Origin of the sequence: Stenotrophomonas mori, assembly GCF_023556335.1 — a bacterium.
In the GTDB taxonomy this organism is placed as follows: domain Bacteria; phylum Pseudomonadota; class Gammaproteobacteria; order Xanthomonadales; family Xanthomonadaceae; genus Stenotrophomonas; species Stenotrophomonas mori.
Genome location: NZ_JAIKTS010000004.1, coordinates 6,752 through 231,165, shown reverse-complemented (window position 1 = coordinate 231,165; position 224,414 = coordinate 6,752). Strand labels below are relative to the sequence as shown.

The 224,414-nt window shown below is 70.5% G+C and carries 207 protein-coding genes, 4 tRNA genes, 2 pseudogenes and 1 riboswitch (1 of these 214 cut by a window edge); of the genes and pseudogenes, 118 read left to right on the top strand and 95 right to left on the bottom strand.

Features of this window, described 5'->3' with window-relative positions:
- Positions 1–531: the end of a 16S rRNA (cytosine(967)-C(5))-methyltransferase RsmB gene (gene rsmB / locus K5L01_RS12410; RefSeq protein ID WP_250064812.1), read on the top strand. Its footprint begins 810 nt before the window's first position; the window shows 531 of its 1,341 coding nt (coding positions 811–1,341); the start codon falls outside the window, past its left edge; it ends in the stop codon at positions 529–531.
- A 63-nt stretch (positions 532–594) separates the two neighbouring features.
- Here the strand turns inward: rsmB and K5L01_RS12405 are convergent, their stop codons facing one another.
- From K5L01_RS12405 to K5L01_RS12380, 6 genes are all read right to left on the bottom strand, one after another.
- Entirely contained in the window at positions 595–1,716 is a 1,122-nt protein-coding gene (locus K5L01_RS12405) for a glycosyltransferase family 4 protein (protein ID WP_250064811.1), read from the bottom strand.
- Positions 1,717–1,731: 15 nt separating this feature from the next.
- On the bottom strand, positions 1,732–2,571 hold the full coding sequence (locus K5L01_RS12400) for a glycosyltransferase family 2 protein (protein WP_250064810.1): 840 nt from the start codon (positions 2,569–2,571) through the stop codon (positions 1,732–1,734).
- On the bottom strand, positions 2,568–3,764 hold the full coding sequence (locus K5L01_RS12395; RefSeq protein WP_250064809.1) for an O-antigen ligase family protein: 1,197 nt from the start codon (positions 3,762–3,764) through the stop codon (positions 2,568–2,570). Before K5L01_RS12395 ends, K5L01_RS12400 begins: the two co-directional genes overlap by 4 nt.
- A gap of 232 nt (positions 3,765–3,996) precedes the next feature.
- Positions 3,997–4,905, bottom strand: coding sequence for a glycosyltransferase family 2 protein (locus K5L01_RS12390; protein ID WP_250064808.1), 909 nt, complete (start codon positions 4,903–4,905; stop codon positions 3,997–3,999).
- Entirely contained in the window at positions 4,902–5,849 is a 948-nt protein-coding gene (locus tag K5L01_RS12385; RefSeq protein ID WP_250064807.1) for a UDP-glucuronic acid decarboxylase family protein, read from the bottom strand. Before K5L01_RS12385 ends, K5L01_RS12390 begins: the two co-directional genes overlap by 4 nt.
- A 113-nt stretch (positions 5,850–5,962) precedes the next feature.
- A complete protein-coding gene (locus K5L01_RS12380; RefSeq protein ID WP_250064806.1) occupies positions 5,963–6,808 on the bottom strand; it encodes a glycosyltransferase family 2 protein in 846 nt (281 codons plus the stop codon).
- Between the two features lie 4 nt (positions 6,809–6,812).
- On the opposite strand from K5L01_RS12380, the gene K5L01_RS12375 reads away from it, so the two are divergent.
- The gene (locus tag K5L01_RS12375; RefSeq protein ID WP_250064989.1) at positions 6,813–7,868 is read left to right on the top strand and encodes a CDP-glycerol glycerophosphotransferase family protein; all 1,056 of its coding nucleotides are present in this window, start codon (positions 6,813–6,815) and stop codon (positions 7,866–7,868) included.
- A gap of 42 nt (positions 7,869–7,910) precedes the next feature.
- On the opposite strand, the gene K5L01_RS12370 is transcribed toward K5L01_RS12375, so the two are convergent.
- The 4 genes from K5L01_RS12370 to K5L01_RS12355 all read right to left on the bottom strand — a co-directional run bounded on the left by K5L01_RS12370 (position 7,911) and on the right by K5L01_RS12355 (position 12,213).
- Positions 7,911–9,416, bottom strand: coding sequence for a PH domain-containing protein (locus K5L01_RS12370; protein WP_250064805.1), 1,506 nt, complete (start codon positions 9,414–9,416; stop codon positions 7,911–7,913).
- Positions 9,413–9,922: a PH domain-containing protein gene (locus K5L01_RS12365; protein ID WP_250064804.1), complete on the bottom strand. Its 510-nt coding sequence runs from the start codon at positions 9,920–9,922 to the stop codon at positions 9,413–9,415. Before K5L01_RS12365 ends, K5L01_RS12370 begins: the two co-directional genes overlap by 4 nt.
- Before the next feature lie 59 nt (positions 9,923–9,981).
- Complete coding sequence (gene ribA, locus K5L01_RS12360; protein ID WP_250064803.1) at positions 9,982–11,109, bottom strand: GTP cyclohydrolase II RibA; 1,128 nt, start codon at positions 11,107–11,109, stop codon at positions 9,982–9,984.
- Positions 11,110–11,292: 183 nt separating this feature from the next.
- Entirely contained in the window at positions 11,293–12,213 is a 921-nt protein-coding gene (locus K5L01_RS12355) for a lauroyl acyltransferase (protein WP_250064802.1), read from the bottom strand.
- A 168-nt stretch (positions 12,214–12,381) separates the two neighbouring features.
- Between K5L01_RS12355 and dtd the strand changes: the two genes are divergently transcribed.
- The 3 genes from dtd to K5L01_RS12340 all read left to right on the top strand — a co-directional run bounded on the left by dtd (position 12,382) and on the right by K5L01_RS12340 (position 15,005).
- The gene (gene dtd, locus K5L01_RS12350; protein ID WP_250064801.1) at positions 12,382–12,822 is read left to right on the top strand and encodes a D-aminoacyl-tRNA deacylase; all 441 of its coding nucleotides are present in this window, start codon (positions 12,382–12,384) and stop codon (positions 12,820–12,822) included.
- A 90-nt stretch (positions 12,823–12,912) separates the two neighbouring features.
- Positions 12,913–14,778, top strand: a complete 1,866-nt coding sequence (gene rpoD / locus K5L01_RS12345; protein ID WP_250064800.1) for an RNA polymerase sigma factor RpoD — start codon at positions 12,913–12,915, stop codon at positions 14,776–14,778.
- A gap of 151 nt (positions 14,779–14,929) precedes the next feature.
- Positions 14,930–15,005: transfer RNA gene (locus K5L01_RS12340), tRNA-Ile, on the top strand.
- A 142-nt stretch (positions 15,006–15,147) separates the two neighbouring features.
- Here K5L01_RS12340 and K5L01_RS12335 read toward each other — a convergent pair.
- From K5L01_RS12335 to pdhA, 4 genes are all read right to left on the bottom strand, one after another.
- Entirely contained in the window at positions 15,148–15,906 is a 759-nt protein-coding gene (locus K5L01_RS12335) for an SDR family NAD(P)-dependent oxidoreductase (RefSeq protein ID WP_250064799.1), read from the bottom strand.
- Between the two features lie 297 nt (positions 15,907–16,203).
- Complete coding sequence (locus tag K5L01_RS12330; RefSeq protein ID WP_250064798.1) at positions 16,204–17,559, bottom strand: dihydrolipoamide acetyltransferase family protein; 1,356 nt, start codon at positions 17,557–17,559, stop codon at positions 16,204–16,206.
- 305 nt (positions 17,560–17,864) lie between these two features.
- Positions 17,865–18,851, bottom strand: coding sequence for an alpha-ketoacid dehydrogenase subunit beta (locus K5L01_RS12325; RefSeq protein WP_425603894.1), 987 nt, complete (start codon positions 18,849–18,851; stop codon positions 17,865–17,867).
- 82 nt (positions 18,852–18,933) lie between these two features.
- Positions 18,934–20,022, bottom strand: a complete 1,089-nt coding sequence (gene pdhA / locus K5L01_RS12320; protein ID WP_250064797.1) for a pyruvate dehydrogenase (acetyl-transferring) E1 component subunit alpha — start codon at positions 20,020–20,022, stop codon at positions 18,934–18,936.
- A gap of 276 nt (positions 20,023–20,298) precedes the next feature.
- On the opposite strand from pdhA, the gene K5L01_RS12315 reads away from it, so the two are divergent.
- From K5L01_RS12315 to K5L01_RS12305, 3 genes are all read left to right on the top strand, one after another.
- A complete protein-coding gene (locus tag K5L01_RS12315) occupies positions 20,299–21,180 on the top strand; it encodes a tryptophan 2,3-dioxygenase (RefSeq protein ID WP_250064796.1) in 882 nt (293 codons plus the stop codon).
- A 185-nt stretch (positions 21,181–21,365) separates the two neighbouring features.
- Positions 21,366–22,856, top strand: a complete 1,491-nt coding sequence (locus K5L01_RS12310) for a peptide MFS transporter (RefSeq protein ID WP_250064795.1) — start codon at positions 21,366–21,368, stop codon at positions 22,854–22,856.
- 10 nt (positions 22,857–22,866) lie between these two features.
- Positions 22,867–23,466 (top strand): thioredoxin family protein, encoded by a 600-nt coding sequence (locus K5L01_RS12305; RefSeq protein ID WP_425603889.1) that lies wholly within the window; start codon positions 22,867–22,869, stop codon positions 23,464–23,466.
- Between the two features lie 71 nt (positions 23,467–23,537).
- On the opposite strand, the gene K5L01_RS12300 is transcribed toward K5L01_RS12305, so the two are convergent.
- The gene (locus K5L01_RS12300) at positions 23,538–24,035 is read right to left on the bottom strand and encodes a MarR family winged helix-turn-helix transcriptional regulator (RefSeq protein ID WP_250064794.1); all 498 of its coding nucleotides are present in this window, start codon (positions 24,033–24,035) and stop codon (positions 23,538–23,540) included.
- 128 nt (positions 24,036–24,163) lie between these two features.
- On the opposite strand from K5L01_RS12300, the gene hppD reads away from it, so the two are divergent.
- The 3 genes from hppD to hmgA all read left to right on the top strand — a co-directional run bounded on the left by hppD (position 24,164) and on the right by hmgA (position 27,088).
- Positions 24,164–25,279, top strand: a complete 1,116-nt coding sequence (hppD, locus tag K5L01_RS12295) for a 4-hydroxyphenylpyruvate dioxygenase (protein ID WP_250064793.1) — start codon at positions 24,164–24,166, stop codon at positions 25,277–25,279.
- Positions 25,280–25,365: 86 nt separating this feature from the next.
- The gene (locus tag K5L01_RS12290) at positions 25,366–25,764 is read left to right on the top strand and encodes a DUF559 domain-containing protein (protein ID WP_250064792.1); all 399 of its coding nucleotides are present in this window, start codon (positions 25,366–25,368) and stop codon (positions 25,762–25,764) included.
- 25 nt (positions 25,765–25,789) lie between these two features.
- Complete coding sequence (hmgA, locus tag K5L01_RS12285) at positions 25,790–27,088, top strand: homogentisate 1,2-dioxygenase (protein WP_250064791.1); 1,299 nt, start codon at positions 25,790–25,792, stop codon at positions 27,086–27,088.
- Position 27,089: 1 nt separating this feature from the next.
- On the opposite strand, the gene K5L01_RS12280 is transcribed toward hmgA, so the two are convergent.
- The 8 genes from K5L01_RS12280 to K5L01_RS12245 all read right to left on the bottom strand — a co-directional run bounded on the left by K5L01_RS12280 (position 27,090) and on the right by K5L01_RS12245 (position 34,629).
- Entirely contained in the window at positions 27,090–27,587 is a 498-nt protein-coding gene (locus K5L01_RS12280) for a hypothetical protein (RefSeq protein WP_250064790.1), read from the bottom strand.
- A gap of 98 nt (positions 27,588–27,685) precedes the next feature.
- A complete protein-coding gene (locus tag K5L01_RS12275; protein ID WP_250064789.1) occupies positions 27,686–28,042 on the bottom strand; it encodes a Na+/H+ antiporter subunit G in 357 nt (118 codons plus the stop codon).
- The gene (locus K5L01_RS12270; protein ID WP_272494214.1) at positions 28,039–28,281 is read right to left on the bottom strand and encodes a K+/H+ antiporter subunit F; all 243 of its coding nucleotides are present in this window, start codon (positions 28,279–28,281) and stop codon (positions 28,039–28,041) included. The genes K5L01_RS12275 and K5L01_RS12270 overlap by 4 nt, the downstream gene beginning before the upstream one ends.
- Positions 28,282–28,319: 38 nt before the next feature.
- Complete coding sequence (locus K5L01_RS12265) at positions 28,320–28,826, bottom strand: Na+/H+ antiporter subunit E (protein ID WP_250064787.1); 507 nt, start codon at positions 28,824–28,826, stop codon at positions 28,320–28,322.
- Positions 28,823–30,382, bottom strand: coding sequence for a monovalent cation/H+ antiporter subunit D (locus K5L01_RS12260; protein WP_250064786.1), 1,560 nt, complete (start codon positions 30,380–30,382; stop codon positions 28,823–28,825). The genes K5L01_RS12265 and K5L01_RS12260 overlap by 4 nt, the downstream gene beginning before the upstream one ends.
- On the bottom strand, positions 30,379–30,741 hold the full coding sequence (locus K5L01_RS12255; protein WP_250064785.1) for a Na+/H+ antiporter subunit C: 363 nt from the start codon (positions 30,739–30,741) through the stop codon (positions 30,379–30,381). The genes K5L01_RS12260 and K5L01_RS12255 overlap by 4 nt, the downstream gene beginning before the upstream one ends.
- Positions 30,741–33,569, bottom strand: a complete 2,829-nt coding sequence (locus K5L01_RS12250; RefSeq protein WP_250064784.1) for a monovalent cation/H+ antiporter subunit A — start codon at positions 33,567–33,569, stop codon at positions 30,741–30,743. The genes K5L01_RS12255 and K5L01_RS12250 overlap by 1 nt, the downstream gene beginning before the upstream one ends.
- 136 nt (positions 33,570–33,705) lie before the next feature.
- Entirely contained in the window at positions 33,706–34,629 is a 924-nt protein-coding gene (locus K5L01_RS12245; RefSeq protein WP_250064783.1) for a universal stress protein, read from the bottom strand.
- A 76-nt stretch (positions 34,630–34,705) separates the two neighbouring features.
- Here K5L01_RS12245 and K5L01_RS12240 point away from each other — a divergent pair, with 76 nt between their 5' ends.
- A complete protein-coding gene (locus K5L01_RS12240; RefSeq protein WP_250064782.1) occupies positions 34,706–35,593 on the top strand; it encodes an SDR family oxidoreductase in 888 nt (295 codons plus the stop codon).
- 175 nt (positions 35,594–35,768) lie between these two features.
- Here K5L01_RS12240 and K5L01_RS12235 read toward each other — a convergent pair whose 3' ends face one another.
- Positions 35,769–36,248, bottom strand: a complete 480-nt coding sequence (locus tag K5L01_RS12235; protein ID WP_250064781.1) for an Mpo1 family 2-hydroxy fatty acid dioxygenase — start codon at positions 36,246–36,248, stop codon at positions 35,769–35,771.
- Positions 36,249–36,296: 48 nt separating this feature from the next.
- Positions 36,297–37,223 (bottom strand): phosphoribosylaminoimidazolesuccinocarboxamide synthase, encoded by a 927-nt coding sequence (locus tag K5L01_RS12230; protein WP_250064780.1) that lies wholly within the window; start codon positions 37,221–37,223, stop codon positions 36,297–36,299.
- 144 nt (positions 37,224–37,367) lie between these two features.
- Between K5L01_RS12230 and K5L01_RS12225 the strand changes: the two genes are divergently transcribed.
- The 11 genes from K5L01_RS12225 (at position 37,368) to K5L01_RS12175 (ending at position 46,267) form a co-directional block, all read left to right on the top strand.
- Entirely contained in the window at positions 37,368–37,700 is a 333-nt protein-coding gene (locus K5L01_RS12225; protein WP_250064984.1) for a J domain-containing protein, read from the top strand.
- 120 nt (positions 37,701–37,820) lie between these two features.
- The gene (rpe, locus tag K5L01_RS12220; RefSeq protein ID WP_250064779.1) at positions 37,821–38,495 is read left to right on the top strand and encodes a ribulose-phosphate 3-epimerase; all 675 of its coding nucleotides are present in this window, start codon (positions 37,821–37,823) and stop codon (positions 38,493–38,495) included.
- 3 nt (positions 38,496–38,498) lie between these two features.
- Complete coding sequence (locus K5L01_RS12215) at positions 38,499–38,987, top strand: GNAT family N-acetyltransferase (RefSeq protein WP_250064778.1); 489 nt, start codon at positions 38,499–38,501, stop codon at positions 38,985–38,987.
- 621 nt (positions 38,988–39,608) lie between these two features.
- Positions 39,609–41,099: an anthranilate synthase component I gene (gene trpE / locus K5L01_RS12210; RefSeq protein WP_250064777.1), complete on the top strand. Its 1,491-nt coding sequence runs from the start codon at positions 39,609–39,611 to the stop codon at positions 41,097–41,099.
- Positions 41,100–41,102: 3 nt separating this feature from the next.
- Positions 41,103–41,921, top strand: coding sequence for an AbiJ-NTD4 domain-containing protein (locus K5L01_RS12205; RefSeq protein WP_250064776.1), 819 nt, complete (start codon positions 41,103–41,105; stop codon positions 41,919–41,921).
- 1 nt (position 41,922) lies between these two features.
- On the top strand, positions 41,923–42,507 hold the full coding sequence (locus tag K5L01_RS12200; protein WP_250064775.1) for an anthranilate synthase component II: 585 nt from the start codon (positions 41,923–41,925) through the stop codon (positions 42,505–42,507).
- Positions 42,501–43,151 (top strand): LysE family translocator, encoded by a 651-nt coding sequence (locus tag K5L01_RS12195; protein ID WP_250064774.1) that lies wholly within the window; start codon positions 42,501–42,503, stop codon positions 43,149–43,151. The genes K5L01_RS12200 and K5L01_RS12195 overlap by 7 nt, the downstream gene beginning before the upstream one ends.
- Positions 43,148–43,657 carry a DUF1543 domain-containing protein gene (locus tag K5L01_RS12190; RefSeq protein ID WP_250064773.1) on the top strand — a complete coding sequence of 170 codons (510 nt, stop codon included), beginning with the start codon at positions 43,148–43,150 and terminating at the stop codon, positions 43,655–43,657. The genes K5L01_RS12195 and K5L01_RS12190 overlap by 4 nt, the downstream gene beginning before the upstream one ends.
- A gap of 21 nt (positions 43,658–43,678) precedes the next feature.
- Positions 43,679–44,710: an anthranilate phosphoribosyltransferase gene (trpD, locus tag K5L01_RS12185; RefSeq protein ID WP_250064772.1), complete on the top strand. Its 1,032-nt coding sequence runs from the start codon at positions 43,679–43,681 to the stop codon at positions 44,708–44,710.
- A 49-nt stretch (positions 44,711–44,759) separates the two neighbouring features.
- A complete protein-coding gene (gene trpC, locus K5L01_RS12180; RefSeq protein WP_250064771.1) occupies positions 44,760–45,554 on the top strand; it encodes an indole-3-glycerol phosphate synthase TrpC in 795 nt (264 codons plus the stop codon).
- Complete coding sequence (locus K5L01_RS12175) at positions 45,551–46,267, top strand: haloacid dehalogenase-like hydrolase (protein WP_250064770.1); 717 nt, start codon at positions 45,551–45,553, stop codon at positions 46,265–46,267. Before trpC ends, K5L01_RS12175 begins: the two co-directional genes overlap by 4 nt.
- Positions 46,268–46,546: 279 nt before the next feature.
- On the opposite strand, the gene K5L01_RS12170 is transcribed toward K5L01_RS12175, so the two are convergent.
- Positions 46,547–47,308 (bottom strand): sulfite exporter TauE/SafE family protein, encoded by a 762-nt coding sequence (locus tag K5L01_RS12170; RefSeq protein WP_250064769.1) that lies wholly within the window; start codon positions 47,306–47,308, stop codon positions 46,547–46,549.
- Positions 47,309–47,521: 213 nt separating this feature from the next.
- Complete coding sequence (crp, locus tag K5L01_RS12165) at positions 47,522–48,211, bottom strand: cAMP-activated global transcriptional regulator CRP (RefSeq protein ID WP_425603888.1); 690 nt, start codon at positions 48,209–48,211, stop codon at positions 47,522–47,524.
- Positions 48,212–48,363: 152 nt separating this feature from the next.
- Between crp and speD the strand changes: the two genes are divergently transcribed.
- Positions 48,364–49,158, top strand: a complete 795-nt coding sequence (speD, locus tag K5L01_RS12160; protein WP_250064768.1) for an adenosylmethionine decarboxylase — start codon at positions 48,364–48,366, stop codon at positions 49,156–49,158.
- Between the two features lie 162 nt (positions 49,159–49,320).
- Positions 49,321–49,635: a quaternary ammonium compound efflux SMR transporter SugE gene (gene sugE / locus K5L01_RS12155; protein WP_250064767.1), complete on the top strand. Its 315-nt coding sequence runs from the start codon at positions 49,321–49,323 to the stop codon at positions 49,633–49,635.
- 67 nt (positions 49,636–49,702) lie between these two features.
- Here the strand turns inward: sugE and coq7 are convergent, their stop codons facing one another.
- Positions 49,703–50,347: a 2-polyprenyl-3-methyl-6-methoxy-1,4-benzoquinone monooxygenase gene (coq7, locus tag K5L01_RS12150; RefSeq protein WP_250064766.1), complete on the bottom strand. Its 645-nt coding sequence runs from the start codon at positions 50,345–50,347 to the stop codon at positions 49,703–49,705.
- A 191-nt stretch (positions 50,348–50,538) separates the two neighbouring features.
- Here coq7 and rplM point away from each other — a divergent pair, with 191 nt between their 5' ends.
- The gene (gene rplM, locus K5L01_RS12145; protein ID WP_250064765.1) at positions 50,539–50,967 is read left to right on the top strand and encodes a 50S ribosomal protein L13; all 429 of its coding nucleotides are present in this window, start codon (positions 50,539–50,541) and stop codon (positions 50,965–50,967) included.
- Positions 50,968–50,969: 2 nt separating this feature from the next.
- Positions 50,970–51,362 carry a 30S ribosomal protein S9 gene (gene rpsI, locus K5L01_RS12140; RefSeq protein WP_250064764.1) on the top strand — a complete coding sequence of 131 codons (393 nt, stop codon included), beginning with the start codon at positions 50,970–50,972 and terminating at the stop codon, positions 51,360–51,362.
- 312 nt (positions 51,363–51,674) lie between these two features.
- Here rpsI and K5L01_RS12135 read toward each other — a convergent pair.
- Positions 51,675–51,749 (bottom strand) — tRNA-Gln (locus tag K5L01_RS12135).
- A 55-nt stretch (positions 51,750–51,804) separates the two neighbouring features.
- Positions 51,805–51,881 (bottom strand) — tRNA-Met (locus K5L01_RS12130).
- A 120-nt stretch (positions 51,882–52,001) separates the two neighbouring features.
- Here K5L01_RS12130 and K5L01_RS12125 point away from each other — a divergent pair.
- The 3 genes from K5L01_RS12125 (at position 52,002) to bfr (ending at position 53,580) form a co-directional block, all read left to right on the top strand.
- Complete coding sequence (locus K5L01_RS12125; RefSeq protein WP_250064763.1) at positions 52,002–52,625, top strand: RNA pyrophosphohydrolase; 624 nt, start codon at positions 52,002–52,004, stop codon at positions 52,623–52,625.
- An 89-nt stretch (positions 52,626–52,714) separates the two neighbouring features.
- Entirely contained in the window at positions 52,715–52,924 is a 210-nt protein-coding gene (locus K5L01_RS12120; protein WP_250064762.1) for a (2Fe-2S)-binding protein, read from the top strand.
- Positions 52,925–53,109: 185 nt separating this feature from the next.
- Positions 53,110–53,580, top strand: coding sequence for a bacterioferritin (bfr, locus tag K5L01_RS12115; protein WP_250064761.1), 471 nt, complete (start codon positions 53,110–53,112; stop codon positions 53,578–53,580).
- A 58-nt stretch (positions 53,581–53,638) separates the two neighbouring features.
- On the opposite strand, the gene K5L01_RS12110 is transcribed toward bfr, so the two are convergent.
- Genes K5L01_RS12110 through K5L01_RS12100 form a run of 3 tightly spaced genes read right to left on the bottom strand, consistent with a single transcriptional unit; the run spans position 53,639 to position 58,447 of the window.
- Positions 53,639–55,975, bottom strand: coding sequence for a hybrid sensor histidine kinase/response regulator (locus K5L01_RS12110; RefSeq protein ID WP_250064760.1), 2,337 nt, complete (start codon positions 55,973–55,975; stop codon positions 53,639–53,641).
- A gap of 1 nt (position 55,976) precedes the next feature.
- Positions 55,977–57,776 carry an EAL domain-containing protein gene (locus K5L01_RS12105; protein WP_250064759.1) on the bottom strand — a complete coding sequence of 600 codons (1,800 nt, stop codon included), beginning with the start codon at positions 57,774–57,776 and terminating at the stop codon, positions 55,977–55,979.
- 29 nt (positions 57,777–57,805) lie between these two features.
- Positions 57,806–58,447 (bottom strand): DUF4126 domain-containing protein, encoded by a 642-nt coding sequence (locus K5L01_RS12100; RefSeq protein ID WP_250064758.1) that lies wholly within the window; start codon positions 58,445–58,447, stop codon positions 57,806–57,808.
- Positions 58,448–58,604: 157 nt separating this feature from the next.
- On the opposite strand from K5L01_RS12100, the gene K5L01_RS12095 reads away from it, so the two are divergent.
- From K5L01_RS12095 to ampE, 5 genes are all read left to right on the top strand, one after another.
- Positions 58,605–59,342: a DUF6776 family protein gene (locus tag K5L01_RS12095; RefSeq protein ID WP_250064757.1), complete on the top strand. Its 738-nt coding sequence runs from the start codon at positions 58,605–58,607 to the stop codon at positions 59,340–59,342.
- A 2-nt stretch (positions 59,343–59,344) separates the two neighbouring features.
- Entirely contained in the window at positions 59,345–59,773 is a 429-nt protein-coding gene (locus tag K5L01_RS12090; protein WP_250064756.1) for a bactofilin family protein, read from the top strand.
- Positions 59,774–59,804: 31 nt separating this feature from the next.
- Positions 59,805–60,191: an iron-sulfur cluster insertion protein ErpA gene (erpA, locus tag K5L01_RS12085; protein WP_250064755.1), complete on the top strand. Its 387-nt coding sequence runs from the start codon at positions 59,805–59,807 to the stop codon at positions 60,189–60,191.
- A 99-nt stretch (positions 60,192–60,290) separates the two neighbouring features.
- Positions 60,291–61,196 carry an NAD(+) diphosphatase gene (gene nudC / locus K5L01_RS12080; protein ID WP_250064754.1) on the top strand — a complete coding sequence of 302 codons (906 nt, stop codon included), beginning with the start codon at positions 60,291–60,293 and terminating at the stop codon, positions 61,194–61,196.
- A 79-nt stretch (positions 61,197–61,275) separates the two neighbouring features.
- A complete protein-coding gene (ampE, locus tag K5L01_RS12075) occupies positions 61,276–62,148 on the top strand; it encodes a regulatory signaling modulator protein AmpE (RefSeq protein ID WP_250064753.1) in 873 nt (290 codons plus the stop codon).
- Between the two features lie 54 nt (positions 62,149–62,202).
- On the opposite strand, the gene K5L01_RS12070 is transcribed toward ampE, so the two are convergent.
- The 4 genes from K5L01_RS12070 to K5L01_RS12055 form a co-directional block, all read right to left on the bottom strand.
- Positions 62,203–62,613 (bottom strand): DUF2752 domain-containing protein, encoded by a 411-nt coding sequence (locus K5L01_RS12070; RefSeq protein ID WP_425603893.1) that lies wholly within the window; start codon positions 62,611–62,613, stop codon positions 62,203–62,205.
- Positions 62,614–62,627: 14 nt separating this feature from the next.
- A complete protein-coding gene (locus K5L01_RS12065) occupies positions 62,628–62,936 on the bottom strand; it encodes a CD225/dispanin family protein (protein WP_250064752.1) in 309 nt (102 codons plus the stop codon).
- A gap of 28 nt (positions 62,937–62,964) precedes the next feature.
- A complete protein-coding gene (locus K5L01_RS12060; RefSeq protein WP_250064751.1) occupies positions 62,965–63,285 on the bottom strand; it encodes a hypothetical protein in 321 nt (106 codons plus the stop codon).
- A 94-nt stretch (positions 63,286–63,379) separates the two neighbouring features.
- Complete coding sequence (locus K5L01_RS12055) at positions 63,380–65,269, bottom strand: MFS transporter (protein WP_250064750.1); 1,890 nt, start codon at positions 65,267–65,269, stop codon at positions 63,380–63,382.
- Between the two features lie 143 nt (positions 65,270–65,412).
- Between K5L01_RS12055 and K5L01_RS12050 the strand changes: the two genes are divergently transcribed.
- On the top strand, positions 65,413–66,582 hold the full coding sequence (locus tag K5L01_RS12050; RefSeq protein WP_250064749.1) for an MFS transporter: 1,170 nt from the start codon (positions 65,413–65,415) through the stop codon (positions 66,580–66,582).
- Here K5L01_RS12050 and yccS read toward each other — a convergent pair.
- Together yccS and K5L01_RS12040 are read right to left on the bottom strand one after the other, a co-directional pair.
- Positions 66,579–68,774: a YccS family putative transporter gene (gene yccS, locus K5L01_RS12045; protein WP_250064748.1), complete on the bottom strand. Its 2,196-nt coding sequence runs from the start codon at positions 68,772–68,774 to the stop codon at positions 66,579–66,581. The genes K5L01_RS12050 and yccS overlap by 4 nt on opposite strands.
- 81 nt (positions 68,775–68,855) lie before the next feature.
- Entirely contained in the window at positions 68,856–69,713 is an 858-nt protein-coding gene (locus K5L01_RS12040; RefSeq protein WP_250064747.1) for an EamA family transporter, read from the bottom strand.
- A gap of 135 nt (positions 69,714–69,848) precedes the next feature.
- On the opposite strand from K5L01_RS12040, the gene K5L01_RS12035 reads away from it, so the two are divergent.
- The 8 genes from K5L01_RS12035 to K5L01_RS12000 all read left to right on the top strand — a co-directional run bounded on the left by K5L01_RS12035 (position 69,849) and on the right by K5L01_RS12000 (position 80,393).
- Positions 69,849–70,520: an alpha/beta hydrolase gene (locus K5L01_RS12035; RefSeq protein ID WP_250064746.1), complete on the top strand. Its 672-nt coding sequence runs from the start codon at positions 69,849–69,851 to the stop codon at positions 70,518–70,520.
- Positions 70,521–70,522: 2 nt separating this feature from the next.
- Positions 70,523–71,617: a cell division protein ZapE gene (gene zapE / locus K5L01_RS12030; protein ID WP_425603887.1), complete on the top strand. Its 1,095-nt coding sequence runs from the start codon at positions 70,523–70,525 to the stop codon at positions 71,615–71,617.
- 91 nt (positions 71,618–71,708) lie between these two features.
- On the top strand, positions 71,709–73,196 hold the full coding sequence (locus K5L01_RS12025) for a vWA domain-containing protein (protein WP_250064745.1): 1,488 nt from the start codon (positions 71,709–71,711) through the stop codon (positions 73,194–73,196).
- Positions 73,197–73,848: 652 nt separating this feature from the next.
- Positions 73,849–74,065, top strand: a riboswitch (cobalamin riboswitch).
- Between the two features lie 264 nt (positions 74,066–74,329).
- A complete protein-coding gene (locus K5L01_RS12020) occupies positions 74,330–76,639 on the top strand; it encodes a ribonucleoside-diphosphate reductase subunit alpha (RefSeq protein ID WP_250064977.1) in 2,310 nt (769 codons plus the stop codon).
- A 127-nt stretch (positions 76,640–76,766) separates the two neighbouring features.
- The gene (locus tag K5L01_RS12015; protein WP_250064744.1) at positions 76,767–77,786 is read left to right on the top strand and encodes a ribonucleotide-diphosphate reductase subunit beta; all 1,020 of its coding nucleotides are present in this window, start codon (positions 76,767–76,769) and stop codon (positions 77,784–77,786) included.
- A 149-nt stretch (positions 77,787–77,935) separates the two neighbouring features.
- Entirely contained in the window at positions 77,936–78,337 is a 402-nt protein-coding gene (locus tag K5L01_RS12010; RefSeq protein ID WP_250064743.1) for an acyl-CoA thioesterase, read from the top strand.
- 44 nt (positions 78,338–78,381) lie between these two features.
- Positions 78,382–79,215, top strand: a complete 834-nt coding sequence (locus tag K5L01_RS12005) for an NAD-dependent protein deacetylase (RefSeq protein WP_250064976.1) — start codon at positions 78,382–78,384, stop codon at positions 79,213–79,215.
- 71 nt (positions 79,216–79,286) lie between these two features.
- Positions 79,287–80,393 carry an NADH:flavin oxidoreductase/NADH oxidase gene (locus K5L01_RS12000; RefSeq protein ID WP_250064742.1) on the top strand — a complete coding sequence of 369 codons (1,107 nt, stop codon included), beginning with the start codon at positions 79,287–79,289 and terminating at the stop codon, positions 80,391–80,393.
- A 64-nt stretch (positions 80,394–80,457) separates the two neighbouring features.
- On the opposite strand, the gene K5L01_RS11995 is transcribed toward K5L01_RS12000, so the two are convergent.
- A complete protein-coding gene (locus K5L01_RS11995) occupies positions 80,458–81,384 on the bottom strand; it encodes a LysR family transcriptional regulator (RefSeq protein WP_250064741.1) in 927 nt (308 codons plus the stop codon).
- 221 nt (positions 81,385–81,605) lie between these two features.
- Here K5L01_RS11995 and aceE point away from each other — a divergent pair, with 221 nt between their 5' ends.
- From aceE to purU, 3 genes are all read left to right on the top strand, one after another.
- A complete protein-coding gene (gene aceE, locus K5L01_RS11990) occupies positions 81,606–84,275 on the top strand; it encodes a pyruvate dehydrogenase (acetyl-transferring), homodimeric type (protein WP_250064740.1) in 2,670 nt (889 codons plus the stop codon).
- Positions 84,205–85,614, top strand: coding sequence for a dihydrolipoyllysine-residue acetyltransferase (aceF, locus tag K5L01_RS11985; protein ID WP_425603886.1), 1,410 nt, complete (start codon positions 84,205–84,207; stop codon positions 85,612–85,614). The genes aceE and aceF (K5L01_RS11985) overlap by 71 nt, the downstream gene beginning before the upstream one ends.
- Before the next feature lie 64 nt (positions 85,615–85,678).
- Positions 85,679–86,530, top strand: coding sequence for a formyltetrahydrofolate deformylase (gene purU / locus K5L01_RS11980; protein ID WP_250064738.1), 852 nt, complete (start codon positions 85,679–85,681; stop codon positions 86,528–86,530).
- A 19-nt stretch (positions 86,531–86,549) separates the two neighbouring features.
- Here the strand turns inward: purU and pncA are convergent, their stop codons facing one another.
- On the bottom strand, positions 86,550–87,173 hold the full coding sequence (pncA, locus tag K5L01_RS11975) for a bifunctional nicotinamidase/pyrazinamidase (RefSeq protein ID WP_250064737.1): 624 nt from the start codon (positions 87,171–87,173) through the stop codon (positions 86,550–86,552).
- Between the two features lie 98 nt (positions 87,174–87,271).
- Here pncA and K5L01_RS11970 point away from each other — a divergent pair, with 98 nt between their 5' ends.
- On the top strand, positions 87,272–88,033 hold the full coding sequence (locus tag K5L01_RS11970; RefSeq protein WP_250064736.1) for an MgtC/SapB family protein: 762 nt from the start codon (positions 87,272–87,274) through the stop codon (positions 88,031–88,033).
- 68 nt (positions 88,034–88,101) lie between these two features.
- On the opposite strand, the gene K5L01_RS11965 is transcribed toward K5L01_RS11970, so the two are convergent.
- Positions 88,102–88,434: an SMR family transporter gene (locus tag K5L01_RS11965; protein WP_250064735.1), complete on the bottom strand. Its 333-nt coding sequence runs from the start codon at positions 88,432–88,434 to the stop codon at positions 88,102–88,104.
- A 405-nt stretch (positions 88,435–88,839) separates the two neighbouring features.
- On the opposite strand from K5L01_RS11965, the gene dusA reads away from it, so the two are divergent.
- The 4 genes from dusA to K5L01_RS11945 all read left to right on the top strand — a co-directional run bounded on the left by dusA (position 88,840) and on the right by K5L01_RS11945 (position 92,634).
- Positions 88,840–89,856: a tRNA dihydrouridine(20/20a) synthase DusA gene (gene dusA / locus K5L01_RS11960; protein WP_250064734.1), complete on the top strand. Its 1,017-nt coding sequence runs from the start codon at positions 88,840–88,842 to the stop codon at positions 89,854–89,856.
- 186 nt (positions 89,857–90,042) lie between these two features.
- Entirely contained in the window at positions 90,043–90,432 is a 390-nt protein-coding gene (locus tag K5L01_RS11955; protein WP_425603885.1) for a hypothetical protein, read from the top strand.
- Positions 90,433–90,502: 70 nt separating this feature from the next.
- A complete protein-coding gene (locus K5L01_RS11950; protein WP_250064733.1) occupies positions 90,503–91,186 on the top strand; it encodes a response regulator transcription factor in 684 nt (227 codons plus the stop codon).
- A 20-nt stretch (positions 91,187–91,206) separates the two neighbouring features.
- Positions 91,207–92,634: an ATP-binding protein gene (locus K5L01_RS11945; RefSeq protein ID WP_250064732.1), complete on the top strand. Its 1,428-nt coding sequence runs from the start codon at positions 91,207–91,209 to the stop codon at positions 92,632–92,634.
- Between the two features lie 90 nt (positions 92,635–92,724).
- On the opposite strand, the gene K5L01_RS11940 is transcribed toward K5L01_RS11945, so the two are convergent.
- Together K5L01_RS11940 and K5L01_RS11935 are read right to left on the bottom strand one after the other, a co-directional pair.
- Complete coding sequence (locus K5L01_RS11940; protein ID WP_250064731.1) at positions 92,725–93,510, bottom strand: M90 family metallopeptidase; 786 nt, start codon at positions 93,508–93,510, stop codon at positions 92,725–92,727.
- Positions 93,477–93,764, bottom strand: coding sequence for a hypothetical protein (locus tag K5L01_RS11935; RefSeq protein ID WP_250064730.1), 288 nt, complete (start codon positions 93,762–93,764; stop codon positions 93,477–93,479). The genes K5L01_RS11940 and K5L01_RS11935 overlap by 34 nt, the downstream gene beginning before the upstream one ends.
- 128 nt (positions 93,765–93,892) lie before the next feature.
- Between K5L01_RS11935 and birA the strand changes: the two genes are divergently transcribed.
- From birA to K5L01_RS11915, 4 genes are all read left to right on the top strand, one after another.
- Positions 93,893–94,858, top strand: coding sequence for a bifunctional biotin--[acetyl-CoA-carboxylase] ligase/biotin operon repressor BirA (gene birA, locus K5L01_RS11930; RefSeq protein WP_250064729.1), 966 nt, complete (start codon positions 93,893–93,895; stop codon positions 94,856–94,858).
- Positions 94,855–95,592, top strand: a complete 738-nt coding sequence (locus tag K5L01_RS11925) for a type III pantothenate kinase (RefSeq protein ID WP_250064728.1) — start codon at positions 94,855–94,857, stop codon at positions 95,590–95,592. The genes birA and K5L01_RS11925 overlap by 4 nt, the downstream gene beginning before the upstream one ends.
- Positions 95,593–95,601: 9 nt before the next feature.
- Positions 95,602–96,330: an SPOR domain-containing protein gene (locus K5L01_RS11920; RefSeq protein ID WP_250064727.1), complete on the top strand. Its 729-nt coding sequence runs from the start codon at positions 95,602–95,604 to the stop codon at positions 96,328–96,330.
- 153 nt (positions 96,331–96,483) lie between these two features.
- A tRNA-Thr gene (locus tag K5L01_RS11915) sits at positions 96,484–96,559 on the top strand.
- A 250-nt stretch (positions 96,560–96,809) separates the two neighbouring features.
- Here the strand turns inward: K5L01_RS11915 and K5L01_RS11910 are convergent.
- From K5L01_RS11910 to K5L01_RS11850, 13 genes are all read right to left on the bottom strand, one after another.
- Positions 96,810–97,568: an iron ABC transporter ATP-binding protein gene (locus K5L01_RS11910; protein ID WP_250064726.1), complete on the bottom strand. Its 759-nt coding sequence runs from the start codon at positions 97,566–97,568 to the stop codon at positions 96,810–96,812.
- Positions 97,565–98,533 carry an iron chelate uptake ABC transporter family permease subunit gene (locus K5L01_RS11905; RefSeq protein WP_250064725.1) on the bottom strand — a complete coding sequence of 323 codons (969 nt, stop codon included), beginning with the start codon at positions 98,531–98,533 and terminating at the stop codon, positions 97,565–97,567. The genes K5L01_RS11910 and K5L01_RS11905 overlap by 4 nt, the downstream gene beginning before the upstream one ends.
- Positions 98,526–99,488, bottom strand: coding sequence for an ABC transporter permease (locus K5L01_RS11900; RefSeq protein WP_250064724.1), 963 nt, complete (start codon positions 99,486–99,488; stop codon positions 98,526–98,528). The genes K5L01_RS11905 and K5L01_RS11900 overlap by 8 nt, the downstream gene beginning before the upstream one ends.
- A 55-nt stretch (positions 99,489–99,543) precedes the next feature.
- Positions 99,544–100,491, bottom strand: a complete 948-nt coding sequence (locus K5L01_RS11895) for a siderophore ABC transporter substrate-binding protein (RefSeq protein WP_250064723.1) — start codon at positions 100,489–100,491, stop codon at positions 99,544–99,546.
- A gap of 118 nt (positions 100,492–100,609) precedes the next feature.
- Positions 100,610–101,968, bottom strand: a complete 1,359-nt coding sequence (locus tag K5L01_RS14955) for an ATP-binding protein (protein WP_250064722.1) — start codon at positions 101,966–101,968, stop codon at positions 100,610–100,612.
- On the bottom strand, positions 101,965–102,690 hold the full coding sequence (locus tag K5L01_RS11885) for a response regulator (protein WP_250064721.1): 726 nt from the start codon (positions 102,688–102,690) through the stop codon (positions 101,965–101,967). Before K5L01_RS11885 ends, K5L01_RS14955 begins: the two co-directional genes overlap by 4 nt.
- A 342-nt stretch (positions 102,691–103,032) precedes the next feature.
- Entirely contained in the window at positions 103,033–104,226 is a 1,194-nt protein-coding gene (locus K5L01_RS11880; RefSeq protein WP_250064720.1) for an ABC transporter permease, read from the bottom strand.
- Complete coding sequence (locus K5L01_RS11875; protein ID WP_250064719.1) at positions 104,223–104,978, bottom strand: ABC transporter ATP-binding protein; 756 nt, start codon at positions 104,976–104,978, stop codon at positions 104,223–104,225. The genes K5L01_RS11880 and K5L01_RS11875 overlap by 4 nt, the downstream gene beginning before the upstream one ends.
- Before the next feature lie 31 nt (positions 104,979–105,009).
- Positions 105,010–106,539, bottom strand: a complete 1,530-nt coding sequence (locus tag K5L01_RS11870) for an alpha/beta fold hydrolase (RefSeq protein ID WP_250064718.1) — start codon at positions 106,537–106,539, stop codon at positions 105,010–105,012.
- A 67-nt stretch (positions 106,540–106,606) separates the two neighbouring features.
- On the bottom strand, positions 106,607–106,804 hold the full coding sequence (locus tag K5L01_RS11865) for a helix-turn-helix transcriptional regulator (protein WP_250064717.1): 198 nt from the start codon (positions 106,802–106,804) through the stop codon (positions 106,607–106,609).
- A 210-nt stretch (positions 106,805–107,014) separates the two neighbouring features.
- A complete protein-coding gene (locus K5L01_RS11860) occupies positions 107,015–107,983 on the bottom strand; it encodes a helix-turn-helix domain-containing protein (RefSeq protein ID WP_250064716.1) in 969 nt (322 codons plus the stop codon).
- 99 nt (positions 107,984–108,082) lie between these two features.
- The gene (locus tag K5L01_RS11855; protein ID WP_250064715.1) at positions 108,083–109,732 is read right to left on the bottom strand and encodes a carboxylesterase/lipase family protein; all 1,650 of its coding nucleotides are present in this window, start codon (positions 109,730–109,732) and stop codon (positions 108,083–108,085) included.
- 246 nt (positions 109,733–109,978) lie between these two features.
- Positions 109,979–110,821: a class I SAM-dependent methyltransferase gene (locus K5L01_RS11850; RefSeq protein WP_250064714.1), complete on the bottom strand. Its 843-nt coding sequence runs from the start codon at positions 110,819–110,821 to the stop codon at positions 109,979–109,981.
- 176 nt (positions 110,822–110,997) lie between these two features.
- On the opposite strand from K5L01_RS11850, the gene K5L01_RS11845 reads away from it, so the two are divergent.
- The 3 genes from K5L01_RS11845 (at position 110,998) to K5L01_RS11835 (ending at position 115,638) form a co-directional block, all read left to right on the top strand.
- Positions 110,998–111,921 carry a hypothetical protein gene (locus K5L01_RS11845; RefSeq protein WP_250064713.1) on the top strand — a complete coding sequence of 308 codons (924 nt, stop codon included), beginning with the start codon at positions 110,998–111,000 and terminating at the stop codon, positions 111,919–111,921.
- A 247-nt stretch (positions 111,922–112,168) separates the two neighbouring features.
- Positions 112,169–113,245: a chitinase gene (locus K5L01_RS11840; protein WP_250064712.1), complete on the top strand. Its 1,077-nt coding sequence runs from the start codon at positions 112,169–112,171 to the stop codon at positions 113,243–113,245.
- A 311-nt stretch (positions 113,246–113,556) separates the two neighbouring features.
- Positions 113,557–115,638: a gluconolaconase gene (locus K5L01_RS11835; protein ID WP_250064711.1), complete on the top strand. Its 2,082-nt coding sequence runs from the start codon at positions 113,557–113,559 to the stop codon at positions 115,636–115,638.
- A gap of 162 nt (positions 115,639–115,800) precedes the next feature.
- Here the strand turns inward: K5L01_RS11835 and K5L01_RS11830 are convergent, their stop codons facing one another.
- Positions 115,801–118,821, bottom strand: a complete 3,021-nt coding sequence (locus K5L01_RS11830) for a TonB-dependent receptor (protein ID WP_250064710.1) — start codon at positions 118,819–118,821, stop codon at positions 115,801–115,803.
- A 206-nt stretch (positions 118,822–119,027) separates the two neighbouring features.
- Positions 119,028–119,396: a YciI family protein gene (locus K5L01_RS11825; RefSeq protein ID WP_250064709.1), complete on the bottom strand. Its 369-nt coding sequence runs from the start codon at positions 119,394–119,396 to the stop codon at positions 119,028–119,030.
- Between the two features lie 169 nt (positions 119,397–119,565).
- On the opposite strand from K5L01_RS11825, the pseudogene K5L01_RS11820 reads away from it, so the two are divergent.
- The 6 genes and pseudogenes from K5L01_RS11820 to K5L01_RS11795 form a co-directional block, all read left to right on the top strand.
- Positions 119,566–119,985: pseudogene (locus K5L01_RS11820) on the top strand (YciI family protein); the annotation flags it as partial.
- A gap of 48 nt (positions 119,986–120,033) precedes the next feature.
- Positions 120,034–120,468 carry a VOC family protein gene (locus tag K5L01_RS11815; RefSeq protein ID WP_272494202.1) on the top strand — a complete coding sequence of 145 codons (435 nt, stop codon included), beginning with the start codon at positions 120,034–120,036 and terminating at the stop codon, positions 120,466–120,468.
- Positions 120,469–120,470: 2 nt separating this feature from the next.
- Positions 120,471–120,875, top strand: coding sequence for a VOC family protein (locus K5L01_RS11810; protein WP_272494201.1), 405 nt, complete (start codon positions 120,471–120,473; stop codon positions 120,873–120,875).
- A gap of 351 nt (positions 120,876–121,226) precedes the next feature.
- Positions 121,227–122,480, top strand: a complete 1,254-nt coding sequence (locus K5L01_RS11805) for an RNA polymerase sigma factor (RefSeq protein WP_250064707.1) — start codon at positions 121,227–121,229, stop codon at positions 122,478–122,480.
- Positions 122,481–122,583: 103 nt separating this feature from the next.
- Positions 122,584–124,233: a M28 family metallopeptidase gene (locus K5L01_RS11800; RefSeq protein ID WP_250064706.1), complete on the top strand. Its 1,650-nt coding sequence runs from the start codon at positions 122,584–122,586 to the stop codon at positions 124,231–124,233.
- Positions 124,234–124,370: 137 nt separating this feature from the next.
- A complete protein-coding gene (locus K5L01_RS11795; protein ID WP_250064705.1) occupies positions 124,371–126,323 on the top strand; it encodes a WD40 repeat domain-containing protein in 1,953 nt (650 codons plus the stop codon).
- A 54-nt stretch (positions 126,324–126,377) separates the two neighbouring features.
- Here K5L01_RS11795 and K5L01_RS11790 read toward each other — a convergent pair whose 3' ends face one another.
- On the bottom strand, positions 126,378–126,980 hold the full coding sequence (locus K5L01_RS11790; protein WP_250064704.1) for a hypothetical protein: 603 nt from the start codon (positions 126,978–126,980) through the stop codon (positions 126,378–126,380).
- A gap of 331 nt (positions 126,981–127,311) precedes the next feature.
- On the opposite strand from K5L01_RS11790, the gene K5L01_RS11785 reads away from it, so the two are divergent.
- A complete protein-coding gene (locus K5L01_RS11785; RefSeq protein ID WP_250064703.1) occupies positions 127,312–128,220 on the top strand; it encodes an oxygenase MpaB family protein in 909 nt (302 codons plus the stop codon).
- Between the two features lie 190 nt (positions 128,221–128,410).
- On the opposite strand, the gene K5L01_RS11780 is transcribed toward K5L01_RS11785, so the two are convergent.
- Positions 128,411–130,492, bottom strand: a complete 2,082-nt coding sequence (locus tag K5L01_RS11780; protein ID WP_250064702.1) for a M13 family metallopeptidase — start codon at positions 130,490–130,492, stop codon at positions 128,411–128,413.
- Positions 130,493–130,804: 312 nt separating this feature from the next.
- On the opposite strand from K5L01_RS11780, the gene K5L01_RS11775 reads away from it, so the two are divergent.
- Positions 130,805–133,708, top strand: coding sequence for a bifunctional diguanylate cyclase/phosphodiesterase (locus tag K5L01_RS11775; protein ID WP_250064701.1), 2,904 nt, complete (start codon positions 130,805–130,807; stop codon positions 133,706–133,708).
- Between the two features lie 3 nt (positions 133,709–133,711).
- On the opposite strand, the gene K5L01_RS11770 is transcribed toward K5L01_RS11775, so the two are convergent.
- A complete protein-coding gene (locus tag K5L01_RS11770) occupies positions 133,712–134,614 on the bottom strand; it encodes a LysR family transcriptional regulator (protein WP_250064700.1) in 903 nt (300 codons plus the stop codon).
- Between the two features lie 101 nt (positions 134,615–134,715).
- Between K5L01_RS11770 and K5L01_RS11765 the strand changes: the two genes are divergently transcribed.
- The gene (locus K5L01_RS11765; RefSeq protein ID WP_250064699.1) at positions 134,716–135,507 is read left to right on the top strand and encodes a DODA-type extradiol aromatic ring-opening family dioxygenase; all 792 of its coding nucleotides are present in this window, start codon (positions 134,716–134,718) and stop codon (positions 135,505–135,507) included.
- A 98-nt stretch (positions 135,508–135,605) separates the two neighbouring features.
- A complete protein-coding gene (locus K5L01_RS11760; protein ID WP_250064698.1) occupies positions 135,606–137,252 on the top strand; it encodes a Na+/H+ antiporter in 1,647 nt (548 codons plus the stop codon).
- A gap of 39 nt (positions 137,253–137,291) precedes the next feature.
- Here K5L01_RS11760 and K5L01_RS11755 read toward each other — a convergent pair whose 3' ends face one another.
- Entirely contained in the window at positions 137,292–137,528 is a 237-nt protein-coding gene (locus tag K5L01_RS11755) for a DUF3297 family protein (RefSeq protein ID WP_250064697.1), read from the bottom strand.
- Positions 137,529–137,656: 128 nt separating this feature from the next.
- On the opposite strand from K5L01_RS11755, the gene K5L01_RS11750 reads away from it, so the two are divergent.
- Positions 137,657–138,199 carry a DUF6630 family protein gene (locus K5L01_RS11750; protein ID WP_250064696.1) on the top strand — a complete coding sequence of 181 codons (543 nt, stop codon included), beginning with the start codon at positions 137,657–137,659 and terminating at the stop codon, positions 138,197–138,199.
- A 94-nt stretch (positions 138,200–138,293) separates the two neighbouring features.
- Here the strand turns inward: K5L01_RS11750 and K5L01_RS11745 are convergent, their stop codons facing one another.
- From K5L01_RS11745 to msrB, 3 genes are all read right to left on the bottom strand, one after another.
- Complete coding sequence (locus tag K5L01_RS11745; protein WP_250064695.1) at positions 138,294–138,569, bottom strand: DUF4031 domain-containing protein; 276 nt, start codon at positions 138,567–138,569, stop codon at positions 138,294–138,296.
- Positions 138,570–138,582: 13 nt separating this feature from the next.
- Positions 138,583–139,089, bottom strand: coding sequence for a hypothetical protein (locus K5L01_RS11740; protein WP_250064694.1), 507 nt, complete (start codon positions 139,087–139,089; stop codon positions 138,583–138,585).
- A gap of 128 nt (positions 139,090–139,217) precedes the next feature.
- Positions 139,218–139,685 carry a peptide-methionine (R)-S-oxide reductase MsrB gene (gene msrB / locus K5L01_RS11735; protein ID WP_250064693.1) on the bottom strand — a complete coding sequence of 156 codons (468 nt, stop codon included), beginning with the start codon at positions 139,683–139,685 and terminating at the stop codon, positions 139,218–139,220.
- Between the two features lie 108 nt (positions 139,686–139,793).
- On the opposite strand from msrB, the gene K5L01_RS11730 reads away from it, so the two are divergent.
- Complete coding sequence (locus K5L01_RS11730) at positions 139,794–140,171, top strand: classical arabinogalactan protein 4 (RefSeq protein WP_250064692.1); 378 nt, start codon at positions 139,794–139,796, stop codon at positions 140,169–140,171.
- A gap of 116 nt (positions 140,172–140,287) precedes the next feature.
- On the opposite strand, the gene K5L01_RS11725 is transcribed toward K5L01_RS11730, so the two are convergent.
- Positions 140,288–140,767 (bottom strand): winged helix-turn-helix transcriptional regulator, encoded by a 480-nt coding sequence (locus K5L01_RS11725; protein WP_250064691.1) that lies wholly within the window; start codon positions 140,765–140,767, stop codon positions 140,288–140,290.
- A 199-nt stretch (positions 140,768–140,966) separates the two neighbouring features.
- On the opposite strand from K5L01_RS11725, the gene K5L01_RS11720 reads away from it, so the two are divergent.
- Positions 140,967–142,235, top strand: a complete 1,269-nt coding sequence (locus K5L01_RS11720; protein ID WP_250064690.1) for a D-amino acid dehydrogenase — start codon at positions 140,967–140,969, stop codon at positions 142,233–142,235.
- A complete protein-coding gene (gene alr, locus K5L01_RS11715) occupies positions 142,235–143,320 on the top strand; it encodes an alanine racemase (RefSeq protein WP_250064689.1) in 1,086 nt (361 codons plus the stop codon). Before K5L01_RS11720 ends, alr begins: the two co-directional genes overlap by 1 nt.
- Before the next feature lie 81 nt (positions 143,321–143,401).
- Here alr and K5L01_RS11710 read toward each other — a convergent pair whose 3' ends face one another.
- Complete coding sequence (locus tag K5L01_RS11710; RefSeq protein WP_250064688.1) at positions 143,402–143,974, bottom strand: DUF3016 domain-containing protein; 573 nt, start codon at positions 143,972–143,974, stop codon at positions 143,402–143,404.
- A 207-nt stretch (positions 143,975–144,181) separates the two neighbouring features.
- Here K5L01_RS11710 and K5L01_RS11705 point away from each other — a divergent pair, with 207 nt between their 5' ends.
- The 4 genes from K5L01_RS11705 to K5L01_RS11690 are packed head-to-tail and all read left to right on the top strand — an operon-like array spanning position 144,182 to position 148,660.
- Positions 144,182–146,164, top strand: a complete 1,983-nt coding sequence (locus tag K5L01_RS11705) for an ATP-binding response regulator (RefSeq protein WP_250064972.1) — start codon at positions 144,182–144,184, stop codon at positions 146,162–146,164.
- Positions 146,165–146,223: 59 nt separating this feature from the next.
- On the top strand, positions 146,224–147,279 hold the full coding sequence (locus K5L01_RS11700) for a class I SAM-dependent methyltransferase (protein WP_250064687.1): 1,056 nt from the start codon (positions 146,224–146,226) through the stop codon (positions 147,277–147,279).
- On the top strand, positions 147,276–147,983 hold the full coding sequence (locus K5L01_RS11695) for a pseudouridine synthase (RefSeq protein ID WP_250064686.1): 708 nt from the start codon (positions 147,276–147,278) through the stop codon (positions 147,981–147,983). Before K5L01_RS11700 ends, K5L01_RS11695 begins: the two co-directional genes overlap by 4 nt.
- Positions 147,980–148,660 (top strand): HAD family hydrolase, encoded by a 681-nt coding sequence (locus tag K5L01_RS11690; protein ID WP_250064685.1) that lies wholly within the window; start codon positions 147,980–147,982, stop codon positions 148,658–148,660. Before K5L01_RS11695 ends, K5L01_RS11690 begins: the two co-directional genes overlap by 4 nt.
- Before the next feature lie 134 nt (positions 148,661–148,794).
- On the opposite strand, the gene K5L01_RS11685 is transcribed toward K5L01_RS11690, so the two are convergent.
- On the bottom strand, positions 148,795–149,343 hold the full coding sequence (locus K5L01_RS11685; RefSeq protein WP_250064684.1) for a DUF1415 domain-containing protein: 549 nt from the start codon (positions 149,341–149,343) through the stop codon (positions 148,795–148,797).
- A 224-nt stretch (positions 149,344–149,567) separates the two neighbouring features.
- Between K5L01_RS11685 and K5L01_RS11680 the strand changes: the two genes are divergently transcribed.
- Positions 149,568–151,031: a benzaldehyde dehydrogenase gene (locus K5L01_RS11680; protein ID WP_250064683.1), complete on the top strand. Its 1,464-nt coding sequence runs from the start codon at positions 149,568–149,570 to the stop codon at positions 151,029–151,031.
- Positions 151,032–151,044: 13 nt separating this feature from the next.
- Positions 151,045–152,169 carry an NAD(P)-dependent alcohol dehydrogenase gene (locus K5L01_RS11675; RefSeq protein ID WP_250064682.1) on the top strand — a complete coding sequence of 375 codons (1,125 nt, stop codon included), beginning with the start codon at positions 151,045–151,047 and terminating at the stop codon, positions 152,167–152,169.
- A 102-nt stretch (positions 152,170–152,271) separates the two neighbouring features.
- Here the strand turns inward: K5L01_RS11675 and K5L01_RS11670 are convergent, their stop codons facing one another.
- Entirely contained in the window at positions 152,272–152,757 is a 486-nt protein-coding gene (locus K5L01_RS11670) for a YajQ family cyclic di-GMP-binding protein (RefSeq protein WP_250064681.1), read from the bottom strand.
- A 60-nt stretch (positions 152,758–152,817) separates the two neighbouring features.
- Positions 152,818–153,054, bottom strand: a complete 237-nt coding sequence (locus K5L01_RS11665) for a hypothetical protein (RefSeq protein WP_250064680.1) — start codon at positions 153,052–153,054, stop codon at positions 152,818–152,820.
- Between the two features lie 109 nt (positions 153,055–153,163).
- Here K5L01_RS11665 and K5L01_RS11660 point away from each other — a divergent pair, with 109 nt between their 5' ends.
- From K5L01_RS11660 to K5L01_RS11635, 6 genes are all read left to right on the top strand, one after another.
- Positions 153,164–154,075 carry a DMT family transporter gene (locus K5L01_RS11660; protein WP_250064679.1) on the top strand — a complete coding sequence of 304 codons (912 nt, stop codon included), beginning with the start codon at positions 153,164–153,166 and terminating at the stop codon, positions 154,073–154,075.
- Positions 154,076–154,192: 117 nt separating this feature from the next.
- A complete protein-coding gene (locus tag K5L01_RS11655) occupies positions 154,193–155,200 on the top strand; it encodes a methionine ABC transporter ATP-binding protein (RefSeq protein ID WP_250064678.1) in 1,008 nt (335 codons plus the stop codon).
- A complete protein-coding gene (locus K5L01_RS11650) occupies positions 155,197–155,886 on the top strand; it encodes a methionine ABC transporter permease (RefSeq protein WP_250064677.1) in 690 nt (229 codons plus the stop codon). Before K5L01_RS11655 ends, K5L01_RS11650 begins: the two co-directional genes overlap by 4 nt.
- Before the next feature lie 73 nt (positions 155,887–155,959).
- Positions 155,960–156,754 carry a MetQ/NlpA family ABC transporter substrate-binding protein gene (locus K5L01_RS11645; protein WP_250064676.1) on the top strand — a complete coding sequence of 265 codons (795 nt, stop codon included), beginning with the start codon at positions 155,960–155,962 and terminating at the stop codon, positions 156,752–156,754.
- Between the two features lie 284 nt (positions 156,755–157,038).
- On the top strand, positions 157,039–157,602 hold the full coding sequence (locus K5L01_RS11640; RefSeq protein ID WP_250064675.1) for a DUF1453 domain-containing protein: 564 nt from the start codon (positions 157,039–157,041) through the stop codon (positions 157,600–157,602).
- Between the two features lie 65 nt (positions 157,603–157,667).
- Entirely contained in the window at positions 157,668–158,429 is a 762-nt protein-coding gene (locus K5L01_RS11635; protein WP_250064674.1) for a YiiX/YebB-like N1pC/P60 family cysteine hydrolase, read from the top strand.
- An 87-nt stretch (positions 158,430–158,516) separates the two neighbouring features.
- On the opposite strand, the gene K5L01_RS11630 is transcribed toward K5L01_RS11635, so the two are convergent.
- Positions 158,517–159,158 carry an OmpW/AlkL family protein gene (locus K5L01_RS11630; RefSeq protein WP_250064673.1) on the bottom strand — a complete coding sequence of 214 codons (642 nt, stop codon included), beginning with the start codon at positions 159,156–159,158 and terminating at the stop codon, positions 158,517–158,519.
- Positions 159,159–159,298: 140 nt separating this feature from the next.
- On the opposite strand from K5L01_RS11630, the gene K5L01_RS11625 reads away from it, so the two are divergent.
- The 4 genes from K5L01_RS11625 (at position 159,299) to K5L01_RS11610 (ending at position 164,384) form a co-directional block, all read left to right on the top strand.
- Entirely contained in the window at positions 159,299–159,895 is a 597-nt protein-coding gene (locus tag K5L01_RS11625; protein WP_250064672.1) for a DNA-deoxyinosine glycosylase, read from the top strand.
- Positions 159,896–159,960: 65 nt separating this feature from the next.
- On the top strand, positions 159,961–161,472 hold the full coding sequence (gene aceF, locus K5L01_RS11620) for a dihydrolipoyllysine-residue acetyltransferase (protein WP_250064671.1): 1,512 nt from the start codon (positions 159,961–159,963) through the stop codon (positions 161,470–161,472).
- A 17-nt stretch (positions 161,473–161,489) separates the two neighbouring features.
- Complete coding sequence (gene lpdA, locus K5L01_RS11615) at positions 161,490–163,616, top strand: dihydrolipoyl dehydrogenase (protein ID WP_250064670.1); 2,127 nt, start codon at positions 161,490–161,492, stop codon at positions 163,614–163,616.
- 201 nt (positions 163,617–163,817) lie between these two features.
- The gene (locus tag K5L01_RS11610; RefSeq protein ID WP_250064669.1) at positions 163,818–164,384 is read left to right on the top strand and encodes a DUF6624 domain-containing protein; all 567 of its coding nucleotides are present in this window, start codon (positions 163,818–163,820) and stop codon (positions 164,382–164,384) included.
- 345 nt (positions 164,385–164,729) lie between these two features.
- On the opposite strand, the gene K5L01_RS11605 is transcribed toward K5L01_RS11610, so the two are convergent.
- Positions 164,730–165,554, bottom strand: coding sequence for a hypothetical protein (locus tag K5L01_RS11605; RefSeq protein WP_250064668.1), 825 nt, complete (start codon positions 165,552–165,554; stop codon positions 164,730–164,732).
- A gap of 323 nt (positions 165,555–165,877) precedes the next feature.
- Between K5L01_RS11605 and K5L01_RS11600 the strand changes: the two genes are divergently transcribed.
- From K5L01_RS11600 to K5L01_RS11560, 9 genes are all read left to right on the top strand, one after another.
- On the top strand, positions 165,878–166,243 hold the full coding sequence (locus tag K5L01_RS11600; protein ID WP_250064667.1) for a hypothetical protein: 366 nt from the start codon (positions 165,878–165,880) through the stop codon (positions 166,241–166,243).
- Positions 166,244–166,273: 30 nt separating this feature from the next.
- A complete protein-coding gene (gene atpB, locus K5L01_RS11595; RefSeq protein ID WP_250064666.1) occupies positions 166,274–167,071 on the top strand; it encodes a F0F1 ATP synthase subunit A in 798 nt (265 codons plus the stop codon).
- A 73-nt stretch (positions 167,072–167,144) separates the two neighbouring features.
- A complete protein-coding gene (atpE, locus tag K5L01_RS11590) occupies positions 167,145–167,447 on the top strand; it encodes a F0F1 ATP synthase subunit C (protein ID WP_250064665.1) in 303 nt (100 codons plus the stop codon).
- Positions 167,448–167,560: 113 nt separating this feature from the next.
- Positions 167,561–168,031 carry a F0F1 ATP synthase subunit B gene (locus tag K5L01_RS11585; protein ID WP_250064664.1) on the top strand — a complete coding sequence of 157 codons (471 nt, stop codon included), beginning with the start codon at positions 167,561–167,563 and terminating at the stop codon, positions 168,029–168,031.
- 3 nt (positions 168,032–168,034) lie between these two features.
- A complete protein-coding gene (locus K5L01_RS11580) occupies positions 168,035–168,562 on the top strand; it encodes a F0F1 ATP synthase subunit delta (protein WP_250064663.1) in 528 nt (175 codons plus the stop codon).
- A 44-nt stretch (positions 168,563–168,606) separates the two neighbouring features.
- The gene (gene atpA / locus K5L01_RS11575; protein WP_250064662.1) at positions 168,607–170,169 is read left to right on the top strand and encodes a F0F1 ATP synthase subunit alpha; all 1,563 of its coding nucleotides are present in this window, start codon (positions 168,607–168,609) and stop codon (positions 170,167–170,169) included.
- 107 nt (positions 170,170–170,276) lie between these two features.
- Positions 170,277–171,140: a F0F1 ATP synthase subunit gamma gene (atpG, locus tag K5L01_RS11570; RefSeq protein WP_250064661.1), complete on the top strand. Its 864-nt coding sequence runs from the start codon at positions 170,277–170,279 to the stop codon at positions 171,138–171,140.
- Positions 171,141–171,177: 37 nt separating this feature from the next.
- Positions 171,178–172,584, top strand: a complete 1,407-nt coding sequence (atpD, locus tag K5L01_RS11565) for a F0F1 ATP synthase subunit beta (protein ID WP_250064660.1) — start codon at positions 171,178–171,180, stop codon at positions 172,582–172,584.
- Positions 172,585–172,667: 83 nt separating this feature from the next.
- Positions 172,668–173,090 (top strand): F0F1 ATP synthase subunit epsilon, encoded by a 423-nt coding sequence (locus tag K5L01_RS11560; protein WP_250064659.1) that lies wholly within the window; start codon positions 172,668–172,670, stop codon positions 173,088–173,090.
- Positions 173,091–173,180: 90 nt separating this feature from the next.
- Here K5L01_RS11560 and K5L01_RS11555 read toward each other — a convergent pair whose 3' ends face one another.
- Genes K5L01_RS11555 through K5L01_RS11545 form a run of 3 tightly spaced genes read right to left on the bottom strand, consistent with a single transcriptional unit; the run spans position 173,181 to position 176,530 of the window.
- Entirely contained in the window at positions 173,181–174,179 is a 999-nt protein-coding gene (locus tag K5L01_RS11555) for a glycosyltransferase family 2 protein (RefSeq protein WP_250064658.1), read from the bottom strand.
- A 3-nt stretch (positions 174,180–174,182) separates the two neighbouring features.
- Positions 174,183–174,560, bottom strand: a complete 378-nt coding sequence (locus tag K5L01_RS11550; RefSeq protein ID WP_250064657.1) for a GtrA family protein — start codon at positions 174,558–174,560, stop codon at positions 174,183–174,185.
- The gene (locus K5L01_RS11545) at positions 174,557–176,530 is read right to left on the bottom strand and encodes a hypothetical protein (protein WP_250064656.1); all 1,974 of its coding nucleotides are present in this window, start codon (positions 176,528–176,530) and stop codon (positions 174,557–174,559) included. Before K5L01_RS11545 ends, K5L01_RS11550 begins: the two co-directional genes overlap by 4 nt.
- 100 nt (positions 176,531–176,630) lie before the next feature.
- Here K5L01_RS11545 and glmU point away from each other — a divergent pair, with 100 nt between their 5' ends.
- Positions 176,631–177,998, top strand: coding sequence for a bifunctional UDP-N-acetylglucosamine diphosphorylase/glucosamine-1-phosphate N-acetyltransferase GlmU (gene glmU, locus K5L01_RS11540; RefSeq protein WP_250064655.1), 1,368 nt, complete (start codon positions 176,631–176,633; stop codon positions 177,996–177,998).
- A 12-nt stretch (positions 177,999–178,010) separates the two neighbouring features.
- Here the strand turns inward: glmU and K5L01_RS11535 are convergent, their stop codons facing one another.
- The 13 genes from K5L01_RS11535 to K5L01_RS11475 all read right to left on the bottom strand — a co-directional run bounded on the left by K5L01_RS11535 (position 178,011) and on the right by K5L01_RS11475 (position 193,833).
- Entirely contained in the window at positions 178,011–179,357 is a 1,347-nt protein-coding gene (locus tag K5L01_RS11535) for a sensor histidine kinase (RefSeq protein WP_250064654.1), read from the bottom strand.
- Positions 179,358–179,490: 133 nt separating this feature from the next.
- Positions 179,491–180,831 (bottom strand): sigma-54-dependent transcriptional regulator, encoded by a 1,341-nt coding sequence (locus K5L01_RS11530; RefSeq protein ID WP_250064653.1) that lies wholly within the window; start codon positions 180,829–180,831, stop codon positions 179,491–179,493.
- Positions 180,832–180,868: 37 nt separating this feature from the next.
- A complete protein-coding gene (locus tag K5L01_RS11525) occupies positions 180,869–182,083 on the bottom strand; it encodes an ABC transporter permease (protein WP_250064652.1) in 1,215 nt (404 codons plus the stop codon).
- A gap of 10 nt (positions 182,084–182,093) precedes the next feature.
- Positions 182,094–183,422, bottom strand: coding sequence for an ABC transporter permease (locus tag K5L01_RS11520; RefSeq protein ID WP_250064651.1), 1,329 nt, complete (start codon positions 183,420–183,422; stop codon positions 182,094–182,096).
- Positions 183,419–183,901 carry a nuclear transport factor 2 family protein gene (locus K5L01_RS11515; RefSeq protein ID WP_250064650.1) on the bottom strand — a complete coding sequence of 161 codons (483 nt, stop codon included), beginning with the start codon at positions 183,899–183,901 and terminating at the stop codon, positions 183,419–183,421. Before K5L01_RS11515 ends, K5L01_RS11520 begins: the two co-directional genes overlap by 4 nt.
- An 18-nt stretch (positions 183,902–183,919) precedes the next feature.
- A complete protein-coding gene (locus K5L01_RS11510; RefSeq protein ID WP_250064649.1) occupies positions 183,920–185,143 on the bottom strand; it encodes an ABC transporter permease in 1,224 nt (407 codons plus the stop codon).
- 115 nt (positions 185,144–185,258) lie between these two features.
- Positions 185,259–186,572 carry an ABC transporter permease gene (locus K5L01_RS11505; protein ID WP_250064648.1) on the bottom strand — a complete coding sequence of 438 codons (1,314 nt, stop codon included), beginning with the start codon at positions 186,570–186,572 and terminating at the stop codon, positions 185,259–185,261.
- A 21-nt stretch (positions 186,573–186,593) separates the two neighbouring features.
- Complete coding sequence (locus K5L01_RS11500; RefSeq protein ID WP_250064647.1) at positions 186,594–187,817, bottom strand: ABC transporter permease; 1,224 nt, start codon at positions 187,815–187,817, stop codon at positions 186,594–186,596.
- 91 nt (positions 187,818–187,908) lie between these two features.
- A complete protein-coding gene (locus tag K5L01_RS11495; protein WP_250064646.1) occupies positions 187,909–189,216 on the bottom strand; it encodes an ABC transporter permease in 1,308 nt (435 codons plus the stop codon).
- A gap of 18 nt (positions 189,217–189,234) precedes the next feature.
- The gene (locus K5L01_RS11490) at positions 189,235–190,452 is read right to left on the bottom strand and encodes an ABC transporter permease (RefSeq protein ID WP_250064970.1); all 1,218 of its coding nucleotides are present in this window, start codon (positions 190,450–190,452) and stop codon (positions 189,235–189,237) included.
- Between the two features lie 8 nt (positions 190,453–190,460).
- Positions 190,461–191,783: an ABC transporter permease gene (locus K5L01_RS11485; RefSeq protein ID WP_250064968.1), complete on the bottom strand. Its 1,323-nt coding sequence runs from the start codon at positions 191,781–191,783 to the stop codon at positions 190,461–190,463.
- Between the two features lie 18 nt (positions 191,784–191,801).
- Positions 191,802–192,518: an ABC transporter ATP-binding protein gene (locus tag K5L01_RS11480; protein WP_250064645.1), complete on the bottom strand. Its 717-nt coding sequence runs from the start codon at positions 192,516–192,518 to the stop codon at positions 191,802–191,804.
- Between the two features lie 46 nt (positions 192,519–192,564).
- Positions 192,565–193,833 carry an efflux RND transporter periplasmic adaptor subunit gene (locus tag K5L01_RS11475; RefSeq protein ID WP_250064644.1) on the bottom strand — a complete coding sequence of 423 codons (1,269 nt, stop codon included), beginning with the start codon at positions 193,831–193,833 and terminating at the stop codon, positions 192,565–192,567.
- Positions 193,834–194,050: 217 nt separating this feature from the next.
- Between K5L01_RS11475 and glmS the strand changes: the two genes are divergently transcribed.
- Positions 194,051–195,880: a glutamine--fructose-6-phosphate transaminase (isomerizing) gene (gene glmS / locus K5L01_RS11470; protein ID WP_250064643.1), complete on the top strand. Its 1,830-nt coding sequence runs from the start codon at positions 194,051–194,053 to the stop codon at positions 195,878–195,880.
- A gap of 116 nt (positions 195,881–195,996) precedes the next feature.
- On the opposite strand, the gene K5L01_RS11465 is transcribed toward glmS, so the two are convergent.
- Positions 195,997–196,926 (bottom strand): S41 family peptidase, encoded by a 930-nt coding sequence (locus K5L01_RS11465; protein WP_250064642.1) that lies wholly within the window; start codon positions 196,924–196,926, stop codon positions 195,997–195,999.
- A gap of 58 nt (positions 196,927–196,984) precedes the next feature.
- On the opposite strand from K5L01_RS11465, the gene K5L01_RS11460 reads away from it, so the two are divergent.
- Positions 196,985–197,506, top strand: coding sequence for a MarR family winged helix-turn-helix transcriptional regulator (locus K5L01_RS11460; RefSeq protein ID WP_250064641.1), 522 nt, complete (start codon positions 196,985–196,987; stop codon positions 197,504–197,506).
- Here the strand turns inward: K5L01_RS11460 and K5L01_RS11455 are convergent.
- Positions 197,503–198,000, bottom strand: a complete 498-nt coding sequence (locus tag K5L01_RS11455) for an Lrp/AsnC family transcriptional regulator (RefSeq protein WP_250064640.1) — start codon at positions 197,998–198,000, stop codon at positions 197,503–197,505. The two genes, K5L01_RS11460 and K5L01_RS11455, sit on opposite strands and share 4 nt — an antisense overlap.
- A 270-nt stretch (positions 198,001–198,270) precedes the next feature.
- Here K5L01_RS11455 and K5L01_RS11450 point away from each other — a divergent pair, with 270 nt between their 5' ends.
- From K5L01_RS11450 to K5L01_RS11400, 11 genes are all read left to right on the top strand, one after another.
- Complete coding sequence (locus K5L01_RS11450) at positions 198,271–200,520, top strand: TonB-dependent receptor (RefSeq protein ID WP_250064639.1); 2,250 nt, start codon at positions 198,271–198,273, stop codon at positions 200,518–200,520.
- Positions 200,521–200,539: 19 nt separating this feature from the next.
- Positions 200,540–202,075 carry an amino acid permease gene (locus K5L01_RS11445; RefSeq protein ID WP_250064638.1) on the top strand — a complete coding sequence of 512 codons (1,536 nt, stop codon included), beginning with the start codon at positions 200,540–200,542 and terminating at the stop codon, positions 202,073–202,075.
- Positions 202,072–203,511, top strand: a complete 1,440-nt coding sequence (locus K5L01_RS11440) for an amidase family protein (RefSeq protein ID WP_272494189.1) — start codon at positions 202,072–202,074, stop codon at positions 203,509–203,511. Before K5L01_RS11445 ends, K5L01_RS11440 begins: the two co-directional genes overlap by 4 nt.
- On the top strand, positions 203,511–204,158 hold the full coding sequence (locus K5L01_RS11435) for an FMN-binding negative transcriptional regulator (RefSeq protein WP_250064637.1): 648 nt from the start codon (positions 203,511–203,513) through the stop codon (positions 204,156–204,158). Before K5L01_RS11440 ends, K5L01_RS11435 begins: the two co-directional genes overlap by 1 nt.
- The gene (locus tag K5L01_RS11430) at positions 204,155–205,144 is read left to right on the top strand and encodes an alpha/beta hydrolase (RefSeq protein ID WP_250064636.1); all 990 of its coding nucleotides are present in this window, start codon (positions 204,155–204,157) and stop codon (positions 205,142–205,144) included. Before K5L01_RS11435 ends, K5L01_RS11430 begins: the two co-directional genes overlap by 4 nt.
- The gene (locus K5L01_RS11425) at positions 205,141–207,138 is read left to right on the top strand and encodes a S9 family peptidase (RefSeq protein ID WP_250064635.1); all 1,998 of its coding nucleotides are present in this window, start codon (positions 205,141–205,143) and stop codon (positions 207,136–207,138) included. Before K5L01_RS11430 ends, K5L01_RS11425 begins: the two co-directional genes overlap by 4 nt.
- Positions 207,135–207,983 (top strand): pyrroline-5-carboxylate reductase, encoded by an 849-nt coding sequence (proC, locus tag K5L01_RS11420; RefSeq protein ID WP_336254130.1) that lies wholly within the window; start codon positions 207,135–207,137, stop codon positions 207,981–207,983. The genes K5L01_RS11425 and proC overlap by 4 nt, the downstream gene beginning before the upstream one ends.
- A gap of 76 nt (positions 207,984–208,059) precedes the next feature.
- Entirely contained in the window at positions 208,060–209,520 is a 1,461-nt protein-coding gene (locus K5L01_RS11415; RefSeq protein WP_250064634.1) for a Wadjet anti-phage system protein JetA family protein, read from the top strand.
- The gene (locus tag K5L01_RS11410) at positions 209,517–210,143 is read left to right on the top strand and encodes a DUF4194 domain-containing protein (RefSeq protein WP_250064633.1); all 627 of its coding nucleotides are present in this window, start codon (positions 209,517–209,519) and stop codon (positions 210,141–210,143) included. The genes K5L01_RS11415 and K5L01_RS11410 overlap by 4 nt, the downstream gene beginning before the upstream one ends.
- Positions 210,130–213,561, top strand: coding sequence for an SbcC/MukB-like Walker B domain-containing protein (locus K5L01_RS11405; RefSeq protein WP_250064632.1), 3,432 nt, complete (start codon positions 210,130–210,132; stop codon positions 213,559–213,561). The genes K5L01_RS11410 and K5L01_RS11405 overlap by 14 nt, the downstream gene beginning before the upstream one ends.
- Positions 213,558–214,817 (top strand): Wadjet anti-phage system protein JetD domain-containing protein, encoded by a 1,260-nt coding sequence (locus tag K5L01_RS11400; RefSeq protein WP_250064631.1) that lies wholly within the window; start codon positions 213,558–213,560, stop codon positions 214,815–214,817. The genes K5L01_RS11405 and K5L01_RS11400 overlap by 4 nt, the downstream gene beginning before the upstream one ends.
- A 383-nt stretch (positions 214,818–215,200) precedes the next feature.
- Here K5L01_RS11400 and gloA read toward each other — a convergent pair whose 3' ends face one another.
- Positions 215,201–215,719: a lactoylglutathione lyase gene (gloA, locus tag K5L01_RS11395; RefSeq protein WP_250064630.1), complete on the bottom strand. Its 519-nt coding sequence runs from the start codon at positions 215,717–215,719 to the stop codon at positions 215,201–215,203.
- A 425-nt stretch (positions 215,720–216,144) separates the two neighbouring features.
- On the opposite strand from gloA, the gene K5L01_RS11390 reads away from it, so the two are divergent.
- The 5 genes and pseudogenes from K5L01_RS11390 to K5L01_RS14980 all read left to right on the top strand — a co-directional run bounded on the left by K5L01_RS11390 (position 216,145) and on the right by K5L01_RS14980 (position 221,915).
- Positions 216,145–216,546: a CopL family metal-binding regulatory protein gene (locus K5L01_RS11390; protein WP_250064629.1), complete on the top strand. Its 402-nt coding sequence runs from the start codon at positions 216,145–216,147 to the stop codon at positions 216,544–216,546.
- Between the two features lie 95 nt (positions 216,547–216,641).
- Positions 216,642–219,350 (top strand): TonB-dependent receptor, encoded by a 2,709-nt coding sequence (locus tag K5L01_RS11385; RefSeq protein ID WP_250064628.1) that lies wholly within the window; start codon positions 216,642–216,644, stop codon positions 219,348–219,350.
- A gap of 55 nt (positions 219,351–219,405) precedes the next feature.
- A complete protein-coding gene (locus K5L01_RS11380; RefSeq protein WP_250064627.1) occupies positions 219,406–220,098 on the top strand; it encodes a PepSY domain-containing protein in 693 nt (230 codons plus the stop codon).
- A pseudogene (locus tag K5L01_RS14985) lies at positions 220,095–221,036 on the top strand (2Fe-2S iron-sulfur cluster-binding protein); the annotation flags it as partial. The gene K5L01_RS11380 and the pseudogene K5L01_RS14985, both read left to right, overlap by 4 nt.
- Positions 221,037–221,321: 285 nt before the next feature.
- Positions 221,322–221,915 (top strand): hypothetical protein, encoded by a 594-nt coding sequence (locus tag K5L01_RS14980; RefSeq protein WP_425603892.1) that lies wholly within the window; start codon positions 221,322–221,324, stop codon positions 221,913–221,915.
- Positions 221,916–222,239: 324 nt separating this feature from the next.
- Here K5L01_RS14980 and K5L01_RS11370 read toward each other — a convergent pair whose 3' ends face one another.
- From K5L01_RS11370 to K5L01_RS11360, 3 genes are read right to left on the bottom strand one after another with little or no spacing between them, the layout of a single operon-like run.
- Complete coding sequence (locus tag K5L01_RS11370) at positions 222,240–222,752, bottom strand: DUF411 domain-containing protein (protein WP_250064625.1); 513 nt, start codon at positions 222,750–222,752, stop codon at positions 222,240–222,242.
- 54 nt (positions 222,753–222,806) lie between these two features.
- Positions 222,807–223,115, bottom strand: a complete 309-nt coding sequence (locus K5L01_RS11365) for an EF-hand domain-containing protein (RefSeq protein WP_250064624.1) — start codon at positions 223,113–223,115, stop codon at positions 222,807–222,809.
- Between the two features lie 59 nt (positions 223,116–223,174).
- Positions 223,175–224,116, bottom strand: coding sequence for a copper resistance protein B (locus K5L01_RS11360; RefSeq protein ID WP_425603891.1), 942 nt, complete (start codon positions 224,114–224,116; stop codon positions 223,175–223,177).
- Between K5L01_RS11360 and K5L01_RS14975 the strand changes: the two genes are divergently transcribed.
- Positions 223,997–224,414: hypothetical protein (locus tag K5L01_RS14975; protein WP_425603896.1), on the top strand; the 418-nt coding region annotated here is incomplete at its 3' end. The two genes, K5L01_RS11360 and K5L01_RS14975, sit on opposite strands and share 120 nt — an antisense overlap.

The following is a 224,414-nucleotide window of genomic DNA, read 5'->3' as shown; positions in this document are numbered from 1 at the left end:
GCGCACCTGCTGGAGCGCGATCCGTCGTTGCGGCTGCTGGCGCTGGACGTGGATCCGCGGCGCCTGCAGCGCATCCGGGAAACCTTCGAGCGCACCGGCGTGGGCGCCACCGCACAGGTGCGCGCGGCGGACGCCGCCGAGCCCGCGGCATGGTGGGACGGGGAGCCGTTCGATGCGGTGCTGCTGGACGCGCCGTGTTCGGCGACCGGCATCATCCGCCGCCAGCCCGACGTGCTCCTGCACCGCCGCGCCGGCGACCTGGAGGCGTTGACCACCCTGCAGGCGCGGCTGCTCGACGCGCTGTGGGGCGTGCTGCGCCCCGGCGGTGTGCTGCTGTATGCGACCTGCTCGATCCTCCGCTGCGAAAATGGCGGCCAGATCGCCGCGTTCCTTGCCCGTACCGCGGACGCGCAGCTGCAGCCGCTGCCGGCGGCGCTCGGCCATGCCGATGCGGGGGGACGGCAGCGGCTGCCGGGCGAGGATGGCGGCGACGGTTTCTTCCAGGCACGGCTGCTCAAGAGCGGCGGTTGATCCGCATTGCATGCGGCGCGCGGGCCTCCTACCGGCCCGCCGCGTACCCGCCGCGCATGGCGCTCAGCGGGTGACCAGCAGGCCGCGATAGATCGCTTCGGTGGCGTCGACGAAACGTTCCAGTCCGAATTCGGCCAGTGCATGCGCCCGCGCGGCCTCGCCCATGCGCGGCAGCCGCCCGGGGTCGCGCAGCATCGTACGCAGGGCCGCGGCCATCGCCTGGTGGCCGTGTACCGGCACCACCCAGCCGTCCTCGCCTGCGCGGATGTTCTCCGGCAGCCCGGCGTAGTCGCTGACCATCACCGGCTTGCCCATCGCCATCATTTCGCGGCAGGCGAACGAGATGGTCTCCACGTCGTGCGAGAGCACGAAGCCGGCATCCAGGGTGGCGATCAGCGGACGGACATCGCGCAGCAGGCCGGGGAAGTGGACAGGTGCGGCGAGCCCGGCGGCCGCGACCGCGGCCCGTTGCGCCGGGGTCGGCGGCGCGCCGGCGACGACGATGTGGAGGCGCTGCTGTTCCGCGGGCGCGAGCAGGCCGACCGCGGCGATGAGGTCGGTCCAGCCCTTGTAGTCCGCGGTGCCGGCGTTGCTGCCGATCACCAGGACATCATCGGCGATGCCCAGCCGCCGCCGCTCGGCAGCGGCTGCTTCCGGCGGCCAGGGCCGGAAGTGCGCGGTGTCCACGCCGTTGTAGACCGTCTGCGGATGGCAGACGCGGTAGGGGGTGGCCTGCAGCTGGCGGCGCACGTACTCGCAGACCGCGATGACCTTGTCGGTATGCCGGCGCGCGCGCAGCACATGCTGCAGCCCGCGCATCGGCTTGGTGTTGTGCTTGGTCAGCACCACGCGCGGCCGCGGCGTGACGCCGCGCAGCGCCGACAGGGTGATGCGGTGGTCGGCCGAGCCGTTGACATGGACGATGTCGAACCGGTGCGCCCGCAGGTAGGCACGCAGCTGGCGGATCGCCTGCCGTCGCTGGCCGAGCCGGTGCAGGCCGTTGGGGAACGGCTGTGCCAGGGCCTGCACGTGGGGCAGCGCGCCGGCCTCGATGAGCAGCGTGCTGCCGGCGGGCGCGGCCACGTGCACTTCGTGCCGGGTGCCCAGCGCGCGCGCCAGCTCGCGGGTGTAGGTGGTATGTCCACCCCCGCTGCCGCTGTGGAAGTTGGTGAAGAGCACTTTCATCGGGGATGGCCGCGTTCAGTCGATCCGCTGACCGGTCGATGCCGCCGGGTGGGTATCGATGCCGTGCCGGCAGCGGGTGATCTTCTGGGTACGGGTGGCGTGCAGCAGGCGGTTGTTCGGCAGGTCCATGTCGTCCACGTCCTCGGGCGCGCGGGAGTTATGCCACAGGTGGACGGCCAGGCCGGCCCACTTGAGGGCGCGCCGGCGCAGGCCGGCGTTCTCCAGCCGCGCGACCAGCTCACGGTCCTCGGCGCCGTAGCCTTCCATGCGCTCGTCGAAGCCGTTGGCGCGCAGCAGGTCCTCACGCCAGAAGCTCATGTTGCAGCTCATCACCCGGCCGCCGTTGCGGGCGCGGGCCTTCCAGCGCGCCAGCAGCGGCTGGCGGAAGGCGTACAGCCGCCGGCTGCCGTCGAACGCGTCGAACTCGGCATCCATCCAGGGAGCGAACACCGGCCGGCCGCCATCGAGCAGGCGCCGGGATTCGGCGACGCTGGCCTTCAGGCGCCCGCCCTGCAGGAAGTGGCCGGGGGCGGCGAAGGCGGCGTGGTCGGCGACGAAATCGCGATGCAGGAGCATGTCGCCGTCGATCAGGATCACATAGTCGCCCTGGCTGGCGGCAATGCCGAGATTGCGGCAGCGTGCGGCGCGGAACCCCTGGTCGTCCTGCCATACATGCCTGACCGGTACCGGCAGGTCGCGCTGCCAGCGCGCGACCACGTCGGTGGTGGCCTGGCCGGACCCGTCGTCGGCGATCAGTACTTCCTCCGGCATGCGGCGCTGGGTGGCGATGCTCTGCAGTACACGGTCCAGCGCGTCGGGCCAGTTGTAAGTGAGGATCACCAGGGAGATTTTCATGCGGGAGCGGGGAATCGGGGTCCGGGACGGGGAAGTGACAGGCTCAGGGCGAGCGGCAGCCAGAGGAACAGCCAGCCCGGCCGTGGGCTGTCGATGAGGTGCGGCAGGTCGAACTGCACCAGCACCGTGGCGAACAGCCACAGGCCCAGCACCACGCGGCCGACGGCGAGGTCGCGATGGCGCCAGGCGCGCACGCCCAGGCCGAGCCAGATGGCCGACCACAGCACGACGCCGGGAATGCCCAGTTCAACCGCAAGCTGGGTGAAGAGATTGTGAGTGTGGACCTGGTAGTAGCCATTCCCGCCCACCACGGGCAGGGCGAATTCCGCGCCCAGGCCCATGCCGAGCCAGGGATGGGCATGGACCAGCTCCATGGCGCGGGCGAACAGCTGCGGGCGCAGCGACAGCCCGCGCTGGCTGAGCTCGGGGTAGGCCGCCATGGTCAGGCCGACGGCGACCACGCACAGCCACAGCAGGCGCTGCACCGCGCGTTCCCGCTGGCGGATGACCAGCATCACGAACAGGCTGACGGCCACGGCGAGCATCGCGCTGCGCGAAAAGGTGAGTACCAGGGCTACGGCCATGGCGGTCATCGCCAGCCATTTGAGCGTGCGCTGGTTGGCGTTCTGGAAGCGCCACGGCCACAGCCACAGGATGCCGGCGCCCATGGCCGCGCCGAACAGGTTGGCGTTGGCCATCACCCCGAAGCCGATCAGGCGGTTGTCGGCGGTGGGCCGGATGGCGAACTGCGCCATCGCCGCGATCGCGGCCAGGGTCAGGACCCCGGCGCCGGCCACCAGCAGCCGGCGCTGCCGGGCCAGGTCGTCGCCCACGCCCTGGGTGCAGGCGAACAGGAACAGCAGCACGGTCAGCAGGCGCAGGAATTCATCGTGCGGGCGATGGGAGTTGCTCCAGGCCACGCTCAGTGCGGCCCATGCGAACAGCAGCAGCAGCAGGGGCATGAGCGGCCGGCACGCGAACGCCCGCAGGCGCGCGGGGCAGGCGAGCGCCGCGATCAGCGCCGGCAGGTAGAGCAGCAGGGCGACCACCGCCTGGAACGGCTTGCCGGGATTGAACGAAGGGCCGGCCGGCAGGAAGCACATGCCGGCGACCAGGACGACCAGGCCCACGAACAGCAGGTTGCGCCAGGGCAGCGCGAGGGTCTTGGAGGCGGCCGGGAAGGGGGGAGACAAGAGCGGCGTATCGATGTCTGGCGTCATGTAGAGGCGGGTGGGCGGTCCGGCGTCGTGGTCCGGCGCGCATCGCGTGCCGGCCGTACCGGGCGCAGCCGTCGTTCGAAATGGGTGGCCGTGGCAGCGCTGAGCGTACGGGAAGCCGCACGGGGTTTGATGAACGTCCAAGCGGCGGGCCGGCACTGGCCGGACGGCCGGCAGGACTGGCCGGACGACCGGCCGTCGGCGGCCATCACCTCCAGCCGCGCTTGCGGCTGCGGAGGATGCCGATCATGCGCTCCAGCCGTTTCCACCAGGGGAGCCGGGCACGCCAGCACAGGCCGATGTAGCGCCGGGCCTCGGCCCAGTCGGGATCGGGCTTGGTGCGGTATTCGAGCTTGGCCAGCTCCAGGCAGGCCTCGTCCAGGCCGGCGGCACGGGCATAGTGGTTGATCAGGCCGCGCGACTGCAGCAGGCCCCGGTACACCGCGGCGCGGTCCTGCCGTGCCCACCAGCCGTTGTCGCCATGGATCCGGTAGCGCACCTGGTCGGTGGGCAGGAAATACTTGCGTGCACCGAACAGGCTGGCGCCGAACACCAGGCAGTTGTCGGCGGACAGGCGCCAGCCCGCGCTGACCTGCGGTGGCAGGTCCATGCACTGCCGCGCATAGCGGGTGCGCAGCGACAGCGCCGAGGTGGGCGCTCCATACCAGTAGGCCAGGGCATAGGTGCTGACCGCGGTGTAGCCCAGGTCCAGCGCGCGTCCGGCGAAGCCGATGCGGCCCTCCTCGTTGCCGAACAGGGCGATGTCGGAGAACACGAACCCCACGTCGCCACGCTGGTCGTAGAGTGCGCCGATCTGCTCCAGGTAGGCGGGTTCCCAGCGGTCGTCGGCATCGAGGAAACAGATCACGTCCGCGTCCGCGGCGGCCACCCCGCGCTGGAAGGCCGCTAGCTGTCCGCCGTTCTCGCCAAACAGCAGGGTGATCGCGGGGTGGGCGCCGTAGCGTTCCTGCAGCAGCGCCTGGGAGCCGTCGCGGGAGCCGTCGTCCACGACCAGGATCTGCGCGGCGGGGCGGGTCTGGGCGAGCACCCCCTCGATGGCCTCGACCACGAAGCGCGCATAGTTGTAGTTGGTGATGACGACCGCGAAGCGGGTCATGCCTGGCCCTCCGCCAGCAGCGTGCGGAAGTAGGCGATGGTGTCCCTCAGCCCGTCCTCCAGCGCGATCCGCGGCTCCCAGCCCAGCGCCTGCCGCGCGAGCGCGATGTCCGGCTGGCGCTGGCGCGGATCGTCCGCGGGCAGGGGCTGGAAGACCAGGCGCGAGCGGCCGCCGACCAGCTGCAGGATGCGTTCGGCCAGCTCCAGCATGGTGAATTCGCCGGGATTGCCGATGTTGACCGGACCGGTGAAGCCGCGCTCGGTGTCCATCATCCGCGTCATCGCGTCCAGCAGGTCGTCGACATGGCAGAAACTGCGGGTCTGCCGGCCGTCGCCATAGATGGTGATGTCCTGCCCGCGCAGCGCCTGGACGATGAAGTTGCTCACCACGCGGCCATCGTCGGGGTGCATGCGCGGGCCGTAGGTATTGAAGATCCGCACCACCTTGATGTCCAGCGCATGCTGGCGGTGGTAGTCGAAGAACAGCGTTTCGGCGCAGCGCTTGCCTTCGTCGTAGCAGCTGCGCAGGCCGATGGGGTTGACCCGGCCCCAGTAGGCTTCCGGCTGCGGATGCACTTCCGGGTCGCCGTAGACCTCGCTGGTGGACGCCTGCAGGATGCGGGCGTCCAGCCGCTTGGCCAGCCCCAGCATGTTGATGGCGCCGTGCACGCTGGTCTTGGTGGTCTGCACCGGATCGTGCTGGTAATGCACCGGCGAGGCCGGGCAGGCCAGGTTGAAGATGCGGTCGACCTCGACATGGAGCGGGAAGGTGACGTCGTGCCGCAGCAGTTCGAAGCGCGGATGGCCGAGCAGGTGCGCGATGTTGCGCTTGCTGCCGGTGAAGAAGTTGTCCACGCAGAGCACGTCGTGGCCCTCGCCGAGCAGGCGGTCGCACAGGTGCGACCCCAGGAAACCAGCGCCGCCTGTGACCAGAATTCGTTGCATGGACGGTCCCGTTGATGGAAGGGCAGGGTCTGCCCGGAGGCATGACGAGGTGGGCGGCCATTTTGTCATGGTTGAATCCGGCCGGTCCGCCGCCGCGGCGGCGGAGGTGGACGCTAGACGTCCGGGCCGTGCTTCTTCGACGCCGCGGTCGCGGGCCGGTCCGCCGGGGTCTGGACGGGCTGCCGGTTCTGCAGCAGCCACAGCATGATGGTCTTCTGCCGGACGTAGTTGGCGCGGACATAGGCATAGACGAGGCCATGCCAGCCATCGCGGAAGCCACCGCGCAGCAGCCAGCCGCGCCAGAAACGCCAAGCCGGCGCCAGCACCAGCTTGCCCAGGGTGGCGCGCTTGCCGCGTGCGAACTCGTGCTCGGCCATCATCAGCGCGTACCGCTGGGTCTTGGCCAGCTGCTGCTCGAAAGAACGGTAGGGGTGGTGGACGAGGTCGCCGGGAAGCGTCCGTACCGGGCCGTCGACGCTGGCCGCCTCGTGGATCTCGCGTGTGCCCCGCCACCCGCCGCGGCGGCGGTCGAACAGCCGCAGGACGCGGTCCGGGTAGGCGTTGCCATGGCGCAGGAAGCGGCCGAAATACTCCGACAGGCGCGCGAAGCGGTAGCCGGCGGCGTCCTTGAAGCCGCTGTCGCGGGCCTGCTCGATGGCCTCGCGCAGCGCCGGGCCGACCCGCTCGTCGGCATCCAGGCACAGCACCCAGTCGTGGCGGGCCTGTTCCACGCAATAGGCCTTCTGGCTGCGGAACCCGTCGAACGGGCGCTGCAGCACCCGCGCGCCGGCGGCTTCGGCGAGCGCGACCGTGGCGTCGCTGGAAAAGGAGTCCACCACCACGATCTCGTCGCAGAAGGCCAGCGAGGCCAGGCAGTCGCCGATGCGTGCGGCTTCGTTGAACGCGATAATGCAGGCCGAGAGGCGAGGCCGTTCGGTGGGAGCGGTCGATGAGGACATGACGATGGCCGGATACCTGCTGTTTGCGACGGAGCGCTATGCGCTGCCTATTCTCGCGCCTCTGGCGCGGGCGTTGCACGCCGCCGGTCACGAGACCGCCGCCTGGTTCGAGGGCGGCGCCGCCGGGGCGGTGCTGGACGGGGTGCCGTGCATCGGCCTGCGCGAGGCCCTGGCGATGCGGCCACGGGCCGTGCTGAGCGCGGCCAACTGGGTGCCGCCGTTCCTTTCCGGGCCCAAGGTGCAGCTGTTCCATGGCTTCAACGTGCAGAAGCGCGAGGACGCGCGGGGCCACTTCCGGGTGCGCGGGCTGTTCGACCTGTACTGCACGCAGGGGCCGGCGACGACGCAGCCCTTCCAGGCGCTGGCCGCGCGCGAGGGCCACTTCGCCGTGCGGGAGACCGGCTGGCCCAAGCTGGACCCCCTGTTCCGCGATGACGGCGGCGAGAGCGCGGCCCTGCGTGCGCCCGCCGGCGGCCGGCCGGTGGTGCTGTTCGGCTCCACCTTCACCGAACGGCTGAGTGCGGCACCGCACCTGTACGAGCGGATCGCCGCCGACATCGCCACCGGCGAGCGTTACTGGCTGCTGACCCTGCACCCCAAGTGCGCCCCGGCCCTGTTCGAGCGCTACCGTGCGCTGGCCGGCGGCAACGCCCGCTTCGTCGAGCCGGAGCAGCTGATGGCGGCGCAGCGCGCGGCGGACGTGCTGGTCTCGGACACCTCGTCGATCGTTTCCGAGTTCATCGTCCAGCACAAGCCGGTGGTGACCTTCCGCAACCGCGTGCCGCAGCCGCACATGCTGGATTTCGACGATCCGCGGCAGCTGCCGGAGATGCTCGCCGCCGCGCTGTCGCCGACGCCGGCATTGATGGCGGCGGTCATCGGCTATGCCGACGCGATCCACCCCTACCGCGATGGCGGCTCGTCGGAGCGGGTGATCGCCGCCACCGAGGCGTTCATCGATGGTCGCCTGGGCGCGCTGTCGCGCAAGCCGCTGGGTGCGGTGTGGCGTGGCCTGCAGATTCGCCGTGATCTCGGCTACTGGGGGCGGTCGCGGCGCTGAGTGCCGCCGTCGGTCGCGGACTGCCGGCGGCGGCCGGCGGGATCACCAGTGCAGCCGGCGCCGCGCCATTTCCCGGCCCAGCTGCTGCAGCAGTGCGCGGGCCTGCGGTTCGTCCAGGAAGCGCAGCCGCAGCGGCGGCGAGCCGGTGGCGCCGGCGCTGTCCAGGCTGAGCGTGGCGGTGCCGAAGCGGCGGTCCAGCGGCGAGCGTTCCAGTCGCAGGACCTGCAGCTTGTCCAGTTCGACGATGCGCCACCAGCGGTTCCACCATCCGCCGCGTATCGCCACCCGCTGGGCATCGATGCTGTAGCCCATGCGCGTGATCTGGCGATGGGCCTTGAAGGCCGACCAGGGCAGCCACAGCAGCGGCAGCAGGCCCCAGCCGCCATGGAGGTGCCAGGCCAGCGTCGTCGCCGCGGCGACCACCGGCAGTGCCGGCAGGCACAGCCGCCACCCGTTGCGGGTGGCGACGCGCTGCCAGTGCGTGGGCGGCCAGTCCGCGCCGGGCAGCAGATGCCGCAGCAGGCCGTCGCAGGCCGCGGGCGTGGCCAGCGGTGCCAGCTCCCTCAGGGTGCGTTCCTCCTGCCGTTGGCCCCCGCCGGCGGCGATGTCCACACGCAGCTGGCGGCGGCGGAACAGACGGTGCAATGCGCTCTCGGTCAGGGTCCAGGCCTGGATGCGGCGGCGCGCGACACTGCTGCGCAGCCGGGTGAGCAGGCCGCGCTCGACGGTCAGGCGGCGTTCGGCCTCGCTCAACGAAAACCCCTGGTACTGCACGACTGCCAGGCCGATCGACAGCCCCGACATCACCAGCAGGAGCCCCAGCAGCAGGGCCAGGACGGCCGCCAGAAGCGACGGCGCGTCGAGCTGCAGCTGGCTGGCATAGCCGAGCGCCTGTTGGCCACGGTCGTGGACGAACTGGCGGGCGAGGTCGCGCGGGAACAGCTGCCAGGCCGCGCCGAGTGCCGCCGCCGCCATCACCAGGGCGCGGTTGGACACCAGGCCCAGGCGCACCAGCTCCGGCCACGGCAGCGACAGCAGCGGCAAGGCCGCCGGTGCGGCGGTATCGACGGCCGCGGCGCCGGGGACCCCGCGCTGGCGGATCAGGCGCTCCAGCTGCAGCGCCTGGTCCAGGCGCAGCACGCGCATCTGCGCCTCGGGCCGGTCGCCGGCGGCCGATTCCAGGCGCAGCTCGGCCACCCCGAACATGCGGTGCAGCAGGGTCTGGTGGACGACGATGTTGTGGATGCGCGCAAAGGGGATTTCGCGGCGGGTGCGCTCGACGATGCCGCTGCGGATGACCAGGACGTCCTCGCCGATCCGGTAGCGGTAGGTCAGGTAGCGCAGCAGCGCGGTGCCGACCAGTGCGGCGATGACCACCAGGGTGAGCAGCTGGAACGGCCACTGGCCCTGCTCGCGGCGGCTGCCGAAGACCAGCAGTGCGGCCAGCGGCAGCAGGAACTGCTGCAGGTGCTGCAGCAGCTCGAACAACCACGATCCGGGGTGCAGGCGCTGCTCGTGGTCCGGCGCCGGTGCGTCGCCGCCGCTCACAGCGCGTCGTCGTCGTGGTCGAGCTGGCGCGCGAGCCGGTCGCGCAGGCGTTCGGCATCGTGCTGGTCGAGGCCGGCGAGCGCGACGGTGTTCATGCGGGTGCCGGCGGTATGCACCACCAGGGTCGCCAGGCCGATCGCGCGCTGCAGCGGGCCGCGGCGCAGGTCCAGGTGCTGGACCCGCGACACCGGCACATGGCTTTCGCTCTGCCACAGGTGGCCATGGCGTACCGCGAACGCCTGTTCGTCCAGCCGCCAGCGGGTGAGGCGGTGGCGGCGCCAGCCGATCCAGGCACCCGCGAGCAGGCCGACGGCCGCGGCACCGAGGGCCGCGGGCAGCCACCCGGGCGTGCGCACCAGCAGGGCCAGCACGCCGCCGGCCAGGGCCAGCGGAAGCATGGCGCCGATGCCGGCACCGACAGCGGCCAGCGGGGCGCCGCGCCGCGGCAGGGGCTGCCAGCCGGGCGCGGTGGCCACGGCAGGAGGAAGGCTTGGCGGTTCGATCATGCGGGGACCTTACAGCAGGGCGGGCACCGCCGGTGGCCTGCGCACGGCCGGCAGCGGGGCTACTGGGCGGACATGATCAGCGCATCGACATCCAGCTGGTGCCCGGCGCGGGTGGCCTTGGTGCGCAGGTAGTGCTCGTTCTCGGCGGTGATCTCGCCGGTCACCGGGATGCGGCCCACGACGTCGATGCCGGCGTCGCGCAGCAGCTGCACCTTGGTGGGGTTGTTGGTCAGCAGCTGGATGCGCTGCACGCCCAGTCCACGCAGCATGGCGATGGCGCTGCCATAGCGGCGCTCGTCGGCACCGAAGCCCAGCTGCGCGTCCGCGTCGATGGTGTCCAGGCCTTCGTGCTGGTACCCGTAGGCGCGCATCTTGGCGGCGATTCCGGTGCCGCGGCCCTCCTGGTCCAGGTACAGCAGGATGCCGCCGCCCAGTTCCTTGAGGGTGCGGAGGGCGCGCCGCAGCTGGTCGCCGCAGTCGCACTTCAGCGAGCCGAACAGGTCGCCGGTCAGGCACGAGGAATGCACCCGGACCGGTACCGCGGCCTGCAGATCGGGGGTGCCGACGATCACCGCGACCTGGTCGCGCTGGGCCACGCCTCCGCGGAACACGGCGAACTCGCTCATGCCGATGTCGCGCAGCGGCACCGGCGAACGGGTCACCAGTTCATAGTCCTGCCCGGCCTGCGTGGCGCCGTTGCGCAGGTCGTCCAGCGACAGGTGCAGGCAGTCGTCCAGCGGCGTGGCGCCGTCCGCCAGCGCCGCCGACACCATTGCCGGCAGCAGCAGCCCGAGCCGTGCGATCTCCACTGCCGCCGCGTCCAGGCTGTCGCCTTCGTGCGGTGCGAGGGCGGGCGGGGGCGCGTCGCGCAGGTAGGCCAGCGCCGCCAGGCTGTCGAAGTCGCGCCCGGCCAGGGCGATGCGGATGCCGTGGACACTGTCGATGCCCAGGGTGTGGGCGCGGGGGGCGGTGAGGAACAGGTAGTGGCGTGCCGCTGTGGCCTGGGCGAAGGCCGCGAAGCTGGCGGGCGAGGCGCTGTCCAGTGCCAGCGTGGCGCGCCGCCGGGCACCGTCGACGAGGACCACCGGGCGTCCGGCGCGCAGCTCGGCGGCGGCGCGCTCGCAGCGGATCGCGGCACTGTTGCCGAAACCGGGGAAGACCGGAGCGGTGGGGGACGGGCTGTTCATCGGCAACCTAATGGGGCCGGCGTGCCTGGATTCAATCCAGCGCCGTTGCGACGCAGTGTGGCACCGGCGGTGTCGTCGCACTGCATCCCGTGTTCAGTTCCGTGTGCCGCGCGCCTCCCCGCCGCCGGCCACCGGCCTGGCCGCACCGGTGCCGTGGACCAGCCGATGCCCGCGGCGCGGGTGTCAATGCGGGTGGCGTCGGGTGGCATAGGGGTTGGGCTCGCCGCTGCCGGGGGGGCGCAGCGTATAGCGCTTGTAGGTCCATTGGTACTGCGCCGGATCGCGCCGGGCGATGCGCTCGATGCCCGCGCTCAAGGTGCCGGCCGCGACCTCCAGGTCGGGGTCGGCGATCTGCGGCGGGGCGGGCTCCACGTGCAGCGCGAATGCCAGGTCCGATCCGGTGCGCTCGCACCAGGCGTAGAGCACGGTGGCGCCGGTGCGCTCGGCGAGCCGGTTGACCAGGGTCATGGTCAGGGCCTGCACCCCGAAGAACGGCACGAACACGCCGTCGCCGTTCTTCGGCTGCTGGTCCGGCAGGATGCCGACCGCGCCGCCGTCCTTGAGGACCTTGAACAACTGCCGTACCGCCGGGCCTTCGGCACGTACCTGGCGCACGTTGTCGGCGCCGCGGGCCACTTGCAGGAAAGCATCGCCGGCCGGGTTCTCGGGGGGCGCATAGACGATCGCGATCGGTCCGCGCGATGCCAGCCACTGGTTGAGCAGCTCCCAGTTGCCATAGTGCGGTGCGACCACGATCACCCCCTTGCCCGCGGCCAGGGCGGCGTCATAGCGCGCTTCGCCATGGCGTTCGCGCAGGTGCCGCGCCAGGTTGCGCGCCGGATCGTGGGTCCACAGGTACAGCGTTTCCATCGCTTGGCGGGCGGTGGTGTGCAGCACGTCGCGGTGCAGGCGCGCGCGCTGGGCGTCGGAAAGCTCGGGGTAGGCCAGCTCCAGGTTGCGGCGCGTCACCCGGCTCTCGCGGGCATCCAGGCGCCGCCACAGCCAGGCCAGGGCATCGGCCAGGCCGCGCTGGCAGGGCCAGGGCAGGCGGGTGAGCAGCGCAGCCAGGCGATGGCCGAGGCGGGCAACGGTTTCCGGTTTCATCGCGGCAAGTGTAGGGCGGGCCGGCGCCACTTCCCAAGCCGGCGGCGAGCGTCGCTCCTGCGGTGCCGGCCGGTGGCGGGCGTACCTCCTGCCGTCCGGGGGGGCGCCCCGGGTCCCCGTGCGGGCGCCGGCGGGGCATCATGGAGCGCCCGTTCCCAGGAGTCCGCCATGCTTTCCCTCATCCAGCGCGTCAGCCAGGCCTCGGTGGCGGTCGAGGGCGAGGTGGTGGGGCGGATCGGCGCGGGTCTGCTGGTCCTGGTCGGCGTCGAGCCGGGCGACGACGAAGCCGCCCTGGTGCGGATGAGCGAACGCCTGCTCGGTTACCGTGTTTTCGGCGACGATGCCGGGAAGATGAACCGCTCCCTGCGCGATATCGGCGGCGATCTGCTGCTGGTCAGCCAGTTCACCCTCGCCGCCGACACCCGGTCGGGCATGCGCCCCAGCTTCAGTACCGCCGCGGCGCCGGCCGAGGCTGAACGGCTTTTCAACCGGCTGGTGGCGATTTGTCGCGAAAATCACACCGGAGGGGTGGAAACTGGCCGCTTCGGCGCCCATATGGTCGTCAGCCTGGTCAATGACGGGCCGGTCAGCTTCCTGCTCAGGCCCTGACGCGCCGTGAATCCACCGCACGGCAGGCGTTATGCTGCGCTGGTATAATAGTAGGTTCTCTATCTTTCCCTGCGGTGGCGCGAGCACTACATGGCCAACGAACGTCCTGCCCAGCAATCCGACATCAAACAACTGATCAGCAAGGGCCTGGAACAGGGCTACCTGACCTATGCCGAAGTCAACGACCACCTGCCCGACGACATGGTCGATCCGGAGCAGATCGAGGACATCATCGGCCTGATCACCGGCATGGGCATCGACGTCCATGAAGTGGCGCCCGATGCCGACACGCTGATCCTGAGCGACGGCAATACCGGCAACCGCGAGGTGGACGATACCGCCGCCGAGGAAGCCGCCGCCGCCCTTACCGCTCTCGACACCGAAGGTGGCCGTACCACCGACCCGGTGCGCATGTACATGCGCGAGATGGGCACGGTCGAGCTGCTGACCCGCGAGGGTGAGATCGCCATCGCCAAGCGCATCGAGGAGGGCCTGGGGCAGGTGCAGGCCGCGCTCGGGACCTTCCCGCCGGCGGTCGAATCGGTGCTGTCCGATTACGAGCTGCACAAGGAAGGCAAGAAGCGCCTGGCCGAGATCATCGTCGGCTTCAACGACCTCGCCGAGGAGCCGGCCGCGCCTGCGGCACCGGCGGCCAGCACCGACGGTGACGACGCCAGCACCGACGGCGACGCCGAGGCCGACGAGGACGACGACGATGTCAGCACCGAGGAGGACACCGGTCCGACCGGTCCGGATCCGCTGGAAGTGGCCAGCCGCATGGACCAGCTGGCCAGCGACCTGGCCAAGTTCAAGAAGGCCCATGCCAAGGGCGACACCAAGACCCAGGCGCGCCTGCGCGAGGAACTGTCGGCGACCTTCGTCACCCTCAAGCTGCCGTTGCCGCTGACCGATGTCCTGGTCAGGCAGCTGCGCGACACCATGGGCCGGATCAAGGCGCAGGAGCGCCGCGTGCTGCACCTGGCGACGATCACCGCGCGCATGCCGCGCAAGGACTTCATCCGCTCCTGGGAAGGCAACCAGACCAACGTGGAGTGGGTCGAGGACGCGATCAAGCGCAAGCAGAAGTGGTCGTCGGCGCTGCGCGATGTCAAGGACCAGATCGTCGCCGAGCAGCAGGCCACCCTGGACGTGGAGAAGGCGTCGCACCTGAGCCTGGACGAGCTGAAGGAAATCAGCCGGGTCATGGCCTACGGCGAAGCAAAGGCGCGCAAGGCCAAGAAGGAAATGGTCGAGGCCAACCTGCGCCTGGTGATCTCCATCGCCAAGAAGTACACCAACCGCGGCCTGCAGTTCCTGGACCTGATCCAGGAAGGCAACATCGGCCTGATGAAGGCCGTGGACAAGTTCGAATACCGCCGCGGCTACAAGTTCTCGACCTACGCCACCTGGTGGATCCGCCAGGCGATCACCCGCTCGATCGCCGACCAGGCGCGCACCATCCGCATCCCGGTGCACATGATCGAGACGATCAACAAGCTCAACCGCATTTCCCGGCAGATGCTCCAGCAGTACGGCCGCGAGGCCACTCCGGAGGAGCTGGCCAAGGAAATGGACATGCCCGAGGACAAGATCCGCAAGGTGATGAAGATCGCCAAGGAGCCGATCTCGATGGAGACCCCGATCGGCGACGACGAGGACTCGCACCTGGGCGACTTCATCGAGGACACCAACGTGGAGTCCCCGATCGACAACACCACCAACATCAACCTGTCCGAGACCGTGCGCGACGTGCTGGCCGGCCTCACCCCGCGGGAAGCCAAGGTGCTGCGCATGCGCTTCGGCATCGACATGAACACCGACCACACGCTGGAAGAAGTGGGCAAGCAGTTCGACGTCACCCGCGAGCGCATCCGCCAGATCGAAGCCAAGGCGCTGCGCAAGCTGCGCCACCCGAGCCGCTCCGAGCAGCTGCGCAGCTTCCTCGACATCGACTGAGTGCGGCGACCGGCAGGTGGCCTGCAGGCATGACGGAAAACCCCGCCCTGGCGGGGTTTTTCCTTGGGCCGCCGCGGACCTGCGGTACCCGCCGTGCCGCTGCCGGGAAGTGGTGGGACGGCGCCTGCTCCACTACACTGCGCTGTCGCGCGGGCCTATAGCTCAACGGTTAGAGCAGAGGACTCATAATCCTTTGGTTGCAGGTTCGAATCCTGCTGGGCCCACCACGGCCGTGCGCACCGCCGGCCTTGCAGGCCCGGGAACCCGCGGCGCCTGAGCATGCGGCATCCGGCACACGCGAGGCTGTGCCGTCCGCGGCGGACCGCGGTGTCCCGGATGGTGCCCGGCGGCCCCTCCGGGCAGCACGGTTCAGCCGGGCAGCGACTGGCCACCGTCCACCGCCAGCACCTGTCCGGTGATCCAGCGCGCGGCCGGTGAGCACAGGAACAGCGCGGCGGCGGCCGCATCTTCGACCGTGCCGAAACCGCCGAACGGAATGCGGTCGCGGATCCTGGCATACAGTCCGGGGTCCTCGTGCCGCCGCCGTTCCCACAGGCCGCCGGGGAACTCGATCGAGCCCGGGGCGAGGGCGTTGACGCGGATGCGCTCGCGCGCCAGCTCGGTGGCCAGGGTGACGGTGTAATAGTCCAGTGCCGCCTTGGCGGTCGAGTACGCCACCGCGCGCGGCGTGGGTACGCGGCCATTGATCGAGCTGATGTTGAGGATGGCCGGCGCGGTGCTGCGGCGCAGGTGTGGCAGCGCGGCGCGGTTGGTGCGCACCGCGGCCATCAGGTCGATGTCGAAGCCGGCCTGCCAGCTGGCATCGTCGTCGCTGCCGCCGAAACCGGAGGCATTGTTGACGACGACGTCGATGCCGCCCAGGGCGTCTGCGGCGCTATCGACCCAGCCGATGATCTGCTCCGGGTCAGCCAGATCGCAACGCTGCGCATGCGCGAACGCACCGTCCGCCTGCAGCTGTTCCTGGGCGTGCCGCAGGCTGTCCTGTCCGCGCGCGCAGATCGCCACGCGGGCGCCCTGGCGGGCGAAAGCACGGGCGATGGCCAGGCCGATGCCGCGGCTGGCGCCGGCCACCAGGACGCGAGCGTCGTGCAGGTCGGAACGGGACATCGGGAGCACTCCGTCGGGGATGGCCGTGCATTGTCGCCGCATCCGGCGGTGCCGGTGTCTCTGCATGCCGTCCGCCTGGAGCCGTGGCGCGGCCGATATGGAGAGCGAGGGGACGTCGCGCTCGGGGGAATGGTCGGGGCAGAGCGGGCCAGGTGCGGCCGAACGGTGCCCGGCGACCGGACAGGCCGTTGCGTCCGATGTGTCCGGGCACCCGGCCGATGGCGCGGTGACCGGGTAAAAAAAGGCCCGCACGCGGCGGGCCAAAGTCTTGCTGCAAAACGGTCGCGGCGACGCCGCTCAGTCCGGTCTCGCCAGGTCGTCGATCAGTACACGCAGGAAGCGCGCGGCCTCGCCGCCGGTGCAGGCGCGGTGGTCGAAGGTGACCGAGAGCGGGATGACCTTGTGCGTTTCCACGCCGCCCATCACCGGGGTGACCTGGAAGCGGGCGCGGCCGGCGGCGACGATCGCCACGCACGGCGGTACCACCACCGGGGTCGCGTAGCGGCCGGCGAACATGCCGAAGTTGGACAGGCTGATGGTGTAGCCGCTCAATTCGGACGGCGCGATGCTGCGGTCCTCCACCTGCTGGCGCAGGCGGTTGATGCCCTCGCGCACGCCGCGCGCGTCGAGCATGTCGGCATTGCGCAGCACCGGCACGAACAGGCCGTCGTCGGTGTCCACGGCAATGCCGATGTCCACCTGCGCGTGCAGGGTGCGGGTGAGGGCATCGCCGTCGAACCAGGCATTCATCGCCGGCACCGCCTGGCAGGCGGCCACGATGCCGCGCACCAGGCGCGAGGTCAGGTCGTTGCCCGGGGCCCAGGCATGGATGTCGGCATCGTCGCTCAGCGTGGTCGGGACCACCTTGCTGTGTGCGTCGGCCATCACCCGCGCCATGTTGCGGCGTACGCCCTTGAGCGGTTCCGGCTGGCCCTTGGCGGTGACGCCCGGCGGTGCGGTGCGCATCGGCCTGCCGGCGGCGGAAAGCGGCGTGCGCTCGCGGCCGGCATCGGAGGCCGCGGCGCGTGGCGGCGGGGCGGATGACGCGCCCGCCGCCGTTGCCGCCTTGCCGGCGGCCGCGGCCAGGAGCGTGGAGGGGTCGGCGGCCGCCTGCTTCACGTCGGCCATGGTCACCGCGCCGTCGGCGCCGGTCGCGCGCACGCGGGCGAGGTCCACGCCGAGCTTGCGCGCCATCGCGCGCACCGCCGGCATCGCCTTGACGCCGCCGACGGCCACGGCCTGCTCGGCATGCACGGCATTGGAGCTGACCATGGCGCCGACCACGGTGCCTTCGTCCGCGCGTTCGGCCGCAGCCGCAGCCGCGGCGGCCGGCGCCGGATCGGGCGCCGGTGCCGGGGCGCCGTGGTGGTGGCCGGTGTCCTGGCCTTCGGCGCGCTGCGGCAGGGCCGGGTCGATCTCGAACCGGGCCAGCATGTGTCCGGTCACCACGATGTCACCGGGCGCACCGGCCAGCTTCAGCACCGTGCCGGAGACCGGCGAGGGCACTTCCACCACGGCCTTGGCGGTCTCCATCGACACCAGCGGCTCGTCCAGCTTGATCACGTCGCCTTCCTTGACGAACCATTCGACGATGGTCGCGTCCGGCAGGCCTTCGCCCAGGTCGGGCAGGTTGAAGCTCTTGGTCTGGCTCATTCAATCATTCCTCAACAGCGTCAAGTTCGCGTGCCGGTCGCCGGCCCCGTGCGCCTTCGGCGCGCCCGGGCCATCACCTGCGGCGGTGTTCGTGATGCGGTCCGGCCCGCTCGCCGTCCCCATGGCCGGCCTGCATGCGCCGAGGTCGTGCGGCTGCCCGGCCGGCGATGCCATCGTCGGCGCTCTGCCGGGCAGGGGCCAGTCCGGGTCCACCGTGGCGGCCAGCAGCGGCGGGCCGTGCGATGGGGAACTGCAACGGATCGCGGTACGGGTTGCCGCGGCGGCCGGTCGGGCACGCCCGCATGTCAGCCCGCCGCCACCGCGCGCCGTGCCGCGGCCACCACCCGGTCCACGCTCGGCAGGTACTTCATTTCCAGCCGGAACAACGGGATGTGGGTGTCCCAGCCGGTCACGCGCTCCACGGGGGCGAGCAGGTCGTACATCGACTCCTCCGCCAGGCGCGCGGCGATCTCGGCGCCGAAGCCGGCGGTCTTCGGGGCTTCCTGCACGATCACGCAGCGGCCGGTCTTGGCGACCGACTCGGCGATGGTGGCGAAGTCCAGCGGCCGCAGCGTGGCCACGTCGATGACCTCGGCACTGATGCCCTCGCCGGCCAACCGGTCGGCGGCCTCCAGCGCTTCCTTGACCTGCGCGCCCCAGGTGACCAGGGTCACGTCGGTGCCGTCGCGCAGCACGAAGCACACGTCCAGCGGCAGCGCTTCGCCATCGTCGGCGACCACTTCCTTGTACTGGCGGTAGATGCGCTTGGGCTCCATGTAGATCACCGGGTCGGGATCGCGCATGGCGGCCAGCAGCAGGCCATAGGCGCGCTGCGGGCTGGACGGCAGCACCACGCGCAGCCCCGGTACGTTGGTGAAGATGGCCTCGTTGGCTTCGCTGTGGTGCTCGGGTGCACGGATGCCGCCGCCCCAGGGCACGCGCAGCACCATCGGGCAGTGCAGGCGGCCGCGGGTGCGGTTGCGCAGGCGCGCGGCGTGGCAGACGATGTGGTCCACCATGGGGTAGACGAAGCCGTCGAACTGGGCCTCGGCCACCGGCTTCATGCCCTGCGCGGCCAGGCCGACGGTGAGACCGGCGATGGTGGTCTCGTCCAGCGGCGTGTCGAGCACGCGCTGCGCGCCGAACCGCTGCTGCAGGCCGGCGGTGGCCCGGAACACGCCGCCGTTGACGCCCACGTCCTCGCCCAGCACCAGCACCGACGGGTCGTGTTCCATCTCCCAGGCCAGCGCCTGGGTCACGGCTTCGATCAGGGTGATGGGCGTGGTGGTCATGGCGTTGTCTCCGCTGGCGCCCTCGGCGCCATGGTCGCTGGCGGGGTCCTGGCCGGCGGGCATGCCGGTGGCGCGCTTGTAGTCATCCATGGCGCGGCTCCAGGGCGAGGGCGGCGGCACGCTGGGCCAGCAGGTCCGGCGGCGGGTCGGCATACAGGTGGTCGAACATGGCCTCGACCGGCTGCACCGGGCAGCTGAGGTAGGCGTTGACCTCCTCGTCCACGCGGGCGCCGCACTCGGCGACCCAGGCCTGCTCCTCGGCCTCGCTCCAGGCGCCCTGCGCGGTCAGGTACGCGCGCAGCCGCAGCATGGGCTCCTCGCGCCAGGCCGCCTTCACCTCGGCGTCGTCGCGGTAGCGGCGCGCGTCGTCGGCGGTGGTGTGGTCGGACAGGCGGTAGGTGAGCAGCTCCAGCACGGTACCGCCCTCTCCGGCGAGCGCACGTTCGCGGGCCTGCTCCATGGCCAGCAGCACCGCGAGCAGGTCGTTGCCGTCCACCTGCAGGCAGAACAGGCCGCCGGCCAGGCCCTTCTGGGCCAGGGTCTCGGCGCCGGTCTGGGCCGAACGCGGCACCGAGATCGCCCAGCCGTTGTTGACCACGCACAGGATCAGCGGGAGCCGGTAGGCCCCGGCCGAGTTCACCGCGGCGTAGAAATCGCTCTTCGAACTGCCGCCGTCGCCGCATACCGCGACCGCGACCTGCGGCAGGCCGCGCAGCTTGAACGACAGCGCCGAGCCGGCCGCATGCAGGCACTGGGTGGAGATCGGCACGCAGATCGGGAAATCGCGGGCCGCGTCGCTGTCGCGGTCGTAGTCGCTGCCGCGCTCGTCGCCGCCCCAGTACATCAGCACGTCGCGGGCTCGCACGCCGCGCATGAACATCGAGCCGTACTCGCGGTAGCTGGGGGCGAACACGTCGCCGCGCTTCATCGCCGCGCCGATGCCGACATGGGCGGCTTCGTGGCCGAGGCAGGAGGCGAACGTACCCAGCTTGCCGGTGCGCTGCAGGGCCACCGCCTTGGTGTCGAAGACCCGGGTGGCCAGCATCTGCTTGAACAGCGGAAGCAGGGTGGCGGGGTCGCGCAGGGCCTGCGGCAGGTCGTCGCGTACCAGGCTGCCGTCGGCAGCCAGGCATTGCAGGTATTCGATCTGGAACTGGGCGGAAACCGTCATTGCAGCAACACCTTGGACAGATGGTTTCAAATGATAGGGATCGACATGGTAAGGACTCGGCCTGGAAAAGCCGTCCTGCGCCGCAACACGAAAACGCGCCGCATGCAGCGGGATGCCGTGCCCGACGTGCTGGCGCTACGCATTCAGCGACATCGTGGTGGGGTAGTGCATTGTCGCGCCGGTTGCGTCTGCAAGTGTTCGCATTCCGTTGCCGCGCGGGTCCGATACCGGGGCGCGCTGCGTTACCCTTTGCGCCCCGCGCACATGGCAAGGCAGATGACCGTAGACCAGAACCGGCGTGAGCTCGAGGCCGGCATCCATACCGATCTCGACGGCAGGCTCACCTATGGCGGCTATCTCCGCCTGGACCAGCTGCTGTCCGCGCAGCAGCCGCTGTCCAGCCCGCCCCACCATGACGAGATGCTGTTCATCATCCAGCACCAGACCTCGGAGCTGTGGCTGAAGCTGCTGGACCACGAGCTGCGCGCGGCGATGGGCTTCCTGCAGCGCGACGAGGTGTGGCAGTGCCGCAAGGTGCTGGCGCGCGGCAAGCAGGTGCTGCGGCAGCTGACCGAACAGTGGTCGGTGCTGGAGACGCTGACCCCGTCCGAGTACTTGGGCTTCCGCGACGTGCTCGGTCCCTCCTCGGGATTCCAGTCGCTGCAGTACCGCTGCATCGAATTCCTGCTGGGCAACAAGAACGCGGAAATGCTGGCGGTCTTCGACCACGATGTGCTGGGGCGCGAGCGCCTGCGCCAGGCGCTGGAGGCGCCGAGCCTGTACGAGGAGTTCCTGCGCTACCTCTCGCGGTTCGGCCATGCGGTGCCGTCCTGCTACGCCGAACGCGACTGGAGCCGCGCGCACATCAGCGATCCGGCGCTGCGCCGGGTGTTCGAGCGCATCTACCAGGACAACGACCGCTACTGGCGCGAATACTCGCTGTGCGAGGACTTCGTGGACCTGGAAAGCCAGTTCCAGCTGTGGCGCTTCCGGCACATGCGCACGGTGATGCGGGTGATCGGGTTCCGCCGCGGCACCGGTGGCTCCAGCGGCGTGGGTTTCCTGAAACAGGCGCTGGAGCTGACCTTCTTCCCGGAGCTGTTCGAGGTGCGCAGCAGCCTGCGCGAAGCGCCGCCGGACACGGAAACCGCCGACTGACGCGGTGCCGCATTCAGCCGCGGCGGGCGCAGCGATGGCCGCCGTGGCCACCGGATGACCCGCGCACGGCGCGGCCGGGGCCCATTTGACGCGAACCCGGCGCTTCGGTGATCCTCGCCCGTCGCGCCGGTTCCGGCCGATGTCATCCGTCCGTTGCCCAACGAATCACCAGGGGGAATCCCAGCATGAGCGCTGCCGCGCCGAATTCCGCAACGACCCCGGCGCCCGTGCCGGAGTTCAAGAACCTCCTCGGCCATCCGCGTCCGCTGTGGATGCTGTTCATGACCGAGTTCTGGGAACGCTTCGCGTTCTACGGCATCCGCTGGGCGCTGGTGCTGTACGTCGTCGCCCAGTTCGCCGACAGCGAGGCCGGCGCCAGCAAGCTGTACGGCGCCTACCTGGCACTGGTCTACGCCGCGGCGCTGTTCGGCGGCTTCGTCGCCGACCGCGTCATCGGCTACCAGCGCTCGATCCTGATCGGCGCGGCGGTGATGTCGCTGGGGCTGTTCCTGATCGCGATTCCCGACGAACGGGTGTTCCGCATCGGCCTGGCGACCATCATCGCCGGCAACGGCTTGTTCAAGCCCAACATCTCCAGCATGGTCGGGCAGCTGTACGGGATCAACGATTCCCGGCGCGACTCGGGCTTCACCATCTTCTACATGGGCATCAACGCCGGCGCGCTGATCGCCCCGGTACTGACCGGCTTCCTCGCCGACAAGCTGTTCGGCACCGAGGCGATGCCAGCCTACAAGTACGTGTTCATCGCCTCGGGCGTGGGCATGCTGATCAGCCTGGTGTGGTTCTGGATCGGCCGCCGCCAGCTCGGCGTGGTCGGCGCGGCGCCGGCCGGCGCCGGCTTCGGCCGGACCGTGGCGGTGCTGGTCGGCACCCTGGTGGCGGTACCGGTGGCCTACGGCCTGCTGTCGATCGACGCGGGCATCCTCGGCTGGATCCTCGGCGCGCTGTTCACCGTGCTGTGCGTGATGATCCTGGTGGAGGGCATCCGCGAGGGCCGGGTCGCGCGCGACCGCTCGATCGCCATGCTGATCATCTTCGTGTTCAACGTGCTGTTCTTCATGTTCTTCGAACAGGCCGGCAGCTCGTTCAACTTCCTGGCGCAGAACATCGTCAACCGCGACCTGTCCGGCTGGATGTTCCCGGTGGGCTGGTTCCAGTCGGTGAACTCGGTGGCGATCCTGGCGCTGGGCCCGGTGTTCGTGTGGCTGTGGACGGCGCTGGGGTCGCGCAATCCGTCGATCCCGCGCAAGTTCGGCCTGGGCCTGATCTTCAACGGCCTGGCATTCCTGCTGCTGATGTACGCGCTGTCCTCGCTGGTCGACGACGCCGGCAAGATCCCGTTCTGGACCCTGTTCATGGTCTACGTGATCCAGACCGTCGGCGAGCTGTGCCTGTCGCCGATCGGGCTGTCGATGACCACCAAGCTGGCCCCGGTCAAGGTGGTGGGCCTGGCGATGGGCGGCTGGTTCCTGTCCACGGCCATCGGCAACAACCTGTCGGGCATCTTCGCCGCGCTGATCAGCGGCGACAGCGGCATGACCGTCGACTCGGCGTTGAAGGGCTACACCGGAAGCTTCTGGTCGCTGCTCGGCGCGGGCGTGGTGCTGCTCCTGATCGCCCCGCAGGTGCAGAAACTGATGCACGGCGTGAAGTAAGGGAGCGGCGATGAAGCGGATCTCCGGCGTACTCCCGCTGCTGCTGGCCATGGCGCTGGGCGCCTGTTCGCCGCCGCCGGCAGCGGCGCCGGAGAAGGTGCAGCCGTTGGACACCTCCGAGCAGAAGGCGCCGGTGGCCGATACCAGCCAGCCGGTGGCCTCGGGCAATACCCCGGCCGCCGCGGACATCGCCGCGCTGGCCGCGCTGAACGTGCAGTTCGACCCCGCGCGCGATCCGGTGGCCGATCTGGAGACCGCCAAGGTCGAGGCCCAGCGCGGCGGCAAGCGCATCGTCCTGGACGTGGGGGGCGAGTGGTGCTCCTGGTGTCACCTGCTGGACGCCTTCATGCAGGGCGATTCGGAGATCCGCCGCTTCCGCGACGCCCACTTCGTGTGGATGAAGGTCAACTACAGCGAGGACAACGAGAACGCGGCGTTCCTCGCGCGCTTCCCGGCCATCGACGGCTATCCGCACCTGTTCGTGCTCGATGCCGAGGGCCGGCTGCTGCACTCGCAGTCCACCGCCGGGCTGGAACGGGGCAAGGGCTACGACCGCGCCCGTTTCTTCGCGTTCCTGCGGGAGTGGGCGCCACCGTCCGCGACGCCCTGAGCGGCGCCGGAGCGGACAGGCGCATGCCCGGATGCTGAGACCGCCGGCCGCGGAGCGGCCGGTCGGCGCCCTCAGTCGGGCAGGACCATCTGCGCCAGGCCGGCGTCGGCCAGGCGGGTGATCAGCTGCTCCAGCACCTGTTCCTCCTCCTCGGTCAGCACCGACATCAGCTTGCGGGTGACTTCCATCACCAGCGGCGCCACCGTCTCGTAGACCTCGAAGCCCGCCGCCGACAACGCCAGCACCGAGCGCCGGCGGTCGTCTCCGTGGGTCTCGCGCTTGATGAAGCCCCGCTCCAGCAGCCGCGCCACCGCACGGCTGACCGCCACCTTGTCCATGGCCGTGCGCTCGGACACCTCGCTGGCCGAGGACCCCGGATACAGCGCCAGGATGGTGATCACGCGCCATTCGGGGATCGACAGGCCGTAGCGCTCGCCATACAGCCGGGCGATGTTGCCGCTGACCCGGTTGGACAGGACGCTGATGCGGTACGGCAGGAATTGTTCGAGGTCGAGCAGTACGTGCGAGGCACGGATGCTGGTGGACTTGCTGTAATCGAGAGGGCTCATGCTGCAGTGCACCTTGATGGTGGTTTCATGTGAAACTATAACCTTCGGTCCTGACCCGCGTTCACCGCGCGTCTTCCTGTTACCCGCCGCCGGCAACGGCGACGGCCCACGCTTCCGGAGGCAACCCCATGAATACCCACGTCCACGCCGCAGCCAACGCGCCCAACCTGGGCATGCAGGTCACCACCTTCGAGAACCCGATGGGCATCGACGGCTTCGAGTTCGTCGAATTCGCCGCACCGGCCGGGCAGAGCGCCCAGCTGCACGACTATTTCCGGAACATGGGATTCACTGCCGTACTCCGTCACCGGCAGCGTGCTATTACCGTCTACCGTCAAGGCGGCGTCAACTTCCTCGTGAACGAGGAGCCGGACTCCTTCGCCGCCGACTTCGCCGCCAAGCACGGTCCGTGCGCCTGCGGTTTCGCGATCCGCTTCACCCGCCCGGGCGCGGAAGTGCTGGCCGCGGCGCTGGACAACGGTGCCGAGGAAGTGGCCCACCTGGCCGACACCCGCGCCGTGCCGGCACCGGTGATCAAGGGCATCGGCGACTGCATGCTCTACCTGGTGGACCGCTATGGCGACGCCGGCAGCATCTACGACGCCGACTACGAGCCGGTGCCCGGCGCCGAGCAGAACCCGAAGGGGTTCGGCCTGACCTTCATCGACCACCTGACCCACAACCTGTACCTGGGCAACATGCAGCAGTGGTCGGACTACTACGAGCGGCTGTTCAACTTCCGCGAGATCCGCTACTTCGACATCAAGGGCAGCAAGACCGGGCTGGTGTCCAAGGCGATGACCGCGCCGGACGGCATCGTGCGCATCCCGCTCAATGAATCCTCCGATCCCAAGAGCCAGATCAACGAGTACCTGGACGCCTACAAGGGCGAGGGCATCCAGCACATCGCCTGCTTCACCGACAACATCTACGACACCGTGGAGGCGATGCGCGCGCACGGCATCGGCTTCCTGGACACGCCGGACACCTATTTCGACGTGGTCGACCTGCGCATCCCGGACAACGGCGAGGACGTGGAGCGCCTGCGCCGGAACAAGATCCTGATCGATGCCGACCCGGAGACCAAGCAGCGCAAGCTGCTGCAGATCTTCACCCAGAACTGCATCGGCCCGATCTTCTTCGAGATCATCCAGCGCAAGGGCAACGAAGGTTTCGGCGAGGGCAATTTCCAGGCCCTGTTCGAGAGCATCGAGCGCGACCAGATCAAGCGCGGCGTGCTGTAAGGCTTTTGCTCAGGGCCCCTCTCCCTCCGGGAGAGGGGTGGGGGCGAGGGCAGGCTCCGCGGGACGCAGGGTCCAACGGATGCCGGATGATCAGGACGATCAAGCGCCTTCTCCCCGGCGCCACGCTCGGCGCCGCCAGGTCCCTGCGAAGGGCGATGACGGAGGCAGAGCGATGCCCATGGCAGTACCTGCGTGCAGGCCGCTTGGCGGGTTTCACGTTCAGGCGCCGGCCCCCCGTGCCGCCGTGTGTGGTGGATTTCTGCTGCGTCGAGGCGGCGGTGGCGGTTGAGCTGGGTGGTTCGCAGCACGATGCGCAGATCGACGCCGAGCGCCCCCGGTATCCGCAGACGCGGGAGAGGCGGGTAGTGCGCTTCTGGAACAACGAGGTGTTGTTGCAGACGGGTGCAGTACTGGAAGAGATTGAACGCATCACGCGTGGTCGTACCCTCTCCCCACCCCCTCTCCCGGAGGGCGAGGGCCTCTGAAAACATAAACAGGCAGGTAGCCCCGATGGTCAGCAACGCTTATCAATCCGGCTTCGGCAACGAATTCGCCACCGAGGCGGTGCCCGGCACCCTGCCGGTGGGGCGCAATTCGCCGCAGCGCGTGGCCCATGGGCTGTATGCCGAACAGCTGACCGGCACCGCCTTCACCGCGCCGCGCGGCAGCAACCGCCGCAGCTGGCTGTACCGGATCCGTCCGGCGGCGATGCACGGGACGTTCACCCCGTTCGAGCAGCCCCGCCTGCAGGGCGACTTCAGCGGCGGCCCGGTGTCGCCGGACCAGCTGCGCTGGAGCCCGCTGCCGCTGCCGGACGCGCCCACCGATTTCGTCGAGGGCCTGTACACCATGGGCGGCAACGGCGCGCCCGAGGCGCATGCCGGCGCCGGCATCCACCTGTACGCCGCCACCGCGGACATGCGCGGCCGCTGGTTCTACGACGCCGACGGCGAGCTGCTGATCGTGCCGCAGCTGGGCCGCCTGCGGCTGCGCACCGAGCTGGGCGTGCTCGAGGTCGAGCCGCAGCAGATCGCGGTGATCCCGCGCGGCGTGCGCTTCGCCGTGGAGCTGCCGGACGGGCAGGCGCGCGGTTACGTCTGCGAGAACTTCGGTGCGCTGCTCAAGCTGCCCGACCTCGGCCCGATCGGCAGCAACGGGCTGGCCAATCCGCGCGACTTCGAGACCCCGGTGGCCGCCTACGAGAACGTCGAGGGCGACTTCGAGCTGGTCGCCAAGTTCCAGGGCCGGCTGTGGCGCGCGGACATCGGCCACTCGCCGCTGGACGTGGTCGGCTGGCACGGCAACTACGCGCCGTACCGCTACGACCTGCGCCGCTTCAACGCCATCGGTTCGATCAGCCATGACCATCCGGACCCGTCGATCTTCCTGGTGCTGCATTCGGCCAGCGACACGCCGGGCACCAGCAACCTGGACTTCGTGATCTTCCCGCCACGCTGGCTGGTGGCGCAGGACACCTTCCGGCCGCCGTGGTTCCACCGCAACATCGCCAGCGAGTTCATGGGCCTGGTCCATGGCGCCTACGACGCCAAGGCCGAGGGCTTCGTGCCCGGCGGCTGCTCGATCCACAACTGCATGACCGGCCACGGCCCGGACGCGGCGACGTTCGAGAAGGCGTCCAGCGCCGACCTGTCACGCCCGGACGTGGTCACCGACACCATGGCCTTCATGTTCGAGACCCGGGGGGTGATCCGTCCCACCGCGCAGGCCGTCGCCGCCGGGCACCGGCAGCGCGACTACCAGGCGTGCTGGAGCGGGCTGCGCGGCCACTTCGCACCGCCGCAGGGCTGATTCAGGCCGGCCGCGGCGATTCCAGCACCGCGGCCAGGTGCGCCTCGGGCAGCACCTCGCGGAGCCGCTCGCGCACGCGCTGCACATAGCCGCCGGAGGTCATCGCCGGCAGCTGCGCCAGCACCAGCCGCAGCGCGTACAGCGTATCTGCCTCCCCGCGGGTGGCCTGCAGCCGCTCGCGCAGCTGCGTCGCCGCGGGGGCGCGCTGCAGGGCGAGCATGTCCAGCAGGTAGATGCGCGCGGCGACCAGCGAGCGGCGCGGGGCCGCGGCGGGCGGCGTGGCTGGCGGTGGCGGCACGGGCGGCTGCCCTGCATGCAGGTATCCATCGCGCTGCAGCCGTGCTAGCAGGGCCGCTGCGTCGTGGCCGAGCAGCACGGTCAGTTCGGCGAGGCCGCGCTGGCCGTCGCACAGGATCAGGGCGCGGCGCTGGCGCAGGTCCAGCGGGCCCCGATGGGCCTGCAGCGCGGCATGCGCGAGGGCGGTCTTGCGCGGTTGCATGGGCGGCGGGGCGTGCGGCGCGGAGTCGCAAGCCTGCCCGCCGCAGGTGAAGGGGCCATGACAGGACGCCGCGGACCCGCCGGCCCGGACGCCGCCCGCTAGCGCGCTTCGCCGTCGTCGCCGGCCGCGCGCGCGCCGTCCTCGGGCACGTCCGGGCGGGTCTCCATCATCAGCGCCAGCGCCGCCTTGGCCATCATGTGGGCACTGACCGGGGCGGTGATGAACAGGAACACGGTGATCAGCAACTCGCGCGGCTGTGGATCCTCGCCGAGGAAGATGTGGTAGGCCACCGAGCACACCAGCAGGCAGCCCACGCCCAGGGTGCTGGCCTTGGTGGGCGCATGCAGGCGCTTGAAGAAGTCGGAGAAGCGGATCAGGCCCAGCGCACCGACCAGGATGAAGAAGCTGCCGAACAGCAGCAGCGCCGACAGCAGGATCTGGAAGAAGCCCATCATTCGACGATGTCCCGCCGCAGCACGAACTTGCTCAGCACCACCGTGCTGCAGAACCCGAGCATGGCGATCACCAGCGCGGCCTCGAAGTAGATCGCCGAATTGAGGTACATGCCGAACAGCATCAGCTCGGCGATGGCGGTGACCGACAGCGTGTCCAGGGCGAGGATGCGGTCGGGGACGGTGGGGCCGCGCAGCAGGCGCCACAGTGCCAGCAGCATCGCCAGCGCGACCATGTGCATGCACACCACCACCGTGGTCTGGAAAATCAGATGTCCGTTCACGGGAAGATCTCCATCAGCGGCGCTTCGTAGCGGGACTTGATCTCGGCGATCAGGGCCGGCGGGTCCTCCAGGTGCAGCACGTGCACCAGCAGGTGGCGGCGGTCCTCGGACAGTGCCGCCGAGACCGTGCCCGGGGTGAGCGTGATCAGGCTGGTGAGCGCGGCGATGCCGTGGATGTTGCCGATGTCCAGCGGCACCCAGATGAAGCCCGGGTTGAGCCGGCGTTCCGGTCCCAGCACCTGCGCGGCGACGCGGAAATTGCACATCAGGATGTCCCACAGCATCACGCACACCAGCCCGGGCAGCGGCTTGAGGGAACCGATACGGGCGAACTCGCGGTCCAGGCGCGCGGCGAACAGCGGCACCACCACGCCCAGCAGCATGCCCAGCAGCAGCTGGCCCAGGTCGAGGCTGGAGGACATCACCAGCCAGAAGGCGACCACCGCGATCGACAGCACCGGCGAGGGGATCAGGCGGCGCAGCAGGGGACGGCGCGCGCTCATGGACGCCTCACCTGCGGCGCGGTGCCGCGGACATCGTCCAGGTAGCCCTGCGGTGCCAGCAGCTGTGCGGCGATGGCATCGGTCTGCCGCATCAACGGCGCGGCGAACAGGCTCATCGCCACCACGCAGGCCAGCAGCAGTGCGGTGGCGGTGGTCTCGAACGGGCGCGCCGGCGGCTCGGGCTCGTTGTCCGCCGCCGGTGCGGGCAGCGCCTCGTCGTCGCTGCCGGGCACGTGCCAGAACAGGCGGATGCCGCTGCGCACCAGGCCCATGATGACCAGCAGGCCACCGCCCAGCACCACGGTCCAGACCGCGGTGGTGTAGATGGGCGGCACTGCCGACAGCAGGGCCGCCTTGGCCAGGAAGCCGGCCAGCGGCGGCAACCCGGCCACCGCCACCGCACCGACCACGAACAGCAGGCCCGGCAGGGTCTTGTCCGGCAGCGCCGCGGCCAGCTCGCTGTCGCCGCGTTCGCCCGCGCGGAAACGGCGCCGGCGGATCAGGTCGGCGACCAGGAACAGCGCCGCGGCGGTGAAGGTGCTGTGCGGCAGGTAGTACAGGCCGGCGGACAGGGTGCCGGGCGTACCCAGCGCGAAGGCGATGAACAGCGTCGCCGCCGAGACCAGCACGAGGTAGGCCACCTGCATCCGCAGGCGGGTGGCGGCCAGCGCACCCAGCGCGCCCAGCGCCAGCGTGCCGACGCCGGCCCACAGCAGCCAGTCGGCGCCATAGCCGGCCAGTGCGCCGGCGCCGCTGCCGAACCACAGCGTGCCGATCCGCAGCACCGCATAGAGCCCGACCTTGGTCATGATCACGAACAGCGCGGCCACCGCCGCCGGCGCGCGCGCATAGGCCTCGGGCAGCCACAGGTACAGCGGCAGCAGCGCGGCCTTGGCGCAGAACACCACCAGCAGCAGGCCCAGGCCGGCCTTGGCCAGCTTCAGGTGGGTCGGCGGCAGTTCGGCGATGCGCTGGGCCAGTTCGGCCATGTTGAGCGAGCCCAGGGTGGCGTAGAGCATGCCCAGCGCGACCAGGAACACGGTCGAGGCCGACACGTTGAACACCACGTAGTGCAGGCCGATGCGCATGCGCAGGCCGCGGCCGCCGGACAGCAGCAGGCCGTAGGAGGCGATCAGCAGCACTTCGAAGAACACGAACAGGTTGAAGATGTCGCCGGTGAGGAAGGCGCCGTTGAGGCCCACCAGCTGGAACTGGAACAGCGCGTGGAAGTGCGGCGCGCGGCGGTCCCAGCCGGTGCAGGCATGCAGCAGGCAGGCCGCGGCCAGCAGCAGGGTGGTGCCCAGCATCCAGCCGGCGAGGCGGTCGGCGACCAGGGCGATGCCCAGCCGTGCCGGCCAGTCGCCCAGCAGGTAGACCAGCACCTCGCCCTGGAACGTGCGCGCGATGAGCAGCGCCTCGACCAGCGCCAGCAGCGTCAGGCTGGCCCAGGCCACGCTGCGCTGCACCTTGGGACCGTAGCGGCGGTGCTCGACGAACAGCGACAGCGAGGCGCCCAGCAGCGGGACCAGGATCGGCAGGATCGCCAGGTGGTTCATGCGCCGGCTCCCCGGCCCTCGTCGGGCTCGTGGGCGTCGACGTGGTCGCTGTGGTTGTCGCTGCGGCTGCGCATGGCCAGCACGATGCTGACCGCAGTCATGGCGAAGGCGATGACGATGGCGGTCAGCACCAGCGCCTGCGGCAGCGGATCGGTGTAGCGCGCCAGGTCCGGCGTGCCCCCGCTCCTGAGCACCGGGGCCTTGCCGCTGGCCAGGCGCCCGGCGCTGAAGATCAGCAGGTTGGTGGCGTAGGACAGGAAGGTCATGCCGAGGATCACGTCGAAACTGCGCGCGCGCAGCAGCAGGTACACGCCGACCGCGGCGAGGACCCCGATGGCGCTTGCCAGGGCCAGTTCCATCAGAGCATCTCCCCGGTGCGGGCCGAACGGCGGCGGACGTCGATTTCACCATGGCGCGCGTTGCGGGTGCGCGACGGCTTGACGGTGCCCATCATCGACAGGATCAGCATCACCCCGCCGAACACCACCAGGTACACGCCGGTGTCGAAGCCGATGGCGCTGGCCAGCGGCACGGTGCCGACCAGCGGCAGCTGCAGGTCGAGGTGGCCGCTGGTCAGGAACGGGACGCCGAACAGCATCGAGGCGGTCCCGGACAGCAGCGCCACCAGCAGCCCCGCGCCGATGCAGCGGATGTAGTCGAAGCCGAAGCGCGACTCCACCGAGGCGGTGCCCTGGATCACGTACTGGATCAGCAGCGGCACCGCCAGCACCAGGCCGGCGATGAAACCGCCGCCGGGCGCGTTGTGGCCGCGCAGGAACAGGAAGATCGAGACCGTCAGCGTCAGCGGGAACATGATCTGCGCCAGGTCGGCCGGCACCGGCAGCTTCATCGGCGGGCCGGGCATGATCTGTTCCGGGGCCATGCGCGAGCGCCGCAGCAGAGCGTGCACCACCAGCGCGGCGATGCCGAACACGGTGATCTCGCCGAAGGTGTCGAAGCCGCGGAAGTCCACCAGGATCACGTTCACCACGTTCTGGCCGTAGGCCTCGGGCAGCGAGCGCCGCAGCATCTCGCCGGACATGGTGTTGGGCGGCAGGGTCATCATCGCGTAGGCCAGGGCCGCCAGGCCGCCGCCGGCGATGACGGCGATCAGCGCATCGCGGCGCTTGCGCCAGCGTGAATGCTCCGGTGGCGAGCGCGCCGGCAGGTAGTTCATGCCCAGCAGCATCAGCGCCAGGGTCACCGTTTCCACCATCAGCTGGGTCAGCGCCAGGTCCGGCGCGGACAGGAACACGAAGGTGAGCGCGACCATCAGCCCGGCGCCCCCCATCACGATCAGCGCCAGCAGGCGCTGCCGGTGCAGGAACAGCCCGCCCAGCGCGCAGGCCAGCATCACCAGCCACAGCGCCCAGCCCAGCAGCGGCATCGGCTGCGGCGCCGACCAGGCCGGCCACGCGGGCGAGGCCGCATACGGTGCCGCGGCCACGATCATCGCCACCAGCACCAGCGCCAGCAGCATCCGCTGCAGGTTGCCGTTGGCCAGCGCCTGGGTCACGCGCTGCGCCAGGCCGAACAGCGCGTCGGTGGCGCGGTGGAACAGCTGCTTGCCGAGCGGCCGGTTGGCGGCGGCGTACAGGTCGGTGAGGCGGCGCAGGCCGGCGTACAGGGCGACGCCGCCGGCCACGCCCAGCGCGCTCATCGCCAGCGGCAGGTTGAACCCGTGCCAGATCGACAGGCTGTAGGCCGGCATGGCGGTGCCGAGGATGGCCTGCGCGCCGGCCTGCAGCACCGGCGCGATGGTCAGCGCCGGCGCGATGCCCACCGCCAGGCAGATCACCACCAGCACCTCCACCGGCACCTTCATCCAGCGCGGCGGCTCGTGCGGCACCGTCTCCAGGTCGTGCGGGCCCTTGCCGAAGAACGTGTCATGGACGAAGCGCAGGCTGTAGGCCACGCCGAGCACGCCGGCCAGCAGCGCGGCACTGCTGATGGCCATGCGCATCCACTCCGGGCCGCCGGTGGCCAGGGCCTCGGCGAACAGCATTTCCTTGGACAGGAAGCCGTTGAGCAGCGGGATGCCGGCCATCGCCAGCGACGCGATGATCGCCAGTGCGCTGGTGACCGGCATCAGCCGCCGCAGGCCGCCGAGGCGGCGCATGTCGCGGGTGCCGGTCTCGTGGTCGATGATGCCGGCGGCCATGAACAGCGAGGCCTTGAAGGTGGCGTGGTTGAGGATGTGGAACACGCCGGCGACCACCGCCATCGGCGTCGACAGGCCGAACAGCAGGGTGATCAGGCCGAGGTGGGAGATGGTCGAGTACGCCAGCAGGCCCTTGAGGTCGTGCTGGAAGATCGCGTTCCAGGCCCCGACCAGCAGGGTGACCGCGCCGACGCCGCTGACCAGGTAGAAGAACAGCTCGCTGCCGGCCAGCGCCGGATGCAGCCGCGCCAGCAGGAACACGCCGGCCTTCACCATCGTCGCCGAATGCAGGTAGGCCGACACCGGCGTGGGCGCGGCCATCGCGTGCGGCAGCCAGAAGTGGAAGGGGAACTGCGCGCTCTTGGTGAAGATGCCGGCCAGCACCAGCACCAGCGCCCAGGGGTACAGCGCGCTGGCGCGGATCAGGTCGCCCGAGGCCAGCACCACGTCCAGGTCGAAACTGCCGACGATGCGCCCGATCAGCAGTACCCCGGCCAGCAGCGCCAGGCCGCCGCCGCCGGTGACGATCAGGGCCATCCGCGCACCCTCGCGGGCGTCCTTGCGGTGCGACCAGAAACCGATCAGCAGGAACGAGCTGATGCTGGTCAGCTCCCAGAAGACCATCAGCAGCAGCAGGTTGCCGGCCAGCACCATGCCCAGCATCGCGCCCATGAACAGCAGCAGGCAGCTGTAGAAGCGGCGCGTGCTGTCCTGCGGCGACAGGTAGTAGTGCGCGTACAGCACCACCAGCGCGCCGATGCCGAGCACCAGCCCGGTGAACATCCAGGCCAGCCCGTCCAGGCGCAGAGTGGCGTCCAGGCCGATCTGCGGCAGCCACGCCCAGCTGGCGCGCAGTACCGTGCCGTCCAGCACCGCCGGCGTCATCGCGCCCAGCAACAGCAGCCCCAGCAGCGGTGCCGAGCCGGCCAGCCAGGCACCCGCGGTACGGGACAGGCGGCCATGCAGGGCGATGAGCGCGGCCATCGACAGCGGCAGCGCGAGCAGCAGGGGGAGAGCCGATATCATGCAGGGAATGCGGGATTCGCGAGCAGGCCGTACAGTCTAGCAGGCGGTTTTTGCCGGTCACCATCCTGGACGGGAAGCAGTGGACCACGGCCGTGAAGGCCGGGTCGTCGCGCCTGGCGCGGGGCGTCGCGACGGCTCAGGCCACGGGCTCCGGCGGCAGCGCCCGCTGGTCGCGCACCAGCAGGGTGTCGGTTTCCAGCTGGGCCACCAGCCGCCGCGCGACACTGCCGATCAGCAGCTCGAACAGCGCGCCACGGCCGTGGGTGCCGACCACGACCAGGTCCGGATCGTCCGTGCCGGCGTGCTGGCGCAGCAGCCGCACCGGATCGCCGTCGGCGATCACCGCCTGCACCTGTCCCGGCGCCAGCTGCCCGGCCAGGGCGGCCTGGGCATCGCGGGCCCGCCCGTCGGCATGCCGGCGCGCCTGGGCCAGCGCCTGCGTGCGGTCGCCGCCGAGCAGCGCGCTTCCCGGCACCGCCAGGGCGTGCACGAGCTGCAGCTTCAGTGGCGGGCCGAACAGCGCCAGGGCGCGCAGCGTCGCGTGGTGCGCGCTGTCGGAGAAGTCGGTCGCCACCGCGAGGTGGCGGTAGGGGCCGCGCGGCCGCCGGTGCACCACCAGCAACGGCAGCGGTGAGTGGCGGGTCAGCCACAGCACCGTCGAGCCCAGCGCGGGCAGCTCGAACAGCGGATCGCTGGCCACCCCGGTCACGATCAGGCCGCAGCCGGTCTCGTGGGCGAGCTGAAGCACGGCGCGGCCGACATGGCCTTCGCCGACATGGATGTCCAGCGCGACGCCGTCGGCTTCGTCGCCGAGATCGCGGCGCAACCGCCACTCCACGGACTGGCGGGCATGTTCGCGGGCCAGCGGATCGGAGGATTCCGGCAGGCCTGCGGCCGTCGGCGGGACCGGCCGCGGCGGCAGCACGGTGGCCACCACCAGCCGGGCGTTCCACTGCCGGGCGAGCTGCAGTGCACGGGCCAGCGCACGGTCGCAGCGCGCGCTCAGGTCGGTGGCCAGCAGGATGGCGCCGGGCGGCGTGGCAGGGGCGTCGTGGGGCATGGCGGCCTCGCTGGAGCGGTCGCGTCGAGTCTACCCGCAGTACGCGGCCCGGGTTTCCATCGCCTATGCTGCGCGCATGGAAAGGGAGCGACACGACGGGACGCCGGTACGCCGCGCGCTGGTGTTCGGCGGCAGTGGCCAGATCGGCGAACGCGTACTGGTTGCGCTGCTGGCCGGTGGCTGGCAGGTCTGCGCGGTCTCGCGCACGTCGCGTCCGCCGGCGCCGGGGCTGTGCTGGCGGCAGGGCGACCTGGCCACCCGCTGGCCGGACGAGGGCGCATTCGACGCGGTGTTCAGCTGTGGCCCGCTGGACCATTTCGCGCGCTGGTATGCGGCCTCGGACACGGCCGCAGCGCGGGTGGTGGCGTTCGGTTCCACCAGTGTCGAGGTCAAGCGCGATTCGTCCGAGCCGGCCGAGCGCGACGTGGCGCGGCGCTTGCGCGACGCCGAGGCGGCGCTGTTCGCCACCGCGCACGCGCGTGGCGCGGCGGCGACGGTGCTGCGCCCCACGCTGGTGTATGGCGCCGGCCGCGATGCGACCTTGACCGCGATCGCGCAGCTTGCCGCACGCGTGGGCCTGTTCGTGCTGCCGCGCGGTGCCGACGGCCTGCGCCAGCCGGTGCACGTGCAGGACCTGGCCGATGCGGCGCTGCGGGTGCTGCGGCATCCGGCCACCGCCGGCCGCGCCTACGCCCTGGGGGGCGGCGAGATGCTGGGTTACTCGGAGATGGTGCGGCGGGTGCTGGCCGCGCTGCGGCCACCGCCGCGGCTGTGGCGGGTACCCGCGCCGCTGTTCCGGGCGGCACTGGCGCTGGCGCACGCCGCCGGGCGCCTGCGCGGCCTGAATGCCGCGGCGCTGGCACGCATGCGCGAACCGCTGGTGTTCGACCTTGGCCCCGCACAGCGCGATTTCGGCTATGCGCCGCGGCCATTCCTGCCGACCCCGGACATGGTCGGCCTGTAGAGCGGGGCCGCGCCCCGCTGAGGCACCACCGGCTACGCCTGCCCGGGTGCGGGCCCGACGCTGCAGAACCGCGGAGCCCCGCTGTTGTAGGGCGGGGCCGTGCCCCGCTGGGGCACCACCGCCAAAGCCCTGCCGAGGGGGCGGCGGCCCGGGTACCCCGACGGGGATGCGCCGCTCAGTACTTCCAGCCGAACTGCCGGTAGAGCTTGGCCAGCACCCAGATCGGGCCGATCAGCAGGTAGGTCAGGTCGGTGAGGAAGCTGGGCCGGCGGCCTTCGATGCGGTGGCCGATGAATTGTGCCACCCAGGCCACCACGAACACGCCGATGCCGGTGGCCAGCAGGCCGCGCAGCCCGATGCGTTCCTCCAGCAGGCGGCACAGGCAGCCGCAGACGAAGAACACGATCAGCATGCCGATGCCGAGCGGACGCGACAGGCGGTTGTAGTAGGCCCAGGTGGCGAACATCGCCAGCGCCGCCCAGATGCCGGACTGGAACCAGGTCAACAACGGCGGCAGGCACCACAGCAGGGCGATCACCGACCACAGGATGGCCGGCACCGCGACCACGTGGATGGCCTGGTTGGCCGGGTTGCGGTGGTCGCCGGAATAGCTGGCGAACCAGCGGTCGATGGGGCGTGCGGCACTGATGTCCATCTTCTCCCTCCCGGCGGGGTCGGTGCGGCGCGCGGGTGCGCGCCGCGGTCAGTCGATGTGGATGCCGGCCAGTTTCTGCAGCGCTTCGGCGTACTTGCCGCGGGTGCGCGCGATCACCTCGGCCGGCAGGGCCGGGCCCGGCGCGGTCTTGTCCCAGTCCAGCGTTTCCAGGTAGTCGCGCACGAACTGCTTGTCGTAGCTCGGCGGGCTGGTGCCGACCGCGTACTCGTCGGCCGGCCAGTAGCGCGAGGAATCGGGCGTGAGCATCTCGTCCATGATGTACAGGCGGCCGTCGGCATCGGTGCCGAACTCGAACTTGGTGTCGGCCAGCAGGATGCCGCGCTCGGCGGCGTAGTCGGCCGCGAAACGGTAGATGCGCAGGGTCGCGTCGCGGACCTTCTCGGCCAGCTCGGCGCCCACCGACCTGACCATGGTGTCGAAGTCGATGTTCTCGTCGTGGTCGCCCACCGCGGCCTTGGTCGACGGGGTGAAGATCGGCTCGGGCAGCTTCTGCGCCTGCTGCAGGCCGTCGGGCAGGGCGATGCCGCTGACCTGCCCGGTGCGCTGGTAGTCGTTCCAGCCGCTGCCGATCAGGTAGCCGCGGGCGATGGCCTCCACCGGCACCGGCTTGAGCCTGCGGGTGACCACCGCGCGCCGCGCGTACAGCGCCGGGTCCACGCCGGCCGGCAGCACGCTGGCCACGTCGATGCCGGTCAGGTGGTTGGGCATCAGGTGCGCGGTCTTGGCGAACCAGAAGTTGGAGACCTGGCACAGCATCTCGCCCTTGCCGGGAATCGGGTCGGGCAGCACCACGTCGAACGCGGACAGGCGGTCGGTGGCGACGATCAGCAGGTAATCGCCGGCAGGAGTATCGGCGGGCAGACGTTCGCGGGGGATATCGAAGACATCGCGCACCTTGCCGCGGTGGCGCAAGGGCAGGCCGGGAAGGTCGGATTGCAGCAGCGTGGTCGGCACGGGCACTCCTGGAACTTGGCGATGAGGCCGCCGGCCAGGACCCTTGGGGCCCGCGGCAGGACGGCGGGCGGCCTAGTGTAAAGCGCTCCGGGGCCGCTGTGGCATAAAATGCACGTCCGCCCCGTCTTGGTCACCGTCCTCTCCATGCGCTGGTACGGAAAACTGCTCGGATTGATCGCCGGGGCCCTGCTTTTCAGGCCCAATCCCCTGTTCGGCGCCGCTGTCGGCCTGCTGCTGGGGCACGCCTTCGACCGCGACTGGTTCCGGCTCGGCAAGGACCTGCCGTACCGCGAACTGGGGCTGACCCGCGAGGCCAGCGACCCGGAGATCGACCTGGCCTACCGGCGGCTGATGTCCCAGTACCATCCGGACAAGGTGGCCGGCGCGGCCCCGGAGCTGCGTGCCGAGGCGGAACGGAAGGCGCGGCGGATCAATGCCGCCTATGACCGCATCAAGGCCCTGCGCAGGCGCCGTTGACGCCGGACGCGCCGCTCGCAATGCCCCCGCAATCCCCCTACGCTGCGCCTGCACCGCCCCGCCAGCCGCCACCGGCCCGCTGCGGCGGGCGGCCCGCACCCACGTCCTGAAGGTCCCGCCATGTCCAACTGCATCATCGCCCCGTCCATCCTTTCGGCCGACTTCGCCCGGCTCGGCGAAGAGGTCGACAACGTCCTCGCCGCCGGCGCCGACTGGGTCCACTTCGACGTGATGGACAACCATTACGTGCCCAACCTGACCATCGGCCCGATGGTCTGCAAGGCGCTGCGCACGCACGGCGTGACCGCGCCGATCGACGTGCACCTGATGGTCGAGCCGGTGGACCGCATCGTGCCGGACTTCGCCGAGGCCGGCGCCAGCCTCATCAGCTTCCACCCGGAGGCGTCCAGGCATGTCCACCGCACCATCCAGCTGATCAAGTCCCATGGCTGCAAGGCCGGCCTGGTGCTCAACCCGGCCACGCCGGTGGAGGTGCTGGACTGGGTGCTGGAGGACCTGGACCTGGTGCTGCTGATGTCGGTCAACCCGGGCTTCGGCGGCCAGGCCTTCATCCCGTCCACGCTGGACAAGCTGCGCGCGGTGCGGGCGATGATCGACAAGCTCGGCAAGCCGGTGCTGCTGGAAGTGGACGGCGGGGTCAAGGCCGACAACATCGGCGCGATCGCCGCGGCCGGCGCCGATGCCTTCGTCGCCGGCTCGGCGATCTTCAATGCCCCGGACTACACGCAGGTGATCGCGCAGATGCGCGCCAACGTCGCCGCGGTACGGAGCTGACCCATGACCGACGACCTGCACATCCGCCCAGCGACCGCCGACGACGCCGGCCTGATCCTGGAGTTCATCCGCGAGCTGGCGATCTACGAGCGGGCCGAATCCTCGGTGCAGACCGACGAGGCCGGGATCCGCGCCAGCCTGTTCGGCGATGGCGCCAAGGCGCAGGCGCTGATCTGCGAGCAGGCCGGCCGCGCCGTCGGCTACGCGGTGTTCTTCTACAACTACTCCACCTGGCTGGGCCGCAACGGCATCTACCTGGAGGACCTGTACGTCAGCCCCGAGCACCGCGGCTGCGGCGCCGGCAAGGCGCTGCTGCAGCACATCGCCCGGCGCGCCGTCGCCGAGGGCTGCGGCCGCTTCGAGTGGTCGGTGCTGGACTGGAACACGCCGGCCATCGCGTTCTACCAGGCCGCCGGTGCGGTCGCCCAGGACGAATGGACCGTGTACCGGCTGCAGGGCGAAGCCCTGCGGAACTTCGCCGAAAGCGCCTGAGCGGCGCCGGGGCGCACCAGGACGAGGCGCCCCCGCAGCGCGCGTGCCCGCCGGAAAGGAGGTGCGCCGCATGGCCGTCCGGGCCCGGGACATGTGGCGCGCGCCCCGGCCTTGCCGGATACGCGGCTCGCGGAGAGGCGCCGGTGGCGCGCGGGTCCGCGCGTGCAGGCGGCGATGGAACGGGCACCCGGCCAGCCGCGCCAGGCCATGTCCGCGAGCTTCGCCATCACCGCGGCTTCCGCGCCAGGCAAAAAAAAGCCGCAACGTCGCCGTTGCGGCCCGGGGAATACGTGGGAGGCTGATCCTGCCTCCATCCATCGTCCCTGCTATGGACTCCCATTCTCCGGGGCGATCGTGACACCCGCATGACATCGCCGGGGCGAGGTGCCCGTGGCGGCCGGGCCGGTGTCCGGGCACAGGGCCGGCGGCCGTGCGGATCGTTGCTGCTGCAAGCGATTCGGGATGTTGCGGATGCACACGGCGCCGCGATCTTGCGGTAGAGTTGCCCGGTGCCCATTCTGACGACCAAGCGTTCCCTTTCTTCCGCTCGCCGCTGGTGGCGATGGTGGCCCGTTGCCGTCGTCCGTTCCGCCACCGCCGTTTCCCGGAAGGAAAGCCGTCTTGATCACGCAAGAGCAGTTCCAGCAGCTGGCCGCTGAAGGCCAGAGCGCGCACCCGCACAACTTCGTCCCCGTCGTCCGTGAAGTGCTGTCCGACCTGGACACCCCGCTTTCGGTCTACCTGAAGCTCGCCGACGGCCCCTATACCTACCTGTTCGAATCGGTCGAGGGCGGCGAGCGCTTCGGGCGCTATTCGATCATCGGCCTGCCTGCCCGGCGCCTCTACAGCTTCCGCGGGCATGCCCTGGAAGTCAGCGAGATGGGCGAGGTCGTGGAGCGCCGCGAGGTCGCCGACCCGCTGGCCGAGGTCGAACTGCTGCGCCGGCAGTATTCGGTGCCGCAGCTGGAGGGCCTGCCGGGCTTCACCGGCGGGCTGGTCGGCTGGTTCGGCTTCGAGTGCATCCAGTACATCGAGCCGCACCTGGGTGCCGACGCCAAGCCCGACGAGCTGGGGACGCCGGACATCCTGCTGATGCTGTCCGAAGAGCTGGCGGTGTTCGACAACCTCAAGGGCCGGCTGTACCTGATCGTGCATGCCGACCCCGCGCAGCCGCGGGCCTGGGCGCGCGCCAACCGGCGCCTGGACGAGTTGGCGCACCGCCTGCGCCAGGCCGGCGCGGGCTACCCGCAGGCACAGGTGTCCGACGCCATCGACGAGCAGGACTTCAAGTCCTCCTTCACCCGCGAGCAGTACCACGCGGTGGTGCGCAAGGCGCAGGAGTACGTGCGCGCCGGCGACATCTTCCAGGTGGTGCCGAGCCAGCGCCTGCGGGTGCCGTTCCGCGCGCGTCCGATCGACGTGTACCGCGCGCTGCGGGCGCTGAATCCCTCGCCGTACATGTACTTCATCGATGTCGGCGGCACCCAGGTGGTGGGCTCGTCACCGGAGATCCTCGCCCGGCTGCGCGACGGCGTGGTCACCGTGCGCCCGATCGCCGGCACCCGTCCGCGCGGCGCCACGCCCGAACAGGACCTGGCGCTGGAGACGGAGCTGCTGGCCGATCCCAAGGAACGTGCCGAACACGTGATGCTGATCGACCTGGGCCGCAACGACGTCGGCCGGGTCGCCGAGCCGGGATCGGTGGAGGTGGGCGAGCAGTTCGTGATCGAGCGCTACAGCCACGTCATGCACATCGTCAGCGAGGTCACCGGCAAGCTGCGCGCCGGATTGAGCTACAGCGACGTGCTGCGCGCCACGTTCCCCGCCGGTACCGTCAGTGGTGCGCCGAAGATCCGCGCGTTGGAGATCATCCGCGAGCTGGAGCCGGTCAAGCGCAATGTCTATTCCGGCGCGGTCGGCTACATCGGCTGGAACGGCGATGCCGATACCGCCATCGCCATCCGCACCGCGGTGATCCAGGACGGGCACCTGTACGTGCAGGCCGGCGGCGGCGTGGTCCACGACTCCGATCCGGATGCCGAGTGGCAGGAAACCATGAACAAGGGCCGCGCGCTGTTCCGCGCGGTGGCGCAGGCGGCGAAGGGGCTGTGAGCCGTGTCCAATTTCAGTGAACGAATGGGCATAAAGCAGCCGAGATCCGTTGTTCAGTTGAACGGGATGGATCAGGAGCTGAGAAATGGCCTCTGGAATGTGCTGGATCGATATCTCTTTCGATCTCAAGGCTTTGATGAAGATTATTTCACGGAGGTCCTCTGGTGGCATTTCTTCAAACGGCCGGTCGATCAGCGGCCGATTTCTCATTCGATGTATGGGGATCCGGCTGATTACAGTGATGTCTGGGCTGAAATCCGTTCTTACTTCTTCTCGTGCAAGTGGAATGAGGTCTACGATTTCATTGAGTTTGTGTTGCGAGTAAGAAGAAATGATTCAAAGCTTAGGCAGCTAATTGATGGCGCGCTTGAGAGAGAAAGTTCGGGGTTTCGAATAATTGATGATCGCTTTTGTCCTATATCTGATGAGATTGAGGTGAAGGAGATTTCGGCTGCACTGGATGAGCGATTTGCTGGAGTTGCTGAACATCTGAGAGCTTCGATAAAGCATTTGACCGATAGGGATAGTCCAGATTTTCGGAACTCAATTAAGGAGTCGATTTCCGCAGTCGAGGCGATGGCTAAGGTTGTCACAGGAAGTACTAGGGCGACGTTGGATGATGCTTTGAAGTCCATGGAAAAGGGTGGACGGTTGCATCCAGCACTGAAGTCAGCGTTCTCGAAGATGTACGGTTACACCAGCGATGCTGACGGTATCCGTCATGCGCTGGTTGACGACAGCGAACTAAAACAGGCAGACGCGAGGTACTTCCTCATCGTGTGCAGCGCGTTCATTAATTTGCTCAAGACTCAGGTGCATTGAAATGCTGTTGATGATCGACAATTACGACAGCTTCACCTTCAACCTCGTGCAGTACCTGCAGATGCTGGGGGCCGAGGTGAAGGTGGTGCGCAACGACGCGCTGGACGTCGAGCAGATCGCCGCGCTGCAGCCCTCGCACATCGTGGTGTCGCCGGGGCCGAAGACGCCCGACGACGCCGGCGTGTCGCTGGAGGTGATCCGCCGGCTCGGGCCGTCCATCCCCCTTCTCGGCGTGTGCCTGGGGCACCAGAGCATCGGTCAGGTGTACGGCGGAGACGTGATCCGCGCCGGCAACATCATGCACGGCAAGACCTCGCCGATCCGCCATGAGGGCAAGGGCGTGTTCGCCGGCCTGCCGGACCGCTACGAGGCCACCCGCTACCACTCGCTGGTGGTGGACAGGAACACGTTGCCGGCCGCGCTGGAGATCACGGCCTGGACCGAGAACGCCGACGGTTCGATGGAGGAGATCATGGGCCTGCGGCACAGGGAGCATCCGGTGGAAGGGGTGCAGTTCCATCCCGAATCCATCCTCACCCAGCATGGGCACGCGCTGCTGAAGAACTTCCTGGAGCGCACATGCTGATCGAGCCGGGCCAGCTGCTGCTGTTCGTCGTGGCGTGCTGGCTGCTCAACCTCACGCCGGGCCCGGACGTGCTGTACATCGTCACCCGCGCGTTGCGCGGCGGTCGCCGGGCGGGCTTCCTCGCGGTCGCCGGCATCAGCGCCGGCTGCCTGGTGCACGTGGCGGTGGCCTCGCTCGGGCTGGGCGTGCTGCTGGCGACCTCGGCGACGCTGTTCATCGCCATCAAGTGGATCGGCGCGGCCTACCTGCTGTGGGTGGGAGTGCGCATGCTGCGGGCGGATGCGGCCCCGGTGCTGCCGGCGGCGGGCGCCGCACCGCTGGCGGCGGCCGGCTCCCCTTGGCAGGTGTTCGCCGGGGGGTTCCTGACCAACGTGCTGAACCCCAAGGTGGTGCTGTTCTTCCTGGCCTTCCTGCCCCAGTTCATCGCACCGTCGGAGCAGAACAAGACCCTGGCGTTCGCGCTGCTGGGCGGGGTGTTCATCGTCAACTCGGTGCCGGTCAACGCCAGCTACGTGCTGCTGGCCGACCGCATGCGCAGCAGCCGCTGGGCGGCGCGCGGCATGCGCTGGCTGGACCGCGTGGCCGGGGTGCTGTTCATCGGCTTCGGCATGCGCCTGGCGCTGAGCACGAGGCCGCTGCCGTGAGCGATGGCGGTCCGCGCCTGTTCGTGGCGATGCTGGGCGGGCGCCATCCGCGCGCCAACATCGAGGTGCACGACGTGGTCTTCGTGGCCGCGCCGTGCATCGAGCAGGCCTATCCGCAGCTGCGCGACCAGTGGTTCGGCGCGCCCGCGGGGCTGCACCTGGATTCGTGGATGGCGGTCGACGGGGTCGACCGCTACCGGGTGCGGCTGTCCACGCAGCCGCCGGCGGAGGGGCCGAAGCTCTACTTCGTCAATCTCGGCGGCTACGTGGATGGCGCCTTCGGCGAGGAACACGGCTACCTGCTGGTGGCCGCCGCCGATCCCGTGCAGGCCAAGGCCACGGCCCTGCGCCAGGCCGCACCGCATTGGCTCAAGCCGCACCGCGACGCGCTGCTGGACGTGGACGACTGCCTGCGGATCGGCGCGGTCGCCGGCCTGCACGTGCACCTGGTTCCCGGCGCGCACGACGGCATCGCCGTCCAGAGCGACTACCTCCTCCTCCCCTGAATTCCCGGAGCCGTCATCGACATGACCATCACCGCGCAGGAAGCCCTGCAACGCACCATCGAGCATCGCGAGATCTTCTTCGACGAGATGGTCGACCTGATGCGCCAGATCATGCGCGGCGAGGTCTCCCCGACCATGACCGCCGCCATCCTCACCGGTCTGCGGGTCAAGAAGGAAACCGTCGGCGAGATCGCCGGTGCGGCCTCGGTGATGCGCGAGCTGGCGCTGCCGGTGGCGGTCGCCGACCGGCGCCATCTGGTGGACATCGTCGGCACCGGCGGCGACGGTTCGCACACCTTCAACATCTCGACCTGCGCGATGTTCGTCGCCGCGGCCGCCGGCGCCAAGGTGGCCAAGCACGGCAACCGCAGCGTGTCGTCCAAGTCGGGCAGCGCCGACGCGCTCGAGGCCCTGGGCGCGGCGATCGAGCTCAGCCCCGAGCAGGTGGCGGCATGCATCGCCCGCACCGGCATCGGTTTCATGTTCGCGCCGGTGCACCACCCGGCGATGAAGGTGGTGGCGCCCGTGCGCCGCGAGATGGGCGTGCGCACCATCTTCAACATCCTCGGCCCGCTGACCAATCCGGCCGGTGCCGAAAGCATCCTGATGGGGGTGTTCCACTCCGACCTGGTGGGCATCCAGGCGCGCGTGCTGCGCGAGCTGGGGGCCACGCGCGCGCTGGTGGTCTGGGGCCGCGACAACATGGACGAGATTTCGCTGGGCGCCGGCACCCTGGTCGGCGAACTGCGCGACGGCAAGGTGCGCGAGTACGAGATCCACCCGGAAGACTTCGGCATCGCCATGTCGGCCAGCCGCAACCTGAAGGTCGACGCCCCGGCGCACTCGATCACCCTGCTGCGCGCGGTGCTCGACAACCAGCCGGGCCCGGCCACCGACATCGTCGCGCTCAATGCCGGTGCCGCCTTGTACGTGGCCGGCGTGGCCGACAGCATCGCCGACGGCCTGGCGCGCGCGCGCGCGGCCATCGCCGAGGGCAGCGCTCGCGCCCGGCTGGAGCAGTACGTGGCCGTCAGCCGTACACTGGCCGGCTGACGGCTCCTTCCCGCTACCGCCCGCTACCGTCTTCCAGGAACGCAGAACCATGAGTGACATCCTCAACACCATCCTCGCCCGCAAGTCGCAGGAGGTGGCCGAGCGCAGCGCGCGCGTCCCGCTGGCGGCGCTGAAGGCGCGCCTGGGCGAGGCGCCACCGGTGCGGGGATTCGCCGCCGCGCTGCAGGCGGCGATCGCCCAGGGCGATCCGGCGGTGATCGCCGAGATCAAGAAGGCCAGCCCTTCCAAGGGGGTGATCCGTGCCGACTTCCGTCCGGCGGAGATCGCGGTGGGCTATGAGTTCGGCGGCGCCAGCTGCCTGTCGGTGCTGACCGACGTGGACTTCTTCCAGGGCGCCGACGCCTACCTGCAGCAGGCACGCGAGGCCTGCACGCTGCCGGTGCTGCGCAAGGATTTCGTGGTGGATCCCTACCAGGTGGTCGAGGCGCGGGTGCTGGGCGCGGACTGCGTGCTGCTGATCGTCTCGGCACTGGACGACCGCCAGCTGGCCGAACTGTCCGACCTGGCCATGCAACTGGGCATGGACGTGCTGGTGGAAGTGCACGACATCGACGAGCTGGAGCGCGCGCTGCAGGTGCCGGTGCCGCTGGTGGGCATCAACAACCGCAACCTGCGCACCTTCGAGGTGTCGCTGGAGACCACGCTGTCGATGAAGGACGCGGTGCCCCGCGACCGGCTGCTGGTCACCGAGAGCGGCATCCTCGGCCCGGCCGATGTGAAGACCATGCGCGACGCCGGCATCAACGCCTTCCTGGTCGGCGAGGCCTTCATGCGCGTGCAGGAGCCGGGCGAAGGCCTGCGTCAGCTATTCTTCGGGGCATGAGCGAACGCTTTCCCATTCCTAGCGACGACGCGACCCTGGTCGTATTCGATTTCGACCACACCCTGTACGACGGCGATTCCGGCAGCCACCTGTTCGCCTGGCTGATCCGGCGCAACCCGCTGCGGATGCTGGCCGCGCTGCTGGCGACGCCGCTGCTGGGGCCGCTGGTGGCGATGCTGCCCACGCGCCGCTTCGGCATTTCCGGCTATGTGTGGATCGCGACGTTCGGGCTGCACGGAGCGCGGGCGTTCAACGGCATCATCGACCAGTACGTGCGCGGGCATGAGGCTGGCATCCGTGCGCGCCTGCTGCCGCGTGCGCTGGAGGTGTTCGCGGCACACCGCCGTGCCGGCGACCGGGTGGTGGTGGCGACCGGTGCGCCGCCGGAGCTGGCGCGGGCCATCCTGGCGTTCGTCGCCCACCAGGACGTGCCGGTGATCGGCAGCGAGGTGGGGCCGCGCCTGGGCGCCATGGGCGCCACCCGGCACTGCCACAACGAAGAGAAGATGCGCATGCTGCGCGAGCGCGGCTATGGCGACATCGCGATCGCCTATTCGGACAGCACTGCCGACCTGCCGTTGCTGAAGGCCGCGGCGGCGCCGGTGGTGGTCAACCCCAAGCCGGCGCGCGTGGCGTATTTCCGCAAGGTGCTTCCGCCCGGCACGCCGGTCCTCAACTGGGGCTGCGTGGACCGGGGCGGCGACACGCCCTGAACCGTGCGGCGCGTACCGGACGCGCCAGCCGCCCGTGCAGGCGTGGTCCGCTGTGTATCGTGCGCGGAGCGGATGGCTGGCGGATGGACCGCAGGCGGTGCCGGCCGCGGATGGCCGCCACCTGCGCGCGGGGGCCGGACGGTGGCGCGGGTGAGGCCCGGACGCCAGGGCGGGCGGGCCGTTTCGGGGACGCGACGGACCTGCATGCCGCATCCAGCGGTGGGGTGGCCGGGACTGCACCGCAGGCAGGAGGCGCTGTTTTCCGGAGCGCAGGCGCCCTCAGGCGCCGAACCAGCGGCTCAGTGCATGGCCGATCTGGAACAGGCTGATCGACAGCACCAGCACTCCGACCGCGATCAGCACCCAGCGTTCCTTGACCCGCTTCACCAGCAGCGCCGCGACCGGCGCGGCCATCATGCCGCCGACCAGCAGGCCGGCGACGATGGACAGGTACTGCAGCCCCATCGACAGCAGGAACGTGGCCGAGATCGCCAGGGTGACGATGAACTCGGCGGCATTCACGGTGCCGATGGTGGTGCGCGCCTGGCCGCCGCGGGCGAGCAGGGTCGAGGTCGCCACCGGTCCCCAGCCGCCGCCGCCGCTGGCATCGAGCAGGCCGGCGAAGAAGCCCAGCACCGGAACCCGCTGCACTTCGCGGCGGGGCGAGAAGCGCCCGGCCGCGCGCGCCAGGATGAAGATCGCGAGCGCCAGCAGGTAGAGGTAGATGAAGGGGCGGATGATGTCGCCGGGCAGCTGGGTGAGGATGTAGGCGCCGACCACGCCGCCGACCGCGCCGGGCAGTGCCAGGCGCAGGAACAGCCGCCGGTCGACATTGCCGGCCACCAGGTGCGAAACCCCGGAGGCACCGGTGGTGAAGACCTCCGCGGTATGGATGCTGGCACTGACCGCGGCGGGGGGCAGGCCCATGCTCAACAGCACCGACGAGGACACCAGGCCGAACGCCATGCCGAGCGCGCCATCGACGAGCTGCGCGCCGATGCCGATCAGGATGAACCAGTAGAACTCGCTTCCAAACTCCATCAGTGGAGCCTGCTGGCTTGGGGCAGGTGCGTCAAGGCGGTGGACCGCATCAGATGAGGGCCTTGCTTCGAGGCCCGCAGCGCGCTGCATCCATCGGGATCGCGCCCTCTGGCGAAGGGCGCGTGCCGGCAGGCGCGGGGGTCCGGGGGATCAGTGGGCGGGACCCGGAGCGTGCGCTGCGCGCCCCGGGGCTGAAAGCGCGCATGCGCGCCTTCAGCGCGTCCCGTACAGCACGATGGTCTTGCCGCGTGCATGCAGCATGCCGTCGGCCTGCAGCTTCTTGAGCACGCGCCCGGCCATTTCGCGCGAGCAGCCGACCAGACGCGCGATTTCCTGCCGCGAGACGCGCAGCTGGGTGCCCTGCGGATGGCTCATCGACTCCGGCTCCTTGGCCAGGTCGTGCAGCGTGCGCACGATGCGGTCGGTGACGTCCAGGAACGCGAGCCGGCTGGCCTTGCGGCTGGTGTGCAGCAGACGCCGGGAGATCTGCGAGCCGATGGCGTACAGCAGCTTGGACGCATCGCCCGCGAGCGGGCCCTGGAACAGCTGGTGCAGGCGCTCGTAGCTGATCTCGGCCAGTTCGCACGGCGTGCGCGTGCGCAGGATGACCTCGCGCCGGTCCGATTCGATGAACAGTCCCATCTCGCCGACGAACTGGCCGGGGCCGAAATAGCCCAGCACCAGCTCGCGGTCCTCTTCTTCCTCGGCAATGATGCTGACCGAGCCGCTGATGACGTAGTACATGGTGCCGGCGGGGTCGCCGGGGCGGAATACATCGGTCCGGGTGGGATAGCGGCGGCGGTGGCTGTGGGCCAGAAAACGCTCGATGGCGACGACATCCAGAGCCAGCGGGCTGGGAGCGAGACGCATGTTAGACACGGAATGGATGATCCCTGAGGTCATGATGACGTCCATGTACCAATGATGAACTTGCTTAATGCGCGAGCTTAACGACCCCGGCCCCCAGGGGCAAACGCCGACAATGCGTACACGTTTCGCCGAGGGGCAGTTTGCCCCATAATTGGCCCCTTTCCCACCTCACAGGACCGACCATCGTGGTCAAGCCGTTGCCTCGCCTGAGGTTGCAGGGCTTCAACAACCTCACCAAGGCGCTGAGCTTCAACATCTATGACGTCTGCTATGCGCGTACCGAAGAGGAGCGCCAGCGATACATCGAGTACATCGACGAGGAGTACAACGCCGATCGACTCACGCAGATCCTCACCGATGTCGCTGAGATCATCGGCGCGAACATCCTGAACATCGCGCGCCAGGACTACGACCCGCAGGGTGCGTCGGTCACCATCCTCATTTCCGAGGAACCGGTGATCGACAAGAAGGCCGCCGGCAAGGAGCTGATTTCCGATGCCGTGGTCGCGCACATGGACAAGTCGCACATCACCGTGCATACCTACCCGGAGACCCATCCGCAGGAAGGTATCGCCACGTTCCGTGCCGACATCGACGTGGCCACCTGCGGCGTGATCTCGCCGCTGAAGGCGCTCAACTACCTGATCGAGAGTCTGGAATCGGACATCGTGATCATGGATTACCGCGTGCGCGGCTTCACCCGTGACGTGAAGGGCAAGAAGCACTTCATCGACCACAAGATCAACTCGATCCAGAACTTCCTGGCCAAGAACATCAAGTCGCGCTACGAGATGTTCGACGTCAACGTCTACCAGGAGAACATCTTCCATACGAAGATGCACCTGAAGGACTTCGACCTGGACCAGTACCTGTTCGAGGAGAAGGCCAAGAACCTGTCGTTCAAGGAGCGCATGAAGATCGAGACGCTGCTGCGTCGCGAGATCGAAGAGCTGTTCCATGGCCGCAACCTGGCCGAGTGACGGTTACGTGCGGTTCGGTGGCGGGCCGGTAGGATCGCCGCACTGAAATACTTGGCGGGACGGCCCGCCCCATGGCTGGCCCATGGACCTCAGCCGACGGCGGCCCGGTGCTCACGCACCGGGCCGCCTTTTTTCTGTCTTCCAACGCAAGGAGAAACCATCATGGCCTGGGTCTATCTGCTGGTGGCCGGTCTGTTCGAGATCGCCTGGGCAATCGGCTTGAAGTACACCGAGGGCTGGAGCCGGCTGTGGCCGAGCGTGGGCACGCTGGCGGCGATGGTGGTGAGCTTCTGGTGCCTGTCGCAGGCGCTGAAGACGATCCCGATCGGCACCGGCTACGCGATCTGGACCGGGATCGGTGCGGTCGGCGCCGCGGCGCTGGGAATCCTGCTGTTCGGCGACAGCGCCAACTGGCCGCGGCTGCTGTGCATCGGCCTGATCGTTTCCGGGGTGATCGGCCTGAAGGTCGTCAGCTGATCCGCCGGCGGCCGCTTCCGGCGGATGCATGGCAGGGCCCGACCCGTCATGCGGGCGCCGCGGCGGCTCAGAGCCGGTAGGCGATGGCCTTCATGAACCGGGAGGCCAGCGCCATCGCCGCCGGGATCGGCTGCGGCAGGCGGCGGGCGCCGGCGTGTTCGGCGTGTTCGGCGTGACGGGCCTCGTCGATCTTCATGACCTTGAGGATTTCCCGGCTGCGCTGGTCGGCGGCCGGCAGGGTTTCCAGGTGTTCGCCCAGGTGGGCTTCGACCTGGCGTTCGGTCTCCACCACGAAACCGAGGTTCCAGCCGTCGCCGCGGAGTCCGGCCAGGGCGCCGATGGTGTAGCTGCCGGCATACCACAGCGGGTTGAACAGGCTCGGGCGGCTGTCCAGCTCACGCAGGCGGTCCGCGCACCAGCTCAGGTGGTCGGTCTCCTCCTGGGCGGCCTCCAGCAGGTGCGTGCGGGTGGCGGGGTCGCGGGCGACCGCGGCCTGGCCAAAATACAGGCCCTGCGCGCAGACCTCGCCGACATGGTTGATGCGCATCAGGCCGGCGGCATGCCGCCGCTCGGCGGGCTCCAGCGCGGCTTCGGGCGTGTCCCCGGCCGGATTGGCGCGGGCGGCGGGCGGGTTGCCGAATACCGTGTCCAGCGCGCGCTGGGCCTCGGTCAGCAGGTGGTCCAGGGGGGTCGGGGCGCGGAGCGCGGTCATGGCGTCACGGGGGTTGGGGGCACGCGCCGATTCTCGCCATTGGCGGCAGGCCTGCCAAGCGCGGCAGGCCCCGGCTTGCGCCCGCGCCGGACGGCCGATACAATCCCGCCCTTGTGTTTCACCTTCACAACGCGTGGCAGAGTTCCGGCGGATCCCCGCCGCAATGAGCCCGACCTACACAGAGTTCTTTCATGAGCACTTTCACCGCAAAGAACGAGACCGTCCAGCGTGACTGGTATCTCGTCGACGCCTCGGGCAAGACCCTTGGCCGTCTGGCCACCGAGCTGGCCCGCCGCCTGCGTGGCAAGCACAAGCCCGTCTACACGCCGCACGTCGATACCGGCGACTACCTGGTTGTCATCAATGCAGAGAAGATTGTCGTCACCGGCAAGAAGCTGCAGGACAAGCAGTACCACCGCTTCACCGGCTACATCGGCAACCTGAAGACCGAGACCCTGGCCCAGGCGCTGGAGCGCCACCCGGAGCGCGTGATCGAGACCGCCGTCAAGGGCATGCTGCCGAAGGGTCCGCTGGGCCGCGCGATGTACCGCAAGCTCAAGGTCTACGCCGGCGCCGAGCATCCGCACGCCGCCCAGCAGCCGCAAGTTCTGGATATCTAATCATGGCTATCACGCAAAACTACGGCACTGGCCGCCGCAAGTCCTCCACCGCCCGCGTGTTCCTGCGCAAGGGCACCGGCAACATCACCGTCAACGGCCGTCCGCTGGACGAGTTCTTCGGCCGTGAGACCGCGCGCATGATCGTGCGCCAGCCGCTCGAGCTGACCCAGAACACCGAGAGCTTCGACGTGTTCGTCACCGCCATCGGCGGCGGCACCACCGGCCAGGCCGGTGCGATCCGCCTGGGCATCGCCCGCGCCCTGGTCGAGTACGACGAAGGCCTGAAGTCCGAGCTGCGCAAGGCCGGCTTCATGACCCGCGACGCCCGCGAGGTCGAGCGCAAGAAGGTCGGTCTGCACAAGGCCCGCCGCGCTACGCAGTTCTCCAAGCGCTGATCCACGCGCCTGGTCCGTGCGGCCCTCCCTCCGTGGAGGGCTGCAGTGGAACGAAAAACCCGGCTTCGGCCGGGTTTTTTGTTGCTGGTGCGCCGCCGGTGGGGCGTGCGGGGTACTGCGGGATAGCAGCGGCGCTCCCGGCAATGCCGCCGGTGGCTTCGCGGTCCGGGCATGGGCGGGGAGGTCGGCGTGCATTGTCCGCGGTCATGCGCGGCCTGCCACGGCGGATCCGGAGGGTCGCGCGGTCATGGCCGTGGGCCGGGATGCCGTGAACGAAGAAAGGCCCGATCTTTCGATCGGGCCTTTCGCATGTGGCTGCCCCGGATGGATTCGAACCACCGAATGCCTGAGTCAGAGTCAGGTGCCTTACCGCTTGGCGACGGGGCAATGCAGGTGCGTATTGTCGCACTTCCCTGTGGGAATGCCAATGCAGGCATCCCGGTGGTGGCTATGGGTGGACTCGAACCACCGACCCCAGCATTATGAGTGCTGTGCTCTAACCGGCTGAGCTACATAGCCCCAGGGAGCCGGCAATTCTGGGTATCGCCGCCGCTTCTGTCAACTGTTTTTTCCGCGCTTGTGGCGCGACGGCGGCCATGGCAGAGTCCGAGCCAGTAGAAATTCTTAGGAGTCCGCATCGTGATCGATCCGGACGGCTATCGACCGAACGTCGGCATCGTGCTGATGCGGGAAGACGGACAGGTGTTCTGGGCGCGTCGCGTGCGCCGGGATGGTTGGCAGTTCCCGCAGGGCGGCATGAACTCCGACGAAACGCCGGTCGAAGCCATGTATCGCGAGTTGCAGGAAGAAACCGGGCTGTTGCCCGAACATGTCGAGGTGCTGGGGGCCACCCCGGGGTGGCTGCGTTATCGATTGCCCAGCCGTGCCATCCGCCGTACCGAAAAGCAGGTCTGCATCGGACAGAAGCAGGTCTGGTTCCTGCTGCGCCTGACCGGCGACGAGACGCACGTACGCCTGGACCATACCGACAGCCCCGAGTTCGACCATTGGCGCTGGGTGGACTTCTGGTACCCGGTCGAGCATGTGGTGGTGTTCAAGCGCGGCGTCTACGCCCGCGCCCTGCGGCACCTTGCGCCGATGGCGCGGGACATCGCCGGATCGGGGGTGCAGGCGATGCCGGCGGCCGCGCAGGAGGCCTGGCTGCCGGGACACACCGCCGGCCATGAGCGGCCCCGCAAGCGGCTGCCCAAGCGGGGACACTGGCCGCGCCTGCTGCGGGGCGAAGGCCCGGGCGGAAGCTGAGCGCCGCCCGCCGGGCGTTATTGACAATGGTTCTCGTTTTTATTTGAATGGCTGCGGGCCACTCCCGGCCTGCCTGCCCGAAGTCCGCTGTGTACGTCTGCATCTGCAACGGGGTCACCGACCACCAGATCCGCGAAGCCATCGAGAACGGCTGCAGCTCGGTATCCGAGCTGACCATGCGTACCGGCTGCGGCTCGACCTGTGGCTCCTGCCTCGGCATGGCGGCCGACCTGTTGTCCGAGGGCGTTGCGGCACGCGCGCTGCCCCTGCCGATGCTGGCGCTGGCCAGGGTGGCCTGAGCCGTACGCGGCGGCGTGTCCCGCCGCGGCCGATCCGCGGCCCTGCTTCGATCGAACCGTCCCGCCTGGCGGGCGCCGCCGCGCCGGGCCTGGCCGCGGCAATCAATGCGTACGATTCGCGTTCCTTCATGCGTCCGGACGAGCGGGTAAAGTGCACCCGTTCATTGCGTTCAGGAGCATTCCCCATGAAGGGCGACACCAAGGTCATCGAGTACCTCAACAAGGTGCTGTACAGCGAGTTGACGGCGATCAACCAATATTTCCTGCACGCCAAGATGCTGAAGAACTGGGGGCTGAAGGAGCTGGCCGAGCACGAGTACAAGGATTCGATCCGGGCGATGAAGCACGGTGACGCCTTGGCCGACCGCATCCTGTTCCTCGAGGGGCTGCCGAACTTCCAGGCCCTGGGCAAGCTGCGCATCGGCGAGAACCCGGTCGAGATCCTGCGCTGCGACCTGGCGCTGGCCGCGGAGAGCAAGGCCCTGCTGGGTACGGCGGCCGCGCATGCGGAAACCACCGGCGACTACATCAGCCGCGAGCTGTTCGTGACGTTCCTCGATGCCGAGGAAGAGCACATCGACTGGCTGGAGACCCAGCTGGACCTGATCGAGCGCATCGGCGAGCCGAACTACCTGCTCACCAAGCTGGACGATTGACCAGGGCACCCGCGGTGCCGGCCGGCGCGTCCGCGCCGGGCCGGCGCTGCCGGTGGTCTCAGCGGGTCCCGGCCGCGCCCTGCGGACCGGGGAGGGACGGTTCGACGCCGTCGCGGGCCGCGGGTGCGGCCTCGCCATAAAGGTCGGACTGGTAGCCGATCAGCGCCAGCCGCGCGCGCGCGAACTCGGCGATGATCAGGGCCACCATCACCGCGGGGCGTTCCAGTTCCCCGGTGCGGGCCGCCAGTTCCACCCTGCGGGCCGCCGTGGACAGGGCCAGGGCGCCGACATTGGCGCTGGCCGACTTGAGGCTGTGTGCCAGTTCGCGCAGCTGGACGCAGTCCGACACCACGGCGGCATCCTGGAGACGGCGCACCAGTGCGGGCGTGTCGTCCAGGAACACGTCGATGATGGCCGCGGTCTCGTGGCCGGCGATCTCGCGCAGCTCGTCCAGCACCGCGCGTTCGAGGATGGGCAGCGCGGTGGACTGCATGGCTGGCGCCGGAGCCTCTTCCAGCACCTCCGGTTGGCTTGTCGCCGTCGCCGCGGAGGCGTGCGGGGCCTCGGCGCCGGGTGCGGGGCACCAGCGCTGCAGGCAGGCGCGCAGGCCTTCGCGCGAAATCGGCTTGGACAGGTAGTCGTCCATGCCCGCCTCCAGGCAGCGCTCGCGGTCGCCGGCCATGGCGTTGGCGGTCATCGCGATGATCGGCAGGCGCGGCGTTCCGCGGCCGGCTTCCTCCTCGCGCCAGCGGCGGGTGGCGGCATAGCCGTCCAGCACCGGCATCTGGCAATCCATCAGCACCGCCGAGTACCGCTCCCGGCGCATCTTCTCCAGCGCGAGCTCGCCGTTGATGGCCGAGTCGGTGCGGCAGCCGATGGCCGCCAGCAGCTTTTCCGCGACCAGCAGGTTGACCGGGTTGTCCTCGACCAGCAGCAGCCGCGCCCCTTCCAGCCGCTGTCCGGCTTCGGCCGGCACCGCGGGCGGCTCCGGCGTGGCTGCGGCGGCCACCGGCCGCGGTGCGGACAGCTGCGCGCGCAGCGCCGCGTCGTCCTGGCGCGGCAGCACCACGGCGTCGCCCTGCAGCCCGTCCGGCAGCGGATCCCCGCCCTGGAGCCAGAGCAGCGTCGGCGCACCGGGTGCCGGCGGCTGGGCGCCGACCGCTCGCTGGAGGGCCGAGGTGCCGTGGCGCAGCGATGGCAGGTCGCCGATCACCGTGTGCCAGGCGGACGTGCCGGTGGCGCGCAGGCGCTCCAGTGCCTCGTGCACGGTGTCCACGCTGTCCGGGGCGAAGCCCGCGCCGAGCAGGGTGGCTTCCAGGCGCCCGCGCAGTGCCCGGTCGGTGGAGACCAGCAGCACCCGTGGCCGCCCGTCGTGTACCGGACTGCGCAGGTCGCCGGGCACCTTGAGCAGGGGGATCTCGAACCAGAAGGTGGAACCCTGTCCCGGGGTCGACTGCAGCCCGATGCGGCCGTGCATGAGGTCGATGATGCGCTTGCAGATCGCCAGTCCCAGGCCGGTCCCGCCGTACAGACGGGTGGTCGAGGCGTCCGCCTGGGTGAAGGCGTTGAACAGGTGCGTCTGCTGGACGGTATCGATGCCGATGCCGGTGTCGCGGACATCGAACCGCAGCAGGTGCGCGTCCCCGGTCTCGCCCATCCGCCTGACGTGGACCTGGATCGTGCCGCGCTCGGTGAACTTGATGGCGTTGACCACCAGGTTGCTGAGCACCTGCCGCAGGCGCACCGGGTCGCCGCGCACCGCCAGCCGCACCGCGGGATCGATCGTGCGCGAGATCTCCAGGCCCTTGTGCTCGGCCGAACGCTGCATCAGGTGCAGCAGCGAGTCGAGCAGCTCGCGCAGGTTGAAGGTGGTGATCTCCAGCTCCAGCCGCTGCGCTTCGAGCTTGGAGTAGTCGAGGATGTCGTCGACGATGCGGAACAGCGCTCGCGAGCTGTCGCTGGCGGTGTCGAGCATTTCGCGCTGCTCGGTGGTCAGCGGCCCCTGCGCGACCATCTCCAGCATCGGGATGATGCCGTTGAGCGGGGTGCGGATCTCATGGCTCATCGTCGCCAGGAACTCGCCCTTGGCCAGCATCGCCGCCTCGGCGTCCTGCTTGGCCTGCAGCAGTTGCTGCTCCAGCTGCACGTGGCGGCGCTGTTCCTGGCGCAGCTGCTGCAGCTCGTTGTCGCCGTGGCGCGCGCGGCGCACCAGCGCCGCGGTGGTCTCGGCGTTGGCGTGCGCGGCCAGTGCCGCCAGCAATCCGCACAGGACGGCCACCAGCGCCAGTGCGGTGGCGGTGGGTGCGCCGGGAAGCGGCAGCGGCAACCAGGGGACGAGGGCGCAGGCCAGCGCGAATGCGGCGGCCGCCATGGCCCAGCGGAATGCGCCACGCATCTCAGGACACCGTGTGCTTGAAATCGAAGTTCAACTCGCTTCCCACCGACTGCACCACGTTGCCCTGGATGAAGTCCACGCCCTTGGTCCACATCGCGGCGGCCGCCTGCGGATCCTGGATCTGCTGGCCGATGACCTGCAGTCCGGCGCGGCGGGCGGCGTCGATGGCCTGCTGCAGCTGGTCGCGCAGCGCCTGGCTGGTATGGCTGTCGGCGAAGCGCCCGGCCAGGCGCACGAAGTCCAGCGGCAGCTGGGCCAGCAGCGCGTTGGCCTCGTCGCCGGGTTCGAACTGGCTGAGGCAGAACCGCACACCGGCCGGGCGCAGGCGCCGGCACAGCTGCTGCAGGGTCGCCGCATGCAGCAGGGCATCGGCCAGGCGCACGTCGATCACCAGGGTGTTGCCGGCGACCTGGCGGGCCTCGATGGCCTTCAGCAGCCAGTTGCCGAACGCCTCGCGGGCCAGGGTGCGCAGCGACTGCGATACGAACAGCCGCATCGGCGGGGTGGCGTGCTGGTAGCGGTGCAGCAGGTCGAGCGCGTGGTCGAGCACCTGCTGGTCGAGGTCGGCGATGCGCCCGGCCGCTTCCGCGGCGGGGATCACCTGGGCGGCGGTCAGCAGGGCGCCGTCGTTCCGCCGCAGGCGCAGCAGTACCTGGTACTGCGCGTGGCTGTCGCCGGCCACCGCGACGATCGGCTGGTAGGCCAGTTCGATCCGGCCCTCCAGCAGCGACAGGTGCTCCTGGGCTTCGTCATGGTGCTGCCAGGCGGCCACGCCGTCGGCCAGCAGGCGCGCCTGCAGCGCCGCGCGCTCCACCGCCTCCAGCGCCGCGCCGGCGGCGTCGAAGCCCTGCGACAGGCGGGCGTGGCCGATGGCGCAGCCCAGGTGCAGCGAAGCGTCGCCGACGCTGAACGCCGCCGTGGCCAGCGACTGGCGCAGCGACTGCGCCAGCGGCGCCACCGCCTGCTCGTCCAGCCCGCGCGCCAGCAGCAGGAAACTGTTGTCGTTCAGGCGTGCCAGCAGGTGGGGCTGTGCGGCGTCGGCCAGGCAGCGGCCGGCCTCGGTCATCAGCCGTTCGAAGGCGACATAGCCGTAGCGCTCGCGCAGTCCCAGGGCACTGGCGACCTCGATGAACAGCAGGCCGCCGGAGGCGCCGTCGGCCAGTGCCGCGCCCAGTTGCGCGATCAGGTGGCTGCGGGTCGCGAGGCCGGTCTCCGGGTGGTTCACGACCGGACCGGCCGGCCCCGCGGCCTGGGCATGTTCGCGGGCGCGGCGGATGCGGTTGCCGACCACGGCGACCAGGTGCCGCGGCCGGATCGGCTTGAGCAGGAAATCGTCGGCGCCGCTGTCGAGCACCTCGAACTGGCGTTCCGGATCGGTGTCGCCGGTCAGGAACACGATCGGCAGCAGCCGGTGCTGCGGCTGCGCGCGGATCAGGGCGGTCAGGTCCATGCCGTCCAGGCCGGGCATGTGCAGGTCCATCAGGACCAGGTCGGGACGATGCTCGGCGAGGGCCTGCAGCACGCCCTCGACATCCATCTGCACGATCGCCTGCATGCCGGCGCCGTGCAGCACGCTCTGCGCGAACAGGGCCTGGGAGCGGTCGTCCTCGACGATCAGCACGCGCCAGGGCGCACTGTCGCCGGTTGCCGGTGCCGCGCTGGCCGTGGCCGGCGAAGGCGGGGATGCCGCGGCCGCCGGTGCCGGCGCGTTTTCCACGCTCCAGCGCTGCCAGTGGGTCGCCGGCGGCAGTTCCGCGCGGACCAGGCGTGCGGAGGCGGTGGGGGTGTCGTTGCTTGCCATCATTTCTCCCGTGGCCCGTGATTATGCGGTCAAGGCGGGGGAGGCAGCGAATGCGGCGGGGAGGTGGCCGGCGGCGCCGCGGCCGGTGGCGGGGCGGCGAACAGGCGCTTGAGCCCGCGCCACAGCGCGCGCCAGGCCAGCCAGGTCAGCAGGGCGCCGAGCAGGCTGGCGCCGAGCACGAACACCAGCGCCAGCCAGGGATGGGCCAGCGCCAGTGCCAGCCCGCCGATGACCAGGCCGTCCTCGGCGACCGAGGCCACCCAGTTGCTGGCCGGTTCCGGCGAGGTGTTCAGCAGCGCCCGGGTGCCGGCCTTCAGGCCGTGGCTGGCCAGCGCCACGGTGGCGCCGGTGGCCAGCGCGCCGGTGCTGAGCTGGCCATCGGGCGACAGGGTGGCGGCGGCGAGGAAGGCCCCGGCGGGAACCCGCGCCAGGGTCTGCAGCAGGTCCCAGATCGAATCGACGCCCGGGATCTTGTCGGCGAAGAACTCGGCGGCGGCCAGCGCCGCCGAGGTGCCCAGCACCCACCACGACTGGGTGGCCTGCAGCGCCGGCGGCAGGTCGACCCAGCCCAGCAGTCCGGCGAGGCCGACGCCGAACACGGTCAGGTACACGCGGATGCCGGCCAGCCAGGCCAGCAGGATGCCGATGACGAATACGTGGGTCTCGGTCATGGTCGCGGTATCCGCGGCATAGGAGCAGGCCGCAACTATCGGTGATGCCACCGGCGATTGCCAGAACCGGCAGGTGCCGGCGGGAGCCGTTACACTGCCCGACCGATTCAAACCGGAGCGAAGGTGCCTCTCCGGTCCAGGCACCGGGACCGCCATCATGAGCAACCGATCCCCCTCGCGCTTCCAGATCACGCTGCGCGGGGCGCAGCAGCGGCCACGGTGGCTGTGGCCGGCCCTGCTCGCCGCGGCCTGGGTCCTGTCGCTGCTGGTCGCGGGCGGGCTGGCCGCGCGCTATGCCTCGCCCGATGCCGGCGGCCTGCGCGAGCGGCTGCGCCAGAGCGAGCGCGAGATCGCCGCCCAGCGGGCGCAGATCGAAGAACTGCAACAGGTCCAGGCCACGCTGGAGGCGTCGGACCGGATCAGCCGCGCGGCCAATACCGAAGTGCAGACCTCGCTGGCCGAGCGCGACGAGGAGATCGCCGGGCTGCGGGCGGACGTGGCGTTCTATGAACGGCTGGTCGGCGCGACCAGCCAGCGCAAGGGGCTGAGCGCGCACTCGGTGGAGTTCCTCGCCGAGGCCGCGGGCAGCTGGCACTACAGCGTGGTGCTGACCCAGAACCTCAACCGCGGCGCGATCAGCCAGGGGCAGATGCGTTTCGTGGTGGAGGGCGTGAAGGACGGCAAGCTGGCCACGGTGAGCTGGGATGAGCTGCACCAGCGCCAGGACGTGCCCGGGCAGGCCTATTCGTTCCGCTATTTCCAGCGCCTGGACGGCAGCGTGATGCTGCCCAAGGATTTCACACCGCAACGTGTGCGAGTCTCTCTCGCTGGAACCGGGGGGGGGACGACCCAGGTATTCGATTGGAAACTCGCCGGTACCGGCAGAGGGGAGTAAGCATGTTCAAAGGCAAATCCAGCCGCGACAACCAACTGGTCGTGGATGCCCTGATCGGGCCGCAGGTGGTGATACGCGGCGACGTGATATTCAGTGGCGGCCTCTACGTGGAGGGCCGCATCGAGGGCCGGGTGGTGGCCGAAGAAGGCGCCAACGCGGTGCTCACCCTGGCCGAACAGGGGCATATCGAGGGCGAGGTGCGGGCCTCGATGGTGGTGCTCAGCGGCCGCCTGGACGGCGATGTGCACGCCGGCGAGCGGGTCGAGCTCACGCCCACCGCGCGGGTCAACGGCAACGTCCACTACCAGGTGGTCGAGATGGGGGCCGGCGCGCAGCTGAACGGGCGGTTGGTGCACGCCGCGACGATGGCGGCCCTGCCGTCGCCGGAAACCGCGGCGCTGGAGCGGGCGGCCGAGGTCGCCGAGGCTTGAACGCGGCCGGATGCGCCCCCATGCTGGGCGCATGAGTACGCTTGTCTCCCTGCCCGGCGCTTCCGCCACCCCCGACTACCAGTCGCTGGACCGTCCGCTCACCTTCACCGCGGCCGCCGCGGCCAAGGTGAAGGAGCTGATCCGCGACGAGGGCAACGACGCACTGGCGTTGCGTGCCTACATCCAGGGCGGTGGCTGTTCCGGTTTCCAGTACGGCTTCGAGTTCGACGAGAACCGTGCCGACGACGACCTGGCGGTGGTGACCGACGGGGTGACCCTGCTGGTGGATCCGCTCAGCCTGCAGTACCTGATGGGCGCCGAGGTGGACTACACCGAAGGCCTGACCGGCGCCCAGTTCGTGATCCGCAACCCCAACGCCCGCACCACCTGCGGCTGCGGCAGCAGCTTCGCGGTGTAATGCCGGCCCGGGGGCGGCAGCGCGCGCGGGGCGGGGCCATGTGGGGTGGCGGGCCAGTGGCGGGCACTACAATGGCCGCGTTCATCCTGGAACCCGCCGATGCCCGATAGCGCCGCTTCCTTCCACGGCCACGCCTTCGCCGGCGCCGCGCTGGATCGTGCCGACGCGCTGCGCGACGATGCCGATGCGCTGGCGCGGCTGTGGCCGCAGGCCCGGGTGCTGGTGCTCGACGCCGACGGCACCGCCTTCGCCGACGGACACGGGCAGCCGCTGCTGAGCGACGGCCAGGCCCTGGGTGGCGGGCCGGGCGCGGCCATCTTCCTCGGCCTGCAGCAGGGCCGGGCCTGGTTCGTGGCCGAAGCGGCAACGGTCACGCTGCAGGCGCCGGGCCGGGTCGACCTGCGCCGCGCCGCGGTGGACTGGCCGGCCGATGCGGCGGCGGCCTTCTGTTATGCGCGCGGCATGTCGTACTGGCATTCGCGCACCCGGTTCTGCGGTGTCTGCGGCGAACGCATCGGCTTCGAGCGCGGCGGTTTCATCGGCCGCTGCGGGCAGTGCGGCACCGAGCACTACCCGCGGGTGGACCCGGCGGTGATCGTCGCCGTCGAGCATGCCGGCCGCCTGCTGCTGGGCCGCCAGTCGAGCTGGGCGCCGCGGCGCTGGTCGGTGCTGGCCGGCTTCGTCGAGCCCGGGGAGACCTTCGAGCAGACCGTGGTGCGCGAGGTGTTCGAGGAAACCCGTGTCCGGGTGATCCAGGCAGCCTACCTGGGCACCCAGCCCTGGCCCTTCCCCGGCGCGTTGATGGTCGGCTTCCGTGCCACCGCGCATGGCGACGCGCCGCAGGTGGACGGCGAGCTGGAGGACGCGCGCTGGTTCGACGTCGACGAGGTGGCCGCGGCGCTGCGCCGGGACCGCGACGACGATGGCGGCGGCATCCTGCTGCCGCCGCGCATTTCGATCGCGCGGACGCTGATCGAGGACTGGTACCGGCGGCGGACGGCATGAGCGTCCGACGGCCCGCCGCGCCCACCGGCCGGCATCCGCGGGCGACCGGCGGTCTACAATCGCGCCCCGGAGGAATCGCATGTTCACGACCCTGGTAGCGGTGATCGCGGCATTGGTCCTGGGCCATCTGGCCCCGGTGCCGATGACGGTCCTGCGCGACTGGCACTGGTTCGGACGCTGGCGGCAGTGGCTGCAGGCGCGGCTGGGCGCGGACGGGCGCGCCGGCCTGTGGTGGGCGCTGGTGCCCTGCGTCGCGCTGGTCGCGGTCCTGCAGTGGCTGCTGGCCGGCCGGCTGTACGGTTTGCCGTCGCTGCTGTTCGGCATCGCGGTGCTGGTCCTGTGCTGGGGCCCGCGCGATCTGGACCGGGATGTCGAGGCGGTCCTGGACGCGGAAGACCTGGCCGCCCACGAGGCCGCGGTCGCGCGGCTGCGGGCCGGTGGCGGCGGCCGGCGCGAAGAGGCGCCGACGCTGGTCGATGCGGCGTTCTATGGCGCGCTGCGGCGCTGGTTCTGCCCGCTGTTCTGGTTCCTGCTGCTGGGGCCGTCCGGTGCCGTGCTGTACCGCCTGCTGGCGGAGGCGCCACCGGTGGTGCCGGCCGACGCGGACGCGCCGGTCGCCGGCCGTCGCGCGCAGGCGCTGCTGGAGTGGCCGGTGGCGCAGCTGATGGCGCTGTCGATGGCGCTGGTGGGCAACTTCGACACCGTGTTTTCGGCCTGGCGGCGTGCCGGTGGCGACCGCTGGGAGCTGGACCTGGGGTTCCTCGGCGAAGCGGCGCGGGCCGGCGTCGGCGTGGAACTGGCCGAGGACGCGCAGGACGCGCGCGAGGCCGGCGTGGCGCTGCTTGCCGAACGCCACCCGGAGCTGCGTGACGCGATGAGCCTGGTGTGGCGGATGCTGCTGCTGTGGATGGCGCTGCTGGCACTGATGATCATCGCCGGCTGGGTGGGCTAGGGCAGCCGGCCGGCATGCCGTGCAGGCCGGTACGGCCCGGTGCGGGCGGGGGTGTCAGCCCGGCGCGAGCAGGTTGAACGGGTACCACGGCAGGTTGCGGGCCACCCAGTACGCCGGCAACAGCAGCAACCACAGCTTCGGTGCCATGACCACCGCCATCAACGGCTGCAGCCTGCGCGGATTCCAGCCGGCCGACCACAACACCATCAGCGGCACCAGGGCGAGCACGACCAGGCCCAGCGGGTTCATGGAGAAGGCGCGCAGCAGGTCGCCGTGGGCCAGCGCATGCAGGGCGCGGGTCAGCCCGCAGCCGATGCAGTAGTAGCCGGTGAACGCCAGGAACATGCACGGCGGAAAGGGGTTGCCGGCGGCGTTCGGATCGAACGTCCACAGCAGCCACAGACCGGCGGGGACCGCGGCCGCGGCCCCCGCCAGGGCGAACATGTGGCGGGCCTTGAGCTGCAACGCCATGGGCGCGCTTACTGGTACTTCTGCAGCATTTCCATGTAGGCCGCGGCGCCGCCCATGGAGAAGTACACGAGGTTGAACAGCAGGCCGACGATGGCCAGCCCGGTGGCGACCCAGCACCAGGTCTTGGCGGTGTTGGACGCGCGCTGCGCGCCCTCCAGGTCGCCCTGGGCCAGCAGCGAGTTCACCTTGCTGGAGAACACGATGGCGACAATGCCCACCAGGCCCAGCGGGCAGCACAGGCAGGTGGCCAGGACCGTGGCGATGATGGACCAGGCCAGGTGGTTGGGGACGGGGCTGGCGGTGTTGACGGTATTCATGCGTTCTCCGGTGGGATGGCGGGGGTGATCAGCGTGACTTGCAGGCATTCGCCGCGGTCAGCGACGAGATCACCAGGGCGCCGATCCAGCACAGCGGCCAGGTGATGAAACCGATGAAGACGAAGCACAGCAGGAAGTTGACGAAGGCCAGCGCCCAGTAGCCGAACATGATGATCAGCCCGGTGCCGACGTTGCCGGCGTACATGTGGCCGATGCCGAAGGTCTGCAGGAACAGCCCCGGCAGCACTTCCAGCAGCGCCGCGACACCGCCGGACTTGTGGGGATGGTAGTAGTGGTGGACCTGTTGCGGGGCGGTCGACGCCAGCGGCGGCGGTGAGCGGTTGTCCATGGTTCCTCGGTGGTGGCGGGCCGGCGGCGGGCGCGGGCCGGCACCCTTGGGAGCGTAGCGTAGCCAGTCCCTCGGCAGGCGGTAAAGCGCGGCGTCAGGCGCTGTCCCCGCGCAGCCCCCGCACGGCGTCCTCCAACTGCGCGGCACGCGCGCCGGCGCCGGCGATGGGCGGGCCGGCGGCCACCTCGACCCGGGCGCGGAACCGGCGCGGGACCCGCATCCGCCCCAGCCGGGTGTCGCGCCGGCTCCACATGCTGCTCCACATGCCCTTGAGCGCCAGCGGCACCACCGGCACCGGGCGCCGGGCGAGGATCTTCTCCACGCCGGAGCGGAACGGGGCGATGGCGCCGTCGCGGGTCAGCGCGCCCTCGGGGAAGATGCAGACCAGCTCGCCCTCGGCCAGCGCCGCGTCGATCGCATCGAAGGCGCGCTGCATCAGGGCGGCGTCCTCCTTCGGGCTGGCGATCGGGATCGCCTTGGCGGTGCGGAAGATCCAGCGCATCACCGGGATCTCGAAGATCCGGTAGTACATGACGAAGCGCACCGGGCGCGGGATCACCGCCGACAGGATCAGCGCATCCATGAAGCTGACGTGGTTGCAGACGATCAGCGCCGCGCCCTCGTCGGGCACGTGGCGCTCGATGCCGGCCGGGTGCAGCCGGTACAGCGCGCGCACCATCAGCCAGCTCAGGAAGCGCATCAGGAACTCGGGCACGATGCTGAAGATGTACGCCGCCACCAGCACGTTGGCGATGGCCAGCGCCAGCAGCAGCTGCGGCACGCTCCAGCCCAGCAGGTTCTGGGTGAGCAGCCCGGCCAGGGCCGCGAGCACGATGAAGCCGGAATTCTGGATGTTCAGCGCGGCGAACACGCGGGACATCTCCGACTTCGGCGTGCGGCTCTGGATCAGCGCGAACAGCGGCACCACGAAGAAGCCGGTGAACAGGCCGATACCCAGCAGGTCGATGACGATGCGCACGCTGCCGGGCTGGTGCAGGAAGCCGGCCACGTCCAGCCCGCTGACGGTCACGGTGCCGGTGCGGGCGAAGTACAGGTCGAACAGGAACGCGCTCATGCCGAACGCGCCCAGCGGCACCAGGCCGATCTCGACCGTGCGCCCGGACAGCTTCTCGCACAGCAGCGAGCCGGTGCCGGTGCCGACCGAGAACAGCGCCAGGGCGAACAGGTACAGGGTCGAGCCGCCGCCCAGGTTCACTTCGGCATAGGTGGGCAGCTGCGAGGTCAGCACGGTGCCGACGAACCAGAACCAGGACACTCCCAGCACGGCATTGCGCACCGCTTTCTGGCGGCGCGCCATGCGCAGCACGGCCAGCGACTCGGACAGCGGGTTCCAGTTGATCTTCAGCGCCGGCGCGCCGGCGTCCAGCCGCGGGATCAGGCGCGCGGCGACATTGCCGGCGACCGCCAGCGCGATCACCGCCACCGCGGCCACCACCGGCCCCTGGCTGCCGGCCAGGGCGAAGATCAGGCCGCCGACGATCATGCCGCCGAGGATGGAGAGGGACGTACCCATCTCCACCAGCCCGTTGCCGCCGGTCAGCTCGTCCGGCTTGAGGATGGAGGGCAGCACCGAATACTTCACCGGGCCGAACAGGGTCGACTGCAGCCCGGTGCAGAACAGCGCCACCAGCAGCACCGGCAGGCTCTGGGTCAGGAAGCCCACGGCGGCCAGCGCCATGATCGCGATCTCCATCGAGGTGGTGACCACGATCAGCCGCTGCTTCTCCAGCTTCTCGGCGAACTGGCCGGCCAGGGCGGAGAACAGGAAATAGGGAAGGATGAAGATCGCCGGCGCCAGCATCGCGTAGATGCTGCGCTCGTGGGTGCTCACGCCGAGGAAGAACAACAGGCCGATGATCGCCTGCCGGTACACGTTGTCGTTGAACGCGCCCAGTGCCTGGACGATGAAGAACGGCAGGAAGCGGCGCTGTCCAAGCAGCGCGAACTGGTTATGACCGGCCACGTGAGTTCCTTGGTTTGCGGCGCACCTTAGCAGGTTCGCCGCGTGCTCCGTGTTGCGCCATCGTGGCCGATCCGGACCCCGGTATTTGTGCCGCCGGCGCCGGAGCGTCAGACTTGCCGGCCGTATCGCCGCCTCCGCCCGCGATGTCCACCGATACCGTCCTCACCCCGCCGCGGGTGCTGCTGCTGGCCACCGCCACCGGCCTGATCGTCGCCAGCAACTACTATGCGCAGCCGCTGCTGCAGCTGCTCGGTGACGCGTTCGGCCGCGGTGCCGGACAGGTCGGCTGGGTGGTGACGGTGGCGCAGCTGTCCTACGCCCTCGGGCTGCTGCTGATCGTGCCGCTGGGCGATCGCCTGGAGCGCCGCGGACTGATCGTGGCGCTGTTCGTGCTGGCCGCGCTGGGGCTGGCGGTCAGCGCCAGCGCGCGCCATTTCGCGCAGCTGCTGGCCGGTACCGCGCTCAGCGGGCTGTGCGCGGTCGCGGCGCAGGTGATCGTTCCGCATGCGGCCACACTGGCGGCGCCCGAGCGCCGTGGCCGCGTGGTCGGCACGCTGATGGCCGGGCTGCTGCTGGGCATCCTGCTGGCACGTACCGCCGCCGGCGCGCTGGCCGGCATCGGCGGCTGGTCCACGGTCTACTGGGCCGCCGGCGCGGCGCTGCTGGCGATGGCCGCGGTCCTGGCGTGCTCGCTGCCGCGCCACCGCCCGGCCGCGAGCCTGTCCTACCCGCGGCTGATCGCCTCGGTGCTGGCGCTGCTGCGCGATGAGCCGGAACTGCGCCGGCGCGCGCTGCTCGGGGCGCTGCTGTTCGCCGGCTTCAGCGTGTTCTGGACGCCGCTGGCGTTCCTGCTGTCGGGCCCGGCCTATGGCTATCCGGTCGCCCGCATCGGCCTGTTCGGCCTGGTGGGTGCCGCCGGCGCGCTGGCGGCCAGCCGTGCCGGGCGCCTGAGCGACCGCGGCCTGGGGCGCCAGGTCACCGGAGGCGGGCTGCTGCTGTTGCTGCTGTCCTGGTGCGTGCTGGCCCTGGCGCCGGTGTCGCTGGCGGCGCTGGTGGCCGGCGTGCTGGTCCTGGACGTGGCGGTGCAGGCGGTGCATATCGACAACCAGAGCACGATCTACCGGCTCGACGAGCACGCGCGCAGCCGCATCACGTCGGCCTACATGACCTGCTACTTCCTCGGCGGAGCGGCCGGCTCGGGCCTGGGCACGCTGGCCTGGAGCCGGCAGGGCTGGACCGGGGTATCCGCGGCGGGCGGCATCCTCGCGCTGCTGGCGTTGCTGCGGTTCGTGCGTCCGCCGCGTCCGCGCTAGGCGGTGCGCGCCACGGGTGGCGCGTCGTGGCTGCCCACGGCTTCGTCGGCCGCCGCGCGCAGCCGCGGCAACAGCCGCAGGATCAGCGCCAGCTGGGTGCGCACCAGGCGCGCTTTGCCGTCGCTGTCCGCGGGTATCCGCTCCAGCGCATCGGCCAGCCCGTCCTCGTCGTCGCCGGCACCCGGCGCCGGTTGCCGCCCGGCCAGCGCCGTCGACAGCCCGGCCAGCGCCTGTTGCAGGCAGTGCTGCGCGTCGGCGACCACGGGATCGTCGGTGACCGCGGCCTGCGCGCGGTGGGCGCCGAGCGCCGACAGGTAGCCGAGCAGGGTGTTGGACAAGGCCAGGAAGCGGAATCCGGCGTCCAGGTTGCCGCGTGCGTAGGGCGGCTCGCGCAGCATGTTGGACAGCGCCACCGACAGCGCGACGTCGGCGTTGTGCATGTCGCGGCGGGCGATGCGGTAGGGCAGGTCGTCGCGCATGCCGCTGTGGTACTGGCCCAGCACTTCGTCCAGGTAGCGGCCGCTGGCGGTGAGCACCTGGGCCATCACCCGGTGCAGCCGCCGCCCCTGCCAGTCGGGCAGGATCAGCAGCGAGGCGGCCGCGGCGATGGCGCAGCCGATCAGCGTGTCCAGCAGCCGCGGCCAGATCAGCACGAAGCCGTCGCCGAGCAGGTTGAAGCACAGCAGCGCCATGGTGGTGATCGCTGCGGTGGCGATCACGTAGCGGTCGGTGCGGGTGACGAAGAACAGCAGCGCCGCGGCCAGCGCCAGCAGCAGCTGCACGGTGGTGCCGGGGAAGAGCTGCATCAGCGCCCAGGTCAGGCCCAGGCCGAGCAGGGTGCCGCCGATGCGCTGCACCAGCCGCAGCCGGGTGGCACCGAAGTTGGGGCGGCACACGAACACCACGGTGAGCAGGATCCAGTAGCCGTTGCTGGGGTGCACCAGCTTGAGCAGCACATAGCCGGCGATCAGCGCCAGGGCGATGCGCACGCCGTGGCGGAACAGCAGCGAGCCGGGCGTCAGTGTCTGCCGCAGGCGCGTGGCCATCTCGCGCAGGGTGTGCGGCGAGGAGTCGCGCAGGCGGGTGTCGATGCCCTCCAGCGGGGTGTCGGCCAGCGACGCCTCGGACAGCTGGCGGGCGATGCTGGACAGGTTGGCCGCCAGCAGCTGCAGCGAACCGAGCAGCCGTTGCCGCTCCGGGTCGGGCTGCTGGTGCAGGTACCGCAGCGAGCGTTCCAGGTCCTCGCCGGCCTGGCGGTTGCGGTCGCCGTAGTCGAAGGGCTGGCGCAGGCGGATCGCCTGGCCCAGCGCCCGGCAGGCGCCACCCTGCAGCCACAGCAGGCGCCGGCAGCGGTACAGCACGTCGCTGTGGAAGAAGGTCTCGGCCAGGGCCTCGTACGGGTAGTGCGAGGAACTGGCGCGCTCATGGAAGTCCTGGGCCATGTAGTACAGGCGGAAATACAGCCCGGACTGCACGCCGGGCCGCCCGGAGCGGCCGAACCGGCTGAGGATCGCCGCCTTGGCGACATTGAGCGCCTCCACCACCCGCACGTTCTGTTCGGCCAGCGCCAGCCGGCGCGCTTCCAGGTCGCCGTGCTGGACCGGTTCGAACAGGTCGGCCTTGATCTGCAGGTAGCGCCCCAGCTCGGCGAACAGCCGCGCCAGCCGTTCGCGCACCGGCCGGTTGGCAAACATCACCGTCCACAGGATCGACAGCGCGCCGTACCAGGCGGCGCCGACCAGCATCTGCGCCACGTCGCGCCAGACCGCGGCCACGCCGGCGTCGCGGTGCTGGTCCATCGCGATCATGGTGTAGATCGCCAGGGTCACCGTGGCCTGGCCGATGGAGGCGTAGCGTTCGCCGAGCGCGCCGAGCAGGGTCGAAGCGAAGGCCGCCAGCGCCAGCGCGGCCACGAACGGCACCGGCCAGGCGAACAGCTGGATGACCGCCGAGGCGGCGATGACGAAGCACAGCAGCGACAGCAGCACCGACTTGCTGCGGCCCCAGCCGTTGTCGTCGGTCTCGGCGATGGCGCTGGCGATGGTGCCCAGGAACAGCGACGGCAGTGGCTGCAGGTCGCCGCGGTACCAGCACAGCGCCATCAGCGTGGACAGCGCGATGGACACGCGCAGGCCGTAGCTGGCCTTCTCGTGGGCCCAGAGCCGGTTCAACAGGCGTTCGGAGCGGCGCATGCCGGTGCCAGGGTCTCGCGGAGCGGGGGCCTGCCAGCTTGCAGTGCCGGCCGGGGCGGGGCAAGGCCGCCGGCGCGGGGGTCAGGCGCCGCGCGCGATCAGCGCGATCGCCACCACCGCCAGGCCGAGGCCGAGGCGGTTCCAGCGGCTGGTCCGTTCGCCGAAGGCGAGCACCCCGACCAGCGCACCCAGGCAGACCACGCCGATGTTCATGCCGGCGAAGATGGTGGCCGGGCTGTGCGGCAGCGCCTGGTGGGCGCGCACGTAGAACAGGATGTTGCCGAAGTTGGCCGCGCCCAGCAGCAGGCCGAACCCGAGGTTGTGCGCGCGCAGCCGGCTGCGGCCGGCCAGGTGGCGCTGCAGCTGCCAGCCCAGCATCAGCACGAAGGCGAGTGCGAAGCTGACCAGCAGCGCGGCCGTGGACGGGGTCCCGGACAGCGCCACCTGCTTGAGCAGGATGTCGATCAGCGCGAAGCCGGCCCAGACCGCCAGCAGCCAGCGCGTGCCGCCCGGAGTGCCGCCACCCGGCGCGCCGGCGCGTACGCTCACGCCGACGATCGCCAGCAGGCCCAGTGCCAGCCCGGCCAGCTTCCAGCCGTTGACCGGCTCGCCGAACAGCACGAAGGCCGCGGTCAGCGACAGCAGCAGCGACAGCCGCTGGGCCACGTCGCTGCGCACGATGCCGGCCTCGCGCACCGCGCGCGCCAGCACCAGGAAGATGCCCGGCAGGGCCAGCGCCAGCCCGAGCAGCGCCGGCCAGGGCGCCTGCCCGGCGTGCAGCGACTGCAGCGAGGGCCGGAGCAGCAGCAGCGACAGCACGCTGGCCGCCAGGTAGTTCCAGGTCACCGCCTGGGCGATGTCGATGCCGCGCCGTGGCGCCAGTTTTAGCAGGACCGAGACCAGCACGCTGCAGGCCACGCTCAGGATCAGGAAATGCATGGGTCGTCGTCGCGGGAACGGAGGGCGGGGCGGGGTGCCGGCGGCCGGGGCCGGCGGGTCCAGGGACCCTGGCGCACCGGTGCATTCTAGGGGCGCCGGCATGATGCCGCAGGGCGGGCCCGGTATCATGGCGGCATGCCTACTCCCCCCTTTCCCGACGAATCGACGACGCTGCTGCTGGACGGCCCGGCCGGGCCGCTGGAGGTCGCCGTCGACCCGCCCGAAGGCGAAACCGCGCCGCACCCGGTGATCGCCGTCCTCTGCCACCCGCTGTCCACCGAAGGCGGCAGCATGCACAACAAGGTGGTGACCATGGTCGCCCGCGCGTTGCGCGAGCTGGGCGTGACCACGGTGCGCTTCAACTTCCGCAGCGTCGGCGCATCGGCCGGCAGCTACGACAACGGCGACGGCGAGCAGGATGACCTGCGCGCGGTGGTCGCCTGGGTCCGTGCGCAACGCCCGGACAGCGCGGTGTGGCTGGCCGGTTTCAGCTTCGGCGCCTATGTCTCGCTGCGCGCCAGTGGAGACCTGCAGCCGCAGGCGCTGATCTCGATCGCGCCGCCGGTCGGGCGCCGCACCTGGGACTTCGAGCGGCTGCAGCCGCCGGCGAACTGGCTGGTGGTGCAGGGCGATGCCGACGAGGTCGTCGATGCGCAGGCGGTCTACACCTGGCTGGAGACGCTGGCCGATCCGCCGCAGCTGGTGCGCATGCCCGACACCAGCCATTTCTTCCACCGCAAGCTGATCGACCTGCGCGGCGCGATCCAGCACGAAGTGCGGCGCTGGCTGCCGGACGGCAGCTGCTGAGCATGGAAGCGCTCACCCCCTCGCAGCGCTACGCCGCCGGCGTGGCGCGCGGCGACTGGCGCGACGACCCGGCGCAGCATCCGGCGCTGGCCGAGCTGGACCGCATCCATGCCGGCCTGGTCGACTCCGCGCAGGACGGCTGGCTGGGCCGGCTGTCGGCGTTCTGGAAGAAGCCCGAACCGGTCAAGGGCCTGTATTTCTGGGGAGGCGTCGGCCGCGGCAAGACCTTCCTGGTGGACCTGTTCTACGACGGCCTGCCGATCACGCAGAAATACCGCACCCACTTCCACCGGTTCATGCGCGGCATCCACGAGCGGCTGCGCGAACACCAGGGCCAGAGCGATCCGCTGGCGAAGATCGCCCAGGAATGGCGCGGCAGCCTGCGGGTGCTGGTGCTGGATGAATTCTTCGTCACCGACATCGGCGACGCCATGCTGCTGGCGCGGCTGCTCGAACGCCTGTTCGCCGAGGGCGTGACCCTGGTCACCACCTCCAACACCGCGCCGGAAAACCTGTACCGCGATGGCCTGCAGCGCGACAGCTTCCTGCCGGCCATCGACCTGCTGCAGGCGTACTGCGTGGAGCTGTACGCCGAAGGCACCGAGGACTACCGCATGCGCGCGCTGACCCGGTCGCCGGTCTACCGTGCGCCGCTGGCGGACGACAGCGACGCCTGGCTGGACGAGCGCTGGAAGGCGCTGAGCGGCGGTGAGGACGCGCGCCCGGGCAACATCCGGATCGAGGAACGCAGGATCGCGGTGCGCGGGCGCGGCAAGAGCATCGTCTGGTTCGACTTCGCGGCATTGTGCGAGGGGCCGCGCGGTCCGGCGGACTACATCGAGATCGCGCGCGAGTTCAACACCGTGCTGCTCGGCGGCATCCCGCACTTCGACCGCATGAACGAGGACGCGGCGCGGCGCTTCGTCAACCTCGTCGACGAGCTCTACGACCGCCAGGTGAACCTCGTCTGCACCGCGCAGGACCCGCCCCCGCTGCTGTATTCCGGTACCCGGCTGGCCGGCGCCTTCGAGCGCACCGCCAGCCGCCTGATCGAAATGCAGAGCGCGGAGTACCTCGGCACCCCGCACCGCCACTGACCCGGCGGCCGCGGGCGCCGCGGCGTTAACCCCGCCGCCCGCCCCCGCGCGTTCCTGCTCCCGTCCCCCTACCGGCACAGGAGCAGCTCCCATGAAGCACGCACGCGCATCGACGCGGTCATCCGCCCGCACCGCGGTCCTGGCCGCCGTGGCCACCCTGCTGGTCGGCCTGCCGGTCCTGGCCACCGCCCGCCTGGCCGGTGCGGGCGCGCCGGTGAGCGACGGCGGTGACCTGCAGGCGCCGGTGCGGCCTCGTCCGCGGCAGACCGCGCCGGGGTTCCAGGCGCCGATCGCCACCGTCTGCAGCGATGCGCCGCGGATGCGTGAAGTCCCCGACCCGCAGCCGTCCGCGCAGGACATCGCGGCGCCCGATACGCGGACGCGGCGTGCCGCCGGCGGGCCCCCGATGGCGCCGCCGCCGATGCCGTCTCCCGCGGCCCTGGCCGCCAAGGCCGTGGTGCCGTCGCGCGTCGCCCACCTCGACCATGCCGCCCCGGTCGCCCCGGTCGCCCCGGTCGCACCGGTGCCTCCCCCGCAGCGCACGCAGGGTCCGGTGACCGCCGGCGTGGTCGACGACAACGCCGACTTCGCGGGTTTCCGGCAGTTCCTGCAGCGTCACCCCGAAGCGGCCGGGCTGGGGCGCGATCTCTCGGTGCGCCAGCGCCTGCGGGTGGTCGACGCGCAGGGACGGCCGGTGCCCGATGCCGAAGTCACGGTGTCCGCGGCCAATGGCGCGCGGCTGTGGGCACGCACCGATGCCGGCGGCCAGGCCTGGCTGCACCTGAACGCCTTCGACGACCAGGACTCGGCGCAGTACCGGGTCGTGGTGCGCCGCGACGGCCGCCAGGCCCAGGCACAGCTGCGGCGCGGCCAGAAGGCGGCGCTGGAAATGCGCCTGCCGGTGGCACCGCCCGCCGGGGCCGCGCGCCTGGACCTGGTGTTCCTGGTCGACGCCACCGGTTCGATGGGCGACGAGATCGACAAGCTGCGCGCCTCGCTGCAGGACATCGTGCGCGGCATCGGCCAGCTGCCCGCCCGCCCGGACGTCTGCCTGGGGTTGGTCGCCTACCGCGACCGGGGCGACGACTTCTTCGTGCGCAGCTGGGACCTGACCGGGAACACCGCTGCGTTCCAGCAGGTCCTCGATGGCGTGCGTGCCGGTGGCGGCGGCGACATGCCCGAGGCCATGAACGAAGCCTTCGCGCATGCCGTGCAGGCGCTGGCCTGGCGGGGCCCGGCCACGACGCGGCTGCTGGTGTCGCTGGCCGACGCGCCGCCGCACATGGACTACCCGCGGCCGCACTACGACCAGACCATGCTCGCGGCGCTGGGCAAGGGCATCAAGGTGTTCAGCGTCGCCGCGTCGGGGCAGGACACCACCGGCGAGATCGTGCAGCGGCAGATCGCCCAGTACACCGGCGGCCGTTTCATCTTCCTGACCTACAAGGACGCCGCCGACCCGGGCAGCGGCCCGGGCCGCGAGACCGTCCATGACGTGGCCAACTACTCGGTGGACACGCTGGACGAGCTGGTGGTCCGCCTGGTGCGCGAAGAACTGGCGCAGCTGCCGCAAGGCTGAGCGCCGGGCCCCGCGGCACCGAGGTGCCCGGCGTGCGTTCCACCCTGTAGCGCCGGGCCGCGCCCGGCGGGGCGGTCCCGGAGAGGGCCGCAGCGGGGCGGGGCCCCGCGCCACAGGGCGAGGTGAGCGGGGCGGGAAGGCGTGACCCGCATGCGTCCCACCCTGTAGCGCCGGGCCGCGCCCGGCGGGGCGGTCCCGGGGAGGGTCGCAGCGGGGCGGGGCCCCGCGCCACAGGGCGAGGTGAGCGGGGTGGGAAGGCGTGACCCGCATGCGTCCCACCCTGTAGCGCCGGGCCGTGCCCGGCGGGGCGGTCCCGGGGAGGGTCAAAGCGGGGCGGGCCCCGCGCCACAGGGCGAGGTGAGCGGGGGCGGGAAGGCGTGACCCGCATGCGTCCCGCCCTGTAGCGCCGGGCCGTGCCCGGCCGGGGGGCCGCCGCGGGCTCGGGCCGCCGTCATGGGGCTGCAATCCGGCGTCTGGATGATGAATGCGCATGGCATTTTTCATCCCCGAATGGGCTCCCGAGGGCTTGACTGCGCAACCGCGATCGGCGGGTCGGCCCAGCCTCCGCTGGGCGCCTCAGGCCGTATTGCTTGTGTGCCAAGGGAAACACGGTTATCCACAAGATTTGGCGTTGACCGTGTCACTTACCCCCACTATCTTGTGGCTTGTCGGTTCCGGCGGGGGGCTCCCCCGGCGGATTGAAAGGGAAGCCGGTGACGCCTTCGAAGGGCTACTCCGGCACTGCCCCGCAACGGTAATTGGGAACGCCCCCGCCCTGAGGCCCGATGCCTTGGGAAGCGGCGGACGAGGAGGAGGCGATGGCCTCCCGGCCCATGAGTCCGAAGACCTGCCGACAGCCGCGCGAAGCACAGCGCGCGGTGCCGGCCGCGGAGTCTTCGAGGGGAAGACGGCTGGCGAAGCAGTACCGCCGGTGGCGACGTTGGGTCGCGACCGTCGCGGCAACTGCGACGCCGCCCTTCCAGACTCGTCGAACGCACCGGCTCCAGGTACCTGCGAGGGCAGGCACCACGTGCACCCTGCCATGAGGACACACCACCGTGACCGCCCCCGATACCGCTGTTGTCCCGGCCGATCCCGGCTTCGAACTCACCTCGCCGCCGACCGCCACCGCCATGAGCGTGACCAAGCGCAATGGCAGCACCGAGCCGGTGGACCTGAACAAGATCGTCCGTGCCGTCCAGCGCTGCTGCCAGGGACTGCATGCCGTCGATCCGATGCGCGTGGCCACCCGCACCATTTCCGGCCTGTACAACGGCGCCACCACCCAGGAGCTGGACGAGCTGTCGATCCGCACCGCCGCCCTGCTGATCGGTGAAGAGCCGGAGTACGGCCGCCTGGCCGCGCGCCTGCTGGCCAATTTCATCGCCAAGGAAGTGTCCGGGCAGGAGATCCATGCGTTCTCGCAGTCGGTCGGCCGCGGCCACGAGGTGGGGTTGATCAACGACCGCCTGCTGAACTTCGTGCAGGTCAACGCGCGCAAGCTCAACGATGCGATCGATCCGGCGTTCGACCTGAACTTCGACTACTTCGGCCTGCGTACGCTGTACGACCGCTACCTGCTGCGCCACCCGCATTCGCGCAAGGTGATCGAGACCCCGCAGCAGTTCTTCCTGCGCATCGCCAGTGCGCTGAGCGAGGACGTGCCCGAGGCGCTGGCGCTGTACCAGCGGCTGGGCAGCCTGGACTACCTGCCGTCCAGCCCGACCCTGTTCAACGCCGGCACCAGCCACGAGCAGCTGTCCTCGTGCTTCCTGCTGGACTCGCCGCAGGATTCGCTCGAATCCATCTACGCCAAGTACGGCGACATCGCCCAGCTGTCCAAGTTCAGCGGCGGCATCGGCGTGAGCTACACCCGCGTGCGTGCGCGCGGTTCGCTGATCAAGTCCACCAACGGCCACTCCAACGGCATCGTGCCGTGGCTGAAGACGCTGGACTCGTCGGTGGCCGCGGTCAACCAGGGCGGCAAGCGCAAGGGCGCGGCCTGTGTCTACCTGGAGACCTGGCATGCGGACATCGAGGACTTCCTGGAGCTGCGCGACAACGCCGGCGACGATGCCCGCCGTACCCACAACCTCAACCTGGCCAACTGGGTGCCGGACCTGTTCATGCAGCGCGTGGAGGCGGACCAGGAGTGGTCGCTGTTCGATCCGCGCGTGGTGCCCGAGTTCACCGACCTGTACGGCGAGGCGTTCGAGCGCGCCTACCTGCAGGCCGAGGCGCAGGGCAAGGCGGTCAAGACCCTGCCGGCGCGCAAGCTGTACGGGCGCATGATGCGCACCCTGGCCGAGACCGGCAACGGCTGGATGACCTTCAAGGACAAGTGCAACCGCGCCAGCAACCAGACCCTGCGCGCGGGCAACGTGATCCACCTGTCCAACCTGTGCACCGAGATCCTGGAAGTCACCTCCGCCGAAGAGACGGCGGTGTGCAACCTGGGCTCGATCAACCTGGGCAACCACCTGGACGAGCACGGCGATTTCGATTTCGGCAAGCTCGCCGAGACCGTGCGCCTGGCGGTGCGCCAGCTCGACCGCGTGATCGACCTGAACTTCTACCCGATCGAGACCGCGCGCCGCGGCAACCTGCGCTGGCGCCCGGTCGGCCTGGGCTGCATGGGCCTGCAGGACGTGTTCTTCCGCAAGCGCCTGCCGTTCGACTCCGAACAGGCGCGCGCGCTGTCGGCGCGGATCGCCGAGGAGATCTATTTCCACGCTCTGGACACGTCCTGCGACCTGGCGACCGAGCGCGGCCGGCATCCGTCGTTCGACGATACCCGCGCCGCCCAGGGCGAGCTACAGTTCGACGCCTGGAACGTGGTGCCCGAGGACGGCGCCCGCTGGGACGCGCTGCGCGCACGCATCAAGGAACACGGCCTGCGCAATTCGCTGATGATCGCCATCGCCCCGACCGCGACCATCGCCTCCATCGCCGGCTGCTACGAGTGCGTGGAACCGCAGGTGTCCAACCTGTTCAAGCGCGAGACCCTGTCCGGCGACTTCCTGCAGGTCAACCGCCACCTGGTCGGCGAGCTCAAGCAGCTGGGCCTGTGGACCGCGGAGATGCGCGATGCGATCAAGCTGGCCGACGGTTCGATCCAGAACCTGCCGCAGATTCCGGAAGGGCTGCGGCTGGTGTACCGCACCGCCTGGGAGCTGCCGATGCGTTCGCTGATCGACATGGCCGCCGAGCGCGGTGCGTTCATCGACCAGTCCGCCTCGCTCAACCTGTTCATGGAGAGCCCGAACATCGGCGCGATGTCCTCCATGTACATGTATGCCTGGAAGCGGGGCGTCAAGACCACCTACTACCTGCGCTCGCGCCCGGCCACCAAGATCGCCAAGACCACCGTGAGCAGCTACACGCCGACCGAGGCGGTGGCCTGCTCGCTGGAGAACCCCGAGGCCTGCGAGGCCTGCCAGTAACGCTTGCCGTGCCGGCCGCAGGGCCAGCACCCCCGCCGTGGCGCGCCGGGCCCTGCCCGGCCGCCCGCTGATGCCCGCGGCCGCCCCCGGCCACGTCCGGCATCGTGCCCCCAGAAAGGAAACACCCATGTCCGCACAACCCCGCCAAATGCTGCTCGATCCCGGCTTCGAGCTGACCCTGCGTCCGATGCGCTACCCGGACTTCTACGAGATGTACCGCAACGCCATCAAGAACAGCTGGACGGTGGACGAGATCAACTTCCAGATCGACATCACCGACCTGCACCAGAAGATGACCGCGGCCGACCGCCACCTGATCCACCGCCTGGTCGCGTTCTTCGCCACCGGCGATTCGATCGTCTCCAACAACCTGGTGCTGAACCTGTACCAGCACCTCAATGCGCCGGAAGCGCGCATGTATCTGTCGCGCCAGCTGTACGAGGAAGCGCTGCACGTGCAGTTCTACCTGACCCTGCTGGACAACTACCTGCCGGACCCGGAAGAGCGCTTCAAGGCGTTCGCGGCGGTGGAGAACATCGACTCGATCAAGAAGAAGGCCGACTTCTGCTTCAAGTGGATCGATTCGATCCAGGGCCTGCAGCGCATCGAGACCCGCGAGCAGCGGCGCCAGTTCCTGCTCAACCAGATCTGCTTCGCCGCCTGCATCGAAGGCCTGTTCTTCTTCGCCGCCTTCGCCTACGTGTACTTCTTCCGTTCGCGCGGCCTGCTGCCGGGCCTGGCCTCGGGCACCAACTGGGTGTTCCGCGACGAGAGCTGCCACATGGAGTTCGCCTTCGAGTGCGTGCGCACCATCCGTGCCGAAGAGCCGGACCTGTTCGACGCGCGGATGGAGCAGCAGGTCTACGAGATGCTCGAGGAGGCCATCGAGTGCGAGGTGCAGTTCGCCGAGGACGTGCTGTCCGGCGGCGTGGCCGGCATCTCCACCCGCGACATGCGCCAGTACCTGCAGCACTGCGCCGACAACCACTTCGTGAAGCTGGGCATGGCGAAGAAGTACGACGTGCGCAACCCGCTGCCGTTCATGGAGCTGCAGGACGTGCAGGAGCTGACCAACTTCTTCGAGCGCCGGGTCTCGGCCTACCAGGTCGGCGTCAAGGGCGAAGTCGGCTTCGACCACGCATTCTGAGCGTCCGCCGCTGCCACGCCCGCCGTCTTGCGGCGGGCATCGGCCGCCCCCGCCGTGGCCGGGGGCGCGCTCTCCGGCCGTGACGGCTGCATCCAGCGGTCACGGCCGCTGCGTATGATCATCCCGTCATCCGCCGCGACCGCTCAGCCATGAACCCCCAGCCCGACACCGTCCCGCCCACCGAAGTCCGCATGGTGGAGATCGTCTTTCCCAACCACACCAACCACCTGGGCACGCTGTTCGGCGGCCAGGCGATGGCATGGATGGACAAGGCGGCCTTCCTCGCCGCTGCCCGCTATTCGCGCCGCACCGTGGTCACCGCGCATTCGGACCAGGTGGATTTCAAGCTGCCGATCCGCATCGGCGAGATGGTCGAGACCGTCGGCCGCGTGATCGAGGTCGGGCGCAGCTCGATGACGGTCCAGGTCGAGCTGATCGCCGAGGACCTGCACAGCGGCGAACGCAAGCTGTGCACGCGTGGCCACTTCGTGATGGTGGCGCTGGACGCCGACGGTCGTCCGACCTCGGTGCCGGCGTTGCCGTCGCCTTGAGCGTCGCGCCGGCCGGGCCGCCGTCCTCCGGGACAGCGGCTGCCCTGGCGGACACGCGGCTGGCCGGGTTCGTCGCCGCCCATCGGCGGCTGTTCGTCCTGACCGGCGCCGGCTGCAGCACCGACTCGGGCATCCCCGACTACCGGGGCGAGGACGGGCAGTGGAAGCGGCCCCCGCCGGTGGACTACCGCGACTTCATGGCCGATGCCGGCGCCCGCCGGCGCTACTGGGCACGCAGCCTGGTGGGCTGGCCGCGCTTCGGCGATGCGCGCCCGAACACCACCCATCGGGCGCTTGCGGCCCTGGCGGCCTCGGGCCGGGTGGAGCTGCTGCTGACCCAGAACGTGGACGGCCTGCACCAGCGCGCGGGCAGCGGCGACGTGATCGACCTGCACGGCCGTCTGGACCGGGTGCGATGCATGGGCTGCGACGCGCGCACGCCGCGCGGGGCGCTGCAGCAGCGCCTGCTCGCCGCCAATCCGGCCTGGGCGGCCCTGCAGGCGGCCCAGGCGCCGGACGGCGATGCCGACCTGGAAGGCGACTTCAGCGGATTCGTGGTGCCCGATTGCACGGACTGCGGCGGCCTGCTCAAGCCGGACGTGGTGTTCTTCGGCGAGAACGTGCCGCGCGAGCGGGTGGCCGCGGTCCAGGCGCACCTGCAGCGCACCGACGCGGTGCTGGTGGTGGGTTCGTCGTTGATGGTCTATTCCGGGTTCCGTTTCGTCGATGCCGCGGCCAGGGCCGGCCTGCCGGTGGCGGCGGTCAACCTCGGCCGCACCCGCGCCGACGCGCTGCTGTCGTTCAAGATCGAACAGCCCTGCGCGCAGGCGTTGGCCTTCCTGCTCGACGGGGAGCGGACAGACCGCAAGACGCAGTGATCCATGGTGCCGGTTGAATCGGCGCGGGCGCGGGCGTGCAATGTCGGCCCCTCCTGCCGGATCACCCCCCCGTGAGCCACCTGTTCTCGCCGCTGTCGCTCGGCCCGCTGTCGCTTTCCAACCGCATCGTCATCGCGCCGATGTGCCAGTACTCGGCCGACGACGGCCGCGCGAGCGATTGGCACGCCCAGCACCTGGGCACCCTGTCGCAGTCCGGCGCCGGCCTGCTGATCCTGGAGGCCACCGCGGTGGAACCGCGCGGGCGCATCAGCTGGGCCGACCTCGGGCTGTGGGACGACGCCACCGAGGCGGCGCTGGGCGCGGTGCTGGCCTCGGTGCGGCGCTGGTCGAGGATGCCCATCGGCATCCAGCTCGCCCATGCCGGGCGCAAGGCCTCCAGCGCCCGTCCATGGGACGGCGGTGGCGCCATCGCGCCGGATCAGGCCCGCGGCTGGCAGGTGGCGGCACCGTCGGCGCTGCCGTTCCACGCCGACGGCCCGGTTCCGCTGGCGCTGGACATCGAGGGCATCGACGGCGTGGTGGCGGCGTTCGCCGCTGCGGCGCGGCGGGCCGTGCGCCTGGGACTGGAACTGATCGAGATCCATGCCGCGCACGGCTATCTGCTGCATCAGTTCCTGTCGCCGCTGAGCAACCGGCGCGAGGATGCGTATGGCGGTCCGCTGGAGAACCGCATGCGGCTGCTGCTGCGCGTGTTCGATGCGGTGCGCGCCGCGGTGCCGGCCAGCGTCGCGGTGGGCGTGCGCATCTCCGCCAGCGACTGGGTGGAGGGCGGCTGGGACGTGGCGCAGAGCCTGGTCGTGGCACAGGCCCTGGAAGCGCGCGGCAGCGACTTCCTCCACGTCTCCAGCGGCGGACTGGACCCGCGCCAACAGATCCCGGTCGGCCCGGGCTACCAGGTGCCGCTAGCCGAGGCGATCCGCGCGCAGGTGCGCACGCCGGTCATCGCCGTCGGCCTGATCACCGGTGCGCGCCAGGCCGAGGCGATCCTGGCCGAGGGCCGGGCCGACGCCATCGGCATCGCCCGCGGCATCCTCTACGACCCGCGCTGGCCGTGGCACGCGGCGGCCGAACTGGGCGCGCGCCTGCAGCCAGCGCCGCAATACCTGCGCTGCGAACCGCACGAAGCGCGCGGCCTGTTCGCCGCACCGGCGCGCTGAGCCGCCGCGGAGGACCTGCCCGCCCGGCGCGCCAGGCGGGCGTACGCCGGGCGCGTGGGTGCCGTCAGGCCACCCGCCACGCCGCGGGCAGGCCTTCCACGATGTGCCGCATCAGCGCGCGCACCTTCGGTGTCAGGTCGCGGCGGTCGTTCACGCAGAGGAACAGCCGCATCGGTTCCGGGGCGGCATGGGCGCCGCCGGCGTCGCCGGGTTCGAACAGGGCCTGCAGTTCGCCGCGGGCCAGGTAGGGCGCGGCGACGAACGCCGCCAGCCGGGTGATGCCGCCGCCGGCGACGGCCATCGCCGCGAGCGCATCGATGTCGTCGCCGACCAGGGCCGGGCTGACTTCGGCGTCGAAGCGCTGGCCGTCGCGGACGAACCCCCAGCGCAGGTAGCGTCCATCCCGCGGGTGGCGGAACAGCAGGCAGCGGTGCGCGCGCAGCGCTTCCGGCGTGGACGGCATGCCGGCCTCGGCCAGGTACGACGGGGCGGCGCAGAACACGAACGGAACCTGTGCGATCGGCCGTGCCACCAGCCCTTCCTCCAGCTGCGGCTCGATGCGGATGCTGACGTCCACATCCTCGTGGGCGTGGTCGACGCTGCGGTCGGTCAGCAGCAGTTCGACCGCCAGCCGCGGGTAGCGGGCCTGCAGCCCCGGCAGCAGCGGCGCCAGCGCATGGCGGCCGAAGGCGGTGCTGCTGGCGATGCGCAGGCGTCCTTCCGGCGCCGCATCCAGGGCGGTCACCGCGGCCTGCGCGCGCAGCAGGTCGCGCTCGATATGGCGTACCTGGGCCAGGTAGACCGCGCCGCGTTCGGTCAGCGCCAGCTGCCGGGTGGTGCGGTTGAACAGGCGTACGCCCAGGTGCGCCTCGAGCCGGGCGATGTTCTGCCCGACCGCGGCGGCGCTGACGCCCAGGGTACGGGCCGCGGCGGCGAGGCTGCCGGCATCGGCGGTGCGGATGAAACTGCGGATTGACTGGAGAATATTCATCCTGGATGCCACTTCGGCGCCTATTGCAAAGATTTTCTTTGTAAAGCGCCAAGCCGCCGCCGTCTACCGGGCGCGTTGGCCACCTCCTATCGTGCTGCTCCCGCAACCGCCAGGTTGCCCGCACGCCACGGCGCCGCCGTCGCGACGCCGCTCCAGCGCCTGTCCGCTCTGCCGCCGCCGTCGCTCCACGCGGCCGGCGTGCCTTCTCTGGAGATAGTTTCGTGAACCAAGCGCTGGTGCCCGCCGATGTCGACCCCCAGGAAACCCAGGAATGGCGGGAGGCGCTGGACGTGGTGATCCAGGCCGACGGCCGGCCGCGCGCACACTACCTGATCGACCAGCTCACCGAGCTGGACATCCAGCGCCATGGCGACCTGCATGAGCGGGTCTGGACCGCCTACGTCAACACCATCCCGCCCGAACGCCAGCCGGCCTATCCCGGGGACCTGGCCATCGAGCGCCGCCTGAACGCGATGATCCGCTGGAACGCGATGGTCATGGTGCTGCGCGCCGGCAGGCATTCCAACGTCGGCGGCCACATCGCCACCTACCAGTCGGCGGCAGTGCTGTACGACGTGGGCTTCGACCACTTCTTCCGTGGCCGTACCGACACCTTCGACGGCGACATGATCTACATCCAGGGCCACTCCGCGCCGGGCATCTATGGCCGCGCGTACGTGGAAGGCCGCATCGATCCGGCGCGGATGGACAACTTCCGCCGCGAGGCCGGCCGCGAGGGCCTGTCCTCGTATCCGCACCCGCGCCTGATGCCGGAGTTCTGGCAGTTCCCCACCGTGTCGATGGGCCTGGGGCCGCTGACCGCCGCCTACCAGGCGCGCTACATGCGTTACCTCGAATACCGCGGCCTGAAGCAGCACCAGGGCCGCAAGGTCTGGGCCTTCCTCGGCGACGGCGAGATGGACCAGCCCGAATCGCTGGCGGCGATCTCGGTGGCCGGCCGCGAACGGCTGGACAACCTGGTGTTCGTGGTCAACTGCAACCTGCAGCGGCTCGATGGCCCGGTGCGCGGCAACGCCAAGGTCATCCAGGAACTGGAAGGCACTTTCCGCGCGGCCGGCTGGAACGTGATCAAGGTGATCTGGGGCAGCGGCTGGGACGAGCTGCTGGCCCGCGACCCTGGCGGCCTGCTGCGCCAGCGCATGATGGAATGCGTGGATGGCGACTACCAGACCTTCAAGTCGCAGAACGGCGCCTATGTGCGCGAGCACTTCTTCGGCCGCCACCCGGAACTGCTGGCGCTGGTCGCGCACCTGAGCGACGAGGAGATCTGGGCGCTGGCGCGCGGCGGCCACGATCCGCAGAAGGTCTACGCCGCCTACCGGCAGGCGATGGACACCGATGGCCGCCCCACCGTCATCCTGGCCAAGACGGTCAAGGGCTTCGGCATGGGCGAGGCCGGGGAGGGCCAGAACATCAACCACCAGCTGAAGAAGATGAGCGCCGACGCGGTGCGCGCCTTCCGCGACCGCTTCGACCTGCCGGTCAGCGACGCGCAGCTGGAGGAGATGCCCTACCTGCGCCCGCAACCGGGCAGTCCCGAAGCGGCCTACTTCGCCGAGCGCCGCCGCATCCAGGGCGGGCAACTGCCGGCGCGCCTGGCCAGGGTCGACCCGCTGCCGCTGCCACCGCTGTCGATCTTCAACACCCAGCTGCAGGGCAGCGGCGATCGCGGCCAGTCCACCACCATGGGCTTCGTGCGCATCCTCAGCACCCTGCTCAAGGACCCGGAACTGGGCAAGCTGGTGATTCCGATCGTGCCCGACGAGTCGCGCACCTTCGGCATGGAAGGCCTGTTCCGCCAGATCGGCATCCATTCGTACCTGGGCCAGCTGTACACCCCGCAGGACGCCGGGCAGCTGAGCTACTACAAGGAGGCCAAGGACGGCCAGATCCTGCAGGAAGGCATCAACGAATCCGGTGCGATCTGCTCCTGGATCGCCGCCGGCACCGCCTACAGCAACCATGGCCTGGCGACGATTCCGTTCTACATCTTCTACTCGATGTTCGGCCTGCAGCGCGTCGGCGACCTGGCCTGGGCGGCGGCCGACGCGCGCACCCGCGGCTTCCTGCTCGGCGCCACCTCGGGCCGCACCACGCTGATGGGCGAGGGCCTGCAGCACGACGACGGCCACAGCCACGTGCTGTCCTCGGTGATCCCCAGCTGCGTGTCCTACGACCCGGCGTTCAACCACGAGCTGGCGGTGATCATCCACGACGGCCTGCGCCGGATGTACGTGGAGCAGGAGGACATCTACTACTACATCACCCTGCTCAACGAGAACTACCCGCAGCCGGCGCTGCCCGAGGGCGCCGAGGCCGGCATCCTGAAGGGCCTGTACCTGCTGCGCCCCGCCCCCGACGCCGCCGCGTCGCCGCGCGTGCAGCTGATGGGCAGCGGCGCGATCCTGCGCGAAGTGCTGGCCGCCGCCGACCTGCTGCAGCAGGACTTCGGCATCGCCTGCGATGTGTGGAGCGCGACCAGCCTGACCGAGCTGCGCCGGGATGGGCTGGCGGCCGAGCGCTGGAACCTGCTGCACCCGGCGGACGCGTCGCGCGTTCCCTACGTGCGGCAGTGCCTGCAGGGCCACGATGGCCCGGTGGTGGTGGCCACCGACTACATGAAGATCGTCGGCGACCAGATCCGCCCCTTCGTCGACGACCGCCGCTTCACCGCACTGGGCACCGACGGTTTCGGCCGCTCGGACACGCGCGAGTCGCTGCGCGCCTTCTTCGAGGTCGATCGGCATTACATCGTGCTGGCGGCGCTGAAGTCGCTGGCCGACGACGGCCGCATCGAACGTGGCCGGGTGCAGGACGCCATCGACCGGTATGCGATCGACACCGGCAAGCCCGATCCGGCGGCCGCCTGAGCCGGCAGCGACGCCCCCGGGTCCGCATGCCGCGCGATCCGCACAGCCAGTTGGAGAATGCATGGGCAGGTTGGAAGAAATCAGGGTCCCGGACATCGGCGGCCAGACCGGGGTGCCGGTGATCGAGCTGATGGCCTCCGTCGGCGACGCCGTCGCGGTCGGCCAGGGGCTGGTGACGCTGGAATCGGACAAGGCGACGATCGAGGTGCCTTCGCCGGTGGCGGGCGTACTGCGCGAGTGGAAAGTCCAGGTGGGCGACACGTTGTCCGAAGGGCAGCAGGTGGCGCTGGTGGAAGTGGAGGCGGCCGACGCCGGTGCGGTGCCGGAGACGGCGCCGCCGGCGCCATCGCCGCCCGCCGTCGTGGAGCCGCCTCCCGGCACGCCTGCACCCGCCGTCGTGGCCGCTGCCACGTCGGTGCCGGTGCCGCCGCATGCCAGTCCGCTGGCGCGGCGCATCGCCCGCGAACGGCGGGTGGAGATCCAGCGGCTGCGCGGGACCGCGCGCGGTGGCCGTATCTCCCGTGAGGACGTGCTGGCGGCCGTGCAGGGCGTACCCGCCGCCCCGCACGATGCCGTCGCCACCACGCAGGACGGCGAGGGGTTCGCCATGCTGCCCTGGCCCGAACCGGATTTTTCCCGTTTCGGCCAGGTGGCAACGCAGTCGATGGGCCGTGTCCGGCGGATATCGGCGGCCAACCTGTCGCGCAACTGGGTGCGCATCCCGCATGTCACCCAGCACGAGGACGCCGATATCGGCGCGCTGGAAGCGCTGCGCCTGCAGCTCAACGGCGAACGGCCGGAGGACGGCGTCCGGCTGACCCTGCTCGCCTTCCTGATCAAGGCCTGCGCCGGCCTGCTTGGACGGTTTCCGGATTTCAACGCCTCGCTCGATGCTGGCGGCGAAACGCTGGTGCTCAAGAAGTACGTGCACATCGGCTTCGCCACCGACACGGCGGACGGGCTGGTGGTGCCGGTGGTGCGCGACGCCGACCGCAAGGGGCTGCTGGACATCGCCCGGGAGACCGCCGCGCTGGCGCGGCAGGCGCGCGAAGGCGGGCTGGCGGCGGCCGACATGCAGGGCGGCTGCTTCACGATCAGCTCGCTGGGGGGCATCGGCGGCAACCGCTTCACCCCGATCATCAATGCCCCGGAGGTGGCGATCCTCGGCGTTTCCAGGGCGGCGATGCGCCCGGTATGGGATGGCCAGGCATTCCAGCCCCGGTTGATGCTGCCCTTGTCGCTGTCCTACGACCACCGTGTCATCGATGGCGCGGCCGCCGCGCGGTTCACCACGGCATTGGCACAGGTGCTCGCCGACATGCGGCGGCTGCTGCTGTAGCAGTGGCTTGGTTGCAGCTGAGAGCATTGTTTACTGCGGTGCAGCACTGCCCTACATTGCCGCCATGCGCCCCGACTACATCCTCACGCTTTCCTGCCCGGACCGCACCGGCATCGTCTACCGCGTCTCCGGCCTGCTGTTCGAGGCCGGCTGCAACATCCTCGATGCTCAGCAGTTCGGCGACGAGGAGAGCGGCCGCTTCTTCCTGCGCGTGCATTTCGACGCTGCCGGTCCCGCCGACGCGCCGGCGTTGCGGGTGGCCCTGCAGCAGCTGGGCGAGACTTTCGCGATGGACTGGCAGCTGCACGACGCGCAGCGCCGCGCACGCCTGCTGGTGCTGGTCAGCCGCCAGGGCCATTGCCTGAACGATCTGCTGTTCCGTACCCACAGCGGCCAGCTGCCGGTCGAGATCGCCGCGGTGGCCTCCAACCACGGCGACTTCGCCGCCCTGGCCGGGTCCTATGGCACGCCGTTCCACCACCTGCCGGTGGATGCCGGCAACCGCGCGCAGCAGGAGCGGCAGATCCTCGATCTCGTCGAGCGCGAGCGCATCGACCTGGTGGTGCTGGCGCGCTACATGCAGATCCTTTCGCCGGAGCTGTGCCAGGCGTTGTCCGGCCGGGCGATCAACATCCACCACAGCTTCCTGCCCAGCTTCAAGGGCGCCCAGCCCTACCACCAGGCGCACGCGCGCGGCGTCAAGATCATCGGCGCGACCGCGCACTACGTGACCAGCGATCTCGACGAGGGGCCGATCATCGAGCAGGACGTCGCCCGGGTGGACCATGCGATGACGCCGCGCGAGCTGGTGCGGCTGGGCAGCGATACCGAATCGCTGGTACTGGCGCGCGCGGTGCGCCGCCATGTGGAACACCGCATCCTGCTCAACGGCCACCGCACGGTGGTGTTCCGCTGAGCGTGGGCGGCGGGCGGCTTCAGCCGTCGATGCCGATGCCGGCCTCGAGCAGCGCGATGCGGGTCGCCTCGTCGCTGTCCGGCGACACCGGCCGGCTGAGCGCCCACAGCACGCGCACCCGGAAGCCGCTGATGGCGGCATCCTGCGCGCTCCACAGGACGCAGTAGTCGCGCGCCAGCCCGCAGACATGGACCTCGGCGATGCCGCGCTCGTGCAGCCAGCCGGCAAGGCCGGTGGCGGGGCGGTCGCCCTGCGGGCCGATGTTCTCGCGGAAGGCGCTGTAGGAATCGACCTGGCGGTCGCTGCCCTTGCGCAGGATCAGGTCGGCGCTGCGCCAGTCCACCTGCCGGTGCAGCGCGGCGCCCTCGCTGCCCTGCACGCAGTGATCGGGCCACAGGGTCTGCGCGTGGCCGTGCAGCGGGATCGATTCGAACGGCCTGCGCCCCGGGTGCTGGCTCGCGAACGAGGCATGGTCGGCCGGGTGCCAGTCCTGGGTCGCGACCACGGTGCGGTAGCGGCGCTGTGCGAGCAGGGCGGCGATGCCCGGGACGATGGTGTCGCCCTGGTGGCAGGGCAGTGCGCCGCCGGGCATGAAGTCGGGTTGCAGGTCGATCACCAGCAGGGCTGTGTCATTGCCGTACATCGCGGGGTCCGGTGCGGGGAACGCCTACTGTAGCGCCGGGCACCGGCGGGCGGGACCCGGACCACCGCAGGGCCCGGCCCGGACCTTCAGGAAACGCTGTGGCTGTGCCGCATGTCCGGCACATCGGCCTACACTGCATCGATGGCAGGTGCGTGCAGGAGGTGGAGATGATCCAGTGGTGGGAGATCGGCATGCGCTTGGTGCTGGCCGCGCTGCTGGGCGCGGTGATCGGCATCAACCGCGGCCGCCTGGAGTGGGCGGCGGGGCTGCGCACGCACATGCTGGTCTGCGTCGGTTCGGCGCTGGCCATCATCGTCTCCGCGTTCGGCTTCTTCGATGTGCTGGGACGGCCGGGCATCCAGCTGGACCCGTCGCGGATCGCCGCGCAGGTGATCAGCGGCGTCGGCTTCCTCGGTGCCGGCACCATCCTGTTCCTGCAGCGGGAGCAGGTGATCCGCGGGTTGACTACGGCCGCGGGATTGTGGGCGGTGGCATCGATCGGCCTGGCCGCGGGCGCCGGCCTGTACGCCGCCGCGGCGATGGCCACGGCGCTGCTGTGGGCGATCCTGGCCCTGCTGAAACCCCTGGAGCAGCGCTACCTGCGGCGCCGTGCGCGCAGCGGCCGGTTGCGCCTGCGGGTGGCCGCGGGCACGCCGCTGGCGCGGGTCGAGACCGCGGCCAGCGACGCCGGACTGCCGGTCAAGCGCATCACCCTGCGGCCACGCGAGCAGGGCGACGACATCGTCGACATCGACTGCGATCCGCCGTTGCCGCGGGATCGCCTGCTGGCGCAGGCCGAGGTGCTGGGCCGTGTCGAAGGCGTGGTCTCGGTGGAGCTGCCGGGGCTGGCCCTGGGCTGAGCGGACCGCGGGCCGGGCGCGCGCGACCGTGCCCGCAGGCGCGGTACGCCGGACGGCGCGCGCTGCGCTCAATGCACGCTGGCGCGCGAGAACAGGTTGATCACCATCACCCCGGCGCAGATCAGGCCGATGCCGACCATCGCCGCGAGGTCGAGCTTCTGCTTGAACACGAACAGGCCGATCAGCGAGATCAGCACGATGCCGACCCCGGACCAGATCGCATAGGCGATGCCGGTCGGCACGGTTTTCATCACCAGCGACAGCAGCCAGAAGCACAGGCCGTAGCCGAGCAGCGAGCCCAGCGTCGGCCAGGGCCGGCTCATGCCGTCGGAGGCCTTCAGCAGCGAGGTGGCGATGACTTCCAGGACGATGGCGCAGGCCAGCAGGAGATAGGCGTTCATCGGGCAATTCTGCCTGGTTCCAGGCAGCAGGATGTGGCGTACCAGGCCCGATCAGCTCGGCCAGCGATCAGAGGTAGTACTTATTTTGCTGGCGTCGACACGTTATGGGCGCCGCTGCAGGGGTGCTGCTGATAGTCGGAGGCGTTCTGGTATTTGACGGTTTTCGGAGCCGGAGCTGCTGTCTAACAGCGGCAGCGGCTTCTTCCCAGGAGTCATATGTCCTGAAACGGCTGTATTTTCCAAGCAGGGCTGTTATCGGTCGTGATGGGGCCGTTGCCATGTAAAATGGCGTTCCGCGGACCTGTGGCTTTCTGGGTGGTTCGGTAGGGGCCATCGGTCTCTTCCGTGCCGCCGCGACAGCGTCCCGATCCCAGTGGACATGCCATAGCAATGCAGCAGTTCGAGATGCCCGCGCTGCAAGCGGTGCGCCCTAATCCAGATGTCCTCGAGGGCCTGCGGCTCTCAGTGGCGCCCATGATGGACTGGACCGATACCCACTGCCGGGTGTTCCATCGGCTCCTTGCACCCGGGGCACGGCTGTATACCGAGATGGTGCATGCCAACGCGGTGATCCATGGCGACCGCCAGCGGTTGCTCGGGTTCGATGCCGGCGAGCATCCGCTGGCCTTGCAGCTGGGGGGCAGTGATCCCGCCCTGCTCGCGCAGGCGGCGCGGATCGCCGAGGACTGGGGCTACGACGAGGTCAACCTCAACTGCGGTTGCCCGTCCGATCGCGTGCAGGCGGGGCGTTTCGGCGCCTGCCTGATGCGCGAGCCGGCGCTGGTGGCGGAGTGCGTGGCGGCCATGGTGGCGGCGGTACGGGTTCCGGTCACCGTGAAGTGCCGGCTGGGCGTGGACGATGACGACGATTACGCGGCCTTCGCTGCATTCGTCGACCGCCAAGTCGGGGCGGGCGCGGCGATGATCGTCGTGCATGCCCGCAACGCCTGGCTCAAGGGGTTGTCGCCGAAGGAGAACCGCGAGGTCCCGCCCCTGCGGTACGACTGGGCCTATCGGTTGAAGCGGGAGCGGCCGGCGTTGCCGGTGGTGCTCAACGGCGGTCTGGCGACGGTGGAGGCCGCGCAGGCGCAGTTGGCGCATGTGGACGGTGTGATGCTGGGGCGTGCCGCCTACCACGATCCGTACGTGCTGCACCTGCTCGAGGCCGTTCAGACCGGCGCTCCCGTGCGCAGCCGTGAGGCGATGCTGGAGGCCCTGCGTCCCTATGTGGAGGAGCAGCTGCGGCGCGGGGTCGGGTTGAAGCACATCACCCGCCACTTGCTGGGGCTGTACCACGGCCAGCCGGGGGGGCGCGGTTTCCGCAAGGTCCTCAGCGAAGGGGCGCACCTGCCCGGTGCGGGTTGGGGGCTGGTCGAGCAGGCGGTGGCGGTCACCCGGGTCCAGGCGGAGCGGTGCGGGTAAGGAGCGATCACGCATTCAGTTCGGTCATGTAGCTGAACGGGGCGGGATGGGCGTGGGTAGGGTTCAGACCGGATTCACCCCTAAAAATCAAGAATTTGCCTCGATTTCGTAAGGGTCGTGAAAATTTCCGTGACCCCATGTTTCACGGATTTTGAACGATCCGTTGCACTTCGATAGGATCACCCCATGCTCCCGGTTCCGCGTCACAGTCTGGTCCTCGCTCTTGCCACCGCCGTACTCGCGGTGGCGATGCCGTTGGCGCAGGCACAGGCGCAGGATGCGCGGCAGGAATCGATGCGCGCCGGCATGCGTGAAATGCCGCGGTCGCGGGCGCAGGAAGGGGCCATGCGCGGCAATGTGGGGTCGCTTTCCGATTCGGTACGGCGCGTGCAGCGTGAAACCGGGGGGCGCATCCTCGGCGCCGAGCGCGTTCCCTATGACGGCCGCGACATCAACCGCGTCAAGTACATGGATGGCCGCGGTCGTGTCCGTTACATGGACGACACGACGCCCCAGCACCGGACGCCGCGCCGGCCCCACCAGGTCGAGCAGCCACCACACCGCGATAACCCGTGAGCGGCGATAGTTGTCCGCAATCCGCTCACTCACGCCGGTAATGGCCGGCCAAAGCAACTAGGGAGAGTTCATGCGTATCCTTCTGGTCGAAGACGAAGCCCCGCTGCGCGAGACCCTGGCAGCCCGGCTGAAGCGTGAGGGCTTTGCCGTCGATGCTGCGCAGGATGGCGAGGAAGGCCTCTACATGGGCCGCGAGGTGCCGTTCGATGTCGGCATCATCGATCTCGGGCTCCCGAAGATGTCGGGCATGGAGTTGATCAAGGCGCTGCGCGACGAGGGCAAGAAGTTCCCGGTGCTGATCCTGACCGCCCGTTCGAGCTGGCAGGACAAGGTCGAGGGCCTGAAGCAGGGGGCCGACGACTACCTGGTCAAGCCGTTCCATGTCGAGGAGCTGCTGGCCCGGGTGAACGCGCTGCTGCGCCGCGCCGCGGGCTGGTCCAAGCCCACCCTGGAATGCGGACCGGTCGCGCTCGACCTGGCGGCGCAGACGGTCAGCGTGAACGGTGCCAACGTCGACCTCACCAGCTACGAGTACAAGGTGCTCGAGTACCTGATGATGCATGCCGGTGAACTGGTCTCCAAGGCCGATCTCACCGAGCACATCTACCAGCAGGACTTCGACCGCGATTCCAACGTGCTGGAAGTGTTCATCGGCCGCCTGCGCAAGAAGCTGGATCCGGAAGGCGAACTCAAGCCGATCGAAACCGTGCGCGGTCGCGGCTACCGCTTCGCCATTCCGCGCAACGAGGGCTGATCCGCGTACGCGGAGCGGACATGGGCAACGGCCGTCTGTGGATCTTCCGGCGCTGGCGGCCGCGTTCGTTGCAGGCGCGCCAGCTGCTGGCCGCCTCGGTGGGCCTGGTCGCCTTCCTGGCGCTCGCCGGTTATGCGCTGGATGCGGCGTTCGCCGGAACGGCCCGCGCCAACCTTTCCGAGCGGCTGAAGAACTACGCCACCGCTTATGCGGCAGGCATCGATTTCACCCGCGACCGCTCGCTCTACATCCGCGAGCAGCCGCCCGACCCGCGTTTCGACGTGCCCGGCAGCGGCCTCTACCTGCAGGTGGTGATGCCGGGCCATTCCGGCAATTCGATGTCGGCCGAAGGGCCGATCCTGCCGGATGTCAGCGCCGGCATGCTGCAGCCGCGAGAGGAGATCTTCGAGGGCCCGCTGCCGATCGTGCAGATCGACGGTGCGCCCGGCGAGGTCTACCGCTACGGCATGGGCCTGGTATGGGGGGGCGATGGCACCCCCGAGACCGAATTCCCCTACACCATCTATGTGCTCGAGGATTCGCGTGCGCTGGGCAAGCAGCTGCGGATATTCCGCAGCGCGGTGTGGTTCTGGCTGGGCGTGACCGGCCTGATCCTGCTGCTGCTGCAGACACTGGTGCTGCAATGGAGCCTGCGGCCGCTCAAGCGCGTGATCAACGAATTGACCAAGGTGCAGCGCGGTGAGCGCGAGCGCATGAGCGAGATGCACCCGCGCGAGCTGGAGCCGCTGACCGACAGCATCAACGCCTTCATCGAGAGCGAGCGCGAGAACCTGGAGCGGCAGCGCAATACCCTGGCCGATCTCGCGCACAGCCTGAAGACGCCGATCGCCGTGCTGCGCACGCAGCTGGACAGCGGCGCCAGTGAATCGGCGCTGCGCGAGGAGCTGGACGTGCAACTGCAGCGCATGAACAACCTGGTCTCCTACCAGCTGGCGCGTGCGGCGTCGTCCGGCCACAAGTTGTTCTCGGCCCCGGTGGCGATCGAAGCCAGCGCCGAGGAGATCGTGCGCGGCCTGGAGAAGGTCTATGCCGCCAAGGGCGTGCTGTGCGAGTTTGAGCTGGAGCCGGACGTCAAGTTCTACGGCGAGCCGGGGGATCTCCAGGAGCTGCTCGGCAACCTGCTGGAGAACGCGTTCAAGTGGGCGCGGCGCCGCGTGCTGTTGACCGTGCGCGCGATTCCCTGCGCGCCCGGCCGCCGTGCCGGCCTGGAGCTGGCGGTGGACGATGACGGGCCGGGCATCGCCGAAGACAACATCGCCAAGGTGCTGCAGCGCGGGGTGCGCGGCGACGAGCGCGTACAGGGCCATGGCATTGGCCTGTCGATCGTGCAGGACCTGATCAAGGACTACCGTGGCGAACTGCAGGTGAAGCGCTCGGTCGAGCTGGGGGGCGCCCGTTTCGAGGTGACCCTGCCACCGGGCCTGTAGGGCCCGCGCCGCCTTCGCCGGCCATCGGCCGTCCGCGTCATTGGCACCGGTGCCGCAGCGGCGGGGTCCAGGCGGGGCGGCATGCCCGCATCAGCCGGCGAAGGGCGACGGGCCGTAGAAGCGTTTCAGGTGGGCGGCGATGTCGGGCATCTCGCGCTCCAGCAGGTCCGGCGCGGAGAAGTGGTATTCGGTGGCGACGGCAAAGAATTCCTCCGGTGCCTCGGCGGCGTAGGCATCGATCGCCGTCGCGTGCCCGGCATCCACCTGCTCGCAGAAAGCGTCGTAGCAGCGCTGGAAGTCGTCCGCCCACTGCCGCTGCCAGCTGCGCGGCAGCGGCGGCGTGCCGTCCATCGCGCCGTCGAGGATGTCGATCTTGTGCGCCATCTCATGCACCGCCACGCAGAAGCCGGCCTGCGGGTCGGCGATGTCCGCCTGCACGTCGGCCCATGACAACAGCAGCGGGCCGCTGTCCCAGGCTTCGCCGATCAGAGTGTCGTCCCATTCGTGCAGGACGCCGGCGGCGTCGACATGGCTGCGCCGCACCCGGAAGGCGTCGGGATAGACCACAAGTTCCGACCAGCCCAGTAGGCCCTCGCGGCCGAACTCGATCAGCGGCAGGCAGCACAGCGCGGCCAGCAGCAGCCGTTGCGCGGCGTCCAGCTGCAGGCCGCCCACGGGCGTGATGGTCTTGTCCCGGAGGAAGTGCGCCGCCAGCCCGCGCAGCCGCTGGCGGCGTTCGCTGTCCAGTGCGGCCAGCCAAGGGCACCCCCGGCATGTTTCCTGCCAGAGCGCCTCTTCCACGGTGGGTGGTTCGCGCCGCCAGCGGCGCAGCAACGACTGGATCAGCGGAACATCCCGGGCAGGAGCCGGTGCCACTTCGGCGCGCGCAGGCGGGGAATGATCTCCTCGTCGCTGCCGCCGCCGGCCTGCTCCGCTGGGGGCACGGCATGCTTGGCGCGGGCGGCCGGTGCGGCGTTGGCCAACTTCACCGAGGCCGCCGGGACGGCCACCCGCTCCACTTCGCCGGGATCGTAGCTGCAGCCGCTGTGCACCGACGCATCCAACGCTTCCGTGGCATGCGCGGCCAGAGGGGCCAGCAGCAGGATCAGGCAATGGGCGATACGGCGCATCGTTGACGTCCGGGGGCGATCGGGTCATCGATTCTAGCTTGCCTTTTCAGCTGAATTGGGAGGTCGCAGGACGGGCCGCTGCGCGTTCACGCATAATCCAGCGATCTGTTGCGAGCGAAAGGTCTGTGGTGGACGACCGCGAACTGCTGGTCAAGCTGGGGGAAGGGGCATTCTCCGGGGGCGCGCTGGCCCGCGAGCTGGGCCAGACCCGGGCGGCGATATGGAAGCGGATACAGGGGTTGCGGGCCGCAGGCGTGGCGATCGACGGCCGCGCGGGCGACGGTTACCGCCTGGCGCAACCGTTGGAGCTGCTGGACGTCGAGCGCATCCGCGCCGGCGTGTCCGCCGAGGCGGCGGCCACCATCGCGGACCTGGAGGTGCTCTGGGCGGTGGACTCCACCAACAGCGAATTGCTGCGGCGCAGCGCGCCTTTGCGCGGCGTTCACATCCTGCTGGCCGAGCGCCAGGCCGGTGGCCGGGGCCGGCGCGGCCGTGCGTGGACCTCGCCGCTGGCCGCGGGCATCGTGTTGTCGCTGTCGCGCGCGTTCGCCGGCGGCCTCTCGCGCATGGGCGGGTTGAGCCTGGCGATGGGAGTGGCCGTGGTCGAGGCGCTGCATGCGCTGGGGTTCGAGGCGGCCGGACTGAAGTGGCCCAACGATGTGCAGGTCGACGGCCGCAAGCTGGGCGGCCTGCTGGTCGAGGGTGGCGGCGAGTTCGCGGGACCGGCGCGCGCGGTGATCGGACTCGGACTCAATGTATGCATGCCGGAAGGTGCGGCCGCCGCCATCACCCAGCCATGGAGCGACCTGCAGTCGCTGACGGACCGCCCGCTCTCGCGCAACCAGGTGGTCGCGACGCTGGTCTCGCATCTGCTGCCGGCGCTGGAGCAGTTCGAGCAGGACGGCCTGGCGCCGTTCCTGCCCCGCTATGCGGGAATGGACGTGCTGGCCGGCAGGCCGGTGCAGGTGGAGGAGGCGGGAACCGTGCATGCCGGCCTGGCCCTCGGCCTGGCCGAGGACGGCGCGCTGCGCGTGTCGGTCGGCGGGGACGAGCGCTGTTTCCATGCGGGCGAAGTCAGCGTGAGGGCGCAATGAGCGATTGGCTGTTCGACCTGGGGAACTCGCGGTTCAAGTTCGCGCCGCTGCTCGGCGGTGATGCCGGCGCGGTGCAGGCCTGGCCGCACGGCGCGGAGGCGATGACCGCCGCCGCCCTGGAAGCGCTGCCGCAGGGCGGCACCGCATGGGTGGCCAGTGTCGCCGCGCCGGCGCTGACCGCAACCGTGCTGGAGATCTTGCGCGCCCGCTTCCAGCGCGTGGAGGTGGCGCACACCCGCGCGGAATGTGCCGGTGTGCGGATCGCCTATGCCCGGCCGCAGCGGTTCGGTGTCGACCGTTTCCTGGCGCTGCTCGCGGCCAGGAGCGCGGCGCGGCCGGTGCTGGTGGTGGGCGTGGGCACGGCGCTGACGCTGGACCTGATGGATGCCCGGGGGCGGCACCTGGGCGGGCGCATCGGCGCGTCGCCGACGACCATGCGCGAAGCGCTGCATGCGCGGGCGGTGCAGCTGCCGGCCACCGGCGGCGACTACCACGAGTTCGCCAGTGACACCGACGATGCGTTGGCGTCCGGCTGCGACGGCGCGGCGGTGGCCCTGGTCGAGCGCAGCCTGCGGCATGGCGCCGCCCTGCTGGACGCGGCACCGGCACTGGTGCTGCACGGCGGCGGTGCTGGGCCGCTGGCGCCGTTGTTGCCGGATGCCGAGCTCCGGCCGACGCTGGTGCTGGACGGACTCGCGCGCTGGGCGGTGCACGCCGCGGCGCCACAGCGCTAGGATCACGCCATGGTGATTCGTTTCCTGATCGTCGTACTGGTCATCCTCAATGCAGGCGTCGCGCTGTGGTGGTGGATGCCGCGCACCCCGCCCGCCACCGTTCCTGCTGCCGAGGACGCGGGAGTGGCGACGCTGGAGCTGGTGTCGCCGGAGACGCTTCCGCACAGGTCCATTGCCGATCCCGCGCCGGCAACCGACGCCGCTGCGGTACCGGAAGTGCAGGCGCCGGTACCGGCCATCGCCGCACCGGCGGCCACGGCGCCGCCTGTCCAGGTTTCCGAACGCTGCGCCAGCCTGGGACCGTTCGAGAGCCGCCAGCGGGCGGAGGCGGCGGCCGCCGCGCTGGGTGCGCAGGCAGTACGCACGCGGGTGCGCGAGGTGGCATCCAAGGCGGCTCCCAACTACCGCGTCTACATCCCTCCGGCGGCCGATCGCGACGCCGCGCAGGCGATGGCCAAGCGCATCGTGGATGCCGGGTTCAGCGACTACTTCATCGTCGCCCAGGGCGAGGACGCGCATGCCGTGGCCCTGGGCCAGTACCGCAACCGCGAGGGCGCCGAGCGCCGCCTGGCGGCATTGACCGCGGCAGGCTTCCCGGCGCGGATCGCGCGCAACCCGGGAGAAGGGGACGCTAGCTGGTGGCTGGATGTCGCCCACGCCGGGCAGACGGCCGCCGAGCTGCAGCGCCGCAGCGGCGCCGCGCAGCGGCAATCGCTTGATTGCGCCCGCCTGCGCTAGAATGCGGCCGCTGCGGAGGGGCGGTGGCGCCCAAAGGAGCGAGCCCGGTTCCGGCCGGAAAGCCCGGGTCGTGACCGGCCCCTGCACCGGCTTGCGGTCCGCCACCCTGCATCCACATCGCCCCTGCCGGGCCGTAAATCCCCGTACGACATTGCCGCTTTAGCTCAGTTGGTAGAGCAACTGATTTGTAATCAGTAGGTCCACAGTTCGAGTCTGTGAAGCGGCACCACCCCTAACCCATTTTCCCTGCCGCAGGCCGCCACGGCATGGGGGTCGCACTGTGCGGTGTTCGGGAAGGCCGGCTTTCCCATGGAAGTGCAGCGGGCGTCGGAAGGCGTGGAGGGTGGCCGTGCATGCCACCGGGTAGCGGCGCGTGCCGGCGTGCCCGCGAAAGGCGTGGTTCGGGGAATGCTGCCGAAAAGGTCGGCGGGAAGCCGTGGAGGTCTCGGCGACGCATGGCCGCGCGCTCCCGAGGTGGGTCAGTCGTAGAACAGCGCGATCCGCTGTCCGTCGATGAGGTGGACGGTGATGTCCATGTCGTAGACCTTGCGCAGCGCCTCGGGGGTGATGACGGCTTCCGGCGGGCCCTGCACCGCCAGCCGGCCGTCGCGCATCGCGATGATGTGGTCGGAATAGGCCGAGGCGAAGTTGATGTCGTGCAGCACCACCACGATGGTCTTCTCCAGCTCGCGCGCCGCCTTCCTGAGCAGTCTCATCATGCTGGCGGCGTGCTTGAGGTCGAGGTTGTTGAGGGGTTCGTCCAGCAGCACGTAGTCGGTGTCCTGGCAGAGCACCATCGCCACGAACGCGCGCTGGCGCTGGCCGCCGGACAGCTCGTCGAGGAACCGCCCGGCCAGCGCTTCCAGGTCGAGATAGGCGAGGGCGCGCTCGATGTGTTCCAGGTCGTCGCGGGTGGTGCGCCCCTTGCTGTGCGGGTAGCGGCCGAAGGCGACCAGCTCGCGTACCGTGAGCCGCGCGGTCATGTGGTTGTCCTGGCGCAGGATGGCCAGGCGCTTGGCCAGCTGGGCGCTGGGCGTGCGGGCCACGTCCAGTCCGTCGACGGTGACCACGCCGGCGTCGGCCGCCAGCAGGCGGCTGGCGATGGACAGGAAGGTGGACTTGCCGGCGCCGTTGGGGCCGATGATCGAGGTCACGCCGCCGCGCGGGAGCGTGACCGAAATGCCGTCGACGACGACCGAGCGCCCGTAGGCCTTGCTGACGTTGTTGGCGACGATCATCGTGCCGCTCCTCTCAGGATCATGAGGATGAAGACGAGTCCGCCGAGGAACTCGATGATGATGGACAGCGCGGTGTCGAACTCGAACACGCGCTCCAGCAGGGTCTGGCCGCCGACCAGGCAGATCACCGCCAGCAGCACCGCGGCCGGGAGCAGGTACCGGTGCCGGCTGGTGCCGACGACACCGTGGGCCAGGCTGGCCACCAGCAGGCCGAAGAAGGTGATCGGCCCGACCAGGGCGGTGGAGACCGCGACCAGCACCGAGATCAGGGCCAGGATCAGGGTGACGCGGCGGCGGTGGTCGACGCCGAGGTTGATCGCGGTGGAGCGGCCCAGCGCCAGCACGTCGAAACAGTGCCCGATGCGCCACAGCACGAACGAGACCGGCAGGATCACCAGCCAGGACACGGCGAGCAGGGTCTGGTCGATGGCGGAGAAGCTGGCGAAGAAGCTGTCCTGGAGTACCTGGAAGGCGTTCGGGTCCAGCAGCCGCTGCATGAAGGTGGACAGGCTGCGGAAGAACACGCCGCAGATGATGCCGATCAGCACCATCAGGTGCAGGCTCCGGCCGGCGCCGCTGAACAGCCAGCGGAAGAGCACGGCGGAGAAGCCGACCATCAGCGCCACCTCCATCACGAAGCGCAGGTGCACGTCCATCAGTGCGAAGGTGGCGGTGCCGAAGAACAGTACGATCGAGGTCTGGATCAGCACGTACAGCGAATCGAACCCCATGATCGACGGGGTCAGGATGCGGTTGCTGGTGACGGTCTGGAACAGCACGGTCGAGACCGCGACCGAGTAGGCGACCAGTACCAGGCCGAGCAGCTTGGTGCCGCGCAGCCCCAGTACGAAGCTCCAGTTGCCCTTCACCCCGAGGGTCATGAAGGCGAGCATGCAGCCGACGGCGAGTGCGGCCAGGGCGGCGATCGCGATCCGCGGCCGCTTGCTGGCGGTGGACTCAAGCATCCTGGGACCTCCGCCGCAGCAGCAGCCAGGCGAACACGCCGCTGCCGATCACGCCCACGATCACGCTCAGCGGGATCTCGTAGGGCTGGCGCAGGACGCGGCCGAGGATGTCGCAGGCGAGCACGAAGGCGGCGCCGGTGACCGCCACCCAGGGCACCGCACGGCGGACGTTGTCGCCGATCGCGAGGCTGACCAGGTTGGGCACGATCAGCCCGAGGAACGGGATGGTGCCGACCGAGACCAGGCACACGGCGGCGATCAGCGAGATGATCAACAGGCCGGCGAACATCACATAGCCATGGTTGGAGCCCAGGTTGGTGCTGAACTCCTTGCCCATCCCGGCGACGGTGAAACGGTCGGCGGCGACATAGGCGGCGATGGTGCAGGCCAGGCCCGCCCACAGCAGCTCATAGCGGCCGCGCAGCACCGAGGAGAAGTCGCCCATGCTCCACGCCAGCAGCGAGGCCAGCAGGTTGAACCGGTAGGCCAGGAAGGTGGCGACCGCGCCGATCACGCCGCTGAGCATCAGCCCCACCAGCGGGACCAGGACCACGTCGCGCAGCGGCACGAACTTCAGGATCCGCAGGAACAGCAGGGTGCCGGCCAGGGCGAAGGCGGCGGCGATCAGCATCTTGCCCATCACCGGCCAGCCCGGCACCAGCAGCGTGGCGACGAGGAAGCCCAGCGTGGCCGATTCGGTGGTGCCGGTCATCGACGGTTCGACGAACCGGTTGCGCACGATCATCTGCATGACCATGCCGGCGATGGCCAGCGACGACCCGGCCAGGATCAGCGCCAGGGTGCGCGGCACGCGGCTGATCAGCATGACCTTGTTGGCGATGTCCTCGCTGCCGCTGGCGAAGAACGAGGACAGCGAGACGTCGGCGACACCGACGAACACGCTGACGACCGCCAGCGCGGCGGTCGTCAGGAGAGCGATGAGCAGGTAGCGCACGAGGAACGGTGGGACGAGGAAGGGCGGTCCGCGGCGTGCGGCCCGCCCTGTCGACTCAATGCGTGTTATAGGCGGTCGCGACCTGGTCCAGCAGCAGGGTCACCGCGTCGAAGCCGTGCATGGTGACGTATGCCGCCTGCGGGTCCAGGTACACCACACGGTCGTTCTTCCAGAAACCGGCCTGGTGGAGGAGCTGGTTGTCCAGCAGTGCCTTGGCGGCGCCGGCCTTGCCCACGCCGGCGTCGCGGTCGATCACGAACAGCCAGTCGGGATTGGTCTTGACCAGGTACTCGAAGGTGATCGCATCGCCGCCGTGTTCGCGGTCGTCGACTTCGTCGAACACCGACGGGATGCCCAGCGAGCTGTACATCCAGGAGACCCGCGACTGCGGCCCGTAGATGCCGAGCCGGCCGCCGTTGGTCACGATGACCAGGCCGCTGCCCTTGCCCTCGGCGGCGGCGCGCGCGTTGGCCACCTTCTCGTCGAGCTGGGCGATCAGCTCCTTGGCGCGGTCCTGGCGGTCGAAGAGGTCGCCGTACAGGGTGAGGTTGGCCTTCAGGCCGCCGATGACGTCGGTGTTGTCCAGGGTGGTGTCGATCGTCGGGGCGATCTTGGACAGGGTCGGGTAGGCCTTGCGCGAACGTGCGCCGATGACCACCAGGTCCGGGGTGGCGGCGGCGATCGCCTCGATGTCCGGCTCCTGGAGGGAACCGACCTTGATCATGTCCGGGGTGACCTTGTCTTCCAGGTGGCCGGGCACGAACGTGTTCGGCACGCCGGCGACCTTCACGCCGAGCGCGGTCAGATTGTCGAACGCGGCCCAGTCGGTGACGATCACCGTGGACGGCACGCCCTGCACGGTGGTCGTGCCCTGCGCATGCGTGACGGTGCGGCCGGCTTCGGCGGCCGCCTGGGTGTCGGCGTCCTGCGACGCGGGACCGCTGCAGCCCGCCATCGACAAGGCAAGGGCCGCTGCGAGAACGGAGGAGACAAGTGAGCGCATGGGCAATCGATACCGGAAGGTGATGGCAATGAGAATTATTCCCAATTAACTTTACGCAAGTTTGTCCCTTCGTGGCAACTGCGACATATTGTCGCAATCCGCCACAATCCGATGGCCGTCAGGCCGGCAGGCGTACCGTGGCCACCAGGCCGCCCTCATCGCGGTTGTCGAGAGTGACCTCGCCGCCGTGCGCATGGATGCTGGAACGGGCGATCGCCAGCCCCAGCCCGCCACCGCCGCCTTTCCGGCTGCGTGCCGGATCCAGGCTCACGAACGGTTCGAACGCCTGGCCCAGCAGTGCCGGGGGAATGCCGGGGCCGTCGTCGGCGACCCGGATGCGGATGTCCCCGGCCGCACGGTCCATGGAGACCTCCACCCGGGTCCGGCAGTGGCGGGCGGCGTTGCCGACCAGGTTGTCCAGCGCGCGCCTGAGGTGGACCGGTCGGCAGCGGTAGCGCAGCGGGCCGGCGATGCGGCTGTCCACGGGGGCGCCGATCGCACGGTGGTGCGCCACCACCTGGGCGATGAGCCCGGCGAGGTCGACCTCGCGGGTCGGCTCCTGGTGGGCGTCGTCCTTGGCGAACTGCAGGGTCTGCTCGACCAGCGAGGTCATCTCGTCCACGGTGGACACGATGTCCTGCCGCAGCGACGGGTCGTCGATGAATTCGGCGCGGATGCGCAGCGACGTCAGCGGGGTGCGCAGGTCGTGGCCGATCGAGGCGACCATCCGCATCCGGTCCTTGACGAAACGGGTGAGCCGGTACTGCATGTCGTTGAAGGAGTCGGCGAGCTCGCGGATGTCGCTGGGCCCTTCCGGCGTGATGGGCGCGCCCTGTTCGCCACGGCTGAAACGCCGCGCCGCCACGGTGAGGGCGTGCAGCGGGCGCATGATCCTGCGGGCGAACAGCACCGCGATCAGCATCACCGGCAGCAGGCCGACCGGGATGGAGAACGCCAGCACCCGTTTCCAGTGGGCCTGCAGCATCAGCGGTCGTTGCCGGCTGTGCAGCCAGCGGCCATCGGGCAACTGCAGGTGGAGGTCCAGGAGGTGGCCGGTATCCAGCGCCGGGTCGGCGTCCAGCGAGGGCGGTGCCAGGGGGACGGCGGCGTCGGCCGCATGCAGCTGGACGCGCACGCGGCCCGCGGCCAGCCCGGTGCGCTGCCGCAGGCGGTCGGCCATCGCCTGTTCCTGGGCGTCCATCGGGTGCGGTTCGGCCGGCGCCGCGGGAACGGTCCGCAGCAGCGAGTCGGGCTGGCTGAGCGCGGCCAGCACCCGGTCCGCGCGCCCGCCCAGGTCGGTGGCCGCGATGTAGGCCGAGGCCACATGGGTCTCGATCGCCCGCGCCGACAGCGGGTGGATCTCGGTCGGTGACCGCCAGCGGGACAGCATCACCACGCCCACCACGTGCGCCAGCAGGACCGCGAGCATCAGCAGGGCCAGCAGCTGCCCGGCCAGGCTGCGGGGGCGGACCTTCACCGCGGGCCCGCTTCGACCCGCGCGGTGAACAGGTAGCCGTCGCCGCGGATGGTCTTGATCATCAGCGGGTTGCGGGCGTCGACCTCCAGCTTGCGCCGCAGCCGGCTGACCTGGGTATCGATGCTGCGGTCGAAGGTGGCGGCTTCGCCCCGCTGGGTGAGGTCGAGCAGCTGCGAGCGGGTCAGCACCCGGTTCGGGTTCTCGGCCAGCACCCGCAGCAGGTGGAATTCGGTCGTGCTCAGGGAAATCGGCTCGCCGGCCGGATTGCGCAGTTCGCGGCTGGTCACGTTCAGGGTCCAGTCGTCGAAGCGGAAGGCATGCTCGGTGGCCGCCGCGGCCGGCGCCGGAACCGCTTCGCGCCGCGCGCGCCGGAGCACCGAACGGATCCGCGCCACCAGCTCGCGCGGATCGAAGGGCTTGGCCACGTAGTCGTCGGCGCCGACTTCCAGCCCGGCGATCCGGTCGGCCTGTTCGGTGACCGCGGTGAGCAGGATCACCGGGGTGCCGTGGTGCTCGGCGATGTGGCGGCACAACGACAGCCCGCCTTCCCCGGGCAGCATGATGTCGAGCAGGATCAGGTCGAAGCCGTGCTGCTGCAGGCAGTGGCGCAGGCCGGTGCCGTCGGCCACCGTTTCCACGTCGAACTCGAACCGGCGCAGGTAGGCGGCGAGCGGGTCGCGGATGTCCGCGTGGTCGTCGACGATCAGGATTCGGGAACGCACGCTCGACGCCGGTCAATGAATGAGAATTATTCCTATCATAGCCGGCGCTCCCCGGCGGGGACAGCGCGCCATCCGGACGGGCGGACGTCTGCCGCGGTGCGCCCAGCCCGGCGTCCACCGGGATCGGCGGCGGCCTGCCGGAGTCCGGCCCGCGCCGGTGGGGCTGCATCGCGCAGGCGGGTATCGGCCGCCGGCCGGGTCAACGCGCGACCGGGGCGAGTGCAGATCGCGCACGGGGCTGTCCTGCCCCTGCGCGGGGCCGCCCCCGAAGGGCGGGGAGGCGGTGGTCCGTCCCCGCGGACGCCCGCCTCCGATCGACGCCCGCCCGTCAGGGCACGGTGGTCACCCGGAGATCGCCAGCCGCTCCTGCCGGTAGCGCCAGACCGCCACCGCCCACAGCAGCACCGCCAGCAGCAGCGAGGCGGCCAGGTAGACCCCCCACTGCGCCCCGCCGGGCATCTCGCCGCGGGTGACCTTCACCAGCATCTGGTTCTGCGACAGGAACGGCACCGCGTACTGCCACAGCTGGGTGTCCTTGAGCGGGTAGGCCATCAGCGCGTAGCCGGGCATCATCGCCAGCATCATCAGCCAGACGATGTGGCTCTGCGCTTCCTTCATGCTCTTGGCGCCGGCCGCCAGGCAGGTCAGCAGGGCCGTGCCGATCAGTACCAGCGGCAACAGCACCAGCAGCAGCTTGCCCATTGCCAGGAAGCTGACGTCCAGCGAACCGGAGACGCCGCGGCCGATGCTGGCGCTGAACTTGAACGAGAGCAGGATCAACAGGATGGCGGTCAGGCCGACCACCACCGATGCCAGCATCTTGCCGCTGACCAGCGCGCCGCGCGGCGCGGGCGTGGCCAGCAGCGGTTCCAGCGATTGCCGCTCGCGCTCGCCCGCGGTGGTGTCCATGACCAGGTGCGAGCCGCCGATGAAGGCGAACATCATCAACAGCATCGGCAGGATGACGGACAGGAAGATGCCGCGCTTGGCTTCGGCGGTGGCGAGGTCGCGGGTGCCGACATTCACCGGTGCGACCACGGCGGGGTTCACGCCGCGCGCCAGCAGCCGCAGCGCGCCCACCGACTGGCCGTAGGCGCTGAGCGCGGTGCGGACGCGGGCCACCTGCACGTCGCTGGTGCGGCGGGTGGTGTCGGCCACGATCTCGACCCTGGCCGGCTTGCCGGCCTGCCAGTCGGCGGCGAAGTCCGCATCGATCACCAGGGCCAGGTCCTCGCGCTGGGCACGGATCCGGGCCTCGACGTCGTCCGGCGCCTCGCGGGCGGCGATGCCGCGGCTGGCCAGGAACGCCACCAGGTTGGGGGCACGGTCGATGCCGGCCACCGGCAGGACCATGTCCTTCTCCAGCTGGTTCTCCACCCGGAGGTTGCTGAGCTTGTCGATGCCCAGGAACAGCAGCGGGTACAGCAGTGGCGCGGTGAACAGGGTCAGCAGGAAGGTGCGGCGGTCGCGGGCGAAATCGCGCAGCTCCTTGCGCATCACCGTGAACATGCTGGCCACGAATCCGGTCGTGTTCATGCGTGCAGGCCCTCCTCGCTGCCGATCAGTGCGACGAACGCGTCTTCCAGGTTTGACTGGCCGGCCTGCGCGCGCAGCTCGTCGGGCGTGCCCTGGGCCACGACCCGGCCCTGGGCGACGATGACGATGCGGTCACACAGCGCCGCGACCTCCTGCATGATGTGGCTGGAGAAGATCACGCAGCGGCCTTCGGCGCGCAGCTGCTTGAGGAAGCCGCGCAGCCCGCGGGTGGTCATCACGTCCAGGCCGTTGGTCGGTTCGTCCAGGATCACGTTCCTGGGGTCGTGCACCAGGGCGCGGGCGATGGCGGTCTTGGTGCGCTGGCCCTGGCTGAAGCCCTCGGTCGGGCGGTCCAGGAAGTCGTCCATCTGCAGGGCCTCGGCCAGGCGTGCGATGCGGGCGTCGATCGCGGCCGCGTCCATGCCGTGCAGCTGGCCGAAATAGGCGATGTTCTCGCGTGCGGTCAGGCGCTTGTAGACGCCGCGGGCATCGGGCAGCACGCCCAGGCCACGGCGCACCGTATCCGGGTCGGCGGCCGCATCCACGCCATCGACCACGACCTTGCCGGTCTCGGGCGTCATCAGCGTATAGAGCATGCGCAGGGTGGTGGTCTTGCCGGCGCCGTTGGGGCCGAGCAGGCCGGTGATCTGGCCGTCGTGGGCGGTGAAGCCCACGTCGTCCACGGCGATCACGGGGGCCGTGTCCTTGCCCTTCCCAGGGAAGGTCTTGCGGAGTCGTTCTGCGACGATCATGGAGTCGGATTCCTCGGGATTGCTTGGACGGTCACGGTTCCCAGCCATTGAAGCTGGTGAACGGCGGCACGTAATCGAGCTTCTGCAGGCAGGCGCCTTCCAGCGCGGCGGCATCGGCCTTGTCGACGAACTGGGCGAACAGCTTGGGCATGCAGCCGGCACCGAGCACCGCATGGCCCTGGCCACGCAGCACGAACAGGCGGCCGTTGGGCAGGCTCCGGACCACCTCCTCGCCGTACCGCGGTGGCGTGACCGGATCGAACTCGCCTTCCAGCACCAGCGCCGGGACCGGCGTGGACAGCGCGGCATGGAAATCGCCGGGCACGTCGCCCTTCGGCCAGACCGCGCACATCGCCGCCAGTCCCTGCGCCATGCGGTTGCCGAGCACGGTGCGCTCGTCGCCGTCGCGGGCGGTCATGCCCTGGCTGTCCTCGCTGCAGATCACCGAGAGCTGCATGCCCATGGCCATGGCGTCGCGCATCTCCCCCTGCATCATCTGCGCGAGTGCCATCAGATTGTCGTAGCGGCCGTTGCGCGCCTCGTGGATCAGCTTGGGCAGCAGGGCGGCGGCCTGTGGCATGTAGGCATACATGCGCACCAGGCCGGCGACGGTTTCGGCGTGCAGCACGCCCTCGCGCTCCTCGCCGGTTCCGGCATCGCGGTAGCGCACGGTCCGCGGCCGCGCGCGCAAGGTGTCCAGCAGGGTATCCAGTTCCGCGCGCGGGTCGCCCAGTGCTTCCCTGCAGGCGGGCGTACCGCTGCAGCGGGCGAACTGCAGCGCCAGCGCGTCGTCGAGGTTGCGGGCGAAGATGTTGCCCAGCTGCAGGGTGTTGGGCACCACCGAATCCAGCACCACGCTGCGGGTGCGTTGCGGATGGCGCATGGCGTACTGCTGCGCCACGCGGGTGCCATAGCTGACTCCGACGAGGTTGACCTGCGCCGCGCCGATGGCTTCGCGTACCGCGTCCAGGTCGGCGACCGCATCGGTGGTCGTGTAGTGGCGCAGGTCGGCCCGCGCCGACAGTGCCGCCGCGCAGGCGGCGGCCGCGTCGCGCATCGCATCGATGCCGGCATCGTCGTCGCCGGCGCCGGCGCCGGCGCCGTCGCAGGCCAGCAGGTTGGAGCGGCCGGTGCCGCGCTGGTCGACCAGGATCACGTTGCGGCGCTTGCGCACCTCGGCGAAGGCCGCGTCGATCTGCGGATAGCTCTCCACCGCCGATTGGCCGGGGCCGCCGGCGAGGAAGAACACCGGGTCGGGCTGCACGCCTTCGGGCTTGTCCGGGGACAGCAGCGCGATGTTGAGCGCGATCCGGCGGCCCTGCGGCGCGGCGCGGTCCTCGGGAACCTCCAGGGTGGCGCACTGCGCCTCCAGGCTGTCGCCGCGGGCCGGCGAGACCAGGCTGCAGGGCTGGAAGGCCAGTTGGCCGAGCACCCGTGGGTGGGCGGCGGTGTCACCGGCGACGCGGTCGTCGTCCGCGCTCGGGCCGGGCGCGAGCGCGCGGTAGCCGAGCACGGCCGCCAGCGCCGCCACGGCCAGGAAAATGCGGGTCTTGCGGGACATCATCGGAACGGCCCCTTGCGGTTGATGGACGGAGTCGGAATGCCAGGCCATGACGCGCCGGGCAGGGTTATGTGACGTCGGGGAAGAAGATGTCCTCGATCCTGGCGTCGAACAGGCGGGCGATGCGGAACGCCAGCGGCAGGCTGGGGGCATACCGGCCTGTTTCCAGCGCGTTGATGGTCTGCCGCGACACCCCCAGGCGTCCGGCCAGCTCGCCCTGCGACCAGCCGCGGGCCTCGCGCAGTCCACGCAGGCGATTGTCCATGCCGGCGCGCCTCAGCGGTACCCGGCCGCCATCAGCCCGCACCGGCAGCGGCCTGTCGTGCCGGCCGGGCAGCGGACGCCGCCGTGGCGCCGGGAGAGGTGCGGAGGGCTTTCGCCACATGCGGCGGCCTGTAAAGAGGACTTTACAGACGGTAGTCGCCGCCCGCGCGCGCTGTCAAACGGCGCGGGCATGGCCTGCCGGGGCAGGCCTTCAGGGTGCGGTGCCGCCGTTCCCGGCCAGCGTGCGGCAGTGCGCGGCGCGGCCGCCGTAGTACGAGGGCGGATGGCCGTGATGCCGGCAGAACGCGGCGCTGAAGCTGGAAGGGTGCTGGTATCCCGTGCGGTAGGCGGTGGTGGCCACGGACTGGCCGCGTGCCAGCATGTCGCGCGCGTGGCGCATGCGTATCGCGGTCAGCATCCGGTAGGGGCTGGTGCCGAACAGGGAACGGAACCCCTGCTTGAGCTTGCACTCGTTCAGCCCCGTCGTGCGGCACAGCCAGGCGACGGTCAGGGCCTGGTCGTAGTTGTCCTCGAGCAGCGCGCGGGCGCGGAACAGCCGTGCTTCGTCGTCGTCGCGGCCCCCCGGGCCGGGGCAGTCTTGTGCGAGCTGCGCGGACAACAGGCTCAACGCGGCGATCTGCAGGTCGAGCCGGCCGATCGGCCGTCCGGCATGAGCGGCGTCCAGGACCTGTCCGAAGCGCGCGACATCGGCCCGGGTGCGCCCGAACGCCAGCTGCCGCACGCAGTGCACACGCGTGTCCACGTCCCCGGGCGTCCGCAGGCCGTAACGGCGCATGGCGGGTTCGTCCACCGCCAGGCGCAGCTGCCGGACCCTGGCGTCGCCGGCATAGCGGCGGTGGCCGGTGGCGCGCCCGGACAGGCTCAGCGTGGTGTGCCCGGCGTGGAAGCCGAGCAGGTCGCCGCCGCGGCCGGCTTCATAGCCCGAGCGCCCCTCCAGCCCCAGGGTGAGGGTGAGTACCCGCGTGCCGTGATCGATCCGGCTCGCTTCGTCCAGGTCCCTGCTTGGCACGTATTCGGAGTAGATCAGCGCGATGCCCGGCTCGATCTGCAGGCGATCGACGAAACAGCGGCCGAGATCCGCCGGCAACTGCTGACGGGTCCAGCCCGGGGGACCGGCGTGGCCGGGCTGGAAATGCGCGGATGTCAGGCGAGCGCTCATCGGGGCCTCCGTCCAGTACGGCGCATCGGATACCGGCCTGGCGAGGGGCGCGCCACGAGGCCCTGCTGAGCGGGAGGGTAGTGACTCCCGCCGGCCCGCTCAAGGGTGGGCAGGGGGAGGGGATGACGGTCCGATGGAGAACCGTGGCCAGAGACCGGAGGTGGCAGGGGTGTGGACCGCCACCACCTGCGCGCCCTCCTCGGTGAAGCGCAGGGCGCTGGCGCGCCCGGGATCGAAGCGGCTCCAGGCCGCCGGCGCCGCGGGACTTCCCTCGGCGATGAAGCGCGTCCAGCAGCGCATCATCCGCTCTGCGGTCCGCTGCGCCTGTGGCGCGCGCCCGATCTTCGCTGCCAGGTAGGGAGTGTCGGTCGTGCCGAACACGAACGGCACATCGCTGGCATGCGGGCTGCTGTCGGTGCTGCCGGCCAGCGGGAACGCGAATTCGTAGGCCCATGCCGGCTGCCCGGCCCGCGCCTGCCGGCCCAGCAGGTGCAGGATCGGCGCCCGGAACACCAGGTCCGTATACAGCCGGCGCCAGGTCGAGGCCGGGTCGGCCTCGCCGCCATAGGCGTCGATCACCCCCGCTGCATCGGGCTGCTCGGGAAAGGCGTAGTGCGCATCGATCAGGCTGCGCGTGCGCGTGCGCAGTTCACCGGCACTGGCCGGCGGCGCCAGCGGCGACAGGCGGGTGCCGGCGCCATCGTCCAGCGCGAACCAGAAGTCGGCCTCGCTGCGCGTCCAGCCGGCCAGCAGCGGGACCGTCATCGGTTCGGCATCGTAGGACCACGTGCGCAGCAGCCTGCCGTCGCGTACCGGTGCGGTCGCCGGACGCTGCATCCGCGCCTTGAGGCCGGCCGAGCCGGCGAACGCCTCTTCCTGCCGTTGCAGCACGTCCCCGTCCAGGCCGCGCACGGCGGGCACCGTGATGCCCAGCTGGTCGCACAACGCTTCGGTATAGGCGGTGGCGGATGCCATCTCGGCGAACATGGGCGGCCGGAACAGGGGCGGACTGTGCGCGATCGCACCACGGAACAGGCCGTCGCCGAGCCGGTTGTGGGCGATCAGCGCGACGTTGGCGGCGCCGGAGGACTGCCCGCCCAGGGTCACCTTCGCGGGGTCGCCGCCGAATGCGGCGATGTTGTCGGCCACCCAGCGCAGCGCCGCCAGCTTGTCCTGCAGCCCCCAGTTGGCGCACATCCCCGTCTCCGGATCCTCCAGCGCCGGGTGCGCCAGGCCGCCCAGCGCGCCGAGGCGGTAGTTGAGGGTGACCACGACCAGGCCGCGCGCGGCGAGCCGGCGTCCATCGACCGCCGCGGCTCCGCCCTGGCCGCTGCGGGTGGCACCGCCATGCACCCACACCAGCACCGGCAGTGCGGCGCCGCTGTCCAGGGTGGGCGTCCATACATTCAGGTACAGGCAGTCCTCCGACAGCGCCGCCGGCGGTTCGTTGAGCCAGCGCTGGTTGCCCTGCAGCGACTGCAGGCTGGCCGGCCCGACAAGGGCGGCATCGCGCACGCCGGTCCAGCCCGCGACCGGGCGCGGCGAACGCAGGCGCAGTGGTCCCACCGGCGGTGCCGCATACGGCACGCCGAGGAAGGCGAAGCCCGCGTCCAGCCGCAGCCCGCGGAGACGGCCGTGGCCGGTGGTCACGACCGGCCGCCGGTCGGGCGTGCCGGCGCCGGCCACGGTGGCCAGGCCGAGGCCGATCAGGGCGCCGGGAATGGCGGCGATCACGCTGCGGCGCTTCATCGTGCGCCGGCGCATGGCCGGAGGGCGGCGTGTGGGCGGCGAGCGCCGCGCGCGGGAGGGACGGACATGGCGAAGGGTTTCCGGGATGGGGGAGGGCCACCGTAGGCGCCGGCGCGCCGGTTGCCGAGCCCGGGCGCCGGAATGCCTGCGCATGGCTCCGTTCCGCCTATGCCGCCGCGCGGCTTGGTCGCCTGCTGCCGCGGTCCGCGGTTGCCGGTGCCGGTGCCGGTGCCGGTGCCGATGCCGTCAGCGGCGGATGGCGAATACCCCGTCCAGCTCAGGACGCGCGCGGAAGCCGGCCTTCTCCAGGCGGGCACCGACTTCCCGCGGCACATCGCGGCCGCTGGTGAGCCGGTTCGGCGTGCCGGTGTAGTGGAACAACCGCCCGCCCTTGCGCAGCACCCGTGCCAGCTGGTCGTAGAACGCCTGCGAATACAGCTCGCCGGCGATGCCGAAACGGGGCGGGTCGTGCAGCACGGCATCGAACGACCCCTCGGCGAGGGTGGCCACCGCCACCGAGACGTCGTCATGGACGAGGGTCAGCCGCCCGCCGTAGGCCTCGGCCTGCAGATCGGGCGACCAGGGATTGAGCGTGCGCAGCCAGAGCACTTCCGGGCTCTTCTCGTAGGAGCGTATCGCGGCCGCACCGGCCTCCAGGCAGCAGGCGGCGAAGTAGCCCAGGCCACCACAGGTGTCCAGCACCTGCCTGCCCTGCGGGGCGACCAGCGCCACCTTGCGGCGTGCATCCTCGAGCGGGCAGGTGCGCGCGGTGGGCAGCATCTTGATGCCGTCGATCTCGAAGGTCGGTACGTCCCATCCGGTCGGCACCAGTTTGTACAGGCCGCTGCCGAACCGCGCGGCGGGCATGAATGCGTGGCCATCCCAGTAATAGAGCGTGCGGTCCTTCAGGCGCTGTGGCCAGGGGTAGCGCTGCCCGCGCCATTGCCAGCCGTCCGCCGCGAGCTGCGCGGTGTCCTGGCTGCGCCCGAGGTCGAACGAGGCGGTGAAGGCGGTGCCGCCGGCGGCGTGCGCCTGGTGCATGGCGTCCAGCAGTGGGCGGCCGATCAGGGGGCCGGAATAGGGGGGCATGCGGACGGCGTGCATAGGCGGGGGCGGGGAAGGCGGCGTCCGGGCATCGTAACGCGGGGCTCCGGCGCCGCGACGATTCCGGAACTCACCGCCCCGTCCGCGGTCTGTTGCGGGCCGGCCAGGCGCCACCGCATGCCGGGGTGTTCCCTGCCGCTCAAACGAGGAAGCGCATGCGGGTGTCGTCTGCACATGAACCGTGGTCCACCCGTGTCGGCGCTGCCCTGGCGACCCTCGCGGTGCTGTGCCTGCTGGCACGGATCCTCTGGCAGGTGCCGGAGACCGGCGCCGGCAGCCAGGCGCGGCGCCTGACGGTGCGCTGGCTGCCGCGGGAAAACGGCGCGCCGCTCGCGGCGCCGTCACCGGCCCCTGAACCGGTGCGGCGAGCGGCGCTCCCGGCCGTCCGCACGGTGGCGCCGCTCGCCACGCCCCGGCCGCCGCCGCAGGCGCTCCCGACGCCCGCCGTGGCGACGCCGGTCCCGGGCGCGGCGCCGGGCCTGTACGGCCGCCTTGGCGAGATCGCGCTGCCCGACGGCATCGTCGGCGAGGCGCGCACGCGCGGGCATGACGAACAGGTGTTCGAGCACCGCGACGAGCTTGCGACAGGCGTCGGGGAACGGGCCACCGCCGGGTTGTTCTCGAAGCGTCCGGCCGGACCCGGACAGTCGGGCAAGGAACGCTGGCTCTACGGCGACGACATCCAGCCGGCGGAGGCGCGGCGCCCGCCTCCGGTGGCGTTCGATCCCACGCTGCATGAGCGGCCCTCGGACCTCGGCAGTGCGGCCACCGGCGATGCGTACAAGGCCGCGCCGGTCCGGCATGTGCCGGTCCCGGGACTCGGCGGCGAGGCCAGCCGCGGCCTCCGTGCCGCCATCGGTGAGCTGGAACGGCGCTATCCGGCCTGTTCCAGCGAACGCCGCGCCCGGTGGCTGGCCACCGCGCTGCAGCATCTGGAGGCCCTGGAACGGGTGGAGTACCGCTACCGCCACGGTGCCGACCCGGTCGAGGCGCAGCATACGCTGCCGGCCGCGGCCGACAGCGCCCATGACCTGGCGCGCCGCGCGTTGTGGGAGGCCGAGCGCCAGATGAAGACCTGCGGCTGAACAAGGGAGACCGGCGCTGACGGCCCGGCCGCCGGCGGGGCATGCCGGGGCGGCACGGGATGTCCTTGCCGCGGCGCGCGCGGATGGCGGCAGGACACCGCGCGGGGCGTTGCCGGGCGTGCGGCGGGCCAGTACCGGGCCGCCGTCGCGCCATTGCCGGACAACTTGTCCAAGGTGATGTTCCGGAAGGGTTTTCCGCTCTCTAACGTGCCTAGAATCATCGGCTCTTCCAGCACATGGGATTGCGATGAAGTCGATCAGCCTGTTGGCCTGCCTGCTTGTTCTCGCCGCCACCACCGCCGGTTGCCGCACCGGCCAGCAGGGGGCCGCCGGCGCGGGTGCCGGCAGCGTTCCGGGGCACAGCCACCCATTGCCGCGGCATGCGCTGGTCGGCTACCTGCACAATTTCGACAACGGCACCGGGGTGCTGCCGCTCGGTGACGTGGACGACAGCTGGGACGTGATCGTGCTGGCGTTCGCCGACGACATGGGCGAGGGCAGGATCGCGTTCAACCCGGCGCCGGAACTGGAGCGCACCCGCCTGATCGCGGACATCGCGGCCAAGCGGGCCCAGGGCAGGATCGTGGCGTTGTCCTTCGGTGGCGAACTGGGGTCGGTGACCCTGCAATCGCAGCGCGACGAGGACAATTTCGTGCGCACCACCGCCGAGGCCATCGACACCTTCGGGCTGGACGGCATCGACATCGATCTGGAGAAGGTCGCCGGCGTAGTGCACGGGGCCCCGGTGGTCCGCCACCTGGTGTCGGCGGTCAAGCGCCTGCATGCCATGTACCCGAACCTGTATGTCTCGATGGCGCCCGAACACCCCTACGTGCAGGGCGGCTGGGTCGCGATGGAGGGCATCTGGGGGGCCTACCTGCCATTGATCGATGGCCTGCGCGACGAACTGGACCTGCTGCACGTGCAGCTCTACAACAATGGCGGCCTGCCCAGCCCGTACGCACCCGATCCGTTGCCGGGCGGCAGCGTGGACATGATGGTGGGGTCGGCGAGGATGCTCATCGAGGGCTTCGAGCTGGCGGGCGGCCAGGGCCGCTTCGCGGGCCTGCGCCCGGACCAGGTGGCGCTGGGCCTGCCATCGGGCCCGTTGGCGGCGGGCAACGGCCAGGCCACCCCGGCCGACATCAACCGCGCCTTCGACTGCCTGACCACGGCGACCGCGTGCGACACGGTGACGCCGGCGCGCCCCTACCCGGACTTCCGGGGGGTGATGACCTGGTCGATCAACTGGGACGTGGCCGACGGCCGGGTGTTCTCCGACCCTGTCGGGACCCACCTGAGGCAGATCCGCACCGCCCGCTGAGGACGGCGATACCGGCGGGCGGGGCTGTTTCCAGGGCCCGCGGCAGCCTGCATGGATCAGGCGTGCCGGGAGGATGCGCCCACCGCCGGTACCGCGCGCGGCAGCCGGCCCGGCAGCCGCCGGGAACGGCATGCCCGGTTGTTATGGCCGCCGCGGCATCGCGGGCGCGGTAGGGGGGGCGCCGATGCCGTGCGGAGCGGCGTGTGCGGGCCGCCGCCGCCGCGGGGCGCTGCCGGGACACGTGCCGAAGGAGGGTTCCGCCGCGGGCCGCGAATGTCTATGGTGCCCGCTTCGCAACCGCCGGGACGGACATGGGACGCAAACGCTGGGGGATGGCCGTCGCAGTGCTGACGGCAGTGGCGCTGGCCGCCAGCTACCTCTGGGAGCGGGGGACGCCGCACGAGACGGACGTGCCGGCCACGCCCCTGGGATGGCGCGCGCAGATCGCGCTGCTGGCCGGCGACGGCATTGCCGGCGACCGCCTCGGCAGCGGCGCACAGAGCCGCTTCAGCGACCCCTGGGGCCTGGCGATCGATGCCGGCGGCACGCTCTACGTGGCCGATGCCGGCGACAACAACCGCATCCTGTACCGCTGGCTGGACGGCGACTTCCACGTGCTGGCCGGCGGCCGCGAAGGCTTTGCCGACGGCGTGGGCGGGGAGGCCGCGTTCCATACGCCGTCGGGGATCGCCCTGGACCGCCACGGCAACCTGTATGTCGCCGATACCGGCAACCATGCGATCCGCAAGGTCACGCCGCAGGGCGAAGTGAGCACGCTGGCGGGCGACGGCGTGGCCGGCTTCGCCGACGGCGTCGGGCGGCACGCGCGCTTCGATGGACCGATGGGCGTGGCGGTGGATGCGCAGGTCCGCGTCTACGTCGCCGATACCTGGAACGACCGCATCCGCGTCATCGAGTCCGACGGCCGGGTGTGGACGCTTGCCGGCGGCGACCATCCGGGCTGGGCCGATGGACAGGCCGGGGAGGCGCGCTTCGACACACCGACCGACCTGGCGGTCGATGGCAACGGTACGCTCTGGGTGGCCGACCTGCGCAACGACGCGGTGCGGACGGTGACCCGCGGTGGCCGCGTGGCCACGCCGCTGGGGCGGCCCGACGGTGCGCGCGCGCTGTGGGGGCCGATGACGCTGGCGGTCACCCACGACGGCGTGGTGTACGTGGCCGAGCGCAGCTCCGGGCGGGTGGTGCAGGTCTCGCCGGCCGGGCATGTGGTGGCGGTGGCCGGGGACGTGCAGCGCTTCGCGCGGCCATCGGGCCTGGCCCTGGCGGCGGACGGCAGCCTGCTGCTCGGCGACGCCGACGGCTACCGCATCCACCACCTGCGGCCCGCGGCCAGCGGCGACCTCGCCGACGCGGCGGTGGTCGGCCCGTCGATGGACAACCCGCTGCCGCGCAACGAAGGCCGCTGGCCGCTGGCGCCGCAACTGGACTGGCACGAGGTGGTGGGGACGCTCGGAGAGGTGCGCGGGACGTTCCGCGGCGAGAGCCGGCACCATCTGCACAGCGGCTTCGACATCCGCGGCGACGTCGGGCAGACCGTACGCGCCATCGCCGCGGCCAAGGTCAGCAGCCCGCTGGCGACCTGGAGCCTGGGCGGCCAGGCCGAAGGCCTGTCGCTGGACATGCTGGACTACATCCACATGAAGGTCGGCCGCGACGCCGGCAACCGGCCCCTGGACCCGGCGCGGTTCCAGCTGCTGCGGGACGGCGACGGCCGGTTGGAGCGGGTGCGGGTGCGCCGCGGTACCCGTTTCATGCCCGGCGACGCCCTGGGCAGCATCAACAACCAGGCCCACGTGCACCTGGCGGTCGGTCCGTCGGGCTACGAACGCAACGCCGTGCGCCTCGGCTTCGCCCACTATGCCGACCGCGTACCGCCGCGGATCGACGACATCGCCCTGCTCGACGCCACCGGCCGCCGCCTGGACGCACGCCGCGACGGCCGCCTCGCGGTGCCGCGCGACGGCGGCGGCCTGCAGCTGGTGGTGGAGGCCTGGGACCAGGTGGACGGCAACCTGCCGCGGCGGCGGCTCGGGCTGTACGCGCTGGGCTACCAGATCCTCGATGGCCAGGGCCAGCCGCTGCCGGGTTACGAGCAGCCGCGCATGACCATCGAGTTCAACCGCATGCCGCCGCAGCCGGATGCGGCGAAGGTCGCCTATGCCGAGGACAGCGGCATCACCGTGCATGGCAGCGCCCGCACCCGCTTCCGCTATGTACTGACCAACACCGTGCGCGACGGCACCTTGGCCAGCGGCACCCTGGAGCCGTCGTTGCTTGCGCCGGGGAACTACACCCTCCGGATCACGGCGCGCGACTTCAGCGGAAACGAGGCGGTGGCGGGGCGGGAGCTGGCGGTGACGGTATTCTGATTGTCGGGGCCGGCTTGGCGGGGAGTGGGGCAATACAGCTCGCTGGCTGAAAGCTCGGCCCAGTACGTTCCGTTGTCTGGCTTGGTCTTTTCTGGAGCGGAGTGGAAATAGAAAGACCCGGCACGGGGCCGGGTCTAAAGAAGTGCTTGGTACGTGTTTGGATCAGAAGTCGTAACGGATACCCAGACGCATGTAGCGCGGGGTGGAGTAGCTGATCACGCGGTTCGTTTGGTTATACAAATTACCGATCGAGCCATTTTCGCCGTACTCGATGTAGTTCTGGGCACGCTGCGAGTTGGTGACGTTGAACAGGTCAACTGAAACTTCCAGCTTGTTGTCCAGGAAGGACGGACGGTAAGCCACGCCCATGTCCAGGCGCCCTATCCAAGGCGTGGTACCGGCAGAGCCGCGCGGCATGACTTGGCCATTGCAGTAGCGGTAGTAGGGACCAGCATACTCAACGGTGTTGCTGAACTCGCCATCCGGATCCGGGCCCGCATAGTAGCCAGTGCAGTTCATCGGTCGCCCTGACATCAGGGTGAAGGTGCTGGAGAAGCGCCACTCCTCATTGAGCTGGTAATGACCAAAGGCCTTGAGGTAGTGGCGACGATCATTGGGCAGGTTGCCATTGGCGTGGAGCATGATTTCCGGATGGTCCCAATCCATCGTCTGCGAGACGTCGGTTTGGGCCACGTCGGACTTCAACTGTCCCTCCGCATTACCGTAGTTGTGCGACCAGGTGTAATCGATCTTTCCGTAGAATTTCCCGTCGAACGGATGCTCCAGGAACACATTCACACCCTGGTAGCGGCGCTTGAGCTTCGGGAAGCCCATCTGCTGGGCAGACAGGGGGACGGTCACCAGGTTGCCGGTGCCATCGTCCAGCTGGAAGGTGTTGCCCACGCCGGGGTTGAACAGGCGGCAGTTGCCCAACCCGTCACCGAGGGCTTCGGCCACGGCGTCGGAATATCCATTTTCGAGTGCCCAGTAGTAGGCCGGGCGCCAGTCGCACATGTCGTCGATCGCACTCTTCAGATCACGGAACATGTAGCGCGCACCGAAGGCCAAGGAGTCACCAAGCTGCTTCTCGAAGCCCAGCACGAATTCGTCCTGATAGTGCGACTTCAAGCCCTTGGCAGCCACCGATGCCGGATCAGGCGCCTGACCATACTCGTTGTTGGACGAGTAGGGACCGTTACCCAGCGCCACCGTTCCTTGAGGCAAGCCGGTATTCGGGTCAATGCCGGTGAAGGAGAAGTACTCCATGGTGTACGTGGAACCGGCTGCGCCACGCAGCGCCACGTTGTTCGGCATCGCCAGGTGATACCGGCCAGCGTTGGCGAACACCTTCAGCGAAGAATCGCCGTAGACGTCCCAGGTTGCGCCGATACGCGGAGCCCACTGGTTCTTCTGCTCGACATAGACGATGCCGTCGGCATTGAAGTTCTGGAAGCTCTCGTTGCGCAGGCCAAGCGACAGCAGCCAGTTATCGGTGACCTGCCAGCGGTCCTCCAGATAGAAGGCCTTCTGTTCAACCTTAAACATGCCACCGTTGGCATACACGTATTTCACGACATAGTCGCCATTGCCACCAGGCCCACGAGCGCCACCGCTGCCCGGGATGGTGTCGTTGGCATTGGCGGCGCCCATCGACTCATAGAGCCAGCGGTAGCCCGGTCCGGCCGTCACTTCGCCGGCACGTGATTCGGAGTTCTGCACGTCATAACCGCCGCGCAGGGTGTGATTGCCTAGGCGCCATTCCAGATCGACGCGATAGCCATCGGTCTTGTCATATGCATCCGGATAGTCGAGCTGCGCGAATGCACCGTTACGGACGGGGTTGGCGACGTTGCGATTGTCGCTGACGTAGACCACGCTCGGGTCATAGCCCCACGGCTCAGCGATATGATCCTGCTCCTGCTGCCCATAAAGCGCGGTCAGTGTCAGATTGTCGGTCAGATAGCCGGTGTATTTGCCGATGTAGAGTTCGCCGCCATCCTTGTAGTAGAAGCCACTGTTTTTGACCTTACCGGGCTTGAAGATATCCGTTCCCATGTAGTTGTACTCGTACGTTCCCATTGTCTGCTTGGTCACGTCGGAGATCCCGGTGAATTCCAGCAGATGGTTATCCGTGATGTACCAGTCCAACTTTGCGAGCCAGCGCGGAACTTCGTAATCGCGTTTCTGATAGCCCGTGGGGGTATTCGAACGGGTGGAAACTGTAGTCCGGTCTTGATCCTCAAACTCTGCACCGGCGTAGAAGAACAGGCGATCCTTGACGATTGGACCACTGGCGTAGACGCCGTAGACCAGAGAGTCGGTGGTCTGGGCGCTCAGGTTCTGGTACACCAAACCGTCCGTGGCGGGCAGCTTGCCGGTGTTGGGAAAGTAGATGTTGCGCGAGTGCGCGCGCAGGTCCTTCGGCGACCAGAGGACCTGGGCACCTGCTTTGAATTCGTTGGTGCCGCTCTTGGTGATGATGTTCACCACACCGCCAGTAGCGCGCCCGAACTCGGCCCCATAGCCGCCGGTGATGGCCTGGAACTGCCCGATGCCATCGAAGGGCAGCGTGGTCGAGCCGAGGTTGGTCAGCGGGTTGGTAACGGCATAGCCATTGATATAGAAAGCGTTCTCTGATGCTGCCGAGCCACTGAACGAAGTGACATTGCCATAGCGCGAATCGGCGGCGATGACGCCTGGAGCAAGGAGCGCCAAGGCATTGATGCTGTGTCCCACGGACATCTTGGAGATCTGCTCCGCAGTGAACACCTGCCGGCTGTCGGTAGCGGAGACGTCAATGGGCGACATGGCGCTGGCGCGCACTTCGATGCGATCAATGTCGGTGGTGGTGCCGCTGCTGGAGGTACCAAAAGACACCTCGCTGCCGGCGCCAAGCTGCACCATGACATCGGACTTGGAAGCGACGACCACATCGTCCCTCTTCAGCCTTACTTCGTATTTGCCGACGGGAAGGGCCGAAGCGCTGTAGCGCCCGTTGCTGTCGACACGGATCTCACGAGTGAGCCCAGTATCCGTGTTGCGAATGACCACAGTGGTGCCTGGCTGGCCGCCTGAACCGAAAATCGAGCCGGATGCATTGGACTGCGCGTAGGCGCTGCTCGCAATGCAGAGGCCCAGAGCAACGCTCAAAGATGCGCGCTGTATCGACTTGCGTTTGATCATCTCTTCTCTCCCTGTGAAATTGGTCTTGGTCTGGCCAGACTGAACAAAGGCCGAACGCCAAGTAGGCCGACAATAACCGCAGAGAGGTAAAAAGTTAACAAGTCATGAATGATTTTATATGAAAATTTTTTATTTTCTATTTTATTCAATGTCTTAGGTGTCAAGGGGATGTGGTCATATGGCGGTGGATGCCGTTTTCTACCCCTTCAGCATGGCTGGCTGGCGGAGCCCATCGGCTCCACCTCCCTTACCTCGATGCTTCCGTAGGCCGCCCATGGGAACTGGCGGGCGATGCACATTGCCGCGTCGGCATCGGCAGCCTCGATCAGGTTGAAGCCGGCGAGGATCTCGCGGGTTTCGGCGAACGGACCGTCGACGATGCGGGACTGGCCATCGCGAGTGCGCAGGGTCCGGGCAGTGGCCGGAGGCCGCAGTCGCTGTGCCAGCTGCAGGGTGCCCTGCGCCTGCAGGACGTCGGCATGGTGCAGGCATTGGCGCATCTGTGCGTCGTACTCCTCCTGGGAGAGCGATTGCAGCAGCTCCGGGTCGATATAGATCAGCAGCAGGAACGTCATGGAAGCGGCCGGTATGGGTGAGTGGCCATCTTGGGCCAGAAACGGGCGCTCCCGGAAATCATGAATGCATTCATAAAAAAGCGCGTGGATCGTGTCGATCCGGGGAGTGCTGGTTCGTCGTCTTGGATGTGAAGCAGATCAACCGATCCGCAACCGGCAAGGCATAGCAATGAAAGTGATGGTGATGGTGAAGGCATCCGCTGACAGCGAGGCCGGGAGAATGCCTGCCCAAGCCGAACTGGCGGCGATGCGTACCTACAACGAGCGTCTGGTGGAGGCCGGCGTCATGTTGGCCGCCGAAGGCCTGCATCCAAGCCGCCGTGGGGTGCGGGTGCGGTTCGACGGCACGCGGCGCAGCGTCATCGATGGCCCGTTCGCCGAAACCTGCGAGCTGGTCGCCGGCTTCTGGCTGTGGCAGGTCCGCTCGATGGAGGAGGCGGTGGAGTGGCTCAAGTGCGCCCCATTCAACCCGGACGGTCGCGCACCGATGGATGTAGAGATCCGTCCGTTCCTCGAGGCGGAAGACTTTGGCGATACCTTCACCCCCGAACTGCGTGCACAGCAGCAGCGTCTGCATGAGCGCATGGACCGCAACGACGGATCCGGATTCCAACCCCCGACGACAAGGAGCAGCACGATGAAACTGATTCCCTTCCTGGGCTTCAACGGCGATACCCATGAGGCAATGGCGTTCTATGCCAGGGCGCTGGGCGGCAAGGTAGTGTCTGAAATGCACTACAGCGACATGCCGCCCGAGTCCGGCATGGACGGCGATGGATGCGGTGGTTTCATGCCGCCTCCGGACCACGTCGCACATTGCCAGGTCGAGGCCGGCGGCGCAGTGCTGATGGGGGCCGACGGCACGCAGCGCGGTGAAGGCGGCATCACCATCACGGTGGATGTGGAGAGCGTCGACGACGCCGAACGCATATTCGCGGCGCTGGCCGAGGGCGGCCAGGTGCAGGTGCCGCTGGGCGAGACGTTCTGGGCCAGGCGCTGGGGCATGCTGGTGGACCGTTACGGCAAGCCATGGATGGTCAACTGCATGGCGCCGATGGACGGAGGACGGTGACGATGGCCATGCCCCGGATGATCTTCGTCAACCTGCCGGTACGCGACCTCGAGGCCTCGAAAGCGTTCTTCGGCGCGCTCGGCTACACCTTCAATCCGCAGTTCAGCGACCACAATGCCGCCTGCATGGTGGTCAGCGAGAGCATATTCGTGATGCTGCTGGTAGAAGCATTCTTCCAGACATTCACCGCCAAACCGCTCGTCGATGCTCGCAGGCAGACCGAGATGATCACCTGCCTGTCGGCGGAGAGCCGCGCGGCGGTCAATACGCTGATGGACAAAGCGTTGGCCGCGGGTGCGAGCGAACCGATGCCGGCGCGCGATCATGGTTTCATGTACCAGCGCGGCTTCCAGGACCTGGATGGGCACCTTTGGGAAATCGCCTACATGGAGGCGCGGTCGGATTGATCTGCGGTCGCTCGCATCCGGGTGCGACCCTCCCCGCGGCGCCCTTCGATGAGCAGACGATGGTGCGCTACAGGGAGGGGGCCGCTGTGCAGGTACCGCAACGGGGCCGTGGCCTGCATCGGTTGTTTGCACGTGTCCGCACCGTGGCCGGGGCGATGCCCGGGTGGTGGCCGCCCCGTGCCTGGTCGCCAGGAGGTGTGCTGCGCGATGCCAGGTTTCTGCCCGGGATGTGCTCAAGGTCTTCGTCGATCTGTGAGCGGTCAGTGGGATGGATGCCGCGGTACGTGGCGGGAATGTGATGGCTTCCACTCGCTTGCACGCGCGGCAGGGCGGTGGTGTGATCGTGGAACGATGGACCAACGCGAACTCCAGCGCAGGCTCGATACGGTGTGGCGGATGGAATCGTCGCGCTTGGTCGCGCGGCTGGCACGGATGCTGGGCGATCTGGACAGCGCCGAGGAGCTGGCCCAGGACACGCTGGTCGCCGCGCTCGAGCACTGGCCACGACACGGTGTGCCGGACAACCCAGCCGCCTGGTTGATGGCCACTGCCCAGCGGCGGGCGATCGATCTTTTGCGCCGGCGTCGCCTGCATGCAGGCAAGCAGGCGGCGATGGCGCAGGCATCGGACCACCAGGGGAGCATCGTGCGCGACCACGAGCGCGAAGTGGAGGACGACGTCGGCGATGACCTGCTGCGGTTGCTGTTCGTCGCCTGTCATCCGGTTCTATCGGCCGATGCGCGCGTGGCGCTGACCCTGCGCCTGTTGTGCGGATTGAGCACGGCCGAGATCGCGCGCGCATTCCTGCTCCCGGAGCCCACCATCGCCCAGCGCATCGTCCGCGCCAAGCGCACGCTCGCCGAGCGCCGCGTGCCGTTCGAGGTGCCGCGGCGCAGAAACCTGCCACGGCGGCTGCGCTCGGTGTTGGAGGTGGTCTACCTGGTCTTCAACGAGGGCTACGCAGCCAGCCAGGGCGACGATTGGATGCGCCCGGCGCTGTGCGGGGAGGCGCTGCGCCTGGCGCGCGTGCTGGCCGGGTTGATGCCCGGTTCGGTGCCGGTGCTGGGACTGCTGGCGCTGATGGAACTGCAGGCCTCGCGGATGAACGCACGCACCGATGCCGATGGTGCGGCAATACTGCTGATGGAGCAGGACCGTGGCCGCTGGGACTGGCTGCAGATCGCCCGTGGGCAGGCGGCACTGGAAAAGGCACGGACGCTGGGGGGCGATGATGATGCCTATGTGCTGCAGGCCGCCATCGCCGACTGCCATGCACGGGCTCGCTGTGCCGAGCAGACCGACTGGCCGCACATCGCGCGGCTGTATGCACGGCTGGCGAGGGTGCTGCCGTCGCCGGTGATCGAGTTGAACCGGACGGTCGCGGTGGCGCGGGCCCAAGGACCCCAGGCCGCATGGACGATGCTCGAGGCGCTGCAGGAAGGAGGGCGGCTGGAGGGCTACGCACCGCTGCAGGCGGTACGTGGCGACCTGCTCGAACAGCTGGGGCGCCGCGATGAGGCGCGTGCTGCGTTCGCCCGCGCCGCCGAACTGAGCGGCAACGCCCGCGAACGCGATGCGCTGTGGGCGCGCGTGGCGAACCTGTAGCCGGGCCTGCCGGTGTCGCACGGTGGCCAGGCTGCCCGGCACTGCCCGTACGGTCGCGCCGCTGGCTACACTGCCCGGGTTGTCCGACCCTGGGAGTAAACCAATGAAGCGAGTGATCATCAGCGTGCTGGCGCTGTCGGTGTCCTCGGCGCTGCTGGCCGCGCCGCCGAAGTTCGACGGTGCGCGGATTTCCGCCGACGTGAAGGAACTGGCGTCCGACGCCTACGAGGGCCGTTCCCCGGCCACCGCCGGCGAGGAGAAGACCGTCGCCTACCTGAGCCGGCAGTTCGCCGAGGCCGGCCTGCAGCCGGGGGGCGACCTGCAGGACGGCAAGCGCCTGTGGACCCAGGCGGTGCCGCTGCTCAAGGGCGACATCATCGGCAAGCCGCAGCTGTCGCTGTCCAGCAAGGGCACGCCGCAGGTGCTGACCCAGGGCCAGGAAATCGCCGTGCGCGCGGCGATGAACGGCGACGCCGCGGTGGCGATCAAGGATGCGCCGCTGGTGTTCGTCGGCTACGGCGTGAAGGCGCCGGAACGCGACTGGGACGACTTCAAGGGCGTGGACCTGAAGGGCAAGATCGCGGTGATGCTGATCAACGACCCGGATTTCGAGACCGGAACCGGCGATTTCGACGGCAAGGGCATGACCTATTACGGGCGCTGGACCTACAAGTACGAAGAGGGTGCGCGGCAGGGCGCTGCGGGCGTGCTGATCGTCCATGAGACCGCGCCGGCCTCGTACGGCTGGGCGACGGTGGCGGGTTCCAACACCAACACCATGTTCGACGTCGTGCGCGACGATCCCGCCGCGGAGCATCCGCCGCTGGAGGGCTGGATCCAGCGCGACCTGGCGGTGGCGATGTTCCGCCGCGCCGGGCTCGATTTCGAGGCGCTCAAGCGCCAGGCGCAGACGCGCGATTTCCAGCCGGTGGTGCTGGAAGGGGAGACGTTCTCCGCCGACTACGCGGTGAAGACCGAAGTCATCACCTCGCACAACGTGGTGGCGCGGCTGGAGGGCAACCGCCATCCGGACGAGACCGTCCTGTACACGGCGCACTGGGACCACCTCGGCGTGGGCGAGCCGGATGCGGGCGGCGACCGGATCTTCAACGGCGCGCTGGACAACGCCAGTGGCACCGCTTCGCTGCTGGAGCTGGCGCGCGGCTTCGCCAAGATGCCGCGGCCGCAGCGGTCGGTGGTGTTCATGGCGGTCACCGCGGAGGAGAAGGGCCTGCTCGGTTCGGAGTACTACGCCACCCATCCGCTGTATCCGCTGGCCAAGACCGTGGCGATGATCAACATGGACGGCATGGCGCCGTACGGGCCGTCGCGTGATTTCGGCATTTACGGCTCGGCGAAGATGGAGCTGCTCGACCAGCTCAAGGACGTGGCGCGCGGCTGGGACATCCGCTACACCCCCGATCCGCTGCCGGAGGCCGGGCTGTTCTTCCGCTCCGACCACTTCCCGTTCGCCAAGCGCGGCGTGCCGGCGCTGTCGTACTCGGCCGGGCAGGACTGGGTCGAGGGCGGCGTGGAGGCGGGCAAGAGGGCATCGGACGACTACACCGCCAAGCGCTATCACCAGCAGGGCGACGAGTGGCAGCCGGACTGGACCTTCGCCGGCGCGGCGCGCGATCTGGAGGTGGTCTACACCCTGGGCGAGCAGCTGGCCAATTCGCGTGACTGGCCGAACTGGAGTGCCGAGGAAGCCTTCCGCGCGGTGCGCGACGCCAGCGCGGCCGAGCGCAGGTAAGGCGCCCGGCGGCCTCTCCGCGCCGGGGAGGCCGCCGCTGCGGATGGAAGGCGTGCGTTGCGTCGCGCTGCCCTATCATCCGTCCCCACGCCCGCACGGGGCTTTCGAGGGCGGGCACGGGCATGTGGAAGCGGATGGTGTGGCTTGCGGGAATGGTGCTGCCGGCGATCGCCGCGGCCGCCGCGCTGCCGCCTGGCTGGCAGGTGGTGGCTACGTCCCAGGCCGAAATCGACGGGCGCTTGCCGGCATCGCTGCAGGTGCCGCTGCTGGCCAGGGGCGGCAAGCCGCTGCCGCAGGTGGAACTGCTGGTCGCGCTGCCGTTCGACCGGGTGTTGCCTGCGGTGCAGGGCGCGCTGGCGCCGCAGGGCCGCTTCCAGGCGCCCGTCGAACGCACCCGCGTGGCCTACATGGCGCATGGCTGGGGCGGGGTGATGATGGCGCGCCGCCCGGAGCTGAAGGCCGAGTACGTGCAGCGCGCCGACCTGCCGGCGCTGGAGCGCGCGGTCGCCGACGGTGCCTTGCTGGCCGAGGAGCTTCCGGAACGCCTGGCGCGCCTGCAGCGCGATCCGGCCTACTCTGCGCAGAGCGACACCCTGGCCGCGCTGCGGGTGCCGTTCGCGAGCTGGAGTGCCAGCGACGAGCAGCGCCACGGCGTTGCCGGCCGTTCCCGCAGCCGCATCGAGGTGCGGGTGATGCAGGTGGACGAGGCGATGGGGCGCCCGGCCACCGTGGTCAACCTGCGCCGCGTCGACGAATGGCCCAACCCCGCCGGCGGGGTGCTGCAGCAGTTGCGGGCCCTGGCCGACTTCAACATCCTCGGCAGTGGTCCGTCGGCGCGGATCAGCCGCAGCCGGGTGCCGGAACCACTGTTCGCATCGCTGTCGGCGGCCCTGCGCGCGCTGCCGGGCGCGGACCTGCAGCTGGGTGCCGATGCGCGGGACTGGATGCCTCCGGCGGCCCCGCTGGCGGCGATCGTGGAACCCGTGCCGGTGGCGCCGGCCGATGAGCCGGGCTTCGCCGCCACGCGGATGCTGGTGATCCCGCGGGTGCTGTCCGAACAGACCTTCGACGCGGCGGAACTGCTGCCGCTGGCCGACGGCAGCGTGCTGCTGGTGCAGCCGCGTCCATTCGCACTGCTGCGCTGGGCCGCGGCGGACGGCGGCACGCCACGGACCGTGTGGCGCGCGCCGGATCCGGACGTGTCGCGCTGGCAGCTGGCCGGCGACCGCGACGGCAAGGTCGCCTACCTGGCCATGCCCGGGCAGGTGCTGCGCTTCGAGGTGGAGGCCGCGGCGCCATCGGTGCACCCGCTGCACTACGACTCCCCGGGGGTGGCCGGCGACGCCTACCTGCGCTTCATGCACGATGGCGGCGGCGTGCCGCAGGCCTATCGCCACGACCATCAGGACGGGCAGCAGCGCTTCAGCCTCTGGAGCGTGGCCCGTCCCGTTGCCGGCGACGGCCTCCCCTGGCACGCCGGACGCCGTTTCTCCGCGCCGCGCCAGGCGCTGATGGATGCCGGCTTTCCGGGCAATACCCGAATGAAGCCGGTGCAGTGGGACGCCCCGGGCGCGCCGTTCTGGGTGGAGGACGCGGCGGGGCTGGCCGAGCTGGACGGCCACAGCGGAAGGGTGGTGCGGACGATCCCGCTGCCGCGCCGGTTCGGCGAGGCCGATCCGCACGATGCCGCCGGCATGGCGCAGTGGGTGCCGGCCCCGTTCGCATCCGCACGTGGTGGCTGGATCGCGGTGGGGTTCGTGCTGATGGAAGACCGCCAGCGCACGCCGGGGATGCATGTCGTCGACGTGGCGACCGGCGAGGTGCGCCGCTCGCCGGCGCTGCCGGGGCTGGATGCACTCAATGCCGCGGCCGGCTCGCCCGATGGCCGGCGGTTGGCACTGGCGGGCAACCGTGGGGGCGTGGTGGCCGCGGTGTGGGACCTGGAGACCGGCCAGTCGCAGCGGCTGCGCGTCGACCACGACCGCTGCTGGGATCTGCGCAGGCTGGCCTGGAGTCCCGACGGCGCTGCCGTATGGGGGCTGTGCGGGGATGCACTGGTGCGCTGGCCGTTGCCGGCGTCCTGGCCGTAACGCACCGCAGGCAGGGCGCGCCGGGGCCGTGCAGGCCGCCGGCGCGCGCAGGCGTCAGAACGCGGGCTGCAGGCGCAGGCCGTCGTCGCCGATGTGGTTGAGTTCGCCGACCAGCTGCGAGTGCTGCCGCATGCGGCCCAGCTCGCGCATGATGCGGATGTCCTCGTGGCGCAGTTCGCGGTTGGCGGTGACCGCCTGCTTGTAGTCCAGTACCTCGGGGTAATGGCGGGCCATCTCCAGCGCCTCGGCGACCTCGTCCACGCTGTCGGCATCGGAGCTGATGCGGGCGCGGCTGTTGAACGCCTTCATCCAGCGCTCGAAGCCCGCGGTATGGTCGAACATGTTGGCCATGAACCAGATCACGAACAGGATCGCCACCCAGGAGCCGACCACCACCACCACCCGGGTGAAGGTGATGTGGAAATCATCGCGCCACAGATAGTTGGTGATCAGTCCCAGGATCAGCAGCGAGGACGCCTGCCAGAGCACGATGGACACCATCAGCCACTGGCACTTGGCCTTGGCCAGGAGCGCGACCTCGTCGCGTATCTGTTCGTCGCTGAGGCGCTTCCAGTGTTCGACCTGTTTCTCGAACGGGCTGCGGTACAGCTCATTGTCCTGCAACAACAACCCCAAACCTTTGAACAACGCGATCATGGTGAGCTCCTTGCAGTTGCTTCTGGAACGAGCGGCGGATGCGGCGTGGAACGATTTGGCGCTTCCAGTTCTAGCACTTTCATGCGGCTTGGCAATGGGCGCGGCGCGAAGACAGCGAACGGCTGCGCGTGCCGGCGCCGGGACGGGAGGGCGGTTTTTGCGCTGCGGCAGCGCTTAAACCGCGGAAAGAACGCTTGGAACGGGCGCGGCGTGCTGCGCCCGCACATCGGGGGTGCCGGCGTGCCGACGCGCCCGCCGATGAGGCGGGACGTCCCGCCGCCGGGCCGCGGCCGCGGCGGGCGCGCGCAGCGCCTGGGCTACGATGCGCACCATGCCGCGTGCTCCCGGACCGTTCTCCGCCACCGCCTCCATCCGCCGTTGGGTACTGGGGGCCTTCCCGCGCGACCGTGACAACCAGGCCTACGATGCGCCGTTGGGCGACCCCGGCTGGTTCGGCCCGGACAGCGTGACCTGGCGTGTCCACGGCGAATTTCCCGGCATGCTCGCCGGCGGCCTGTGCGCACTGATGCTGCAGGTGCTGCACCCGCGCGCGCTGGCGGGGGTCTACGACCATTCCAACTTCCGCGAGGACCTGGTCGGGCGCCTGCGCCGCACCACCCGCTTCGTCGCCGATACCAGTTTCGCTCCGACCGCCTTGGTGGAACGCCAGATCGCGCGGGTGCGCCGGATCCATGCGCGGGTGACGGGCACGCTGCCCGACGGCAGCGCCTACGCCGCCGACGATCCGGAGCTGCTCACCTGGGTCCACGTCACCGAGGCCTACGGCTTCCTCGAAGGATGCCGGCGGTACTGCCGCGCGGTGCCGCCGGCGATGGCCGACCGCTACTACGACGAGTACCGGCGCGTGGCCGAAGCGCTCGGGGCGCGTGACGTGCCGGCCAGCCAGGCGCAGGTGGGCGCCTACTTCGAAGCACAGCAGCCGCGGCTGCGGATGGACGGGCGTTCGCGCGAAGTGCTCGAGGTGCTCGGCGCGGTGCGGTTGCCGGTACCGTTGTCCGGCGTGTCGCGCGAAGTGTTCCTGGCCGCCGGCCGGGCGTTGCTGTCGGACTGGGCGGAGCGGAGGATCGGTAGCCGTCGGCGGCTGCAGTCGGCGGTGGCCATACCGGTGCTGCGCCGCCTGGCGCCGGTGTTCCGTGGCGCGCTGGACGATGGGGCGGCCGCGCATGCGTGCGCACGGGTGGGCGTGGATCCGGCGATCCTGATGCGCTGGCCGGAATAGGGCCGGCGCCGCAAGCGCGGCGGCCGGTCCTGGCGCCCTCCCGCCGGCGTGCCGGTGAGGGTGCCATCGGCGGGTGCCCGTGGCCGCGCTGCTGCACGGGTGGCGGGTGCGCGGGGTTCTCGGGCCTGGCGGGCCAACGGACAACGGGCACCGAAGCGCCCGTTGTCCGTGGTCGTCGCCTGCGGTCGCGTCACCAGACCTTGACGCGTTCCTCCGGCGCCAGGTACAGCGCCTGGCCCGGCTCGACATCGAAGGCCGGGTACCAGGCATCCAGGTTGCGCACGGTCAGGGCGCGGAACTGGCCCGGCGCATGCACGTTGGTCAGCAGCGCGTTGCGCAGGGCCTGCTCGCGGGCCTTGCTGCGCCAGGCCTGGGCAAAGCCCAGGAAGAAGCGCTGGTCCGGGGTGAAGCCTTCCAGCGTCTGCTCCTGCGTGCCCTGCAGCGACAGCCGGTAGGCATCGTAGGCGGTGGCCAGGCCGGCCACGTCGGCGATGTTCTCGCCCAGGGTCAGGCGGCCGTTGACGTGCACGCCGGGGAACGGCTCGTAGCGGCTGAACTGCACGGCCAGTGCGTCGCCGGCGGCGTTGAACTGCTCCAGGTCGCCGGCCGTCCACCAGTTGTGCAGCTTGCCGGTCGCGTCGAACAGCGCGCCGGCGTTGTCGAAGCCGTGGCTGATCTCATGGCCGATCACCGCGCCGATCGCGCCGTAGTTGACCGCGTCGTCGGCCGCGCCGTCGAAGAACGGCGCCTGCAGGATCGCGGCCGGGAACACCAGGCGGTTCTCCAGCGGCACGTTCATCGCATTGACGGTCTGCGGCAGCATCGCCCATTCGCCGTGGTCCACCGGCTGGCCCAGCTTGGCGAGGTTGCGCCGGTACTCGAACAGCGCCGCGCGCTGCGCGTTGCCCAGCGCGTCGTCGCGCTTGACTTCCAGCGCGCTGTAGTCGCGCCACTTGTCCGGGTAGCCCATGCCTACCTTGAGACCGGCGACCTTTGCTTGGGCGTGCGCCTTGGTCTCCGGCGACATCCATTCCAGCGCCTCGATGCGCTTGGCGAAGGCGGCGATGATGTTCCTGGCCATCTCGTCGGCGCGGGCCTTGGTGGCGGCGTCGAAGTGGCGCTCGACGTAGATCTTGCCGACCGCCTCGCCGATGGCGGTGTTGGTCTCGCTGACGGCACGCTTCCAGCGTTCGCTCTGCTGCGGGGTGCCGCTCATCGCGGTGCCGTGGAAGGCGAAGTGCGCGTCGGCGAAGGCCTTGGGCAGGTAGGGTGCAGCTTCATCCAGCGCGTGGAAGGCGAGGTAATCCTTCCACGCGTCCAGCGGCTCGCCGGCGACCAGCTTCGACAGCCCGGCCACGGCCTCGGGCTGCCACACGATGAAGTCCTGCTGCGCCGACAGGCCGGCCGCGTCGAGGAACGCCGCCCAGTCCATGCCCGGCGCCTTGGCGGCCAGGTCGGCCTGCTTCCAGGGGTTGGCGCCCTTCTCGACGTCGTTGGTCTCTTCCTGGGTGGCGTGGGCGCGCGCGATCTTCGTTTCCAGCGCGACGATGCGCGCGGCCTTGGCGGCAGCGTCGGCATCGCCGGACAGCTCCAGCAGCCGCGCGACATAGCCTTCATAGGCCTTGCGCAGCTCGGCCATGCGGCCGCCTTCCAGGTAGAAATCGCGGTCGGGCATGCCCAGGCCGCCCTGCACCAGATAGGGCGCGTTGCGGTCCGGCTGCAGCAGGTCCACCGACACCCAGAGGCCGAACAGGTGCGGCGTATAGAAGTCGGTGGCGTTGAGCAGGTCGACGTCGGCGCGCAGGGTGCCGCCCAGCGCCCTGGCCAGGGCCTGGGTGTCGGCGATGCCGGCGATGGCCTGCAGCTGTGCCTGCACCGGCACGGTGCCGCGCGCCTCGATGCCGGCCTCGTCCATGTAGGCGGCGTAGTAGTCGCCGATCTTGCGGACCTCGCTGTCACCATCGCCGGCCTTGCCGGCCTCTTCCATGATCGTGCGGGTAGCGGCCAGGGTCTGCTCGGCGATCACGTTGAAGCTGCCGAAGCTCGAACGGTCGGCCGGGATCTCGGTGCGCTGCACCCAGCCGCCGTTGGCGTAGTCGAAGAAGTTGTCGCCCGCGGCGACGCCGCGGTCCATGCCGGCGGCGTCGAAACCGACGCTGCCGCCCTGCGGGCCGGGCACGGTGTCGGGCGGTGCGGGGGTGTTGTCGCCACAGCCGGGCAGGGACAGGGCCGCGGCGATGGCCAGTGCGGTGATCGAACGGTGCAGTGCCATGCGGGCTCCGGGGCATGCGGGAGAAGGCGCAGTTTAGCGGCTTGCCCGGAACCGGGGCGAGGCCGCCGTGGCGGCAGCGGGCGGCTGGCGTATCCGCGGCGGCGAGCCTTCCCGTCGGCGGCGTTGTGCTGCATGCTGCGGGCACGTCCCTTGCCGGGGAACCCGCGGGGCGGCGGGGGACGAAGTGCCGGGGGCGCGGTCGGGGGACAGCGCGGGAAGGAGCCGGTGCCGGGAGTGGCCGGACAGGACGGGCCGCGTGCCCATGACCGCCGAGCGATCGCCGAGGGAGGGAGAAGTGCGTTGCACCTGACCATGAGTCCCGCACTGCGTCCGATCACCGCGTTCGGTGTCCTGATCGCGCTGCTGCTGGCGGCATCGCTGGTGGCGATGCTCTGGAGCGACCGGGACGGCCGGCTGCAGTCGGCGCAGCGCCAGAGCCTGGCGCTGGCGACCGGTGGCGAGCGCCTGCTGCGCGCCGAGCTGGCAACCCTGGAGCGGGCGTTGCGGGGCGTGGCCAGCCACGGGCGCGAGTACCGGCGGCAGTCGCCGGAGCAGGCGTCCTCGCTGCTGGCGACCAGCCTGCGGGTGCTGCTGGAACGGCACGGCGACATCGCCGCGGTCACGGTGGTCGACGACGACGGCGCGCCGTTGTCCGGCGGCCGCGGTGATCCGACATTGCGGCACTGGACCCTGCCGCAGCACCGCGTGCTGACCGGCGAGCTGTATGTCGGAGGACTGGAGGCGGTTCCCGACGGGGGGCTGGTGCTGCGCACCGCGGTGCCGCTGCAGCCCGGGGAGTGGCTGCTGGCGCGGCTGCACCTGGCGCTCTTCGAGCGTGTGGTCGGCAGCCTGGATACCGGCGACCGCGGGCTGGTATCGGTCGCCAGCCGCCATGGCCAGCTGCTGGCGCACAGCCTGGACCCCGCGGCGATGGAGCGTTCGCTGGCACGGCCACCGCACCTGCCGCTGGCCTCGCTGCTGGCCGACAGCGGCGGCGACGGCATCCGCCGCGTCGCCGCGCTCAACGCGCCGCGCGACTATCCGCTGGTGGTGTTCGCGGGCCTGCCGTACGACGAGATCATGGCGTCGTGGCGGACCCACCTGGCCGTGGCCATCGGCATCTACCTCCTGTACCTGGGCGGGTTCGCCTACCTGTTCCACAACGTGCACCGCGGCGCCCGCCGGCAGGCACGGCTGGCCGAGGCGCTGCGCACCGGCGCCGCCGAGCTGGCGTTGGCGCACCGAGTCGGCAAGGTCGGCACCTGGTCGATCGACGGCGAGGGGCGCCTCCTGAACTGGTCGGCGCTCACCCGGCGCATGCTCGCCCTGCCGCTGCGGCAGGCCAGCCTGCAGGTGTTCTATGACCATGTGCATGCGCAGGACCGTGCGGCGCTGCAGGCGCAGGTGGCCGGGGCCCTGGACACCGGACGCGCGGTCAGCGCCCTGTTCCGGTTGCGGCTGCACGACGGCTCGCACCGCTGGCTGTCGGTGCAGGGCGATCGCGTGCGCCGGCGCACCCCGCAGCCACGGGTCACCGGGGTGGTCACCGACATCACCGAGCGGGTGCGCAGCCAGGCGCGGGTGCAGCAGGCGGAGCGGCAGTTCCGGCTGGTGTTCGACCGCAACCCGGCGCCGGTCTGGATCTTCGATGCGGCCACGCTGCGGTTCCTCGAGGTGAACCAGGCGGCGATCGAACGCTATGGGTACAGCCGTGGCGAATTCCTGGCCATGGGCCTGCCCGACATCCGCCCCCAGGACAGCCACGAGGAGATCCTGCGCACCCTGGAGGACGTGCGCCACGGCCGCGATGCATCCGCGCGCGTGCACATGCACCGCCGGCGCGATGGCCGCCGGTTCGAGGTCGTCGCGCACCTGGCGTGGCTCGAGTTCGACGGCCGCGCATCGGGGCTGCTGCTGGCCGAGGACGTCAGCCAGCGGCTGGCGTACGAGCGGGACCTGGCCTGGCGCGCCAGCCACCACCCGGGCACCGGGCTGTTGATGGTCCAGGCCCTGGCCGAACGGCTGGACAGCCGTGCGGACCCCTACACGGTCATCCACGTGCAGCTGCGCGGATTGCAGCTGGTGACCGATACCCTGGGCCGCGAGGCCGGCGAGGAGGTGCTGCAGGCGGTGGTGGCGCGGCTGGGCGCGCTCGGCCTGCGCTACGGGCTGCTGGCCTACCAGCCGGCGGAGGACTTCGTCCTGGCGGTGACTGCCACGCACGAAGCGGAGCGCGCGTTGCGGGCGGTGCGCGACACCGTGTCCGAGCCGGTGCGCGGGCGCGACTCCTTCCACCAGCTGGAGCCGCGCATCGGCGTGGCCGTGTGTCCGGACGATGGCAGCCGCGCCGACCAGGTGCTGGGCCATGCCGCGAAGGCCGCGCATGCCGCGCGCGAGAACGGCGTGGTGGTGCTGCGCTTCGACCAGGCCCTGGCGCGCCGCCATGCCGAACGCCTGCAGCTGGCCGGACGCATCCACCTGGCCATCGAACGCAACGAATTCGAGCTGCATTTCCAGCCGATCCGGCATGCCGCCAGCGGTGCGCCGGCGCTGCTGGAGGCTCTGTTGCGCTGGCCGCAGCCCGGCGGCGGCTACATTCCGCCGGCGGACTTCATCCAGCTGTGCGAGGACACCGGGCAGATCATCGCGCTCGGCCGCTGGGTGATCCAGGCCGCCGCGCGTGCCGGCCAGGTGCTGGCCGCCAATGGCTGGGCGGGCCTGCCGGTCGCGGTCAACGTGTCGGCGATGCAGCTGTTCAACACCGACCTGGCCGGGGATTTCGTGCGTGCCGCGGCGGCCTGCGGGCTGCCGCCGGGCGCGCTGCAGATGGAATTGACCGAGAGCAGCCTGATGCGCAATCCGGCGCAGGCGATGCAGGTGCTGGAGCGGATGAACGCCAACGGGTTCGCGGTCGCGCTGGACGACTTCGGCACCGGCTTCTCCAGCATGTCCTACCTGCAGCACCTGCCGCTGGATGCGCTGAAGATCGACCGTGCCTTCGTCGCCGATGTCGAGCGCAACCCGCGCAATGCCGCCATCTGCCGCGCGCTGCTGTCGCTGGGCCACGGCATGGGCCTGGTGGTGGTGGCCGAGGGCGTGGAGACGCAGGGACAGCTGGACTGGCTGGTGGCGCACGGCTGCGACCAGGTGCAGGGCTACCTGCTCGGGCGGCCGCGTCCGCTGGCCGAGCTGCTGGCGTCGCTGGGACCGGCGTGACGCTCAGCGCGACGGCGCGGCCGGGTCCTCGCCCGCCAGGCGCTGGACCAGATAGTCGATGAAGCTGCGCACCTTCGGCGCCAGATGGCTGCGGCTGGGGTACACCGCATGGATCCCGACCGGCGGCAGGTGCCAGTCCGGCCGCAAGCGGCCTGCGGCCAGCGCCGGAGCGACGATGAAGTCGGGCTGGGCGATGATGCCCATGCCGGCGATCGCGGCCTCGCGCAGCACGTCGCCGTTGTTGGCGCGCAGGTGCGCCTGCACGGGCACGTCCACGGTCCGCCCCTGCGGGCCCTGCAGTTGCCAGCTGTCGCCGCCGGCCCAGTAGCTGTAGGCCAGGCAGCGGTGGGCGGCCAATTGCTCCGGTGCCTGCGGGACGCCTTCCCGCTCCAGGTAGGCGGGGGCCGCGCACAGCAGGATCCGCGCCTGTGCCAGGCGCCGTGCGATCAGCGCCGGCGCCGGCGCGCGGCTGATACGGATGGCCAGGTCGAAGCCTTCTTCGACGATGTCCACCTGCCGGTCGGACAGCGAGAGGTCCAGCGCGACCTCCGGATGGTCATGGGCGTAGCCGGGCAGCAGCGGGGCCAGGCGGGCGATGCCGTAGCTGACCGGGGCGCTGATCCGCAGTCGTCCCGACGGTTGCAGCGACTGCGCGCTGACCGAGGCTTCCAGCGCATCGAACTCGGCGAGCAGCTGTACGCAGCGCTGGTAGTAGGCGGCCCCGATGCTGGTGGTGCCCACCCGCCGTGTGGTGCGGTTGAGCAGGCGGGCGGACAGGCGCTTTTCCAGCGCCGCGATCTGCCGGGTGACCGCGGCGGGGGACAGCTCGAGCGCCTCGGCCGCGGCGCTGAAGCCGTTGCGCTCGACGACGGCGACGAACACACGCATGGCATCGAGAGTGTCCATTGTTCCTGCTTCGGCAATAAAACGTTGAATCCGAGGGTATTTGTCGGAGGCGCCGGCGGCAATAACCTGAGTCTCCCCGTCGCATCCGCGTGGAGACCGCCATGCCGCTCATGCCGTCGCTGTACCTGTCCCATGGATCGCCGATGACCGCGCTGCAGCCCGGCGCGGTGGGCGCGCGGCTGGCGGAGCTGGCCGCGGCGTTGCCGCGCCCGCGGGCCATCGTGGTGGCCTCCGCGCACTGGCTGGCGCCGGCGCCGCGGGTATCGGCCGCGCCGGTGCCGGAGACCCTGCACGACTTCACCGGGTTCCCGGACGCGCTGTACCGGCTGCACTACCCGGCGCCGGGTGCGCCGGCGCTCGCCGAAGAAGTCGCTGCGCACCTGGCCGCTGCCGGCCTGCCGGCCACCCTCGATCCGCAGCGCGGCCTGGACCACGGTGCGTGGGTGCCGCTGCGCTATCTGTATCCCCGGGCCGACGTCCCGGTGCTGCAGCTGTCGATCCAGCCGCGGCTCGGCCCCGTCCACCAGTTCGCGCTGGGGCGTGCGCTGGCACCGTTGCGGGCCCGGGGCGTGCTGGTCATCGGCTCCGGCAGCCTCACCCACAATCTGCACGAGCAGCGCGGCTACCCACCGGGCGCGGAAGCTCCGTACGTGCGCCCCTTCACCGGCTGGGTGGAGGCGCGGCTTGCCGCCGATGACCTCCCGGCGCTGTTCGACTATCGCCGGCAGGCGCCGTTCGCCGCCCAGGCGCATCCGACCGACGAGCACCTGCTGCCGCTGTATGTCGCGATGGGCGCCGTCGGCTCGGAGCGGCTGGGCGCGCGCCGCATCGAAGCCGGCATCGAGCTGGGCTTCCTGGCCATGGACCTCTACCGCTTCGACGGCGCCGCCTGAGGCGCGCGGCTCCTCACCGGAGACGGCCGCGCGCTGTGGTAGTTTTTCCGGCGGTATTCCAACCGTCGCTGCCGTGGTGGTGACTTCGTGGAAAGAGCATGCACACGATCGAAGTCGTTCTGGCGATGCTGGTGGCGGTGGTCGCCAGCGGCTACCTGGTAAGAATCCTGCCGTTCTCGCTGCCCTTGCCGCTGGTGCAGATCGGCCTGGGGGCGCTGATCTCCGGTGTCTTCAAGCGCGGGCACGCGCTGGAACCGGACATGTTCTTCCTGCTGTTCCTGCCGCCGCTGCTGTTCCTGGACGGTTGGCGCATCCCCAAGCAGGGGCTGTTCCGCGACAAGGGGGCGATCCTGGAGCTGGCGTTCGGCCTGGTGGTGTTCACCGTGGTCGGTGCCGGCCTGCTGATCCACTGGCTGATCCCGGCGATGCCGCTGGCGGTGGCCTTCGCGCTGGCGGCGATCGTGTCGCCGACCGATCCGGTGGCGGTCGGCGCCATCGCCTCGCGTGCGCCCATCCCCAAGCGCCTGATGCACATCCTGGAAGGCGAGTCGCTGCTCAACGATGCCTCCGGCCTGGTCTGCTTCCGTTTCGCGGTGGCGGCGGTGATGACCGGCAGCTTCTCCCTGGCACAGGCGTCGCTGACCTTCCTGTGGCTGGCGTTCGCCGGGCTGGCCATCGGCGTGGCGGTGACCCTGGGGGTGTCCACGTTCCAGCGCTGGCTGTGGCGTTCGTTCGGCGAGGAGCCGGGCGCGGCATTGCTGGTCAACCTGCTGATCCCGTTCGCGGCCTACCTGCTGGCCGAGGAGTTCAAGGCCTCCGGCATCCTGGCCGCGGTCGCCGCCGGCATCACCATGAGCTATGTCGAATTGACCGGACGCGTCAGCGGCAGCATGCGGGTGCAGCGCGCGGCGGTGTGGAACACCGTGCAGTTCAGCTTCAACGGCATCATGTTCGTGCTGCTGGGCGAGCAGCTGCCCGGCATCGTGCAGCGCGCGGCGGACACCATCGCGGTCACCGGCCACGACGCCTGGTGGTGGCTGCTGGTGTACGTGGTGGCGATCAACGCGGTGCTGTTGGCGCTGCGGCTGGCCTGGGTCTGGCTGTCGCTGCGCTGGAACCTGCTGCGCGCGCGCTGGCGGGGCGAGGCGCGTGCCGCGACCACGTCCTGGCGGGTGGTGCTGGCGATGTCGGTGGCCGGGGTGCGCGGTGCCATCACCCTGGCCGGCGTGCTGACCCTGCCGCTGATGGTGCCCGGCGGCGAGCCGTTCCCCGCGCGCGACCTGGTGATCTTCCTCGCCGCGGCGGTGATCCTGGTCTCGCTCTGCAGCGCCAGCCTGCTGCTGCCGCGGCTGCTCAAGGGCCTGGAGCTGCCCAAGGACGACGATGGCCGGCGCGAGGAGGACCTGGCGCGCACGCTGTCCTCCAGGGCCGCGCTGGCGGCGGTGGAGCGGACGCGGCAGCAGCTGGTGAGCGGCCAGCCCACCTCCAACGTGCAGCTGTACAACGATGCCGCGGCGCGGGTCAGCCTGTTGTACCAGCGCAACCTGGAGCGCGGCCTCGGGCCGGACGAGGATCCGGAGAAGGTGCGGCGCATGGAACAGGCCTACCGCAGCCTGCGCGCCGCCGGGCTCACGGCCGAGCGCGAGGAGCTGTTCCGCCTGACCCGCCGCGGACAGGTGTCCGACGAGATCGCGCGCCGGATGATCCGCAACCTGGACCTGCTGGAAAGCCGGCAGCGCGGCTAGGCGGCGCGGGCCCGGGCCCGGCGCCGCCGGGGGACTGCCTCAGCCGAGGAAATACGGTTCGACCGCGCCGGCGATCTTCAGGGTCATCGGATTGCCGCGGCGGTCGCGGGCCTTGCCGGCCTGCACCCGGATCCAGCCTTCGCTGACCGAGTATTCCTCCACGTCGTCGCGCTCGATGCCGTTGAAGCGCACCCCGACGCCACGCTCGAGCGCGGCCGGATCGTGGAAGGGGCTGCCGGGATTGACCGCCAGGCGGTCGGGAGGGGTGTCGCTCATGTCGTCCGAGGGTGAAGGCCGGAAGAGCCTTCTTCGCAGCCGGAAAGGATAACCGGTGCGGCCGCCGCCTTCCGCTGCGCCGCGCCCGCCGGCAGAATGCGGCTCATCGCCCCGTGGAGAAGACGTCCGTGCCCGACAACAGCGCCGATTACGAGGATTCCGACGAACGTGTGCCGGAGTTCGACGGCGACGACCACCCCGCACGGGTGTGGAACCTGCTCTGGCTGATCAACCCGGGCGACGAGGACGCGGCGCTGCAGCAGTTCGATGCCTGGCGCGAGGCGCGCGCCGGTGCCGAAGAGGACGGCGCCGGCGAGGCCTGGCTGTGGGACCTCAAGGACGCCATCGACTGGCGGGCGGGGTTCCACGTGGACGCGGCGGACGTGGAGTCGTTCGTGGCCGCGCTCGATGAGCTGGCCGCGCGCTGGAACCTGGCCATCGACTGGGGCGGGGACCTGGACGACGAGGACTTCACCGCGGACCTGGACGTGGCCACGCTGATGGGCACCGCCTACGACCGCCTGCGCGAGCACGGCTATTCGCTCTGGGCCTGGAATACCGGCGGCGGCAGCCATGCGGGCTGGATCGCGCTCAGCCGCGACGACGAGGCGATGCTGGCGTTGTGCTCGCTGCTGGGCGTGGAAGTGCGCCCGGGCAGCGACGCTTTCTGATCCCCTTACCCGCGGGTGCGGGAGGCGTGCCGCCCCCGGGTGTCGCCGGCGGCTGCGGCGGATCGGCCACAGCCGCGGCACCCCCGGGCCGCGGCTAGGCTTGGTACTGGGCGCGGGCGTTGGCGATCACCCGGCGCACCTGGGCACGGTCGACGTGCCGGGAGATCGGCCGCGCGCCCAGGGCGATGGCCTGCGCGCGCAGCGCCGCCGGCACGTCGTAATGCGCGCCGCTGGGACGGTTCTGGAACGCACGCCGCGGTATCCCGAGCTGCTGCGCCATGGCATGCAGCTCGGGCAGGGTGTCGGCCATCAGGTGCGCCCAGCGCTCGCCGCGCCAGGGATGCACCGCATCGTCGACATACACCGCCACGGCCGTCCGGGGCTCAGGCCCTGGGGGCGCCGTCGTCGGCCGCGGTGTCCGGTGCCGGCGCAGCAGGGTCGGCATCGGCATCGGCATCGGCCGGAGCGCCGTCGGCGTCCCGCACCTCGCCGGTACCGTCAGCGTCTTCGGCGCCTTCGAACTCGGACACCAGGCCGGCCAGGTAGTCGTCGGCGGTCTGGCCTTCGTCGGCCGCCAGGTCGTCGATCATCTGCTGCAGGGCCGCCGAGTACTCCAGGGTGACCTTGCGGCCTTCCTTCTCCTGCACGTTGGCCAGGTGCTTGAGCATGGCCAGCATCGGCACCGGGTTGTCGGCGTTGCCCATGGTCTGGCCGCCGATGGCCAGCAGCCATTCGCTGCCCTGCAGGCCGATGGCGGCCACCACCTGGCCTTCCTCGTTGACCAGCGCGGCATGGTTCTGGACCGGCTGCTGGGCGTTCAGGCGGGCGAACGGACGGCGCGGGGCCTGCTTCTTGCGCTTGTCGCGCTTGGCTTTGGACTGCTTGGACATGGTCATCCGGCAAAAGGGAAACGGCCGCCATTGTAGGCGCCTGTCCCGGCGGGCGCGGCACGGGCGCCGCCGGCATGGCCGGGGACGTGCTGCGGGGACGCGGATACACGGGCCCCGCGGCGGCCCGCTCAGCCGGCGCGCGCGCTCTCGGCGCCGCCGCGCCGCAACGGGTCCGGCCATGCGGCCCCCTGCTCGACGAACCGCAGCGAGACCGAGTTCAGGCAGTGCCGTTCGCCGGTCGGTGGCGGCCCGTCCGGGAACACGTGGCCGAGATGGCTGCCGCAGCGCGCGCAGACGATCTCGGTGCGCACCATGCCGTGGCTGGCATCGTGCACGCGGCCGACATGCGCGGGATCGAACGGCGCGAAGAAGCTGGGCCAGCCGGTGCCGGAGTCGAATTTGGCGCTGGAGCGGAACAGCGGCAGGCCGCACAGCCGGCAGCCATAGACGCCCTCGCGCTTGTTGTCCAGGAACACGCCGCAGAACGGCGCCTCGGTGCCATGGTGCAGCAGGACGCGCTGCTCCTCGCTGCTGAGGCCGGCCACCAGGGCCGCGCGCTGGGCGCTGTCGGGGGGAGTCAGGTCGAAGGCGGTCATGGCACGGCATCCTTGGGACGGATACCAATGGTAGGGTCGGGCGGCGGCCGGTCCAAGGCCGCCTTCATGGCGGCACACAAGTGGGCAACGGGCGAAAAGGAGACGCGGATGAACTGGACGGGATATGCGCTGTTGGCGGTGCTGATGGCCGTGCCGGCGTCCGCACAGGCGCAGTTGAGGCCGCCGTCCGCGCCGACCGCGACGCGTCCGGTGGCATTGCCGGAGCCGCCGCCGTCGTCGGCCGCCCCGCGTGAATCACGGCGGGAGGATGCGCGTCCGGCGGCACCGCCGCCGGCCGGCAAGCCGAAGCCGGCCGTGCCGCCGCCCCCGGCGCGGCCGATCTACGACAGCAAGGGCCAGCCGGCACCGTACCTGCGGCAGACCAGCCCGGGCCGCGTGCTGGATACGCGTACCAACCGCTATTACGACACGGTGCCCAAGGGGGTCGGCCAGCAGGTGGTGCCACCGCCGGCCGGCACCCGCTGAACCGCGCGGCGCCGGGTCCTGCACGGCAGGGCCCCGCCTGCAAGGCTCCTGCGCAGCGCCTGGCCGCGCGACACGGGCATTGCCCGAAAGCCGCGACATGGCGCCGTGCGGCACGGCTACTCGGCGATGGGCAGGTACAGGGTCTCCTTGACCTCTTCCATCACGATGTAGCTCTTGGACTCGCGCACATGCGGCAGGCTCAGCAGGGTGCTGCCGAGCAGCTTGCGGTAGGAGGCCATCTCGCTGATGCGGGCCTTGAGCAGGTAGTCGAAGTCGCCCGACACCAGGTGGCATTCCAGGACATTGGGCAGCTTGACCGCCGCGCGCCGGAACTCCTCGAAGATGTCCCCGGACTTGTAGGCCAGGCTGATCTCCACGAACACCAGCAGCCCGGCCTTCACGTAGTGCGGGTCGAGCCGCGCGTAGTAGCCGGTGATCACCCCCTCGCGCTCCAGCCGGCGCACGCGCTCGGTGCAGGGCGTGGTGGACAGGCCGATGCGCTCGCCCAGCTCGGTGAAGGAGATGCGCCCCTCGGACTGCAGGACGCGCAGGATCTTGCGGTCGATCTTGTCCAGTTCGCGGCTGCGGGCGGCCATGGCACTCTGGCGTTATGTGAAGGACATGAGAGATTACCCTGTTTTGCCGGACAATAAAGGTAAAAGCACTGGCATTAACCGAATATACTGCATCGTTCATGGTGCCTGCCCGGAGAAGGGCAGGGAATTGATGCAGTCCAAGCCTGCCGATGCGCCTGCTGCGCACGGACCGTCGGCGGGCCGGTTCGGGGAGTAGACGATGCGGGTTCTGATACTCGGCAGTGGTGTGATCGGCACGACCAGTGCCTGGTACCTGCGACAGGCAGGGCATGAGGTGACGGTCGTGGACCGCGAGCCGGGTCCCGCGCTGGAGACCAGTTTCGCCAACGCCGGCCAGCTGTCCTTCGGGTACACCTCGCCGTGGGCGGCGCCGGGCGTGCCGCTGAAGGCGGTCAAGTGGCTGTTCCAGGAACATGCGCCGCTGGCGATCCGCCCCACCGCCGACCTGGCCCAGTACCGCTGGCTGTGGCAGATGCTGCGCAACTGCACCGCCGGCCGCTACGCGGTCAACAAGGCGCGCATGGTGCGGATGTCCGACTACAGCCGCGACTGCATCAACGAGCTGCGCGCGGCCACCGGCATCGACTACGAAGGCCGCCGCCTGGGCACCACCCAGCTGTTCCGGACCCAGCAGCAGCTCGATGCCGCGGCCCAGGACATCGAGGTGCTGCGGCAGTACGGCGTGCCCTACGAAGTGCTGGACCGCCAGGGCATCGTGCGGGTGGAGCCGGCGCTGGCGAGCAAGGCCGACAGCCTGGTCGGGGCCCTGCGGCTGCCGGAAGACCAGACCGGCGACTGCCAGCTGTTCACCCGCAAGCTGGCGGCCCTGGCGGCCGCGGCCGGTGTCGAGTTCCGCTTCGGGCAGACCGTGACCGGGCTGCAGCGCGACGGCGACCGCATCACCGGGGTGCGCATCGGCGACACGGTGGAGACCGCCGACCGCTACGTGGTGGCCCTGGGCAGCCATTCCTCGCGCTTGCTGGCACCGCTGGGCATGCGCCTGCCGGTGTACCCGCTCAAGGGGTATTCGCTGACCCTGCCGATCACCGATGCGGCGATGGCGCCGACCTCGACCATCCTGGACGAGAGCTACAAGGTGGCGGTGACCCGCTTCGAGGACCGCATCCGGGTCGGCGGCATGGCCGAGGTGACCGGCTACGACCTGTCGCTGGACCCGCGCCGCCGGGTGACGCTGGAGAAAGTGGTCAACGACCTGTTCCCGCAGGGCGGCGACCTGTCGCGCGCCGAGTTCTGGGCCGGCCTGCGCCCGGCCACGCCGGACGGCACGCCGGTCATCGGTGCCACGCCCTGCCGCAACCTGTTCCTCAACACCGGCCATGGGACCCTGGGCTGGACCATGGCCGCCGGGTCCGGCCGCTACCTGGCCGACCTGATCGACGGCAGGACGCCGCAGATCAGCAGCGAGGGCCTGGACATCTTCCGCTACGGCGGCAGCGGGGTGCGCTGATGCGCCCGGCACAGGCACTGATCGACCTGGAGGCGCTGCGCCACAACTACCGGCTGGCGCGGAAGTTGGGCGGCGGCAAGGCGCTGGCGGTGATCAAGGCCGATGCCTACGGGCATGGCGCGGTCGCCTGCGCGCGCGCGCTGGAGCAGGACGCCGACGGGTTCGGCGTGGCCTGCATCGAGGAAGCGCTGGAGCTGCGCCGCGCCGGCATCACCCGGCCGATCCTGCTGCTGGAGGGCTTCTTCGATGCCGCCGAGCTGCCGCTGATCGTCGAGCACGATCTGTGGACCGCGGTGGCCTCGCCCTGGCAGGTGGAGGCCATCGCGGCGTTCGTGAGCGCCGCGCCGCTGCAGCTGTGGTTGAAGCTGGACAGCGGCATGCACCGCCTGGGCCTGACCCTGGAGGAGTTCCGTGCGGCCCATGCGCGGCTGTCGGCGTTGCCGCAGGTTGCACCGATGGTGCTGATGAGCCACCTGGCGCGCGCCGACGAACTGGACAGCCCGCGCACGCTGGAGCAGTTGGCGATGTTCGAGCGCGCCATCGCGGGCCTGGAGGGCGAGACCAGCCTGTGCAATTCACCGGCACTGCTGGGCTGGCCACAGCTGCGCAGCGACTGGGTACGGCCGGGGCTGATGCTCTACGGCGCCGATCCGCTGTATCCGCAGGCCGGTCCCCATGCCGGCGAGCTGCGTCCGGTGATGACCCTGCAGTCGCGGGTGATCGCGGTGCGCGAGATCGCCACCGGCGAACCGCTGGGCTATGGCGCGCGGTTCGTCGCACCGCGGCCGACGCGGGTCGGCGTGGTGGCCATGGGCTATGCCGATGGCTACCCGCAGTTCGCCCCGAACGGCACGCCGGTGCTGATCGACGGCGTGGACGGTGCGCTGATCGGCCGGGTGTCGATGGACATGCTCACCGTGGACCTCACCGACCATCCGCGTGCCGGCGTGGGCAGCCTGGTCCAGCTGTGGGGAGACTCGCCGACCCTGTCCGAGCTGGCGCCACGCTGCAACACCAGCGCCTACCGGCTGCCGTGCAGCCTCAAGCGCACGCCGCGGGTCTACCTGCAGCAGCAGCCGTCCTGACGGAAAAGGAAGCGGGAACAGGAACGGAAAAGGGCCGCGGATGCGGCCCTTTCCTGTTCCAGCGACGATGCCGCGCGGCGATCAGAGTCCGGCGGTGCTGCGGTCCTGGCGCAGTTCGCGGCGCAGCCAGTCGTCGAGCAGGCGCTTCTCATAGCGCAGCGGGTCGGTATCGGACAGGCGGGTGGGGCCGTACAGGTAGGCGTTGTCCACCAGCTTGCGCTCGCCCTGGTCGATCACCTGGCCCTGCGCGTCGGTGAGGGTGAACTGCAGGCTGATCCGCGGCGGGTAGATGTCGCGCATGAAGCGCACATCGTCCAGGCGCGTGCCATGCCACGGCTCGTAGTCGCCGGCGCGCTTGATGTCGGTGAGGGTGACGGCCAGCTGCTGGTCGCCGGGCAGCTCGCGCGCGGCCTGCTTGCGCAGGTGCTCGGCCAGCTTCACGACCCAGTCGCCACGCTGGGCCTCCCAGCGGTTGCGGCTCTGGCGCAGCTCGGCGAACCCGGACGGATCGTTCCACTGCACCTGCACCGGCCCGTCGGCAGGCAGGGCGCGGGCGGCCTGTGGATCGGCGACATTGTTGCCGGGGCGTGCGTGCGCGGTGCCGGCTGCCAGCAGGCAGGCAAGCACCAGGGCGGCGGTAATCGGGGTCTTCATGGGGAACCTCCGCGGACGGGCGTCGTCAGCAGTGTGGGGGCGCCGGCCGCCGTCGGCAACCGTGTTTTCCGCCGCCGGGCGATGACCGTTGCGGTCGATTCATCATCACACCGTGTGGATACACTGCCGAACAGACTGATGGAACACGACGCCGTGCCGACACGCCCCGCCAACGCCTTGTCCATGCAGCCGACCCCCACCATCCCCATGTCGACGCCGGAGGGCGGTGCGCTGGATAGCCTGCCGCTGTACCAGGAAGTGTTCGAGGCGGTGGGTACCGGGTTCTGCGTGATCGAAGTGCTGTTCGAGCAGGCCTGCGCGGTGGATTTCATCCACTGGAAGGTCAACGCGGCCTTCGAGCGCATCACCGGGTTGTCCGGTGTGGTCGGGCGCAGGGCCACCGAGGTGTTGCCGGGGCTGGACGACTACTGGTTCCGGGTATTCGGCCGGGTGGTGAACGAGGGCGTCCCGGCGCAGTTCGAGCGCTACCTGCCGCAGCTCGGGCGCTGGTATTCGGTGGAGGCGGTGCGGCTGGGGCCGGCGCCGGAGCGGCGGGTCGCGGTGTTGTTCTTCGACATCTCGCTGCGCAAGCAGGTCGAGACCGATCTGGCCGAGAGCGAGGCGCGCTTCAGTGCGCTGGCCGACGGCCTGCCGATGCCGGTATGGGTGCTGGACGACCTGGGCCGGGTGCGCTTCGTCAACAGTGCCTTCGGCAGCTTCTTCGGGCTTGGCGCCGAGCAGCCGTTCGGGCCGCGCTGGTGGGTCTCGCTGCTGCATCCGGCGGACCTGAAGGTGTTCGAGTACGCGCTGGACGAGGCGCTGAAGAACGAGAGCGAGCTGCATGTGAACGCACGCCTGCGCCGCCACGACGGGCAATGGCGCTGGCTGGAGATGAACGCGGTTCCGCGTTTTGCCGCCGACGGCCGGTTCGTCGGTCTTGCCGGCAACAGTCCGGACGTCACCGAGCGCCGCGAGATCGACATGGGCCGCGAGGAGCTGCTCGAGGCCGAGCGCGCCGCGCGCAATGCCGCCGAGGCCACCACCCGGATGAAGGACGAGTTCCTGGCCACGCTGTCGCACGAGCTGCGCACGCCGTTGACCACCATCCTGGGCTGGAGCGAACTGCTGCTGCAGCGGATGGAGGCCGAGCACCCGATGCGTCGCGGGGTGGAGGTGATCGCCAGCAGCGCGATGGCGCAGAAGCGGCTGATCTCGGACATGCTCGACCTGAGCAGCATGCTGCTCGGCAAGGTGCAGCTGGAGGCGGAGGTGGTGGACCTCGCCGAGCAGGTCCACGAAGCCGTGCGCCTGCAGGAACTGGTCGCGCAGGAGAAGTCGCAGGCGTTGCGGGTGGCCGTGCCATCCTCGCCCTGCCTGGTGCTGGGCGACGCCACCCGGCTGCAGCAGGTGCTGTGGAACCTGCTGTCCAATGCGATCAAGTTCACGCCGGCCCACGGGGAAGTGGATGTGCTGCTGTGGCGCGACCGGGCGCACTACGTGGTGGACGTGCGCGACAACGGCGACGGCATCGCACCGGAATTCCTGGCGCACCTGTTCAGCCGTTTCAGCCAGGCCGACAGCACCACCACGCGCCGGCACGGCGGGCTCGGCCTGGGGCTGGCGATCGTGCAGCAGCTGGCCGAACTGCATGGCGGCTCGGTGACCGCCGAAAGCCCTGGGGCCGGGCACGGCGCGACGTTCCGCATGCGCCTGCCGGCCTACCGCGCGCAGAGTGCCGACAACCCGCGCCGCGCGGTGCGGCGGCCGACACCGGGGATCCAGGTCGTGGCCGCGCAGTCCCTGGCCGGCCTGCGCATCCTGGCGGTGGAGGACCAGCCGGAGGTGCTGGCCTATCTCCGTCGCGTGCTGGAAGAGCAGGGCGCACGGGTGGTGGCGGCGGTGTCCGCGGCCGAGGCGCTGGAGCAGCTGGACCTGCGCGGCGCGGAGGGATTCGACGTGCTGGTCAGCGATATCGGCATGCCCGGCATGGACGGCTATGGCCTGGTGCGCACGCTGCGCGAGACCCTGGGCGTGTCCGCGGGGGAGCTGCCGGCGGTGGCGGTGACCGCACTGGCGCGCGACGACGACCGCCGCCGGGCGATCGCGGCGGGCTTCCAGAACCATGTGACCAAGCCCTACAGCGTGGCCCAGCTGGTCGGCGCGATACGCCAGGCGTGCATGGCCGGTTGAGCCCGGGCACCTGCGCGGGTCGCTAGAATGGCCGGCCCTGTCCCGCCGCCCGTACCGCGATGGCCGCTTCCCAAGACGCTCCCCTGCAGACGCTGTTCCTTCCCTTCGCCAGCGGCGCGCTGGCCTGGCCGCAGGCGCCGGTGCTGTTCCTGCGCGCGCGCGAGGGCTGGGCGCTGCGCACCCATGCCGCGGCCGCCCGGCTGGTCTGCGTGCAGGGCTTCCGGCCGTTCGCGCAGGCCCTGGAGGACGGCGGCTGGACACTGCGCGAGGAAGCCGATTTGGAGGCGTCCGACGACCGTTTCCCGCTGGTGCTGGCGCTGCCCCCGCGGCAGCGCGACGAGGCCCGCGCGCTGCTGGCGCGGGCGTTGGCACGGGTGGCGCCGGGCGGTGTGCTGCTCGCCTGCCAGGCCAACAACGAGGGCGCGCGCTCGGGCGAAGGCGACCTGCAGCAGCTGGCCGGCCTGGGGGGCAAGTTGACCAAGCACCATTGCCGTGCGTTCTGGACCGGGCCGCTCGATGGCGGCCACGACGAGGCCCTGCGGACCCGCTGGGCGGCACTGGATGCGCCGCGTCCGATCCTGGACGGGCGCTTCCGCAGCCGCCCCGGCGTGTTCGCCTGGGACCGCATCGACCCGGCCTCGGCGCTGTTGGCGGAGCAGTTGCCGGCCGACCTGGCCGGGCAGGGAGCCGACCTGGGCGCCGGCTGGGGCTACCTGTCCGCCGAGGTGCTGGCGCGTTGCCCGCAGGTCGCCGGGCTGGACCTGTACGAAGCCGACGCCCGCGCCCTGGCGCTGGCCCGTGACAACCTGGCCGGCCAGCGCGCACGGCTGGCCTTCCACTGGCACGACGTCACCGCCGGCATCGACGGCCGCTACGACTTCGTCGTCTGCAATCCACCGTTCCATACGCCCGCGCGGCAGGACCGGCCGGACATCGGCCAGCGCTTCATCGCGGTGGCGGCGCAGGCGCTGCGCCCCGGAGGGCGGCTGTTCCTGGTCGCCAACCGGCACCTGCCCTACGAGCAGATCCTCAGCGCGCATTTCGGGGAGGTGCGGGTAGCGGCCGAGCGCGACGGCTTCAAGGCGATCGTCGGCATCCGCGGTGGGCGCCCGTGAAGCTGGTCAAGCACATCGCCAATCTTGGCTATGGCAGCCGCAAGCAGGTGCAGTGGCTGTTCCGCGAAGGGCGCGTGACCGATGCCGGCGGTGAGGTGCTGTACGCCGACGACACGGTCGGCCACGACGCCATCCGCATCGACGGCGAGCCGCTGGACCCGCCGCCGGGCCTGGTCCTGATGCTGCACAAGCCGGCCGGCTACACCTGTTCGACCAAGGACCAGGGGCGGCTGGTCTACGACCTGCTGCCGCCGCGCTTCCGCGGGCGTTCGCCGCTGCTGTCGACGGTGGGGCGGCTGGACCGCGACACCAGCGGCCTGCTGCTGATGACCGACGACGGCGCGCTGCTGCACCGGATCGTGTCGCCGAAATCGCGCCTGGACAAGGTCTACGACGCGCAGCTGGCGCAGGACCTGCGCGGCGACGAGGCGGCGGCCTTCGCCAGTGGCGGCCTGATGCTGGAGTCGGAGGACCGGCCGCTGCTGCCGGCCGAGCTCGAGGTGCTGGGCCCGCGCCAGGCACGGCTGACCCTGCACGAAGGCCGCTACCACCAGGTGCGGCGGATGTTCGCCGCGGTCGGCAACCATGTCCAGGCGCTGCACCGCCGCGCGGTCGGTGGGCTGCGGCTGGGGGACCTGGAAGAGGGCCGGTGGCGGCCGCTGGACGCCGCCGACCTGCAGCAGCTGTTTGGAGACGCGCGATGACCGCGGGGCTGGAGCTAGCGGTACGGCCGCAGGCGGTGATCTTCGACATGGACGGGCTGATGCTCGACAGCGAGCGGGCGCTGCTCGGCTGCCTGGCGCAGGCGGGCGCCGAGGCCGGGCACGACCTGCCGCAGGCGTTCCTGCTGTCGCTGATCGGTTCGAGCGATGCGCTCACGCGGCAGCGCATCGCCGGACAGATCGGCGCCGACGCCGTCGACGGCCTGCTGCGGGCGTCGTATGCGCGGTACGACGTGCTGGTCGCCGCCGGCGTGCCGCACCGGCCCGGCATCGTCGAGCTGCTGGAGCTGCTCGCCGCGCATGGGGTGCCGCGTGCGGTGGCGACCTCCACCCGGCGTCCGCTGGCGCTGCGCAAGCTGGAAAGCGCCGGCCTGCTCGGCTATTTCGAGCATGTGGCGACCAGCAGCGACGTTGCCCATCCCAAGCCGGCGCCGGACATCTACCTGCTGGCCGCGCGCAGCCTGGGCGTGGACCCGCGGCACTGCCTGGCGCTGGAGGATTCGCCCACCGGCGTGCGTGCGGCGCTGGCCGCGGGAATGACCGTGGTGCAGGTGCCCGACCTGCTGGAGCCGGATGCCGGCGTGCGTGCGCTGGGCCACGCCATCGCCGGGTCGCTGCACGACGTGCGCGGACTGCTGCAGCCCTTGTTGTCCGCGTAGAGCGGCGCCCCGCCGGAGCATTGCCGGCCAGGCCCCGCCGGGCGCTGCCCGGCGCTACGGACCCGCAGCGATCCGTCCTGCCGTATAGGGCGGGGGCGATGCCCCGCCCGGGCTTCCCCGGCGGAGAAGGCGCATCACTCCCCGGCCAGCAACCTGTTCCAGCCCTCCACGCCCAGCCTGTCCAGCGTGGCGATGTTGCGCTCGACGATCACGTCCGGGTCCGGGAACGCCGCCACCGCGCGTTCCACGCTGTCCTCGCGCAGCAGGTGCAGGATGGGATAGGGCGCGCGGTTGGTGTAGTTGCTCACGTCGTCCGGTGCGGTGCCGGCGAACTGGTAGCGGGGGTGGAAGCTGGCCACCTGCAGGATCCCCTGCAGGTCCAGGGCCTCCACCGCCGCTTCGGCGCTGCCGAGGAAATCGTTGTAGTCGAGGAAATCGTCCAGGACCCGCGGGTGCACGATCAGGGTGGTGTCGACCTGGTCGGCGGGGGTGTCGCGCAGCCGCAGCAGCTCCTCGGCCAGCTGCTCCAGCAGGGCTTCCGGGGTGGTGGCGTCGCTGAGCACGAAGCGCACCTGTTGCTTGATGTACACCGCCTTGGCGAACGGGCACAGGTTCAGCCCGATGACGGCCTTCTCCAGCCAGTGGCGGGTGAGGGCGATGGGGTCGGCGTCGGTATCGGTCATGGCGGGCACGCGGGCGGGCTGGGCAGGCGATTGTAGAGGCCGGCGCCGGGCGCCGCCGCCACGCGGTCATCGCGGCGCCGTTCACTGTCCGCAAACTGGAGACCGCGCATGGTGGGACGCCCCGACACGGCTGCCGCCCCGGGGGACACGGCCGGTGGCGGGCGGGCAACGCCGCGGCACGCGGATCCGCGGGCGGCAGGAACGACGCAAAGGAGCATTCGACAATGGTGACACCGGGTTTTCTTCCTGCCGGACTGTGGGCAGGCAAGCTGTTCGATGGCCGCTGGCAGGCCGGGAGCAGCGTGCAACCGGTGCTGGAACCGGCTACCGGCACGGTGCTGGGCAGCATCGCGACGGCCGATCCGGCGCAGGTCGCGCGTTCGGCCGCGGCGGCGGCCCGGGCGCAGCGCGACTGGGCCGGCATGCCGTATGAAGACCGTGCCCAGGTATTGCGCCGCGCCGCGCAGCTGGCGGAGGAGCATGGCGCGGACATCGTCGAGTGGCTGGTGCGCGAGTCCGGCTCGACCCGGCTGAAGGCGGGGTTCGAGGCGAAAATCAGTGCCAAGGCACTCCACGAGGCGGCGGCGCTGCCGTCGCGCAGCATCGGCGAGATGCTGCCGTCCAGCCCCGGCCGGCTGAGCCTGGCGCGTCGCCGTCCGCTGGGCGTGGTGGGAGTGATCTCGCCGTTCAACTTTCCTCTCTATCTGGCCATGCGTGCGGTGGCGCCGGCGTTGGCGCTGGGCAATGCGGTGGTGGTGAAGCCGGACCCGCGCACGGCGGTCTGCGGCGGCCTGGCCATCGCCCGCCTGTTCGAGCTGGCGGGCCTGCCGGCCGGCCTGCTGCATGTCCTGCCCGGCGACGCTGCCGCCGGTGCGGCGCTGGCCAGCGATCCGCACGTGGCCATGATCCAGTTCACCGGCTCCACCGCGGCCGGCCGCAAGGTCGGCGAAACCGTCGGCCGGCACCTGAAGAAGGTGTCGCTGGAGCTGGGTGGCAAGAACGCGCTGATCGTGCTGGACGACGCCGACCTGGAGCGGGCCGTCGCCAATACGGCCTGGGGCGCCTACCTGCACCAGGGCCAGATCTGCATGGCGACCGGGCGCGTGCTGGTGCAGCGGAGCATCTACCCGCGGTTCCTGCAGACGCTGGTGGCCAAGGCGCGTTCGCTGCGGGTCGGCGACCCGGCCGCCGCGGACGTCGCGCTGGGACCGCTGATCGATGCCCGGCAACGCGACCATGCCGCGCGCGTGGTGGCCGAGGCCGTGGCCGCAGGCGCCACCCTGGAGGCCGGCGGCGGCTACGACGGGCTGTTCTTCGAGCCGACCGTGCTGAGCGGGGTGGACCGCGGCAACCCCGCGTTCAACGAAGAGATCTTCGCGCCGGTGGCGGTGGTGGTGCCGTTCGACAGCGACGACGAGGCCGTGGCGCTGGCCAATGACAGCGAATACGGGCTGTCGATGGGCATCGTCTCCCGCAACGTCGGCCGCGCGCTGCAGCTGGGCGAGCGCCTGCATGCCGGCCTGCTGCACATCAACGACCAGACCGTGAACGACGAGGTCATCAACCCGTTTGGCGGGGTCGGCGCCTCGGGCAACGGTGCCCGTATCGGTGGCCCGGCCAACATCGAGGAATTCACCCAGTGGCAGTGGCTCACCCTCAAGGGTGAGGCCCCGGCCTACCCCCTTTGACGAGGAGAAGACCATGAGTGCAAGCGCGGAACTGCGCGACATCACCGTAGCGGTGGTGCGCGCCAAGGAACAGCCCTTCAACATCGAGCCGGCCCGCATCCGCGGTCCGAAGGGCGATGAGGTGCTCGTGCGGGTGGTCGCCACCGGCCTGTGCCACACCGACCTGATCGTGCGTGACCAGTACTATCCGGTGCCGCTGCCGGTGGTGCTGGGCCATGAAGGGGCCGGTGTGGTGGAGGCGGTGGGCCCGGCGGTGCAGGACCTGGAGGTGGGCGACCACGTGGTGCTGACCTACGGTGCCTGCGGCCACTGTGATCCCTGCAGTGGTGGCCATGGGGCCTACTGCAAGGACTTCTACGGCCTGAATTTCGGCGGGGGCGGGCTGGACGGCAGCACCGCCCTCCAGGACCCGCAGGGCCAGCCGCTGCATGACCACTTCTTCGCCCAGTCCTCGTTCGCCACCTATGCCCTGAGCCGCGAGAACAATGCGGTCAAGGTGCCGGAGGATGCGCCGCTCGAGCTGCTGGGGCCGCTGGGCTGCGGCATCCAGACCGGTGCCGGCGCGGTGATCAACTCGCTCAAGGTCACGCCGGGCAGCAGCTTCGCCTCCTATGGGGCCGGCGCGGTGGGCCTGAGCGCGGTGATGGCCGCACGCGTGGCCGGTGCCACCACCATCATCGCCATCGACGTGGTGCCCTCGCGGCTGGAGCTGGCCAGGGAGCTGGGCGCCACCCACACCCTCAACAGCCGCGAGGTGGACGTGGTGGAGGCCGTGCGCGGGATCACCGGCGGCGGCGCCGCGTTCGCGCTGGAGTCCACCGGCCGCGCCGAGGTGCTGGAACAGGGCATCCAGGCACTGGGCGGGCGGGGCATGATGGGCGTGGTCGGCGCGCCCCGGATGGGCACCAAGGCGGCGTTCGACATCAACGAGCTGCTGATGGGGGGACACAGCATCCGCGGCATCGTGGAGGGCGACAGCGTCCCCAAGGTGTTCATCCCGCAGCTGGTGCAGCTGTATCAGCAGGGGCGCTTCCCGTTCGACAAGCTGGTGCGCTTCTACCCGCTTGAGCAGATCAACCAGGCCGCCGAGGACAGCACCAAGGGCATCACCCTGAAGCCGATCCTCAAGATCGGCTGATGGCCGGCGCCGTCGTGGGCCCGGCGGGCCCGCGATGGCGCCTCCGCGCGGCCGGGCTCCGCGCGCGTTCCGTGGCAGCCGCATCGGCTGCCGTCGTCCGGCTCAGTCGCGGAAGTTGTCGAACTGCAGCGGCTGTTCGAACTCGCTCTTCTTCAACAGCGCGATCACCTCCTGCAGGTCGTCGCGCTTCTTGCCGTTCACGCGCAGCTTGTCGCCGTTGATCTGGGTGTCGACCTTGATCTTGGATTCCTTGATCTTCGCGGCGATCTGCTTGGCCAGCTTCTGCTCGATGCCCTGCTTGACCGTGACCTGCTGGCGCGCACCGGCCAGGTTGCTCTCGATCTCCCCGAATTCCATGCAGCGTGCATCGATGCTGCGCGCGGACAACCGCTGGCGCAGGATGTCGGCCATCTGCTTGAGCTGGAAATCACTGGGTGCCGACAGCTTGATCAGCGCCTCGCCGTCCTGCTCGAAGCGGGCGTCCACGCCCTTGAAGTCGAAGCGCGTGGACAGCTCGCGGTTGGCCTGGTCGATGGCGTTGGTGAGTTCGTGCTTGTCGACTTCGGACACGACGTCGAAGGAAGGCATGGGAGGGCTCCTGGCGGGAAAACAGCGGCCATTCTAGGCGATCGCCCCGTGGCGCCGCCGTCAGGGCGCGTCCTTCCACTGCGCATGCAGCAGGGTGGCCGCCGCGTGGCAGGCTGGGGCGTCCTTGTTGGACAGCACGATCACCACCTCGCCGTCGTGCGCGACCAGCACCCCGCCGGAAGAGCGCCCGGCCGCTTCCAGGCCGAGGGCGAAACCGGCCAGCCGCGCCAGGTCGGTGGCCGAAGGCGTCTGCGTGGCGACCGTCGTGCAGGCCGCGGACAGGGTCAGCGCGGCCACGGAGCGAAGCAGGGTGGAAAGGGCCGGCAGGCGCCAGGCCCCGGCGGAAGATGGGGACGGGCATAGTGGCCGTGCGGCGGGCGCCGGCGCGGCCTGCGATAATCGGCCCATGCCCGTTTCCCCCTCGCCCGTTCCGCGCTCTCCCGCCGCCGCCGTGGCGTGGATGCTGTCCGCCGTCGCCTTCTTCTCGCTGATGGACGCCGGCATGAAGCTGCTGTCGGCCGGCTATCCGATCCTGCAGGTGACCATGCTGCGCGGCGCGGCCTCGCTGCCGTTCGTGCTGGTGTGGGTGCTGGCCACCGCCGGGCCGCGGTCGCTGGTGCCGGTGCGCTGGGGCCTGCACCTGCTGCGCGGGGCGCTGGGCATGACGATGATCGGCTGCTTCGTGTTCGCCCTGCGCGACCTGCCGCTGTCCACCGCGTACAGCATCTATTTCGTCGCCCCGCTGCTGGTCGCCGCCTTGTCCGTGCCGCTGCTCGGCGAGCGGGTCGGGCCGCGGCGCTGGGTGGCCATCGGCGTCGGCCTGCTGGGGGTGATCGTGGTCCTGCGCCCGGGGGTGGACGGGTTCATCTCCATCCCGGGGCTGATGGTGCTGGTGGCCGCCACCGCCTATGCCATCGCCGCGATCACCGTCAGCCTGCTGACCCGTACCGATAGCTCGCAGTCGATGGTGGTCTGGTTCCTGGTCATCATGGCCATCGGCGCCGGCCTGCTGGCGATTCCCGGCTGGGTGCCGCTGCAGGTCGCGCATGTGCCGCTGATCGCGGGAATGGGCCTGACCGGCGCACTGGGCCAGATCGCCCTGACGCGGGCGTTCCAGCTGGGCGAGGCCTCGATGATCGCGCCGCTGGAGTACAGCGGCCTGGTCTGGGTGATCGGCTGGGACCTGCTGCTGTGGGGCGTGCTGCCGGACCGCGCGACCTGGATCGGGGCCGCGATCATCGTCGCCAGCGGGCTCTACCTGCTGCACCGCGAGCGGGTCCAGCACGCGCACCGGCCCGAACCGGTCGACCGTCCCTGAGCGCGCGGCGGCCGGCATGGAAGCAAAAGGCATAAGATTCCTTCCGCCCGTGCGCGCGCCGCGGCCGCGGCGCTGCTAGGCTTGCCGCCTTTCCGTCCGTCCCTCCATACCCTGGCCGTGATCGAGTTCCAGAACCTGCACAAGACCTATGCCGTCGCCGGCCGCGAGGTCACCGCGCTGCATCCGCTCGACCTGACCGTGGCGGCCGGCGAGGTGTTCGGCATCATCGGCCATTCCGGTGCCGGCAAGTCCACGCTGATCCGCCTGATCAACCGCCTGGAAGAGCCCAGCGGCGGCCGCGTGTGGGTGGACGGCCAGGACGCGACCGCGCTGGACGCCGAGGGCCTGCGCACGCTGCGGCGGCGGATCGGCATGATCTTCCAGCATTTCAACCTGCTGTCGGCGCGTACGGTGGCGGGCAACGTCGCCTTCCCGCTGGAGCTGGCCGGGACGCCGAAGGCGCAGGTCCAGGCGCGGGTGGCCGAGCTGCTGCACACCGTCGGGCTGGAGGCGCACGCGGGCCAGTACCCGGCGCAGCTGTCCGGCGGGCAGAAGCAGCGCGTGGGCATCGCCCGCGCGCTGGCCACCGGGCCGAAGATCCTGCTGTGCGACGAGGCCACCAGCGCGCTCGACCCGCAGACCACCGCCTCGGTGCTGGCGCTGCTGGCGAAGATCAACCGCGAGCTGGGCCTGACCATCGTGCTGATCACCCACGAGATGGACGTGATCCGCCGCGTCTGCGACCGGGTGGCGGTGCTGGATGCCGGGCGGCTGGTCGAGAGCGGGCCGGTGAGCGAAGTGTTCCTGCATCCCCGGCACCCGACCACGCGCCGTTTCGTGTCCGAGAGCGAGCATGTCGACGCGGCGGAGCTGCACCGCGGGTTCGCCGCGGTCGGCGGGCGCATCGTGCGGCTGACCTTCCTCGGTGCGGATACCTATGAACCGCTGCTGGGCCACATCGCACGGCAGACCGGGGTGGACTACAACATCCTGTCCGGCCGCATCGACCGGATCAAGGACACGCCCTACGGGCAGTTGACCGTCGCCCTGGTCGGCGGCGACCAGGACGCCGCCCAGGCCGCATTCGCCGGGGCCGGGGTGCATGTGGAGGAGCTGCGCCGATGATCGTCGCCACCGCGGGCGGGTTCTTCCGCCACCTGGATGCCGGCAAGTGGGCCGACATCGGCCAGGCCACCATCGATACCCTGCTGATGCTGGCCGGCGCGCTGCCGTTGACCCTGGCCATCGGCCTGCCGCTGGGCGTGCTGTTGTTCCTGAGCGGCTCGCCACAGCTGCGCCGCCGGCCGTTCCTCCACGGTGTGCTGGCGCTGATGGTGAACCTGCTGCGCTCGGTCCCGTTCATCATCCTGATGATCGTGCTGATCCCGCTCACCCTGGCGCTGATGGGCACCTCGCTGGGCGTGCGCGGGGCGATCCTGCCGCTGGTGGTGGGCGCGGCGCCGTTCTACGCGCGGCTGGTCGAGACGGCGCTGCGCGAGGTGGACCGCGGCGTGATCGAGGCCAGCCAGGCGATGGGCGCCACCACCGCGCAGCTGGTGTTCAAGGTGCTGCTGCCGGAGGCGCGCCCCGGACTCATCGCCGGGGCCACGGTCACCATCATCGCGCTGGTCGGCTTCACCGCCATGGGCGGCGCGATCGGTTCCGGCGGCCTTGGCGACCTGGCCTTCCGCGACGGCTACCAGCGCTCGCATACGGACGTGGCCCTGGTCACCGTGGTGCTGCTGCTGGTACTGGTGCAGCTGCTGCAGATGCTGGGCGACCGGTTGGTGGCGTACTACAGCCGTCGCTGACGGCTTGCCGGGCCCTGTCACGGCCGCCTGCTACGGTAGGCCGTCCCTCCTTCCCCCGCAGGAATCCATTTCCATGAACAGACTGCTTATCCTGCCCGTGTTCGCCGCCGTGCTGGCGCTGTCGGCCTGCGGCAAGCCCGCCGACGATCCCTCGAAGCTGGTGGTCGCGGCCAGCGCGGTGCCGCACGCCGAGATCCTCGACGTCGCCAAGCCGCTCCTGGAGAAGGAGGGGATCACGCTGGACGTGCGCGTGTTCAACGACTACGTGCAGCCCAACGACCAGCTGGTGCAGAAGCAGGTCGATGCCAACTACTTCCAGACCGAGCCGTACCTGGACGCCTACAACAGGGACCGCAAGACCGACCTGGTCACCGTGGTCGGCGTGCACATCGAGCCGTTCGGCGCCTACTCGCGGCGCCATGCCGCGCTGGCCGCGCTGCCCGACGGCGCCGACGTGGTGATTCCCAACGACCCCAGCAACAACAGCCGCGCGCTGATCCTGCTGGACAAGGCCGGGGTCATCCGGCTGAAGGACCCGGGCAATGCGCTGTCCACCCAGCGCGACATCGTCGAGAACCCGAAGGGGCTGACGTTCCGCGAGCTGGATTCGGCGATGCTGCCGCGGGTGCTGGACCAGGTCGACCTGGCGCTGATCAACACCAACTATGCGCTGGATGCCGGCCTGAACCCGACCCGGGACGCGCTGGCCATCGAGAGCCGCGATTCGCCGTACGTGAATTTCCTGGTCGCGCGCACGGACAACCAGGACGACGCCCGGGTGCAGGCCCTGGCCAAGGTGCTTACCGGGCCGGAAGTGAAGGCCTTCATCGAACAGAAGTACCAGGGCGCCGTGCTGCCGGCCTTCTGAGCCGTCGCTTGCCGTGCCGGGCTTGCCCGGCAGGCGGATTTCCGATGGCTCCGCGCCCTTCGTGGGGGCTGGGAGGTGCGTGGCCTTCCGGGCCCTGCGGTGCCCGCACCGCGGAACCCCCTGTGGCGTCCCCGCCGGGCGCGGCCGTTCGATGAGGTCTGGCGGGCGCCGCCCGGCGCCGACGGTCGGGGGAAGGCCGGCGAGGCCTCCAGCCGCAGGGCGCGGTGCGGGCTGTCGCCGCGCATGGCGTACTCTTTGAGCCTGCCCCCAGGGAACAGGCCCCCATGCCGCTGCTGCTCGCGCTGCCTCTGGCGTTGCTGGTATTCGGCGCCATCATGGTGCTGCTGATGCCGTTGGCGGTGTGGCAGCGGGTGCGGGGCGGCAGTGCGCGGCGGCAGGCGCGGCCGTGGCGGGTCGCCGTCGATGTGTGGGCGACGCTGCTGTCCACCGGGCTGTTCGCGGTGTTCGTGGCCATCGCCGGATTCTGGTGGCCCGGGGCCTGGTCGTATGCGGCCCTGGGGTGGCTGGCCGGTCTGCTGGTCGGGGGCCTGGGGCATGTCCTGACCCGCTTCGAGGCCGGCCCGCAGGTGCTGCACTACACGCCCAACGTCTGGCTGGTGCTGGCCCTGACCGTGATGATAGGGGTGCGCGTGATCGCCGGCGTCGTGCAGGGCTGGCAGGCATCGGTGAACGGAGTCCCCTGGCCCGACAGCGGCTGGCTCAGCCACGCCGGGCTGCTGGCGATGGCCGCGCTGCTGCTGGGCCATGCCGGCATGTATGCCTGGTTGCTGCGGCGGCGCATGGTCCGCCACCTGCGCTACCGCGGCTACGACCGCAGCCCGCGCTGAGCCGGCGGTTGGCCTGGTGGCCGCTGCGCCGCTAGGCTGGTGTGCGATATCCAGGGAGACCGTCGATGGGCCTGCTGCACATGCTGGGGCGCCGCCTGGCGCATTTTCTCGCACAGCCGCGCCGCCACCAGGCCCGGCCGCCGACCAGCGATCCGGGCCTGCTGCTGCGCACCCTGAGGCGTGGCGATGTGCTGCTGGTGGAGGGCAGCAGCCGCTTCGGCACCGCGATCAAGTACCTGACCCAGTCCACCTGGTCGCATGCGGCGCTGTACATCGGCGAGGAACCGTGGGAGCCGGGTGGGCCGCGGCGGCCGATGCTGATCGACGTGGATGTCGAAGAAGGGGTGCGGCGGGTGCCGCTGGAGCATTTCGCCGACCAGCACACCCGCATCTGCCGCCCGCTGGGATTGTCGCCCCAGGTCGTCGATCAGCTGGTGGACTTCATGCGCGCGCGGCTCGGCTACAGCTACGACCTGAAGAACGTGTTCGACCTAGCGCGCTACCTGATCCGGCAGCCGCCGGTCCCCGAGCACCTGCGCCGGCGGCTGATCGCACTGGGCAGCGGCGAGCCGACCAAGGCGATCTGCTCGACCCTGCTGGCGCAGGCCTTCGAGTCGATCCGCTACCCGATCCTGCCGGAGATCGAGACCGTGCCAGGGGGCGGCGGCGGGCACGGGCCGCGCCAGGAGATCCTGCACATCCGCAATTACAGCCTCTATACACCGCGCGATTTCGATGTCTCGCCGTTCTTCGACGTGGTCAAGCCGCGGCTGCAGGCGGGGTTCGACTACCGCACCCTGCAGTGGAGCGAGGACGGCAGCCCCTGATTCCCGGGGCCGTGGCGGATGCCCGGAATGCGGCAGGCCCGGATCGCGGACGATCCGGGCCTGCCGTACGACGGAGAGGCGCTGGAATCAGAAGCGCGCGCCGATGCCGAAGCCCACGGTCCACGGGTCCAGCTTCAGCGTGTCGCCGGTGCCGGCGCCGCCCACGTTCAGCTCCGGGCGCGAGCGCATGTAGCGGGCGTCGGCGCGGGCGAACCAGGTGGAGTTGATGTTCATGTCCACGCCGAGGGTGCCGATCGCGCCCTTGGCGGTGCGCAGGCTGACGTGGTCGCCGCTGGCATCCAGGCCGTCGATCTTCTCGTTGCTGAAGTTCGACTGGTAGTAGCCCGCGCCCACGAACGGGCGGAACACGTTGTCGGCGCCGCCGAAGTGGTACTGCGCGCTCAGCGCGACCGGCTGCTGCTCGACCGTGCCGACCTTGCCGCCGCCGTTGGCGCGCACGCGGTGGTCGAACTTGTCGGCCGCGCCCCACAGCTCCACGGCGATGTTGTCGTTGAAGAAGTAGCTGGCGCTCACGGTCGGCGCCGGGCCGCCGTCGAACTTGTCGATGCCGTTGCCCGGGTTGCTCTTGGGCTGCAGCAGGGTCGCGCCGCCGACGATGGCGAAGTGCTTGCCGGACGCGGTGTCGGTGCCGGCGTCCTGGGCGAAGGCGGTCGGCGCAAGCGCCAGGGCACCAAGGACGGCGAAGCTCAGGGTCTTGATGGATCGCATGGGGGAACTCCTCGTAGTGTGTTCGGGATCGTGTTGTTATCGAGGCCCTCGATCGGGGCGCGCCCATGCTGATCGCCGGTTGATGAATCGTTCCCTACGCACCCGTCCGGTGACGCGGCGATGTTCAGGGAAAAGGCAGAATGGCCAGCAATGCCGGGCACCGGCGCAGGAACACCATTCACGGAGTTGCAGTGGACGTGACGAGTCAACCGCTGCTGCAGGGCCTGCCTGCGCAGTTGGATGCGCGATGCCGGGTGCTGGTGCTGGGTTCCATGCCGGGTGTCGCGTCACTGCAGGCGGCGCGCTACTACGCGCACCCGCGCAACCGGTTCTGGCCGCTGATGGGCGCGCTGTGCGGGTTCGATCCGGCGCTGGACTATCCGGAGCGGCTGCACTGCCTGCGGGAGGCCGGCGTCGGCCTGTGGGACGTCATCGGCCGCTGCCGCCGCCGCGGCAGCCTGGATGCGGCCATCGTCCGCGGCAGCGAGGTGCCCAACCCGCTGCCGGCGACGCTGCAGGCACTGCCGCAGCTGCGCGTGGTGGCCTGCAACGGTGCCGCGGCGATGCAGGCGTTCGCGCGGCACGTGCGGCCGGAGCTGCCGGCCGGCTGGGCGCTGCCGGTGCTGGCCCTGCCGTCGACCAGCCCGGCGAATGCGGCCTGGTCGCTTGCCCGTCTGCGGTGCGAGTGGGAACGGCTGGCGCCCTGGTTGCCAACGGCAGGACACATTGTCTCCTGAGCGGTCCCCACGGGGCCCCGGGACGGGACAATGCCGGGCCCGATCGCGTCCCGCGGCAGCGCCCGATGGCACGGAAGTACCCGGTGGGCACCGGCAGGGCCGGGCTTGTCCGTGGACATACGCGTGCGAATCCAGTGCCGGCGGTTGGCGCTGCGGCGCACTGGCGCCACAATAGGCGTTTCCCTCACTGTTGCTGGAGTTGGTTCATGGCCGAAATCAAGGAAGCAGTTGTCCCCGATATCGGTGACTACAGCGACATCCCGGTGATCGAAGTGCTGGTCGCCGTCGGCGATACCGTGCAGAAGGACCAGGGGCTGGTCACGCTGGAATCGGACAAGGCGACGATGGAAGTGCCGTCGGCGGTCGCCGGGGTGGTGAAGGAAATCAAGGTCAAGGTCGGCGACAGCCTGTCCGAGGGCAAGGTGGTGGCGCTGATCGAGGTGGCGGCGGAAAGCAAGGCGGCGGCGCCTGAAGCCGCGCCTGCGGCGCCGGCCAAGGTCGAGCCCGCCGCCGAGACCGGCACCCGGGTGCCGCCGGTGCCCGCGGCCGCGGTGCCGGACAAGTTGGCGCAGCGCGAGATCCGCCAGGAAGACGCGCTGCCGGCCGGCAAGCCCAGCACTCCGCCGGTGCAGTTCAACGCCGAAGGCGTGCTGCCGGCCAGCGTGCCCTATGCCAGCCCGGCGGTGCGCGTCTTCGCCCGCGAGCTGGGGGTGGACCTGGCGCGGGTGAGCGGCACCGAGAAGGGCGGCCGCATCACCAAGGCCGACGTGCAGAAGTTCGTCAAGGGCGCCCTGACCGGTGGCGGTGCCGCCGTGGCCGGCGCCGCGGCGGGCGGCGGGCTGAACCTGCTGCCGTGGCCGAAGGTGGATTTCGCCAAGTTCGGCGAGACCGAAGTGCAGCCGCTGTCGCGGATCAAGAAGATCTCCGGCGCCAACCTGGCGCGCAACTGGGCGATGATCCCGCACGTCACCCAGTTCGACCAGGCCGACATCACCGACCTGGAAGCCCTGCGCGTGGCGCTGAACAAGGAAAATGAGAAGGCCGGCATCAAGCTGACCATGCTCGCCTTCCTGATCAAGGCCAGCGCCGCGGCGCTGAAGGCGTTCCCCGAGTTCAACGCTTCGCTGGATGCCAGCGGCGAGAACCTGACCCTGAAGAAGTACTTCCACATCGGTTTCGCCGCCGACACGCCGAACGGCCTGGTCGTGCCGGTGGTCCGCGACGTGGACAAGAAGGGCGTGGTGCAGATCGCGCAGGAAACCGGCGAACTGGCGAAGAAGGCACGCGACGGCAAGCTCGGCCCGGCCGACATGAGCGGCGGCTGCTTTTCGATCAGTTCGCTGGGCGGCATCGGCGGCACCGCCTTCACCCCGATCGTGAACGCGCCGGAGGTGGCCATCCTGGGTGTTTCCCGCTCGTCGATCCAGCCGGTCTGGAACGGCAAGGAGTTCGCGCCGAAGCTGCTGCTGCCGCTGTCGCTGAGCTACGACCACCGGGTCATCGACGGCGCGCTGGCCGCGCGCTTCACCACGTACCTGTCGCAGGTGCTGGCCGACATGCGCCGCGTGCTGCTCTGATCCCGAGGACTTGAAAGATGGCGAACACGATTGAAGTCAAGGTCCCGGACATCGGCGACTACAACGGCGTGCCGGTGATCGAGGTCCTGGTGGCCGTGGGCGACACGGTGGCCAAGGACCAGGGGCTGGTGACGCTGGAATCGGACAAGGCGACGCTGGAGGTGCCGTCCTCGGCGGCCGGCGTGGTCAAGGAGATCAAGGTCAAGCTCGACGACAAGCTGTCGCAGGGCGACGTGGTGGTGATCCTGGAAGCCGAAGGCGGGAGCGCGGCGCCGACGTCGCCGGCCGCACCGGCTCCTGCTGCGCCGTCGGCGGGTGCCGCGGCACCCGCAGCGGTGGGCGCACCGGCCGCCACCGGGCCGGTCGAAGTGAAGGTGCCGGACATCGGCGACTACAACGGCGTGCCGGTGATCGAGATCCTGGTGGCCGTGGGCGACACGGTGGCCAAGGACCAGGGGCTGGTGACGCTGGAATCGGACAAGGCGACGCTGGAAGTGCCGTCCTCGGCGGCCGGCGTGGTCAAGGAAATCAAGGTCAAGCTCGACGACAAGCTGTCCGAAGGCGACGTGGTGGTGGTGCTGGAGGCGCAGGGCGCCGCGCCCGCGGCTGCCGCCGGCAACGTGGCGCCGGGCAGCAAGCCGCCGGTGACCCCGTCGCACCGCGCGCCGGACCCGGCCGTGGCCGCCAGGGCGCTGCCGTCCACCGGGCGCACCGCCGACATCGAATGCCGCATGGTGGTGCTGGGCGCCGGTCCGGGCGGCTATACCGCCGCCTTCCGCTCTGCCGACCTGGGCATGGAAACGGTGCTGGTCGAACGCTACGCCAGCCTCGGCGGCGTCTGCCTCAACGTCGGCTGCATCCCCTCCAAGGCACTGCTGCACGCGGCGGACATCATCGACCACGCCGCGCATGCCGCCGACCTGGGCATCGCCTTCGGCAAGCCCAAGATCGCGCTGGACACGCTGCGCGGCTACAAGGAAAAGGTCGTCGGCCAGCTGACCAAGGGCCTGGCCGGCATGGCCAAGCAGCGCAAGGTGCGCACCGTGCAGGGCGTGGCCAAGTTCGTCTCGGCCAACGAGCTGGAGATCACCGGCGACGACGGCAAGACCCGGCTGCTGCGTTTCGAGCAGTGCATCATCGCCGCCGGTTCGCAGGCGGTGAAGCTGCCGAACTTCCCGTGGGACGACAAGCGCGTGATGGATTCCACCGACGCGCTGGAACTGGCCGACGTGCCCAAGACGCTGCTGGTCGTCGGTGGCGGCATCATCGGCCTGGAAATGGCCACCGTATACAGCGCCCTGGGCGCCAAGGTCAGCGTGGTCGAATTCATGGACCAGCTGATGCCGGGTGCCGACAAGGACCTGGTCAAGCCGCTGGCCGATCGCCTGAAGAAGCAGGGCATCGAGGTCCACCTGAAGACCAAGGCGTCGGGCGTCACCGCCGACAAGAAGGGCATCACCGTGACCTTCGAGGCCGCCACCGCGGGCGAGGCGCCGGCGATGGAAAGCGGCACCTTCGACCGAGTGCTGGTGGCCGTGGGCCGCGCGCCGAACGGCGGCAAGATCGATGCCGACAAGGCCGGCGTCGAGGTGACCGACCGCGGCTTCATCCCGGTGGACCGGCAGATGCGCACCAACGTGCCGCACATCTTCGCCATCGGCGACATCGTCGGCAACCCGATGCTGGCCCACAAGGCCACGCACGAGGGCAAGCTGGCGGCGGAAGTGGCCTTCGGCGAGAAGAAGGAATGGGTGGCGCGCGTCATCCCGTCGGTGGCCTACACCAACCCGGAGATCGCCTGGGTCGGCGTCACCGAGACCGAAGCCAAGGCCAAGGGCCTGAAAGTGGGCGTGGCCAAGTTCCCGTGGGCGGCCAGTGGCCGCGCCATCGGCATCGGGCGTACCGAAGGTTTCACCAAGCTGGTGTTCGACGAGGACACCCACCGTGTCATCGGCGGCGCCATCGTCGGCCCGCATGCCGGCGAGCTGCTGGCGGAGATCGGCCTGGCCATCGAGATGGGGGCGGAGGCCGCGGACATCGGCCATACCATCCACGCCCACCCGACCCTGAGCGAGTCGGTGGCGATGGCCTCGGAGATCTACGACGGCACCATCACCGACCTGTACATCCCGAAGAAGAAGTGATCCGCGCGACGCCCCTTCACCGGGGCGTCGCTGTTTGCGGACATGACAGGCAGGACGGCCATGCTGCGGGCAGTCGTGGTGACGGCGGCAGTGGCGTGGGCGGGCACGGCCTGCGCCGCGGAAGAGGATCCGGAACTGGCGGCGGCGCTGTTGAAATGTTCCGGAGCGGCGACGTTCACCAGGGCCGAGGAGGCACGCTAGGTGGAGGACGCGCGCCGATGGGCCGGCATCACGCCCAGCGCGCCACAGCTGCGCGAGCGGCTGCTGGAAATGGCGCGCCTCGACCAGGACGCGCGTGACGGCGACGGGTCGCAGGAGATGATCACGAAGATGCTGGGGGTGGACGCGGCCCACCTGCCGAGGATCAAGCAGGTCGTTGCCGACCATCACGGCCTGCCGGGCGTGCGTGAAGTCGGCGCCGATGGCATGGCCGCAGCGTGGTTGCTGGTGCCGCATGCCGACACCTATGCGGCCGTCCAGCAGCAGGTGCTGGAAGGCCTGGCACCGAAGGTGGACAGCGGTGAAGCCGCGGCGCGCGAGTATGCGCTGCTGGTTGATCGCGTGCTGGTCAATACCGGCATGCCGCAGCGCCATGGCAGCCAGCTGGCGGCGATCAGCGGCAGTTGGCAACCCAAGCCGATGGAAGTGTCCGGGCAGGTAGATGCGCGCCGTGCCGCGCTGGGCCTGATGCCGCTGGCCGATTATCCCTGCGTCGCCGTGGAGGTGTTCCCGGTACCGGCCACCGATGCGGACGGGAAGCTGCTGTAGGCAATGCCGGTGATGTAGCGCGGCGCCATGCTCTGCCGGGGCGTTCCCGGCAAGGCGGCACGCCGGGCAGGTACCGGCATTGGGCGAATGAAACCTCGGTGGCCAGGCCCGTGGTGTAGAGCGGAGCCGCGCTCCGCTGGCGCATTCCCGGCAAGGCCGGACGCCGGGCAGCGCCCGGCGCTACGGGTGGGGTGCGAACGTCGCGTGGATGAAATCCGGGTGTTCGCGTATGCCGTGTAGAGCGGAGCCAGGCTCCGCTGGGCGTTCCCGTCTAAGTGGCACGCCGGGCAGTGCCGAGGTGCCACCGGGCAGGAAAGCGTGCCCGTCCGGACACGCCGCCCCGTGTCAGAACGACAGGCTCACGCCGGCCAGGGGGCCCTTGAACTCCTGCTTCAGGCCGATCATGCCGTCGCTGCCGCGCTTGTCGGCATCGAGCTTGAACCAGTCGTAGCCGGCGAAGATGCCGAAGTTCTCGTTGATGTTGTACTGCACGATGGCGTTGGCGCGGCTCAGGTCGCCCTTGTAGTCGTCGAAGCTGCCCCAGCGGGTGTTGAGGTACTGGCCCTGCAGGTTGATCAGCCAGTGCTCGGAGGGGGTGAAGGTCAGGCGCATGCCGACCACCGGGGCGATGCCGTCGGTCGATTCGTCGAGGAACCGGCCGCGGTAGAGGTCGCCGACATCGGCGAACGCCTTGGTCGAGACCTTGGCGTACTCGCCACCCAGCTGCAGGCCCAGGTCGAACTGGTCGGTGTCGACCACCGAGTAGTCGTAGACCAGGCTCGCCACCTGGTACTTCAGCTCGCCCTTGACGAAGCTGCCGGCGGGAACGCTGACGCCGCCGAAGCTGACACCGTCGTCGAGCACCTCGCGGCGGTTCTTGTCGTACTTGAAGTAGTCGAAGATCAGCCGCTGGCGGTCGCTGAGGCGGAAGATGCCGTCCACGCGCGGCTCCCACTCCTTGCTGCCCAGGTCGAAGTCGCGGCTGAGGGTGAGCGGCTGGCCGTCGATGTCGGTGCGGCCGCGCAGGGTGTTGGACGAATCGATGTTCATCGCGCCCAGGCGCAGGGTGAAGCGGGGATCGTCCTCGGCCGCACGGGCCGGTGCGGCATGCAGGGAGGCAAGCGCCAGCGCGCAGGCGGCGCAGGTCGGAAGGCAGGGGGGAAGTCGCATCGTCGAATCGCTCCGTGTGTGGAATCCGGAGCGGTCACCTTGGACGAACCGGCGTACCACCGGCGTGACCGGCAGGTGCAGGGCGCGTGCAGGCCGGACGGATGTGCTGCAACGCACAATCGGCCGCGGTGGACGATGCGCGAGGCCGCCGGACGTACTGGATCGCGGGCGAAAAATCCTGTAGATGCCGTCACTTGCGATTCCCGGGGGGCGGCTTGTGGCGGTTGTCTAGCAAAATGTACCGCTGCTATACTCTCGCGGCTCGACGAGGCGCCCCCGGCGTCGCCCAGGTCTCCCAGGTTCCATGAAGCAGGACATTTCACGTGCTGAACTCCGTTGAAGCGGGTCGGCGGCTGATGCTGCGCGCCGCGGTCTACCCGCTGGCCGCGGTGGTTGTCCTGGCGCTGGCCTTCCTGCTGAAGGGGCCGTACCACGCCCTTGGCGCGCTCGTATCGGGCGTGACGGTGGTGGCGGGAACGGTCCTGGCGGCCTGGGTGGGGCTCGGCGGCGGCGTGCGCAGTGCCGGTTCGGCGATGATCCGCCTGTTCCTGGGGTTCATGCTGAAGATGGCGCTGATCGCGGCGGTGCTGGCGATGGCCTTCGTCTGGTGGCGGCTGCCGCCCCTGGCGCTGCTGGCGGCCATCCCGGTGGCGCTGATGTTCCAGGTTCTGGCTCTGGCCAGGCGTTGATCGAATTCACATAGATAAGGTTCAGGACACATGGCGGGCGAGGCTCTAACCCCTACCACCTACATCCAGCATCACCTGCAGAATCTGACCGCGCAGGTCGGTGAGGGCGGGCCGTTCTGGACCCTCCACGTCGATACCGTGATCACCGCGGTGCTGATGGGGCTGGTGATGGTGTTCGCATTCTGGATGGCCACCCGCAAGGCCACCGCGGGCGTGCCGGGCAAGTGGCAGGCCTTCATCGAGATCTGCCTGGAGTTCGTCGACCGCCAGGCCAAGGACACCTACCACGGCAAGAGCAAGCTGATCACGCCGATCGCGATCACCATCTTCTTCTGGATCCTCTTGATGAACCTGCTCAAGATGATTCCGGCCGACTTCATCGCCAAGCCGCTGGAATGGGCGGGCGTGCACTACTGGAAGCCGGTGCCGACCGCCGACGTCAATGCCACCCTGGGCATGTCGATCAGCGTGTTCTTCCTGATGCTCTTCTTCGCGCTCAAGTCCAAGGGACTCCTCGGGTTCATCAAGGAATTCCTGACGGCGCCGTTCGGCAAGTGGATGATGCCGTTCAACCTGATCCTCAACATCGTCGAGTGGCTGAGCAAGCCCATTTCGCTGGCGATGCGACTGTTCGGCAACATGTTCGGCGGCGAGATCGTCTTCCTGCTGATCTGGGTGCTGGGCGGCGCCGGTCTGTTCGGTGCCGTCGCGGGCGGCGTGTTCGGCCTCGGCTGGATGCTGTTCCACCTGCTGGTGATTCCGCTGCAGGCCTTCATCTTCATGATGCTGTCGATCGTGTATCTGAGCCTGTCGGAAGACAGTCACTGAGTTACAAGCTTCATCCGGTTTCAACCTTCATCCCTTTCATCACCCTTAGCTACTCAAGTTCTCGGAGAAAACCATGCACTTCGCCGTCCTGACCAATCTCGCCCAGGTCCAGAGCTCCACCGCCCTTGCCGTCGGCATCATGATCGGCCTGGCCGCGCTCGGCGCCGGTCTGGGTCTGGCCATCATGGCCGGTAAGTTCCTGGAGTCGGCCGCGCGCCAGCCGGAGCTGATCCCGGTGCTGCAGGTCCGCATGTTCATCACCGCCGGCCTGATCGACGCCGCGTTCATCATCTCGGTCGCCGTCGGCCTGCTGCTGGCCTTCGCCAACCCGCTGGCCGCCGCCCTGCTGACCGAAGCCGCCAAGCTGGCGGGCTGATCCGGCTGAAGTGACGGGCCGGTCGCCCTGCGTGGCCACCGGCTTCGGATGAAGGTCCGGCCACGCCGCCACGGCGGCGTGGCCACCCCCGACACCCGCGATCGAGCGAACCCATGAATATCAATCTCACCCTCCTTGCACAGGCCCTGGCCTTTGCTGCGCTGATCTGGATCATCGCGACCCTGATCTGGCCGCCGCTGCTGAAGGCCATCGAAGAGCGCCAGCAGAAGATCGCCGAAGGCCTGGCCGCTGCCGACCGCAGCCAGAAGGACCTGGCGCAGGCCGAAGTGAAGGTCAACGAGGCGTTGAAGGACGCCCGCGGCAAGGCCAACGAGATCATCGACCAGGCCCACGCCCGCGCCAACCAGATCGTCGAGGCCGCCAAGAACGAGGCCATCGCCGAGGCCAACCGGCAGAAGGAGCTGGCCCAGGCCGAAATCGCCGCCGCCGCCAACCGTGCCCGCGAGGATCTGCGCAAGCAGGTGTCCGCGCTGGCGGTGACCGGTGCGGAAAAGCTGCTCAAGCGCGAGATCGACGCCAACGCCCACAAGGCGCTGCTCGACGAACTGGCCGCGGAGATCTGATCGATGAGCCAGGCCCTCACGCTTGCCCGCCCCTACGCCCGTGCCGCGTTCGCGATCGCGCGCGAGGAAGGCACGTTCGCGCCGTGGTCGGAGGCGCTCGCGTTCTCCGCCCGCGTGGCTGCCGATCCGCGCGTGTCGGCCCTGCTGTCCAACCCGCAGCTGGGCCGCGGCGACGCCGTCGCCCTGCTGGCGCCGGACGCGGCGGGCGACACCTACGGGCGTTTCCTGGGCCTGCTGGCCGAGTCGCAGCGGTTGCCGCAGCTGCCGGAGGTCTCGGCGCTGTTCGACCAGCTGCGCGCGGAGGCCGAAAACGTGGTCAAGGCCACGGTGACCTCGGCGGCCGAGCTGTCGGCCGGGGAGCTGGAAACGATCAAGGCCGCGCTGCGCAGGCGCTTCGGCCGCGACGTCGAGCTGTCGACCGCGGTGGACGCTTCGCTGATCGGCGGCGCCGTGATCGATGCCGGCGACGTGGTCATCGACGGTTCGCTCAAGGGCAAGCTGTCGCGCCTGCAGACCACGCTCGCACACTGAATTCTCATTACCGTCCGGCCACAAGCCGGCACTAGGACCTGACGATGGCTACCACGCTCAACCCCTCCGAAATCAGCGAACTGATCAAGCACCGCATCGAGAAGGTCGCGCTGTCCGCGGAATCGCGCAACGAAGGCACCGTGACCTCGGTCTCCGACGGCATCGTGCGCATCTTCGGCCTGGCCGACGTGATGCAGGGCGAAATGATCGAGCTGCCCGCTTCCGACAGTGGCGCGTCCACCTATGCGCTGGCGCTGAACCTCGAGCGCGACTCGGTCGGCGCCGTGGTCCTGGGCGACTACGAGCACCTGCGCGAGGGTGACGTGGCCAAGACCACCGGGCGCATCCTGGAAGTGCCGGTGGGCCCGGAGATGCTCGGCCGCGTGGTGAACGCGCTGGGCGAGCCGATCGACGGCAAGGGCCCGCTGGGCACCGCGCTGAGCGCGCCTGTGGAGCGCGTCGCTCCGGGCGTGATCTGGCGCAAGTCGGTCGACCAGCCGGTGCAGACCGGCTACAAGTCGGTCGACGCGATGATCCCGATCGGCCGCGGCCAGCGCGAGCTGATCATCGGCGACCGCCAGACCGGCAAGACCGCGATGGCCATCGACGCGGTGATCAACCAGAAGGGCACCGGCATCAAGTGCGTGTACGTCGCGATCGGCCAGAAGGCCTCGACCGTGGCCAACATCGTGCGCAAGCTGGAAGAGAACGGCGCGCTGGCCCACACCGTGGTCGTGGCCGCCACCGCGTCCGAGTCGGCCGCGATGCAGTACATCAGCGCCTATTCCGGCTGCACCATGGGCGAGTACTTCATGGACCGCGGCGAAGACGCCCTGATCGTGTACGACGACCTGTCCAAGCAGGCCGTCGCCTACCGCCAGATCTCGCTGCTGCTCAAGCGCCCGCCGGGCCGCGAAGCCTATCCGGGCGACGTGTTCTACCTGCACTCCCGCCTGCTCGAGCGCGCCGCCCGCGTGTCCGAGGAGTACGTCGAGAAGTTCACCGAAGGCAAGGTCACCGGCAAGACCGGTTCGCTGACCGCACTGCCGATCATCGAGACCCAGGCCGGCGACGTGTCCGCGTTCGTGCCGACCAACGTGATCTCGATCACCGACGGCCAGATCTTCCTGGAGACCGACCTGTTCAACGCCGGCATCCGCCCGGCCGTGAACGCCGGCATCTCGGTGTCGCGCGTGGGTGGTTCGGCGCAGACCAAGATCATCAAGAAGCTGTCCGGCGGCATCCGCATCTCGCTGGCCCAGTACCGCGAGCTGGCGGCGTTCGCGCAGTTCGCCTCTGACCTGGACGAAGCCACCCGCAAGCAGCTCGAGCGCGGCCAGCGCGTCACCGAGCTGATGAAGCAGAAGCAGTACGCGCCGATGTCCATCGCCGACCAGGCGCTGTCGATCTACGCCGTCAACGAGGGCTACCTGGACGACGTGCCGGTCGGCAAGCTGCTGGCGTTCGAGGAGGGCCTGCACGCCCACTTCGCCAACACCGCAGGCGAGCTGACCGCGAAGATCAACGCCACCGGCGCCTGGAACGACGAGATCGAAGCCGCCTTCAAGAAGGGCATCTCCGAGTTCAAGACCACCGGCAGCTGGTAATACCGGTCCTGTAGTGCGGAGCCCGGCTCCGCACGACTGAAGACGGCGGAGCGCGGCTCCGCTCCACGGCAAACGCGGGGCCCCGCCTCGCGCCACGGGAATCAGAGATGGCAAGCGGTCGCGAAATCAAAACCAAGATCAAGAGCGTGCAGAACACCCGCAAGGTGACGCGCGCCCTGGAGATGGTCTCGGCCTCCAAGATCCGCAAGGCGCAGGAGCGGATGAAGACCTCGCGTCCCTACGCGCAGGCGATGAAGCAGGTGATCGGCCACCTGGCCCAGGCCAGCACCGATTTCCAGCACCCGTTCCTGGTCGAGCGCGACAGCGTCAAGCGCGTCGGCTACATCGTGATCTCCTCCGATCGCGGGCTGGCCGGCGGCCTGAACAACAACCTGTTCCGGCGGGCCCTGACCGAGATGCGCGGCTGGCAGGACAAGGGCGCCGAGATCGACATGGTGACCGTCGGCCAGAAGGCCAGCGTGTTCTTCCGCCGGGTCAACGTGAACATGCTCGGCAGCGTCACCCACATCGGCGACCAGCCGAAGCTGGAGACGCTGATCGGCGTGATCAAGGTCATGCTCGACGCCTTCACCGAGGGCAAGCTGGACCGCGTGTACCTGGTCTACAACCGCTTCATCAACACGATGACGCAGAAGGCCTCCTTCGACCAGCTGCTGCCGCTGCCGGCGAGCGAGACCCAGGTTGCCTCGCACGATTGGGACTACCTGTACGAACCCGATGCCGCGACCGTGCTCGAGCACGTGATCACGCGCTACATCGAGTCGCTGGTGTACCAGGCCGTGCTGGAGAACGTCGCCTCCGAGCATGCTGCGCGCATGGTGGCGATGAAGGCGGCGAGCGACAACGCGAACAAGCTGATCGGAACCCTGCAGCTGGTCTACAACAAGGCCCGCCAGGCAGCGATCACCCAGGAAATCTCCGAGATCGTCGGCGGCGCGGCAGCGGTCTGACGCGCACAGTCAAAGCACACATTTAGAGGATGCAGCAATGAGTCAGGGCAAGATCGTTCAGATCATCGGCGCGGTCGTCGACGTCGAATTCCCGCGCAGCGACGTGCCGAAGGTGTACGACGCGTTGAAGGTGGACAACACCGAGATCACGCTGGAAGTCCAGCAGCAGCTGGGTGACGGCATCGTCCGCGCCATCGCGCTGGGCTCGACCGACGGCCTCAAGCGCGGCCTGGTCGCCAACAACACCGGCCGCGCCATCTCGGTGCCGGTCGGCGCCGGCACCCTGGGCCGCATCATGGACGTGCTGGGCCGTCCGATCGACGAGGCCGGCCCGGTCGATGCGTCGGACAGCTGGGAAATCCACCGCGCCGCCCCGTCGTACGAGGACCAGTCCTCCTCGACCGAGCTGCTGGAGACCGGCATCAAGGTGATCGACCTGATGTGCCCGTTCGCCAAGGGCGGCAAGGTCGGCCTGTTCGGCGGCGCCGGCGTCGGCAAGACCGTCAACATGATGGAGCTGATCAACAACATCGCCAAGGCGCACAGCGGCCTGTCCGTGTTCGCCGGCGTGGGCGAGCGTACCCGCGAGGGCAACGACTTCTACCACGAGATGAAGGACTCCAACGTCCTGGACAAGGTGGCGATGGTCTACGGCCAGATGAACGAGCCGCCGGGCAACCGCCTGCGCGTCGCCCTGACCGGCCTGACCATGGCCGAGTACTTCCGCGACGAGAAGGACGAGAACGGCAAGGGCAAGGACGTGCTGCTGTTCGTCGACAACATCTACCGCTACACCCTGGCCGGCACCGAAGTGTCGGCGCTGCTGGGCCGCATGCCGTCGGCGGTGGGCTACCAGCCGACCCTGGCCGAGGAAATGGGCGTCCTGCAGGAACGCATCACCTCGACCAAGACCGGTTCGATCACCTCGATCCAGGCCGTGTACGTGCCCGCGGACGACCTGACCGACCCGTCGCCGGCCACCACCTTCGCGCACCTGGACTCGACCGTGACCCTGTCGCGCTCGATCGCCTCGCTGGGTATCTATCCGGCGGTGGACCCGCTGGACTCGACCTCGCGCCAGATGGACCCGCAGGTCATCGGCAGCGAGCACTACGAGACCGCCCAGCGCGTCCAGCAGACCCTGCAGAAGTACAAGGAGCTGAAGGACATCATCGCCATCCTCGGCATGGATGAACTGTCCGAGGAAGACAAGCAGGCGGTGTCGCGCGCGCGCAAGATCGAGCGCTTCTTCAGCCAGCCGTTCCACGTGGCCGAAGTGTTCACCGGCTCGCCGGGCAAGTACGTGCCGCTGAAGGACACCATCCGCGGCTTCAAGGCCATCGTCGATGGCGAGTACGACCACCTGCCGGAGCAGGCGTTCTACATGGTCGGCGGCATCGAGGAAGCGGTCGAGAAGGCCAAGAAGATGGCTGAGAAGGCCTAATTCCCGCACACGGCGGAGCCCGCTCCGCCGCTGCGGCATCCTGCGGTGGGCGCAGGCCCACCCAACCAGGCGAAGAGAGTTCCATGAGCACCATCCGTTGCGACATCGTCAGTGCCGAGCAGCAGATCTTCAGCGGCGACGCGACCCTGGTCGTGGCCACCGGTGAACTGGGCGAGCTGGGCATCGCGCCCAAGCACGCGCCGCTGATCACCCGCCTGAAGCCGGGCAAGGTCGTTGTCACCACCGCTGCCGGCGAGCACCTGGATTTCGCCATTTCCGGCGGCATCCTGGAAGTGCAGCCGCAGGTCGTGACCGTGCTGGCCGATACCGCCATCCGCGCCACCGACATCGATGAAGCGGCGGTGCGCAAGGCCAAGGAAGAAGCCGAGCGGGTGCTGGCCAACCGTGGCGAGGCCATGGAGCTGGCCGAGGCGCAGCAGCGCCTGGCCGAGGTCACCGCGCAGCTGCAGGCGCTGGAGCGCCTGCGCCGCAACCTCAAGCACTGAGGCCGCGACAGCGGACGCATGCACAAGCGCCGGCCCCGTGCCGGCGTTCTTGTTTCTGGGCGATGCCCGGCTGCGGCCCGCGCGCCGTACTCAGTGCCGGCCGTCCTGCCGCTGGGAGGACTGGCGGTTCCCCAGCAGGGTGTGCACCGGCGTGCGCGGCTCGGCGGCGACATCGAAGTTCAGCCAGGACAGCAGCATCTGTACGCCGATGATGATCGGCAATGCCGCGAGCATGACGGTGCCGGCGGTGGCGGGCACGCCGCTGTCGCTGGAGCCGATCCAGTGGCGCAGGCCGAAGGCGGTGCCGCCCAGCAGCAGTACCAGGCCCAGGCCGAGTTCGACGCTGGCGACCGAGAACCCGCGCAACAGGTAGCTGTAGCCGATCCGGCGCACGGTGTTGCGCAGGTGGCCGCGCAGGAACGGGCCGATCACCCGCAGCGGGCGCAGGCTGCTGGGCTCGTCGCCGTAGCGGGCCTGCATCGGCACGTCCACCACCACCGCGCGCAGCTGGTTGAGATGGTAGAGAAGGTCGGATTCGAAGAAGTAGCGGCGGGCGATGCGCTCCAGCTCCATCTCGGCGAGCAGTTCACGGCGGATGGCGGTGAAGCCGTTGGTCGGGTCGGCGATCTGCCAATAGCCGCTGGAGAGCTTGGTCAGGAACGACAGCAGGGCATTGCCGACCAGCCGCACCGGCGGCATGCCGCGCACGAACGCGAGCCGGTGGAAGCGGTTGCCCTTGGCGTAGTCGGCCTGCCCGGCCAGCAGTGGACCGGCGATCTGCCGGACCAGGCGCGGGTCCATCTGCCCGTCGCCGTCGAGCTTGACCACCACGTCGGCGCCGCCGTGCATGGCCAGGCGGTAGCCGGTCAGGGTCGCGCCGCCGACCCCCTGGTTGTGCTCATGGCGGACCACGCTCACCCGCGGATCCTGGCAGTGCTCGCTGACCCAGGCACCGCTGCCCTCCGGGCAGGCGTCGTCGACGACATGGATCCAGCCCACTTCGGGGCCGATCCCGGCGATGACCTGCAGGATCTGCTCGCGTACCCGGAAGCAGGGGATGACGATGGCGATGCGGCTGTCGGTGGTCATGGTTCAGCGATAGATCCAGTGGCGTGAGACGAAGAAGCTGACGACGGCCAGCGCGGCCTCGATCACGGCCTTCGCCAGCCAGGCCGCCTCCAGCCCGGCACTGTGCCCGACCTGGCCGACCGCGACGGTACTGACCACGGTGAGCACTGTCCAGGCGATGGCGAAGCGTTGCAGCTGCGTCCGCCCCAGGCGCCGGGCGGCCGGGAAGGTGACGGTTCCATTCAACCAGAAGCCGAGCAGGGCGCCACCGATGCGGCCACAGATGTTGGCCACCTCCAGCGGCGCCCCGGCGTGGCTCAGGGCGACCGTCAACAGCCAGTCGAGCACCCATTGCAGGCCGCCCATCAGCAGGAACAGGGCGCCCTGCCGGGTCAGGGTCATGGTGCCCGGTCCACCGGCAGGGACCACCACTCGGCCTCCTGCACCGTGCTGCGGTGCTCGGCCCGTGCCCGCTTGAGGGCGGCGCGCTGCGCGGGCGTGACGCTGTCGCCGCGCAGCAGCACGTCGCTGATGCCCTCCTTGCGCATCAGGGCCAGCCAGGCCCGTCCGCTGGGATCCTTGGCAGCACGGGCCGCGGCCAGCGAGAGCGGCCGCGAGTACCAGCTGATGGTGCGCCCGCGCGTGCCGAACTCGGCGAAGAACGACTGCTCGGTCTCCAGCACCAGCACGTTGCCGTGCGGGCCGCCGGCGTCGCGGATGGCGCGCGCCAGGCTGCGCTCGGGCGCGAAGCGCTCGAACAGCGGGGCGTCGCGTCCGCCGGCCTTCACGGTCTGCTTGATCGCGCCATAGCGCAACATCCAGTGCGCGCTGGACTGGAAGCACAGGTGCAGCACGCACACGCCGATGGCGATCCAGGTGGCCTGGCGCAGGTTGGCATGGAACATCGCCGTGACCAGCACCGCGCTCAGCACCACCAGACCGGGATAGGCGTAGCGCAGGTACTGCAGCGGCAGCAGCGGCAGCACCAGCACCAGCGTGGCGGCGATGGCGGCAACCCGCGTGGTGCGGTGGCACAGCGCCAGCAGCCAGGGGCCGAACAGTGCGACCAGCACGAAGCTGCCGCCGCCGGCATAGGCTTCGACGTAGCGATCGGTATGGAAGCTCATCCGCCACAGCAGCGACGGGCCGAAGCCGCTGTGCCAGCGGTCGTCGAAGAAGTGGGTGGGGGCGTAATACGGCGACTGGAACCAGCCGTTGAACAGCGGCAGCACCGGGTTGCCGGCCAGTATCTGCCCGTGCGCGTAGCTGGAGCCGGCGACCAGCAGGCCCAGCAGCAGCACCAGCGCAATGCGCGGCAGCGATGGCCATGGATGACGGCACAATGCCCATGCCAGCGGCACCACGGCCATCACCGCGGCAGAGGTCTTGATGGCCGCCAGCCCCCCGCAGAGGACGGCCACGGTCAACCAGAAGCGCAGGCTGCCGTCACGGGGACCGGCGACCACGGCGAACAGCCAGGCCAGGACAGTGGCGATCGGCAGCTCGGTCTGCATGCCGCCGGCCAGGGCGGTGGTCAGTGGCTGGCTCAACGCGACGGCGGCGGCCAGCCAGCGGCCCGCGGCCGGTGCGCCCAGGCGGGCGGCCAGCTGCCAGAGTCCGCCGGCCAGCAGCAGCAGCCACAGTGCATTGACCGGCCCGCGAGCCTCCTGGTGGGCCATCAACTGGGCGATGGCCTGCACCACGTCCGAGGCCCAGGGCGCGAATGCCCACACCTGCTGCTCCGGCGCCGGGCTGTAGAAACCCTGCTGCTGCAGCTGCCACGGCAGGCGCAGGTGATAGGCCAGGTCGTCGTACTGCAGGGTGGGCAGCCAGCAGCTCGCCGCGGCAAGACCGATGACGATCACGCACAGCGTGGCCAACCGCGGCGCGGCGTTGACCGCCTGCCGCCATTGGCTGCCCGCCGCGTGCAGCGTGGTGGCCAGGGCCTTGTAGCGGAGAGCCACCAGGGCGATGGCGGCCAGCAGGTACAGCCAGCCGAAGTGGATGGGCAGCATCAGCAGCCAGCCCAGTCCGCCGGCGGTCACCAGCAGCCCCAGTACCGTCTGCAGCCCGGCCGGACCACGGGGCAGCAGCAGTCCGCCGATGGCGAGCGTGGCCAGGGCGAACACCGCGGTGGCGAGCACCGGCACCGGCCCGGCGAGCACGCACAGCAGCAGTACCCATAGTGCGGCCGCCCAGCTCGCCTGCGTGCCGCGCCAGAACCGGGCGGGCAGCCAGGACAGGCCGGTCGCCAACAGCCCCAGCACGAGCAGTTCCTGGGCACGCTCGAGTGGCCGGGCCTCCCAGAGCTGCGGGGTGGCCAGGCCGATGAGCAGGGCCAGCGGGCCGAGCCAGAGCAGGGCGCGTTCCATACGTCGAGCAGTCGTTTCCATACGGTTCTCAGGAGCCAGACACGAGTTCGCCTATGCTATCAGCCGCCCAGCGCTCTCCGTCGTTCCCAGGTACCCGCCGATGTCCCAGCCGCTCCACGTGATCATCCTCGCCGCCGGTGCCGGCACCCGCATGCGCTCGGCGTTGCCCAAGGTCCTGCAGCCGATCGCCGGACGGCCGATGCTGGCCCATGCGATCGACGCCGCGCGTGCGCTGCAGCCGGACGCCATCCATGTCGTCCACGGCCACGGCGGCGAAGCGGTGCGTGCCGCGTTCGCCGGGCAGGCCGACCTGGTCTGGGCCGAGCAGGCCCGGCAGCTGGGCACCGGCCATGCGGTGCAGCAGGCCATGCCCGGCGTGCCGGACACCGCACAGGTGCTGGTGCTGTACGGCGACGTGCCGCTGATCCGTGCCGACACCCTCAGGGCCCTGCTGGCGGGCGCGCCGCGCTTGGCGGTGCTGGTGGCCGACGTGGACGACCCGAGCGGCTACGGCCGCATCGTGCGCGACGCCGAGGGCAAGGTCGCGGCCATCGTCGAACAGAAGGATGCCGATGCCGAGCAGCTGCGCATCCGCACCATCAACACCGGCATCCTCACCGCCGAATCCACCGCGCTGCGGCGCTGGCTGGGCGCGCTGTCCAACGCCAATGCCCAGGGCGAGTACTACCTGACCGATGTCTTCGCGTCGGCCGCGGCGGAGTACACCCCGGCCGCGCTGGTGCACGTGGACGATCCCCAGGAAGCGGAGGGCGCCAACGATCCGTGGCAGCTGGCGCAGCTGGAGCGCGCCTGGCAACTGCGTGCGGCGCGGGCGCTGTGCGGGCAGGGTGTGCGCCTGCTGGACCCGGCGCGGCTGGACCAGCGCGGCACGGTGGTGGCCGGGCGCGACGTGCAGATCGATGCCAACGTGGTGCTGGAGGGCGAGGTCGAGCTGGGCGACGGCGTCCGCATCGGTCCGTTCGTGCGGCTGAAGGATGTCCGCCTCGGCGCCGGCACCGTGGTGCTGGCGCACTGCGACCTGGAGGGCGTGGTCAGCGAGGGGGCCGCCCGGATCGGTCCGTTCGCGCGGCTGCGTCCCGGCACGCTGCTGGCCGATGGCAGCCATGTCGGCAATTTCGTCGAGACCAAGCAGGTCACCCTGGGCAAGGGCAGCAAGGCCAACCACCTCACCTACCTGGGCGATGCGGTGATCGGCAGCGGCGTCAACATCGGCGCCGGCACCATCACCTGCAACTACGACGGCGTGAACAAGTCGCGCACCACCATCGGCGACGACGTGTTCGTCGGCTCCAACAGCGCGCTGGTGGCGCCGGTCACCCTGGGCGACGGGGCCACCATCGCCGCCGGTTCGGTGATCACCCGCGATGCGCCGGCGCAGCGCCTGAGCGTCGCGCGCAGCCGCCAGCAGACCGTGGACGGCTGGCGCCGGCCGACGAAGAAGCGCTGAGGCGGGCGGCCGTCAGGGACCGGCTGGCAGCAGCAGGGTGACGCACAGCCCGCCATCGTTGCGGTTCTGCAGGGAAATGCGGCCGTCGTGGGCCTCGATGATCTCGCGGGTCAACGCCAGGCCGAGGCCGGTGCCGTTGCGCTTGGTCGAATAGAACGGCATCAGCGCGTTGTGCAGCACCGCCTCGTTCATGCCGCCGCCGCGGTCCAGCACCTCGATGCGCAGCCACTGCGCCAGGCGCGCCAGCCGCACCTCCACCGCATCGTTGCCGGCGCCATTGTCGAGGCTGGCCTCGTGGGCGTTCTTGAGCAGGTTGAGCAGCGCCTGGGAGAACTGCGCCGGGTCGATGCGGCTGCACAGGTCGTCGGCCGGCGGCGCCATGCGGAACGGGATTTGCTGCTGCAGCCCGGCCAGGTACGGCCCCCAGGCGATCGTCTGCAGCTGCGGCTGCGGCAGCTTGGCGAAGCGGGCGTAGCCGCGGATGAAGCCTTCCAGGTGGCGCGCACGTTCTTCGATCGTGCCGAACACGTCCTGCAGCCGTTCGCCGCGGCCGCGCCGCAGCAGTTCGGCGCCGGAATGCGCCAGCGAGGCGATCGGCGCCAACGAGTTGTTGAGCTCGTGGCTGATCACCCGGATGACCTTCTTCCAGGTCTGCACTTCCTGACGGCGCAGCTCCGCGGTGAGCAGGCGCAGCAGCAGCAGGTCGTGCAGGCGGCCATTGAGGTGGAAGCCGCGCCGCGACAGGTGGTAGACCTGCTCGTCGTCCTCGTCGCCGTTCTCGGCGCGCACCGCGAACAGGCTGTCGCCGCCGCGGGCGATGGCGTTGCGCAGCTCCACCGGCAGGTTCTCGAGCAGGTCGGGCATGCGCTTGCCCTCCAGCTTCCAGCCGCCGTGCAGCAGCTTGCGAGCGGCGATGTTGGAGAACACCACCCGCGACACGCCGTCGCCGCCATCGGCCAGCAGCAGCATCGCCACCGGGGTGTTCTGCACCATGGAGTCCAGCAGCAGCTCGCGCTGCACCAGGGTCTGGCGCTGCTCGCGCAGCACGTCGCCCAGTTCGGCGTGGGCCTTCACCAGCTGCGCAAGCTCGTCGTCGCCGCGCCAGTGCACGCCGAAGTTGTATTCGCCGTCGCGGTAGCTGCTGGTGATGCCGGCGAGGCTGCGCAGCAGCGAGCGGATCGGCGCGGTGGCGCGGCGCAGGGTCCACCACATCAGCGCCAGCAGCAGCACCGTGGACACCGCCGTGACCGCCCAGCCCCGGTCGATCCAGTAGGCCAGCAGCCAGGGCATGGCCGCGGCCAGCCCCAGCACCGGCAGCAGGCGCAGGAACAGGCGGAAGGTGAACGAGCGGGTTCTCATGGCCCGGCTCCTGCCGGGGCCCGGCCCTTCCACCGCCCGCGGCCGTACGCCGGTGCGACGCCGGGCAGGGCCGCAGCCACCGCGTGGTGCGGCGGTGGGCGGGGCGGGGCGCCGCGGGCCGGGATGCGGGCGTTCATTCGCGCGGGATGCCGTGCCGGTCCATGCGCCGGTACAGCGCCTGCCGGCTCAGGCCGAGGTCGGCCGCCGCCTGGGCGATGACCCCGCCGGCGCGCTCCAGCGCGGCGACGATGCGGGCGCGGTCCGGCTCGTCCGCCGGTGCGCTGGGGCGCTGCGGTGCGCGCGGCAGGTTGAGGTCGGCCACCTCGATGCGCGGGCCCTGGGCCAGCAGGCGCGCGCGCTGGATCACGTTGCGCAGCTCGCGCACGTTGCCGGGCCAGGGATGCCGCTGCAGGGCCTGCGCGGCCGGCGGCGACAGCGGCTTGCCGTCGTCGCCGAGGAAGTGCCGGGCCAGCGGCAGGATGTCCTCGCGGCGCTCGGACAGCGCCGGCAGCGCCAGCTCCACGGTGTTGAGGCGGTAATAGAGATCCTCGCGGAAGCCGCCATCGCGGATCATCGCCGGCAGGTCGGCGTTGGTGGCGCTGACCACGCGCACCGTCACCTGGCGCTCGCGGTTGGACCCGAGCCGCTCGAAGCGGCCGGTCTCCAGCACGCGCAACAGCTTCATCTGCCCGGCCAGCGACAGGTTGCCGATCTCGTCGAGGAACAGGGTGCCGCCGTCGGCGGCCTCGAACTTGCCCTCGCGCGTCTTGTTGGCGCCGGTGTAGGCGCCGGCCTCGGCGCCGAACAGTTCCGCCTCGATCAGCTCGGCGGGGATCGCACCGCAGTTGAGGGCGATGAACGGACCGCCGCGGATGCCGGAGTTGGCCTGGATGATCTCGGCGATCTTCTCCTTGCCGGCGCCGTTGGGCCCGGTGATCAGCACCGGCAGGTCCGAGCGTGCGACCTGGCAGGCCAGGCTGATGACGCGTTCGCTGGCCGGGTCGGCGAACACCACCCCGCGCAGGTCGTAGCGCTCGTGCAGGTGCTGCCGCTGTTCCCGTTCGCGCTGGCGGCGGCGGCTCAGCTCGCGGCGGGTCTCGGCCAGCTCCAGCAGGTTGTTGACGGTGGTCAGCAGGCGGCCGTCGTCCCAGGGCTTGGCCAGGTAGTCGGCGGCCCCGGCCTTGACCAGTTCCACCGCGCTGTCCAGGTGGGTCCAGGCGGTGAGCAGGATCACCGGCAGGTCCGGCCAGCTGTCGCGGATCTGCCGGAACAGCGCCTGGCCTTCTTCGCCCGAGGTGGTGTCGGCGGTGAAGTTCATGTCCTGGATCACCAGGTCGAACTCCTGCTCGGCGAGCAGGGCCAGGCCCTGTTCCGGCGAAGAGGCGTGGCGGGTTTCCAGGTCGTGCAGCGAAAACAGCACCTCCAGCGCCGTGGCCACGGCGGCGTTGTCGTCGATGATCAGGATCTGCGGCATCGGTGGTCGTGTGCGGAAGGGAGGGGGTGCGCTGACCTTACACGCTGCGGGTCGCGCTCGCAGGTGCCAGGCGCGCCGCGCGCCGCGCCGGTGCCGCCACCGCCAGCTGGCCGAGCAGCAGCAGCGCGCCGGCCGCCAGGGGCGGGTAGTACAGCGGCAGGCGCGCCAGTTCGTAGTGGCGCATCAGCCACTGGTTGATGGCCACCGCCAGCAGCAGGCCCAGCAGCAGCCCGGCGCCGACCAGCAGCAGGTTCTCGAGAAGGAAGTGGCGCAGGATCTGGTGGCGGGTGGCGCCCAGGGCGCGGCGGATGCCGATCTGGCGGGTGCGCTGCTGGATCCAGTAGCCGCTCAGGCTGGCGATGCCGACCAGGGTGATCGCCGCGATCACCGTGTTGACGGTGGCCAGCAGCCAGACCGCGGCGCGCCGGGTCCGCAGGCCCTCGGACCGCAGCTGCTCGTAGTCGGCCACCACCGGCTTGATGCCCGGGACCAGCTGCCCGGCGAAAGTGCGCTCGAGGATGTCGGGGATCTGCGTGCGCACCGCGTCGCGGCGCTGCGGATCGGTGCGCAGCACGTAGCTGGCCAGCGGCATGCCGGTGAGCTGCCCGGGCAGCAGGACCGCGTATTCGGCCTTGCCGTCGTCCAGCTCGGACAGCTGGTAGCGCATCAGGTGCTCGACCACGCCGACCACGGTGTAGCTGCCCGCGCCGTCGCCGGGGCGCAGCATCGCCCCGATCGGATCGGCGCCGTCGAACAGTGCGCGCGCCAGGGCCTCGGTGATGATGATCGGCAGGTGCAGGTCGTCCTGCATGTCGATGTCGCGGTATTCGGTGGCAAGGAAGTCGCGGCCGCGGCTCAGGCGCAGCCCGAAGGTGTCGAGCAGGCCTTCGCCCATGTAGCCGCTGGCGACCAGGAGGGTGCCGTTGGCGGCTTTGAGCTCATAGGTCATGGTCAGCGTCTGGCGCATCGGTGCGCCGGTGACGGCACTGGCGTTGCGCACGCCGGGGATCGCGGCCAGGGCATCACGGCCGGCCCGGATCCGCTCCGGGGTCCAGGGGGCGCCGCGGCTGACCAGCTGGTCGACGATCACCAGCTGGTCGCGGGCCAGGCCGTCATCCACCAGCAGTGGCCCGGCCTGCTGGCCGAGCAGGAACAGGGTGTTGCACAGGATCGCGCAGGCCACCGCGACCTGCAGCACGATCAGGTTGGGCATCAGCGGGGCGCGGCGCAGGGCGGCGAGCAGAGGCAGCATGCGGAGTCTCCTAGAGCGTCTTGACCTGCAGCGCCGGCTCCTGCCGGGCGGCGCGCAGGGCCGGGAGCAGGCCGACCAGCAGGCCGGTGAGCAGCGCCAGCCCGAGCAGGGTGGCGAACAGCACCGGGCTGAATCGGGCCAGGGGGGCATAGTCGTCGCCCTGCTGGCGCATCAGCCACAGGCCGGCCAGGGTCAGGGGCAGCGCGATCAGGCCGCCCAGCAGGCCGGCCAGTGCGGATTCGACCAGGCAGGCGGCGATGATCGCGCGCCGCGGCGCGCCCAGCACCCGGCGCACGCCGTGCTCGCCGGCGCGGCGCAGGAAGCGCGCGGCCAGCAGCCCGGCGACGTTGACCAGGCACAGCGCCAGCAGGCCGACGGCCAGCCACAGGTTCAGGCGTACGCTGTCCGGCACCACCCGGTTGAAGCGCAGCCAGTCGGCCATCGGCCGCAGCCAGCTGTGTGCCGGGCGCTCGAAGGCACCGTCGGCATGGCGCTGCGCGGCGAATGCCTGCAGGCTGCGGGCGTAGCTTTCTCGCTGTGCGGCGTCCTTCAGCTCGGCCCAGAGCACCAGCCAGCGGCAGCCGCCGACGTTGACCTGGTCGAAGCGGAAGCCATCGAAGCCGCCGCCCTCGCACTCGCGGGTGCTGGTGACCTCCACGCCCGATTCCAGCGCCGCCAGCGCGGGTACGAAGACCTCGTCGCCATCGCCCTGCCAGCCGGCGTTGTAGCTGGGCAGGAAATGCGGCCGCGGCCGTGGCGCCCAGCGTTCGCTGATGCCGATCACGCGGAAGGCATGGCGGCCGATCCGGATCTCCGCGCCGGTCCCGTCCGCGCGTCCGAGTAGCCGTTCGCTCAGGGCGCGGCTGATCACCACCACCGGGGTGCGCGACTGCTCTTCCTCCGGGGTCCAGAAGCGGCCGTGGCGCAGCGGCACGCCGAACACCGGCAGCATCGGCCCGATGGCCAGCACCGCCGAGCCGGTGTGCGTGCTGTCGCCGTCGACCGTGGACACTGACAGCGGCGCGCTGACCAGGGCCACCTGGCGGATGTCGGCCCGGGCCTGGCGCATCGCGTTCACGTCTTCGAGCTTCCACAGCGGCAAGACCGGCTTGCCGGTGGCGTCGGCGTCGCTGCCACTCTTGTCGCCGGGGCGCCCGTCGACCCACGCCAGGTGCAGGCGGTGGCTGACCCCGGGCAGCGGGTCGACGGAGAGCACCGACAGCAGGGTCAGCATGGTCATCACCGAGGCCAATCCCAGCGCCAGGGTGAGCACGGCCAGGGCCATCGTCCGCGGATGCCGCAGGCAGCCGCGCAGGCCGGTTTCCAGTGTGTAGTTCATGGTTCCTGCGGCTCCTCTCCGGCGGCGCGGTGGCCGTAGCTCAGCGCCCGGGTGATCGACCAGTGGCCATCCTGCAGGCGCCACAGCAGGGTGAACTCGGCCAGCCCCTCGCAGCGGCCGCTGGCGGTGTCGCAGAAGCGGTGGCGACCATGGGCGAGGGCGCCGAAGTCCTTGATCGGCACGATCTGCAGGCTGCCTTCGACCAGGGTCCGGGTGTAGCGGCCGCAGGCATGCCTGCGGGTGTTCTCCAGCATCGCCTCGCGGGTCCAGGTGACGCCGCCGGTGTCGTGGTAGAACTCGACCGCCGGATCGAAGTAGCCGGCGTGCTTTTCCAGCTGCGCGGGGTCCTGGCAACGGTTGAAGCTGTCGAACACGGCGGTGTCGAGCGCGGTGAGGGTGGCGGCCAGGTCGTCGTCCGCCAGCACGGTCGCGGCGGGGGCCATCAGCAGCAGGGGCAACAGGCGCAGGGAGGGGGTCATGGGAGGTCCTTGTGGATGTCAGGCACTGCGGGTGGCGACGGCAGGCGGAATCGAGGCGGCACGCCGGGCCGGGCCGAGCACCGCCAGCTGGCCCAGCAGCCACAGCACCGTGGCGGCGACCGGCAGGTAGGCCAGCGGCAGGCGCGGCAGTTCGTAGTGGCGCATCAGCAGCATGTTCAGGCCATAGGCCAGGAGCAACCCCAGGGCGATGCCGATGCTGCTGAGCAGGAAATTCTCGGCCTGGAAGGCGCGCAGGATGTGCGTGCGGGTGGCGCCCAGGGCACGGCGGATGCCGATCTGCCGGGTGCGCTGCTGCACCCAGAAACTGGACAGGCCGATGATGCCGAAGGCGGTGACCGCCAGCAGCGCGGTGCACACGGCGAGCAGCAGCCAGATCACCGAACGGTCGCGCCGATGGAAGTCGGCCCGCATCTGCGTCAGGGTGCCCTGCTCCTCGATGATCCGGTTGGGGTCTTCGTGGTTCAGTGCGGCGATGGCGGCCTGGAGCACGCGCTCGCGCTGTTCCGGCGTGGTGCGCAGCGCATAGCCGCCGTTGGAGACCCGGAGCGGGAAGATCATCGAGTCGTAGCGGTGGGCGAAGCCGCCCGCTTCCCCGGGCGCCATCAGGTCGCTGGTCACGCCGACGACCGTGGAGGGAGGCTGCTGTTCACCCCAGACATAGAGGGACTTGCCCAGCGCGCTCTGGCCGGGGAACAGCGTGTCGGCCAGGGAGCGGCCCAGCATGATGGCGGGAACGGTCCGGCCGACCCGGTTGGGGTCGAAGGTGCTGTGCTCCAGGTACTCGTCCGGAGTGAACGCGCGGCCTTCCACCACCCGCAGCCCGAAGGTCCGCAGCAGGTGCCCGTCGTCCATGTAGAGCGAGGCATTGGCGCTGGGCTGGACCTGGCTGGCCTCGAGACGGACGTCCGAGCCCCAGACGTTGCCGCCATAGGGAATCTGGTTGACGCTGCTCACCGCCGTCACCCCGGGCAGGGCGGAAAGCGCGCGGATGTCCTGCCGGCGCAGCGCGTCGCGGTTGACGTCGGGCAGCAGGCTGCTGCTGGACAGGTACACCAGTTCGTCGTCGGCGATGCCGCTTTGGACCCGCAGCTCGGCGATGCGGTTGCTGATGATGAACACCGCGTTGCAGATGATCGCGCAGCTCAGGGCGATTTCCAGCACGACCAGCAGGGCGGCGATCTTGTGCCGCCGCAGCATGTTGAGGATGGGCAGGATGTCCATGTTCACCGGTCCGGATGGGAAACGAGGCGGCGGGCGCGGCGCGCGGAGGCAAGGGCACGGCTGGCCGGGTGCGGGCCGGGTCCGGGGGCGCCTGTCCTGTCAGTCCTGGCGGTCATCACTGGCTCTTGAGCTGCAGGGCGGGGGCGACCTGCATCGCGCGCCATGCTGGCAGCAGGCCGGCCAGCAGGCTCACCGCCACCGCCAGTGCGAAGGTCAGCCACAGCGTGGTGCCGTCCATGTGCGCCAGCTTCGCGTAGTCATCCGGCTGTTGGCGGATCAGCCACAGGCCCAGGGCGGCGAAGCCCAGGCCGAGGAGGCCCCCGGCCAGCCCGATGACGCCGGCCTCGGTGAGGCACTGCTTGAAGATGTCCAGGCGCGAGGCGCCCAGCGAGCGGCGGATGCCGATCTCGCCGCCGCGGCGCAGGAACTTGGCCAGCAGCAGGCTCACCGTATTGATCAGGCAGGCCAGCAGGAAGCCGAATGCGAGCCACATCTGCAGGCGGACGTCGTTGGGCACGATGCGGTTGTAGTCCAGCCAGCCCATCACGTCGTCCAGGCGGACGTTGGTGGGCCGCTCGAAGCGGCCGCCGGCGCGCTGGGCATCGGAATAGGCGGCCAGGTACTCCAGGTAAGCGTCGGCTTTCCGCGGGGAGTCCAGCTCCACCCAGTACTGCAGCCAGGCACAGGGGGCATTGAGGGCGTGCCCGCCTTCCTCGCCCTTGCTGCCGCTGCCCCAGCAGTGCATGGACCCCTGGACGTCCAGCCGCAGCGCACGGGAGGTGGAGAAGGGCAGCAGCAGCTGTTCCTCGCCCCCGTAGCGCTGGTTGGTCAGGTCGTAGAACCGTGGTGTGGGCTTCCAGTCATCGAGCACGCCCACGACGCGGAACACGCCTTGCGGCAGCCGTATCTCCCTGCCGACCGCGGCCTCGGTGCCGTACAGGCGGCTCGCCAGCCGGCGGTCGATGACCGCCACCTGCGCGCGCGCCTCGTCGTCGGCCGCACTCCACGCGGTGCCGCTGCGCAGGGGCACGCCGAACATCGGGAAGAAGTCCGCCGAGGTATAGCGGGCGTTGACCCGGAAGGGCTGGCCGGCGCTGCCGTCCGGCAGCACGGTGAGCAGGCCGGCCGTCATCAGCGCCTGGCGGTCGGCGCGCTTCTGGCGCAGCAGCTCCTCGGCGTCATGGCGGGTCAGCTGGTTCAGCGGCTCCTTGTCCAGCGAGGCGTCCTTGCGCAGGGTGCGCGGCTCGATGCGCGGGTAGAACAGCCGTGCGCTCCGGTCCGGGATCGGGTCCCCGGCGAGCACGAAGTACAGGCCCAGCGTGGTCATCGTCGCGCCGATGCCGACCGCGATGGTCAACACCATCAATGCGGTCAGCACCGTGTTGCGGCGGAAGCTGCGCAGCGCCAGGTGCAGGTAGTAGCCGAGCATCCCGTTTCTCTCCGGAGCGGATCAGGTGCTGCGGGTGGCGACCGCCGGCGGGATCGCCGCCGCGCGCCTTGCCGGCCCGAACACGGCGAGCTGGCCGAGCAGCCACAGCACCAGCGCACCCACCGGCAGGTACGGCAGCGGCAGGCGCGGCAGCTCGTAGCGGCCCATCAGCCACTGGTTGAGCAGGTAGGCCAGCAGCATGCCGATGACGATGCCGATGCCCGCCAACAGGAAGTTCTCGGTCTGGAAGTAGCGCAGGATCTGGCCCCGCGTGGCGCCCAGTGCACGGCGGATGCCGATCTGCTTGGTGCGTTGCTGCACCCAGAAGCTGGCCAGGCCGACGATGCCCAGCGCGGTCACCAGCAGCAGCAGCCCGCTGACGATCAGCAGCAGCCCGATCATGTCGCGGTCGTTGGCGAAGTACTTGGCGCGGCCTTCCGTGTAGGTCAGCTTGCGCCAGACCAGGCGGTTGGGGTCGTTCTTGTCCAGCGTCGCCAGCGCCTGTTCCAGCACCTCGGCGCGGCGCGCCGGATCGGTGACCCGAATCAGGTAGCGGCCGCCGTTGGCGAAGTTCATGCGGATCGGGAACACCACCGAATGGGTGCGGTTGCTGCTCATCATGTTCGGACGCAGCAGGGTGTCGACCACACCGACGATGGTCAGCGGGATGTTGGCCATGTAGACGGTCTTGCCGATGGCGTCGCCGTCCGGGAACAGCTTGTCGGCCACAGCCTTGCTGACGATGATCGCCGAACGCAGCGAGGCCATCTCCTCGACCTTGCTCAGCACGTCGCTGCTGCGGTACTCGTCGGCGGCGAAGTCGCGGCCGGCGACCAGCGTCAGGCCCATGGCCGCCAGGGTGCCCTCGCTGACCATGTACTGGGCGGCGTTGAGCGTGGGCACCTCCTGTTCGGGGGAGAGCGCGAGCGAGGTGTTCCAGCTGCCGTTCTGGAACGGCAGCTGGTTGCTCACGACCACGCGCTCGACGCCGGCGATGGCGCGCAGCGCGGCCAGGTCCTCGGCGGTGCGGGCGTCGGCATCGGTCTGCTGGCCGATGCCGCTGAGCCCGATCTCGATCAGCCGGTCCTCGTCCAGGCCGCTGGCCAGGTTCAGGGTCTCCATGCGCTGGGTGACGATGAACAGCGCGTTGCAGATGATCGCGCAGCTCAGGGCGATCTCCAGCACGATCAGCGCCGCCGCGGTCCGGTGGCGCGCCAGGGTGGAGAGGATGGGGCGGATTTCCATGCGGGGCTCCGGAAGCGGAAAAAGAAGAGGAGGGAACGTGGACGGAGAGAGCCGGGCCGCGCCCACCTCCCCTCCTCCAGGCGGTGCCGGGCTACTGGCTCTTGAGCTGCAGCGCGGGGGCGACCTGCATCGCCCGCCAGGCCGGCAGCATGCCGGCCAGCAGGCTGGCAGCGACGGCCAGTACGAAGGTCAGCAGCAGCATCGAGCCGTCCAGGTGCGCCAGCGCGGCATACTCGGCCGGGCGCTGGCGGACCGCCCACAGTCCTCCCAGCGCCAGCAGCAGGCCGAGCAGGCCGCCGCCCAGGCCGATCGTGCCGGCCTCGACCAGGCATTGCCGGAAGATCTCGCCGCGGCTGGCGCCGAGCGCGCGGCGTACGCCGATCTCGCCGCTGCGGCGCAGGAACTTGGCCAGCAGCAGGCCGACGGTGTTGACCAGGCACACCAGCAGGAAGCCGAAGGCCAGCCACATCTGCAGGCGCACGTCGCCCGGCACCACTTCGGTGTAGTCCAGCCACTGCATGACGCTGCGCAGGCGGGTATTGGCCGGGCGCTCGAAGCGGCCCGCGGCCCGCTGCTGGTCGGAGTAGTTGTCCAGGTAGGCCTTGAACGCGGGCGCGTCGCCGGCCGCGTCCAGTTCCACCCAGTACTGGATCCAGGCGCAGGGGACATTCAGCGCGGTCGCGTCGTTGACGATCTCGCGGCCGAAGCAGTTCATGTTGCCGCTGCGGCCCAGCTCCAGGTCGCGCGAGGTGGAGAACGGCACGAACACCTCTTCCTGGCGGTCGTAGGAATTGCCCGCGAACGGATCGTAGAACAGCGGCTGCGGCTGCCACTCGTCGAGCACGCCGACGATGCGCAGGGGGTGGCCCTCGACCAGCACTTCGCGGCCGACGCTGTCGGCGCCATCGAACAGTTTCTCGTTGAGGTTGCGTCCGATCACCGCCACCCGGGCGCGGCCGTCGTCCTCGGTGCCGCTCCAGCCCCGGCCATACAGGAACGGGGTGTCGAACATGGGGAAGAAGTCCGCCGAGGTGTAGCGCATGCCGACGCTGAAGGGCTTGAGCGTGCCCACCCGCGGATCGACGATGCCGCCGCCGCCGGTCATCATCGCCTGCCGCGGCGCCTTCTTCTGCCGCAGCAGCTCCTCGGCATCGAAGCGGGTCAATTGCCAGTCCGGGTCCTCGCCGGGCTTGTAGCCCTCGCGGGTGTAGGGATCAAGCTGCACGTAGAACAGGCGTGCGCTCTTGTGCGGGATGGGGTCGCCGGAGAGCACCTTGAACACGGTCAGGGTGGTCATCGCCGCACCGATGCCCAGCGCGATGGCCAGCACCATCAGCGCGGTGAGCACCTTGTTGCGGCGGAAGCTGCGCAGCGCGAGTTTGAAGTAGTAGGCGAACATGCGGTTTCCTTGCGCGGCTCAGGCGCTGCGGGTGGCGACGATGGGCGGAACGGCGGCGGCGCGCATCGCCGGACCGATGACGGCGGCCTGGCCCAGCGCGAACAGGGCCAGCGCGCCGAAGGGCAGGTAGAGCAGCGGCAGCCGCGCGGTCTCGAAGTAGTGCATCAGCGCCTGGTTGCCGCCGTAGGCCAGCAGCATGCCGAGTACGATGCCGGCGCCGCTGAGCAGCAGGTTCTCGGTCTGGAAATAGCGCAGGACCTGGCGGCGCGTGGCGCCCAGCGCGCGGCGGATGCCGATCTGCTTGGTGCGCTGCTGCACCCAGAAGCTGGCCAGGCCGACGATGCCCAGCGCGGTCACCAGCAGCATCGCCAGGCAGACGCCCAGCAACAGCCGGGTCATGGCGCGGTCCTGCGTGAAGTAGCGCTGCCGCAGGTCGGCCAGGGTGCGGCTGTATTCATGGTCGAGGAGCGCCTCGGGGACCAGCGCCGGCGCCGCCGCCACCGCGGTGCGGAGGATGCCGGGCAGGTCGCGCGGGTCGGCGCGCACCACATAGGTGCCACTCTGCGCGTCGGTGGTGACCGGCACGATCACCGACCACTGCGTCGCGGCGGTTCCGCCCTCGTTGCGTCCCGGGTTGGGCACGGCGAAGTGGTCGACAATGCCGGCCACGCTGAAGTGCGAATCGGCCATCCAGAACGGCTTGCCGAGCGGATCCTCCCCGGGCCACAGGTGTTCGGCGAAGTCGCGGGTGATCCACACCTGCGCGTTGGCCGGCAGGAAATTGCCGATGGGCTGGTGGTCGGCGGCGGTGAACGCGCGTCCCCGCACCGGTGCCAGTGCCAGCGCCTGGAGCGCGCCCGGGTCGACCATGTAGAAGTGCGGCACGCCACCGAAGTGCTTGCCCTCCGGGTCCAGGGTGATGCCGGCCACGCCCGCGCGCTGCGCGAACGGCAGGCTGTTGACCACCCCGGCGGCCTGTACGCCGGGCTGCCGGCGCAGCAGCTCCAGCCAGCGGCCGTTGATGTCGGCCGCGTTGCAGCCGTCACAGTCCTTCAGTGTCAGCGTGGCCAGCGAGGCTTCGTCGACACCGCTGTCCAGCCCCACCAGGTCGATGCGCGCGGCGGCCATGAACAGCGCGTTGCACAGCACCGCGCAGGCCAGGGCGATCTCCAGGGTGATCAGCAGCGCCGAGACGCGGTGCCGCGTCAGGGTCGCCAGGATCGGCTTGATGTCCATGATCGGGCTCATAGCGACTTGATCTGCAGGGCGGGGTCGATCCGGCTCGCGCGCAGCGCGGGCAGCAGGCCGGCGGCCAGCGTGGCGGTCACGGCCAGGGCGAAGGTGAGGGTGAGCATCGGCAGGTCCAGGTGCACCATGTCGGCGTACTCCAGCGGTTGCTGGCGCACGTTCCACAGGCCCAGCAGGGTCAAGCCCAGGCCGGCCAGGCCACCGGCCAGGCCGATCAGCGCGGCCTCGACCAGGCATTGCATGAAGACCATCGCGCGGGTGGCGCCCAGTGCGCGCAGCACGCCGATCTCGCCGCTGCGGCGCAGGAACTTGGCCAGCAGCAGGCCGACGGTGTTGAACAGGCAGATGCCGAGGAAGGCCAGCGCCAGCCACGACTGCAGGCGCGCATCGCGCGGCACCGCGCCGTTGTAGTCCAGCCACTCCATCAGGCCGGGCAGGCGGACGTTGCCGGTCTGGCGGATGCGGCCCAGGGCATGCTGCTGCTGCACGTAGCCGTCCATGAAGCGGCGGTAGGCGGCCGCCTTGGCGCCGCTGTCCAGCTGTACCCACAGCTGCAGCCAGACGCACGGTGCGTTCTCCAGGTAGCCGGGGCGCTCGGGCAGGCCCCAGCAGGTGAACTGGCGGAAGTTGCCGGCGTTGATCTGCAGGCCGGTGAAGAACGGCACCATCACGTCTTCGGGCTTGGCGTAATAGGAGGCGGTGTCGCCCTGCGCGAAGCGGCCGCCGGCGACGGTGTAGAACTGCGGCGAGGGCCGCCACGGCGCCAGTACGCCGACGATGCGCACATCGCTGCCGCGGATGCGCAGCAGCCTGCCGGTGCTGTCCTGGCCGCCGTACAGGTGCTGGTTGAGGTCCCAGGAGATCACCGCCACCCGTGCCCGACGCTCGTCGTCCTCGGCCGTCCAGCCGCGGCCCCAGGCCAGCGGGACCTGGAACATGGGGAAGAAGTCGGCGGTGGTGGAGAGCATCGTGGCCATGCTGGCCGGGGTGCCGCTGTCCGGCGCCTGCAGCTTCACCGGGCTGTCCACCACCAGGGCCTGGCGGTCGGCCCTGGCGGCGCGCCACAGGTCCACGGCCGAGCCGTAGTCGAGCATGTCCGGCGGATTGCGGCGCGGCTCCGTGCCCGGCATCGCATCCAGCTGCGGGTAGTACAGCTGCTGGCTGCGGCCGGGCAGGGGATCGCCGGACAGCAGGTGGCGCACGGTCAGGGTGGTCATCGCCGCGCCGATGCCCATGGCGATGGACAGCACCATCAGCCCGGTCAGCACCGGCGTGCGCCGCAGGCTGCGCAGGCCCTGCCGCAGGTAGTAGGGAAGCAACGGCAACATGTCCGGTCCTCAGCCCTGGGCGGTCGTTCCGGTGTCGGCGTGGGCGAGCGTCGGCTCGCGCAGCAGGTCGGTGGCCTGGCCATCGACGATGTGCACGTTGCGCTGCGCGCGTGCGGCCAGTTCCGGATCGTGGGTCACCATGACGATGGTGGTGCCCTGGGAGTTGATCTCCTCCAGCAGTTCCATGACGCCGCGCGCCATCTGCGTGTCCAGGTTGCCGGTCGGTTCGTCGGCCAGCAGCAGGCGCGGGCTGCCGGCCAGGGCGCGGGCGATGGCGGCGCGCTGCTGCTGGCCGCCGGACAGCTCGGCCGGGTAATGCTTCATGCGCGAGCCCAGGCCGACGCTGCCCAGCGCCTTCTCGATGCGCTCGCGGCGCTCGGCGGCGGGCATGCCGCGGTAGCGCAGCGGCACGTCGACGTTGTCGAACAGGTTCAGGTCGGGAATCAGGTTGAAGCCCTGGAAGATGAAGCCGATCTTCTGGTTGCGCAGGCGCGACCGGGCGTCGTCGCCCAGGTGGCTGACGTCCTGGCCGTCGAGCAGGTACTGGCCGCTGGTGAAGGTCTCCAGCAGGCCGGCGATGTTGAGGAAGGTGGTCTTGCCCGAGCCGGACGGGCCGGTGACGGCGACGAACTCGCCTTCGCGCACGTGCAGGTCGAGCGAGCGCAAGGCGTGGGTTTCGACCTGTTCGGTGCGGAAGACCTTGGAGACGGAGTGCATCTGGAGCATGGGAAGTTCCTGCGCTGGAAAGGGAGGATGCGGAAACGGCGGGGGATCAGTTGATGGAAACGCGTTCGGCATCGCCGAACAGGTCGGTGCCGGAGACGACGACCTTCTCGCCCGGCTGCAGGCCGGAGACGATCTCGACCTCGCCCAGGCTGCTGACGCCGAACTGCACCGGGCGGCGGCTGGCGGTGCTGCCGGCGACCACCCAGGCATAGCGGCCGCCGGACTGCTCGACGAACGGGCCGCGCTCGACCTTGACCACGTCCTTGCGGGTGTCGAGCAGGATGCGCGCGCTCATGCGCTGGCTCTGGCGCAGGCCGGCCGGCTGCTTGTCGGAGAAGCGGATGCGGGCCACGACCTCGCCGTTGACCACCTCCGGCGACACCGCCGAGATCTCGCCGGGGAACGGCTGGCCGGAGCCGCTGGTGAGCTGGGACGGCATGCCGATGGCCAGGTCGCGGGCGAAGCTTTCCGGAACCTTGATCTCGACCTCGAAGCGCGACAGGTCCACCACGCCCAGCACCGGGGCGTTGGTGGCGACCTGGGTGTGCTGGGTCGCCTGCACCTGGCCGACCTGGCCGTCGAACGGCGCACGCAGGGTCAGCGCGTCGACCTGGCGCTGCACCTCGTCCACCACCGCCTGCTGGCGGTTGGCCAGCAGGCGCTTGTTGCGCGCGTCCAGGTCGGCGCCCTGGCTCTGCAGGGCAGCGTCGCTCTTGGCGTGCTGCAGGGTGATCTCGGCCTTCTTCAGGTCGTCCTGGGCCTTGGCCAGGTTGACCTGCGGCACCGCGCCGCCGTCGAAGCCGCGCTGGTAGCGCTCCAGGTCGCGCGCGGCGGCCTGGCGGTCGATCGCGGCCTGGTCGGTGACCTTGCTGGCGGTGGCGCGGGCCAGGGTGGCGTCCAGCGCGGCGCGGCCGGCCTCGGCCTCCAGGCCGGCCAGGGTGGCCTGCTCCTGGGCCAGCTTGCTGCGCAGCTCCGGGCTGTCGATGACCGCCAGCTCCTGGTCCTTCTTGACCACGTCGCCGGCTACCACCTTCAGGGTCACGGTGCCGGCGGAGATCGCGTACAGCACCGGGCTGTTGGCGGCGATCACGCGGCCGTCGGCGGCGATGTCGCGCACCAGGTCGCCGCGGCCGACGGTGGCGATCCGCAGCCGCGCGCTGTCGAACGAGCGGGCGCCGCCGAGCCAGCCCTTGGCGACGAAGCCGATGCCGGCCAGCAGCGCCAGCACGGCCACGGCCGGCCACAGCCAGCGGCGCCATGTCGGTCCCGGCTGCCGGGAGAGGGTCTGGTCCTGAGCGGAGGTGTCGCGGATCATCGTCGGTATCGCTGGCGGAGTTGGTATCGGTTAAGCAGGTCCCGTGCCAGGTTCCAAGTGCCTGAAACACAAGGCATCGCGGTCGAGCGCGCGGGTGTCCGGGTGTCCGCGGACACCGGCGCGGACACTGTCCGCGGGCGCCGTGTCCGCGATTTGTCCGCCGGTTGTCCGAAGGGGCTGACTTAGAATGTCCGCTCGTGAACCAGGCGGATGGACTATGTGCGGCATTGTGGGGGCGATCGCGGATCGCGACGTGGTACCGGTACTGATCGAGGGACTGAAGCGGCTGGAATACCGGGGCTACGACTCCTCCGGCATCGCGGTGCTCGACGGCGACGCGATCCGCCGCGTGCGCCGCACCGGCCGCGTGGCGGAGATGGAGGGCGCGGCCGCCACCGAAGGCTTCGCCGCGACCCTGGGCATCGGCCATACCCGCTGGGCCACCCACGGCGGCGTCACCGAATCCAACGCCCACCCGCATGTCAGCCACGGCGTGGCGCTGGTGCACAACGGCATCATCGAGAACCACGAGCAGCAGCGCGAGCGCCTGCTCGCGCTGGGTTATGAATTCGAATCGCAGACCGACACCGAGGTCATCGCGCACCTGATCCACTACCACCTGCAGGGCGGCGGCGATCTGCTGACCGCGCTGCAGCGCACGGTGAAGGAGCTGACCGGCGCCTATGCGCTGGCGGTGATCGGCCGCAGCGAGCCGCAGCGCATGGTGGTCGCGCGCATGGGCTGTCCGTTGCTGGTGGGCCTGGGCGAGGGCGAGAACTTCGTCGCTTCGGACGTCTCGGCGATCCTGCAGGCCACCCGCCGGGTGATGTTCCTGGAGGAGGGCGATACCGCCGAGCTGACCCGTGCCGGGGTACGCGTGTTCGCTGCCGACGATGCGCCGGTGGAGCGCGAGGTGCGTTTCTCCGACGTGTCGCTGGCCTCGCTGGAGCTCGGCCCCTACCGCCACTTCATGCAGAAGGAGATCCACGAGCAGCCGCGCGCGCTCGCCGACACCATCGAGGCGGCGATCGACGCCGGCGGCTTCCCGGCCGCGCTGTTCGGCGCCGATGCCGGCGCGGTACTCAAGGACATCGAGGGGGTGCAGATCCTCGCCTGCGGCACCAGCTACTACGCCGGCCTGACCGCGCGTTACTGGATCGAGGCCATCGCCGGCCTGCCGTGCAGCGTGGAGATCGCCAGCGAATACCGCTACCGCGCGGCCTGTGCCAACCCCAGGCACCTGATCGTCACCATTTCCCAGTCCGGCGAGACCCTGGACACCATGGAGGCGCTCAAGTACGCCAAAGCGCTGGGCCATGCGCACACGCTGTCGATCTGCAACGTGCCCGAGAGCGCCATCCCGCGGGCCAGCGAGCTGGTCTGCTACACCCGTGCCGGCGCCGAGATCGGCGTGGCGTCGACCAAGGCCTTCACCACCCAGCTGGCCGCGCTGTTCCAGCTCACCGTGGTGCTGGGCAAGCTGCACGGGCGCATCGATGCGGCCCTTGAGGCCGACTACCTGGAGCAGCTGCGCCACCTGCCGGGCAGCGTGCAGCACGTGCTCAACCTGGAACCGCAGATCGTGGCCTGGGCCGAGCGCTTCGCGGGCAAGTCCAACGCGCTGTTCCTCGGCCGCGGCCTGCATTACCCGATCGCGCTGGAAGGTGCGCTCAAGCTCAAGGAGATCTCCTACATCCATGCCGAGGCCTACCCGGCCGGCGAGCTCAAGCACGGACCGCTGGCGCTGGTGGACGCGGAGATGCCGGTGGTGGTGATCGCGCCCAACGACAGCCTGCTGGAGAAGGTGAAGTCCAACATGCAGGAGGTGCGCGCGCGCGGCGGCGAGCTGTTCGTGTTCGCCGACCAGGACAGCAATTTCAGCGCTTCCGACGGTGTGCACGTGATCCGCACCCCGCGCCACGCCGGGGTCCTCAGCCCGGTGCTGCATACCCTCCCGGTGCAGTTGCTGGCCTACCACACCGCGCTGGCGCGCGGCACCGACGTGGACAAGCCGCGCAACCTCGCCAAGAGCGTCACCGTGGAGTAGCCCGCGGCCGCCTGGCAGCGCACGGCATGCAGCAGGCGTGGTGTCGGGCGGTCCACCGCTCATCCCGGCGCACGGCGGCGGCCGTGGGGGCCGGCAGGAGCCGGGGCGGGCGGACGTCAGCTGTCGCCGGTATCCGCCTCCAGGGCGCGCTCGAGCAGCCGGCGGGCGACGTGGAGCGGGTCATCGCCGCCCTCGGCATCGGGCACCACGCCGTCCCGGTCCCAGTTGCCGCCGGTCCGCCGGTTGACGGGCCGGGCCTCGGGAATGAACACCTGGAAGTCGTGGGGCAGCGGCCTGGGGTCGCCGAGCAGGGTGGCGGCGCCGGCGCTGCGCGTGCCGACCACGGTTCCGCGGTGCTCGGCCTGCAGCGAATAGGCGACGAATTCCGCGGCCGACGCGGAGCGGCGGTCCAGCAGCACGGCGACGCGGCCGCGGTAGGCGGGCAATGCCGCGGCGGGCAGGGGATCGGGACGCCGCTGTGTGCGGGTCTGGATGTCCTGCACCGCCTGCACGCCGTCATCCAGCAGGGCGCGCACGAGCTGGTTCGCGGTGTCGGTGTCGCCACCGCCGTTGCGGCGCAGGTCGATCACCAGCGCCCGGGTATCCGTCAGCAGTTCCAGGGCATTGCGCAGCTTGGCGCCGGCCATGTCCCAGGGGTAGAAGGACGTCAGCCGCAGGTAGCCGACATTGCCTTCCAGCACCCGCACTTCGCGCACGCCCATGTTGCTGGGCCGGCCTGCGCTGCGCCAGGCCATCAGCCATTCGTCGTCGCCCGTGGGGGCATCCGGATCGGTGCGCTCCAGGTGGAAATGGCCGTCGTAGGCGTCCAGGTCCCGGTTCAGGCGCAGGGCGAAACCGGGCCAGTCGCCGCAGGCGTCGGCGTAGCGGCCATGGTCCTTCCATTCGCGCAGGCTGGCCGCGATGTCCCGTGCCTCGGGAGCGTCGACATAGTGCTGCTCGACGGCCTCGGCCATGTGCTGCAGGACGGTCTCCTGTGCCGGGCAGAGGCCGGCCAGCAGGGCCGCCAGGAAGGGGGCTGGGCTCATGGGATGTCCTCCGCGTCGGGGCTTGTCAATGTGTAAGCACTAACATATGGTCGGAACCATGACAATGGCGCACGCGACCCTGGGCACCCTGCTGCGGGCCCTCATCGAACAGCTGGATTCGGCGGTTGCCGGCGCCTACGCCGACGCCGGGCTGGACTACAAGCCCCGCTACACCCCCATCATCCGTGCACTGGCGAAGCGTGGGCCGATGCGCATGAAGGACATCGCGGTGGGGATCGGGGTCAGCCACTCGGCGGTCAGCCAGAGCATCGGCGCGCTGGTCCGCGGACAGTGGGTCGAACTGCGGCCCGGCGCCGACAGCCGCGAGCGCATCGTGCACCTGACGGCCACCGCCAGGGCGCGCCTGCCGCTGCTGCGGCGGCACTGGGCGGCCACCGCGATGGCCGCGGCCAGCCTCGACGACGACCTCGGGCTGTGCCTGGAGGAGGTGCTCCGCAATGCGCTGCAGGCCCTCCAGGCGCGGCCGTTCGAGGCGCGGATCCGCGAGGCGCGCACGCCCCGGAAGACCGCGCCGGCCCGGCCCGCCGCGGCCCGCCCGGGTGGACGCCGGCCCGGCTAGAGGCCGTGCGTGTCCGAGGACGTGGCCACCAGCGGATAGCCGCTGAACGGCTTGACCTCGTCCATCAGGAACTGCGAGACGATCTTCTCCACGCCGTAGTCGCCGCCGAGCAGGGCGCGGGCGATGTCCTTCCAGTGGTGCACGTCGTTGACGATCACCCGCAGCAGGTAGTCGTGGGCACCGGAGATGCGGCTGGCCTCCACCACCTCGGGCATGGCGAGGATGCGGCGGTCGAACTCGGTGAACTCCTCCAGCGCATGCTGCTTGAAGGTGACCTGGGCGAGCACCACCGTCGCCGAGCGGATGCGGTCCACCGCCACGTGCGCGTGGTAGCCGCGGATCAGGCCCTTGGCCTCCAGCGCCCGTACGCGCGCCAGGCAGGCGCTGGGCGAGAGCGCCACGCGTTCCCCCAGCGCCTGGTTGGTGATGCGCGCGTCCTGCTGCAGCACGTCCAGGATCTTCAGGTCGGTTCGGTCCAGTGCCTTGGCGGTCATGGGATTTCCGGCGCGGCGGCGGCCGCAGGTTGTTCGCTATTTGAACATGGGGGCCGCAGATTCTGCGTTTTTCGTCCGCAGGATTGCCCTGTTCTACGGAAATTATCAGTACAAGTCCTTTTGAATCAATTACTTGTGTAGGTTTTGTCTCCCGCGGATTCTGCTGGACAGCGGTGGCGGTTTTCACTTTCACTCGGTCCCAGCCACGTTTGCCGCCGCGCGGGAAAGTGACCCGCCGGCTCCATCCACCGCCATCCGGGGACCGTGCCAATGCCTTCGCCACTCCATGTCCGCAAGCTCACCCACGCCATCCGTCTCGGTTGCTGCCTCGGCCTGGCCAGTGCCGGCGCCTGGGCGCAGGAGGCGGCACCGGCCGCTCCCGGCCAGGAACCGGCACGAACGCTGGACGCGGTGGTGGTCACCGCCGGCAAGCTGAAGGAGTCGGTGCGCGAGATCGCCGGCTCGGCCTCGGCGGTCACCGACCAGCAGCTGCAGGACCTGGGCGCGCAGTCGCTGGCCGACTACATCCAGCGCACCCCGGGCGTGGTGTTCAACAACTACCAGCCCGGCACCTCGCATGTGGTGATGCGCGGCATCGCCACCAATGCCGGCAACGTGCAGGGCCAGCCCACCACCGGCTACTTCCTCAACGAGGTGCCGCTGACCGAGCCGGGCTGGACCATCGCCATCCCCGACATCGATGCCTTCGACCTCAACCGGGTCGAGGTGCTGCGCGGCCCGCAGGGCACGCTGTTTGGTTCGGCGTCGATGGGCGGTGCGGTCAACTACATCGCCAACGTCGCCGACAGCGGCGGCTTCGACGCCGCGGCCGAGGCGACGCTGAGCCGGACCCGCAACGCCGACCTCGGCTACGCCGCCAAGGCGATGGTGAACGTGCCGATCCGGCAGGACCTGCTGGCGGTGCGCGCGGTGGCCCAGCGCCGCGACGATCCCGGCTTCCTGGACAACATCGGCACCGGCCGCAAGGGCGCCAACTCCACCACCCTGGACGGTGGCCGGCTGTCGCTGGTGCTGACCCCCTCCGAGGCCACCACGCTGACCTGGCTGAGCCTGGTGCAGCGCGTGGACAACGACGACAACAGCTACCGGATCGCCGGCCTCGGCGAACTGCAGCGCGCCACCGCGCTGCCCGAGTTCACCAACACCCGGGTGACCGTGCACAGCCTGCGCCTGGACCAGGACCTGGGCTTCGGCGATTTCACCGCGCTGGCGGCCTGGCAGAAGAAGCAGCAGGACTGGCGCTTCGACTTCACCCCGCAGCGGGCCGCCTACAACGCCGACCTCGGGCTGGACCTGGCCACGCCGCTGTACATCGAGTCGGGCGGGCAGAGCCGCGGCCAGAGCCTGGAAGTGCGGCTGTCCTCGCATCCGGGCGGGCGCATCGACTGGCTGGTCGGCGGCATGTACTTCGATTCGGACAAGGACCTCTACGAACGCATCGGGGCCGAGGGCGCGGCGGCCGCGTTCGACCGCTCGCCGCTGTTCGGGCCGGGCAGCGGCGCGGTGATCGCGCCGGGCGGAGAGGTCTTCAACGCCTTCCGCACCGACCTGGGCGGCTCGGAGGTGGCGCTGTTCGGCGAGGCCAGCGTGCATTTCGGCGCGCAGTGGAAGGCCACGGTCGGCGGCCGCCTGTTCCGCAACACGGTGCGCACCGCCGACGTGCAGTCCGGCTTTTCAACCTGGCCCGGCGCACCGACCGGTTCCCGCCAGCGCACCCGCGAAGAGGGCTTCAACCCCAAGGTCTCGCTCAGCTGGCAGCCGAGCGCGGACCTGATGGTCTATGGCCTGGTCTCGGAGGGGTTCCGCTTCGGCGAACCGAACACCACCGGGCTGAGCGCCTATCCGGTGCCGTCGGGCTCGCGCAGCGACAGCCTGGTCAACTACGAACTGGGCGCCCGCAGCGCATGGGCCGACGGGCGCCTGCTGCTGGACGCGACCCTGTTCTACGTGGACTGGAAGGATGTCCAGCTGCGCCTGCAGACGCCGGACTTCTACAACTACGCCAGCAATGGCGGCAAGGCCTACAGCCGCGGTGTCGAGTTCGCCGCCACCTGGCGGCCGCTGGAGGCGTTCGAGTGGCAGACCACCGCGACCTGGCAGCACGCGCGCCTGGACGAGGACCTGTTCATCCTCTGGTACGGCACCGCGCCCAAGGGTTCGCAGCTGCCCGGGTCGGCCGACTGGGTGGTGAGCAACCTGCTGAGCCACCGTTTCGGCGGGCGCTTCCAGCCGATGCTGTCGCTGTCGCACCAGTACGTCGGCAGCGGCATCAGTGACCTCAATTCGGCGGTGCCGGGCATCGTCCGCAACCGCCAGGGCAACTACAACCTGTTCGACCTGCGCTACCGGATGACCTTCGGCAGCACCGACGTCACCGTGTTCGGCAGCAACCTCACCGACAAGCGCGGCATCACCCGCAGCGTGGCCGAGACCAACGGCGTCGGCGAGGGCCTGGTGCGGCCGCGCACGGTCGGCGTGACCGTGCATTGGCGCTACTGAGCCGATGGACGGGACATCCGTGAAGACGCGCCCGCTGGGGCGCTGGCAGCTTGCGGCCCGGCGCAAGCCGCTGGAGGCGGTGGTGGCCGACGGCGAGCGGGCCGGCCTGCACCGCCGCCTCGGCGCCGGCAGCCTGCTGGTGCTGGGCGTGGCCAACATCCTCGGTGCCGGCATCTACGTGGTGACCGGCACCGCGGCGGCCAGCTTCGCCGGCCCCGCGGTGGTACTGGCCTTCGTGCTGGCGGCGCTGGCCTGCGGCTTCACCGGGCTGTGCTATGCCGAGCTGTCCTCGGTGATCCCGGTGTCCGGCTCGGCGTACTCGTACTGCCAGGTGACCCTGGGCGAGGGGGCGGCGTGGGCGCTGGCGTGGATGATCATCCTGGAGTACCTGCTGGCCGCCGCCGCGGTGGCCGCCGGCTTCTCCGGCTACCTGGTCAGCCTGCTCGGCGACCTGCAGGTGCATGTGCCGGCGGCCTGGGCCACGTCCACCGTGACCGCGGCGCAGCAGGCCGGGCATACCCGGCTGGACTTCAGTGGCGGCCTCAATGCGGTCGCCGCGCTGGCGGTGGCGGCCGCGGCGGCGGTGCAGATCGCCGGGGTCGGGCGTTCGGCGCTGGCCAACCTGGTGCTGGTGCTGGTCAAGATCGCGGTGCTGCTGGCGTTCGTGGCGGTCGGAGCGATGTTCGTCGATGCGGCCAACTGGCGGCCGTTCCTGCCGGCCAACGAAGGCGGCTTCGCCTATGGCTGGCCGGGGGTGATGCGTGCGGCGGCGATGCTGTTCTTCGCCTACCTGGGCTTCGAGACGGTCTCGATGGCCGCCGCCGAAGCGCGCCAGCCGCGCCGCGACGTGCCGATCGGCATCCTCGGATCACTGGTGGTGTGCACCGTGCTGTACATCACCGCCGGCGTGGTGCTGACCGGGCTGGTGCCGTTCCGGGAACTGGGCGTGCCCGACCCGGTCGCACTGGCGGTCGACCGGATCGGCTGGCCGGGATTCGCGGTGCTGATCAAGATCGGCGCCCTGACCGGTCTCGGCTCGGTGCTGCTGGCCAATGCCTACGGGGCCTCGCGGATCAGCCTGAGCATCGCCCGCGACGGCCTGCTGCCGTCCTTCTTCGCCCGCGTGCACCCGCGGCTGGGCACGCCGTGGCTGGCCAGCGTGGCCTTCGGCACCGCGAGCGCGCTGCTGGCCGCGCTGCTGCCGATCGACATCCTCGGCGACCTGATCTGCCTGGGCATCGCCTCGGCCTTCATCGTGGTGTGCGTGGCGGTCATGTGGCTGCGCTCGACGCGGCCGGAGCTGCGCGGCGGCTTCCGCGTGCCGCTGGGCGGGGTGCGGATCGGCCGGTGCTGGATCGGCGTGGTGCCGGTGCTGGGCATCGTCATGTGCCTGGCGATGATCGCGCCGGTGCTGGGCGACATGCTCGGCCAGGCGCGCCGCGGCGACATCCTTCCGGCAGTCCTGCTGCTGGCCTATGTACTCGCCGGCGCGGCGGTCTACCTCGGTTATGGCCAGCGCCGCGCACGCCGGCACCTGCAGGATCCCCCACGATGAGCTTCATGGATTTCCCCCTGGCCCAGGCATTGCAGCTGGGCCATCTGGACGCGCACGCGCAGCAGGCGCTGGTGCGTCGCGGCGACCTGTCGCCGGCCGAACTGACGGCGGCGGGCATCGTCCGCGCGCGCCACCTGGACCCCTTTCTGGGGGCGCTCAGCCACGCCGATTTCGACGCCGCGGCGCGCCGTGCGGCGCAGGTGGACCCGGCCACGGCGATGCCGGGCGTGCCCTGGCTGCCCAAGGATTCGCTGCGCTATCCGGGCATGCCCACGCGTGGCGGCTCGCGCGCGCGCAGTGCCGTGCCGGCCACCGACGCGCCGCCGTTCGCGCGCCGCTTCGACGCCTGCGGGCTGGTGGCGATCGGCAAGAGCGCGATGCCGGAGTTCGGGCTGATGGGCTCCACCGAACCGTTGCTCGGCCCGGTCACGCGCAACCCCTGGGCACCGGCGCATTCGCCGGGAGGGTCCAGTGGCGGCGCCGGCGCGGCGCTGGCCGCGGGCATCGTGCCGCTGGCCCATGGCAGCGACGGCGCCGGCTCGATCCGCATTCCCGCGTCGGCCTGCGGCGTGGTCGGGCTCAAGCCCGGGCGCGGGGCGACGGTGGCGGTGCGCGGCCGGCATGCGATCGAGGACCTGATCGTCGCCGACAGCCTGATGTCGCGGAGCGTGCGCGACACCGCCTGGGCGTTCGCCGCCGCGCACCCGCAGGCCGGTGCCGGTGCGGAAGCGCCGGTGCGCCCGCCGCGGCGGCTGCGCATCGGCGTGGTCGGCGAGGCCCTGCCCGGGCTGGCGCCGGATCCGGCGGTGGCCGCGGTACTGGAGGCCACCGCCACCTTGTGCATGTCGCTGGGGCACGCGGTCGAGGCCGCGCACTACCCGGTGCCCGGCAGCGAAGTCTGGCAGGCGCTGTACACGCTGTGGTCGCGGCTGGGGCTGGACGCGGTGGAGCTGGCGGTGGCCGATGGCGGCGAGCGCTTCGCCGCGGCCGCACTGGAGCCGTGGACCCACGGCCTGGCGCAGTACCACCGCAGCCACTGCGGCATCGCCGAACTGGAGCAGGCGTTCACCCTGCTGGGCGCGCTGCCGGGCGCGTTCGCGGCCTTCCACCGATGCTTCGACGTGCTGCTGACGCCGGTGCTGAGCGGCCCGCCGCCGCGCCTGGGCGAGCTGGCGCCGGACCGGGAGTTCGAGCACCTGCTTCCGGCGATGTTCCATTGGATGGGCTATACGCCGCTGCAGAACCTGGCCGGCACTCCGGCCATCTCGCTGCCGCTGGGGCAGGCCGGCGCGCTGCCGGTGGGCGTGCAGTTCGCCGCCGACCGCGGGCAGGAAACGCTGTTGCTGCAGCTGGCCGCCGAACTCGAACAGGCCGCGCCCTGGCGCGACCGCTGGCCCGCGATCTCCGTGGCCACCGCATTGAAGGAACTGAACTGATGGGACATGTACGCGACCGCCGTTACGCGCCCCGCGGCCAGGACGATGTCCTGCGCCTGCTGGCCGCCCACCCCTTCGCCTGGCTGGTGTCGGCCGGAGGCGAGGATGCCGCGTTCACGCCGCTGCCGCTGCGCGCCGAATGCGATGCCGCCGGGCACCTGGTGGCGCTGCGCGGGCACCTTGCACGGCGCAACCCGCATGTGGCGCGCCTGCGCCGCGACGGCCGCGCCCAGGCCCTGGTGATGGGACCGCAGGCCTATGTCTCGGCCAGTTGGCTGGACGACCGTACCCAGGCGCCGAGCTGGAACTACGTGGCGGCGATGTTCGACCTGGACGTGGTGGTCAGCGAGGAACCGGAGGCCATCCGCGGCGAGCTCGACGCGCTGGTCACGCAGATGGAGGCCGGGCGCCCGGGGGCCTGGGGGCTGGCGGACATGGGCGAACGCTACGCGCGCCTGGCCAGCGGGGTCAGTGCCCTGCGTGGAACGGTCCGCGAGGTGCGCGCCACCTTCAAGCTCGGACAGGACGAGGCCCGGCACGATTTCGCACAGCTGCTGGCGGGCCTGCAGGGCGCGGGCGAAGCGTCCCTGGTGGCGTGGATGCAGGCGTTCGCCGGCGATGCCGAGGCCGGTGGAGAGCGCGCATGAGCCGGAGCCTGCAGGCGCTGGATCCGCAGATCCGCCTGTTCATCGAGGACGTGTGCGATCGCGGCGCGCAGTTGGGGGCCGGCCGTGCATCGGGCTGGCCGGAGCGGCGCCGCATCGCGGTCCAGGCCCGCACGCGCTGGCGCGAGGGCGGCCCGGGCATGCACGCGCTGGCCGACATGCACCTGGAGTCGGCGCACGGCCCGTTCGCCGTGCGCGTGTTCTACCCGCAGGGCGCCACCGAGGACGCGCCGGCGCTGGTGTACCTGCACGGCGGCGGCTGGTGCATGTTCGGCCTGGACACCCACGACCGGGTGCTGCGCGAGTACGCCGCGGCGCTGGCCATGCCGGTGGTGGCGGTGGACTATGCGCTGGCGCCGGAGCACCCGTACCCGGCCGCGCTCGACCAGGTCGGTGCCACGCTGGCATGGCTGGCGGCGCACGGGCGCAGCGTCGGCATCGATGGCCGGCGGCTGGCGCTTGCCGGCGACTCGGCCGGCGCCAACCTCGCGGTGGCCGGCGCCCTGCGCCTGCGGGATGCCGGTGCGGCGGGGCAGGTCCGTGCGCTGCTGCTGAACTATGGCGCCTGGAGCCCGTCGCTCTCCGAGCACGCGCGGCGGACCCTGGGCACCCGCGGGGACATGCTCAGCGGCGCGGAGATGGACGAATTCTGGCGGGCCTATCTCGGTCCCGTGCCGGAGGCCGGCGCCGGACCGCTGGCGGCGCCGCTGCACGCGGACCTGCGCGGGCTGCCGCCGGCGCTGCTGCTGTGGGGCGACCGCGACGTGCTGGCCGAGCAGAACGCGGCGATGGTGCAGCGCCTGGACGCGGCCGGCGTGGCCGTTGCCAGCCGCGTCTATCCCGGCGCGCCGCACAGCTTCATCGAGGCGATGGCGGTGTCCGAGCAGGCACGCGACGCGATCGCCGAGGGCAGCCGCTGGCTGCGCCGGCACCTGACTTCCCCTCCATCGCAAGGACCTTCCGCATGATGCCGCTGCTGCAACGGATTCTCGCCACCGGCCTGCTGCTGGCCGCCCTGCCGGCCCCGGCAGCCACGCCGGTGCTGCCCACGCCCGAGAAGATCATGGCGCTGCGCAGCGTCGACGATCCGCAGATCGCTCCCGGCGGCGACTGGATCGCCTACACGGTGGGGACCCCGCAGGACGAAGGGCGGCCGCCGCGCCAGCGCGTCTGGCGGGTGCCGGCCACCGGCAAGGGCGCGGCCCGCGTGCTGCCGGCGCCGGAGACGGTCAGCGACACCCACCCGCGCTGGACGGCCGACGGCCGCCACCTGGACTTCCTCTCCGACCGCCCGCTGCCGGCGGCGGACGCGGACGGTGACGGCACCGTCGCCAGGCAGCAGGTCTGGCGGGTGGACGCGCAGGGCGACGATGCGTCGCCGCTGACCCGTTCCCGCGGCGATGTCAGCGCCTTCGAGGTGTCGCACGACGGTACCCGCATCGCCTACCTGGCGGCCGACCCCGTGGATGCCGCGGCCCGTGCCGCGCAGGCGGCGCGCGACGACGCCACCCGGGTGGAGCACCCGACCCGGTTCGTGCGCGCGTGGCTGCGCGACCTGCGCGACGGCCGTACCCGGCCGCTCACCGCCCCCGGCGTGCAGGTGCACGACCTGGCCTGGTCGCCGGACGGGCGGACGCTGGCGCTGCGGCTCTCCGAGGGCACCACCCTCAACGCGTACTGGTACCGCTCGCGGGTGGTGCTGGCCGATGCCGCCACCGGTGCGCTGCGCCAGGTGCTGGAGCCGCGCGCCTCGGCGCATCCGCTGCAATGGTCGCCCGACGGCCGCCGCCTGCTGTACGGCGAACTGGGCGAGCACGGCATGACCGCGCACCTGACCGTGCACCGCCTCGCCGACGACCGCCGCGTGCGCTTGGCGAGCGACTGGATGGGAACGCTGTGGCTGGCCCGCTGGCAGGACGACGGCACCGTGGTCGGCCTGGGCCAGCGCGGAGTGCGCGGGGCGTTCCTGCGGCTGGACCCGGACACCGGCGGCTGGACGGAGCTGGCCCGTCCGCAGATCCCCTCGGCGTCCTTCACCACCGCGCGCAACGGCCGCAGCGCCTACCTCGGGCTGCGCGACGACCAGCCGGCCGAGGTGTGGACCCTGGACCGGGGCCGGCTGACCGCCCGCACCGACACCCACCCGGAGGTGGCCGGCTGGGCGCATGGCCAGGTGCGCGAGCTGGAATGGACGTCCTCGCGCGACGGCCTGCGCATCACCGGGCTGCTGGTGACGCCACCGGGCTGGACGCGCGGCACGCCGCTGCCGACCCTGGTGCAGGGCCACGGGGGGCCGGCGTGGGCCTGGTGGTCGGGCTGGCTGGGCTCGTGGCACGACTGGGCGCAGCTGCTGGCGACCCACGGGTACGCGGTGTTCCTGCCCAACCCGCGCGGTTCCGAGGGCGGCGGCCACGCCTTCGCGGAAAGCGTGCGCAACGACTGGGGCGGCGGCGACTTCCAGGACATCCTCGACGGCGTCGACCTGCTGGAGCGGGAGGGCGTGATCGACCCGCAGCGGCTGGCGATCGGCGGCTGGAGCTATGGTGGCTACATGGCCGCCTGGGCGGTGACCCACAGTGCCCGCTTCAAGACCGCGATCGTCGGTGCCGGGGTGATCGACATCGGCGCGATGGCGCTGACCACCGACACTCCGGACTACCTGCCGGGCTATTTCGGCGATCCGGTGGCCAACCGCGCCGTGTACGACGCGCATTCGCCGATCCGCTTCGCCGACCGGGTCACGGTGCCGGTGCTGATCCTGCACGGTGACCAGGACCAGCGGGTGCCGCTGTCGCAGGGCGAGATGTTCTACCGCGCGCTGGTGTTCAACGGCACCCCGGTGGAGATGGTCCGTTACCCGCGCGGGCCGCACTGGTTCTTCGAGACCGCGCATGGCCGCGACGTGCAGCAGCGCGTGCTGGACTGGCTGGACGCGCGGCTGGGCGTGGAGCGGCCGCGGTGACGGAGTGCATCGAGGTCGCCTTCATCGGCGGCGGACACATGGCGCGCTGCCTGGCCCAGGGGCTGTGGCGGCAGGGCCGCGACCCGGCGCGGATCGTGGTCGCCGATCCGGACCCCGGCACCCGCCGCGCGCTGGCCGCGACGCTCGGCGTGCGGGTGACGGCGGACAACCACGACGCCGCGGGGGCGGCGCCGGTCTGGGTGCTGGCGGTCAAGCCGCAGGTCGCCGGGGCGGTCTGCCAGGCGCTGGCCGCGGTGGCGGCGACGCGGCGGCCGCTGGTGGTCTCGATCATGGCCGGCACGCCCTGCGCGCAGCTGCGGCACTGGCTCGGTACCGACCGGTTGGTGCGCAGCATGCCGAACCAGCCGGCGGCGATCGGTGCCGGGATCACCGGCCTGTACGCGGCGGAGGCACTGTCTCCCGCAGACCGCGCCACCGCCGAGTCGCTCTTCCACGGGGCCGGCGCCACCGTGTGGCTGCACGACGAGGCGCAGATGGCCGCGGTGACCGCGGTGGCCGGCAGCGGGCCGGCCTATGTCTACCGGCTGGCCGAGGCGATGGAGCATGCCGCCCGTGCCGAGGACCTGCCGCCGGAGACGGCGCGGCGCCTGGTGGTGCAGACCCTGCTCGGCGCCGCACGCCTGCTCGAGGTTGGCGACGAGGCCCCCGCGCGCCTGTGCGAACGGGTGGCATCGCGCGGCGGCACCACCGAGGCGGCGCTGCAGGTGCTCGACGCCGGCGGCTGGATGCCGCTGCTGGGGCGTGCCATCGACGCCGCCCGTGCCCGCGCCCAGGCGCTGGCACCGCCGGGACAGGCGCCGGCCGGGGCCGCCGCCGAGCGGTGAGGGCGGCGGTTCGCCGCGGCCGGGGGCTGTGCCACAATCGCCGCTGCACGGCAGGAAGCTGCAGGACCCCGACGTTTTGACCACCACCGCCTCCACGACCCCGCCGCCGCTGTTCTCGGTCGTGCCCGCCGGGATCTTCGGCCCGCTGGCCTCGGCCAACCGCCAGAACTACTGGTCGCTGCTGTGCCGGCTGTTCGACGAGTTCTTCGGCCCGGATGCACCGGTGCCGCCCAGCCATGGCTTTCCGCGCCGCGAGATCACCGCCGCGCTCGAGCGCTACCTGCTCGCCGACGACCCCTGGGACGACGAGGACGGGCAGGCTCCGGACGCGCCGCTGAACGTGCGCGCCAGCGCCATCCACGATCGCTTCCGCGGCGCCGGCTGGCTGCGCCAGGAACGCATCGGCGCGCGCGAGATGGTGACCATGCCGCCGATGGTGGCGCAGCTGCTGTCCACCCTGGTGGAGTTCAGCGAGCACGGGCCGACCTTCGTCTCGGCCAAGATGCGCTCGGTGGAGCTGCAGCTGCAGCAGGTCGCCGAGGGCCGGCTGGACGGCGGCATCCTCGACGAGGCCGCCGACCAGGCGCGCCGGCTGCTGGTGTCGCTGGCGTCGATGAGCCTGCAGGTGCGAGACCTGATGCCGGAGCTGAGCAAGGCCGAGACCACCGCGCAGTTCGCCCGGCAGTGGTTCGAGCGCTACGTCGGCCAGCTGTTCATCGGCGACTACGCCGAACTGCACCGTGCCGACCACCCGATGGCGCGGCGCAGCTCGATCCTGGCGATGGTGCAGCAGCTCGATACCGGTCCGCGGCGGGAAACGCTGGTGGCCTGGTACCGCGAGCATGTCACCGGCGGTGACGAGGCGCGCGCGCAGCAACGGCTGTCGCGCAGCCTCGGGCGCCTGCGCGAGCTGGAGCGCATCGACGAATACCTGGCCCGCCTGGACGAGGACATCCGCCAGGCCAACCGCCGCGCGCTGGCCTTCCTCGACTACCGGCTGCGCGCCCCCGACAGGCTCGACGTGCTGCTGCGCCGCGCCTGCCGCGGGGTGCTGTCGGCGCCGGAGGACGCGCTGCGGCTGCCGGTGGCACCGGGCCCGCTGATGGACGAGGCGCGCCTGCGCCCACCGCACCGCCGGCCGGCGCCGATCCCGCGCAGCGCCAACGCCACCGCGCCGCCCACGCCCGAACAGCTGGCGCGGCTGTCGCTGCTGCGGCGGATGAAGCGCGCGCGGCTGGTCAATGCCGAGGACATGGCGCGCTATGTCGGCCGCCACCTGCAGCATGCGGCGGTGGTCGAGTCGGCGCAGCTGGCCATCGCCAGCATTGAGGACCTTCGCGCCTACCAGACCCTGCTCACGCTCGCCCTGCGCGGCAACCGCATCGGTGGCCTGCGCCGCGAGGACCCGCTCGGCCGGCTGCTGCGCGGGATCCGCGTGGAACTGCTCGATGCCGGCAACGGCGACGACAACGACTACCTGCGCGGCCCGCGCTTCCGCATCCTGCGGGTCGGCGCGAAACTTCCGGAAACCGCATGAAACGCAGCTGGAACACCCTGAGCCAGATGTCCAACGGCACCTATGCCGTGCAGGACTTCGAGCGCGCCGCCTACCGCCTGGCCACCGAGCAGGTGCTGTACGCCGCCGATGCGCGTTCGCGCGTGGCCTACCACCTGGTCGAAGACCACTACGCCGACTTCGTCGCCGCGCTGGAGCCGCTGGGCATCCGCCTGGAGCGCAACGCGCACTACCGCTACGTGGTGGCGCTGCCGGCGCACGGCGAAGGTACGGCGGTGACCCTGCACGAAACCCTGGCGCTGCTGGTGCTGCGCCAGCGCTACGACGAAGCCATGCGCCAGGGCCTGATCGAGGACCACGGCGAAGTGGTGGTGGAACTGCCGGAACTGCAGGAGAGCTGGCAGGCGTTGACCGGCCGCGCGATGCCCGACGTCGGCGCGCTGCGGGAACTGGCGCGCACGCTCAAGCGCTGGGGCGTGGGCCGGCTGGTGGACTCGGAAAGCGACGACCCGCAGCCGTTCCACCTGCGCGTGCGCCCGGCCATCGTCGAGATCGTCGGCGAACAGTGGCTGCAACGGCTGGACCAGCACAACCGCGACGAAGCGGGCGACGCGGACACGGAGGACGACGATGCAGCAGCTTGAGCGCGTCCACCTGGTGCAGTTCTTCCTGTTCGAGGCGCAGAGCCTGCAGCTGGATGCGACCAGCGCCATCATCGCGCCCAACGGTGCCGGCAAGAGCGCGCTGCTCGATGCGCTGCAGATCGTGCTGCTGGGCGGCGACCGCAGCCGCATCCGCTTCAACGCGCAGGCCGGCGGCAGCCACCGCGCGCGCACCATCCGCGATTACTGCCTGGGCGTGTTCCGCAGTGGCGAGGAAGGACGCAAGCGGCGCACCGCCACCACCTACATTTCGCTGGTGTTCCGCGACACCGCGACCGGCGTGCCGCTGACCGCCGGCATCGCGCTGGGCGCCTCGGTCGACGAGCCCGAGCACCGCACCCACGGCCTGTACCTGCTGCCGGGCGTGGCGCTGGAGCTGGACGAGCACCTGGAGCGGGTCGGCGGCAAGGAGCTGCCGCTGGCCTGGAGCACCTTCCGCGAACACATCGCGCGCCGCTGCAAGGAGGTGGGCGAAACGCCGCAGCTGCATCCCAATGCCGAGCGCTTCCTGCGCGACCTGCTGCTGCGGCTGCGCGCCGGCCCGTCGGCCAGCCCCGACCTCAACGCCTACCGCAAGGCCTTCCTCAACGCGCTGAACCTGCAGCGCGTCGAGGACGTGGACCTGTTCGTGCGCACCCTGGTGGCCGAGGACCGGCCCACCGACATCGCCCGTTTCCGCGCGCTGCTGGACAGCTTCCGCCAGATCAAGGAGAAGATCGAACAGGTCAAGCAGCGCATCGACGCCGCCGAGGGCGTGGAGCGCCAGTACGAGAAGATCGCCGGCCAGGCGACCCGCGCCGCGTCGGCGCGCGCACTGGCCGCCGAATACGCGCGCGACCTGTACAGCGAACAGCTCGACCAGGCCGAAGGCGCGCTCGTCGAGGCGGAAAGCGCCCTGGCCGATACCCGCCGCCGTCTCGCCGATACCCGTGTCGAGCGCGAGACCCTGCGCGAGGAGCAGGCGCGCGCCACTACCCGCCTGCAGGGCAGTGCCGGCTATGGCGAGCAGGCGCAGCTGGACGAACTGTCCGGCCGCGACCGCGAGCGCCTGGCACAGCTGAAGAAGGACCTGGCGCGCGAGATCGCGTTCGTGCGCGAGCAGTTCCGCCAGCTCGACGCGCTGACGCTGGACGACGTCGATGCGGACGCGCTGGCCGCCGCGCGCGCGGATTGGGACGTCTGGCATGCCGGATTGACGGCGCTGGCCGCCGAGGCGGCGCTGCCATGGACCCCGGACGAACTGTTCGCGCGCGCCCGCCAGGCGCTGCACGCGGCCGCACCGCTGCGCGAGCGCGTCGACCGCCATGCCCGCCAGCTGCATGCCGCGCACGACAAGGCGCGCGATGCGCTGGAGACGGCGCGGCAGAACCAGAAACGCCTGGCCGCGGGCCAGGCCGAGCTGCACCCGGACACGGTGCGGTTGATGAGCTACCTGCGCGAAGCCAATATCGACGCGCGCCCGGTCTGCGACCTGGTGCGGGTCACCGACACGACCTGGCAGCATGCCATCGAGGGGTACCTGCGCAGCAACGTCGAAGCCCTGCTGATCCCGGACAAGGACGAGGAACGGGCGGTCAAGCTGTACCGCGGCCTGTCCGGCGGGCGCTCGGTGTACGGCGTCAAGCTGGCACTGTCGAGCCAGGCGCGCCGCTCGCGCGGTGCCGAGGCGCCGGAGGCCGGCAGCGTCGCCGCGCTGCTGGAGGGCGTCAATGCCGATGCGCTGGCGTTCCTGCGCCGCCAGCTCGGCGAGCTGCGCTGCGTGGAGACCGAGGCCGACCTGGTGCGCAGCCGCCAGGGGCTGACCCGCGACGGCCTGCTGTCGCGCGGCGGCAGCATCGAACGCCTGCGCCTGCCGGCCGCGGGCGAGCTGCGCATCGGCGCGTCCGACAACCGTGCGCGCCTGCGGGTACTGCACGAGGAGATCGAGAAGGCCGAGCAGGAGGTGCGCCAGATCGAGCCGCGCCTGCGCCGGGTCGACGAGTGCCAGCGTGGGCTGGCGCGGCTGGCCGATGCCGATGCGGTGGCGCAGGCGCTGCATGAGCGGGTGCTCGAACACCGGCAGGTGGCCGAACGCTACCGCAGTGCGCAGGAAAGCCGCCTCGCCTCGCTCGATCCGGACCTGCTGCGCCTGTCCGAACAACTGCGCGAACTGAACACCCGGTTGGCCGACTGCGAGAAGCGCGCCGATGCGCTGGTCGGCCAGGAAGCGGTGGCCGCCGCCGACCTCGAACGCAGCCATGGCCTGCTCGACGGCCTGCGCCAGCAGGAAGCCCTGGTCGCGCGGCGTGCGGTGGAGGCCTTCGCCGATCCGGACGTCGATCCGAACCGGGTCGAACGCCAGCGCGAGGAGCTGGACGCGAAATTCCCGTCGCTGGAAGAGCGCGCGCAGCGCTGCGAGGAGCGCGCCAAGGACAGCGACGCCCAGCTTGGGCGGTTGGTGCCGGTGGCCTGGGGCGAGCTGGCGCAGTATGCCCGCGATCATGGCATCGAGCTGGATTTCCCTGCCGATGCCTGGCGGTCCGCGCGCAGCCTGCTGCAGCGCGAGTTGACCCAGCTGCGCGACACCGAGCTGGTGCAGTACGAGGAGGAAGCGCGCCAGGCCTACGCCACCGCCGTGGATACCTTCCGTACCGGCGTGGCCTCCACGCTGTACGACAACTTCACCCGGCTCAAGACCCAGATCGCCACGCTCAACCGCACCCTGCGCGCCAGCCCGGCGTTCTCCAACAACGAGCGTTACCAGTTCCATTACGAGGTGCTGCCGGAGTTCCGCGAACTGCACCGCTTCATCCAGCGTGCCGCGGACATCGGCGGCGAGGACACGCTGTTCGAGAGCGCCGGCCAGGTGCCGGAGGCGTTCCGCGCGCTGGTCGAGGACAAGGCGGCCACCCACGTGGCCAACTCGCCGCTGGACGACTACCGCCGCTTCTTCCGCTTCGAGGTGCAGATCCGCCAGGAGGACCGTGTCATCGGCAGTCTCAGCGAACGCATGCGCTCGGGCTCCGGCGGCGAGCACCGCGCGCCGCTGTACGTGATCGCCGGCGCCGCGCTGGCCGCGGCCTATGGCAAGAGCGAGGCGCATCCGGGCGGGCTGGGCCTGATCCTGCTCGACGAGTTCGGCGACAAGATCGACGCGCAGAATGCGCGCGCCACCACCAACTACCTGCGCTCGCTGGGCCTGCAGCTGGTGCTGGCGGCGCCGGATACCGCACAGGGCACGTTGTCGGGCGTGCTGGACAGCTACATCGAGCTGTTCCGCGACGGCGACCTGCTGCAGGCCGAGCGCATCGAAGTCACCGAGGCTGCGCGCACCCTGCTGTTGTCCGACCAGTTCGACCTGCATCCGGAACTGCTGGTGGCCGAGACCGGACGCATCGAACGCGAGCAGGCGGCGACATGAACACGCCGGCGCGGCCGGAAGACGATACGCCCGCAAGACGCGTACTCGAACGCCTGCTGCGCCGCGCCGACGCCGCCTCGTTGAAAGGCGAGGCGGCGTCGGTTTCGTTGTCGATGACCGGCAGCCGCGATGGCGTCGAATACCGCGCATTGAGCGGGGTAGCCGATTTCGAGGCATTCCACGCCCGTATCGCGCTGGCCGAGCGTGCCGGTGCGGTCACGGTTGAACGCGACCGCCACCGCGGCGACGGCGAGCGCCTGCTGCGCCTGAGCGTGCGCGACCTGTCCGCGCTGGCCCGGGACCTGCACGTCGAACTGCTGGGCGCGCGCGTGGCGCGGGCCGCAGACCTGCTGGCGCGGTGGCGATCATCCGGCGCCTGTGGAAGCCCGCCAGCAGGCGGCACCGGTTTTCCGGTCATTGCCGACGTCATCGAAGCCTGGGGCGCCGGCCGCAGGGTGCGCGGCCATGGCCCGGACGCCGCGCCCCATCTCGCCGCCGCCGCGCAGGCGGTGGTGGCCCTGCTCGCCGACGGACGCAACGACCGCATCCTGCGCAAAGCCAGCATCGCCCTGTTCGGCGACAGCAAGCGGCTGGAGGCATTGACCCCCTGGCTCGACCTGCTGCTCACCAGCGAGCTTGCGCCCAGCGGGCTGGAGGACGAACAGGTCTGGTCGGCACTGGGCCTGCGCAGGGAGCCGCAGCCCCTGCTGCTGGCCGGGCACGGCACGGTGGAACTGGACGATGGCAGCGGCCACGTCCTGCCGCGCCGCTGGCTGGGCTTCCCGGTGGATGCGGTGCGCGGGATCGCCACCCGCGTGGGCGCCTTGCTGAGCATCGAGAACCTTGCCAGCTTCCATGAAGCGGCGGCGATGCGCGGTGACGCCCCGGTGCTGTTGCTCTATACCGCAGGCATGCCGTCGCCGGCATGGCGGGGGGCCTATGCGCGCCTGCTAGCGGGGTTGCCGGCCGATGCCGCGCTCTATCACTGGGGCGACATCGACCGTGGCGGCTTCCGCATCGCCGCCAAGCTGGCCGAAACCGCGGGGCACGCCGGCCGCACCCTGCGCCCGTGGCTGATGGCTCCGCAGCACCTGCCGGCGGAGGTCGTCTCCGGCCGCGAGCCTCCCGCGCCCGCGGTGCTTGCCACGATGTGCCACTGGGCCGCGCGCGCAGGCTGGGACGAGGTGGCGGCAGGGCTGCGGTCGACGCCGTTGACGCTCGAACAGGAATGCCTGGCGCCACACCTTCCCGTGTAGCAGCGGACCGGGCGGGGCTTGGCGGGGGAGGCCCCAGCGGGGCGCGGCCCCGCTCTACAGGGGCGCGCGATGTCCGGTAGCGCCGGGCCATGCCCGGCGGAGCTTGACCGGGGAAGCCCCAGCGGGGCGCGGCCCCGCTCTACAGGGGCGCGCGATGTCCTGTAGCGCCGGGCCATGCCCGGCGGGGCTTGACCGGGGAGGCCCCAGCGGGGCGTGGCCCCGCTCTACAGGGGTGCGTGATGTCCTGTAGCGCTGGGCCATGCCCGGCGGGGCCTGGCCGGGGAGGCCGCAGCGGGGCGTGGTCCCGCTCTACAGGGGCGCGCGATGTCCTGTAGCGCCTTGCCCTGCCCGGCGGGGCCTGGCCGGGCAAGGCGGCCGGGGCTTCAGCGGTGGCTGATGATCTCCACCCAGTAGCCGTCGGGGTCCTTGATGAAGGCGAGGTTCTTCATGCGGCCGTCGTGCAGGCGCTTCTGGAAGGTCACGCCCAGTTCCTCGAAGCGTGCGCAGGCCGCTTCCAGGTCCGGGACCGACACGCAGATATGGCCGAAGCCGCGCGGCTCGCTGTTGCCGTCGTGGTAGACCGGGCCCTGCTGGCGTTCGGTGCCGTGGTTGTGGGTCAACTCGAGCACGCCGGGAATGCCGGCCAGCCACCGCTGGCGTTCGGCTGGGTCCTCCGGAATCTGCGTTGCGGCGGAGACATGGGCCAGGAAGTAGAGGCTGAACGCGGCATCGGGGAAGTCGCGGGTCTCGACCAGGCGGAAGCCGAGCACGCGGGTGTAGAAGTCCAGCGAGGCGGCAATGTCCTTGACCCGCAGCATGGTGTGGTTGAAGACGAAGCCGGTGGTTTCGGCCGGCGGCTGCGCGGCGACGCCGGGGAGCCGGGTGCGGGAATCGGGCGGCATGGGAGGGGTCCTGTTGCGGTGGATGGGAGGTTGGGCGGTGTCGCCGGCGGATCAACCGGGTGGTTGCATCCGCAAGCGTCGATGCGTGCAGAACGTTACACGAGCAAGCGTTTTCCCCGCGAAAAACCGCGCTCGCGTGCCCAGGCGGGAAAAAACCGTGCGACAGGCGGCGGGCATCTTGGCGCGGGCCGGAGCGCTGGCTATGCTGCGTCGCAGGATAGCCGTCGCTGCAGCGCAGGCAACCGGGCCCCGGTTGCCGTCCCCGCGTTGCGGTGCAAACGGCGCCGGTACAAGGGGTGTACCGCGGATCGCGCAGGCCGCGCATCGAAGGACCGACACATGCCGGGTGCCCGCTCGATTGACAGGCTTTCTCCGGACGCGCTATTGATTGTATGTATATACATTACGAGGACCGTCCGCGCCCCATGCCGTACCGCTGCTGGCTGCCATTGCTGCTGATCTGCGTGCTTGCAGCCGAAGGCGTGCTCGGGGCCTGGGCGGGCGGGCGCATGGCGCTTGATGCGCTGGCCAGCGTGGCCGATGGCCGCGGCGGGGCCGCCGCCGCTGAATGCTCCCCGGTGGTCCCGGCCACGTCCGCGGTTCCGGCGCATGCCGGCCATGGCGGCCGGCTCGACGGTGGTGCGGGCGACTGCACCTGTGTCGATGCCATGGGCTGCGAATGCGTCTGCGTGCTGGCCCTGTATCCCCCCACGACGGTCGCGCTGTTCGCCGGCAGGTACCCGCCCGTCGCGTTCGATGCCGCCGTGCCGGCGCCGCAGTTGCCGGCAAGCAAGCTCTCCCGGGTATTCCGACCTCCCATCGCCTGAGCCGAGTGTTCCGCGTCGCGATGACGCCGTTGCACCTTCGTGCGCGCCGATGAGCGCGCTCAGCCCAGAGATGCTTCCCCAGTGGGAGAGAGACCATGTACGTGAAGTCCCATGCCCTGGCCGCGGCCATCGGCAGTGTAATGACCGTGGCCGCCATCCAGGCCGCCCAGGCACAGGAAAACCAGGCACAGGCCGCCCGCACGCTCGATGCGGTGCAGGTCACCGGCAGCCACATCAAGCGCGCGCAGTTGTCCGGCGTCGGCCCGGTCAGCGTGGTGGACGCCGAGGCGATCGCCCGCTCCGGCGCTACCTCGGTGGAGACGCTGCTGCAGCGCCTGCCGGCCTCGGCCGGCTTCGCCGGCAGCCAGAGCAATGCCTACTGGGCCGAGAACGGCTACGGCACCACCCAGGTCAACCTGCGCGGCCTGGGCACCAACCGCACCCTGGTGCTGCTCAACGGCCGGCGCATCGTCAACGGCGGCACCGGCGCCAACAGCTCGGTCGACCTGAACGTCATTCCGGTGGCGCTGATCGAGCGCGTGGAAGTGCTCAAGGACGGTGCGTCGGCGATCTACGGCGCCGATGCGGTGGCCGGGGTGGTCAACATCATCACCCGGCAGGGCTTCGACGGCGCGGAGCTGGCGGTGCGGCATGGCCAGACCCGCCACGGCGACGGCGAGGAAACCTCGGTGGACGTCAGCTGGGGCGTCACCGGCGAGCGCGGTTCGCTGATGGCGGCGGTCAACTACTACGACGGTGGTGCGGTCAACATGGCCTCGCGCGCGCCCTGCGGCCTGACCGAGTCCGACGGTCGGCTGGTGTGCGCGGGCAGTTCGGCCACCGTGGGCGGACGTGCGCTGCTGGCCGACAACAGCAGCGTGAACTTCAACCAGGTGCCGGGTGGCGATGGCGACTTCTACGAGCCGTACTCGGCGGCCAAGCACAACTACAACGGCAATCCCACGCTCAACGCGGTCAACCCGATCGAGCGCCTGAGCTTCAGCGTGTTCGGCGACAGCCGCGTCAACGACAGCACCGAGGCCTTCGTCGAACTGATGTACACCAACCGCCGCTCGCGGCAGCTGGCGACCAGCGGTGCGCTGGGGGTGTACCGGCCGATCACCCTCGCCGCCGACCACCCGACCAACCCCACCGGCCAGGACCTGCTGCTGCAGCGGCGGCGCCTGGAAGAGGCCGGTCCGCGCCACTTCGCCCAGGAGACCGATACCTGGCGGGTGGTCGCCGGCCTCAAGGGCCAGCTCGGAACCAGCTGGGACTGGTCGGCCGCGTTCAACTGGGGCCGCAACACCGGGGTGGACGGTTCGGACAACGTCGCCAACCTCGACCGCGTCCAGCAGACCCTGGACCGCTCGCTGTGCAGCCCGGTGCCCGGTGCCGCCATCCCCTGCGGCGACTACCTCGGCTACGGCGACCTGAGCCGCGAGGTGCTGGACTACATCCTGTACAGCTCGCGCGATACCGGCGGCAACGAGCAGAAGAGCTTCACCGCCAACCTCAGCGGCCAGTTGTTCGAGCTGCCGGCCGGCTGGGTCGGCTTCGCCGCCGGCCTGGAAGTGCGCAAGGAACGCGGTTGGCGCGATCCGGACATCCTGACCGTGCTCGGTACCGGCAACACCAACCAGCAGGACCCGATCCATGGCCAGTACACCGCCAAGGAAGTGTTCGCCGAGCTGGCGATCCCGCTGCTGCAGGAGAGCGTCGTCGCCGATTCGCTGTACCTCAACCTCGCCGGGCGGGCGTCGGACTACGACCTGTTCGGCCGCGACTACAACTACAAGGCCGGGCTGGACTGGCAGGTCAATGACTCGCTGAAGCTGCGCAGCACCTATGCCACCGCGTTCCGCATCCCGAACATCCCCGAGCTGTTCGGGGGCATTTCCGAAGGCAACCTGACCACCACCGACCCCTGCAGCGGCTGGGCCGGCCTGCCGGCCGATTCGGTGGTGCGCGGCAACTGCCAGGCGCACGGGGTCCCGGCCGGCTACGTGCAGCCGGGCAACACCGTCCTCACCACCTCCGGCGGAAATGCCGGCCTGCGCCCGGAGGATGCGACCTCGTTGACCGCGGGCGTGGTGTGGACCCCGGGATTCGCGCCGGGCCTGACGCTGACGCTGGACTACTACGACATCCGCATCAGGAACGCGATCCAGCGCATCGCCGGCTCCACCAAGCTCGCCATCTGCTACAACACCCCGGGCCTGGCGCATCCGTTCTGTGATGCCGCCAACTTCACCCGCAATCCGCGCACCGGCGAGGTGGACTACCTGTCCGCGCAGCCGGTGAACGCGGCCAACGAGCGGATCAGCGGTGTCGACCTGGGGGCGCTGTACGAGTTCGACGCCGGCGGCTTCGATGCCAGCATCAGTGCCGATGTGTCCTACCTGCAGCGGTACGACGTGCGCCCGTATGCCGGGGCCGATGTCATCGAGTATGCCGGCAGGATCACCGGCGGCCGCGGCAGCTATGCCACGTGGCGGGGGCTGGTGGCGCTGAACGCCGGACGCGGGCCATGGTCCGGAACCTGGTCCACGCAGTACATCGGCCGTGCCGAGGACATCAACGCCGCGCGCGGCGATATCGGCGACCACGCGCCGTCGGTGTTCTACCACAACCTCCAGCTCAAGTACGCGGTGAGCAAGGCACTGGAGGTTTCGCTGGGCGTGGACAACGTCTTCGACAGGAAGGCGCCCTTCATCCAGAGCTACACCGACGCCAATACCGACACCATGACGTACGACCTCCTGGGTCGCCGCTGGTACGCGCGCATCGGCTACCGCTGGTGACCGTCGGCGCCCCGCCGTGCACCGGCGGGGCGCGACGCCGAGTGAGGACGACTTGATGAAACCCGCATTCTGGGCACGCCGTGCCCACAAATGGATCGGACTGGTGATCGGCGTGCAGGCGCTGCTGTGGATGCTGAGCGGCGTCTACATGACGGTGGTGCCGCTGGACGTGATCCACGGCGACCACCTGGCGCACGTGCACGGCACGCCCCTGCCACCGCGGGCGGGGCGTGTCGATGCCGACGCCCTGCTGGCGCGCTACCCGCAGCTGCAATCGTTCCGGCTCAAGCACGTGCTGGAGCGGGAGGTCTATGAAGTACGCCTGGACGGCGCGCGGTTCCTGGTCGATGCGGGCAGCGGCGAGCGTGTCCCGCGGCTGGACCGCGACGCGGCGGTCGCGCTGGCGCGTTCGCTGTACCAGGGGACCGGCACGGTGACGCACGCCGAATGGATCACGCGCGCGCCGGCGGAAGTGAAGACCCGCCCGCTGCCGATGTGGGCCGTGCACTTCGACGACCGCGGGCGGAGCACGCTGTACCTGTCGCCGGACAGCGGCGAGCTGCTGGCGCGTCGGCACAGCCTGTGGCGCTGGTTCGACTTCGTGTGGATGTTCCACATCATGGATTACGAGAACCGGACCGACGTCAACAACGCCCTGCTGCGCGTGGCGTCGCTGCTCGGCCTGGGCTTCGCGCTCAGCGGCATCTGGCTGCTGCTCTACAGCTTCGGCAAGCGGAGGCCGGCATGACGCCCTGGATGCGTACCCTGCACAAGTGGGTGGGCCTGCTCGTCGGCCTGCAGTTCGTGGTGTGGCTGGGCAGTGGCCTGATGATGGGCCTGCTCGATCCGGAGCGGATCGACGGCACCGCGCAGCGTGCGCCGCAGGCCGCGCTTCCGGCATGGCCGGCGGGCACGGTGTCGGCGACCGCCGCGCTGCGCGGGGCCCGGCAGCCGGCGGCGACGCTGGACAGCGGCTGGCTGCTCGGCCGGCCGGTCTACCGCCTGCAGTCGCCGGAGGGCACCGAGGTGATCGACGCGCGGGACGGCCATCGCATCGCCATCGACGCGACGACCGCACTGCGCGTGGCCCAGGCCGGCTACCGGGGCGAGGGCATGCCGTCGGCTCCCCGCTACCTGGAGAAGAGCCTGGAGACCCGCGCCCATCCCGATCCGGTATGGCGGGTGGACTTCAGCGACGCGCAGGACACGACGGTCTATGTGTCCGCGCACAGCGGCCAGGTGCTGGAGCACCGCACCGCCACCTGGCGGCTGTTCGACGTCTTCTGGATGCTGCACATCATGGATTACGGCGAGCGGGTGGACTTCAACAACCCGCTGCTGGTGGGCATGGGCGTCGGCGGACTGTGGCTGGCGCTGACCGGCCTGTGGCTGCTGGTGGCGAGCTTCCGCCTGCACGAGTTCGTTCCCCACCGCTGGCGCCGGCGGCGGCAGCTGAAGGTCTATGCCCCCGGGGGCACGCACCTGCGCACGGTGGCCGCCGCCCGTGGCGACAGCGTGTACCTGGCGCTGGCGCGGGAAGGGCTGAACCTGCCGTCCAACTGCGGGGGCGGCCAGAGCTGCGGCCTGTGCGAGGTGCGTGTGCGTGGCGATGCCGGCAAGGCGAGCGCGTCGGACCGCGCGCACCTGGCCGAGGCGAGGGTGAAGGTCGGTTGCCGGCTGGCCTGCAACCTGCCAGTGGACGGCGACCTGGAGATCGAGGTGGCCGGCGGCGCCGGGTTGTGGAGCGAGCACCGTGCCACGGTGGTCAAGGTACGGGCGGTGACGCCGTTCCTGCGCGAGATCCACCTGCGCCCGGAACGGGTGGCCGACGCGGCGTTCCAGCCGGGGGGCTATCTGCAGCTGCACGTGCCCGAGTACGCGTTGCCGCGCAGTGCGCTGTGGTACCCGGAGGCGCACCGCGGGGACTGGGCACCGTTGCCGCTGCCGGACAGGCTGCGCAACCGGGCGCCGGTGCGGCGCTCCTACTCGCTGGCCGCGCCCCTGCAGGCCAGCGGCGGCGACCTGGTGCTGCTGGTGCGCTTCAGCCCCGGCTGGCCGGAGAAGAAGCGGCATCCACCGGGCCGGGGATCGAGCTGGCTGTACACCCTGCGCGAGGGCGACGCGCTGCGCTACAGCGGGCCGTTCGGCGACTTCGCGCTGAGCGGTACCGCGCGCGAGAAGGTGTTCATCGGTGCGGGCGCGGGGATGGCGCCGCTGCGCGCGATGATCCAGCAGCGCCTGCAGGAGGGCGGCCGCGAGCGCATCCATTTCTGGTACGGCGCCCGCACCCCGCGCGATTGCCCGTATGCGGAGCAGATGCAGGCGCTGGCCCGCCAGCATCCCGACTTCAGCTGGCACCCGGTGTGGTCCGGCGAGGACAGCGGTGGCGTCCCGCGGCGCGTGCACGATGCCGTGTACGAGGACCTGCTGCGCGTGCACCCGGACCTGTCCGCCTGCGAGTTCTACCTGTGCGGGCCACCGGGGATGCTGTCGGCCACGCGCCAGCTGCTGCGCACGCTGGGAGTGGCGGACTCGCGGATCGCCTGCGACGACTTCAAGATCTGACCGGGAGCACGCGGGGCCGGCCGTCCTCCGTCGGCAGCCACCGGCGGAGGACGCGCGTCACCGGCCAGGCACGCTTGCCTGGCCGGCGTACCGGACGGGGTCGCGATGATCCGGCCCGCGGCCGTCGGTGCGTGCGCGGGACCGGCCGCCCACGGACGGCCAGCGCGGCCGGCGCGGAAGGCCGGGCATCGCGGTCACGGATGTCCGCGCCCGCCTGCGCGCCCGGCTCCCTGCACATGCACGGGGCCGGGAACGCTGTTCGGGCGATGGAGCGGGGCCGCCTCTCCCGTGGGCGATGGAGCGGCCTTCATCGGGACGGACGCGTCAGTCGTGGTGCGAGAACGCGCTCAGGCGACCGTCCTCGCCCAGCAGTGCCACGCTGAAGGGCTGGCGGTAGCCGTCCGGCGACTCCATGCCGGGCGAACCGATCGGCATGCCCGGCAGCACCAGGCCGCGGGCCGGGGGACGCTCGGCCAGCAGTGCCCGTACCGCCGTGGCCGGAACGTGGCCTTCGACCACATAGCCGTCGATCTCCGAGGTGTGGCACGACAGCATGCCGTCGCCGATGCCGAGGCGACGCTTCACCGCGGCCATGTCGCGGGTATCGCGGATTTCCACGGGAAAACCTGCAGCGCGCATGTGCTCGGCCCAGCCGCCGCAGCAGCCGCAGTCCGGATCCTTGTGCACGATCACCGTCGGCAGCGCGGTGGACGCTGGCGCGCTGTCGGCCGTGCCGGCGGGGGTGCCGGGCGCCGGGGTCGCGTTGCAGGCGCTCATCAGCAGGCTGCCGCCGGCCAGGGCCAGCACGCACAGGGACGGTCTTGAGAACAGTTTCATCGAAGGGACTCCGTGTAGGGAGCCGCGCCGGACACGGCCGGCGCGGCGGGGGATCTACAGCATCGACATGCCGTGCTTGAACTCGCCGAGGTCGAGCCGGCCATCGTGGTCGGCGTCGCTCATCCCGAAGTGCGGCAGCAGGGCATGGTCGGCCGGCAGCTCCTGGCGGGTGACGAAGCCGTCGCCGTCACGGTCCAGGCGCTTGAACGCCGCTTCGAGCGCGGCGTCGTCCGTCCCTGCGGCCGTTCCGGCGGAGTGCGCGGCGGGCGCGTGCCTGCCGTGGCCGGCATGTGCGGACTGGGCCAGGGCGGTCGGGGCGAGGGTGGCGAGGGCGGTGAGCAACAGGGAATGCATGATCTTCATGGGCGTTCCTTGGGAGGCGGTGGGCGGTGGCGCGCGGACTGCGCGCCACCGCCCGGTGGTCAGAACCAGAAGCGGACGCCGGCGACCCAGCGCGAGTCGCGGGCCGCTTCACCGGCATCGCGGTGCAGGTCGGCGGTGCGTCCGAACCTGCGCTCGTGCACGAAGCCGATGTAGGGGGCGAAGCGGCGGGTGATCTCGTAGCGCAGGCGCAGGCCCGCCTCCACCTGGCCCAGGCCGCGTCCGACGCCGCGGTGCGGGTCGTCGTCGGCCGCCACACGGGCCTCCAGGCCCGGTTGCAGGATCAGCCGGTTGCTCAGCAGCAGCGTGTACTCGGCCTCCACGTCCAGCTCGGCCCTGCGGCGCCCGCCCAGGTAGGCGGTGGCCGAGAACTCGAACTTGTAGGGCGCCAGGCCCTGCACGCCGATCGCCGCCCGGGTCAGGCCGCGGGCGTCGCCGCCATCATGGCGCACGCCGGCGACCACGTCCCACCAGGGCGAGATCGCGTGGCCATGGAGTGCGTCCAGCGACCATGCGTCGAGCCGCCCCGCAGTGCGTTGCCCGCCGCTGCGCAGCCACAGGCGGTCGATGTCGCCGCCGAACCAGCCCTTGGCGGCCCAGGCCTGGCCGCTGCCATGGGCGTTGTTCCAGGCTTCCAGGTGATCGACCAGCACCAGGCTGTTGAAGCCGGGCGCATGTTCCATCGCATGCGGAGCGAGCGTGGGGAAGGCGGCGGCGAGGTCGGCGGCGGTCGGCGCGGGGATGGGGGTGCGCGGCGCCTGCAGGGTCGCGGTGCCATGGCCGGCGTGGTCGCCGTGTGCCCCATGCGCGCCGGGCGTACCCGCGTCGGCAGGGGCGGCCGGCGGGGTCGGTGCGTGGCCGCCATGCAGGGCGTGTCCGGCGTGGGCGTCATGGGATTGGGCGGGCTCGCCGGCTGGCGCCTCCATCGCATGGCCCGCATGCGGATCCGCAGCGTGCGGCCCTGCATGGGATGCAGGCTCCATGTGCGCGGCGTGGTCGGCCGGCATGCCGGGTTGGCCGGGGGAGCCGGCCGGCGCATCGTGGCCCGCATGCGGGTCGTTCGCCATGACGACGCCGCTCTGCGGTGCATGGCTGGCATGCGGGTCGTTCTCCGCGGCTTGGGCGGCGACCGGTGCATGGCCCGCGTGTGGATCCGCAGCGTGCGGCCCTGCATGGGATGCAGGCTCCATGTGCGCGGCGTGGTCGGCCGGCATGCCGGGTTGGCCGGGGGAGCCGGCCGGCGCATCGTGGCCCGCATGCGGGTCGTTCGCCATGACGGCA

Coding starts and splice junctions, on each gene's coding strand:
- K5L01_RS12405 (WP_250064811.1), bottom strand. CDS start 1,716: ATGAAAGTGCTCTTCACCAACTTCCACAGCGGCAGCGGGGGTGGACAT.
- K5L01_RS12400 (WP_250064810.1), bottom strand. CDS start 2,571: ATGAAAATCTCCCTGGTGATCCTCACTTACAACTGGCCCGACGCGCTG.
- K5L01_RS12390 (WP_250064808.1), bottom strand. CDS start 4,905: ATGACCCGCTTCGCGGTCGTCATCACCAACTACAACTATGCGCGCTTC.
- K5L01_RS12385 (WP_250064807.1), bottom strand. CDS start 5,849: ATGCAACGAATTCTGGTCACAGGCGGCGCTGGTTTCCTGGGGTCGCAC.
- K5L01_RS12380 (WP_250064806.1), bottom strand. CDS start 6,808: ATGTCCTCATCGACCGCTCCCACCGAACGGCCTCGCCTCTCGGCCTGC.
- K5L01_RS12375 (WP_250064989.1), top strand. CDS start 6,813: ATGGCCGGATACCTGCTGTTTGCGACGGAGCGCTATGCGCTGCCTATT.
- K5L01_RS12365 (WP_250064804.1), bottom strand. CDS start 9,922: ATGATCGAACCGCCAAGCCTTCCTCCTGCCGTGGCCACCGCGCCCGGC.
- ribA (WP_250064803.1), bottom strand. CDS start 11,109: ATGAACAGCCCGTCCCCCACCGCTCCGGTCTTCCCCGGTTTCGGCAAC.
- K5L01_RS12355 (WP_250064802.1), bottom strand. CDS start 12,213: ATGAAACCGGAAACCGTTGCCCGCCTCGGCCATCGCCTGGCTGCGCTG.
- dtd (WP_250064801.1), top strand. CDS start 12,382: ATGCTTTCCCTCATCCAGCGCGTCAGCCAGGCCTCGGTGGCGGTCGAG.
- rpoD (WP_250064800.1), top strand. CDS start 12,913: ATGGCCAACGAACGTCCTGCCCAGCAATCCGACATCAAACAACTGATC.
- K5L01_RS12335 (WP_250064799.1), bottom strand. CDS start 15,906: ATGTCCCGTTCCGACCTGCACGACGCTCGCGTCCTGGTGGCCGGCGCC.
- K5L01_RS12330 (WP_250064798.1), bottom strand. CDS start 17,559: ATGAGCCAGACCAAGAGCTTCAACCTGCCCGACCTGGGCGAAGGCCTG.
- K5L01_RS12325 (WP_425603894.1), bottom strand. CDS start 18,851: ATGACCACCACGCCCATCACCCTGATCGAAGCCGTGACCCAGGCGCTG.
- pdhA (WP_250064797.1), bottom strand. CDS start 20,022: ATGACGGTTTCCGCCCAGTTCCAGATCGAATACCTGCAATGCCTGGCT.
- K5L01_RS12315 (WP_250064796.1), top strand. CDS start 20,299: ATGACCGTAGACCAGAACCGGCGTGAGCTCGAGGCCGGCATCCATACC.
- K5L01_RS12310 (WP_250064795.1), top strand. CDS start 21,366: ATGAGCGCTGCCGCGCCGAATTCCGCAACGACCCCGGCGCCCGTGCCG.
- K5L01_RS12305 (WP_425603889.1), top strand. CDS start 22,867: ATGAAGCGGATCTCCGGCGTACTCCCGCTGCTGCTGGCCATGGCGCTG.
- K5L01_RS12300 (WP_250064794.1), bottom strand. CDS start 24,035: ATGAGCCCTCTCGATTACAGCAAGTCCACCAGCATCCGTGCCTCGCAC.
- hppD (WP_250064793.1), top strand. CDS start 24,164: ATGAATACCCACGTCCACGCCGCAGCCAACGCGCCCAACCTGGGCATG.
- K5L01_RS12290 (WP_250064792.1), top strand. CDS start 25,366: ATGATCAGGACGATCAAGCGCCTTCTCCCCGGCGCCACGCTCGGCGCC.
- hmgA (WP_250064791.1), top strand. CDS start 25,790: ATGGTCAGCAACGCTTATCAATCCGGCTTCGGCAACGAATTCGCCACC.
- K5L01_RS12280 (WP_250064790.1), bottom strand. CDS start 27,587: ATGCAACCGCGCAAGACCGCCCTCGCGCATGCCGCGCTGCAGGCCCAT.
- K5L01_RS12275 (WP_250064789.1), bottom strand. CDS start 28,042: ATGATGGGCTTCTTCCAGATCCTGCTGTCGGCGCTGCTGCTGTTCGGC.
- K5L01_RS12270 (WP_272494214.1), bottom strand. CDS start 28,281: ATGCACATGGTCGCGCTGGCGATGCTGCTGGCACTGTGGCGCCTGCTG.
- K5L01_RS12265 (WP_250064787.1), bottom strand. CDS start 28,826: ATGAGCGCGCGCCGTCCCCTGCTGCGCCGCCTGATCCCCTCGCCGGTG.
- K5L01_RS12260 (WP_250064786.1), bottom strand. CDS start 30,382: ATGAACCACCTGGCGATCCTGCCGATCCTGGTCCCGCTGCTGGGCGCC.
- K5L01_RS12255 (WP_250064785.1), bottom strand. CDS start 30,741: ATGGAACTGGCCCTGGCAAGCGCCATCGGGGTCCTCGCCGCGGTCGGC.
- K5L01_RS12250 (WP_250064784.1), bottom strand. CDS start 33,569: ATGATATCGGCTCTCCCCCTGCTGCTCGCGCTGCCGCTGTCGATGGCC.
- K5L01_RS12245 (WP_250064783.1), bottom strand. CDS start 34,629: ATGCCCCACGACGCCCCTGCCACGCCGCCCGGCGCCATCCTGCTGGCC.
- K5L01_RS12240 (WP_250064782.1), top strand. CDS start 34,706: ATGGAAAGGGAGCGACACGACGGGACGCCGGTACGCCGCGCGCTGGTG.
- K5L01_RS12235 (WP_250064781.1), bottom strand. CDS start 36,248: ATGGACATCAGTGCCGCACGCCCCATCGACCGCTGGTTCGCCAGCTAT.
- K5L01_RS12225 (WP_250064984.1), top strand. CDS start 37,368: ATGCGCTGGTACGGAAAACTGCTCGGATTGATCGCCGGGGCCCTGCTT.
- rpe (WP_250064779.1), top strand. CDS start 37,821: ATGTCCAACTGCATCATCGCCCCGTCCATCCTTTCGGCCGACTTCGCC.
- K5L01_RS12215 (WP_250064778.1), top strand. CDS start 38,499: ATGACCGACGACCTGCACATCCGCCCAGCGACCGCCGACGACGCCGGC.
- K5L01_RS12200 (WP_250064775.1), top strand. CDS start 41,923: ATGCTGTTGATGATCGACAATTACGACAGCTTCACCTTCAACCTCGTG.
- K5L01_RS12195 (WP_250064774.1), top strand. CDS start 42,501: ATGCTGATCGAGCCGGGCCAGCTGCTGCTGTTCGTCGTGGCGTGCTGG.
- trpD (WP_250064772.1), top strand. CDS start 43,679: ATGACCATCACCGCGCAGGAAGCCCTGCAACGCACCATCGAGCATCGC.
- trpC (WP_250064771.1), top strand. CDS start 44,760: ATGAGTGACATCCTCAACACCATCCTCGCCCGCAAGTCGCAGGAGGTG.
- K5L01_RS12175 (WP_250064770.1), top strand. CDS start 45,551: ATGAGCGAACGCTTTCCCATTCCTAGCGACGACGCGACCCTGGTCGTA.
- K5L01_RS12170 (WP_250064769.1), bottom strand. CDS start 47,308: ATGGAGTTTGGAAGCGAGTTCTACTGGTTCATCCTGATCGGCATCGGC.
- crp (WP_425603888.1), bottom strand. CDS start 48,211: ATGACCTCAGGGATCATCCATTCCGTGTCTAACATGCGTCTCGCTCCC.
- sugE (WP_250064767.1), top strand. CDS start 49,321: ATGGCCTGGGTCTATCTGCTGGTGGCCGGTCTGTTCGAGATCGCCTGG.
- coq7 (WP_250064766.1), bottom strand. CDS start 50,347: ATGACCGCGCTCCGCGCCCCGACCCCCCTGGACCACCTGCTGACCGAG.
- rplM (WP_250064765.1), top strand. CDS start 50,539: ATGAGCACTTTCACCGCAAAGAACGAGACCGTCCAGCGTGACTGGTAT.
- rpsI (WP_250064764.1), top strand. CDS start 50,970: ATGGCTATCACGCAAAACTACGGCACTGGCCGCCGCAAGTCCTCCACC.
- bfr (WP_250064761.1), top strand. CDS start 53,110: ATGAAGGGCGACACCAAGGTCATCGAGTACCTCAACAAGGTGCTGTAC.
- K5L01_RS12110 (WP_250064760.1), bottom strand. CDS start 55,975: ATGCGTGGCGCATTCCGCTGGGCCATGGCGGCCGCCGCATTCGCGCTG.
- K5L01_RS12105 (WP_250064759.1), bottom strand. CDS start 57,776: ATGGCAAGCAACGACACCCCCACCGCCTCCGCACGCCTGGTCCGCGCG.
- K5L01_RS12100 (WP_250064758.1), bottom strand. CDS start 58,447: ATGACCGAGACCCACGTATTCGTCATCGGCATCCTGCTGGCCTGGCTG.
- K5L01_RS12095 (WP_250064757.1), top strand. CDS start 58,605: ATGAGCAACCGATCCCCCTCGCGCTTCCAGATCACGCTGCGCGGGGCG.
- K5L01_RS12090 (WP_250064756.1), top strand. CDS start 59,345: ATGTTCAAAGGCAAATCCAGCCGCGACAACCAACTGGTCGTGGATGCC.
- erpA (WP_250064755.1), top strand. CDS start 59,805: ATGAGTACGCTTGTCTCCCTGCCCGGCGCTTCCGCCACCCCCGACTAC.
- nudC (WP_250064754.1), top strand. CDS start 60,291: ATGCCCGATAGCGCCGCTTCCTTCCACGGCCACGCCTTCGCCGGCGCC.
- ampE (WP_250064753.1), top strand. CDS start 61,276: ATGTTCACGACCCTGGTAGCGGTGATCGCGGCATTGGTCCTGGGCCAT.
- K5L01_RS12065 (WP_250064752.1), bottom strand. CDS start 62,936: ATGAATACCGTCAACACCGCCAGCCCCGTCCCCAACCACCTGGCCTGG.
- K5L01_RS12060 (WP_250064751.1), bottom strand. CDS start 63,285: ATGGACAACCGCTCACCGCCGCCGCTGGCGTCGACCGCCCCGCAACAG.
- K5L01_RS12050 (WP_250064749.1), top strand. CDS start 65,413: ATGTCCACCGATACCGTCCTCACCCCGCCGCGGGTGCTGCTGCTGGCC.
- yccS (WP_250064748.1), bottom strand. CDS start 68,774: ATGCGCCGCTCCGAACGCCTGTTGAACCGGCTCTGGGCCCACGAGAAG.
- K5L01_RS12040 (WP_250064747.1), bottom strand. CDS start 69,713: ATGCATTTCCTGATCCTGAGCGTGGCCTGCAGCGTGCTGGTCTCGGTC.
- K5L01_RS12035 (WP_250064746.1), top strand. CDS start 69,849: ATGCCTACTCCCCCCTTTCCCGACGAATCGACGACGCTGCTGCTGGAC.
- zapE (WP_425603887.1), top strand. CDS start 70,523: ATGGAAGCGCTCACCCCCTCGCAGCGCTACGCCGCCGGCGTGGCGCGC.
- K5L01_RS12025 (WP_250064745.1), top strand. CDS start 71,709: ATGAAGCACGCACGCGCATCGACGCGGTCATCCGCCCGCACCGCGGTC.
- K5L01_RS12020 (WP_250064977.1), top strand. CDS start 74,330: ATGAGCGTGACCAAGCGCAATGGCAGCACCGAGCCGGTGGACCTGAAC.
- K5L01_RS12015 (WP_250064744.1), top strand. CDS start 76,767: ATGTCCGCACAACCCCGCCAAATGCTGCTCGATCCCGGCTTCGAGCTG.
- K5L01_RS12010 (WP_250064743.1), top strand. CDS start 77,936: ATGAACCCCCAGCCCGACACCGTCCCGCCCACCGAAGTCCGCATGGTG.
- K5L01_RS11995 (WP_250064741.1), bottom strand. CDS start 81,384: ATGAATATTCTCCAGTCAATCCGCAGTTTCATCCGCACCGCCGATGCC.
- purU (WP_250064738.1), top strand. CDS start 85,679: ATGCGCCCCGACTACATCCTCACGCTTTCCTGCCCGGACCGCACCGGC.
- pncA (WP_250064737.1), bottom strand. CDS start 87,173: ATGTACGGCAATGACACAGCCCTGCTGGTGATCGACCTGCAACCCGAC.
- K5L01_RS11965 (WP_250064735.1), bottom strand. CDS start 88,434: ATGAACGCCTATCTCCTGCTGGCCTGCGCCATCGTCCTGGAAGTCATC.
- dusA (WP_250064734.1), top strand. CDS start 88,840: ATGCCCGCGCTGCAAGCGGTGCGCCCTAATCCAGATGTCCTCGAGGGC.
- K5L01_RS11955 (WP_425603885.1), top strand. CDS start 90,043: ATGCTCCCGGTTCCGCGTCACAGTCTGGTCCTCGCTCTTGCCACCGCC.
- K5L01_RS11950 (WP_250064733.1), top strand. CDS start 90,503: ATGCGTATCCTTCTGGTCGAAGACGAAGCCCCGCTGCGCGAGACCCTG.
- K5L01_RS11945 (WP_250064732.1), top strand. CDS start 91,207: ATGGGCAACGGCCGTCTGTGGATCTTCCGGCGCTGGCGGCCGCGTTCG.
- K5L01_RS11935 (WP_250064730.1), bottom strand. CDS start 93,764: ATGCGCCGTATCGCCCATTGCCTGATCCTGCTGCTGGCCCCTCTGGCC.
- K5L01_RS11925 (WP_250064728.1), top strand. CDS start 94,855: ATGAGCGATTGGCTGTTCGACCTGGGGAACTCGCGGTTCAAGTTCGCG.
- K5L01_RS11920 (WP_250064727.1), top strand. CDS start 95,602: ATGGTGATTCGTTTCCTGATCGTCGTACTGGTCATCCTCAATGCAGGC.
- K5L01_RS11910 (WP_250064726.1), bottom strand. CDS start 97,568: ATGATCGTCGCCAACAACGTCAGCAAGGCCTACGGGCGCTCGGTCGTC.
- K5L01_RS11905 (WP_250064725.1), bottom strand. CDS start 98,533: ATGCTTGAGTCCACCGCCAGCAAGCGGCCGCGGATCGCGATCGCCGCC.
- K5L01_RS11895 (WP_250064723.1), bottom strand. CDS start 100,491: ATGCGCTCACTTGTCTCCTCCGTTCTCGCAGCGGCCCTTGCCTTGTCG.
- K5L01_RS11880 (WP_250064720.1), bottom strand. CDS start 104,226: ATGAACACGACCGGATTCGTGGCCAGCATGTTCACGGTGATGCGCAAG.
- K5L01_RS11875 (WP_250064719.1), bottom strand. CDS start 104,978: ATGATCGTCGCAGAACGACTCCGCAAGACCTTCCCTGGGAAGGGCAAG.
- K5L01_RS11870 (WP_250064718.1), bottom strand. CDS start 106,539: ATGTCCCGCAAGACCCGCATTTTCCTGGCCGTGGCGGCGCTGGCGGCC.
- K5L01_RS11865 (WP_250064717.1), bottom strand. CDS start 106,804: ATGGACAATCGCCTGCGTGGACTGCGCGAGGCCCGCGGCTGGTCGCAG.
- K5L01_RS11860 (WP_250064716.1), bottom strand. CDS start 107,983: ATGAGCGCTCGCCTGACATCCGCGCATTTCCAGCCCGGCCACGCCGGT.
- K5L01_RS11855 (WP_250064715.1), bottom strand. CDS start 109,732: ATGAAGCGCCGCAGCGTGATCGCCGCCATTCCCGGCGCCCTGATCGGC.
- K5L01_RS11850 (WP_250064714.1), bottom strand. CDS start 110,821: ATGCCCCCCTATTCCGGCCCCCTGATCGGCCGCCCACTGCTGGACGCC.
- K5L01_RS11840 (WP_250064712.1), top strand. CDS start 112,169: ATGAAGTCGATCAGCCTGTTGGCCTGCCTGCTTGTTCTCGCCGCCACC.
- K5L01_RS11835 (WP_250064711.1), top strand. CDS start 113,557: ATGGGACGCAAACGCTGGGGGATGGCCGTCGCAGTGCTGACGGCAGTG.
- K5L01_RS11830 (WP_250064710.1), bottom strand. CDS start 118,821: ATGATCAAACGCAAGTCGATACAGCGCGCATCTTTGAGCGTTGCTCTG.
- K5L01_RS11825 (WP_250064709.1), bottom strand. CDS start 119,396: ATGACGTTCCTGCTGCTGATCTATATCGACCCGGAGCTGCTGCAATCG.
- K5L01_RS11815 (WP_272494202.1), top strand. CDS start 120,034: ATGAAACTGATTCCCTTCCTGGGCTTCAACGGCGATACCCATGAGGCA.
- K5L01_RS11810 (WP_272494201.1), top strand. CDS start 120,471: ATGGCCATGCCCCGGATGATCTTCGTCAACCTGCCGGTACGCGACCTC.
- K5L01_RS11805 (WP_250064707.1), top strand. CDS start 121,227: ATGGACCAACGCGAACTCCAGCGCAGGCTCGATACGGTGTGGCGGATG.
- K5L01_RS11800 (WP_250064706.1), top strand. CDS start 122,584: ATGAAGCGAGTGATCATCAGCGTGCTGGCGCTGTCGGTGTCCTCGGCG.
- K5L01_RS11790 (WP_250064704.1), bottom strand. CDS start 126,980: ATGATCGCGTTGTTCAAAGGTTTGGGGTTGTTGTTGCAGGACAATGAG.
- K5L01_RS11785 (WP_250064703.1), top strand. CDS start 127,312: ATGCCGCGTGCTCCCGGACCGTTCTCCGCCACCGCCTCCATCCGCCGT.
- K5L01_RS11780 (WP_250064702.1), bottom strand. CDS start 130,492: ATGGCACTGCACCGTTCGATCACCGCACTGGCCATCGCCGCGGCCCTG.
- K5L01_RS11775 (WP_250064701.1), top strand. CDS start 130,805: ATGAGTCCCGCACTGCGTCCGATCACCGCGTTCGGTGTCCTGATCGCG.
- K5L01_RS11770 (WP_250064700.1), bottom strand. CDS start 134,614: ATGGACACTCTCGATGCCATGCGTGTGTTCGTCGCCGTCGTCGAGCGC.
- K5L01_RS11765 (WP_250064699.1), top strand. CDS start 134,716: ATGCCGCTCATGCCGTCGCTGTACCTGTCCCATGGATCGCCGATGACC.
- K5L01_RS11760 (WP_250064698.1), top strand. CDS start 135,606: ATGCACACGATCGAAGTCGTTCTGGCGATGCTGGTGGCGGTGGTCGCC.
- K5L01_RS11755 (WP_250064697.1), bottom strand. CDS start 137,528: ATGAGCGACACCCCTCCCGACCGCCTGGCGGTCAATCCCGGCAGCCCC.
- K5L01_RS11740 (WP_250064694.1), bottom strand. CDS start 139,089: ATGTCCAAGCAGTCCAAAGCCAAGCGCGACAAGCGCAAGAAGCAGGCC.
- msrB (WP_250064693.1), bottom strand. CDS start 139,685: ATGACCGCCTTCGACCTGACTCCCCCCGACAGCGCCCAGCGCGCGGCC.
- K5L01_RS11730 (WP_250064692.1), top strand. CDS start 139,794: ATGAACTGGACGGGATATGCGCTGTTGGCGGTGCTGATGGCCGTGCCG.
- K5L01_RS11725 (WP_250064691.1), bottom strand. CDS start 140,767: ATGGCCGCCCGCAGCCGCGAACTGGACAAGATCGACCGCAAGATCCTG.
- K5L01_RS11720 (WP_250064690.1), top strand. CDS start 140,967: ATGCGGGTTCTGATACTCGGCAGTGGTGTGATCGGCACGACCAGTGCC.
- alr (WP_250064689.1), top strand. CDS start 142,235: ATGCGCCCGGCACAGGCACTGATCGACCTGGAGGCGCTGCGCCACAAC.
- K5L01_RS11710 (WP_250064688.1), bottom strand. CDS start 143,974: ATGAAGACCCCGATTACCGCCGCCCTGGTGCTTGCCTGCCTGCTGGCA.
- K5L01_RS11705 (WP_250064972.1), top strand. CDS start 144,182: ATGTCGACGCCGGAGGGCGGTGCGCTGGATAGCCTGCCGCTGTACCAG.
- K5L01_RS11700 (WP_250064687.1), top strand. CDS start 146,224: ATGGCCGCTTCCCAAGACGCTCCCCTGCAGACGCTGTTCCTTCCCTTC.
- K5L01_RS11690 (WP_250064685.1), top strand. CDS start 147,980: ATGACCGCGGGGCTGGAGCTAGCGGTACGGCCGCAGGCGGTGATCTTC.
- K5L01_RS11685 (WP_250064684.1), bottom strand. CDS start 149,343: ATGACCGATACCGACGCCGACCCCATCGCCCTCACCCGCCACTGGCTG.
- K5L01_RS11680 (WP_250064683.1), top strand. CDS start 149,568: ATGGTGACACCGGGTTTTCTTCCTGCCGGACTGTGGGCAGGCAAGCTG.
- K5L01_RS11675 (WP_250064682.1), top strand. CDS start 151,045: ATGAGTGCAAGCGCGGAACTGCGCGACATCACCGTAGCGGTGGTGCGC.
- K5L01_RS11670 (WP_250064681.1), bottom strand. CDS start 152,757: ATGCCTTCCTTCGACGTCGTGTCCGAAGTCGACAAGCACGAACTCACC.
- K5L01_RS11660 (WP_250064679.1), top strand. CDS start 153,164: ATGCCCGTTTCCCCCTCGCCCGTTCCGCGCTCTCCCGCCGCCGCCGTG.
- K5L01_RS11650 (WP_250064677.1), top strand. CDS start 155,197: ATGATCGTCGCCACCGCGGGCGGGTTCTTCCGCCACCTGGATGCCGGC.
- K5L01_RS11645 (WP_250064676.1), top strand. CDS start 155,960: ATGAACAGACTGCTTATCCTGCCCGTGTTCGCCGCCGTGCTGGCGCTG.
- K5L01_RS11640 (WP_250064675.1), top strand. CDS start 157,039: ATGCCGCTGCTGCTCGCGCTGCCTCTGGCGTTGCTGGTATTCGGCGCC.
- K5L01_RS11635 (WP_250064674.1), top strand. CDS start 157,668: ATGGGCCTGCTGCACATGCTGGGGCGCCGCCTGGCGCATTTTCTCGCA.
- K5L01_RS11630 (WP_250064673.1), bottom strand. CDS start 159,158: ATGCGATCCATCAAGACCCTGAGCTTCGCCGTCCTTGGTGCCCTGGCG.
- K5L01_RS11625 (WP_250064672.1), top strand. CDS start 159,299: ATGGCCAGCAATGCCGGGCACCGGCGCAGGAACACCATTCACGGAGTT.
- aceF (WP_250064671.1), top strand. CDS start 159,961: ATGGCACGGAAGTACCCGGTGGGCACCGGCAGGGCCGGGCTTGTCCGT.
- lpdA (WP_250064670.1), top strand. CDS start 161,490: ATGGCGAACACGATTGAAGTCAAGGTCCCGGACATCGGCGACTACAAC.
- K5L01_RS11605 (WP_250064668.1), bottom strand. CDS start 165,554: ATGCGACTTCCCCCCTGCCTTCCGACCTGCGCCGCCTGCGCGCTGGCG.
- atpB (WP_250064666.1), top strand. CDS start 166,274: ATGGCGGGCGAGGCTCTAACCCCTACCACCTACATCCAGCATCACCTG.
- atpE (WP_250064665.1), top strand. CDS start 167,145: ATGCACTTCGCCGTCCTGACCAATCTCGCCCAGGTCCAGAGCTCCACC.
- K5L01_RS11585 (WP_250064664.1), top strand. CDS start 167,561: ATGAATATCAATCTCACCCTCCTTGCACAGGCCCTGGCCTTTGCTGCG.
- K5L01_RS11580 (WP_250064663.1), top strand. CDS start 168,035: ATGAGCCAGGCCCTCACGCTTGCCCGCCCCTACGCCCGTGCCGCGTTC.
- atpA (WP_250064662.1), top strand. CDS start 168,607: ATGGCTACCACGCTCAACCCCTCCGAAATCAGCGAACTGATCAAGCAC.
- atpG (WP_250064661.1), top strand. CDS start 170,277: ATGGCAAGCGGTCGCGAAATCAAAACCAAGATCAAGAGCGTGCAGAAC.
- atpD (WP_250064660.1), top strand. CDS start 171,178: ATGAGTCAGGGCAAGATCGTTCAGATCATCGGCGCGGTCGTCGACGTC.
- K5L01_RS11560 (WP_250064659.1), top strand. CDS start 172,668: ATGAGCACCATCCGTTGCGACATCGTCAGTGCCGAGCAGCAGATCTTC.
- K5L01_RS11555 (WP_250064658.1), bottom strand. CDS start 174,179: ATGACCACCGACAGCCGCATCGCCATCGTCATCCCCTGCTTCCGGGTA.
- K5L01_RS11550 (WP_250064657.1), bottom strand. CDS start 174,560: ATGACCCTGACCCGGCAGGGCGCCCTGTTCCTGCTGATGGGCGGCCTG.
- K5L01_RS11545 (WP_250064656.1), bottom strand. CDS start 176,530: ATGGAACGCGCCCTGCTCTGGCTCGGCCCGCTGGCCCTGCTCATCGGC.
- glmU (WP_250064655.1), top strand. CDS start 176,631: ATGTCCCAGCCGCTCCACGTGATCATCCTCGCCGCCGGTGCCGGCACC.
- K5L01_RS11535 (WP_250064654.1), bottom strand. CDS start 179,357: ATGAGAACCCGCTCGTTCACCTTCCGCCTGTTCCTGCGCCTGCTGCCG.
- K5L01_RS11530 (WP_250064653.1), bottom strand. CDS start 180,831: ATGCCGCAGATCCTGATCATCGACGACAACGCCGCCGTGGCCACGGCG.
- K5L01_RS11525 (WP_250064652.1), bottom strand. CDS start 182,083: ATGCTGCCTCTGCTCGCCGCCCTGCGCCGCGCCCCGCTGATGCCCAAC.
- K5L01_RS11520 (WP_250064651.1), bottom strand. CDS start 183,422: ATGAACTACACACTGGAAACCGGCCTGCGCGGCTGCCTGCGGCATCCG.
- K5L01_RS11515 (WP_250064650.1), bottom strand. CDS start 183,901: ATGACCCCCTCCCTGCGCCTGTTGCCCCTGCTGCTGATGGCCCCCGCC.
- K5L01_RS11510 (WP_250064649.1), bottom strand. CDS start 185,143: ATGGACATCCTGCCCATCCTCAACATGCTGCGGCGGCACAAGATCGCC.
- K5L01_RS11505 (WP_250064648.1), bottom strand. CDS start 186,572: ATGCTCGGCTACTACCTGCACCTGGCGCTGCGCAGCTTCCGCCGCAAC.
- K5L01_RS11500 (WP_250064647.1), bottom strand. CDS start 187,817: ATGGAAATCCGCCCCATCCTCTCCACCCTGGCGCGCCACCGGACCGCG.
- K5L01_RS11495 (WP_250064646.1), bottom strand. CDS start 189,216: ATGTTCGCCTACTACTTCAAACTCGCGCTGCGCAGCTTCCGCCGCAAC.
- K5L01_RS11490 (WP_250064970.1), bottom strand. CDS start 190,452: ATGGACATCAAGCCGATCCTGGCGACCCTGACGCGGCACCGCGTCTCG.
- K5L01_RS11480 (WP_250064645.1), bottom strand. CDS start 192,518: ATGCTCCAGATGCACTCCGTCTCCAAGGTCTTCCGCACCGAACAGGTC.
- K5L01_RS11475 (WP_250064644.1), bottom strand. CDS start 193,833: ATGATCCGCGACACCTCCGCTCAGGACCAGACCCTCTCCCGGCAGCCG.
- glmS (WP_250064643.1), top strand. CDS start 194,051: ATGTGCGGCATTGTGGGGGCGATCGCGGATCGCGACGTGGTACCGGTA.
- K5L01_RS11465 (WP_250064642.1), bottom strand. CDS start 196,926: ATGAGCCCAGCCCCCTTCCTGGCGGCCCTGCTGGCCGGCCTCTGCCCG.
- K5L01_RS11460 (WP_250064641.1), top strand. CDS start 196,985: ATGACAATGGCGCACGCGACCCTGGGCACCCTGCTGCGGGCCCTCATC.
- K5L01_RS11455 (WP_250064640.1), bottom strand. CDS start 198,000: ATGACCGCCAAGGCACTGGACCGAACCGACCTGAAGATCCTGGACGTG.
- K5L01_RS11450 (WP_250064639.1), top strand. CDS start 198,271: ATGCCTTCGCCACTCCATGTCCGCAAGCTCACCCACGCCATCCGTCTC.
- K5L01_RS11440 (WP_272494189.1), top strand. CDS start 202,072: ATGAGCTTCATGGATTTCCCCCTGGCCCAGGCATTGCAGCTGGGCCAT.
- K5L01_RS11435 (WP_250064637.1), top strand. CDS start 203,511: ATGGGACATGTACGCGACCGCCGTTACGCGCCCCGCGGCCAGGACGAT.
- K5L01_RS11430 (WP_250064636.1), top strand. CDS start 204,155: ATGAGCCGGAGCCTGCAGGCGCTGGATCCGCAGATCCGCCTGTTCATC.
- K5L01_RS11425 (WP_250064635.1), top strand. CDS start 205,141: ATGATGCCGCTGCTGCAACGGATTCTCGCCACCGGCCTGCTGCTGGCC.
- K5L01_RS11410 (WP_250064633.1), top strand. CDS start 209,517: ATGAAACGCAGCTGGAACACCCTGAGCCAGATGTCCAACGGCACCTAT.
- K5L01_RS11405 (WP_250064632.1), top strand. CDS start 210,130: ATGCAGCAGCTTGAGCGCGTCCACCTGGTGCAGTTCTTCCTGTTCGAG.
- K5L01_RS11400 (WP_250064631.1), top strand. CDS start 213,558: ATGAACACGCCGGCGCGGCCGGAAGACGATACGCCCGCAAGACGCGTA.
- gloA (WP_250064630.1), bottom strand. CDS start 215,719: ATGCCGCCCGATTCCCGCACCCGGCTCCCCGGCGTCGCCGCGCAGCCG.
- K5L01_RS11390 (WP_250064629.1), top strand. CDS start 216,145: ATGCCGTACCGCTGCTGGCTGCCATTGCTGCTGATCTGCGTGCTTGCA.
- K5L01_RS11385 (WP_250064628.1), top strand. CDS start 216,642: ATGTACGTGAAGTCCCATGCCCTGGCCGCGGCCATCGGCAGTGTAATG.
- K5L01_RS11380 (WP_250064627.1), top strand. CDS start 219,406: ATGAAACCCGCATTCTGGGCACGCCGTGCCCACAAATGGATCGGACTG.
- K5L01_RS11370 (WP_250064625.1), bottom strand. CDS start 222,752: ATGAAACTGTTCTCAAGACCGTCCCTGTGCGTGCTGGCCCTGGCCGGC.
- K5L01_RS11365 (WP_250064624.1), bottom strand. CDS start 223,115: ATGAAGATCATGCATTCCCTGTTGCTCACCGCCCTCGCCACCCTCGCC.
- K5L01_RS11360 (WP_425603891.1), bottom strand. CDS start 224,116: ATGGAGCCTGCATCCCATGCAGGGCCGCACGCTGCGGATCCGCATGCG.